Raw genomic sequence first — 221320 nt, 5'->3', positions numbered from 1 at the left:
CCGTCCGCGTGGTTCGACTTCGCTCACCATGCGGACTGATGTTTCAAACAGCCCTGAGCCGGATCCATCGCGAAGCGGGGATCAAACCAAAGACTCCCTGAGCCCGATCCATCGCGGCACGAAGTGGAGCGGGGATCAAAACCAGCACGCCGCACGTCCCAACGGACGCTGCGGGCGCTGGTGCTGGCTCAGCCGTAACTGCGCTGCTGGGGGAGCTGGTCGGCGGAGGCCTTGATGAATTTCGCAAGCTTTTCAGCGCTTTCGGCGCCCTGAACGGCGATCCGGCGCATCGCAATATAGGTTGGCACGCCGCCAATACCCATCTGCCGGAAGAGCTCTTCTTCCTTGCGGACCGCTTCCACGTCGGCATCCGAAAGCAGCAGCTTCTCGACGATATCCCGCTCCAGCCCGATCTCTTCGGCAATGTCGCAGAGCACGTCATGATCGCCAATATCGCGGGCGTGTTCGAAATAAGCGGAAAAGAGCGCTTCCTTGGCCTCCGCGCCCTTGCCTTGTCCCTGCGCCCAGCGAACGAGGCGATGGGCATCGAAACTGTTGGGGCGGTGGCGCAATTCGCTGAAATTATAAGGGATATCCTCTTCCTGTCCGTACTGGACGAGGGCTTCGCGCATTGCCACCCAGCGGCTGTCTTCGGTTTCCGGGCCGAACTTGCTGGCCATGTAGTCGCGATAGTTCACCCCGCCTTCGGGAATGGTCGGATCGAGTTCGAAGGGCCGGAAGAGAAGTTCGACCTCTATCTCCGGCACCAGCGCAATCGCGCTCTGTATCCGGCGAAGGCCAAGCCAGCACCAGGGGCAGACAAGGTCGGACACCATTTCGATGGTCAGTTTGGTCATGAGGCTGGCTCCTGGCTGGTTGGCCAGCATTCCCGGCTGGCAGGTTCAGACGGCCACGGCGGGCCTTGCTGGCTTGGAAGAGGCTTCCTTGAGGACGCCCCAATAGCCTTGCTTGACTTCCATCTGGGCGGTCACGCCCTTCTTCGCAAGCAGCTTGTGAGCGCGCGGAAGCCGGTAGCAGGGCAGGTGCATGAACATGTGATGCTCGCAGTGATAGTTCACCCAGTAAGGCGCGATCAGCAGCTTCTCCCACCAGCTGGCAAGCGTCGTGCGGGCATGGCGCATCGGGTCTTCATGATCCGGCACGACGGCATGCTCGGCAATATTCCGCAGCCGGGTCACAAGCTGGTTCCACGTCGCCATGGGGAGCAGCCAGAGCACGAAGTAAGCCCACCAGTATCCGGCAATTGTCAGGCCTGCGAGCAGGATCAGATTGGTCGCAAGGAAAGGAATCACGGCCTCGCGCGCCGATTGAGCCCTGTTGGTCTGGCCTTTCGACTTGCGGATGCCGAGACCCATCGCATTGGCGAACTGGTTGCGGCGCTGCTTGAAGAAAGTCTGGCCCGTGAGGTCCCGGATGATCTTGCGGTGAAGGGACTGGCGGGTCACGGGGAAGGGCGCCGAGAGGCCGAGATCGGGGTCTTCAGGCTGCTGGGCGTATTTGTGATGGGTGAGGTGGTAATTGCGGTAATTGCCGAGGTGCGCGCCCACCGGCGCGGCGCAGATCCACTGGCCGAGAAAGTCGTTGATCCTGCGGTTGGAATGAAGCCCCCCATGGGCCGCTTCATGCATCAGGATCGCAAGGCCGAGCTGGCGCGCGCCAATCACGGGAATGGCTATGATCGCAAGCCAAGGCTGCCAGATCGCTGCGGCCATGGCGAGCGCAATGACAGCCCAGGCATGAACAACTGTGCCCGTTCCCAGAAGGTTGGACCGCTGGCTCACATGCGCCCACTCCTCGCGGGTGAACAGGTCCAGAGGGCGGATGCGTTTTGCAGCAGGCATATGATCAATCTACCCGATTGGCGCAGCGTCAGCCAAGAGGTTGTTGCGGCTTACAGCGCGGCGGCAACTGTGAAGCCCGCCACCAGGATGAGCCCCGCCCAGGCATTCGACCTGAAAACCTTCAGGGCCGTGCCCTTGTCTCGGTCGAGCGTGTGCACCTGCCAGATCGCGTGGACGAGGAAGGCAATCACGGTCAGCGCACCGATCCGGGTTGCGCCTGTGCCGGCTGCCGCCACAGCGAAGCAGGCGGCTGCGATGAGGAAAAACGAGAAAGCGCCGAGGATGACCCGCTCGCCCATCAGCCGGGCTGTGGATTTCACGCCGATCAGCGCATCGTCTTCTTCATCCTGGATGGCGTAGATCGTGTCATAGGCGATGGTCCAGGCCGCAAAGCCGAAGAACAGGATAAGCGTCCCGAACGAGACATGCACGGCGGTGGCGGCGGCCACCAGCGCGCCCCAGTTAATGGTCGCCCCGAGCCAGGCCTGCGGCCACCAGGTGATCCGCTTCATGAAAGGATAGGCCCCGATCAGAGGGATAGCGAGTAGCGCGACAATCTTGGCGTCCAGCGGCAGGCAAAGCCAAGCGAGAAAACCGACTAATAGCTGAACGCCGAGGAAGATGTATGCGTCCCGAAGGCTGACCTGGCCCGATGGCAATGGCCGGCTGGCTGTGCGCTCGACCTTCGCATCAAAATCCCGGTCGGTGATGTCGTTCCAGGTGCAGGCAGCCCCACGCATGACAATAGCGCCGATGGCGAACAGCAACTGCCACCAGATGTCGGTCCAGTAGAAGCCGGTCGAGATGCGCGTATAAGCGAACGACGCGAGCGTCGGGAGTATCACGAGCCATGTGCCGATCGGGCGATCGAGCCGGGCCAGCGCCGCAAAAGGAACCAGCTTTTCCGGCAGGGAAACGAGCCATTCCGGGAGGGCGCTGTCAGCTGGCGCCTGCGGCTTTTTCTCGATGTCCGCATCGACCGGATCAGTATCCCGGGAATCGTCTTTCGTTTCAGTCATGCCGCCCCTATAGCGAATTTTGCCCCTCAAGCGATAGAGATTGTCTTGCGATTCACAAACGCCAGAATGCCGTCGCGCGAGAGTTCCCTGCCAAAGCCGGACTGCTTGATGCCGCCAAAGGGCAGGCGCGGATCGCTGGCGACCTTCGCGTTTACAAAGGTCGATCCGGCCTCCAGGTCGCGAATGGCGATGTCGATGTCCGCTTCGTCCTGCGTGAAGATCGCCGAGCCCAAGCCGAAATCGCTGCGATTGGCACGTTCGATGGCTTGGGTCAGCGAGGTAACCTTCCACAGCCCGGCCACTGGCCCGAACATTTCCTCATGGGCTGCAGGCGCCATGTCGGGAATGTCTTCCAGAATCTGCGGCGCCAACCACCAGCCCTTCTCGGGCAGCGACTGAGGTTCAAGAAGAGGCTTCGCGCCGGCCTCTATGGATGCTCTGGTTTGCTTCTGCAGATCATCGCGAATGGCTTTCATGGCAAGCGGCCCGAGCTTTACGCCGTCTTCCAGCGGGTTGCCAATTGTTATCGCTTGCATGCCGGCGATGAACTTGTCGCGGAACTCGTCGTATATGTCCGCGTGAACCAGGAAGCGCTTGGCGGCGATGCAGGACTGACCGGAGTTCTGAATCCGGCCGTCTATGGCCGTTTCAACGGCGGAATCGAGATCGGCTGAGGGCATGACGATGAAGGCATCGGTGCCGCCCAGCTCCAGGACAGACGGTTTGATCTCGCCCCCAGCGGTTGACGCAACAGCACCGCCGGCTGGTCCGGATCCAGTCAGGGTGGTGGCTTTCACGCGTTTGTCCCTGAGAATACCTTCGACCTTCTCGGAACCGACCAGCAGTGTCTGGAAACAGCCTTCCGGGAAGCCTGCCTTGAGGAATATCTCCTCGATATCGATCGCGCACCGCCAGACATTTGAAGCATGCTTCAGCAGTCCGACATTACCAGCCATCAGGGCAGGCGCTGCGAATCGGAAAACCTGCCAGAACGGAAAATTCCATGGCATCACGGCGAGAACCGGCCCGATCGGGAGATGCCTGACATAGGCTTTGCTCGCATCGGTCTTGATGCGCTCATCGGCGAGGTAAGCTTCGCCATGTTCGGCATAGTGCCGGCAGACCCAGGCGCACTTGTCGATCTCGCCGAGCGCCTGGGACAGCGGTTTGCCCATTTCGAGCGTCATGTGGCGAGCAAGGCGCTCGCGGTCTTCTTCCATGATGCTGGCGGCCGCTTCGAACAATTCGGCTCTTTTTTCGAGGCTGGTCAGGCGCCAGTGCGTGAAGGTCTCAGCGGCAGCGGCAAGCCTGTGCTCGATCTCGACATCGTTGTGGGCTTCGAAAGTCTCGATGATCTCTTCGCTGGCGGGATTGATCGACTGGACGCTCATGGAAATTGCCTCGTTTGATGGCTTAACTCTTATCCGACACAAGACTATATGGGCGCGATGAGTTCCCCGCCCCGGATATACATTGATGCGCCTCTCGATGAGAGACAGGCTGTTTCTCTGGACGAGAAGCAGTCGAAGTACCTTACTCGTGTCATGCGTCTTGAGGATGGCGCGGATCTGCGCGTCTTCAATGGCCGGAACGGTGAATGGCGTGCCCGTCTGGTCCAGGAGAGTGCCAAGAAGGTCCAGGTGGAGCCGGTGGCCTGCACGCGCGAGCAGTATGCGGCGCCTGACCTTACGCTTCTGTTTGCGCCGCTAAAGAAGGCCCGCACCGATTTCGTCGTCGAAAAGGCCTGCGAGCTTGGAGTTCGGCGCATTCAGCCCGTGATGACAGAGTTTACGCAGTCCAGCCGGGTAAGAAGCGACCGGCTGCAGGCGGTCGTTATTGAAGCGGCAGAGCAGACCGAGCGAATGGATATTCCGACCGTTGAGGATGATGTTTCGCTATGGAAAGCGCTCGATCACTGGAACCCGACCGTCCCCCTCTACTATTGCGATGAGGCCGGCGAGGCTTTGCCCATGGCCGAGGCCTTAAGCCATGCGAAGGAGACGGCGGCCGGCCTGTTGATCGGTCCGGAAGGCGGTTTCTCCGCGGCTGAGCGCGAACGGCTGAGGTCGCTATCCTTTGTCAGGCCGGTGACGCTTGGTCCGCGAATCCTTCGTGCCGAGACGGCGGTCGTGTCGGCGCTCACACTTTGGCAGTCGCTGGTTGGCGACTGGCGCAATGATCCCTATCTGCCAAAAACATCCAACGGCTAGAGGGCAGCCTGCGCAATGACAACGCCGACTTCCGACATCGACGAATCCGCCCCGCGTATCGAGTCCAAGGCCGAAATGGTCGAATGGATGGAGGCAGGCTGCACGCCCAAGGCGGACTGGAAGATCGGGACCGAACACGAGAAATTCGGGTTTATCCGCGACGGGCTTCGTCCGCTTCCCTATGAAGGCGACGTTTCTGTGCGCGCGATGCTGGAAGGGCTCCGGGACCAGTTTGGCTGGGAGCCGATCATCGAAGGCGGACATCTGATCGGATTGAAAAAGGACGGCGCCAGCGTCAGCCTCGAGCCGGGCGGCCAGTTCGAACTGTCCGGCGCGCCGCTGGAGCATATCCATCAGACCTGCAATGAGGTCGGTGATCACCTGCGGGAGGTTCGCGAGATCGCAGACCCGCTGGGAATTGGCTTCCTGGGTATGGGCTCTTCGCCGCTCTGGTCGATGGACGAAACACCGATGATGCCCAAGGGCCGCTACAAGATCATGCGGGACTACATGCTCAAGGTCGGCCGGCTGGGCCGCGAGATGATGTTCCGGACCTGTACCGTGCAGGCGAACATGGATTTCTCCTCCGAAGCCGACATGGTGAAGAAACTTCGGGTCTCGCTCGCGCTGCAGCCGCTCGGGACCGCCCTTTTTGCCAATTCGCCATTCACCGAGGGACGGACGAATGGCTACCTGTCCTATCGCTCACACATCTGGACAGACACAGACCCGGACCGGTCCGGCATGCTACCCTTCATGTTCGAGGATGGGGCCGGGTTCGAGCGCTATGTCGACTACGCCCTTGATGTACCGATGTATTTTGTTCGCCGCGGCGGCAAGTACCTTGATGCGTCTGGCAAAAGCTTCCGTGACTTCATGGACGGAAAACTCGACATCCTTCCGGGAGAGAAACCGGCGATTGATGATTTTGTCGATCACCTGTCGACCATTTTCCCGGAAGTGCGCCTGAAACGCTTCCTTGAAATGCGCGGGTCTGATTCAGGCCCGTGGAGCCGGCTCTGTGCCTTTTCCGCCTTCTGGACCGGCGTTCTCTATGATCAGGATTCGCTTGATGCGGCCTGGGACCTTGTCAAAGACTGGAGCGCGCCGGAGCGCGAAGCCGTGCGCCTGTCGGTTGGAACGCTCGGCCTGAAGACGCCGGTACCGGGTGGACGGTCGATGCGGGACCTGGCTCTCGACGTCCTCGCTATCAGCCGGAACGGGCTGAAGGCGCGCAAGAAATACAATACGGCAGGCGACGACGAATCCGGCTTCCTGTCTGAGCTGGATGAAATCGCATCCTCGGGCCTCACGCCAGCCGACCGCTTGCTGGAACTCTATTACGGTGAGTGGGGCAGGCGGGTCGAACCAGCCTTCGATACACTGGCCTACTAGGGCGCATCTTGCGCCCTTCCCGGAACAAATGGCACATCCTTGCTTGAGCCGCGCGGGAACGCGTGGTGTTAGTAGCGTCACTTAGGGCAGATTTTGAGTCTCTGTAGAGAGGCTTGGGGAGTGAAAATGAGTGACGCAACCGCCGATGGCGTCTCGGTAGAGTCGGACCGTCCAACCATTCTTGGCCATCCTCGCGGCCTAGTAATCCTGTTTTTTGCGGAGATGTGGGAGCGCTTTTCCTATTACGGGATGCGCGGCCTGCTCATTCTCTATCTCACTTGGCATTTCCTGTTCGAAAGCGACTTCTCGCTGACGCTTTACGGCGCCTATGTGGCGCTTGTGTATCTGGGGCCGCTCCTCGGTGGCTATCTGGCGGACAAATACATCGGCTTTCGGAAGGCAGTGACTTTCGGCGCGATCTTGCTCGTGATTGGCCACGGTCTGATGGGCTTTCATGGCCCGAAAGCGAGCGAGGCCATCGTCATTGACGGGACGAGCTATGAGCTCACCCGCATGGAGTACGACGAGTCCCAGAGCCGGAACATTGTTGTCGATGGCGCAGAGGTGCCAATCCTGACGTTCGAGCAGCCTGAGAAGGGCTCCGATATTCGTAATATTTCCTACGAAACAGACGGCGGGACTGTTACGGCGACCGGTACGATCGAACGCGTTCAAAGCCCGCTTTACAGCACGATCCTTTTTCTCGCACTCGCCTTTATCGTGGCGGGTGTCGGCTTCCTGAAGCCGAACATCTCGACATGCGTTGGCGCGCTTTACGAAGAAGGTGACCGGCGCCGCGATGCGGGTTTCACCATCTACTACATGGGTATCAATCTGGGCTCTTTCCTGGCCGGTATCTTCTGCGCGATTGCGGCTGCGACGCTCGGCTGGTGGGCGGGCTTCGGTCTCGCCGCGGTCGGCATGCTGGCCGGCCTCATCGTTTTTGTGATTGGCCAGGACTGGCTGGAAGGACGTGCAGAGCCGCCCGCAGACGTCGATCTGAAAACGCCGGTCGTTGCCGGCATCAACCGTGAATGGCTAGTCTATCTTTCTGGATTTGCCTTCGTCATCGTCGCCTTTTTCCTGCTTCAGATCGCCGGGATCATGTCGCTGGCCATGCATGGGGTGTTCGCTGTCGTCACGACAGGCATTGTCATCTACATGCTTGCCAAGCTGGAGCCGGTCGCGCGCGACAAGATGATCGGCCTGCTAATCCTGATCGTTTCGTCGGTTCTGTTCTGGGCGCTGTTCGACCAGGGGCCGAGTTCGCTGAATCTATTTGCGGCCGCACACGTCACCAATGAAATTGGCGGCTGGGAGTTCCCGGCGCCGGTGCTGCAATCGGCCAATCCGCTGTTCATTATTATCTTCGCACCGATCATCGCGGCGCTGTGGACGTTCCTCGGCAAGCGCGGGAAGGAACCGAACGCCTTCTTCAAGTTTGGCTTGGCCATGGTTCAGATCGGGGCCGGCTTCTATGTGCTGAATCTCGGTATTGCCGGGGCGTCTGAAGGGGCAGATGGCACGATCAAGATCAGTGTCATCTTCATCGTCCTCATGTATCTCCTGCACACGACTGGTGAAGTCTTCCTGTCCCCGGTCGGCCTGTCGGCTGTTACCAAACTGTCCGTGAAGACGATTGTCGGCTTCATGATGGGCTTCTGGTTCCTGGCGTCGTCTTACGCCAACGTTATCGCAGCCCAGGTGGCCCGCGCGACGCAGGTGCCGGAAGGGGCGCCGGCGCAGCAGAGCATTGATGCATACAGTGCTGTTTATGCCCAGCTCGGTACGGCTGCCGTGGCGCTTGGCATCGTCCTGCTTGTGGCGAGCCCGTGGCTACGCAAGCTGACCCACGGCGCTGACGGCAGCGGCCCGAAAGAACGTCGCGGTGAGGTGGATGCGGCTGGCGTGACCCTGGATCGGAGCCCGGACTAGCGGAACGGCCGCACCGGCAGGTCGGCGTCGATCCAGCCGTCGGGGCCCATGACCCCGCCGGCAACGCTGGTGACGTTCTGATAGCCGGCAGCCAACAATTTGTCGCGCGCCTCAGTAGAACGGTTTCCCGAACGGCAGATGAGCGCGATACGCTGGCTCTTGTTGCCGCCGGTCACCCGGTCAACCTGGCTGATGAAATTGTCATCCGCGACAGAAACGGTATGCGCCGTGACCGGGACACCGGTCTGGGCCCACTCATCCGGGCGCCGTACATCAATCAGGATGCCGCCAGCCTTGCGGACCATGAGGTCAGCCCGGTTGACCGGCATTTCTGGTGGCAGGCCCTGAGCGAGGGCGGATGAGGCTAGCGGTCCGGCGGCCAGGACCGCGACAAAAACGGAAGCGATCAGTCGTTTCATCATATGAGTTTAGCACATTTCGATGGGAAGCGTCGTCACTCATCGGCACCGGCTTGCGTGGCACAGTGCGTTTACGTAAAGGTTGAGAAGGAAAACCGTGAGGGGGATGAATGCGGTTACTTCTGTGCGGCGTTTTGAGCCTCTGCGTGCCGGTCCTGTCAGGCTACGCGCAGGAAGTCGATTCCGACAGGGACGCCCGGCCGGTCGTCCCGCCGGTCCCGCGTTATCCGACCATGGCAGCGATCCTGGGTCTGCAAGGCACCTGTTCGGTGCACTTCTCCGTCGATGAGCAGGGACACCCATTCGGCCTGGTCACTTTCTGCACCGAGCCGATATTCTGCTACGAATCTAAACGCGCGGTCTCCCGGGTTAGGTTCGAACCAAAATATGAGAGTGGCGTCCCGGTGATGCGCACCGATGTCGTTTATCCACTCGAATACACGTTGTCGGACTACGATCCGGCGACCGGCGAACACGTCGCCAAACCGTTCCGGACCGACAAATCGCAGCGGCCCTGCCGGGAAGTGCCCGTCTCCTAACCGGCGCCGCCGACGGTCAACGAATCGACCTTGAGCGTAGGTTGGCCGACGCCGACCGGCACGGATTGGCCTGCCTTGCCACAGGTGCCGATACCGTCATCCATGGCGAAGTCATTGCCGATCATCGACACCTTGTTGAGTGCGGTCGGGCCGTGGCCAATCAGCGTCGCATTCTTCACCGGCGCGACGATCTTGCCGTTCTCGACCAGGTAAGCCTCGGTGCATTGGAAGACGAAATTGCCGGATGTGATATCGACCTGGCCGCCACCGAAATCGACGGCCCAGATGCCGCGCTTGATCGACTTCACGATTTCGTCCGGATCGTCCTGGCCGCCGAGCATAACCGTATTTGTCATGCGCGGCATGATGCCGGCGTCATAGGATTCGCGGCGGCCATTGCCCGTCGGCGCCATACCCATGAGGCGGGCATTCTGGCGATCCTGCATATAGCCCTTCAGGATGCCGTCCTCGATCAGCACCGTCCGCTGTGTCGGTGTGCCCTCATCATCGAAGGACAGCGAGCCCCGGCGCGCATCAATCGTGCCGTCATCGATCACGGTAACGCCCTTGGCGGCGACCTGCTCACCAATCCGGCCTGAATAGACAGAGGTCTGCTTGCGGTTGAAGTCACCCTCGAGGCCGTGGCCAACCGCTTCGTGAAGCAGGACGGCGGGCCAGCCCGGGCCCAGCACCACTTCCATTTCACCGGCGGGGGCAGGGATGGACTCGAGGTTGATCTCCGCCTTGCGAATCGCGCGCTCGGCGAGCGCTTTCCAGCGCGAGGGGGCGATCCATTCATCATAGGCGGCCCGGCCACCCGCGCCTGCGCTCGCCGATTCGCGGCGCCCGTCCTTTTCGAGGGTCACGGACACATTCAGCCGGACCAGCGGGCGCACATCGTGGAAGGCGTCGCCGCCCGGGCGCAGAACATCGATTTCCTCGCGGCTGCCGGCGAGCGACACCGACACCTGGACGACTCTCGGATCCTTGGCGCGGACCCATGCGTCGATCTCGGCCATCAGGTCGGTCTTGACCCCGAAGCCCGGGGCTTCAGTGGGGTCAATCGGTGCGTAGAGCCGCCGATTGGTGGGTTGAGGACTGACATCGAGCGAGCCCTTGTAGCCGCGTTTCGCGGCGGATGCGGTCTCTGCGGCGCGGCGGATCGCTTCGATTGTCAATTCGCCGGCATGTGCGTTGCCGCTGGCCTCTCCTGCAATCACCCGAAGGCCGAAGCCCTGACTGGTGTCGTATGAGGCCGACTTCAGCCGGCCGTCATCGAACAGGAAATGCTCCGAGCGCGCACGCTGGACAAAGATATCGCCATCGTCGGCGCCATCGCAGGCGTCCGCCAGAATGCTGGTTGCGGCCTGGCGGTCAAAGGGAAGGTCATTTTCTAGCATGCGCCGAGAATGGGGCCTTGCGCGCCGGGGTGCAAGAAGGCTTTCGCTGTTGTGCCTATTGGCGGACGGTGAAGCGGTCGAGTTGCTTCTCAGCCAGCTCCCAGCCCGGTTTCAGTTCCAGCGCTTTCTGGAAATCATTATAGGCACCGGGAAGGTCACCGGTATTTTCCCGCGCGATCGCCCGATTGTAATAGGCTGCGAAGATATCGATGGTTTCCAGTTCGATTGCCTTGTTGAGCGGTTCCAGCGCGAGGTCGAAATCCTTCTGGTAAATATGCGCGGCTCCCATATTCAGATAGGCCGCGCCGAGCTCCGGTTGCAGCTCTATCGCCTTTGCATAATCGTCCAGAGCATCCTCATGATCGCCTTCGCGCATGCGGATGACGCCGCGATTGACATAGGTCGCTGCGCGATTGGGGCGTGTCATGGTTTCTTCCTGCAAGGCCCGCGTACAGGTCTGATCGGCTGAGCGGAAAAGATAGTTGCCGCTCTTGGCGAGGTCGAAGCACTCCCTGGCCAGTCCGCCACCAACAACAAACACCTGCGCAGACGCGGTGGATACCGCAACAGACAACACAGCGCCCAGCATCAAAGCACGGTTCATGTTCTTTCTCCCGAGTTCACAACCAATACAATATAGCGCCTTTTGTTGAGCCCGGCGAACTGGCTGCGACAAATTTGAAAACACTGAGCGCTTGGGTGGACGCCTCGAAAGAGTGTAGTTATGGCAATGCTCGAACAAATCCTAGGGAGTCGGGTCTGTGCGTTTCCTTGTCACTCTTCTGAGCTTTTTCGGCTTCAGCGCGGCTGCGTTTGCCGCCGAACCTGTAAATGGTGCTCTGAATTTCCAGCCTGCTGCGACGCGTATCATGGAGCGTCTGCACGGCTTTCATACCTATCTTCTCGTGATCATCACCCTGATTACGATTTTCGTCCTTGCGCTGCTCATCGTCGTGATGGTGCGCTATAACAAGCGGGCCAACCCGGTTCCGCGCAAGTTCAGCCACAATACGGCGATCGAGATCATCTGGACGGTCGTTCCGGTCCTGATTCTCGTCGCGATTGCCGGCCCGTCCTTCTCGAACCTGTTCTATCAGGAAAATGAGCCGGACCTGGAAGTGATCGCCCAATCAAGTGACGATAATCCGAACATCTATCCTGACGCCGCGGCCGAAGGCTGGGTGACCGTGAAGGCGCAAGGCAACCAGTGGAACTGGACCTATTCCTTCCCGGACGAGCTGGACGATGGCGGTTACCCCGTTGAATTCGTGTCCAACCCGCTCCAGCGCGGTCTCAGCAGCGACCAGGACCTGGAAGGCGCACGCGGCCCGCGTAATCTCACGGTCGACTATCCGCTCGTGCTGCCGGTAAATCGCTATATTCGCTACCAGACGGCGGCGTCTGACGTCATTCACTCCTTCGCCATGCCGGCCTTCGGTATCAAAACCGATGCCGTGCCGGGCCGCCTGAACGAAGGCTGGTTTCTGGTTGAGGAGGAGGGCACCTATTATGGCCAGTGCTCCGAGCTTTGCGGCAAGGACCACGCCTTCATGCCAATCGAGATTCGCGTTGTCAGCGCAGATGTTTATGACGCCTGGATCTCGTCGCTCAAGGCGGGCGAATTCGATGCGGCTTTCGAAGCCCTTCCGGCCCGCCAGCAAACCGTTTCAACCGATGTGCCGACGGACGCTTCCATGCGCCTCGCCCAGGCCCAGTAGTTTCAGAGGAATTTTCTGACATGGCTATGGATCAAGTCTCGACAGCCCACGACGATCACGCACACGATCACAAGCCGGGCTTTTTTACACGCTGGTTCCTTTCAACGAACCACAAGGACATCGGTACGCTGTACTTGGTGTTCGCGCTGGTCGCGGGGATCGTCGGCTACACGCTGTCAGGCCTCATCCGGCTTGAGCTTGCGCAGCCGGGCATCGGGCCGCTTACCGGCCTGATGGAGTTCTTCGGTTACTCGGGCGATCAGGCGATCGAACACGCCAAGCACTTCTACAACGTCGTGATCACCTATCACGGCCTGATCATGATCTTTTTCATGGTTATGCCCGCCCTGATCGGTGGTTTCGGCAACTGGTTCGTCCCGCTGATGATCGGTGCACCCGACATGGCGTTCCCGCGGATGAACAATATTTCGTTCTGGCTGACGGTTGCCGCCTTCATCATGGCGTGCATCTCGATGCTCATCCCGGGCACCGGTCAGTTCCTCGGTTTCGGCGGCGGCTGGGTGCTCTATCCGCCTCTGTCGAGTGCAACTGGTCACCCTGGACCGTCCATGGACCTGTTGATCCTGTCGCTGCACACGGCCGGTATCGCTTCTATCCTTGGCGCCATCAACTTCATCGTGACGATCCTCAACATGCGTGCGCCGGGCATGACGCTGCACAAGATGCCGCTGTTTGCCTGGTCGGTGCTCGTGACGGCTGTCCTGCTGCTGCTCGCGCTTCCGGTCCTCGCCGGTGCCCTGACCATGCTGCTGACAGACCGGAACTTCGGATCTCAGTTCTTTGATCCATCCGGCGGCGGTGACCCGATCATGTTCCAGCACCTGTTCTGGTTCTTTGGTCACCCGGAAGTCTACATCATGATCCTGCCGGCCTTCGGCATCATCTCGCACATTGTGTCGACCTTCTCGAAGAAGCCGGTCTTCGGCTATCTCGGCATGGCTTACGCCATGGTGTCCATTGGCGCGATCGGCTTCATCGTCTGGGCTCACCATATGTACACCGTCGGCATGCCGTCCGACATGAAGGCCTATTTCGTTGCGGCGACCATGGTCATCGCGGTGCCGACCGGCATCAAGATATTCTCGTGGATCGCGACCATGTGGGGCGGTTCGATCGACTTCGAAGTGCCTATGGTCTGGGCGATCGGGTTCATCTTCCTGTTCACCGTTGGCGGTGTGACGGGCGTCGTTCTGGCCAATGCCGGTATCGACCATGCCCTGCACGACACCTACTACGTCGTCGCGCACTTCCACTACGTGCTCTCTCTCGGCGCGGTGTTCGGCCTGTTTGCGGGCTGGTACTACTGGTTCGAGAAAATGTTCGGCGTGAAGTACAACAAGGCGATCGGCTATGCCCACTTCTGGACGATGTTCATCGGCTCCAACCTGCTGTTCTTCCCACAGCATTTCCTCGGGCTTAACGGCATGCCGCGCCGCTACATCGACTATGCGGACGGGTTCACCACCTGGCACTTCTGGTCATCGATCGGCTATGCCGTGACGATGGTTGCCACCGCCATCTTCTTCATTGGCCTGATCGAGGCGGCTATCCGTCGCCGCAAGGGTGCAGCCAATCCGTGGGGCGAAGGTGCTACGACGCTTGAGTGGACGCTGCCTTCGCCGCCGCCATTCCACCAGTTCAACGAGCTTCCGGAAGTGAAGCCCGACAGCCATCACTAATGGCGTGAACGCGGGTACAATTCGAGGGGCGGCCCTTTGCGACTGATGCGCGAAGGGCCGTTTCCACTCCAGACGACAGGACCTGAAACCATGTCTTCGACCGACGCATCCGACCTGCAACTGCCGCGCACCCGGCCGGCCACCGCGGTTGACTATGTGCAGCTGATGAAGCCGCGCATCATGATGCTTGTGGTCTTTACGGCGCTGGCCGGTCTTGTCGCTGCGCAGAGCGTGACCGGTGTTTCGATCAATCCTGTCATGGCTGGCATTGCGACCCTGGCAGTCGCGCTAGGCTCCGGGGCCGCCGGGGCCATAAACATGTGGTATGACGCCGACATCGACAGCGTCATGAAGCGCACGTCGACGCGGCCAATTCCATCTGGCGCCGTGCCGCGTGACGAAGCCCTTGCCATGGGGCTGATCATGTCGGGCGTCTCGGTCCTGTTGATGTGGCTGGCCTCGAATGCGCTGGCCGCGGGCCTGCTTGCCCTGTCGATTGCCTATTATGGCTGGTTCTACACCATGCTCCTAAAACGCCGCACGCCACAGAACATCGTTGTTGGAGGCGCTGCAGGGGCTTTCCCGCCAGTCATCGGGTGGGCGGCGGTGACAGGGTCGACGACACTCGACGCCTGGCTGCTGTTTGCCATCATTTTCTTCTGGACCCCGCCGCACTTCTGGGCGCTGTCGCTTCTCGCCCACAAGGAATACGAGAAGGCGGGCGTGCCCATGCTGCCGGTGACGCACGGCGCCGCGGCCACGCGAAACCAGATCCTCGCCTACACCATCTTTCTGGCACCGCTTGGCGCGCTGCCGGTGTTTACCGGATTGGGCGGTGTCGTTTACGCCGTCGTCTCAGTCATTCTGGGCGCAGCGTTCCTGTATCTCGCCGCGCGCGTTTGGCGTAGCGATGCCGGAGATGCCGGTGCAGCGCCTGCAAGCCTGAAAAAGGCGAAGGGACTGTTCGGCTTCTCGATCCTATATCTCTTCCTGCTGTTTGCCGCACTCATCGCAGAGCATGGGTTCGGCGCCTATATCGCCGTCCCGGGGCTGGCATGAGCGACGATCGCCCAACCCCTCCTGATCTGGATGACGAAGCGCGCAAGGCGCAGAAACGGCGCAATTTGTGGCTGGCCTTGGCCCTTGTCGCATTTGTCGTGCTCGTGATCGTTACCACGATGGTGCGGCTTGGCGGGGGCGTACCGGAGCGGATGTGATGACCAACTCGACCAAGACTCTTCTTATCACCGTGGTTGCCGCGCTTGGCATGCTTGGCCTCGCCTTCGCGTCCAAGCCGCTTTACGACACGTTTTGCCGCGTGACCGGTTTTGGTGGAACGACACAAATTGCCGAGGCCGCGCCGGAAGACATCCTGGATCGTCACCTCAATATCCGGTTCGACGCGAACGTCATCGATGCGCCGGTCCTGTTCCGGCCGCTCCAGACCAGCATGGACATCAAGGTCGGCGAACACGGCCTTGCGTTTTACGAAGTTTCCAACACGTCGAAGAATGATGTTAGCCTGATGGCTTCCTACAATGTGACGCCTCACAAGGCTGGGCTCTATTTCAATAAACTGGAGTGTTTCTGCTTCACAGAGCGGATTGTGAAGGCGGGGGAGACGAAAAAACTGCCCGTGGTTTTCTTCATCTCGCCGGACCTGGACAGGGAGCGTAACATGGATGATGTCCGCACCATCACGCTCTCCTATACCTTCTATCAGACGGACAGTTTCGAGGGTGCGGCGAATTCGGCTGCACTCAACTGAGGTGTTGCGACTCTTTGGCGGCGCACGCTAAAAGGCGCCAGAATTATTGGGACTATGCGAGGGATGCCGGCCGATGGCTCATGATGAAGTAAAACACGACTACCACCTGGTAAATCCGTCGCCCTGGCCGCTGTTCGGCTCGATGGGCATGATCGTTCTGGCGCTTGGCGCCGTGACCTACATGAAGGGCCTGTTCGGCATGCCGGAAGGCACCTGGTGGTTGTTGGCGGTCGGTTTTGCCAGCATTATCTGGGTCATGGTCGGCTGGTGGCGCGAAGTCATCAAGGAAGGCCGCCAAGGCGATCATACACCCGTCGTGCAGATCGGCCTGCGCTACGGCATGATCCTGTTTATCGCTTCGGAAGTCATGTTCTTCGTGGCCTGGTTCTGGAGCTTCTTCGAGTTTGCGATCTTCCATGGCGCCCGCGTCGGCGAGACGTTCGATGTCTCAAACCCGATCTACCAGGAAGGCCTGAGCCGCTTCGCAGAATGGCCGCCGGCCGGTGTCGAGGTGTTCGACCCGTTCCACCTGCCGCTGATGAACACGCTGGTCCTGCTGCTCTCGGGCACGACCGTGACCGCAGCCCACCACGCCCTGCAGCATGATAACCGCAAGACCGCGATCCTGATGCTCTTCATCACGATCGTGCTCGGTGTCAGCTTCACCGGCCTGCAGGTGCTCGAATACACCCATGCTGGCTTCACCTATGACGGCACGCTCTATGGCTCCGCCTTCTTCATGGCGACTGGCTTCCACGGCGCGCACGTGGTGATCGGCACGATCTTCCTGATCGTCTGCCTGATCCGCCTGATGAGCGGCGGCATGTCTGCCAAGAAGCATCTCGGTTTCGAATTCGCCGCCTGGTACTGGCACTTCGTGGACGTCGTCTGGCTGTTCCTGTTCGCCTTCGTCTACGTCATCCCGTACCTGGTGATGGGCCACTAGTTTACCGTGGCACGCGAGGTCTCTCCCATTTCGGCCGGGCTGCGCTGTCGCTGCCCGGCCTGCGGGGAAGGCCCGGTATTCAGATCATATCTGGAGTTTGCTCCGTCCTGCACGGCTTGCGGGGCAGACTTCTCGAAAGCCGACTCGGGTGACGGGCCGGCTTTTTTCGTCATGTTCCTGCTCGGCATCCTGATCATGCCGCCTGTGCTGCTGGTGCAGGCGTTGTTCTCGCCGCCCTTCTGGGTGCACCTCATCCTCTGGACGCCGGTCATCGTGGTCCTTGCCGTTATGCTTCTGCGGCCGTTCAAGTCGCTGATGTTCGCCCTGCAATGGAAGAACAAGGCAGAAGAAGCGCAATGGTCTGACGGGGGCCCTGGCGGAGACGCACAATGAGCTTCCGTCCCCTTCCGCTGATGAGCGTCCTGACCATTGTCAGCCTCGCCATCCTGATCTGGCTGGGAAACTGGCAATACGGCCGATACTCGGAAAAAGTAGGCAAGGCGCCAGAAGAGGCGGCCCAGTTCGGGCCTGTGCTGGTCGACGTCGACACGGCCAATCCCGGCAATACGCAACAGGTCTACGGCATTGTCGACGGCGAAGCGGTTTGGCGGCGTTACCTGCCGGGCCGGATCGACGGACAGGGCGAGCTGGTGCTCGTGCTCTGGGACGCAACGTCTGGCACAATGCCGGTGCCGATGGCCATCTCGGATGCCGGTCCGGTTGCCTATGAAGCGAACGTCTTCATCCGTGAACCCGGCAAGCAGGGCTTCGGCGGCAAGAACGATCCCGCCAACGATTCCTGGTATCATTTTGATGGCCGCGCGATGCTCTCCAATCTCGGATACGAGATGGACACGCAGCCCCGCGTGGTCGAACCGGATATCCTGACGGTTCGGCTGGCTGATGAGCCTTCGCGCTCGCGCCAGACCGAGAATCCCTATGCGACCCCTGTCGTCCGCGACCCGCTGCCGCCAGAGCGCCATTTCGGATACGCGCTGACATGGTGGGGGCTGGCCATCGCGCTCATTGGCGTGTACGCCGCCTTCCATCATTCCAGAGGGCGGCTGCGCTTCAAGAAGCAGGACTAGAGCTAGAGCCATGAAATTCATCTCGACCCGCGGCCAGGCCAGCCCGGCCAGTTTTGTCGATGCGTGCCTGTCAGGGCTGGCCCCGGACGGCGGCCTTTTCGTTCCCGAGACATGGCCCCGGATTGAACCGGCGGAACCGAACGAAAACTATGTCGACGTAGCCGTTCGCGTACTCGCGGCCTTCGCCGAGGATGAACTCGATGAGGCGACCCTGCGGGGCATCTGCGAGCGGGCCTATGCGAGTTTCGCGCACCAGTCCGTCGCGCCACTCGTTCAGTGGGGGCCGAATGCCTTCCTGATGGAGCTGCATCACGGGCCGACACTGGCGTTCAAGGATGTGGCGATGCAACTCATCGCGCAATTCTTCGATACGGTTCTTTCCCGCCGGGGTGAGCGGATGAGCGTAACCTGCGCGACCTCCGGCGATACGGGCGGCGCAGCCGCGGCGGCTTTCGCCGGGGCGAGCAATGTCGACCTCTTCATCCTGCATCCATTTGAGCGTATTTCGCCCGTCCAGCGCCGCTTCATGACGACGACGGGAGCGAGCAACGTCCACAATATTGCGATCGACGAGGACTTCGATGCCTGCCAGGCCATCGTGAAAGCCCTCTTTGCCGACCGCGACTTTGTCGTGCGGTCGGGCCTGTCGGGCGTGAACTCGATCAACTGGGCCCGGATCGCCGCGCAGGCCGTATACTATGCCACAGCGCAGGCAGCGCTTGGCACGGACCGTCCGCTGCGCTTCGTCGTGCCGAGCGGCAATATGGGCGATGCTTTGGCCGGCTATGTTGCGGCCCGCTGTGGCCTGCTGCATGGATTCGAAGCCGTCTGCGCCGTGAATGAGAACGATGCGCTGCGCGTCCTCCTCGGGGAAGGGCGCATGGCGCGGGCGAGTGCCGTCTCGACGCCGAGTCCAGCCATGGATATCTCCATCCCGAGCAATTTCGAGAGGATCGCATTCGAAGCATCTGGCCGCGATGCGGACCTGATCCGTCAGATCTACAACCAGTTCGCACAAGGTGGCGACGTGGGCCTGCCGGAAAAAATCAAGGGCCCGCTGGCTTGCACGGGCCTCAGCGCGAAGCGCGTCTCGAACACCAATACGCTGGAAGAAATGAAGCGCGTGCATGACGAGACAGGCTGGCTCATCTGCCCGCATACCGCTGTCGGCACCTCGGTCGCGCGCAGCCTGCCCGAGAGTGACGCCATGACCGTTGTCCTGGCCACGGCACATGCGGCGAAGTTTCCCGAAACCGTCGAAAAGGCGACGGGTCTGACACCGGACCTGCCGCACCGGGTACAGGACGTGATTGCGCGCGACGAAGAATTCGACCGCGTCGCAAACGATCTAGCTGTGGTCAGGACCTTTATTCGCGACCATCAGCGCCTCTAGACCTCTCGCCAGCGAAGCTGGAAAGAACTAGGCTGACATCATGCAAAACGAAACCGCCACCACTGTTGGCCATTGGTCCTGGGATCCGGACCTGAAACGTTTGCGCATCGATCCGGACCGGAGTGCGGCGCTCGACGATATCAGTGGTTCCTGGTCACTGAACGCGCTCGGCGTCCTGCTGGATGGGTTCAGCCGGAGCCGGCTTGAGCGCGCGCTCGACCCAGCCTCCGGAGCCCGCAGGGACATCGCATGTGCGGTCGGCCTGTCGAGCGGGGGCGCCATTCGTCTGGTCGGCCGGTTTGATGCGCGTGGCGGCGCCTCTGGCGACCTCGTCCGCGATGATACGTCTCTTGATGGCGGCATCATCCCTGCGCCCGGGCCGGGGCTGGATGCCGCGTTTCAGCCGATCGTGTCTTTGACGACAGGCCGCATTGCCGGTTTTGAAGCACTGGCGCGCTGGGACGGTGCACCGCCCTCGCACCAGGCTGGCGGACAGGCGCTGAGCGATGATGCCCTGGCGCCAAACATGCTGATCCGGGCCAGCGAGGCGCTGGCATCATGGCAGAAAGCTGGGCACCACGGCCTGTTCGTGAATGTCAATCTGACGGGGCGCGATCTTGCCAGTGAGGATCTGCCCAGCCTTGTTGAAGCGCTGGTATCAGGTCATGGTTTTTCGCGGGGCCAGCTTCGTATCGAGCTGACCGAGCAGGCGGCCCTGCGCGATGACGTTGAAGCCGTCCGTGTTGCAACGGCCCTTAAAGAGGTGGGCGCCGGCGTCATCCTTGATGATTTTGGATCGGGGCATTCGTCGTTTTCCTGGCTCGCCTCTCTGCCTGCCGATGGCCTGAAGATCGATCCCGATCTCATTCGCCAGACCGGTTCGGAAAAGGTTCGCGTAATCCTCGAAACGATCACGTTGCTCGCCTCGCGCCTGAAGATGAGCACGACGGCGGAGGGTATCGAGAATCTGGAACAGATCGGCCTGCTACGCACGCTTGGCTTCCAGTATGCGCAGGGCTTTGCCTTTTCCCATCCGGTTTCTGCGACCGAGGCAGCGAGGCTCCTGGTCTCGGCCGGGGAGCAGGGCGGCTAGGCAGTCCCGCCGCCGAAATGGAGCCGCGAGGCGTCTATGCCGATCAGCTCCAGTGCGCGGGCCCACTTGTCTTCATGGCGGGTGCCATAGACGAGGTCGGGGTCGACAGTGCCGATCAGCCAGGCATTTTCAGCAATCTCGCTTTCGAGCTGTCCAGGCCCCCAACCGGAATAGCCCAGCGCCATCATCGATTCGCGGGGCGCTTCGCCGGTTGCGATGGCCACAAGGATGTCGCGCGTGGCGGTCAGGCAGCAATTATCGCCGATATCCATGGTCGCGCCGTCAGAGTAAAAATCGTCTGTATGGACAACGAAGCCGCGGTCTGTGCCAACCGGTCCGCCGCTCAAAACGGCCGTGTCGGGAACGCGGATATCCTGCTCGATGCCCAATTGGGTCAACAGTTGTGGCAGGGTGAGGTCATCGATCGGCTTGTTGAGGGTGATGCCCATGGCGTAATCGGGCTCATGCGCGCAGACCATCACGAGGGATCGGGAAAAGCGGCTGTCACCAATCCCGGGCATGGCGATAAGGAGTTTGCCGGTCAGGTCCTCAATCATGGCCTGTGCCCTTTCTTCACCAGACAGGCTGACTCAGGGGCCATGGATTGGCAAGCGTTCATTGATCATCTCGCCGGTCGTGCCTAAGTAGCGATCAGCTGAAGAGGAGCTTTCAATGACGATCAAGACTGGCGACAAACTGCCCGAAGCCGTGTTCATGGAAATGACCGCCAACGGTCCCGAACCGCGCAAGACCGACGATATCTTCGCCGGCAAGACAGTGGCCCTGTTTGCCGTGCCCGGCGCGTTCACGCCGACCTGTTCGGCCAAGCACCTTCCTGGTTTCATCGAGAAAGCCGAGGCGCTGCACGGCAAGGGCGTGGACGATATCGTCTGCACCTCGGTGAATGATGTCTTCGTCATGAATGCATGGGGCGAGCAGGCGGAGACCGGCGGCAAGGTTCGCATGCTGGCCGATGGCAACGGCGCCTTCGCCAAGGCGTGTGGCCTGGAGATGGATGCCAGTGGCTTCGGCATGGGCGACCGCTCCAAGCGCTACTCGATGCTCGTCAAGGACGGCGTCGTCGAGCAGCTGAACGTCGAGGATGGCGGCGAGTTCAAGGTATCCAGCGCCGACTATCTTCTCGGCCAGATTTAAGCCTCCCGGAATCATCCGATACGGGCTAGAACGGCGCATACCGATATCGGTGTGCGCCGTTTTTGAGTCCGATTTTATTGAAAAACGGCAAATCGCACCCGATCTTAGGTACAGGTCATAAGGAGGGAACCTGTATGGAGCCATCATTTGTCGTCGCCATTATCCTGGCGGTTGCGGGTCTTGTGCTGCTGACATCTGCGGTCACTGTGGTGCCGCAGGGCTACAATTACACCGTCGAGAATTTCGGGCGATACACGAAGACGCTGAACCCCGGGCTTCATTTCATCGTGCCGTTCTACCAGCGCGTCGGGCGCAAGATGAACATGATGGAGAGTGTTCTGGACATCCCGACGCAGGAAGTGATCACCAAGGACAATGCCATGGTGTCCTGCGATGCGGTTGTTTTCATTCAGGTTATCGACCCAGTGTCGGCCGCCTATGAGGTCAACAACCTCCAGAATGCCATCCAGAACCTGTCGCTGACCAATATCCGGACGGTGGTCGGCTCGATGGATCTCGATGAAGTGCTCTCCAATCGTGACGAGATCAATGCGCGCCTTCTCAACGTCGTGGATGCGGCGACCAATCCCTGGGGCGTGAAGGTCACCCGGATCGAGATCGCCGACCTTACCCCGCCTGCGGATATTACAGAAGCCATGGCGCGCCAGATGAAGGCCGAGCGCCTGAAGCGGGCGGAGATCCTGACGGCGGAAGGCGACAAGCAGTCGGCCATTCTGAAAGCCGAAGGCGCCAAGCAGTCCCAGATCCTCGAGGCAGAGGGCCGCCGCGAAGCCGCGTTCCGTGACGCCGAAGCCCGCGAACGCGAGGCAGAAGCCGAAGCAAAGGCAACGGCCATGGTGTCGGAAGCCATCGCGAAGGGCGATGTCAACGCGATCAATTACTTCCTGGGCCAGCAATATGTGACGGCCTTCGAGAAGCTTGCGACCGCGCAGAACCAGAAGACGGTGATCATTCCGGCCGAGTTCAGTTCTATTCTTGGCACGATTGAAGGCATTCGCGGTCTCGCGGAGTCGGCGACCTCAAACCGCAATGGTGGCGGGGCCGTTCCCTCGTCGCGCCGTCGGGAGGACACGTGATGGAGTGGGCGAATGAGCTGATGTGGCCGCTGACCGCCTGGCACTGGCTGGCCCTTGGCCTGATCCTGCTGTCGATCGAGATGGCCGTTGGCACGTTCGACCTGCTATGGATTGCAATAGCGGCGGGCGTGACGGCGATCTTTGCCGCCATCGCGCCGGCTGGCCTTTCTGACTGGCAGGGCCAGCTCATCTTCTTCGCCGCCGCTGCGACGGGCCTTCTGATCCTCGGGCGGACGGTGTTTGCTGGCATGCGGCGCCTGGTGAGTGATCACCCGACGCTGAACCAGCGGATGAACCGTACTATCGGCCAGCGAGCCCTTGTTGTTTCAGGGTTTTCCGGCGGCATGGGCCGGGTGAAGCTGGGCGACACCGAATGGTCTGCCGAGACGATGGATGGCAGCAATCCGGGCGAGGGCACATCGGTCGTCGTGGAGGAGACCAACGGAAACATCCTCCGGATCCGCATCGCGGGCTGAGGAGAAACTTGCGGGAAAGACCGTCGGTCGGCCACGCCGGGAGCGAGTCTGATTTCCATACAATTCCAGTATGATTCCAGTACGAAAACAGTCTGAGTCCGGGCTGGCCGGATGGCAGGCGCGTCCCGGCCTAGAAGAGTGACCCTTGGGGCGGCGCATCCGGGTCTTTCGAGGTCTTCGGGCTGGCAACCGGCTTGTCCGGTTCTGAGCTCTCCGGTTTTGGCGTCTCCGGTTTTGACTTGGCCGGTTTCGGCGCCTTGCCGCCCGCTCCGGCGCCGGTCACGTCTGCCGCGATGCGTCCATCGGCCAGAGCTATATCGAGCGAGTCGCCTGCCTTCACCGCGCCGGCACTTTTCACGACCCGGCCGCTTGCATCTTTCACAATGGCGAAGCCGCGGTCGAGAGTCGCCTGATAGGAGAGTGTCTCGAGCAGTTTCGCCTGAGAGGCGAGCGCTGTACGATTTTCGCCTATGACGCGAGTCACGGCCGGACGGGCGCGGACCGCGACATCGATCAGCTGCTGGCGTTTGCGCCGGGCATCCATTTGCAGCGGCTCAGGGCGGAGCCGCGCCTCGGTGCGAGTCAGCTCGATCCGCTTCGACTTGATCGCGCCGGACAGGCCCGAACGCAGGCCCGCCTCAAGATAGTCGACCGTCTGGCGCTTCTGGGCGATCAGCGTTTCGAGCTTCGGCAGGCGCGCGGCCCGCAGCCGGTCGCGGTCATGCCGCACGAGCCGCGAAAGCGCATGGGTGAGGCTCTGGCCATATTCGCTGATCGTGATCATCAGGTCCTGACGAACCGGAACCGCAATCTCGGCGGCGCCGGTCGGCGTCGGGGCCCGCGCATCGGAAACATAGTCGATCAGCGTCGTATCGGTTTCGTGGCCAACCGCCGAGATGAGCGGGATCTGGCTTTCAAAAGCGGCGCGGACGACATTCTCCTCGTTGAACGGCCAGAGGTCTTCGATCGAGCCGCCGCCGCGCCCGACGATCAGCACGTCCGGTCGGTCCTCGCCGGTCATCGCGTTGAAGCCGCGAATACCGGCTTCGATCTGCGCGGCGGCCGCATCGCCCTGGACCAGGGCCGGCCACACGATCACGCGGACCGGAAAGCGTTCCCGGATGCGATGCAGGATATCGCGGATGACGGCGCCCGTCGGGCTGGTCACGACCCCGACTGTGCGCGGCAGGTAGGGCAGGGCTTTCTTGTGCCGCTCGTCGAACAGACCTTCGGCGGCAAACTTCTTCTTGCGCTCTTCCAGCAGCGCCATCAGCGCACCCGCACCGGCCGGACGCATGAAGTCGGCGATCATCTGGTAATTGGAGCGGCCGGCATAGATGGACAGCTTGCCCTCAGCGACGACTTCGAGCCCTTCTTCAGGCTTGAAAGGCAGGCGCTGGACCGAGCCTTTCCACATCACCGTGTTGAGAACGGCCTTCTCATCCTTGATGTCGGCATACATGTGGCCGGAGCGCGCAATCGTCACGCGGCCGAGCTCGCCGCGCACGCGCACATGATCGTAATTGGTCTCGATGGTCCGCTTCAGGCTCGCGGCGAGTTCGGAAACCGAGAGTTCGGCAATGTTGGAGGCGCTTTCCTCTGACACGGCCAGCCTTACCCTTCGTCCGATCCGTCTTTGTCAGACTGCGAAGCGCCAACCGTCACGCGGGCCTTCATGTCGCCGGAGATGCGGGTCATCATGAAGGTGCCCGTCCAGTCGGATGGGTCGTCGAAGAACCAGACCCCCGAGATCAGGCAGCAGTCGGCATCGGTGTCGCCATGATAGCGCAGCATGATGGGATCGCCGGTTTCGTCATCGATGACGATCTTGGTGAAACGGACATCCAGCCCGTGCCGGAAGCCGTGAATGGTCGACTCATATTCATCGTCCATCGCTTCGGGACTGAAGTTTTCTTCAAGGACCGTGCCGGTGATCTTGCCGCCGTCTTCCTTGATCCAGGCGGTGAACATGATGGCGTCGTCTGTCAGGTCGTAAGCGTAGTAGCCTGTCCACAACCCGCTGAGGTCTCGGGAGAAGCGGCGTCTCTGGGAATTGTCTGCCATTGGCTCACTCTGCCTTCTCTGCATCTGTATCTTCAAGTGAATTTGCCAGCCATGTCTACCGGTCGATTCTCAGACCAACCCGTTCACAAGGCATGAACAAGGCAGGAATGGTGCTTCATTCGGGGCTTGATTGCGGCGGCTAGCAGGGCCATCACCCGCTCCATGAAAATTCTCATCCTTGGTTCCGGTGGGCGCGAGCATGCGCTGGCCTGGAAAATCGCGCAGTCCCCGCTTGTCGACGAAGTCTTCTCGGCGCCCGGCAATCCCGGCATGGACAAGATCGGGCCGTGCTTCGATCTCGATATCACCGACCTGAAGGCGGTGCAGGAGCTGGCGCTGCAGCTCAATCCCGACCTGATCATCATCGGGCCGGAAGCGCCGCTGGCGGCTGGGGCTTCCGATGCGTTGCGCGCGCGCGGCTTCGATGTCTTCGGGCCGAGCCAGCAGGCCGCCAGGCTCGAGTCGTCCAAGGGCTTCGCCAAGGATCTGATGCAGAAATACGGCGTGCCGACGGCTCGCTATGGCCGCTTCGATGACCTGACCGAGGCGCTCGACTTCCTTGAGACGATGGAGGCGCCCTATGTCATCAAGGCCGATGGGCTGGCTGCTGGCAAGGGCGTGGTGATCGCTGAAACGCTGGAAGACGCCGAGAATACGGTCGAGGAATTCATGACTGGCAAGTTCGGCGAAGCCTCCTCCGAAATCGTCATCGAGGAGTTCATGAAGGGCGAGGAAGCCTCCGTCTTCGTGATGACTGATGGCGAGGGCGCGATCTACCTGCCGGTCGCCCAGGACCATAAGCGGGTCGGTGATGGCGATACCGGGCCGAATACCGGCGGCATGGGCGCCTATGCGCCGGCCCCGGTCGTCGATGCGCGGACGCTGGAACTGGTGCAGACGATGATTGTCGAGCCGATGCTCTCAGGCATGGCTGAAGACGGCATGCCGTATCAGGGCGTGCTTTATGTCGGCATCATGGTCACCGAGGCCGGGCCGAAAGTGGTCGAGTTCAATGCCCGCTTCGGGGACCCGGAATGCCAGGTGCTGATGGCGGGCCTGCCGGGCGATATCGTCCCGGCGCTGCTTGTCTGCGCAACAGGCGGCCTTGCCGGGGCGCATGCCCAGCTCTGCGAGATGATGGGCCTCTCGGACTTCCGGCCGAGCGCAGTCGTCGTCATGGCGGCGAACGGCTATCCTGGCACGGTCGAGAAGGGCTCGGTGATCGAGGGCGTGGAGGCTGCCGATGCGATTGACGGCGTGACCGTCTTCCATGCCGGCACCGATGTGAACGCCGACAAAAAGCTCATCGCCGCCGGCGGACGCGTCCTTGGCGTCACAGCGACGGCTGAAGACCTCAGGACGGCGATTGCGAAAGCCTATGAAGGCGTTGACGCGATCGACTGGCCGGGCGGTTTCTGCCGGCGGGATATCGGCCGCCGGGTGCTCTGAGCCAGCGATTTTGAGCGCCATTTAACCCTGCGATATGCTTGTCCGTCTGCGTGTCCGCGCTAGGGTGCGCGGCAACCAGATCAAACAGGGAGAAGACCCATGGCGGAAGCCGCTGCACAGGAAATGTTCTCCGGAACCAAGGACGTTACCGAGTCGCACAAGTTCAACGAGCAGAACCTCGCCGACTGGATGGAAAAGAACGTCGAGGGCTATGAAGGCCCGCTGACGGTCAAGCAGTTCAAGGGCGGCCAGTCCAATCCGACCTACAAGCTTTTCACGCCGAACAAGAAATACGTCATGCGCCGCAAGCCGCCGGGCAAGCTGCTGCCTTCGGCGCATGCCGTGGACCGCGAGTTCAAGGTGATCAACGCGCTCTACCCGACGGGCTTTCCGGTCGCGCGGCCCTATGGCCTGTGCATGGACGAGGATGTCATCGGCACGATCTTCTACGTCATGGACAATGTCGATGGCCGAATCCTGTGGGACCAGACGCTGCCGGACTATGAGCCCGCCGAGCGCCGCAAGATCTACGAGGCCAAGGTGAAGACCTTCGCCGACCTGCACAATACGGACTACAAGGCCGTCGGCCTGCAGGACTTCGGCAAGGAGGGCGACTATTGCGCCCGCCAGATTCACCGCTGGACCAAGCAGTACAAGGCATCGGAGACGATGCATATTCCGGAGATGGAACAGCTCATCGACTGGCTGCCGAAAAACCTTCCGGCCAAGGAAGATGTGACCATCGTGCACGGCGATTATCGCCTCGACAATATGGTCCTGCACCCGACTGAGCCGAAAGTCATTGCCGTGCTTGACTGGGAGCTGTCGACGCTGGGTGATCCGCTTGCGGACTTTTCCTACCACCTGATGAACTGGGTGATGCCGGGCAATGACGAGTCGCGCGGCTCGATCGCCAACATCAAGGACCTGAAGGCCTGGGGCATCCCGACGCTGGAGGAATATGTCGACCTCTACTGCCAGCATACCGGCCGCGATGGCATGCCGGACCTCAACTATTATTTCGCCTACAACGCGTTCCGCCTCGCCGGCATCCTGCAGGGTATTGTCGGGCGCGTGCGCGACGGGACGGCGTCCAATGCCAACGCGGCTGCGAATGCCGAGCGCGTCGTGCCGCTGGCGAAGTTCGCCGCCGATCGTGCCCGCATGGCCGGTATGGAAGGCTAGGGCGATGGCCGAGGTGATCGAAGGCCCGCTGCGCAAGCCGGCGCAGATGCTCGCCGACCAGTCCTATGACGGTCACAGCTCAATCCATGATGACAGCGAGGCCGAAAAGCTGGGCATCAAGGCCGGGCCGATCGAGGGGCCGACCCATTTCAGCCAGTTCTCGCCCTACCTTGTCGACCTGTTCGGCAAGGCATGGTTTGAGAGAGGGTGTTTCTCGGCGCACTTCCAGAACATGGTGGTGGAAGGCGAGGCGGTTCGCGTCTTCATCGAGCCGAAATCGGATACCTACGCCTTTTGCCGGGCCGAGAAGGAAGACGGCACGCCCGTGCTGGAAGCGAGTGCGACGCTCGGGCCCGACCATGGCGAGATCTTGCTTGAGGCCCGTATGGCGAAGCTGCGCCCGGCGGGCGAGCTGGTCATCCTGGCCGACATGAAGGTTGGCATGAAAGGCAAGCAGGAAGAAATCATCCGTATGGATCCCGATCAGCATATGGGCAATCTCTATCCCTTCTCGCTGAACGAAAAGCTCGCCAAGATCACCGAACCGATGGACTGGTACAGCGACGCAGCCGACTCGCCCTGGGGGCGGGCGATCGTGCCGACCGAAATGGTCTCGGTGCTCGGCAACTATACTGGCGGAATGATTGGCTGGCCGGTCAAGCGTCCTTCGATCGGCCTCTTTGCCGACCTCCAGATCAAGATGGTCGACGGTCCGCTATTCGTCGGTGAGACCTACCGGCTGGACCGTGAGATTGTGGCCCTGTCACAGTCCCGGCGTGTCGAGAATTACTGGGTGCTGACGAAGTTTCTCGACCCGGAGAGCGGTGACGTCAAAGCTGAGATGCTGCTGAACCACGGCGTGATGAAAGCGAGCTATCCGGACTATCCGAAAGAACTTCTGCCCGCCTGATTTATCAGTCTGAGGCGCAATCGGCGTCTTCGTAGTCCTCTGAGAAGATGTAGGTCTGTTCCGCAATCGGCACCGTGATGTCGCGGTAGAGCGTGCGGCCGGGCTCGTCCCAAGACTGATCGAAGTCCTCCATATGGACGATACGGCCGCCGAGAAAGCGTTGCAGGTGCTCCGCGTCGATCATGCCCCAATAGTTGTTCGGGTCGACCCGGCAGGAGTGCGCCTCCGCTTCGGTCTCCATCCGCTCACTGATGAGGTCGATATAGGCCTGGTCGACATGCTGGCCAGCGAGGTGGCCCTGCATGTGGTCCTGCCCGCTCTTGTGCGTGGTATAGCCGAGATTGTAGCCAAGGCTTGCCATCATGAAGTCTGTCTGGGTTGGCGCAGCCCCCTGCTTCAGCCAGCCAAACCAGCTCTTGAAGCCCATCATCGCTATTCCGTGTACGGCAATATGTGCGGAGCGGTGGATATACAGTTGGTCCGCCCCGGGAAGAATGACCATGGCGCAGGCGGACATGCATGGGCCGGCAATCACGACGGGCTCGCTTCGCTGGTCTATAATGCGGCTCATCATCCGTGCCGTCGCGACATTGCCGCCAGGGCTGGTGATGATGATGCGGCGCGTCTCCGGCAGGTTGGCCAGCTTCAGGAACTGCTCTGGATAGATGGCTGAATTGTAGCAGATTGAATCATGCTCGCTAAGAACGGTCACGCCTTCTGTTTCGAGGCACGCCTCGACAGCGGCGTCGAGCGCCGGGTCAGGTTCGTCGTAGCGGGAAGGGCTCTCCTGTGCCTGTGCGGCGGCCGTGGCAGGAAGGAGAAGCCCGGCGAGAAAAACAAGTGTGCGGTGAAACATGTTGCGCATCGGCAAGTTTAGTGGCGTTGCTGGTCACGGATATGGTTGGGAAAATTTACGATTGCCCAAAGACAGGCTAAGAACAAGTACAGAATGTCTGGAGTGGAGTACATGAAAGGGACAATGCGGATGGCCGGCTGGGGGCTGGTCCCGCTTCTGGTTGCCGGCCTGCAGGCCTGCGGCAATGGCGGCGCGACACCTCAGGATACGTCGGGTCCGGTCCAGTGTGTCGAAATTCCGGACGGATACTATCTGTTCGCCAACGGTAAGTTCACGCCGACGACGGAGGATATGGCCATTGAGCTCCCCGCGGAAGTCACGCAACGGGACGTCGTCTGGATCAACGAGTTCGAGGACCTCTTGCGCCAGACCGGGCCGGAATGGATCCGCCTGAAAGCCGTCGATGAGGTGCTGTTCGTAAGTGGCGAAGCCGACTCCGAGGAGGCCCGCGAGGATGCGCTGAGCGCGGTCCGCGCCGCGATTGTCGCCGACCGTCAGTTGCTTCAGCGCAACCTCTTTATGGTGGATGCCGTTTCAACGCCAGACGAGCCGCGGCCGCCTGGCGCGCTGTTCATGTCGATGCCGCACAATCCGCCGCTCGAGGCCTGCCGCACCCGCGGTGACCAGCTCGCGCGCAGCGAACAGATCACCTATGAGGAAGAAGATACGGTTGTCAGCGAGGACAATCACAGGCTGCTGGACGCGCTGGCCGGTCTCACCATGATCTGCCGCGACTACCGTCTCGAAATCGGTGTTCACACGGATGCCCGCGGGGCGGAGTCCTTTAACCGGGTCCGCTCGCAGGCCCGCGCCGATGCCATCGCGGCCTATCTCCAGCAACAGGGCATTCCGGCCAGCCAGCTCGTGCCGTTCGGCTATGGGGAGACCCGGCCGATTGACCCGGCACAGACCAGTGAAGCCTATGCGCTCAACCGCCGGGTCGAGTTCCATTTTCTCGACAAGGGCGAGTAGATCCAGCCCTAGAACTTGTACCGTACAGGGACCGATTTTGGTCCGCCCACGAAGTTGGCGCGGATGAAGGTCGGATCGCCCGCGAGTTCGATCGATTTGAGGCGCGAGAACAGCTCCTCGTAGATCGCCTGCATTTCCAGCCGCGCGAGGTGCATGCCGAGACACATATGCCCGCCATGACCGAATGAGATGAGCTTGTTCGGGCTGCGGTCGACGCGGAAGTCGAACGGGTCGTCGAACACCTCTTCATCGCGGTTGCCCGACGGGTAGCAGAGCAGCAGGCTCTCGCCCTTGAGGATCTTCTGTCCCCGCAGCTCATAATCGTCCTGGGCAGTGCGCATGAAGTGCTTCACCGGCGTCGTCCAGCGGATCGCCTCATCGACGGCAGTCCGGGACATGCCGGCCGGATCGTCCATCATCTTCTTCAGCTGCTCGGGATGGCGCAGCATGCCAAGCACGCCGCCGCCGGTTGATGCGCTGGTCGTGTCGTGGCCGGCCGCGGCGACGATGATGTAATAGCTCATCGCTTCCAGCTGGCCGATCGGCTCACCGTCCACCTCGCCATTCGCGATCACCGTCGAGACATCGTCCTTCGGGTGGGCCCGCCGGTCGGCCGTGATGTTCGTGAAGTACATGAAGAACTGGGCGAGCGTCTCCTGGATGGAGGCGAGACCCTTTTCGGAATCGCCGCCCTCTGCGAGTTCCTTGTTGCGCATCAGGTCCGGGTCCTGCGCACCGAAGATCTCCTGGGTGAGCTTCAGCATCATCGGCTCGTCTGCCTCGGGCACGCCAAGAATCTGCATGATGACGCGCAGCGGATAGTAGAGCGCGATATCCTGCTGGAAGTCGCACTCGCCGCCCATATCCTCCATCCGGTCGACGAATTCCTTCGCGATCTTGCGGATGGCCTCCTCGCGGGTCTTCACCTTGTGCGGCATGAACCAGTCCTGGGTCAGGTGGCGCAGCTTGTAGTGCATCGGGTCGTCGAGCTGGACCAGCGTCTTGAGGAGGTGCGGGCCGCCCGTCTGGGCGTAGACGCGTTCCTCGGCTTCGGCATAGCTCAGCATCTCGCGCTCGCCATTAGTGAACAGCTTGTTCTGGCGGCTGATTTCCATGATGTCGGCATGCTTGGTGACCGCCCAGAAGGGACGGAAGTTTTCCGGCTCGCACCAGGCGACGGGGTCTTCGGCGCGAAGGCGCGCAAAGGCGGCATCGAGCGCCTCGGGCTGGGCATAGATGTCGGGGCTGACGATCTTGTCAGCCGTGGCGGCAGCGGCCGCACTCATCTGGCGCGAGGGGTCTTTCTTGGTGCTGGGCGGGGTAGCAAGCGCGGCGTCGGACATTGGAACCTCCGGAAAATGACGTCAGTCTCATTTTTTCCGGATGGTACGATTCCGCTTCGGTTTGTGAAGTCCTGTCTCGACGTCAGGGCGCGGCGGCTTCGGCTTGCGTGCGCCTCTGGACGGCCTGGCGCTCGATGGTTTGATCATGCTGCCCAGCTTTGCCTTCAGTTCGGAGGCCAGCACTTCCTCGACGGCGCCGGGATGCAGGTCATCAAGCGTGAACGGACCATAAGCGACGCGGATCAGCCGATTCACGTCGAGGCCGACGGATTCCAGCGCGCGGCGCACTTCGCGTTTCTTGCCTTCCGACAGTTCGACCCGGATCCAGTTATTGGTGCCCGTCTCGCGTTCCAGTTCGGCCTTGATCGGCGCATAGCGCACGCCGTCGACTTCGATGCCATCGGCGAGCGCCTGAAGCTTTTCGGGCGTGACCTTGCCATGCGCGCGGGCGCGATAGATGCGGGGGAATTCGTTCGAGGGCAGCTCGAGCGCGCGGGCCAGTTCGCCATCATTGGTCAGCAGCAGCAGGCCCTCGGTAGTCAGGTCGAGCCGGCCAACCGTGACAACGCGCGGCAGATGCTTCGGCATCTCATCGAAGATGGTACGTCGGCCGGCCGGGTCGTTGGTGGTCGTGATCAGGCCGGAGGGCTTGTGATAGCGCCACAGGCGTGTGGCTTCGGGCGCACTGACGCGCTTGCCTTTCACCGTGATTGTCTCGCTGCCGGTGACCTTGAAGGCCGGTGAGGTGAGCTTGCGGCCGTTCACCGCGATCTCGCCATTCTCGATCATTGTCTCGCAGGCCCGGCGTGAGGCCACGCCGGCACGGGCGAGCCATTTGGCGATGCGCTCACCATCGCTCCAGTCCTTGGGAGGCTTCTCGCCCTGGGGTTTGGGTTTGCTGGTCCGTCTTGCGGGCCGGGGCGTCTCTCGACGATCCGTCATAGGGCTATCCTCTAGGGGTTCGCCCCTATCTGCAGAACGGGTGAGGCAATTGCAAGGCCGAGGACGAGTTCCAGCGGGATCCAGACCGGGATCATGCCGGGTGCCCGGTTCTCCTTGGTGTCGAGCAGGAAAGAGAGCGCGCGTCCGAATCCTGCGCCGAGCCAGCCAGCCGCGATCGGCAGGATGGCGAGCATCGCGATCGGTCCGCCGACCCGCAGGAGGATCACCAGCGCCGTCATGTGCAGGAGGAATAGAAGGCCGCCATAGGTCGCCCGGAACTCGGAGAAGCCGCCCGGCTTGGCAGGATCGGGATCGGGCACAAGCCGCACGACGCCCGCCGCCCATTTCGGCGCGATAAGCGCGCCAAGGCCGATCAGGGCGCAGAAGGTGAGGGCGATGGCGCAGATGATGGTGAAGACAGACATGGAGCCTCCTGAAGTCTCGACTGAACAAGATGGCGCGTTTGGCGCCGGCGGCCAGCGTCAGACGCCGGCATTCTTCCAGGCCGGTTTCGGCCAGCGCCTGTGCTGCCAGAACCACTGGCCGGGATGGGCGCGCACTTCGGTTTCTATAAAGGCGGTGATCTTCCGGACGCAGTCAAGCACGGCCTCGTCGCCGGTCAGCCCTTCAGCGGGATAGATTGCCTCGTGAATGGTAACGCGGAACCGGGCTGGCCCTGTGCGCACGGTCGAGACCGGCACGATGGGCACGCCATACTTTACCGCCAGCCGCGACGGGCCGGGCGCTGTCATCGCGTCGTGGCCGAAGAAGGGGACGGGAACGCCCTGGTTGAACTTCTGGTCGTTCATCAGCGCCACCGAGCGGCCTGCCGACAGGGCCCGCATCAGCTCACGCGTGCCAAGGCCCTTGGGGGCGAGCACGCCGATGCCATACTCATGTCGCACGTCATTGATGCGCCGGTCGATGTGCGGATTGTTGAGCGCGCGATAGGTCACGAGGCAGTCGACCGGGCGCCGGCAGATCACGGCCGCCATGACTTCCCAGTTTGCGAAATGCCCGGAGATGAAGACCGCGCCCTTGCCGGAGGCTTCGACCGCGTCCAGGCGTTCGGCATTCACGACCTCGACCCGGTCGCCGTCATAAGGGTCGATCTTCGGCAGGTGCGGCAGCTCGCCCGCCGTGCGTCCGACGCTTTCCCAGGCTTCCTGCGCGACGCGGTCGACGGTTTCTTCATCCCAGTCCGGAAACGCCATGCGCAGATTGCGTTTGACCGTCCGGTTCTGGCTGAGGAGCGGCGCGATGCGCTTGATGATCCAGCCCGCCGTGTCGGACGCCCGGTCCGGTCCGAGCGCCTTCATCGGCCCCCAATAGACAAGGTCCCAGGCAATGGCTTCCAGCCGCCAAACGACGCGCTGCCAGAAGGTCGAGCGGTCGTCGATGTCCTTCGGGCGGATGTATTGCGGCGCTTCTGTCTTGGTCTTGGTCATCGAGCCATGCGGTCTGCCACAGGTGCGAGCACCCGGTCCAGCGCGCTCCTATCCCCGAATTCCGCCCGGATGGGAAGGGTCACGATGCCACTGCGCTGATCCTCGCGCAGGCGGACAAAGTCCTTTTCCGTGGTGATCAGCTGCGCATCATACTGTTTCGCCAGCTCGTTCAGGTAGCGCACATCACTGTCGGAATAGGTGTGGTGGTCGGGGAAGGGCACAGCGTCGAGGGGCTTTGATCCGCAAGCCTCCAGCGTGTCGAAGAACTTCTCCGGCCGGCCAATCCCGGCAAAGGCGACATAAGCCTGCTTCTGCAAAGGTGCTGTCGGCTGGATCGTGGCCCGGATCACCGGCAAGGCCGTTCCAGAAAGCTCTTCCGGAATGTCGCCTGGCCCCGTCACGATAACAGCGTCGGCCCGCGCGAGGCCTGCGGCCACGGGCTCCCGCAGCGGCCCCTTCGGGATCACGTATCCGTTCCCGAAACCGGCCTCGCTGTCGATGACGATGAGCGAGACGTCCTTATTAAGCGACGGGTTCTGATGGCCGTCATCCATGATGATGAGGTCAACCCCATCGGCCTCCATCGCCTGTCCGGCGGCTGCGCGGTCGGCGCCGATCCAGGCTTCGCCGCTGCAGGCCAGCATCAGCGGTTCGTCGCCGACATCCGAAGCCGTGTGCGTGGAGACGTCCACCTTGAGCGGGCCCTTCAGCGCGCCGCCATAGCCGCGCGACAGCGTTGCGATGCGTGTTCCCGGATAGCGTGCCTTCAGCATGTCACGAAGACCTGCGGCGACGGGGCTCTTGCCGGTGCCGCCAGCGGTGAGGTTGCCGACACAGATCACCGGGATCGACAGGCGCAGCGGTTGCGTCTTCGCGATCCGGCGTTCCGTCACGCCAGCATAGAGCATGGCGAGCGGCGTCAGCAGCAGGCGGGTGAGCGGCGCGGCCTCGCGTGAGCGCGGATCGACATCCCGGTCCCAGAAACGTGGTGGCCTCATTAGCGGGGCTCCTCGGGCAGCAGGGGCAGCAGGGCCTCTATCGTGGCATCCATGGGGGCGCGCGCCGTGCTTTCCATTCTGGCGATGAGCTCGGTCTCAGGCGCGGGAAAGGGGAAGCCGCCGGCAAGGTCGGCCGGTGTCTCGACAATATTATAGCCGGGCTGGCCCAGCAGGTCGCGCTTGGCATCGTCAAAATTGAAGACGTCAGGCCCTGTCGCCAGCGCCCGGCCGAGCCTGATGATCTCGATAGGATTGTGACCGCCCACACCGGGCGCATGCCCGCCGCCCAGATAGACCGTGTCCGCAAGCCGCGCGAACAGGCCGACCTCGCCCAGCGTGTCAGCCAGCAGGACGTCTGTCATGGCAGTGGCGGTGTCCCCGGCCGAGCGGCGGGCGTGGCTCATCCCCCGCGACTCAATCAGCCTTATAATGTCCGGTGCGCGTTCAGGATGGCGGGGTACGATAATGCAGGCGGGCCTCGGGCTCATCAGCGCCAGCGCGTCGAGGACGAAGGCTTCTTCGCCGTCATGCGTGGACACCGCGACAAGGCATGGCCCGCCGCCGACAAAGTCCTTGCGGAGGGCCGCTTCCTCGTCCGCATCATGTCCGGGCGGGGGCAGGGCGGCTTTGAGATTGCCCGGCGATGTAACCGTCCGCCCGGCAAGCGCGCTGAGCCCGTCCGCCGTGCGCCGGTCGGCGGCCAGGATCACATCGAAACCGCCGAACAGGTCACGGCTGAGTCCGGACCAGCGGGACCAACCCTGCAGGCTCTTTTCCGTCATCCGTGCATTAACCAGCGCGGTCGGCGTATCTGTCCGCCGCAGCGTCTTGAGGAGGTTCGGCCAGATCTCGCCTTCCGCGAAAATGGCCGCGTCCGGTTTCCAGTAGTGTATGAAGCGACGGGCGATGGCGGGCGAATCCAGCGGGGCAAACTGGTGCAAGGCCCGGCCTTTCAGCGCCGGATCCTGCGCGATCGCCCGGTCGAGAAGCTCGGCAGCCGTCACGGTCTGGCTGGTCAGGAGGAAGTGCAGGCCCGGCCGGTGGGCGTGGAGGGTCCGGGCGAGTTCCAGCAACAGGCGGGTTTCGCCGATACTTGCGCCGTGCAGCCAGACCAAAGGGCCAGCCGGGCGCGAGACGTTCGGGCGCGCGAAGCGTTCGCCGACGCGCCCTTCAACTTCCTTGCCGCGGCGCAGCCGCCGGCGCATCACCAGCCCGAACAGGGGCTCTGCGGCGCTTGTTGCGACTTCGTAGGCGGTTCGGGCCAGACTCATGAGCGTTCCTTAGCCGGACTGGCCGGTTACGTCATGTCCTCGCGGCCAGTTGCGCCGGCCAGCGTCTGCGCGCGCTCATAGGTGGCATCCATGGCTGCCTGCGTGGCCGCGCGGCCGGCGTCCGCATCGCCGCCCTTTTCGATCAGCACTGGATCGCCGATGACCATCGCCCCCTTGGAGAAGGGGATCGGGATCATGAACCGGTCCCATGTGTCGAGACGCCAGACGGGTTTGACCGCCAGCGCATAGGGAATGATCGCCGCGCCTGTGCGCTGGGCCAGCAGCACCGGGCCGGGCTGGACCTGTTCGGCGGGGCCACGGGGGCCATCGGGCGTGATGCAGACAACGCTCGCGCTTCGCAGGCGCCGGCTGGTTTCGGCAATGGCGGCGACACCACCCTTGTCCTTGCGCTTGCGCTTGTGCGTGGATGAACCGCGCACCGAGTCGAGGCCGAGATGCTCAATGGCCTTGGCAACCGCTTCGCCGTCTCGCGATAGCGAGATCAGCATGGATGTCGGATAGGCTTTTTCCGGCAGCTTGCGGGCCACCCGGCTCCAGATGGTCGGCAGCAGCAGGACGCGTGAATGCCAGGCGGCGACGATCAGGCCGTGATCGGCTTTCCAGGCGTCGCGGAATCCGGCCTCGCCCTCCACGGTCCAGCGGATCGTGCGCGCGCAGAGCACCATGTAGCTCCAGATGACGTAGCCGAGCAGGGAAGATACGATGGGATGGCGAAGGAGCGATTTCATGAAGGGGCGGGTTTAGGCTGCGCGCGGCTAATTCGCAAAGGGCTATTGCCAGTGAGGGGCGCAAGCCAGCAGCAGCAGCTTTTGCAAAAACGTGCAAGTCTGGTAGGAAAGCGCATGGTGGGCGATACTGGGATCGAACCAGTGACCCCTGCCGTGTGAAGGCAGTGCTCTACCGCTGAGCTAATCGCCCATGCGCGAATCGAAGCGTCTTAGATCGCCGTCGAGGGCAGGTCAATTGCGTGGGATCAGGTGGCGGTTCAAGTCCGAAACTGCTTGCTAAAACGCATAGCTCAAAATCTTAAATGCATGCCAAAACTTTGTGGGACGCCGCCCTCCACGGTTTTGCGTCAATCTGTCGCCCGTTCGCGCGACACGTCCTGATTATCGCCACAATTGGATTATTTCATATGAAACCAATGGCGTAAACGGTCCCGAACAGTGTTAGGCGCGAAGCCGTCTGTAAATTGTCTCGAAGATGAATGGATATTCAGAATGAACAGCTGTTCATCTAAAAGCATTACTCGAATTTCATCGAGAATAATCCTTGAGGTTTGGACCGAGAAGCGTCATTTAACCTTCACGAACGGCGGCGGGCTCGCCTGCCTCGTACAAAAAACAGCAAATAGAAGGACAGGCTCAAACTGGAGGCCAAACCTCCCAGTGGACCCCAATTGCCTGGAGAGATTGAAATGAAAGACTGGTGTAATGCTGAAGGCGCCAAACGCCTTCGTGAAAAAATTCGTGAGTACTGGGCCGAGCGCGGCTACGAGGTCGATGTCGATCTCGTCGACGCCGGCTTCGTACCCGCCATGCGCAGCGCTCGCACTGACCTGCGTTCGAACATGGTAAACGGTATGCCGCGTCGGCGCATCGCAAAAACGCAGGAAGAACTGCGCACGAGCTATCGCCCGAACGACGCAACGGCTGAGGTAGCCTAGGCTGCCAGGCTGTTGATGGCTGACCTGACGTCGCAATAAGACGACGCAGCAGCGTTTCCCGGGTCCGTTTCAGGATCCGGCCCATAGCCAAACGTTACGAATACGAAGGGCAGTCCGGCATCCCGGGCTGCCCTTTCGTCTGTCTGGCTGTCACCAATCATGATCGACCGTCCTGCCGCTCCGCCCGCAGCCTGGATGGTGCGAAGGATATGGTCGCCATCGGGCTTCTTCGATGGAACGCTGTCGGCGCCGACGATGGCCGCGAACCGGCCGGAAAGATTCAGCCCGTCCAGCACAGCTTCCGCAAGGATCTGGGTCTTGTTGGTGCAGACCGCGCAGGTCGCGCCATCGCCGATCAGCCCGTCCAGAACTGACACCGCATCCGGGAACGGACGGCTGAGGCGGCAGATGTTCTGCCGGTAGTGGGTGAGGAATGTCTCCCACAGCACATCGATATCATGCGCTTCGTGCGGCGCATCGTTCCATGACAGGCCCTTGCGGATCATCGCCTTGGCGCCTTCACCGATCATGCCGCGCACCGCATCGAAAGGAACCGGCGTGAGCCCGGCCGTCTCAAGGCAGTGATTGAGCGAGGCATGCAGGTCGGGCGCCGTGTCCACCAGCGTGCCATCGAGGTCGAAAACGACGGTCCATCCGGTCAGATCCGTTGCAGGCATGGCATTTCCCTTTAAGCACTCGCATCGACTCGGCAGATAGTTTAGGCGAGTTTGCATCAGATAACGAGACTTGGATTCATGACCGAAAGAGCCGCAATCATCCTGGCTGCCGGCCAGGGCACCCGGATGAAGTCCTCCCTGCCGAAAGTGCTGCACAGGATCGGCGGACGGGCCATGCTGGACTGGTCGATCGACCTTGCCCGCAAAGTCGGCTGTTCCAGGATCATCACGGTCATCTCGCCATCGCAGCCAGACCTGCGTGCCCATGTCGAGGCCGAACTCGGCGCCGATGCCATCGCGATACAGGATCCGCCGCTGGGGACAGGTCATGCCGTTCGATCGGCGGAGGCCGCCCTGAAGGGTTTTGTCGGAGATGTCATTGTCCTCTACGGCGACACGCCGCTCATCCCGGCGAGCGCTGTGCAGTCGCTGTTCGAAGCGCTGGAAGAAGGCGGTGCAGTTGGCGTGCTCGGTTTCCGCGCGGCCAATCCAGGCGCCTATGGACGCCTCGTCACGAGCGCTGGCGGCGATCTGGAAGCGATTGTCGAAGCCAAGGATGCGAGCCCTGAACAGCTCGCCATCGACCTCTGCAATTCCGGCGTCATGGCAGTGCGGGCCGAGCGGCTGTTCCGCCTCCTGTCGAAAGTGAACAACAACAACCAGAAAGGTGAGTACTATCTCACCGACATTGTCGCACTGGCGCGCAAGGAAGGCTCGACCTGCAAGACGGTCACCTGCGAGGAGCGGGACGTTCAGGGCGTCAATTCCCGGCTCGAACTGGCCAAGGCGGAAGCCGACTTCCAGGACCGGCGGCGCGAGGAGCTGATGACGGACGGGGTGACCCTCGTCGCGCCGCAGACCGTCTTTCTGTCATACGACACCATTATAGAGCCGGATGTGACCGTCGAGCCGAACGTCGTCTTCGGACCGGGGGTCCATATTCGCACGGGTGCCATGATCCGGGCCTTTTCGCACCTGGAAGGCGCGAATGTGGAAGAGGGCGCCGAAATCGGCCCCTATGCCCGCCTGCGGCCCGGTGCCTTCATCGGCAAGAAAGCGAAGATCGGTAATTTCGTGGAAGTGAAGAAGACCCGCGTCGGGCCCGGCGCCAAGGCCAATCACCTGTCCTATCTTGGCGACGGCGATATCGGCGCAAATGCGAATATCGGCGCCGGCACGATTTTCTGCAATTATGATGGCTTCCTCAAATACCAGACGAAGATCGGCGAGAACGCCTTCATCGGATCGAACAGCGCTCTCGTCGCGCCGGTGCGGATCGGCAATGGGGCCATTGTCGGCTCGGGGTCTGTGATCGTGGAGAATGTCTCCGACGATGCGCTTGCGCTGGGACGGGGCCGCCAGGTCGAGAAGCCCGGGCAGGCGAAGGCATTCAGGGAGAAAAAGGCGGCCGAAAAGGCTGCCCGGAAATAGGAGCGGCCAGCCATGGCAAACGAGCGGGAAAAGGAAAACGCGGCCATTGCGGCGATCGAGTTCGTCGAGGATGGCATGACCATCGGCCTCGGGACCGGGTCCACGGCGAAGTACTTCGTCGAGAACCTGGCTGAAGAGATCGCTGACGGCCTGATGGTTCGCGGCGTTCCGACCAGCGAGGAAACGCGCCGGCTGGCGGAATCGCTTGGCGTGCCGCTTGTGCCGATCGAGCATGTCGACCGCATTCACCTCACCGTCGATGGCGCTGACGAAGTCGATGGTCACGCACAACTCATCAAGGGTGGCGGTGCGGCGCTGCTGCGGGAAAAGATCATCGCCAATGCGAGCGACTTGATGATCGTCATCGCGGACCCCTCAAAGCAGGTCGAGATGCTCGGCCAGTTCCCGCTGCCGGTCGAGGTGACGCCCTTTGGCTACACGATCACCGCCAAGAAGGTCTATGACGCTCTCAAGGCCGCTAGTGTCGCCAAGCCGCGTATCGATGTGCGCAATGGCCCGGGCAACAAGCCGATCATTACCGATGGCGGAAATTACATACTCGATTGTCACTGTTCCGTGATCCCGGATGCCCCGCGTGCTGCCTTCGAACTGGCGTCTGTCCCCGGTGTTGTTGAGCATGGCCTGTTCATCGGGCTGGCCCGTACCGTCATCATTGGACAGGATGATGGTGCATCGGTGTTTGAATACTAGGCAAGCCTTCTCCATATCCCGCCGGGAACGCGAAACCGGAAGGATTTTTTCATGGCTGACCTCGGATACGACTACGACCTCTTTGTCATCGGAGCTGGCTCCGGCGGCGTGCGGGCCGCCCGCATCGCGGCCCAGTCCGGGGCAAAGGTCGCCATTGCCGAGGAGTACCGGATCGGGGGCACCTGCGTGATCCGCGGCTGCGTCCCCAAGAAGTTCATGGTCTATGCGAGCGACTATGGCCGCAAGGTCGAGGAAGCGCGCAATTATGGCTGGGATGTCGAGATGAAAGGGTTCGATTTCCCGAAATTCATGTCGAACCTGCACGCCGAGGTAGACCGGCTCTCGGGAATTTACCTTCGCAACCTCGCCAATGCCGGCGTTGATGTCTTCGAAGAGCGTGCCGAGATGAAGGACGCCAATACGGTGGTCCTTAAGGAGAGCGGCAAGACCTTCACCGTCGACAAGATCCTGATCGCGACGGGCGGGGCACCCTGGCGCCCGTCACCGGAAGACCTGCCAGGTGTCGAACACACCATCACCTCGAACGAGATCTTCCACCTGGAAAAACTCCCCAGGCACATCGTCATCGCCGGGGGTGGATACATCGCCTGCGAGTTTGCGCATGTCTTCGCCGGCCTCGGTGTCGAGACGTGCTTGGTCTATCGCGGGGACACGGTGCTCAACGGTTTTGACTGGGATGTGCGCACCGCGGTGCATGAAGGGCTGAAAGAAGCTGGCGTCCGGGTCATCACCCAGACGGTCTTCGACAGGATCGAGAAGACCGACGGGGAATGCCCCTACGAGGTGCATCTTACCAATGATACCCGGCTCAAGGCTGATGTCGTGATGATGGCGGTCGGGCGCCGGGCGGCGACGGACGGTCTCGGCTGTGATGCGGCCGGTGTGAAGCTCGACGAGAAGGGATCTGTGATCGTCGATGATGCCTCGCGCACCAGCGTGCCGAACATCTTCGCAGTCGGCGACGTCACCGACCGCATTCAGCTGACGCCGGTTGCGATCCGCGAAGGTCATGCCTTTGCTGACACCGTCTTTGGCGACAAGGACTGGTCCTTCGAACATGACAATGTCGCGTCAGGCGTCTTTACCCAGCCCGAGGTCGGCACGGTCGGCATGACCGAAGCCGAAGCCCGCAAGGCGTTCAAGCACGTCGATATCTACAAGACGCAATTTCGCCCGATGAAGGTCGCCATGCTCGAGCGCAAGGAGCGGGTGCTGATGAAACTCGTTGTGAAAGCCGACGACCAGCGCGTGGTCGGTGTCCACATCGTCAGCCCGGAAGCGGCCGAGATGATCCAGATGATCGCCATCGCCGTGAAGATGGGCGTCACCAAGCAGCAATTCGATGCGACCTGCGCGGTGCATCCGACCATCGCCGAAGAGATCGTCACCATGCGCCAGAAATGGGTACCTGAGACCGAACCGGCCTGATGGGGCGGGCGCGGGTGGCTCAGGCCGCCTGCAGGCGCTCGCGGATTTCGGAGGCGGCAGAGGTCAGCGACTCGCGGATCTTCTTCAGCCCGCCGCCGCGGCCATTATGAATGACCAGCGATTTCCACGGTGCCTGGTCCGGCTCTGGTGAGCGCACATCGAGGTGGCCGCTGCGGGGAAGGGCCGTCTGCAGCAGGGCGCCCGCGAGATCAAACCCGGCACGCTGGTCGTGGGCACCGTTGCGGGCATCGGCCTCGAAGGTCGACTGCTCGTTGCGCGAGACCTTGTTGAACAGCACCGACAGCTCGGGCCGGTTATCGGGCCGGATATGCTCGTTCAGCACCTGGTTGAGCAGCTTCACGCCGCGCAGCGAGTACATGTCCGGATGCATCGGCGCGATGACCCGGTCGGAGGCTTCCAGCGCGCAGCGCGTCAGGAAAGTCGCATTCGGATTGGTGTCGAAGACGATCAGGTCATAGCTGCTGCGCAGGTGATCGATCGTGCGCTGGAAGTTCGTGTCGATGGCGGACAGGGCCGCCGAGTCCGTCGCAAAGGCGTATTTCGAGATTTCGAACTGCCCGGAAATCAGGTCGAGCACGCCGCCCGGGCCGTCGCCGCCGAGCAGTGGATGAACGATGTCCTCCGCCGCTGGCGTCGGGAAGGGATCGGCCGACAGGTGGTTCCAGCGTTCAGCCGGCGAGGGCGCATCGACGGCATGCAGCCGGCTCTTCTCGAACAGGGAGATGACGGACTTGTCCTTCGCCGCGCTCTGGTCGGCCGCTTCCATGTCGAAGAAAGTCTGCGTGAGGTTGTATTGCGGGTCGAGATCGATCAGCAGGACGCGTCCGCCGAGCGCGGCCTGCCAGGCGCCGAAGACCTGGGCGGCGATCGTCGTCTTGCCGACACCGCCCTTGAGGTTCATGACCGACAGGACCGGGCATTTGCGCCGGTAGCGGCCGCGCACTTCGGCCACCAGCTTTTCAAGACCGCCTTCATCCATCATCGCCAGGCGGAGGTTCTCCGCCAGCTGCTTCTTGAACGTGCCCGAAAGGCGGGCATTGTCGATCCGGAAGGGAATGATGGTCATGCCGCGGGCGATACCGCGCTCGATCTGCGCCTGGGCCTCGCGGGAGCGGATGCTGCTGGCGGATACCAGGACGATCATCGCGAAGGACTTGTCGATAGCCTCGGCTGTCGATGCCTGGCTCTCGCGCGTATCGGCGCCCGGCGGCTCGTACCATGTGGCGATACCGGCCTGTCGCAGCGCTTCATGCACCTTCAAGAGGCTGTCGACATCTTTTGGACCGTGGACAATGAACGCGTGTGACATGAGGGAGGCTCGCTTCGTCTTTTATACCGCTGCGTAAGGCAAGCGCAGTGATTCCGCCACCAACTGTGCCTCAAAATGTGGTAAAACTTGTGTCGGCAAGCCCGATGTGATTGATACGCGCGCTTGGAAGGAAAGTAGAGATGACCTGGACACCGAACAGCTGGAGAAGCAAGCCGGCAAAGCACATTCCGGAGGACTATCCGGACGCCGCCGCCCTCGCCGAAGTCGAAACCCGACTGAAGGGATTTCCACCGCTGGTGTTTGCAGGTGAAGTGCGCCATCTGAAGAAGGATCTCGGCAAGGTTGCCGCGGGCGAAGCCTTCCTGCTGCAGGGCGGCGATTGCGCCGAAAGCTTCAAGGAATTCAGCGCCGACAACATCCGCGACACGCTGCGCGTCATGCTGCAGATGGCAGTCGTGCTGACCTTCGCCGCGTCGAAGCCCGTGGTGAAAGTCGGCCGTCTGGCAGGCCAGTTTGGCAAGCCGCGCTCCTCTCCGACGGAAACGGTGGATGGCGAAACGCTGCCCTCCTATCGCGGCGACAATATCAACGGCATGGATTTCACGCCGGAAGCGCGTGTTCCCAATCCGGAGCGTCTCATCCAGGGCTATTCCCAGGCTGCATCGACGCTGAACCTTGTGCGCGCCTTCACCCAGGGCGGCTATGCGGACCTCGCCAATGTGCACCAGTGGATGCTGGGCTTCGTCGACCGCTCGCCGCAGGGCCAGCGTTATGAGGCCCTGGCCGATCGCATCAGCGACGCGCTGTCCTTCATGAATGCATGCGGGGTCAATTCGCAGAGCGTGCCGCAGATGGCGAAGGTCGATGTCTACACCTCGCATGAAGCGCTGCTGCTCGGCTTCGAGGAAGCAATGACACGCATCGATTCCACGTCGGGCGACTGGTACGACACCTCGGCTCACATGCTTTGGATCGGTCACCGGACCCGGCAGATCGACCATGCGCATGTCGAGTTCTGCAAGGGCGTCCGCAATCCGATCGGCATCAAATGCGGACCGGGCATGGAAACCGACGAGCTGGTTCGCCTGATCGACACGCTGAACCCGAATGATGAGCCGGGCCGGATCACGCTGATCTCCCGTTTCGGATCGGACGGTGTGAAGAAGGGCCTGCCGCCGCTTGTCCGCGCCGTGAAGAAGAGCGGGCGTAGCGTGGTCTGGTCCTGCGATCCGATGCATGGCAACACGCTGAAGACGGAAAGCGGCTTCAAGACCCGTCCGGTCGACCGCATCCTGTCCGAGGTCAGCCAGTTCATCGACATCGTGTCGTCTGAAGGCTGCTACCCGGGCGGGGTCCACTTCGAGATGACCGGCCAGGATGTCACCGAATGCATCGGCGGCGCCCAGGCGATTTCCGAAGCTGACCTGTCATCGCGATACCACACTCATTGCGATCCTCGTCTGAATGGCGAACAAGCCCTTGAACTGGCCTTCCTGATCGCAGAGAAGCTCCAGCTCATGAAAGAAGCCGTCAACGCAGAAACTCGCGCTGCGAGCTAAGACGTAGGGAGACAGCGCCATGCACCGCAGGCGGGTCTGGCCCGCCTGGGCGCGGCCGTCCGACATTGCAGATCTGTTGCGGCTGTCAGGGCCGATCGCCGTCTCGCGTGCTGCGATGATGCTGATGGGCCTGACCGACGTGATCGTGCTCGGCCAGAATGCGCCGGGTGAGCTGCCCTTTGTTCTGAACTCCTGGCTGCCCATCGGCGTCTCGCTCGGGCTGACCATTGGCCTGCTCATGGGTGTCTCGGTGCTTACCGCTGAGCTTGCCGGCGTCGGCAAGGCCGAAGAGAGCGGGCGCATCTTCCGGCGCGGCATACGGTTTTCGTTGTGGTTCGGCGGCGTCCTGACCCTCGCCATCTTCTTCCTCGTCGGGCCGATGTTCCGCGGGCTCGGCTTTGAGGAAAGCGTCGCGAGCGGCACAGCGTCGGTATCGAAAATCCTCGGCTTCGGCCTGATCGGGCACATGCTCACCCATGTTGCCGGCTCTTACCTTGAGGCGCTACGCCGTCCGCTGGTCGTGACCGCCATCATGTATGCTGGCGTGCTGATCAATCTCGTCATCGACCTTGCCGTCGTGGCGGGCTGGTGGGGCATGCCGAAGCTTGGTGCGGACGGCGTCGCGATTGCGACGACTGGAACGCGCTGGTTCCTGGTCCTCCTCTTCCTGCCCGCCGTCTGGTGGTTCACGCCCGGCTTCAAGCCTTCGCCGGAAGGCCCGCCGGAGGAAAACCGGCGGCAGTTCTCGGTCGGCTACGGCATGGCTGTGTCGAACATCGCCGAATGGGGCGGGTTCAATTTCACCTTTGTGATCGCGACCTGGATCAGCACGGCCGCAACGACGGTCTACGGCATGTCGATCCACGTCATCGGCTTCTGCTTCATGGCCTTTCTTGGCCTTGGCACCGCAACGAGCGTGCGGGTGGCTGAAGCCTATGGCCGCAAGAATGCCGACGAGGTGCGTGAAGCTTCGCGCCTCGGCATCGTGGCCGGGGTCATCATTGGCGTGGTGTTGGGTATCCTTGTCTACACCTTCCAGGCACCGCTCGCCGGCTTGCTGGTGAAGTCCGAAGCGGAGGTGGCGGGCGTCTCGATCCGGCCGGAGCTCATTCCGCTGGTCGGCTTCACCGCCTTCGTCATTGTTTTCGACGGGTTGCAGAACGTCGCCTCGATGGCGCTGCGGGCGCAGAACGTCATCTGGACGCCGACCTTTATCCATCTTGGCTCGTACTTCCTCATCATGATTCCGGCGACCTGGTATTTTGGGCTCTATCAGGGCGGCGGCGCGATGGGCATGATGCAGGGCGTGCTGATCGCCTCGATGATTGCCGGGCTGCTGCAAACCGGCCTGCTTGAAATGAAAGCGGCGCGCCGGTTGAGACCAGCGCGCCGCCAAACAGTCTAAAGTCCCCTCACGGGAGAGTTTAGTTTAGATGTCCTTCAGGGCCGATGCCGGCTTGAAGGCGCCTGAGGTCTTCTCAGGAATCTGAATGGTTTCACCCGTTGCCGGGTTACGGCCTTCACGAGCACCACGGGTCTTGGCGTGGAAGGTGCCGAAGCCAGCGATGGCCACCTGCTTGCGGCTTTTCACGGCGCCAGAGATGGTGTCGAAAACAGCGTCGACCGCCTTGCCGGCGTCTGCTTGAGACATGCCAGCCGATTCTGCGACGGCCTTGGTAAGTTCACCCTTGTTCATTGGGCTCTCCTTTTAGCTTACGGCGATATCTTGCCGCGCTCGTCTTCTACACGATTCGGAGGGGGTAAATAGCCCGAAAACCCAATAACCACGGGCTATTTCAGCAGAATCCAGCCTTCTTCCCCGACAATTTTGGGGATAAGTGTGCTGTCAAGCCCTTCCGGAGGCCCGAAAAGCGCACCGAGTTTTCCGGATTCGTCCAATCCGTAATAGTGGTGGGCGAGTGCGCGGACCTGCGCCTGATCGGCGACTTCGCCGGTTTCGGGCTTCGCGGAAACAAGCGACGGATAAACTTCCGCAAAGACGATGTCGGTGTCCGTGAGCGCCTCCGCATCGAAGGCCTCGAAGCCGGTCTCGAACGGCCAGATGGCCGATTTCGGCAGCGTCTTTCTGAGCGCCTGGACGGTCGGAATGCCGAGCAGCGCCTGGCTGCCGACGGAGCCCGCGCCGTAAAGCTGCCAGCTCGATTTCGGCTTCGATCGTTGAGTTTTTCTGACCCATTCCTCGCAGATCCGGTACTCGGCAACGGGTGATTTCGCAAAGTCGCCCTTGGTGCCGGAAAGCGTCTGGATCTGATCACGGGCAGGCGCGCCCCAGAAGGGAAGCGGCCCCTTGGTCATGGCATAGTTCAGGCCCGCGGCGATGGCGAACCGGGTGTTCGAATTGTCGGCCTTTTCCTTCACCTTGGACGACAGATGCTCGTGCATGGCCTGCCAGGCCGGCGTGCCGTCGGTTTTAAGGCCGATCGCCTCGGCGGTCCCGGCCGGATAGCCGAGGCTGAAGTCGAAACCGATCAGCACCTTGTCGCCGCGCGAGGTAAAGCGTTCGGCGAGGCCGGCGATCATGTCGCGGGCGGCAAGGCGCGTGGATGGATTGGCGGCCTGAAACTGGAATTTCAGGCGCGCATCCCGGGCGAGGGCGCCAATCCAGACGGAATTGGCTCCCTGCGCCGGTTTGCTCGCCGCGCTCCAGTCAACAATGATATAGGCGTCGAACAGGCGCGCCATGGCTAGGCTCCATCAGGGTACTGGACGGTCAGGTGAGCTTGACGAGCATCTTGCCCTTGTTGCGCCCCTGGAACAGGCCGAGGAACGCCTCGGGCGCCGCCTCGATCCCTTCCATGACCGTCTCTTCGAACTTCATCTTGCCGGACTGAATCCAGCCGGCCATGTCCTGAAGGAATTGCGGCTGCAGATCAACATGCGACGACACGATGAAGCCGCGCAGGGTGAGCTGCTTGCCGACGACCTGGATGATGTTGTTCGGGCCGGGCCGGGGTTCGGTGTCATTGTACTGGCTGATCATGCCGCAGATCGCGAACCGGCCCATCGGGCGGGCGCATTCGATCGCCGCCTGCAGGTGATCGCCGCCGACATTGTCGAAGTAGACATCGATGCCTTTCGGGGCGGCGGCCCTGAGCGCGCCCAGCAGGGAGTCGTAGGTGTCATGCTGCTTGTAGTCGATCACATGATCGGCGCCCAACTCCTTGACGAGTTTGCATTTTTCAGCACCGCCCGCGGACCCGATCACGGTGCAGCCCTTGATCTTGGCGATCTGGACCACCGTCGAGCCGACCGCGCCGGCGGCGCCCGATACGAAGACCGTGTCGCCTTCCTTCAGTTCAGCAACGCGGAGAATGCCGGCATAGGCTGTCAGGCCCGGCATGCCGGCCACGCCGAGCAGGGCGGAATCGGGCAGACCTGTCTTTGGAACCTTGTTCGCCATCACGCTCTCGGGCGCTGCCGTCCAGGCTTCGCGCCAGCCTGCCATCGAGACGACAAGGTCGCCCTCGGCATAGTCGGGATGTTTAGACGCGACGACGGTGCCGACCGCGCCGCCCTGGAGGGTTTCGCCGATCTGGAAGGGCGGGACGTAGCTTTCGCGGTCATACATCCGGCCGCGCATGTATGGGTCGACAGACATCCAGGAATTGCGCACCTGTATCTCGTCATTGCCGGGTTCGGGGGCGTCTGTTTCCCGCATCCCGAAATCGGAGAGCTTCGGCATTCCGACGGGGCGGTTTGCGAGCGACCATTCCTTCGATTTGATTGACGGCATCATTGTTCCTCCTGCTTATGTTTGACAACACAGATGGAGGAGAGGGCGGTCCCTGTGAAGGCGAACCGGTAAGATTTCGCAAGACTCTTTGATGAACGCGGCTGAAGACGCCAGTTGCGTGCACTGCCAAAGCGGTGTGATGGGGAGCCAAACTGGAGTGTAGAATGGCGTATCTGAAAGTCGGGCTGGTCGGGGCAGGTGTATTTGGCGGTTATCACGCCAACAAGATTGCCGCGTCGGCGAAAACCCGGTTCACCGGTATTTTCGATCCCGACCAGGCGCGGGCAGAAGCCCTGGCTGAAAAACACGGGACATCCACCTTCAAGAGCGAGGCCGACCTGCACGCAAGCTGCGATGCCGTACTGGTTGCCTGTCCGGCGACCTATCATGAAGCGGTTGTCGAAGGCGCACTCCAGGCCGGGCTTCACGTGCTCGTGGAAAAGCCGCTGGCCCTGCACGGCGCCAGTGCCAAGGCGCTTGCTGCACTGGCCGACAGCAACCGCCTCGTCCTCCAGGTGGGCCATCAGGAGCGCCTCGTGCTCGAGGCGATGGGGTTCTACGAGATCGATGAATCGCCGATTGCGATCGAGTCCGTTCGCGAAGGGCCGCCATCGCCGGAAGGCCGGGCTGGTGACGTCTCCGTCATCTGGGACCTGATGATCCACGACATCGATATTGCGGTCACGCTGGCGGGCACGGATGCGAAGGCACGCGGCGAAGGGCGGCGCCACCATACCCCGCATATCGATGAAGCGGTGGCCGATCTCGAATTTCCCTCCGGCGCCAGCGCCGTGATCAAGGCGAGCCGCGCGGCACCCGAGCGCCGGCGCGCGATGACAGTGACCTATCCCTCGGGCACGATTTCGGTCGATTTCCTGACCCGCAAGGTCGAGAACTCCACGCCCTATACGATCCGGGCCGATGTCTCCGAGGTGCTGCCCGATTCGCTTGGCGCTGCCGACGAAGCCTTCTTTGCCGCCTGCCTCGGCGAGCGGCCAACCCCCATTCCCGGCCGGGAAGCTGCCGAAGCGGTGCGGCTTGCCGAGCTCATTGAACAGACCGCTCTTCAGACGATTGGAGCCTGAGCCATGGCCGCTGCCGAAAAGATGATCGACCTTCCCGCCGATGCGCCGATCCAGTTCTTTGACCTGAAGGCCCAGCAGGCGACGATCCGGCCTGCGCTTGAGCAGCGCTGGACGACGATCCTCGACCACGGCCGCTATATTGGCGGACCGGAAGTCGATGAATGCGAGGCCAAGCTCTGCGAATTCACCGGCGCGGCCGATGCCGTTGCCGTTGGTTCCGGTACGCAGGCGCTTGTCATGCCGCTGATCGCGCTCGGCTATGGCCATGGCGATGCTGTGTTCATTCCGGGCTTTACCTACAATGCGACGGCAAACGCTGTGCTCCTCGCCGGGGCGACGCCAGTCCTGGTCGACATCGATCCGGGCACCTTCAACATGGATCCCGAAGACCTGGAGCGGAAGATCCAGCGCGTCAAAGGAACCCGCAATCTCAGGGCGCGAGCGGTCATCCCGGTCGACCTTTACGGTCTTCCCGCCAACTACACCGCAATCCAGGAGGTTGCCGACGCGCATGGCCTGAGGATCGTCGCTGACGCTGCGCAGTCGTTTGGCGGCAAGCAGGAGGGCAAGTGGATCGGCACGCTGGCAGAGATTTCGGCCACCAGCTTCTATCCGACAAAGACGCTCGGCGGCTATGGCGATGGCGGCGCGATCCTGGTGCGCGACAAAGAGATGGGCGAGCTGCTGCGCTCCATCCGCTGGCATGGGACGGGCGACAATCGCAAGGAATCGATCCGCGTCGGCATCAATGGCCGTTGCGATTCGATCCAGTGCGCCGTGGTGTCGGAAAAGCTCGACATTTTCGAAGCCGAGCGCCAGCGCCGGATCGTGGCTGCGAGTGTCTACGAGCAGCGCCTTGCCGGGAAAGTCGAAACGCAGAGCGTCAAGCAGGGCGACGAGCCGGCCTATGGCCTCTACACGGTGCGCGTACCGGACCGCGATGCGGTTCGTGCCAAGCTCTCCGAAGCAGGCATTCCGACGGCGATCTATTACGACACGCCGATCCACCAGATGCCGGCCTTCGAGCAGTTCGCGCCGGCCCGCGGCCTGCCCGAATGTGAGCGTGCGTCGCGCGAAGTTCTCAGCCTGCCAATGCACCCCTATCTCTCCGAAGATCAGGTGCATCGTGTCTGTGACACCCTTCTAGGGGCTTTGCAGCGCTGACAACGCTCTTTAAGTGAGCGGAATGACGAAGACGCTGAAGATTCTAACCGCCCAGCTAAACCCGATTGTCGGCGACATTGACGGCAATCTCGAACTGGCACGTGCGGCCCTGAAGGAAGGCGCTGAAAAAGGCGCTGACCTTGTCGTATTCGCGGAAATGCTGATCCTCGGCTATCCGCCGGAAGATCTTGTCCTGAAGCCAAGCGCCGTCGAAGACTGCATGGAAGCGGTCCGCAAGCTGGCCAGCGAAACCGCAGAGCGGCCCGCCTGTATCATCGGGTCGCCCTGGCAGGATGATGGCCTGTTCAACTCCATTATCTATTGCGAAGACGGTCGGATCTCTGCGCGCTATGACAAGCAGGAACTGCCCAATTATGGCGTATTCGACGAGCAGCGCCTGTTCGAGAAGGGCCGCTCGCCGGCCTGCGTCGTCGAGCTGAAAGGCGTGAAGATCGGTCTCGCCATCTGCGAGGATGTCTGGTTCGAACGCGTACCGAAAGCGGCGAAAGAGGCGGGCGCGGACCTTCTGATCGTTCCGAACGGCTCGCCATGGCGGCGCAGCATCCATGCGGAACGCGCTGAAGCCTTCGACCGCTGGAGCGGGCTCGACCTGCCATACCTCTTCGTCAACCAGGTCGGCGGACAGGATGAGCTGGTTTTCGACGGCGGTTCCTATGCCACCAACTCCACCCATGGCGAGCGCTGCGGCCTCATAGGCCAGTTCGAGGCCGGGACGGAGCTGACCGAGTTCGATATCGAGGCCAAACGCTTCATCCTGAAGGATCGCGGCTGCCGGCTCGATCATGATGGCTGGCACATGGAATACCGCGCAGCGACGCTGGCGCTTGGAGACTACGTCAACAAGAACCGGTTTCCGGGCGTTGTGATCGGCTTGTCAGGCGGCATCGACAGCGCGCTGACGGCGGCCATCGCCGTCGATGCGCTCGGCCCTGAGCGGGTCTGGTGCGTGATGATGCCGTCGAAATACACCTCGTCCGAAAGTTTGGAGGACGCCAAGCTCTGCGCGGGAATGCTGGGTGTGCGCTATGACATCATCAATATTGCCCCGGGCGTCAGCGCGATGGATGAGATGCTGGGCGATGCCTTTGCCGAAACCCAGCCGGACACGACGGAGGAAAACATCCAGTCGCGCCTGCGCGGCGTGACGCTTATGGCGCTGTCGAACAAGTTCGGCCACATGGTGGTCACCACCGGCAACAAGTCCGAAATGGCGGTCGGCTATGCGACGCTCTATGGCGACATGTGCGGCGGCTACAACCCGCTGAAGGACTTCTACAAGACGGAAGTCTTCGCCCTGTCGCGCTGGCGCAACGAGCATCATCCGAAAGGCGCGCTCGGTCCGGCCGGCGAGGTCATCCCTGAGCGCATCATCACCAAGCCGCCATCCGCCGAATTGCGAGCGGACCAGAAGGACGAGGATTCGCTGCCGCCTTACGACACGCTCGACGACATCCTGCGCGGTCTTGTCGATAATGAAGAGGACATTCGCGACATCATGGCCCGCGGTCATGACGAGGCGACTGTCAAACGGATCGAGCATCTCTTGTATCTTGCCGAATACAAGCGTAGGCAGGCGCCGCCCGGCGCGAAGGTCGGCGGCAAGAATTTCGGCCGCGACCGCCGCTATCCGATCACGAACCGTTTCAGGGACGATTGATGTCTTCACCCATAGTCCGTTTCGCGCCGTCTCCGACCGGCAAGCTCCATGTCGGCAATGTCCGCACCGCACTGATCAACTGGCTGTTCGCCAAGGGGCAGGGCGGGACGTTCATCCTGCGGATCGACGACACTGATACCGAACGCTCGACGCAAGCCTATGAAGACGGGCTGAAGGCGGACCTGACCTGGCTCGGCCTCGTCTGGGACGACACGTTCAACCAGTCTAAGCGCTTCGGCATGTATGACGCCGCAGCCGACAAGCTGCGCGACATTGGCCTGCTCTATGCCTGCTACGAGACCGCAGACGAGCTCGACCGCAAGCGCAAGATTGCGCTCTCGCGCGGGCGCCCGCCGGTCTATGACCGCGCGGCGCTGAATCTCACCGATGAGGACAAGGCGAAATACGAAGCCGAAGGCCGCAAGCCGCACTGGCGTTTCAAATTGTCTGGCGAGCGCGTCGAATGGAACGACCTGGTGCGCGGCCCGCAAAGCATTGATACAGCCAGCGTGTCGGACCCGGTTCTGATCCGCGAGGACGGCTCCTATCTCTATACGCTGCCGTCGGTGGTCGATGATATCGATGCGAAGATCACGCATGTCGTGCGCGGCGAGGACCACGTCACCAATTCCGGCGCCCAGATTGAAATCTTCAAGGCGCTTGGCGGAACGGCCCCGGATATGGCGCACACGCCGCTCCTGGTCGATGCCGAGGGCGGGGCGTTTTCCAAGCGGCTCGGTTCACTCAGCATGGACACGCTCGAAGCGCGCGGCATCTTCCCGATGGCGATCCTCTCGCATCTCGCCAAGCTCGGCACGAGCGACAATATCGAGGCGCGCGACTCGCTTGACGTGCTCGCATCGGAGTTTGCCTTCTCGAAGATCGGCCGGGCGCCGGCAAAGTTCGACGAGCGGGACCTGCTGGCGCTGAACGCGACGCTTGTTCACGCCATGCCATTCGAAGCGGTGAAGGCGCAGCTGGAGGCGATCTCGCCGGAAGCGGCCAATGAGCGCTTCTGGCTTGCCGTGCGTGAGAACTGCCAGACGGTGAACGATGCGAAGGATTTCGCGGATATCGCCTATGGCCAGATCGAGCCCATCGTCGATGCCGAGGACGAGGACTTCATCCGGCAGGCATCCGAACTGCTGCCGGAGGGCGAGATCAATTCCGAGACCTGGAAAAACTGGACGGGCGCGCTGAAAGAGGCCTCGGGCCGCAAGGGGCGCGGCCTGTTCATGCCGCTGCGCAAGGCGCTCACCGGCCAGGAGCATGGCCCGGACATGGGCGTCATCCTGCCCCTGATCGGGCGTGAGGCCGTGGTTCGGCGTCTGTCGAAAGCCTGAAGGCCTAGCTGTCCATCACGATAACGCGGTCCCGAAGGGCTGAGAGCGCGCCTTCGGGCGTTTTCTCGTGGACGAGACAGGCCCGGAACTCTTCCGGTGTGAACTTGCCGTCGATGATGTGATCCATCAGTTCGAAGAAGGGCGACCAGAAGCCGTCCTCGTCGAGAAAAGCCATTGGCTTGGCATGCAGGCCGAGGCGCGCCCAGCTCAGCATTTCAACAGCTTCCTCAAGCGTGCCGATGCCGCCGGGCAGGACAATGAAGGCATCGCTCTCATCGAACATCATCTGCTTGCGGGTGTGCATGTCGTCGACGATTCGGTGCTCGACATCCTCGAAGATGCGTTCCTTCTGGAGCAGGAATTTCGGCATGATTCCAAGGACTTCGCCGCCAGCCTCGTGAACGGCCCGGGCGCACGCCCCCATGAGGCCGACGCCGCCGCCGCCATAGACGAGCTTGAGATCCTGCTGCGCGAGGCTGCGTCCAAGCGCCCGCGCCAGTTCGATATAGGCCGGCTTCACCTCGTTCGAGGAACCGCAATAGACACAGATGGATTTCAGCTTCGGCATTCTGTCTTCCTCAAGATCGACGGCAGGGCATGTATCGTGATGCAGGGATTCGTGCCAGTAATCCTCTGTTCCTAAGCTGCATTTGGCCCCATATGGCGCCCATGAAGACGATGGCTGGTGAACCCGATAATGACAAGATCGACAGCGCGGATGGCGGCCTGGGGAAGTCCATAGCGCGCATTCTGAAGCTGCTCTGGCGGCCGGAACTGTCGAAATGGCGCCCCGTCATGGGGATTGCCATCGTGCTGACGCTGGCCGCCGCTGTGCTGGAAGTCATCTCGCCCATCATACTTGGCGATGCGATCAACAAGGTGGCCGGACGGGAAGGCGCCGAGGCGCAGCCGCTCATGGTGGCGCTGGCCTGGATCGCATTGGCTATCGGCCTTCGCTTTCTCGCCGCCGCCTTGCCGCAGGCGCGCGACGCTCTTTTCAGCCCGGTCAGCCAGGATGCGCAGCGGATCGCCTGCGTCGATGCGTTCGGCCATGCCCAGTCCCTGTCGCTGGCCTTTCACCAGACGCGGCGGTCCGGCGCGCTGAACCGTGTCATCGAGCGGGCGGCCTCGGCGGTGGACTATCTGATCCGCTTCCTCGCCTTCAATATCGGTCCGACCTTCGTGCGGCTGACGCTGGCCGCCATCGCCCTCGGTGTCGCCTATGATATCCGTCTCTCCCTGATCGCCGTCGGTACCGTGGCCATCTATATCGTTGCCACGGTGATCATCACCGAATGGCGCGTGCGCCAGCGCCGGCGCATGAACCGGGCCGACACGGAGTTGCGGGCGGTCTCCATCGACACGCTGACCAATTTCGAAACCGTCAAGGCTTTCGCCGCCGAAGAGCGCGAGACCAGCCGTTATGACGATGCGATGCGGCGCTACAATGAGCGCTATGTCGAGGCGATGCGCAGCATGTACCTGCTGAACGGGGTCCAGGCTTTCATCATGAATGCCGGCCTGCTGGCCGTGCTCGCGCTGTCAGCCTGGAACTACAAGCAGGGCACAATGGAGGTCGGGGACCTGACGGCAGTCATGCTGGTCCTGTTGAGCCTTTATGCGCCGCTGAACATTCTCGGGTTTGCCTGGCGCGAGATCAAGCAAGGCGCGGTTGACCTTGAAAAACTGCACGGGCTGCTCGGCATGGTGCCGGAAGTCGCCGACAAGCCGGACGCCCATGCGCTCACCGATCCGGAGGGCCGTGTCGAGTTCCGCAATGTGGCTTTCACCCATGATGCGAGAGCGGTCGGCGTCCGCGACATCTCCTTCGAGGTCGAGCCAGGCAAGAAGGTCGCCTTTGTCGGCACGTCCGGGGCTGGCAAGTCCACGCTGCTGAAGCTTTTGTTCCGGTTCTACGATGTGGATGACGGCGCGGTGCTGGTCGACGGACAGGATGTGCGGGACCTGACCCAGGCTTCCCTGCGCGGCGCGCTCGGCCTGGTGCCGCAGGATGTCGTCCTGTTCAATGACACGATCCGCGCGAACATTGCGTATGCGCGTCCCGATGCGAGCCTTGAGAATCTCGAGAATGCCGCCCGGCGCGCCCAGCTGCTTCCGTTTATTCAGTCCCTGCCGGATGGCTGGGAAACGCGTGTCGGCGAGCGTGGTCTGAAGCTGTCGGGTGGCGAGAAGCAGCGTGTCGGAATTGCGCGCGTCATCCTGGCCGATCCGGCGGTCCTCGTCCTTGATGAAGCGACATCAGCGCTCGACAGCGCAACTGAGGCGGCCGTGCAGGACGCGCTCGACGAGGCCGCGAAGGGGCGGACGACGCTGACGGTCGCGCACCGCCTCTCAACCGTGCAGAACTCGGACGAAATTATCGTTCTTGAAGAAGGCCGTATCGTGGAACGCGGGTCTCATGCTAGGCTTTTAGCTCAAGATGGCACCTATGCCCGCATGTGGGAGCGCCAGGCCGCGAGGGACAAACTCGCTGCTGTCGCCGAATAGGATTACGGAAGGACAAGATGGCCAAGAAGAGCAAGTCAGTCGCAGACAGGACATTTCCCTGGTTCCAGAGCGGGTTCGACCTGGAAGGCATTGTCGGCTTTCTCGCGGCGTGGTTGCTCGGCATTCTGCTCGGCATGCTGTGGGGCCCGCTTTTCTGGCTGGCCTTCATTCCTGGCCTTGTCCTGCTTTTCGCAACCCGCACAGCCGAACGCGTCAGCCCTGACGAGCCCGGCCTCGTGATCGCACCCTGCGATGGGGTCGTCGTCTCGATCGAGGAAGCCGATCCGCCAGAGGAGCTTCGCATGAGCGAGCCGGCCATGCGGGTGCGGATTTCATCCTCGCCCTTTTCCTCCAACAACATCCACGCCCCGGTCGAGGGCACCATCGATCACCTCGTTCGTGAGGAAGGCGCCGCCGAAGCCTTCGCAGCGATGCAGCCAGATTCCGCCGGCCTGGAAGTGCTGTACTTCGCGATAGAAGGCGATTCCGTTCCGGTCGGCCTGCGTGTCGCGACAGGCGGTCTCGGGCCGCGGCTTGAAACGCGCGCGGACGCGGGAGACCGGGTTACCGCCGGCAAGACCATCGGCACGCGCCGGCTGGGTGGCTGGTGTGATGTCTTTGTGCCGCTGGAAGGCAAGATCCTGGTTGAGCCGGGACGGACGTTGATTGGCGGCGAGACGGCGCTGATCGACCTGACTGGCGTAACTGCCGATGGGTTCAGGCCGCCTGCGCCGGAATATGAAGATGAGGAACCAGTCGCCGATACGCTTCCGCCTGAAGTGGCTGAAGCCTTCAAGGGGGACGAGGATAAGGACGACGCGGAACCAGGCGGCAGCGAGACTGAAGCTGAGGCGACAGGCGAGGCTGACGACGAAACCGGTACCGATGATCTCGACCCGGACGATCCGCGCCGCAATGACCCGGCCGAGATGTTTGCGCGTCTCAGGCGGAAGGCGAGCAGCCTGTCCGACGATCCCGACAAGCCCAAGGACAGCTGATCAGGACGGGCGCGAATTCATCCAGCGCATCAGCGGGCGCAGCGGGATGACCCAGGCGACCCCGGCAATGACATAGAAGACCAGCTGCAGCCAATCCGGCGCGCCTGTGATGCGCGTGCCGATGGTGGCCGCGAGGAATATCCACAGTGCGATGAAGGCAAGCAGGGTGATTCCGGCGACGATCTTGCGCAATGTCTTCTCCTTGAACTGCAACAAACTGCGGGATGCGACGCCTTGGCCGCTTGCAGATGCGGTGGTTCACGTCAGATAGGGGCGCATGAGGCAAGCTGCAAAAAGTGATATCGCCGCACTCTGGATTCGCCGCTGGCTGATCCTGATTGCCGTCATGGTCTACGCCATGATCCTGATTGGCGGGATGACACGCCTGACCGATTCCGGCCTGTCGATTACCGAGTGGGACCCGATCAGCGGCGCCCTGCCACCCATCGGCGCGGACGCCTGGGCGAGCGAATTTGCGAAGTACCAGCAGACCACCGAATTCCAGCAACAGAATTTCAACATGACGATGGCCGAGTTCCAGTACATCTACTGGTGGGAATGGGGCCATCGCCTGTTCGGCCGGCTGATCGGCCTCGTCGCCATTGGTGGCTTTGCCTGGTTCTGGCTGAAAGGCTGGCTGACGAAGCCGCTCGCGGGCCACCTTCTGGGCCTGATCGCACTGGGTGGCCTGCAAGGTGCGATTGGCTGGTGGATGGTGTCCAGCGGGATCGGGGAGACCGAGCGGCTGGATGTCGCGCCCTACAGGCTGGCGACCCATTTCGTCCTCGCGCTGGTGATCATCGGGTATACGGTCTGGCTGTGGCTTGACCTTGGCAGACGGGAAGGGCTCGCCGTCTCATCGCGGCTGAAGCTGGTGTCGGTGCTGATGCTCGGCCTGATCTTCCTGCAGATGGCGAGCGGCGCGCTGGTCGCCGGGCTCGATGCCGGGCGGACCTATACCGACTGGCCGCTCATGGCTGGCGAACTTGTACCGTCTCACTATTTCCATGCCGAGCTTGGTCTGCGCAGCCTGTTCGAAGGGCGCGAAGCGACGCAATTCAATCACCGCCTTCTGGCTTATGTCATATGGGGCCTGTCACTGGCCGTCCTGGTCATGCGGTATGGCAAGCCGGGCGCACGGGAGTTCGCGACGCTTGCAACGCTGGTCACGCTGCAAGCGGCATGGGGAATCATTACGCTGGTGAACGGCGCGCCGCTGAAACTCGCCATCCTGCACCAGGCGCTTGGCGTCGCCGTGTTCGTGGCGTCCGTAAGGCTGGTCTGGCTTACTGCCCGACAGCAGCCTCAGTCAGCGGCGTCAGCGTAACCTTGCTCGGGTCGACCATGACGACCCGGTGGTCGCCCGGCTCAATATCGCCGCCCAGCACGATCAGCCCGCCGGGATAGCCTCCGCTGCGGGCATCGCCGGTCGCGGCAATGGCTTTTGGCTGGTCGGGTACCACGACGGTGATCCCGTCGATGACGTCATAGCGGGTCACATCGCCGCCATCGACGCTGACATCGAGCCGGCCATCGGCGCCGAGTGTCACGAGCGTCTCACGGCCGAGGCGTTTGAGCCCCGAAGCCCCGGCCACCGGCGCGGCGAAGGTCTGCGGCTGGTCTGCAATAAAGGTGCAGGCTTCGATGGGTTCGCTGACTGAGACATCACTGCTCTTCTGCCACTCAAGCTCGCCACCGCTTTCGACGAGATCACCAATTTCGAGCACCGCCGGGGATGCCTCGGTCCAGTAGGCGATGCGCAGCAGGGCTGAGTCGCGGTCGGCTGGCTCGGCGGCGCAGATGCCGGCGAGCGAAGAGCCTTCGGCGCCGCGAAGGTCATACTCTATGGCCGGTTGGATGCCCCCGCCATGCAGCCAGACTTTCAGCTCGCCCTCGGCATCGATGCCGGGATAGAGCGTGACTGGAGTGCCGGACAGCAACATGTAGCGGCCCTGGGCGAGCGCGGCGACGTCATGGTCGGATACTTCGGAAATGCGCTCGCCGTCGAAGTTGAAGACCTGGAGGCCGGCGCCATCATAAGCGACGGCGAATGTCGAGCCGGCGCCGCCGGCAAGGCCAATGCTTCTGACCGGGAAGTCGAGCTCCCGCGTCATCCAGACGGCGGGCAGCGTATCGGGTTCTGTGGCGGCCTGATCTGTCGTTTCAGCTGTGCCGGGCGCTTCTGTAACGCCAGACTCCGGCGCCGGTTGTTCGGGCTCTTGCGGACCTGAGCAAGACGCGGCATAGAAAAGCAGGAAACCGGCGATCCCTGCGTTGACAGGGAAGGTCTGCGCGCTTAAACGCGGGCGCTTGAACATATTCCAACACTCCGAATGAGAGGCTCCCGAGGAGCAATGAAGACTTATAACGCACCAGCTGACGTGGAGAACAAGTGGATCGTCATCGATGCGACAGATGTCGTTGTCGGTCGTCTTGCTTCATATGTCGCCAAGCGGCTGCGGGGCAAGCATCGCGCTGACTTTACGCCGCACATCGATACCGGCGATCACATCGTCATCATCAATGCGGAGAAGGCCCGTTTCACCGGCAACAAGCTTCGCGACAAAACCTATTACCGCCACACCGGATATCCGGGTGGAATCAAGGAAACGACGGCCGGCAAGATCCTGTCTGGCCGTTTCCCGGAGCGGGCCATCGAGCTCGCCGTCAAGCGGATGATGCCGGGTGAAAGCCCGCTGGCCCGCCAGCAGCTGTCGAAGCTGCGCGTCTATGCCGGCGCCGAGCATCCGCACGAAGCCCAGAAACCAGAATCCGTCGACTTCGCGTCGATGAATGAAAAGAATCAGAGAGTCGACTGATCACCATGTCCGATACAGCCAATTCGCTTGAAGACCTGAAATCCGTCACCGGTGGTGAAGCTGCGGCCGAAGAGGCTGTGGTTGTTGAGCCGAAGATCGACGAGCTTGGCCGCGCCTATGGCACCGGCCGCCGCAAGTCGGCCACCGCCCGCGTCTGGATCAAGCCGGGCACCGGCAAGATCACCGTCAACGGCAAGGACCAGGAGCAGTATTTCGCTCGCCCGGTGCTGCGCATGGTGATCGAACAGCCGCTGGTCGAAGCGGACCGCCGCACCCAGTTCGACGTCATCTGCACGGTGAAGGGCTCGGGCCTTTCGGGGCAGGCTGGCGCCGTTCGTCACGGGATTGCCCGCGCTCTGGTCAATTATGAGCCGGGCCTGCGTGCCGTCCTGAAGCCGTTCGGCTTCATGACCCGCGACCCGCGGACGGTCGAGCGCAAGAAGTATGGCCGTGCGAAAGCACGCCGCAGCTTCCAGTTCTCGAAGCGCTAGGCCGTACGGGCAACCAGATTGTTCGAAAGGGCGCTTCTTTCCGGGAGCGCCCTTTTTCTTTGCCTGAAAGCATGAGAGGGGAGGGCCATGACTCAATCCGTTCTGAAAGCCGCCATACTCGGCGCATCCGGATACACTGGCGCAGAGACTGTGCGCCTGCTCCGGAACCATCCGAAGGTCGAAGCCGTCGCGGCCACTGGCAACGCGCTGGCGGGCAAGCGCCTGTCGGAAATTTTTCCACATCTTTCAGGGGCCTATGACCTCGATGTTGTAACGTCGGATGATGTTCGCTGGGACGAGGTGGACGTGGCGTTCGGCTGTCTGCCGCATGGCACCAGCCAGGAGCTGATTGAAACGCTTCCATCGCATGTGAAAGTGGTCGACCTGTCTGCTGACTACCGTTTCCGTGATGCGAAGGCCTATTCGGCTGCCTATGGCCGCGAGCACCTTGCGCCAGAGCGGACTGCCAATGCCGTCTATGGGCTCAGTGAGCTTTATGCCGACAAGATCGCCGGGGCCGACCTCGTGGCGTGTCCGGGCTGCTACCCGACCGCGGTCCTGCTCGTCCTTCTGCCGCTGATGAACCCGCTCGTCATCGATACGGACACGATCGTCATCGACGCCAAGTCCGGGGCATCCGGGGCTGGCCGTGGCCTGAAGGAAGGAAACCTGTTCTGCGAGGTGACCGAAGGCGTCCATGCCTATGGGGTGGGCACCCACCGGCATACGCCGGAGATCGAGCAGGAACTGCGGCTGATGTCCGGTGACAATTCGGTCGAGGTGACGTTCACCCCGCACCTAATCCCGATGGCGCGCGGCGAAATGGTGACCTGCCATGTGCGCGGCGATGCAGACGCCATCCATGCGGCCCTTGTACAGACCTACAAGAGCCAGCCCTTCGTGACCGTCCTTCCGCTCGGCTCACCGCCGCCGGATACGCGCCATGTGCGTGGCACGAATGAGTGCCGGATCGGCGTCTTTCCGGACCGGGCATCCGGCCGGGTAATCGTGTTCGGTGTGATCGACAATCTCGTCAAAGGCTCAAGCGGCCAGGCAATCCAGAACCTCAACCTGATGATGGGCTGGGATCAGGCGCTCGGGTTGGACGTGCTTCTGCCGCTCTTCCCCTGACCGGACTTGCCCGCCTTGCTCTTCGAGGCGGGTGCCTTCTTCTTCGCAGGCGCGGCCTTTGCGCCGGTTGAGGCTTTCTTGGCCGCCGATGCCTTCTTGGCAGCGGGTTTTGTGGACTTCGGCTTGCTGTTCGAAGCTGCAGTCTTCTTCCTTGCGGGCGCGGCTGTCTTGCTCGTGGTTTTCTTCGAAGCGGCTGCGGTCTTCGGACGGCTGGCAGCCGCTGGCTTTGACGCGGCTGTCGATTTCCGGCTGGCCGCAGGTTTCTTGGCCGGAGCGGGTTTTGGGGCCTCGAACGGATCGCAATAAGTCGTATCCGGCTTCGCTCCTGCCGAGATGGCGCTGAGGCGCATCTTCACATAGGTGCCGGGCGCCGCGCCCAGCTTGCGGTCGGGCACGGGGTTTGCCGGGACCATCTCACCCGATTTGGGCTCCAGCCATTCAAGCCAGCTCGGCCACCAGGAGCCTTTGGTCTCTTCGGCGCCCGTGAGCCAGGCTTCCGGCGTTGCGGGCAGGTCCGGATTGGTCCAGTGCTGATATTTCTCCGCGCGCGGATGGTTTACCACGCCGGCAATGTGGCCTGATCCGGCCAGCACGAAATTGACGTCGCCGCCGAACTTGCGGGCCGCGCGATAGATGGAGTGCCACGGGCAGATATGGTCTTCGCGGCTCGCCTGGATCGTCACGGGGATCTTGATATCCCCCATGTTCACCGTCTCGCCGAACACCTTGAACTTGCCCTCTGCCAGTTCATTGCGGCCGTAGAGAGCGTTCAGATAGGTCTGGTGGATATGGCCCGGAATATTCGTCTGGTCGGAGTTCCAGTAGAGCAGGTCGAAGGGGCGGGGCTTCTTGCCCAGCATGTAATTGTCGACCACGTAGCGCCAGACGAGATCGACCGGCCGCAGCCAGTTGAACGTCTCGGCCATGACCGAGCCCGGCATGATGCCGTCATTGTCCTCGATTATCGCGTCGATCTGGGCGCGCGCATTCTCGTCAGTGAAGACCATGAGGTCGCCGGCATCGGTGAAGTCCGATTGAGAGGCGAAATAAGTGGCTGAATTGATCCGCTTGTCGCCGGTCTTTCCCATATAGGCCAGCGCGCTGGTCAGCAGCGTGCCGCCGATACAGTAACCGACGGCATTGACGGAGTCCGAACCGGTCTGGGTCGTTGCTTCATGAAGTGCGGCGAGCACGCCATTCTTCACATAGTCGTCCCAGGTATAGTCCTTGGTCTCCTCATCTGCCGAGCGCCAGGACACGACGAAGACGGTGATGCCCTGCTCGGTGAGCCACCGGATCATCGAGTTTTCCTCGCGCAGGTCGAGGATGTAGTACTTGTTGATCCAGGGCGGGAAGATCAGCAGCGGCCGGGCGTGAACAGACTTCGTCGACGGCTCGAACTGCAGCAGCTCGATCAGCGGATTGCGGTAAACAACCTTGCCCGGCGAGGTCGCGAGGTTCTTGCCGACTTCGAACGGGGTTTCGTCCGACTGGCTGATCGACAGCTTGCCGCCGCCCCTCTGCAGGTCCTTGCGCGCATTGCGAAGTCCCTCGACGAGGCTCTGGCCGCCCGTTTCAAGCATCGCCTTCAGGGCCGCCGGGTTGGTCGCGAAGAAATTGGTCGGCGAAAGCGCATCAACCGTCTGGCGGGTATAGAACTGCGCCTTGCGCTTGTCGGCTACCGACAGGTCGTCGGCCGAGTTCATGATCGACATCATCCAGTCGGCATTCAGCTCATAGGCCCGGCGCATGAATTCGAAGGCCGGATTGGCTGACCATTCGGGATCGGAAAAGCGCTTGTCCTGGGGCGCGCTGATTTCCCCGGTGGCGAACTCCTTCCAGAGGTTCACCCAGCCCATCCAGAGATCGAGATTGGCATTGAGCATGGCGCTCGGATTGGTCGCCAGGGACCGGCCGAGCTTGCCATAGGTGTCCATCAGGCCATGCGGGTCGGCCTGGCCATTCATCGCGCCGCTCATGGGGCGCCCTTGCGTCATCACTTCCGTCAGGATCGCCTGCGACTCAACAGCTGCTTCGGCGAGGGCCATGCCGATCGCCTGCAGCTGTTCAGGAGACTGCTCTGACAGGATGGCGTTTAATGTGCTGTTTTCCCTGTCCTGCATATCTTCTGAACTTCCATCACCTTATTATCGCCAATCTACATCATCACATATAGAGATGAAACGTTTTAGGAATCACCAACGAGACGGGAAAAACCGCCAGATGCGCCTAACTGCCGTGCTGATATGTGCCCTGCTTGCCGGATGTGCAGGCTCCATGGACAGGATTTCGGAGCTGCGCGAAGCGGCGCCGGACTGGTATGAGGCACGCAAGCAGGAGTTTCAGGGCAGGGGCTATCCCAAGCTGAATACTGTGCCATCTGACGGATCCTACCAGGTGCGCCAGACCGGGCTGGTCAAGAGCGCGGCAGAACAGAAGGCCATTCGCGAGGCCTTCTACGCCAACCCGCGATCCGAGCCGTCATACCTCACACCAGCGATGATGATGCAGTGGGCTGCGGAAATCCGCCAGCGCGTCGATGCGCGCGATACTCCAGCTGATTTCTTGACGGATCAGCAGATTGCTCTGCTAAAAGCGCGTTTTGATCGCCCTCGCGCGCGCCGCTAGACTATAAGAACTGAATTACTGCCCCAAACCGACCACTCAGGAGACCGCCCATGCCGGGTGAATTTTACAAGATCAGGCGCCTGCCGCCTTACGTCTTCGAACAGGTGAACCGCCGCAAGGCGGCGCTGCGGGCAGAGGGCGCGGACATTATCGACCTCGGCATGGGCAATCCGGACCTGCCGACCCCCAAGCATATCGTGGACAAGCTTTGCGAGACGGCCCGCAAGCCGGACGTGAATGGCTATTCGGCCTCGCGCGGCATTGCCGGCCTGCGCCGCTCGCTCGTGAAATACTATGAGCGCCGGTTCGGCGTAACGCTGGACAAGGACCGCGAAGTGGTCGTGACGCTTGGCTCAAAGGAAGGGTTTGCCAACCTCGCCCAGGCGATTTCGGCCCCGGGGGACGTGATCCTTGCGCCGGACCCGTCCTACCCGCTGCACTCTTTCGGCTTCATCATTGCCGGCGCGTCGATCCGCGGCGTGCCCGCGCAGACGCCTGAGCAGTATCTCGCCAATATCGAACATGCGATCCGCTACAGCGTGCCGCCGCCGACCGCGATGGTGCTGTGCTATCCATCCAATCCGACCGCCGCTGTCGCAGACCTGGACTTCTACAAGGAAGCGGTCCGGATCGCGAAGAAGCACGACATCTGGATCCTGTCGGACCTGGCCTATAACGAGATTTATTTCGACGACCCGCCACCTTCGATCCTGCAGGTCGACGGCGCCAGGGATATCGCCGTCGAGACCACGACCATGTCGAAGACCTATTCGATGGCCGGCTGGCGGATCGGGTTCGCCGCCGGAAACGAGCGGCTGATCGCCGCACTCGCCCGGGTCAAATCCTATCTCGACTATGGCGCCTACACGCCGATCCAGGTCGCCGCCTGCGCGGCCCTCGACGGTCCGCAGGACTGTGTCGAGGAGACCCGCCAGATTTACCGCGCACGGCGCGATACGCTGGTCGAGAGTTTCGGCCGGGCCGGCTGGGACGTTCCCGTGCCATCGGCGTCGATGTTCTGCTGGGCGCCGCTGCCTGAAGCATGCAAGCATATGAGCAGCGTCGACTTCGCACTCAAGCTGATCAATGAGGCGAGCGTCGCTGTCGCCCCCGGCGCCGGTTTTGGCGAACGTGGGGACGGCTATGTGCGGATCGCGCTTGTTGAGAATGAACAGCGCATCCGGCAGGCCGCGCGCAACATCAAGCGGTTCCTTCAGGCGCAGGAAACTGATAGCAGGGGCGCCGTTCATGAGTTGCGGGCCGGAGGGCAAGGAGTTTGAAGACACTGAAACTGGGGATCGCCGGACTTGGCCATGTCGGGTGCGGGCTGATCGATCTCGTCCAGAAACAGGAGACGCTGCGGCTGCCGGGCAAGGTTGAGATTGCTGGCGTCACGGCGCGCAATCGCAATCGCAACCGTCCGGTTTCGACCGATGGGTACGCCTGGTTCGACGATGCCTCGAAGCTCGCCGCCGATGACAGCATCAATGTCTTCGTCGAGCTGATCGGCGGATCGGATGGACCGGCCAAGGTGGCCGTCGAGACGGCGCTGAAATCCGGCAAGGCGGTGATCACGGCCAACAAGGCGCTGATCGCCATGCATGGCCAGGAGCTGGCCGAGCTTGCGCGCGAGAACGATGTCGATCTGCTGTTCGAAGCGGCTGTGGCGGGCGGTGTGCCGGTGGTGCGCGTCCTGCGCGACTCGCTGGCTGGCGTCGATGTAAAGCGCGTGACAGGCATCCTGAACGGAACCTGCAACTTCCTGCTCAGCGAAATGCTGACCACACGGCGTCCTTACGAGGTCGTACTGGCCGAGGCGCAGCGGCTCGGCTTTGCCGAAGCCGATCCGACGCTGGACGTGTCGGGCATGGACGCCGCCCACAAGGCAGCGATCCTGGCCGCGATCGCCTTTTCTGCCGATCTCGATTTCTCGAAAGTCTCCGTGCGCGGCGTCGATGAGCTGGAGCTGCTCGATCTCGACCTTGCCGACAGGCTGGGCCTGCGCATCAAGCTGATCGCCGAAGGCAAGATTACTGATGCCGGCGTTGTCTGCCGGGTCGAGCCGCTGGCCATGCCGACCAGCCATCCGCTGGCGCGGGTCAATGGCAGCCTGAACACGGTCCGCATCGAGGGTGAGCCGCTTGGCGCAGTGACGCTGACTGGTCCGGGTGCCGGGCCGGGGCCGACGGCGAGCGCGGTGATGGGCGATGTGGCAAAGCTGTTCAATCCGATTGCCCGTCCGGCCTTTGGCCGGGCCGAACATCACGACGTCAGGAAATTCGTCTTTGCCAAGCCTGATGAGAAATCCGCCTATTTCCTGCGCGTTCGTTTGGCAGACCGTGCAGGCGCCCTTGCCGAATTGACCGAAGCGCTTGCCGAGAGCGGCGTATCAGTCGACAAGCTGCTCCAGGATTCGGCCGACGAGAATGGCGCTGCGCCGATCGCGATCGTGACGCATGTCTGTTCGCGCGGTGAAATGGAGGATGCCAGAGAGCGCGTTCGCGGGCTCGAATCGAATGTAGGTTCGCCGCAAGTCATGGCGATCGAAGCGTCAACGGATTAAGAAGGAGCCGGGTTGGAAAATCCGGCGGGTCAGGGAAAGAAATGACAGAAAGTGTTCTGGTGCCGCATCTCTCCGATGCGATGGTTCGGGTTACCGAAGTGGCTGCTATTGCGGCGGCCAAGCTGGCGGGCAAGGGCGATGAAAAGGCAGCCGACCAGGCTGCCGTCGATGCCATGCGGACCGCCTTCAACTCGGTCAACTTCCAAGGCCGTATCGTGATTGGTGAAGGCGAGCGCGACGAAGCCCCGATGCTGTATATCGGCGAGGAAGTCGGCACCGGTAACGGTCCGGCGATCGACATTGCGCTGGATCCGCTTGAAGGCACGACGCTGACTGCAAAAGCGATGGCAAATGCGCTGGCCGTGCTGGCGATCGCGCCACGCGGCGGCCTGCTGCATGCGCCCGATACCTACATGGACAAGATTGCGATTGGCCCCGGCTTTCCGGAGGGCATCGTCGATCTCGACGAGTCGCCGGCCGACAATATCAAGGCGCTGGCGAAACTCCTCGACCGTCCGGTCGAGGCGATGACCGCCTGTGTGCTCGACCGTCCGCGTCATGCCGAGATCATCGAAAGCCTGCGCAGCGTTGGAGCGCGCATCTGCCTGATCTCTGATGGCGACGTCGCTGGCGTGATCAACACAACCAATTCCGACACCGGGATCGACCTCTATGTCGGGCAGGGCGGTGCGCCTGAGGGCGTGCTGGCCGCAGCGGCGCTGAAATGTGTCGGCGGTCAGATGCAGGGCCGGCTGGTCTTCCGCAATGAGGACGAGAAGAACCGGGCACGCCGGGTCGGTGTCGAGGAATTCGACCGCAAATACGACCTCAACGAGCTTGCGAGCGGCGAAACGGTATTCTGCGCCACGGGCGTCACCAAGGGCGGCCTGGTGGATGGCGTCGTCTCGCGCCCGGGTGTCACGATCACGGACACGCTCGTCATGAGCTCGGCCGACGGCATGGTCCGCAAGATTACCACGCGCCACCGCACAGCCTAGGCGATGCCGGACGTCGGTCGGCTTTTCGGAGTAGAGCGTTCGCTGACGGGACGTTTCTGGTCCCTGTCGGCAACCGATGAAGACGCGCTGCGGAAATTTGCCCTGCAGACCGGTCTGCCTGACCTTGTCTGCCGGCTGCTGATGTTGCGCGGCGTGACAGCAGACAGCGCTGCGTCCTATCTCGCGCCCCGTCTGAAGGACACGTTTCCCGACCCCTCGACCTTCCAGGACATGGAGAAGGCCGCCGGCCTTCTGCTGGACGCCATCGCTGAAAACCGGCGCGTTGTTGTCTTTGCTGACTATGACGTCGATGGTGGCACCTCCTCCGCCTTGTTGGCGCGCTATTTCCGGCACTGGGGGCGGGAGATGGGCCTCTACGTTCCCGACCGCCTCCTTGAAGGCTACGGCCCATCACCTGAAGCCTTTCGCCATCTGAAAGAGCAGGGCGCCGACCTCGTCGTCACTGTCGATTGCGGGGCGGCAGCGACGGCTGCGCTTGAAGAGGCCCGCCGTATCGCGCTCCCGGTCATCGTCGTCGACCACCACCTGATGGGCACGGCCCTGCCGGAGACGACTGCACTGGTCAATCCGAACCGGGCGGACGATACATCCGGATATGGGCATCTGGCCGCCGCGGGTGTCGTATTCGTCTTACTGGCCGCCATGAACAAGGTGGCGCGCGAGCGGGGAATCGCGCCCGAAGGCGGGTTGCCCGACATTCTGCAATGGCTGGACCTCTGCGCGCTGGGCACGCTTTGCGACATGTCGCCCCTGCAGGATGCCAACCGGGCCTTTGTCCGCCAGGGGCTCAAGATCATGGCGCGCGGCCAGAATCCGGGCCTGCGGGCCCTTGCTGACATAGCAGGGATCGGGACGGTGGAAAGCGTCTATCATGCGACTTTCATGCTGGGGCCGCGGCTCAATGCCGGCGGGCGCGTCGGCGACCCGTGGCTCGCGGCAAAATTACTGGCCACGGACGACCGGGCCGAAGCGATTGCACTCGCCGAGCAGCTCGATGGCCTCAATCAGGAGCGAAAGGCCGTCGAGGCCATGATTCTCGAACAGGCGACGGCACAGGCCGAACGGCAGATCGAGCAGCAGCCCGGCCGCAATGTGATTGTCGCCTCGGGCGAGGGCTGGCATCCCGGCATCATCGGGATTGTTGCTGGACGCCTGAAGGACCGCTTCCACCTGCCGACCATCGTGATCGGGCATGGCGAGGGGCTTGGCCCAGTCGCGAAAGGCTCGGCCCGTTCGGTGAAGGGCGTCAATATCGGCGACGCGATCAGCCAGGCGGCCCGGGAAGGCGTGATCCTGACAGGCGGTGGGCATGCCATGGCCGGCGGCCTGAGCGTAGAGCCTGAAAGAATCGAAGCCTTCAGCGACTGGATGGCCACCCACATGGGCGCATTCGCCGAGGCGCGGGCGGAAGCGCTTCGCCTAGAGGTCGATGGCGTGCTGGCTCCGGCTGCGGCCACGCTCGAGCTTTGTGAGCAGATCGACTCCCTCGGACCCTTCGGTCAGGGCGCGCCGCAGCCTGTTTTCGCCATCAGGGATGTCCGCCCGCTATCGCCGCGCATCGTGGGCCAGAACCATGTCCGGTTCATCGCCGATGACGGCTCGGCCCGCCTGGAATGCATTTACTGGCGCGCGGCCGATACTGAAGCCGGTCAGGCCATCAATGCCGGGCGCAATGTGCACCTTGTGGGCCGTCTGAAGGAAAATGAGTGGAACGGGCGCAGACGCGTCCAGTTTGAAGTGGTTGATGCAGCCGACGCGGCATCGAACTGATAAAAACTGGAGCGGATGCTGAAACTCGACTTGAACCGCGGAAAAAGCCTCGCTATACGCACGCCTTCCAACCGAGCGCTCCCTTCGTCTATCGGTTAGGACGCCAGGTTTTCAACCTGGAAAGAGGGGTTCGATTCCCCTAGGGAGTGCCACTTTCATCACAGTTTTCGTGCAATTGGTGAATCTACGGTCATCCCAGGGATGACTTTCGCCATTTCCGTTCATATCATCGATCAATTGGGACTGATGGTAGATGACTGCATTGACTTCGAAAAGCGAACGGCCTGAACCTGAGCCCGTGGTACGGGTTATCGGGCATATCAAATGGTTTGACGTCGCCAAGGGTTATGGCTTCGTCATTCCTGACTCCACGGTCGATGACGAAGTCCGTTCGGACGTCATGCTGCACATCTCCTGTCTTCGGAAATTTGGCGAAGCCTATGCCGATGAGGGCGCCCGCATCGTCTGCGACGCTATTCGCAGCGGCAAGGGCTGGCAGGTCGATAACATCCTCGAGATGGACCGACCCAAGGCGGTCCTCGCCCGCGAAATGGGCGAGGTGGCTGAGCCTGAAACGGTCATAGTCAAATGGTTCAACGCCACAAAGGGCTTCGGCTTCGTGAACCGGCCCAATAGCGATGTTGATATTTTCGTCCATATTTCCGTCCTGCGCCGGGGCGGGATCAGCGGCGTCGAATCAGGGACGCTGCTTGTGGCGACGATCGAGACAGGCCCGAAGGGCGAGCATATCGCATCCGCAACGCTGAAAGAGGACGACAACGGATAGTTGCCGCCCCGATGCGATGGCGCTACACGAAGCTCCATGAAGCTGATCACATCTACGATGACCGCGCTGGTCCTTTTCGCACTGTCCTCTTTCGCTGCGGCGATGGCCCAGGGGCTGGAGACCGGCACGCTGACCATTGAAACCGAGGCAGGCGAGCAGGTCTTCGAAATCGAGATCGCCGACGAGCCTGAGGAAATTTCCTATGGCCTCATGAACCGCGAGTCGCTTGCCGAGAATGCCGGCATGCTCTTCGACTTCGGCAATCCTCGAGAGCCGGCCATGTGGATGAAGAACACGCTGATTCCGCTCGACATGCTGTTCATCTCCTCCGATGGCACGATCCAGATGATTGCCCGCAATACGGTTCCCGGGTCGCTGCGCACGATTTCGCCGGGAATGCCGGTGAAAGGTGTCCTCGAGATCAACGGTGGCCGCGCCGCTGCGCTTGGCATCGAGCCGGGCGATACAGTTAATCACGCGATTTTCGCCACTGATGTCGGATAAGGAGGGCGAGGCCAAGCCGCCGCCGCCCGGATTCGAGATCTCGAAATCTCGCGGGCCTTTCACAACGCGCAACGGCCCCGTTTACCGGGCGATCGAGACCGGCGACATCAGGAGCGGCCTCTGGGTGCTCGACCGGCACTGCAACAGCATGGGCTTCATGCATGGCGGCATGGTCAGCGCCTTTGCCGACGGCGCGCTTGCCTGGGCGGTCTGGCATGCGACGCATCGCATGTCGGTGACACTCAAGCTGACAACGAGCTATTACGATACGATTCGCCCCGGCGACTGGCTGGAGGCGCATCCGAGAGTGGTTTCGGTCGACGATGGTGTCGTTCATGTCGAGGCCGAGATGCTCGTCGGCGGCGAGAAACTGGCAGCGCGCGCGGACGCAACCTTTCGCGCACTGCGCAGGACCAGCAAATAGGACTTGCCCGCCCGACAGTGTCTTCATAGAAGGGGCGTCCGATGTCGGAGCGTGGCGCAGCCTGGTAGCGCACCTGATTTGGGATCAGGGGGTCGGAGGTTCGAATCCTCTCGCTCCGACCATCGATTGACGGCTCGTTCGGAGGTTCGGCATGGACGCACGTATCTACAAGCCCCGTAAGTCAGCCATGCAGTCAGGCCGCGGCAAGACGCATGAATGGGTTCTGGAGTTCCGTTCGGGGGCTGAACGCTCGGCCGATCCGGTCATGGGCTGGACGAGCATCAACGATACGACCGGCCAGGTCCGTCTTCACTTTGAAACGCGCGAGCAGGCAATCGACTATGCCAAGCGCGAGAAGCTGACCTTCACGGTCGACGAGCCGAGGGAGCCGAAACGGCTGGTGAAGTCCTATTCAGAGAACTTCTCTGCCTATCGCAAGCAACCCTGGACGCACTGAGCGCCCGATCCGGCCCCTTAGCTCAACTGGATAGAGCACCGGACTTCTAATCCGACGGTTGCAGGTTCAAGTCCTGCAGGGGTCGCCATTGCGCGCAACCCGGCTATGCTGTGGGCGGGAGGTGCGAGCTATGAAACTACCAGAAAAGGGCCAGGACTGGCCGGCGATCAAGGCGAAGCTGGAATCGCGAGGCGCGGGCGATGCCAAATGGCGGGATGGCAAGACGGCTGTCTATGTCTTCAATGCCGGCGAGGATGTCGAGCGCGTTCAGAAGGAAGCCTATACGGCCTTCATGTCGGAGAACGGTCTCGGACCGCTGGCCTTTCCGTCGCTCGCGCAGATGGAGAAGGACGTGATCTCCATGGCGCTCGGCCTGCTCCACGGCCCGGAGGGGGCGACCGGGGCGATGACCTCCGGCGGGACCGATTCGATTACCATGGCGGTGAAGACAGCGCGCGACTACGCCCGCAGCCAGGGCAGGGCGAGAGAGCAAGCGAACATCATCCTTCCGCAGTCGGCCCATCTGGCCTTCGACAAGGCTGCCCACCTCATGGACATTGAGGTTCGCCGTATCCCTTTGAAGACGTATGGCAGTTTCGAGGCAGACCCGGCCGCGATGGGTGAGGCCGTGGACCAGGATACGATCATGATGGTCGGCTCCGCGCCGAACTTTCCGCACGGGATCATCGATCCCATAGAAGAGCTGGGCCGCCTCGCGCAGGAGAAAGGCGTCTGGTTGCACGTCGATGCGTGCGTTGGCGGTTATTTCGCGCCATTCGCGCGAATGAATGGCGAGCCGGTTCCGCCGTTTGATTTCGAGGTGCCGGGCGTGATGTCGATGAGCGCCGACCTTCACAAGTACGGCTATGCCGCCAAGGGTGCCTCTACTGTGCTGTTCCGGTCGGAGGATCTTTACAGCTTCATGCCGTTTGACTTTGCCGGCTGGTCCGGTGCGCCGATGAAAACGCCGACACTGGCCGGCACACGTCCAGGCGGAGCGATTTCGGCGGCATGGGCGGTGATGAACTATCTGGGCGTCGAAGGTTATCGCCGTTTGCAGGGCAAGGTCTGTGAGACGCGCAAGCGCCTGGAGACCGGGCTGGACCGGCTCGGTTTCCAGGTCGTCGGCAAGCCCGTCCTTGGCCTGATCGCCTTTCATCATCCCGACCTGCATTCCTTCGCGCTCTATGGCGAGATTTACCGGCGCGGCTGGTTCACATCCGTGACGAAGCAGCCGCCCAGCCTGCATCTCATGCTGTCGCCCAAGCATGCCGATGTAGTGGACGCTTATCTGGCCGATCTCGAAGCCGCCTGCGAGGCTGTGCGGTCGGGCGAAGCGGGCAGCAAGCCGAAGGTCGAAGCCCGCTACAGCTGAGCCCTCTGCAGGGGTGCTGCAAAAACTTGATAAAGGGGATTGGACAAGGCGGGTCAGCAGAGCTATGACGCGCGTTCCCCAAGCGGCCAGCCCGGGTAGCTCAGGGGTAGAGCAGCGGATTGAAAATCCGCGTGTCGGTGGTTCAAATCCGCCCCCGGGCACCATTCATTCTTCATCTGCCGCGAAAAGAAATCGATCCAGTGAATTGATTTTCGTGTGAAAACGCGCCGGCAGGTGTCCAATGAAGAAGCCTTGGCCTTTCGATGTACGCCACGCATGAGTCGCGCTCTTGGTCGCTATTTCGGGGCAGCGCGGCCTGTTTGCAGCGCGTGCCAGATGCCCGATCCAGCACCGTGTCACCAGGCCGCATGCCCAAGGGGCGGATTCTGCAGCTCAATGCCCTATGATTGATGAGGTGACGTGTTGCCAATCTGCCGAAAGCGTCCTAACCCGGCGCTTTCGACGGCAAGCGATCAGGAGTCGCCCTCATGACAGAGATCGAACAGTTTGCGCTCGACTATCTCCCGGTCATCCTTTTCCTCGGGTTGGGCGTCATCATTTCCCTGCTGTTCATTCTAGGATCGGCCATTCTCGCGCCGTCCGCACCCGACCCGGCCAAGAATTCGGCCTATGAATGTGGCTTCAATGCCTTTGACGATGCGCGGATGAAATTCGATGTCCGCTTCTATCTCGTCTCGATCCTGTTCATCATCTTTGACCTCGAAGTGGCCTTTCTGTTTCCCTGGGCTGTGAGCCTCGGAACGATCGGTGTCTTCGGGTTCTGGTCCATGGTCCTCTTCCTCACCGTGCTGACCGTGGGCTTTATCTACGAATGGCGCCGCGGAGCGCTGGAGTGGGAATAATATGGCCGACGATTTCAAACCATATGCACTCGGAGCCGGCCGCGCCGGTGTCGAAGGCGGACACGATGTCCGGGCCGACGACCCGTTCTTTGCTGGCCTGTCCGACCACCTTGCCGACAAGGGCTTCTTCACAGCCCGCGCCGACGATCTGATCGCCTGGGCCCGGACGGGCTCGCTGATGTGGATGACGTTTGGTCTGGCGTGCTGCGCAGTCGAAATGATGCAGGCCGGCAATCCCCGCTATGACCTTGAGCGGTTCGGCATGGCGCCGCGCGGTTCCCCACGCCAGTCGGACGTGATGATCGTCGCGGGCACGCTGACCAACAAGATGGCCCCGGCGCTGCGCCGCGTCTATGACCAGATGCCTGAGCCGCGTTATGTGGTCTCCATGGGCTCGTGCGCGAATGGCGGCGGCTATTACCACTATTCCTATTCCGTTGTACGCGGCTGCGACCGGATCGTGCCGGTCGACATCTACATTCCGGGCTGCCCGCCGACCGCGGAGGCGCTGGTTTACGGCATGCTGCAGCTGCAGAAGAAAATCCGCCGCGAAGGCTCGATCGAACGCTAATGGCCGGACCGACAGACATGACAGACGCTCTAAACGATCTTGGCGACCATATCCGTTCCAGTGAAGCCGTGGCGGATCTGGTCAAGCGCTATGAGGTCAAGCATGGCGAATTGACGGTCTATGCCGAACGCGACGGGATCGTGAAGCTCGCCAAGTTCCTCAAGGACGACAATCAGTGCGTCTTCGAGACGCTGATCGATATTTGCGGGGTCGACTGGCCGGAACGCAGCCAGCGCTTTGACGTAGTCTATCACTTCCTCTCCATGCGGCTGAACCAGCGCATTCGAATCAAGATCAAGACCGACGAAGCGACGCCGGTGCCGAGCCTTGTTGACCTGCACCCGAGTGCCAACTGGTTCGAGCGCGAAGCGTTCGACATGTACGGCATCCGCTTTGCCGGCCACCCGGACATGCGCCGTATTCTTACGGATTACGGTTTCGAGGGCTATCCGCTGCGCAAGGACTTCCCGCTCACCGGCTTTACCCAGGTGCGCTATGACGACCTTGAAAAGCGCGTGGTCAACGAGCCGGTCGAACTTGTCCAGGAATACCGGAATTTCGATTTCCTTTCGCCATGGGAAGGCATGACCAAGGAGCTGCCCGGCGACGAGAAAGCAGGGGAGGAGCCAAGCAATGGCTGATGACGCAACCCCGATCGACGAGCGTAAATTCACGCTGAACTTTGGTCCGCAGCACCCGGCCGCGCACGGCGTGCTTCGCATGATCATGGATCTCGATGGCGAGGTGATTGAAAGGATCGACAGCCATGTCGGCCTATTGCACCGCGGCACCGAGAAACTTCTCGAATACAAGACCTATCTCCAGGGCCTGCCTTATTTCGACCGGCTCGACTATGTCGCGCCGATGAACCAGGAGCATGCCTGGTGCCTCGCAATCGAGCGCCTGCTCGGCATTGAGGTGCCGCGCCGCGCGAAGTTCATCCGGGTACTTTACTCGGAGATGGGCCGCATCCTGTCGCATATGCTCAATATCACGACGCAGGCGATGGATGTCGGAGCACTTGCGCCGATTACCTGGGGCTTTGAAGAGCGCGAGAAGCTGATGGGCTTTTATGAGCGGGCCTCCGGCTCGCGCATGCACTCGGCCTATTTCCGGCCGGGCGGTGTCCACCAGGACCTGCCGCAGGCGCTGATCGATGACATCATGGTCTTCTGCGAGGAATTCCCCGAGAAGCTCGCTCATATCGAAGGGCTGATCTCGGAAAACCGCATCTTCAAGCAGCGCAATGTCGATATCGGCGTCGTTGACGAGAAGACCATCATGGAATGGGGCTTTTCTGGCGTCATGGTCCGCGGCTCCGGCCTGCCATGGGACCTTCGCCGTTCGCAGCCCTATGAAATCTATGACGAAATTCCGGGCGAGGTCTTCGAAGTGGTCGTCGGCAACAATGGCGACAATTACGATCGCTACGTGGTCCGCATGGAAGAGATGCTGATCGCCAACGACATCATGAAGTGGTGCATCGAGAACATGCCGGCGGGTGAAGTTCTGCTGGCTGGAACCAAAGTCTCGCCGCCGCGCCGGGGAGACATGAAGCGGTCGATGGAAGCGCTGATCCACCACTTCAAGCTTTACACCGAAGGTTTCCACGTGCCTGAGGGCGAAGTCTACGCCGCTGTTGAGGCGCCAAAGGGCGAGTTTGGTGTCTATCTGGTGTCGGATGGCTCGAACCGTCCCTATCGCGCGAAAATCCGCGCGCCGGGTTATCCGCACCTCGCGGCGATGGATCATCTCTGCAAGGGGCACATGCTGGCCGACGTGTCGGCCATTCTCGGCTCGCTCGATATCGTGTTCGGGGAGATCGACCGGTGAGCGTTCTGATTGTTGCTAATTTTTCCGGAGGGGCCGAATAATGGCACTTCGTCGTTTTGACATGGAAGCTGGCGGCGACAGCTTCGCCTTCAAGCCGGAGACCGAGCCGACCATCGCGTTCTGGCTCGGCAAGTATCCGGAAGGCAAGCAGCGTTCGGCTGTGATTCCGCTGCTCTGGCTTGCCCAGAAAGACAATAATGGCTGGCTGTCCGAGCCGGCCATGCGTGCCGTCGCGGACAGGCTGGAGATGCCATATATTCGCGTCTACGAAGTCGCGACCTTCTATACGATGTTCCGCCTTCAGCCGGTCGGCAAGCATCACGTCCAGCTTTGTGGCACGACGCCGTGCATGCTGCGCGGTGCCAATGATCTCAAAAAGGTCTGCGAGAAGAAGATCGGCAAGAAAATGGCCGTCACCGACGACCAGCGTCTCTCCTGGGAAGAGGTCGAGTGCCTCGGCGCATGCGTGAATGCGCCAATGGTCCAGATCAATGACTACTATTACGAGGACCTCACGCCGGAATCGCTCGGCGAGATCCTGGACAAGCTCAAGAATGGCGTGGATGTGGCGCCAGGTACCTTCGTGGACCGTCAGAAAAGCGCGCCGGAAGGTGGGGCCACCACGCTGAAGGACGCAGGGCTCTATGACGGCAGCCGCAACGGTGTCAGCACGCTTCCGAACCTGCCGGAAGCGGCCCCTGCCAGCGACCCGAAGCCGGAGGCCAAGGCTGAGCCCGACAAGGCACCGCCAACGAACACTGATCGCGAAGAGCCGAAAGTCGATGAGGCCGAGATTGAAGGCGACAAGCCCGAAGCGCTGCAGGGTGACAAGCCGGCAGACGATCTCAAGCGGATCAGCGGAATCGGTCCCAAGAATGAGGACCAGCTGAACGCGCTTGGTATCTATACGTTCGAGCAGATCGCAGCCTGGACGCCGGACAATGTGAAATGGGTCGAGGGCTATCTGTCCTTCCGCGGCCGGATTGGCCGTGAGGACTGGGTCGGGCAAGCTAAAAAGCTGGCCAGCGGCGCCGAGACGGAATTCTCCAAACGGGTCGATGCCGGCGAAGTCGAATCGAGCCGGGAAGAAGGTGACGAGTAATGCTGCAGGATAAGGACCGCATCTTTACCAATCTCTATGGTACGCATTCGCCCGATCTCGAAGAGGCGAAGAAGCGCGGCGCGTGGCACCTGGTTCCGGAAATGCTGAAGCAGACCCCGGAATGGATCTGCGACCAGATCAAGGCGTCAGGCCTTCGCGGGCGCGGCGGGGCGGGTTTCCCGACCGGCCTGAAATGGACCTTCATGCCGAAGGAAGTCCGGGACCGCCCGCACTATCTCGTCGTGAACGCTGACGAATCCGAGCCTGGCACCTGCAAGGACCGGGAAATCATGCGTCATGATCCGCATCTGCTGATCGAAGGCTGCATGGTCGCGTCCTACGCCATGCGCGCGCATGCCTGTTACGTCTATCTGCGCGGCGAGTACATTGCCGAACGCGAGGCGCTCGAGAAGGCGGTCAAGGAAGCCTATGAGGCCAAGCTGATTGGCAAGGATAATATCAATGGCTGGGATTTCGATCTCTACGTCCACCACGGCGCCGGCGCCTATATCTGCGGCGAGGAAACCGCGCTGCTGGAAAGCCTTGAGGGCAAGAAGGGCCAGCCGCGCCTGAAGCCGCCATTCCCGGCGAATGCGGGCCTCTATGGCTGCCCAACAACCGTCAACAACGTTGAATCCATTGCCGTTGCGCCGACCATCCTGCGCCGCGGCGCAGACTGGTTCGCTGGCTTCGGCCGCCCGAACAATACCGGCACCAAACTCTTCTGCATTTCCGGCCATGTGAACAAGCCGTGCAATGTCGAGGAAGAGATGTCGATCCGGTTCAAGGACCTGATCGAGACCCATTGCGGCGGCATCAAGGGCGGCTGGGACAATCTCAAGGCCGTCATTCCGGGTGGCTCGTCGGTGCCGATGGTGCCGGCCGAGCAGATCATGGACGCCCATATGGATTTCGACACGCTGCGTGACCTTCGCTCAGGCCTCGGTACAGCGGCGGTCATCGTGATGGACAAGTCGACCGACCTGATCAAGGCGATCGCGCGCATCTCCTATTTCTACAAGCATGAAAGCTGTGGCCAGTGTACGCCATGCCGCGAAGGCACCGGCTGGATGTGGCGCGTGCTTGAGCGGATGGCGAAGGGTGAAGCCGATCACAAGGAAATCGACATGCTGCTGGACGTCTCGCAGCAGATCGAGGGCCACACGATCTGTGCGCTTGGCGACGCGGCGGCCTGGCCGGTCCAGGGGCTGATCCGTCATTTCCGGCACGAGATCGAAGACCGCATCACCCAGTACCGGGCGCCGCGCGCGCTCGTGCAGGGCAGCACCGTCGCTGCGGAATAGGGGAAGACGAGGGGCATGGACCTGCTGCGCAACATCATCACCGCCATCTGGTGCGCTATTGTCATCGGGACGAACGTATTCGGCCTGATGCTGCTCGCGCGCCTGCTGGGGCCGGATATGTTGCAGGCACCAGGCGTGTTCCTTCCCGTCATCAAGATGGGGCTGCTGGCCGGCCTCGGCCTGCTGGCGCTAGTCTCGACCAAATTCCTCTGGGCGATCCTTGCTGTGGCGACGCTGGCGCTTCTCCTGGGCGTCACCTACGACCTGTTCGTGGAGCGGATCTGGCGGCCATCCAGCATGATGAGCGGCCTGTTCGTGATCATCCCGACCTATCTTCTTGCGCGCTGGAATACGGCGGCGCGGAAATCCGACTTCAATCCCGTGAAAGAGTTCTGATTCATGGCTGACGATCTTTTCAAGCTGAATATTGACGGCAAGGACATCGAAGTGCCGAAGTCCTACACGCTGATGCAGGCGTGTGAGGAAGCGGGCGCCGAGATTCCGCGCTTCTGTTATCATGAGCGCCTGTCGGTGGCCGGCAATTGCCGCATGTGCCTGGTTCAGTGGAAAGGCGCGCCGAAGCCGATTGCCAGCTGCGCGCAGACCGTCGGCGAAATGCGCATGAATCCGGATGGCACGCCGCCGAACATTCTCACCAAGGGTGATTATGTCGAAAAGGCGCGCAATGGCGTCATGGAATTCCTGCTGATCAACCACCCGCTCGACTGTCCGATCTGCGACCAGGGCGGTGAATGCGACCTGCAGGACCAGGCGATGGCCTATGGTCGGGCCGGCTCGCGCTATGCGCTGAACAAGCGCGCGGTTGAGAACAAGAATATGGGCCCGCTGGTCAAAACGATCATGACCCGCTGTATCCAGTGCACGCGCTGTGTCCGCTTTGCCGCTGAAGTGGCTGGCGTCGAGGAGATCGGCATGATCTCGCGCGGCGAGGATGCGGAGATCACGACCTATCTCGAAAAATCGCTGACCTCTGAGCTATCCGGTAATGTCATTGATCTTTGCCCGGTGGGTGCGTTGACCTCCAAGCCATATGCTTACAATGCGCGGCCCTGGGAGCTGCGCAAGACCGAGTCGATCGACGTCATGGATGCCATGGGATCCGCCATCCGTGTCGATGCCAAGGGCTCGGCGGTGATGCGGATCATGCCGGTTCTCAATGAAGAGGTGAATGAGGAGTGGCTGTCGGACAAGTCGCGCTTCATCTGGGACGGGCTTGCCCGCCAGCGCCTCGACAAGCCGTATGTGCGTGAGAATGGCAAGCTGCGTCCGGCCAGCTGGAAGGAAGCGCTGGCGCGTACGGCAGAGCTCCTGGGTGGACCGGCGGACAAGATCGGCTTCCTCTCGGGCGACCTGACAGAGGTCGAACAGCTGAAGGCGGCGAAGGACCTGGCAGAAAAGATCGGGACCAAGTCGCTAGACTGCCGGCCCGCCGGCGCGGGCTACGGCGCGGACGGTGTTCGCGAGAAATACGTTCTGAATCCGACCCTTATGGGAATCGAAGACGCCGATGCGCTGCTGCTGATCGGCACCAATCCACGCGTCGAGGCGGCTGTCTGGAATGCCCGGATCCGCAAGGCCTGGTTGTGGAACGATCTCAAGGTGGGCGTCGTCGGTGAGCCGGTCGACCTGACCTATGATTATGAGCATCTCGGAACGGGGCCGGGCGATCTTCCGGGCCTTCTGTCGGGTAGCAGCGAATTCGTGAAAACGTTCAAGGATGCCAAGCGGCCGATGGTCGTCATCGGCGAGCATGCGCTGGTTGGCGAGAACGGCATCGACGTTCTGAACGCAGCGCACAAGATCGCGTTGGATGCAGGCGCTATCAGCGAAGACTGGGCCGGGTTCGGCGTGCTGCACAATGCCGCCGGCCGCGTCGGTGCACTTGATGTCGGTTTCGTGCCGGGTGAGGGCGGCAGCGACACGGCGGCGATGCTGTCGGGCGGTCTCGATACGCTCGTACTGCTTGGCGGTGACGAGCATGACCTCAGCAATCTCGGCGACACGAAGGTCGTCTATGTCGGCCACCATGGTGAGGCCGGTGCGTCGAAGGCGGATGTCATCCTGCCTTGCGCGGCCTATACCGAGATGGACGCGACCTATGTGAACACCGAAGGCCGGGTCCAGATGACCTCAAAGGCTGTCCAGCCAAAGGGCGAGGCGCGCGAGGGCTGGGCGATTTTCCGGGCGCTGTCCGATGTCGTGGACAAGACACTGCCTTATGATTCGGCGGACGAATTGCGGGAAGTGCTGCGTGAAGAAAACAAGGTCTTCGCGGGGCTCGGTTTCGCACCGGGGACGGCCGGGTACGAAGCCTTGCGGGAGGCGCCAGCCGCCGCCCAAGGGCTTGAAAAGGCGCGTCCTTTTGGCGCGGCGTTCGAGGATTTCTATCTCACCAACCCGATTGCCCGGGCTTCTAAGACGATGGCGGAGTGCTCGCTCATGAAGCGCGGCCTTGAAACGCCTGTAGCAGCGGAGTAGGCGAGCGCCATGAGTGCATTCATCCAGGAACATGGACTGCTGTTCGGCTGGCTGACCGTGATTGGTCAGATCATGCTGTTCACCATTGTCCTGCTGCTGTCGCTGGCCTTCCTCCTGCTGATGGACCGGAAGGTCTGGGCAGCGGTCATGATGCGCAAGGGCCCGAACGTAGTCGGCCCGTTCGGGCTGCTGCAGAGCTTTGCCGATTTCGGGAAATTCCTGCTCAAGGAAATCATCATCCCGGCGGGCGCCAACAAGACGGTGTTCCTGCTGGCACCGATCCTTTCGCTGACGCTCGCCTTCGCGGCCTGGGCCGTGATCCCGGTCGCGCCGGGCTGGGTCGTTTCCGATCTCAATGTCGGCATACTCTACCTGTTTGCGGTGTCCTCGCTCGGTGTCTACGGCATCATCATGGGCGGCTGGGCATCAAACTCGAAATACCCTTTCCTCGGCTCGCTGCGGTCGGCGGCGCAGATGGTTTCCTACGAAGTCTCGATTGGCTTCATCATCATCACGGTGATCCTGCTCGTCGGATCGATGAACCTGTCGGACATCGTTTCGAACCAGTCGAGCGGGTTCTGGTCCTGGCATGTGTTCAGCTTCAACCACGTCTTGCTGTTCCCGGTCATGCTGGTCATGTTCGTCATGTTCTTTGTGTCCGCGCTGGCCGAAACGAACCGCCCGCCTTTCGACCTTCCTGAAGCCGAATCCGAGCTCGTTGCCGGTTACCAGGTCGAGTATTCCTCGACCCCGTACCTGCTTTTCATGATCGGGGAGTATCTCAACATCGTGCTGATGTGCGCGATGATGACGATCCTTTTCCTCGGCGGATGGCACGGTCCGATCCCGCTGGGCGAGGATTTCGTGGCGAACTTCCCGCTATGGGTGGTCAACCTCGGCCATCTTGCCTGGTTCATGGCGAAGGTCGTGTTCTTCTTCTTCCTGTTCGCCCTGGTGAAGGCTGTTGTGCCCCGTTATCGCTATGACCAGCTGATGCGGCTTGGCTGGAAGATATTTCTGCCGACATCTCTGGCCGCCGTCCTCATCGTTTCCGGTTACGTCGTTTATATGGGAGTTCAGGCATGAGCCTCGTCCAGACCATTCGCGGTGCGCTGCTGACCGACTTCCTGAGTGCCTTCGGCCTCGGGCTTCGGGAAATGTTCACGCGCAAGGCGACCAACAACTACCCCTTCGAAAAGAACCCGCTCAGTCCGCGCTTTCGCGGTGAGCACGCGCTGCGCCGTTACCCGAATGGCGAAGAGCGCTGCATTGCCTGCAAACTCTGCGAGGCGATCTGCCCGGCGCAGGCCATCACGATCGAGGCTGAGCCTCGCGAGGACGGCTCTCGCCGCACGACACGCTACGACATCGACATGGTGAAGTGCATCTATTGCGGCTTTTGCCAGGAGGCCTGCCCGGTCGATGCGATTGTCGAGGGGCCGAACTTCGAATTCGCGACGGAAACGCGCGAGGAACTGTACTACGACAAGGAACGACTGCTTGCGAATGGCGACCGCTGGGAACGGCTGATCGCCCGCAATCTTGAACTCGACGCGCCGTACCGCTAGGCGGCGCACTTTACTTTTCACGGGGCGGGCGACCGCCTCTCAATTTTTGGGGCTGAACCGGTGGAACTGATCGCCTTCTACATTCTGGCCGCGATTGTCACGGTGTCGGCAGTCTGTGTGATCGCCGCGAAGAACCCGGTGCACTCTGTGCTCTGGCTGATCCTGACCTTCTTTACCTCGGCAGGCCTGATGGTGCTGATCGGCGCTGAATTTCTCGCCATGCTGCTGGTCGTCGTCTATGTCGGTGCCGTCGCCGTGCTCTTCCTCTTCGTGGTCATGATGCTCGACGTCGATTTCGTCGAGTTGAAACAGGGCTTTCTGAGCTATCTGCCCTTTGGAGCGCTGGTTGGCCTTGCCTTCATTGCAGAGATCGCGCTCGCCACCTTCGCGCGCGGCGCCGATGCCGACAGCTTCAATCCCTATCCGGGCGCCGAGAACAATGCCGAGGCGATCGGCCAGGTGATGTACACCGACTACCTGCTGCTGTTCCAGCTGTCCGGCCTGATCCTGCTGGTCGCCATGATTGGTGCGATCGTGCTGACGCTGCGCCACAAGCCGCATGTGAAGCGCCAGAATATCGCACATCAGACCGCGCGGCGGCGCAAGGATGCCATCCGCCGGATTGACGTCAAATCGGGCGAGGGGCTGTAAGCCATGGATATTACGATCAACCATTTCCTCGCCGTTTCGGCGGTGCTTTTCACGGTCGGCGTTGTCGGCATCTTCGTGAACCGCAAGAACATTATCGTCATCCTGATGGCGCTGGAGCTGATCCTGCTGTCGGTGAACATCAACCTGGTCGCCTTCTCCGTTTTCTCGGGGACGATCACCGGGCAGATCTTCGCCATGCTGGTGCTGACGGTGGCGGCCGCTGAAGCGGCGGTCGGGCTCGCCATTCTCGTAGTTTACTTCCGCAATCGCGGCGACATCGCCGTCGAGAGCGTCGATCTGATGAAGGGGTAGGGGCCAGATGCTACCGGATTTCGCACTCCTCTTTATTGTTCTGGCGCCGGGCCTTGCCGCGCTGATCGCTGGCGTTTTCCAGAAATTCGTCACCGATCGCGGCGCGATGATCATCACGACGGCGACGGTCGGCCTTGCTGGCATCCTGTCGGTCATCCAGCTGTTCATGTTCGCATTCGGCGGCGGGGTGACGGAAGCCGTTCACACCGCCGGGGCTGAAGGCGGCCATGGCGGTGGGCACGCGGTCGCAGCCGTCCAGCATGTCATCACGCTGATGACCTGGATGGATGTCGGCCAGTTCCAGGCCAACTGGGCGATCCGGGTCGATGCCCTGTCCATTGTGATGATGGCTGTAATCACGGGCGTGTCCGGTCTCGTGCACCTCTATTCCTGGGGCTACATGTCGGAAGATCCGCACCGGGCGCGCTTCTTCTCTTACTTGTCGCTCTTCACCTTCGCGATGCTGATGCTCGTGACTGCCGACAATTTCATCCAGCTCTTCTTCGGCTGGGAAGGCGTGGGACTCGCCTCCTACCTGCTGATTGGCTTCTGGTATCACAACAAGGCGCCGAATGACGCAGCCATCAAGGCGTTCGTGACCAATCGGGTCGGCGACTTCGGCCTCGCACTCGGCATCATGGCTGTCTTCCTGGTCTTCGGTTCGGTCGAGTTCGAACCGGTACTCTCAGCCATCAAGGAAAATGCGACGGTGACGCCGCTGGCGCTCGCCAGCGCCGCGCCAGTACAGGAACTCGTGATGCCGTTCCTTGCATGGGACGTGCCCGCGCTCGAAGTGATCGGCATCCTTCTTTTCATCGGCGCGATGGGCAAGTCGGCCCAATTCTTCCTGCATGTCTGGCTGCCGGACGCCATGGAAGGCCCGACGCCAGTCTCCGCGCTCATCCACGCCGCGACCATGGTGACCGCGGGCGTTTACCTCGTCTGCCTCGTATCGCCGATCTACGAATACGCGCCGGTTGCCGCCGGTATGGTGACGCTCATAGGTGCGGTAACCGCGCTCTACGCAGCTACGGTCGGCATGGCGCAGAACGACATCAAGCGCGTCATCGCCTATTCGACCTGTTCGCAGCTTGGTTACATGTTCTTCGCGGCCGGTATTGGCGCCTATCAGGCCGCCATGTTCCACCTGTTCACGCACGCCTTCTTCAAGGCGCTGCTCTTCCTCGGTGCAGGTTCGGTCATCCACGGCATGCACCATGAGCAGGACATGCGCCGGATGGGCGGCGTCGCGAAGTACATGCCGCTGACCTACGCCGCGATGATGATCGGCACGATCGCCATTATCGGCCTCGGCGTGCCGCACACGCAGCTCGGCTTTGCCGGCTTCTTCTCCAAGGATGCGATCATCGAGACGGCGTTTGCGGCCGGCGAGAACGGAATCACCTTCGCTCAGCTCGCCTTCTGGTTCGGCATCATCGCCGCGCTGCTGACGAGCTTCTACTCCTGGCGCCTCATCTACATGACCTTCCACGGTCCGCGCGAAGACAGCATGCCGGCTGACACGCATGAGGCTGACAGCCACGCCGACGACCATCTCGCGCATGATGACCATGCGCACGACGATCACGGACACGGCCATCATGGCGATCCGCATGAATCGCCCTGGGTCATGCTGGTGCCGCTCGGCCTTCTGTCGCTCGGCGCGATCTTCGCCGGCTTCATCTTCTATGGCTCATTTGTCGGCCACCATCAGGCAGAGTTCTGGGCAGGGTCCATCTACACCACGCCGGACAATCACCTGCTGGAAGAGAAATACGAGGTTCCGGGCTGGGTCTTCTGGGCGCCGCTCGTGGTCACCGTGACCGGCTTCCTGATCGCGACCTTCACCTACCTCTTCAATCGCGGTTTCGGCGCAAAGATCGCCAAGTCCGGCGGTCCGCTGCACAGCCTGTTCGCGAACAAGTGGTATTTCGACGAAATCTACAATGCCACGATCATCGCCGGTGCGCGCTGGCTTGGCGGCTTCTTCTGGAAGACTGGCGACAAGCGCATCATCGACGGGTTCGGCCCTGATGGCGTGACAGCCCTGGCGCAATGGACTTCGCGCCGCCTGTCGGCAATGCACACCGGCTATCTCTATCACTATGCATTCGTAATCATCGGCGCGGCCCTCGTGTTCGGCGCGGTGATCTTCTGGCGCGTCGGAGGCGCGGGCTGATGGGCGATTTCCCGATTCTCACAGCGGTCACCTTCCTGCCGCTTGCTGGCGCCGTGCTGATCATGCTCGTGCGCGCCATGACAGGCAGCCAGGAGACCGACGTTGCAACCGGCAACAAGGCCCTGACGGCCGGCCTGATCTTCTCGGTCGCAACCTTCCTGGCCTCGCTCGTCATGCTCGCCAGCTTCGACATGGAGGCCGAGGGCTACCAGCTGGTCGAGGAAATCGGCTGGTTCGCCAATATCCAGTACAAGCTCGGCATCGACGGCATGTCGCTGCTTCTGATCCTGCTGACGACACTGCTGACCCCGCTCAGCCTGATCGCGTCCTACGGCTCGGTGAAGACGCGCCTGACGGAGTATACGATCGCCTTCCTGGTGCTCGAGACCTTCATGATCGGCGTGTTCTGCGCGATGGACCTGGTGCTGTTCTACGTCTTCTTCGAGGCGGGCCTTATCCCGATGTTCATCATCATCGGTGTCTGGGGCGGGGCGGACCGGATCTACGCGTCGTTCAAATTCTTCCTCTACACGCTGCTTGGCTCGCTCTTCATGCTGGCCGCCGTGGTCTTCATGTACCTGCAGGCCGGCACGTCCGACATCATGCAGCTTGAGACCTTCGCCTTTGCGCCCGAGGTGCAGACCTGGCTATGGCTGGCCTTCTTCGCCTCCTTTGCGGTGAAGTTGCCCATGTGGCCGGTCCACACCTGGCTGCCTGACGCGCACGTCCAGGCGCCGACGGCCGGCTCGGTCATCCTGGCAGGGGTGCTGCTTAAGATGGGCGGCTACGGCTTCCTTCGTTTCTCGCTGCCGATGTTCCCGGATGCGAGCCAGTTCTTCCAGCCAATGATGTTCGCGCTGTCCGTGATTGCCATCGTCTACGCCTCGCTGGTGGCCTGGCGTCAGACCGACATGAAGAAGCTGATCGCCTATTCGTCCGTGGCACATATGGGCTTTGTGACGCTTGGCATCTTCTCCTTTACCGAGGTCGGCGTGCAGGGCGCGATCTTCCAGATGATCTCGCACGGCCTGATCTCCGGCGCACTCTTCCTGATCGTCGGCGTCGTCTATGATCGCATGCACACGCGTGAGATCGCAGCCTACGGCGGCCTTGTGCACAAGATGCCGATCTATGCGGCCATCTTCATGCTGTTCTCCATGGCCAATGTCGGCCTGCCGGGCACTAGTGGCTTTGTCGGCGAAATCCTGACGATGACCGGCGCCTTCCTGGCCTCCAGCTGGGCTGCCGCCGGCGCCGCACTCGGTGTGATCTTCTCGGCCGTCTACATGCTGACGCTCTACCGCCGCACGGTGTTCGGCCAGATCACAAACCCTGCGCTGGAAGGCATTCAGGACATTTCGGTCAAGGAACTTATCACTTTGATCCCGCTCGTAATCGGCACGCTGCTGCTCGGCGTTGCACCGAATTTGGTTTTTGACGTGACGCGCGAGTCGAGCCTGCGCGCGCTGCAGATGATCACCGGAGGATAATCGCCCATGCTTGACTTCGAGGCGATGATCGCGGCCATCGGCCCGGAAATGCTACTCGCATTGGCCGGTCTGGTTGGCGTATTGCTCGGCGCCGTCTTCGGCGACCGTTTCAACAGCATATCCTTCAAGTTCGGCGCGCTGTCGCTCATCGCGGCGCTGGTGATCGTCCTGATGAACTGGTCGGGCGGGGAAGCGTTCGACGGCCTCGTGAAGTCGTCGCCCTTCGTGAACTTCGCCAAGGTCGTCAGCTTCGGCGCAGGCGCGGTGACGCTGCTCATGGGCGAGAACTTCCTCAAGCGCCATGAGACGATCCGCTATGAATACCCGCTTCTGGTGATCTTTGCCTCGATGGGCATTGGCATCATCCTGTCAGCCTCGAATTTCATGACGCTGTACATGGGCATCGAGACGCTCAGCCTGTCATCCTACGTGCTGGCGTCCTTCCACCGCGACTCGATGCGTTCGGCCGAAGCCGGCCTGAAATACTTCGTGCTCGGTGCGCTGGCGTCGGGCATCCTGCTCTACGGCATTTCGCTTGTTTACGGCTTCACCGGCTCGACGAGCTACGAAATGGTCGCCGAGGCCGAAGGCGGAATTGGCCTTCTCTTCGGCATGGTCCTCATGATTTCGGGCATGGCGTTCAAAGTATCCGCCGCGCCCATGCACGTCTGGACGCCGGACGTTTATGAAGGTGCCCCCAGCCCGGTTGTCGCCTTCTTCGCGACCGCGCCCAAGATGGCCAGCATGGTGGTCTTTGCGAACCTGATGTTCACCGCCTTCCCGACAGCCTTCGAAGACTGGCAGATGATCATTGCCATCATCGCGACCCTGTCGATGCTGATCGGCGCGTTTGGTGCGCTCATCCAGACTAACCTCAAGCGTCTGCTTGGCTATTCCTCCATCGCCAATATGGGCTATGCGCTCATTGCCGTGGCGGCGGGCGCTGAATACGGCGCGGCGGCGCTGCTGGTCTTCATGACCTCCTATGTCATCGCATCAATCGGCCTGTTCGGCGGTGTCCTGGCCATGCGCCGTGAAGGCGGCATGGTCGAGAGCATTGACGAGCTTGCGGGTCTCGTCCGCCGGCGCACCGGTCTGGCCATTGCGCTGACCGTCCTGGTCATTTCAGTAGCGGGCTTCCCGCTGGCCGTTGGCTTCCTCGGCAAACTGCTCGTGTTTGAAGCCGGCTGGAATGCCGGGCTGCTGCCGCTTCTTATCGTGCTCGTGATCAGCTCGGTGCTGGCCTTCGGCTACTATCTCCGCATCATCCTCATCATGTGGGTGCGCGAACCTGCCGAACGCTTCCAGCCGGTGGATGCGATGGTGACGACGGCCATCTATGCATCCGCGATAGCCTGTATCGCCTTGTTCATCTTCGTCGGCCCATTCGCTGACTGGGCATCAAGCGCGGCTGCCGGGCTCTATCGGTGACGCCAGACGCGCCCGCCCAGTGGCATGACGTCATCGACAGCACGAACGAGGAGGCTCGCCGGCTGGCCACCAGCGGGACCTACGGGCCACTCTGGATCGCGGCACGCCAGCAGACCGCGGGCAGGGGGCGTCTTGGGCGCAGCTGGGTCTCTCCCGCCGGGAACCTGTTCTGCACAGCGCTTTTCCGCGAGCCTGCGGGCGTCGGTGTGGCGACGCGTTTTCCGTTCGCCGCCGGACTCACTGTTACGGATATATGTTCGATGCTCGTGCCGGGCGCCGATGTCCGGTTGAAATGGCCGAACGATGTCCGGGTGTCCGGTGCGAAACTGTGCGGCATTCTCGTCGAAGCCGGGCAGGTCAGGACTGGTGGAAGCTGGGTTGCCACCGGTATGGGGATCAATGTTCGCAACGCGCCAGAAAGAGCCGGACAGGCAGCAACCAGCCTGGCAGATCTCGGCGCCGCCGATCTCGTTACCGCTGATGTCGTTCTTGACGCCCTCCGGCCTGCCTTCGCAAACCGGATCCGTCAGGCGCGCGAGGATTTCCCCTCGCTTCTGCAGGACTGGGAAGCCAAAGCCGAGGCGCTCGGTCAGCAGGTGACCACTGGCAAGGGCGCAGAGGCGGTCAGCGGCACATTTGTCGGCCTGGCGGCGGATGGTGGACTCAAACTGCAATTGTCCGACGGCTCGCAGCGCATCATAAGAGCCGGGGATGTGGAACTGGTGAAGGAGGTCGGCGGCCATGCTGCTCGCGATTGATATCGGGAACACGAATACGGTTTTTGCGCTGCACGACGGCGAGGACTGGGTGGCCATGTGGCGCAGCGCGACCGATCCGCGCCGCACGGCCGACGACTATGTCGTCTGGCTCGGACCGCTGATGGATATGCGCAAGCTGTCGATCTACGACATCGACGCGTGCGTGATCTCGTGTGTTGTGCCACAGGCTCTGTTCAATTTCCGGAACCTGTCGCGCCGCTATTTCGGTGTTGAACCGCTTGTCGTTGGCGAGCCGGGCGTGCAGCTCGGTGTTCCGATCCGGATCGCACGGCCTGAGCAGGTCGGTGCCGACCGCCTTGTCGCGGCCATCGGGGCGCATATCGCCTATCCGGGCGCGCTGATCGTGATCGACAGCGGCACGGCCACAACCCTCGACATTGTCGGCCCAGACGGTGGATTTGAGGGCGGCATCATCAGCCCCGGTATCAACCTTTCCATGCGCGCGCTGCACGATGCGGCGGCCCAGCTGCCTCGGATTGCGATCCAGCGGCCCGAGAAGATCATCGGGGATTCGACGGTTGCCGCCATGCAGACGGGTGTCTTCTGGGGCTATATCGATCTCATCGACGGTCTTGTCCGGCGCGTGAAGGCAGAGTACGGCCAGCCGATGACCGTTATCGCGACCGGTGGCGTTGCCTCACTCTTTGAGGGGGCGAGCGCCACGATCGACCATTATGACCAGACCCTGATGGAGTCCGGCCTCCTGGAAATCTACAGACGCAACAGTAAAGGCTGACATGCCAAATCTGGATACACCCGAACTCGTCTTCCTGCCGCTTGGCGGTTGTGGCGAGATCGGCATGAATTTGAACGCCTATGGCTATGGTCCGGCGCACGATCGCAAATGGATCCTGGTCGACCTCGGCGTCACATTCGGTGACGACTCGACGCCGGGCATCGACCTCATCTGCGCAGATCCCGAGTTTCTCGAAGACCAGGCCGACAATATCGAAGCGATCTTCCTGACCCACGCGCATGAAGACCACATCGGCGCGGTTGGCCTGCTCTGGCCGCGCCTGCGCGCGCCGCTCTATGCGACGCCGTTCACCGCGCATCTTGTCGCCGGCAAGCTGGCCGAGCGCGGGTTGAGCCATGTCGACGTGAATGTCGTTCCACTGGAAGGCGAGGTCGAGGCCGGGCCGTTCACCGTGACCTATATCACGCTGACCCACTCCATCCCGGAACCCAACGCGCTGGCTATCAAGACACCGTCCGGCACCATCCTCCATACGGGAGACTGGAAGATCGATCCTGACCCGCTGATCGGGGAGGGCGTCGATGTCGAAGGACTGAAAAAGCTTGGCGATGAGGGTGTTCTGGCCATGGTCTGCGACAGCACGAACGTCTTCGTGAATGGCGAGAGCGGGTCGGAAGCGACTGTGCGCGGCAACCTGATCGAGCTGATCGGCTCGCTCAAGGGGCGCGTTGCTGTGGCGACGTTTGCGTCGAATGTCGCCCGCGTGGCGACGGTGATCGAGGCGGCCCGGAAAGCCGGGCGCAGTGTCTGCCTGGCCGGACGCAGCATGCACAAGATCGTCGACGCGGCCGTTCAGACCGGTGTGCTGAAAGACCTTCCCGACCTCGTCGACGAGGCGGATGCAGGCTCGTTCCCGGCGAGCAATATTCTTTACCTGTGTACCGGCAGCCAGGGCGAGGAACGCGCGGCGCTTGGCCGGATCGCCAATGGCACGCATCGCCACTTGACGCTCGGCGAGGGCGATACGGCGATCTTCTCCTCGCGGGTCATTCCCGGCAATGAGAAGGGCATTTTCGACATGCAGAATGCGCTCGCCGAGCGGGGGGTGCGTATCATTACCGACCGGATGACGCCCGATCCGATCCATGTCTCCGGCCATCCGGCACGCGACGAGCTTGAGCGGATGTACCAATGGGTGCGTCCGCGTATCGCCGTCCCTGTACACGGAGAGCGCCGGCATATTGTCGAACATGCCGCCTTCGCGCGCAGCATGCAGGTTGCCGAAGCTGTCACGCCGCGTAACGGTGACATGATCCGCCTCTGGCCGGGCAAGGCGGAGGCGATTGATGTGGTGCCGAATGGTCGCTTGTATCTGGATGGTTCCAGGCTGGTGCCGGCCGGTGCCGAAGGCCTTGGCGAACGCATCGCGATTTCGAAGTACGGCTATGTTACAGCCAGTGTGGCCCTGGATGAGGATGGCTCGATTGCGGACGGCCCCTATCTGACATCCCGAGGGCTGAGCGAAGAAGATGGCAGTCTCGCCGATGAGTCCCTGGATGAGGTGGAGGCGGCCTGCGACGAGGCGCTGGACGGTTTGTCACGCCGCAAGCGGCTTGACGATGATACGGTTGAGGCCGTTCTGGTAAGAGCCATAAGGCGGTCGTGCGAACGCGTGTTCGGTCGAAAGCCGCTCGTCGATGTGACGATCATGAGAGTGTGAGGAAAAAATGATGTCGAAGGAATTCAAACTCGGGCCGCTCAATCATGTCGGCGTTGCCGTGCCGTCCCTGCCGGAGGCGATCGAGACCTATCGCATGCTTTATGGCGCGACGGACATTACCGAGCCGTTCGACATGCCGGCACAGGGGGTGAAGGTCTGCTTCGTCAACCTGCCGAACAGCCAGATCGAGCTGATCGAGCCGTTGAATGAAGAGAGCCCGATCCATAATTTCATCCAGAAGAATCCCAAGGGTGGCCAGCACCATGTCTGCTTCGAGGTGGACGATATTCACGAGGCCGTGACAGTCATGAAGGAGCGCGGTGCCACGGTGCTGGGCGAACCTCGGATAGGCGCGCATGGCACATTGATCATCTTCGTGCATCCGAAGAACACAAACGGCGTCCTGGTCGAACTCATGGAGAGCCCGAAAGGCGATCACTGATGAATCTGGTCGGCGGAGTTGTCATCTTTCTCATTTCCTGGTGGATGTGCCTGTTCGTGGTCCTGCCAATCGGCGTGCGTGGGCAGTTCGAGGATGGCGAGATCGAGGACGGTACCGAAGAGGGCGCGCCCGTCCGGCACATGATGCCGAAAAAGATCATCTGGGCGACGATCGGCGCGATCATCTGTACTGTTATCGCCGGCCTCGTCGTCGTGCCGCTGCTCCAGTATTATGGCGGCTAATGGTGGCTGACCGGTCGCAGGCCGGCTTGCTTGCATGCGCCCTCTAGCCAATCGGCCAAACTGCCAATAACACCAGCCTGACCTTTCCACCGCTATCGAGTCCAAGAAGACCATGCGACTGACGCGCTATTTCCTGCCTGTTTCCAAGGATGTGCCTGCTGATGCGGCCATCATTTCCCACCAATTGATGCTGCGAACCGGCATGGTTCGCCAGAACGGTGCGGGGATTTACACGTGGCTGCCGCTCGGCTTTCGGGTGCTCCAGAAGATCGAGCAGATCGTCCGCGAGGAGATGGACCGTGCTGGCGCCATAGAGCTTCTCATGCCTACCATCCAGCAGGCGGAGCTGTGGCAGGAGAGCGGGCGCTACGATGACTATGGCAAGGAAATGCTTCGCATTACCGACCGCCATGAACGTGAGATGCTGTTCGGCCCCACCAATGAAGAGCTGATCACCGACGTTTTCCGCTCCTATGTGAAGAGCTACAAGGCGCTGCCGCTCAACCTCTATCATACGCAGTGGAAATTCCGTGACGAGATCCGTCCGCGTTTTGGCGTGATGCGTGGACGGGAGTTCCTGATGAAGGACGCATACTCCTTCGACCTCACCGAGGAGGCTGCCCGCGCGAGCTACAACAAGATGTTCTGCGCCTATCTAAACGCCTTTGACCGGATGGGGCTGACGGCGATCCCGATGCAGGCCGATACGGGCCCGATTGGCGGTGATCTCAGCCATGAATTCATCATCCTAGCCGATACGGGCGAGAGCGCGGTTTTCTGCGACAAGGCGATGCTCGACCTTCCCGCGCCGGGCCTCGACCTCGATTTCGATGCGGACCTGTCGGATGAGGTTGCCAAGCGGACCGATTTCTATGCGGCCACTGAGGAAAAACATGACGAGGCCGAATTCGGGAAAATCCCGGCCGAGCGGCAGGTTTCTGCGCGGGGGATCGAAGTCGGCCATATTTTCTTCTTCGGCACCAAGTATTCCAAGCCCATGAACGCGACAGTACAGACAGCGGATGGCGCAAACGTCCCGGTCCAGATGGGCAGCTATGGCATTGGCGTATCGCGCCTCGTCGGCGGGATCATCGAAGCTTGCCATGACGAGAACGGCATTGTCTGGCCACAATCGGTCGCGCCATTCGAGGTCGGCCTGATCTCCATGCGTCCCAAGGATGAGGCGGTCGCGACGGTCGCCGACGAGGCCTATGACGCCTTGCAGGCAGCCGGACTGGATGTGCTTTACGACGACACCGACGAGCGTCCCGGTTCGAAGTTCAACCGGATGGATTTGATCGGCCTGCCCTGGCAGATCGTGATCGGTCCGCGCGGCATTGAGAATGGTGTTGTGGAACTCAAGAACCGCAAGAGCGGTGAAAAATCCGAGCTGCCTCTCACTGAGGCCATCGAGAAGGTGAAAGCGGGCTAATGGCGAAGTCGGCGCCCTTCAGCGGTGTCGAGCGCGCGCTCGCCTGGCGATACCTTCGCGCCCGGCGCCAGCATGGCGGTGTTTCGCTGATTTCCATCATTTCCTTCTTCGGCATCATGCTCGCCGTGATGGCGCTGATCGTCATCATGTCGGTCATGGCCGGGTTCCGGTCGACCCTGCTGAATGCGCTTCTAGGCGGTTCGGGGCAGGTTTTCGTCCAGGTGCAGGACTATCCGGCCGATGAGGTAGAGGACCTCGTCAATCGCATCGTCGAGCTGCCCGGCGTCGAGAGCGCTTCACCGATCATCGAACAACAGGTCCTGGCGACCACCGACTATGGACGCACAGGCGCTTTGGTGAGGGGCATTCGTCCTCAGGACATAGATAATTTGCCCTATCTTGAAGGCGGCCGATCGCAGGCAGATGCTGCTGGCTGGGGTGAGGGCAAGAATGGCGGCGACGTCGTTCTGATCGGCGCTTTCCTCGCGTCGGATCTCCGCGTACGGCCCGGCGAGGAAATCAGGCTGATCGCTCCGGAGGGCGTGGCTGGGCCGTTTGGCGTTACACCGCGCAGCAAGACCTACACAGTTGGCGACACCTTCACCACCGGCAGTGTCGAACTCGACAAGCTCTACGTTCTCATGCCGATGGATCAGGCGCAGCTCTTCTTCAATCGGAAGGGGGAGTACCAGCTCATCGACATCCGCCTGGTCGATCCGATGAAGACAGAGCAGGCCATGCGCCAGATCAATGAGATGACCGGGTTCCAGTATGTCGTCTTCGACTGGAAGCAGCAGCGCGCATCCTATTTCAATGCGCTGAATGTCGAACGGGGCATGATGCGGATCATCATGCTGATCCTGATCACGATCACGGCGCTCAATATCATCACCGGTGTCGTCATGCTGGTGAAGAACAAGACACGTGACATCGCCATTCTGCGGACGATCGGCACGACACGCGGGGCGATCATGCGGATTTTCATCATGATCGGCGCCATTCTCGGGCTGACCGGCGCGCTAATCGGCCTCGGCCTCGGTGTGCTTATCGTGCTGAATATCGACGCGGTGGAAACCGCGCTCAGCTTCGTCATGGGGCGCGAGATCTTCGCAGCCGATGTTTACGGACTGGACGGCCTTCCAGCCGAACTCGACTGGGGCGAGGCCCTCTTCACGACGCTCTGGGCGATGAGCATGTCCATCCTGGTCACGATCTGGCCCGCCTGGAATGCGGCGCGGCTGGATCCCGTCGATGCCCTGAGGTTCGAGTGATGAGCGAGCCTGTCCTCGAACTGCGTGGTATCGTCCGCGAATACCGCTCAGGCCCGAACGTGCTGAAGGTGCTGGAGGGCGCCGACCTGGTGCTCAACAAGGGCGAACTGGTCGGGCTGGTTGGTCCGTCCGGCTCAGGTAAGTCGACGCTGCTTCACACAGCCGGCCTGCTCGAGCGCGCCGAGGGCGGCGAAGTGCTGCTTGATGGTGAATCGGTGCTCAAACTGCCGGACGGCGTACGCACGCGTCTTCGCCGGGAAAAGCTCGGCTTCGTCTATCAGTTCCACCACCTGCTCCCCGAGTTCAATGCACGAGACAATGTCGCCATGCCTCTCATGGTGAACGGCGTAAAGCGGCGGATCGCCCGGCAGAAGGCGGATGTCCTGCTCGCCGAGATGGGCCTTGAGAGCCGGGCCGATCACCAGCCGGGCCAGCTGTCGGGCGGGGAACAGCAGCGCGTTGCAATTGCCCGGGCGCTGGTCAATGACCCGAAACTGGTCATTGCGGACGAGCCGACCGGCAACCTCGATCCAACCACAACCGACCGGGTGTTTGCGAGCCTGATCCGGATTGCCCGGAGCGAAGGGGCCGCCGTCCTCGTCGCGACTCACAACATGGCGTTGACCCGGCATATGGACCGGGTGCTGACGCTGCAGGACGGAAAACTCACAACCTTTACCGGCTGACCCCTTCGACTCAGTGCATCAAAGGGGCATACTCTGTTTGTTCCGTTTGGAGGAGTGCCCCTTCCTGTGACCCAACCGACCTTTATCCACTTGGCCGTGCGGACGAGCTATTCTCTGCTCGAAAGCATGATCACACCGAAACAGCTGGTCGGCTGGGCGGAAAAGAACGCGGCCCCGGCTGTCGCCGTGACCGACCGCAACAATCTGTTTGGCGCGCTGGAGATTTCCGAGCTCCTGTCCGGAGCCGGCATCCAGCCGATCATGGCGTGCCGGTTCGATGTCACCGATGGCGGCCACCAGGAATGGCTGACCCAGGTTTCGATCTATGCTCAGGACGAGCCGGGCTACAAGCGCCTGATGGAGCTGTCCTCGGCGGCCTACCTGGAAGCGGAGGATGGTGTTCCCCGGCTGAAGCGCGAACATCTCTTTGAGAAAACAGACGGTCTCATTCTTCTGACCGGCGGCTCGCAAGGCGAGGCGGCCCAGTACATCCTCAAGGGCAAGCAGGCCGAGGCGGAAGCATCGTTGTCCGAGTTTGCAGCGGCCTATCCGGGGCGTTGCTATGTCGAACTCACCCGGCATGGCATCGCGGATGAAGCCAATAGCGAACCCGGCCTGATCGATGCGGCCTACAAGCTTGGCCTGCCCGTCGTCGCGACGCATGATTGCCGCTTCATGAAGCCGGAAGATGCCAAGGCTCACGATGCGATGATGTGCATCGCGAACGGTGAGTATCTCGGCCAGGATGACCGCCAGCGCGTATCGCCCGAGCAATATCTCAAGACAGCCGAGGAAATGGCGGCCCTGTTCGAGGACATTCCGGAAGCGCTCGCCAATACGGTCGAGATTGCGAAACGCTGCGGTGTCCGGGCGCGCAAGCATGCGCCGATCCTTCCGCGTTTCGGCGATGGCTCGCGCTCGGAGATCGACGAGCTGAGGGCACAGGCGGAAGAGGGGCTCGCTGCCCGGCTCGCCGAAGTGCCGAAGCTCTATGCCGAGCGGTCGGCTTACGAGGACAGGCTTGCATACGAACTCGGCATCATCGAGAAGATGGGGTTCCCGGGCTACTTCCTGATCGTTTCGGACTTCATCAAATGGGCGAAGGAACAGGATATTCCCGTCGGACCGGGCCGTGGTTCGGGTGCTGGTTCGGTTGTGGCCTGGGCCCTGACGATCACCGACCTCGACCCGCTTCGGTTCGACCTCCTCTTCGAGCGCTTCCTGAACCCGGAACGGGTCTCGATGCCGGACTTTGACGTCGATTTCTGTCAGGAGCGGCGCGGCGAGGTCATCCGCTATGTGCGCGACAAGTATGGCGCCGCCAGCGTGGCGGCCATCATCACGTTCGGTACGCTGCAGGCAAAGGCTGTCGTGCGCGATGTGGGCCGGGTGATGCAGATGCCCTATGGCCAGGTTGACCGGCTGGCCAAGCTTATCCCGTTCAATCCTGCCAATCCGCCGAAGCTGCAGGAGGCCATCGACGAGGAGCCCAAATTCGACGACGAGATCGCGCAGGATCCGCGCGTCGGCGAATTGCTCGAAACGGCGCTGGCGCTGGAGGGGCTTTACCGGAATGCCGGTACGCACGCAGCTGGCGTCGTCATCGGCGACCGGCCGCTGACCGAGCTCGTCCCGCTTTACAACGACCCCCGTTCGGACCTGCCAGCCACGCAGTTCAACATGAAGTGGGCGGAGTCCGCCGGCCTTGTGAAGTTCGACTTCCTCGGCCTGAAAACGCTGACAGTCATTGATCGTGCGCTGAAATTCATCCGCCGGGATGGCCGCGATGTCGGTCCCGAATGGGCGGCGATGAATGATGAGGCGACTTACGACCTGATGGCGAGCGGCCAGACCCTTGGCGTCTTCCAGCTCGAAGGTCAGGGTATGCGCGACACGCTGCGCAAGGTCCGTCCGCACAATATTGAAGATGTGATTGCCATCATTTCGCTCTATCGTCCGGGTCCGATGGACAACATCCCGGTCTATGTGCAGGGCAAGGACGACCCTTCCAGCATCCGCTACCAGCATCCCGATCTCGAGCCCATTCTCGAAGCGACCTACGGCGTGCCTGTCTACCAGGAGCAGGTCATGCGGATGGCGCAGGAGATTGCGGGCTACTCCCTCGGCGAAGCTGACCTGCTGCGCCGGGCGATGGGTAAGAAGAAGGTCGAGGAAATGGTCGCCCAGCGCGAACGCTTCCTGAAAGGCGCCAAGGAGTTGAAGGGCATCGAGGCGCCGCTTGCGAACGATATCTTCGATACGATGGAGAAGTTTGCCGGTTACGGCTTCAACAAGTCGCACGCCGCAGCCTACGCCCTCATCGGCTACCAGACGGCTTATCTGAAGCGCCATTTCCCGGTCGAATTCCTGGCCGCGTCCATGAGCCTCGACATTCACAATACCGACAAGCTGGCCGCCTTCGTGCAGGAGGCCAAGCGCCTGAAGATCGATCTCATCCAGCCGGATATCAATCTTTCCACGGCGGACTTCGATGTCCAGGACGGGGCGCTGGTCTATGCGCTCGGCGCACTCAAGGGCGTCGGCCTTGAGGCAATGAAGCATGTTGAAGCCGAGCGCCGCGCCAATGGCCCCTTCGAGTCGCTGCACGACTTTGCCGAGCGCGTCGACCCGAAGTCAGTGAACAAGAAATGTATCGAGCAGCTGGCCCGTGCCGGCGCCTTCGATGGCATGGAGCTTAATCGCGCGAGCGCGCTGGCGGCTGCGCCATTGCTGGCGGCGGCCGCCGTGTCTGCCGCAGAAGACAGGGCAGGCGGGCAGGGCGGCCTTTTCGGAGACGCCGAGCCGGCTGTCAGGACAGCGCTGCCCCAGGCATCGGCCTGGAATGGCCAGCAGAAGCTGGATGAGGAATTCGCAGCGGTCGGCTTCTTCCTGAGCGGTCACCCACTGGATGATGTGCTCGACAGCCTTGAGGATGGCCGCATCACCCTTTCTGCCCAGATAGGCGATGTGGCAGTCGATGGTAGGCCGCTCGAGCTGATCGGTGTTGTGCGCCGGCGAGTGGAGAAGCTGTCGCGCTCTGGTGGCAAGTTCGCCTTCCTAACCCTGTCGGATCCGACAGGCGAGGTCGAGCTCATGGTCATGCCTGAAGCACTGGATATGTACCGGCCCATGCTGGAGACCGGAAACAGTGTCTGCGTGACGGTGAATGTCCGGCGCCAGGATGAGGAAATCCGGCTCAGCGCCAAGCAGGTCACGCCGATCGACAAGGCGCGGATCGGCAAGAAGGCGAAGGCGCTTATCGTGAAATTGTCGCGTGGGGCGAACTATGAAGAGATCGCGGCCGTCGCGGACCGGCTGGTCAGCGCACCCGGCGCCGACCGCGGTGCAATCTATCTGGATCTTCCGCTCGAAGACGGCCGGACGGTGACAATGAAGCTGCCGCATGTCTACGCGACCGGGCTGGAGGCGCTCCGGGCGCTCAAGATGGCTTCGGGCGTTGCGCGTGTGGATACCCGCGCAGCCTGAACATGGGCGGTTGCGCCAACGCGCAAAGTTTGTATAAGCCAGCCCCATCAACCCCGATGCGCGGGCTATCCGGTGTCTGTCTCAGCCGTTTGAGACCGATAGCGCCCGTGCCGGTCAACCGGAAGAGGAAAACTAGTCATGGCTCTGCCTGAATTCTCCATGCGTCAGCTGCTCGAGGCTGGCGTCCACTTTGGTCACCAAACCCACCGCTGGAACCCGAAGATGAAGCCGTATATCTACGGCGACCGTTCGGGCATCCACATCATGGACCTGTCGAAGACCGTTCCGCTGCTGCACCAGGCACTCGTCCAGGTGCGCGACACGGTTGCCCAGGGTGGCCGCGTGCTGTTCGTCGGCACGAAGCGCCAGGCCGCCCAGCCGATTGCTGAGGCCGCGGAGCGCTGCGCCCAGTATTACATGAACCATCGCTGGCTCGGCGGCACGCTGACCAACTGGTCTACCGTTTCCAAGTCGATCAAGCGCCTGCGCGAACTCGACGAGACGCTGTCAGATCGCGATGCGTCCGGCCTGACCAAGAAAGAGCTGCTCAATGTCGAGCGCGAACGCGACAAGCTTGATCGCGCTCTGGGCGGTATTGCCAATATGGGCGGCCTGCCGAGCCTGATGTTCGTGATCGACACGAACAAGGAGCAGATCGCCATCAAGGAAGCCAAGAAGCTTGGCATTCCGGTCGTGGCCGTGATCGATACCAATTGCGATCCCGATGATGTCGACTTCCCGTTCCCGGGCAATGACGACGCCGCGCGTTCGATATCGATGTACTGCAACCTTGTCGCTGATGCCGTTCTCGACGGCCTTGCGGAATCTTCTGCTGGCCTCGGCATCGACCTCGGCGAGTCGGAAGACATTGAAGGCCTGACCGATGCCGATGTTGCGGCCGCCGACGAAGCTGCTGCAGACACCGATGGCAAAGAGACGGAAGTCAAAGCCGAAGGCTGAAACCAAACCTCACTCTAAAAGGATCTTTGAGATGGCAAATATCACAGCCGCTCTGGTCAAGGACCTGCGCGACCGTACTGGCGCGGGAATGATGGATGCGAAGAAGGCGCTCGTCGAGAATGACGGCGATATGGAAGCCGCAATCGACTGGCTGCGCGCCAAGGGCTTGTCAAAGGCTGCCAAGAAGTCCGGCCGCACGGCCGCAGACGGCCTTGTCGCCGCTGTCCTGTCTGACGATGGCAAGACGGGCGCACTGGTCGAGCTGAACGCCGAAACCGACTTCGTTGCGCGCAACGAAAAGTTCCAGTCGGCCCTCAGCCAGATCGCCAACAAGGCGCTCGAAACCGACGGTACGCTTGAAGCGCTTCAGGGCGCTGCGTCGCCGGCTGGCAGTGGCACGATCACGGACATGATCACCGGCCTCGTTGCGACGATCGGTGAAAACATGACGCTGCGTCGCACCGCAAAGCTCGAATCGCCGAATGGCCAGGTTGCCGCTTATGTGCACAGTGCCGAAGCTCCAAACATGGGCAAGATCGGCGTGCTGGTTGCGCTTGAAGGCGCCGATGCCGACAAGGTCTCCGAAGCAGGCCGTAAGGTAGCGATGCACGTTGCTGCCACCAGCCCGGCATCTGCGACGACGGATGATCTCGACCCGGCGCTGATCGAACGCGAGCGTCAGGTCCTCACGGATCAGGCCAAGGAAAGCGGAAAGCCTGACAATGTCATCGAGAAGATGATCGAAGGCCGCCTGAAGAAGTTCTACAAGGAAGTTGTCCTTGTCGAGCAGCCTTTCGTCATGAACCCCGACCAGACGGTCGGCCAGTTCATCGAAGATCAGGGCGCCAAGCTGGTCGGCTTCGTCCGCTTCACGCTCGGCGAAGGCATTGAGAAGGAAGAAGACGACTTCGCCGCAGAAGTTGCTTCGATGACTTCCGGCTCCTAGGCCACAGTTAATGCACTGAAAGATCCCGGTTGCCCATGACAGGCAGCCGGGAATCCTTTAGGAGCAACTCGGTCTCTGGAGTTAAAGTATGCCTGATGGTTCAGAGAGTTCTGACGAACTCGTTTATAAACGTGTCCTTCTGAAATTGTCGGGTGAGGCCCTCATGGGGCCCTCCGAGTTTGGCATTCACATGCCAACCTGTCTGAGTTTCGCCGAAGAGATTGCTTCGGCTCTCAAGAATACCGGCGTCGAATTGTGCCTCGTCATTGGCGGCGGAAATATTTTCCGCGGGCTTCAGGGCGCAGCGAACGGCATGGAGCGGGCACAGGCTGACTCCATGGGCATGCTTGCGACGGTCATGAATGCGCTCGCCATGCAGAGTGCTCTTGAACAGATTGGCGTGCCAACCCGTGTACAGTCGGCCATTCCGATGAACACTGTCTGCGAGCCTTATATTCGCCGCAGGGCGATCCGACACATGGAAAAGGGTCGTGTGGTCATATTCGCGGCGGGGACCGGCAATCCCTATTTCACGACCGATACGGGCGCGGCTCTGCGGGCCGCTGAAATGAACTGCCACGCCATGTTCAAGGGGACGCAGGTAGATGGTGTCTATTCGGCCGACCCGAAGCTGGACGCATCGGCCGAGCGCTATGACCAGCTTGGCTACCAGGAAGTCCTTGCCCGCGACCTGCGCGTGATGGATGCCAGCGCTGTCAGCTTGATGCGCGACACGAATATTCCGATTGTGGTATTTTCCCTTCACAACAAGGGGGCTTTGCAGGAAGTCCTTCTGGGCAAGGGAACATCGACGGTCATTTCCTAGAATGTGAGATTGCACGCATGAGTATAGACAAGAAAGATCTCGAACGCCGGATGGATGGTGCGATCACGTCGCTGCAGTCCGATCTGGGCGGTCTTCGGACGGGCCGGGCTTCGGTCAACCTTCTGGATTCCGTCATGGTCCCGGCATACGGCTCAACGATGCCGCTCAACCAAGTTGGTTCGGTATCCGTGCTGGACGCCAGGACCCTTGCTGTGAACATCTGGGACAAGTCGGTCGTCGGTGCGGCCGACAAGGCTGTGCGCGAATCCGGTCTCGGCCTGAATCCTGTTGTCGATGGTAACAACCTGCGTATTCCGATCCCTGTCCTCAATGAGGAGCGGCGGACCGAGCTGACAAAGGTTGCCGGCAAGTATGCCGAACAGGCGCGGGTCGCCGTCCGCAATGTTCGCCGCGACGGCATGGACCAGCTGAAAAAAGCCGAGAAAGATGGCGAAATCAGTGAGGACAAGGCACGTGGTCTGTCCGAAGACGTCCAGAAGATGACCGATGCTCACATTGCGCGCATCGACGAAATTCTGAAGAACAAAGAAGCGGAGATCATGCAGGTTTGACGGCACGACCGGCCCCCTCTGAACAGCCCCGGCCCGAAGCGGACGGCGGCAGAGGTGTGCCTGCACATGTCGGCATCATCATGGATGGAAACGGGCGTTGGGCATCCCGCCACGGCCTGCCGCGCGCCATTGGACATGAAAGAGGTGTCGAGGCGCTGCGCCGGACCGTGAAAGCCGCGCCCAAGCTCGGCCTGCAATACCTCACCGTCTATTCCTTCTCGACGGAGAATTGGCGCCGACCGGTTGCCGAGGTCAGTGCGCTCTTTGCGCTGTTGAAGACCTTTATAAACCGGGATCTGGACCAGCTGATCAAGGAAGGCGTGAAGGTCAGCGTCTTTGGGACCCGCAAGGGCCTGCCCGAGGAGATCAACACGCTTCTTGAGCGGGCAGAGCGAGAAACAAGGCACAACACCGCATTCAATCTCGGTATCGCCTTCAACTATGGTGGCCGCGAGGAGATTACCCGCGCGACACGGGCTATCGCACAGGACGTAAAAGCCGGCCGTCTCGACCCCGAAGACATAGATGAAGCTGCGATTGCCGCACGGCTTGATACTGCGGCATTTCCTGATCCGGACCTGATCATCCGCACCGGTGAAGAGTCGCGCCTGAGTAACTTCCTGATCTGGCAGAGCGCCTATGCTGAGCTGGTCTTCATGGATGTCCTCTGGCCGGAGTTTGGCGAGGCTGGCCTGGAACAGGCCCTGTCAGTCTTTGCGTCGAGAGAGCGACGGTTTGGCGGGCTGAAGTCCGGGGCTGGCTGACATGGCCAGTGCAAAATCAAAAAGCGACCGAAACCGCGAGCTGGTCCTTCGGGTCCTGTCTGCGGCTGTTCTGATCCCGTTCGCGCTCATCGTCGTGTCTGCGGGCGGTGCGGCACTCGCCATCTCCTGCGGCCTCTTCGGCGCTGTTATGGGCTATGAGTGGGCAAGGATGACCGCATCTCCGGTCATGCCGCTGATGGCCTTTTTCTGTGCCCTGCCATCCTTGTCGATCGTCGTGACAGATTGGCAGGTCGCCCTTGGCCTGCTGGCCGCTTGCGCATTCCTCCTCGTCCTGATCCATCCGGCTCGTATGGGGGATCGACTGATTGGCGCCTTGGGAATTGTCTATGGCTCAGCGTTGCCGCTGGGGCTCCTGCTTTTGCGTGAAGGCGACTGGAATGGCCAGGCAGCGGCGCTCATCCTCATGGGCACCGTGTGGGCTTCGGATTCGGGTGCTTACTTCGCCGGGCAAGGATTCGGCGGCCCCCCGCTTTCGCCCAAGGACTCGCCATCAAAGACTTGGAGCGGCGCCTTCGGAGCGCTGCTGTGCAGCGGCTTGTGCGGCCTGATCGCTGCGGGCTTGATGGACGCGCCCAGGCTGCCCTGGCTCATTGCCGGGCTGCTGATTTCAATCGTCGCGCAATGGGGCGACCTGTTTGAATCCTCCCTCAAGCGCCGGTTTGGCGTCAAGGATACCAGCGGACTCGTCCCGGGGCATGGCGGCGTCATGGACCGTGTCGACGGTCTTGGTATGGCCTGCGTCTGCTCGGTTGTCATATTGTCGATCTTTGGCACCGTGCCGGAGCTGCTCGGACTGGAGGCCGGCTGATGACGATGCGCGTATCAATCATGGGGTCGACTGGCTCGGTTGGCCGCTCGGCGCTTTCAGTCATGGCGCATGCGGGCAGTGTGAGCGAGGACCCCGTCTTTTCGATCGATACGCTGACCGCGAATTCGGACGTCGACACGCTGGCCAGGCAGTCGATCACCTACAATGCCAGGTTGGCTGTTGTTGCGGACGATCGCGCCTACAAGGAATTGAAGTCTCAGCTGGCAGGTACAGGCATCGAAGTCGCAGCGGGAGCAGATGCAATTGCCGAAGCTGCAGCGAGGCCGGTGGACAGGCTGCTCGCGGCGATTGTCGGCATTGCCGGATTGCGCTCCACCTACAGCGCGCTCAAGGCTGGAAACAGTGTCGCGCTGGCCAACAAGGAAAGCATGGTTTGCGCGGGCCCCTTGCTCAAACGGGTCGCGCAGAAGACGGGCGCTCACATTATCCCGACCGATTCCGAGCACAATGCGATGTTCCAGGTGCTGGAGCGCCAGGAAGATGTTGAAAAACTGGTGCTGACGGCGTCCGGCGGTCCATTCCTGAAAACACCCCTCGCGAACCTTCGCAATGTCACCCCGGAGCAGGCTTGTGCGCACCCGCGTTGGTCGATGGGACGGAAGATTTCCGTCGATAGCGCAACCTTCATGAACAAGGCGCTTGAGCTCATCGAGGCGGCCTACCTGTTCGAGATGCCGCAGCAGCGGATTGACGTGCTTGTTCATCCCCAGTCCATCATCCATTCGCTAGTGGCCTATCGGGATGGTTCTGTCCTTGCGCAGCTCGGTTCGCCCGACATGAAGACCCCGATTGCACACGCCCTTTCCTGGCCGGAGCGCCGGTTGCCGACTGATGTCGAGCGCCTGAATCTTGTCGATCTTGCACAACTGGATTTCCTCGCCGTCGACGACGCCCGGTTTCCGGCCATTCGTCTGGCACGTCAGGCTCTCGATGAGGGGGGCGGAGCGCCAACGGTCATGAATGCCGCCAATGAGTGTGCAGTTGAGGCATTCCTGAATGGCCGGTGCCGGTTTACCGATATCAGCGATGTCGTGGAAGCGGCCCTTGGCGATCGTTCGCTATCTGGCGTGTCCGCCGGTGACGCAGCCTCGCTTGACGACATCATTGCCCTGGATGCCGAAGTTCGTCAGCGTTCCGGCAGGCTTATTGCAGAGGCGTCTCTACGGACCGGGAGTGAAGTAGAATGATTGAATTTGTAAGTCAGGCGCCGATTTTCATCCTCAGCCTTGTTTTCCTATTGGGTATCGTGGTCGTGATCCACGAGCTCGGGCATTACTTTGCCGGGCGCTTTTTCGGCGCGGCGGTCGAGTCGTTTTCTGTAGGGTTCGGCAAGCCGATCTTCGAGCGGACCGACAAGAAGGGGACCCGCTGGCGCGTAAACTGGATTCCGCTTGGCGGGTTCGTGAAATTCGTGGGCGAGCACCAGCTTCCGAGTGATATCGGCAAGGTCGAATCTGGGCCGCAAGGCAAGCCTTACAATGAGATCGGCGTAGGCGGCCGCACCATCATCGCGGCGGCAGGGCCCGCTGCGAACTTCATTCTTGCAGCGCTACTCTTTTCGACGATTTTCCTTGTAAAAGGCAGCTATGAAAGCCGCCTGGCCGTCGAAGGGGTGGTCGAAGGCGGCGCAGCCTACGAGGCCGGGCTGGAGCCTGGGGACATCCTCGTTTCCATGAATGGCAAGGAAATCAAGAGCGCCGGCCAGGTCCAGCTCATCGTCTCGACTTCAAGCAACAGTGCGGTTGATACGGTGGTTGAGCGGGACGGGACCATGGTTGACCTAACGCTGGTGCCCGAGGCCCAACTGCGCGAGAATGCGGTGGGTCAGATGCAGAAGCTCGGCACGATTGGCGTCGTCATGGCGACCATCCCCGACACCGCCCGCCACATTCGCTACAATCCTGTCGAAGCGCTGGCGAAGGGGACGGGCCAAACCTGGTCGACGCTGGTCATGACGACCGACATGATCAAGCGCATGGTTACCGGCAAGGAGGAGCTCAGCTCGCTCAGTGGGCCGGTCGCCATCGGCGATGTCAGCCGTCGCATCGTCAATCGAACCATGTCGGTTGAGGAGGCGTCGATCTGGCAGAAGGTCGATTCGCTTTTCTGGAACATGATCGGCATCTGCGCAGCGGTGTCTGTAGGAATCGGTTTCTTTAATTTACTTCCATTTCCTGTACTCGACGGTGGTCACATCGTTTTCAATTGCTATGAAGCCATAGTCGGCAAACCGATGCCGGCACGAATTCAAGAAGGTGCGCTCATGGCGGGAATGGTTTTGTTGCTGGGAATGTTTGTCTTCATCACATGGGGCGACGTACTGGAAACAGGACTGTTCAACTCCGCCCGGGGCTGATAGCCCGGCTTCACGGTAAATTGAGAGTAAACATATGCGATCTGCTTTCGCTGCGTCCCTTATGAGCGTTGCTGCAAGTGTTGCCCTGGCGACGGCGCCAGGGTTAACGACACAGGCTCAAGCACAGCCAGCGAATTACGGTGAAACGATCCGGACGATCGTGGTTGAGGGAAATCAGCGGATCGAGGATCGCACGATTCAGTCCTATCTGCTGGTCGAGCCGGGTGACCCGTTTGATCCGGACCGGATTGACCTGTCGCTCAAGACCCTCTTTGCAACAGGTCTGTTCGCAGACGCTTCGTTCGAAAAATCCGGCTCTGACCTGATCGTCCGCGTGGTCGAGAACCCGATCATCAACCGCGTCATTTTCGAGGGCAACAATGCCATCGACGACGACAAGATGCGCGAAGAGATAGAGGTCGCGCCGCGGGGTATCTTTACTGCTGCCCGTGTGCAGGCGGACGTCCAGCGTATCCTTGAGCTGTATCGCCAGTCCGGCCGCTTCGCTGCGAGCGTGGAACCGCAGTACAAACCGCTCGAACAGAACCGTGTCGACCTGGTCTTTGTCATCAATGAAGGCCCCGTGACGGGCGTGCGTTCCATCAATTTCATCGGCAACGACGCCTATTCCGACGGGCGCCTCCGGAGTGAGATTGTCACGCGCCAGTCGCGCTGGTGGCGGTTCTTCAGTTCGAATGACAACTATGACCCGGGCCGTCTTGAATACGACCGCGAGCTGCTGCGCCAGTTCTATCAGAACAATGGCTATTACGACTTCCGTGTCGTCTCTGCCGTCGCTGACCTCACACCGGACCAGGAAGACTTCTACATCACCTACACGGTGGAAGAGGGCGACCAGTATTATTACGGCGACATCCAGGTCGAGACAGAGCTGGACAAGCTGAACTCCACCGCTTTGCGTAATGCGCTGTCCATTCAGGAAGGCAGTCTGTTTCGCGGCAACCAGATCGAAAACGCGATCGACACGCTGACCTACGCGGCCGGCATCGCAGGCTATGCGTTTGTCGACATCACGCCACAGCTCGAGCCCGATCCGGAAACCAATCGCGTCAATGTCACCTTCGCAATCGATGAAGGCCCGCGCGTCTATGTCGAGCGGATCGATATCGTCGGGAACACAGCGACCCTCGACCGTGTCATCCGGCGGGAGCTGAGAGTTTCGGAAGGCGACGCATTCAACCGGGTCCTGCTGGACCGGTCCAGAAACCGTGTCCGCGCCCTTGGTTACTTCAAGAATGTGGAGATCACCGAGGGACCCGGCTCACGTCCTGACCGGACGGTTGTCGAAGTCGCCGTGGAAGAGCAGCCGACAGGCGAGCTGTCCTTCGCGGCCGGTTATTCTTCGGTCGATGCGTTCCTTTTTGACGTCAGCGTTTCGCAGCGCAACCTTCGCGGCCGCGGCCAGACCGTTGTCGCGCGCGTTTCCGCTTCGCAGCGTCAGCAATATGTCGACCTGCGCTTCCGCGAGCCGCGTTTCCTCGACCGCAACCTTGCAGCGGGTATCGATATCTTTTCGACGCGGTCGGACTTCTCTGAGTTTCTCGATGGCGGCTTCAAGACCGACACGGTCGGTGCTGGCGTGAACTTCGGTTTCCCATTGAGCGAGAACACAAATCTCGGCCTGCGCTATCGGTTGCAGTCGGATGAACTCGACTTCAATGATCGGCCCATTGTCATCAATACCGATGGTACGGCGGCGACTGAAACGGTCGTATTTGATAATGGAACGCCGGACGATCCTTCCGATGACTTCGAGCGCGAAGTGCTGGTGTCGCCGGACGCCGATCCGTTGCCGGATGGAACGCAGATTGTCGATGTCTGCTCGCCTGATTTCATCAATCGAAATCGCAGCTGCCGTAGTGAGCGCGCCGAAATTTCGTCGATCCTCGGCTATTCGTTCAATTGGGATCGCCGCAACGACCCCATCGAGCCGACCGGCGGTTTTGACTTTTCGCTCAGCCAGGACTTCGCGGGTGTCGGCGGGGATGTGAACTATCTGCGGACAGAAATCTCCGGTGCGACCTACAAGGGGATCTTCAAGGGTGTCCGTGCCAGTGTCCGGTTGTCAGGCGGCATTATCGAGCCGATTGGTGACGACGAAGGCATCCGCATCAACAACCGCTTCTTCCGTGGCGGTTCAAGCTTTCGGGGTTTCGATGTGGCCGGTCTCGGTCCGCGCGTGATCCGCAGGGAAGTCGACAACGAAACAGGCGAAACGGTCAATGTTCGCCGTCTGAATGCGCTCGGTGGCAAGGCTTACTATCAAGGTACGCTCGAATTGACCGTGCCGAACTTCCTGCCGGACGAGTACGGCATCGATACCGCCCTGTTTGTTGAAGCTGGCTCGGTCGGTTTGCTGGACGACTTCGATATCGATCCGGCGCGGATCGTAGGGACGAGCTCCGGTAACAATACGACCACCGTGGAACTGACAAAGGACGCCATGGGCCTTCGCGCATCGGCGGGGCTGTCTGTGGGCTGGGACTCACCTTTCGGACCGATCCGGTTCGATTTCTCACAAATCCTGCGCAAGGAAGAGTACGACCGGACAGAGACGTTCCGGTTCAGTACCTCCACGCGCTTCTGAGACCTTCTGAGGAGGAAAGAATGCAATTCCTTAAAGCCGCTCTGGCATCCTTTGCGATGCTTTTCACGAGCGCGGCGATTGTCGCTCCTGTTGCCCAGGCACAAGGCGCGAATGTTGTCGTGATCGATCAATCCCGCATCATGCGCGAAAGCGCTGGGGGCAAGGACATCATCGCCAAGGTCAACCAGATCGAGCAGAACATGACCGCGGAGCTTAAGCCAACTGGCGATGCTCTGGCATCCGAGGGCGAAACGCTCGAAGCCAAGACCGCCAACATGTCGATGGAAGCCATCGCCGCGGACGAGGCGCTGAGCCAGGAAGTGCGCGACTATGCGCGCAAGGCACAGGCATTCAACCGCCAGCGCCAGATCGCGGCAGCCGAGCTGCAGGCGACCGAGCGCAAGGCGTGGAGTGACTTCTTTACGGCCATGCAGGGCGTGCTTCAGGAAGTCGTCAATGAAAAAAATGCGGATGTGATGATAGACCGCTCCGACGCCATTTATGTCTCCGAATCTGTCGACGCCACCAACCTCGTCATCAGCAAGATGGATGCGAAAATGCCGACGGTGACAGTGGTTCGCCAGAAGATCCAGGCGCAGGCACCGCAGCAGTAGCGACATGCCAATCGACGACCGGTTCTACGAATCGCTCGGCCCCGTTCCGGTAGCAGAGCTTGCGCGTCTAGCGGAAGCCGAGCTGCACGGCGACGGGGCCGTTCTCGTCACGGGTGTGGCGCCATCGGCATCCGCGGGACCGGGCGACCTCTGCTACTTTGATGGCAAGCGTCCGCCAGGGCCGGCCGACGTGAATCCGCAGGCCGCCGCGTGCTTTGTGACACCTGAGCATACAGACGCCCTGCCGGATTCGGTCAGTGCGCTGTGTACGCCTTTTCCGCGATACAGTCACACACTTGCAGCCCGCGCCGTGCTTCGTCCGCGCGGCTGGCACGTTGCAGAGAGTGGCTCGAAACCCAGCAATGTTCATCAGACCGCACAGGTCGCTCCGTCGGCCTTTATCGGCGCAGGCGCGGCGATCGGGGACCGGACTGTCATCGGACCCAACGCGGTGATCGGCCCCGGCGTGCAGATCGGCCGCGATTGCGAGATTGGTGCGAACGCCTCGATACAGTGCGCACTGATCGGTAACGGCGTGAAAATCTATTCGGGCGCCAGGATCGGTGAAAGCGGTTTTGGCGTCATGGGCGGGCCATATGGCGCAGAAGATGCGCCCCAATATGGGCGCGTCATCATCCAGGACTATGTGACGATCGGCGCCAATACCTGTATCGACAGGGGCGCTTTTGACGACACGATTATCGGCGAACGGACAAAGATCGATAATCTTTGCCAGATCGCGCATAATGTCGTGATCGGACGGAATGTGGCGCTCGCTTCCTTTGCCGGTATATCGGGGTCGGTCACGATTGAGGATGGAGCAATGCTGGGCGGTCGGGCCGGTATTGCCGATCATGTCCACATCGGTGCCGGCGCGCAGATTGCGGCTGCGGCCGGCGTGTTCCGCGAAATTCCTGCGGGCGAGACATGGGGCGGCGTGCCTGCGCGTCCCATTCGCCAGTGGATGCGGGAGGTCGCCTGGCTGCAGAAACAGATATCAGGGGAAAAGAAAACAAAGTGACGGCACAGATACACCAGACAGCCATCGTTGAAGACGGCGCCCAGCTGGGCGCTGATGTTACCGTCGGCGCTTTTGCCTATGTCGGTCCGGGTGTTGTGCTGGGAGATGGCTGCATAATTCACCAGCATGCGACCGTCACAGGCCGCACGGAGCTCGGCAAGGGCGTGGAGGTGTTTCCTGGTGCCGTTATTGGAGGCGCGCCTCAGATTCTCGGCTTTGATGACGATGGTACCTCGCGCCTGACCATCGGCAGCGGCACGATCCTGCGTGAACACGTAACGGTTCACACGGGCTCACCGAAGCATGGCGGCATTACAACCGTCGGCGAAAACTGCCTGCTCATGGTTGGAGTTCATATCGCGCATGACTGCATCGTTGGAGACAAGTGCGTGTTTGCGAACAATGTCGCTGTTGGCGGCCATGTTGTGATCGGTGAACAGGTCTGGATGGGAGGCATGGTTGCAATCCATCAGTTCTGCCGGATTGGGCGCCACGCCTTTGTCGGTGGCGGGGCTATCACTGTCGCCGATGTCATTCCGTATGGGTCAGTGATCGGAAATCATGCGCATCTCGCCGGCCTGAATATCGTCGGCATGAAGCGGCGGGGCTTCAGCCGGAAAACCATCCATGACCTCCGCGCGGCCTATCGCATGTTGTTCGCCAAGGAAGGCACATTCAGCGAACGCGTTGCGGATGCCGAGGAGACCTATGGCGATTGCCCGGAACTGCTGGAAATCATCCAGTTCATACGGGCCAGCAAGAGCCGGGCGCTCTGTCTGCCAGAATAGGGGCATACCGATGTCCAAGCTCGGTATCATTGCGGGTCTGGGGAGTCTTCCGGTGAGCATTGCCCAGGCTGCTCGAGAGAGCGGCCGGCCGGTCTATGTCATGCGGCTAGCGGGCTTCGAGGAGCCAGCGCTTCTGGAATTTCCTGGCGAGACAATCGGCATTGGCCAGCTCGGCCGCATTGCCAAGCGATTGAAGGAAGAAAAGTGCGAGGAGCTGGTTCTGGCCGGAATCGTGAAGCGCCCGAACTTTTCCAGCATCAAGCTGGACCTGCGCGGTGCCAGCCTGTTGCCAAAGGTCGTGTCGGCCGCTCGCAAGGGCGATGATGCGCTGCTGAGGGTAATCCTCGATTATTTCGAGAAACAGGGGTTCCGCGTCGTCGGCGCTGAGGAAGCCGCCAGCGATCTCAAGATGACGATGGGGCTCGTTGCGGGCCCGGCGCCGGACGAGACACAGCTATTGGATATGCGCAAAGCCGCTCATATCGCCTCGGAAATTGGCCGGCTGGACATCGGTCAGGGTTGTGTGGTCGTCGACGGGCTGGTGCTCGCCGTTGAGGCGCAGGAAGGCACGGACGGCATGCTTGCGCGCCTGAACGACCTTGATCCCGCGATAAAAGGTACAGCTGCAAACCGAAAGGGCGTTCTGGTGAAACGCCCGAAGCCCATTCAGGAACGCAGGATTGATCTTCCGACCATTGGCCCGGCTACGATCCGGTCTGTTGCTGCTGCGGGCCTTGCTGGTATTGGCCTTGAGGAATCGGGCGCGCTGCTTGTGGGCAGGGACAAGATCGAGGCGCTTTGCGCCGAACATGGTGTTTTCGTCTACGGCTTCCCAGCCGGTTGGGACTGAGCCATGCCCGGACTCTATCTCGTCGCCGCCGAACCTTCAGGTGATCTCCTCGCATCTGAGATCGTGGAAGTCATCCGGAAGATGGCGCCTGACACGTATATTCATGGCATTGGCGGTGAGCATCTCGCCAGCGTGGGTATCATTTCACCCATCGACACGTCGGAGCTATCGGTCGTAGGGCTTCTGGAAGGCGTGAAGATCTACAAGCGAGTGATAGAACTCGCTGACCAGGCCGCCGAAGACATTATCAAGGCCGCGCCGGATGTCGTCGGACTCGTGGACTCATGGGGCTACACGTTGCGAGTGGCCCAGCGGGTGAGGGAACGGGCCCCGCACATCCGTCTGGTAAAAGTTGTCGGGCCGCAGGTCTGGGCGACGCGGCCGGGGCGCGCCAAGACCCTTGCCCAGACAGTTGATCATCTCGTCTGCATTCACGCTTTCGAAGAACCATTCTATGAGCCGTTCGGCCTGCCGACGACGGTTATGGGCAACCCGGCCCTGTCGAGGGGCCACAAGGGCGACAGGAAAGCGGGCAGGGCGCTTCTTGGCGTATCGGAGACCGATCCCTTGCTCCTGGTCCTGCCTGGCAGCCGCCGAGGCGAGATCGCCCAGGTCGCACCTGTTCTGATGGATGCTGCGCGCCGGCTGAAGGACAGCTTGCCTGAAGCGCAAATTGTGGTGCACCCATCCGCAAATGTACGCGCCCAGTTTCTGGAGGCCTTTCCGGACGTCGAGCAATGGGCGTTGCTCTCCCCCACAAGCGCAGACCGGTTCGATATCATGTCGGCAGCGGACTTTGCGCTGGCGTGTTCCGGAACCGTCACGAGCGAGCTTGCACTCCAGGAAACGCCCTTCCTGGTCGGTTATCATATGGGTTGGGTGACCTGGGCGCTCGCCCGTTTCTTCCTGTTCAAGCCAAAGCATATAACGCTCCTGAATATTGCGGCCGATGACACTGAAATCGTTCCGGAATTTGTCCAGACTCGCTTCAAGGCGGGGCCCATAGCCGACACCGCTCTCGCCATGCTCACGGACAGCAAGGCGCGGTCTGCCCAGATCGATGCGCAAAAAAAAGCTCTCTCCCGGATGGGAGAGAGCCAACTTGATTCTGCGCAGATCGCCGCGCAAACGCTTCTGGACTATGCTCAGCCGCGCTGATTGACGGGAACGAAGCTGCGCTTGGCTTCGCCGGTATAGATCTGGCGCGGACGGCCGATGCGTTGCGTCGGGTCCTCGATCATTTCGTTGAGCTGGGACACCCAGCCGACTGTGCGGGCCAGTGCAAACAGCACTGTGAACATTTCCGTCGGGAAGCCCATGGCATCGAGGATAATGCCTGAATAGAAGTCGACATTGGGGTAGAGTTTCTTCTCAATGAAGTAGTCGTCTTCAAGCGCGATCTTCTCGAGCTCCATCGCAACTTTCAGGATCGGTGTGTCGCGAACGCCAAGTTCGTCGAGGACTTCATGCGCGGTCTGCTGCATGACTTTGGCGCGTGGGTCGTAGTTCTTGTAGACGCGGTGGCCGAAGCCCATCAGGCGGAAGGGGTCGTCCTTGTCCTTCGCGCGCGCGATGAATTCCGGGATGCGGTCCACTGAACCGATTTCCTGCAACATGTTGAGGCAGGCTTCGTTCGCGCCACCGTGTGATGGTCCCCAGAGGCTTGCGACGCCGGCAGCAATGGCCGCGTAGGGGTGGGCGCCCGATGAACCAGCAAGACGCACGGTCGACGTCGAGGCGTTCTGTTCGTGGTCTGCGTGCAGGATGAAGAAGCGATCCATCGCCTTGGCGAGCGTCGGGCTGATCTTGTATTCCTCGGCTGGAACAGAGAAGCACATGCGCAGGAAGTTCTCGGCATATGAGAGGTCGTTGCGCGGATTAACGAAAGGCTGGCCAACGGCATACTTGTAAATGCGCGCGGCGAGCGTCGGCATCTTGGCGATGAGGCGGATGGAGGCCAGACGTCGCTCTTCGGGATCAGAGCTGTCCATCGAGCTTGGATAGAAGGCCGACAGCGCGCCAACGGTTCCGGTGAGCATGGCCATAGGATGGCTGTCACGGCGGAAGCCATCGAAAAAGCGGTCCATCTGCGTGTGAAGCAGCGTATGCTGGGTGACTTCCTTGGCGAAGGACTTGAATTCCGTTTGCGTCGGCAGCTTGCCGTTCAGAAGCAGGTAGCAGACTTCAAGATAACCGGATTGGTCTGCCAGTTCGTCGATCGGGTAACCACGATGTAGGAGAATCCCTTCATCGCCGTCGATGAAGGTGATCTGGGACTCGCAGCTTGCGGTGGACGTGAAACCGGGATCCAGGGTGAAGACGCCAGCCTGGCCGTAGAGTTTCTTGACGTCGATAACATCCGGCCCAAGCGAGCCGCTCAGAATAGGTAGATCGTATGTCGTGCCATTGATTTCGAGTTTCGCCGTGCCGGCAGGTTTGGTCTTGTTGATCATGTCAGCCCTCATAAACGTGTCGTATCCGCTATTCGCTCCCGGCTTCTGCCCGGGCGAGATGAAAATCAATGCGCGCAAGAGTCTCTTCCCGACCGAGCCAGGCCATGACAGGAGCCAGGTCCGGGGCCGGGAGTCCGCCCGTAAGTGCTGCGCGTATAGGTGGTCCGACCTGTCCGAATGACAACTCGTGCGCTGAGCAGAAGGACTCCAATGCTTGCTGCAATGCCGTATCGCCCCAATTCGGAATATTGGCAATGGCTTCGCGTATATTGCCCAGGCGCAGAAGATTGTCTCCGGAGAGCGCCTTTCTGGCTTTCTTGTTCAGGTCGTCCGCATTGGCGGTCCAGAAAAACCTGAAGCTCTCGGCGAGCTCCGGCAGTGTCGATCCGCGATCTTTCATGTGCGGCAAGGCCGCGTGGATGCGATCGAGTACGTCTGCGCCAAGCGAATGTCCGGCTGCCTGGTCGAGCCAGGGGTGCAGCAGGTCGAAAAGTCTGTCCGTATCGGCGTGGCGAATGAAGAAGGCGTTCACATCATTCAGCTTGTTGAGATCGAGCCGGGCAGGGGCCTTGTTAATGGCCTCTAGCGAAAACACGCTGATTGCTTCCTCGCGCGTGAAGATTTCCTGATCGCCATGGCTCCATCCCAGGCGCAGCAGGTAGGCGGCGACCGCTTCTGGCAAGTATCCCATATCGCGATACGCGGTGGTGCTCAGCGCGCCATGGCGTTTGGAAAGCTTGGCGCCATCGTCGCCATGAATCATCGGCACATGGGCGAATTCGGGAACGGTCCACCCCATCGCCTCGTAAATCGGGATTTGGCGGAAGGTGTTGCGCAGGTGATCGTCACCACGCACAACGTGCGTTACGCCCATGTCGTGATCATCGACAACAACTGCGAGCATGTAAGTCGGGCTGCCATCCGCCCGAAGCAGGATGAGATCGTCAATCTCGCTGGCCCGCACGCGAACATCTCCCTGGACCTTGTCGGACACGGCTATATCGCCAGTGTCGGGCGCGCGCAGCCGAATGGTGTAGGGTGCGTTCGCTGCCGGTGGATATCCACCATCGCGATAGGGCGAGCGAAAAGGCGCAAGGAGCGCTTCGGCCTTCTTTTTCAGCGCTGCGCGTTCTTCGTCGGACAGGTCTTCGGCCTTGGCGGCGGCGCGAACCTGCTCGCCTTCATCCCTGCGGGCCTGCAGGTCTTCCGGTGTGACATAGCAGCGGAAAGCGGCGCCTTTTTCCACCAGCGCTTCGGCGACTTCCGCGTGGCGTGGAGCCCGCTCGCTCTGATAGTAGATGTCGCCATCATGCTCGAGACCGAGCCAGGCCATGCCGTCGAGAATCGCGTCGACCGCGGCCTGCGTTGAGCGGGCCTTGTCAGTGTCTTCAATACGAAGCAGGAATTTTCCCTGGTTGTGCCGGGCAAACAGGTAGTTGAAAAGGGCCGTACGGGCGCCGCCAATATGCAGCATGCCAGTTGGGGAGGGGGCAAATCGCGTAATCACAGTCATCGGTCTGACCAGTCCTCGAAACGTCGGGGCCTATTCACTTCTGGACGCCATCAACACGCTCATGCGCCGTCAGGCAAGAGCGCGACTGATGTGGCGCAGGACGTGGACGCAGACAATGTTCGAAATGTAGGGCAAATGCGCCGGCCCTTGTACTTCGCATTAGGCATGTGCGCCGGGGCGAGTGTCTATTTCACTCTTCCGGCCGAGCCTTCGACGTTAAGTTCGATTCTTGTTGCTACCCTGACAGCGTCCTTGATTCTGTTCGTCATGAGCAGGTGGGATACTCCGGCAGGGGTTAGGATCCTGCTTGTCGTCACCCTGGGCGCTGTGACCGGTTTCAGTATTGCGAAGGCTCACACCCGTTTGAGAGCGCCCCCGGTTCTCACCCAGACGCTGGGGCCTGTCATGCTTGAGGGTTGGTTGACTGATGTCGAGCCCGGCAAGAATGGCAACAGGTTGAGATTGACCGTGCACGCCATGGCTGGACTGTCGCCGCAACAGGCGCCGCAGCATGTCCGCCTGACGCATTCCAATCGGTTGGAAGTCGAGCCTGGGCGGTTTGTCAGGTGCTGGGCGGTGTTGCGTCCGCCACCTCAACCAGAATTTCCCGGAGACTACCCATTCAATCGTCAGGCATTTTTTGAAGGGCTGGATGCTGTGGGCTACGTCATGGGCCGGTGCCGCGGGGGCCCCCTTGGCGCGCAGGTGAATGCGACTTCGCGTCTCGAAACCGAAATCGGCGCAATCCGGCGCTCGCTTGCCCGGCGCGTCAATGAGGAAGCGGGGCCACGTGCCGGCGGGTTCGCAGCAGCCCTTACCTCCGGTGATCGTAGCTTCATGTCTCAGGCGGACATGGAAGCCCTTCGAAATTCCGGTCTTGCCCACCTGCTGGCGATTTCCGGACTTCATCTCGGCATAGTGGGGGCTCTCGTCTATTTCGCGGTGAGACGGACCCTTTCGACATGGGAGTGGCTGGCGCTTCGCGTTCCCGCACAGAAACCGGCAGCCGCGGCCGCGCTCATGGCCACAGCGCTTTACCTGGTACTTTCTGGCGCGAGCATATCTACCCAGCGGGCCTTCATCATGGCCGCCATCGTGTTCCTGGCAATTCTGCTGGACCGTTCGCCACTCAGTCTCAGGACGTTCGCGCTTGCGATGATTGCTGTCCTGCTACTTCAGCCGGCAAGCGTCATGACCCCTGGATTCCAGATGTCGTTCGCCGCGACAGGCGCGCTGATCGCCACCTATGAGGCATGGTCGCGCCGGGCGGCGGCCATTGGCGAAACCCGCCGGAGAGGCATGCTTTTTGCCCTGAAGTCGCTGGTTGTGACGTCCGCTGTCGGAGCCGCTGCAACAGCACCCTTTGCCCTATACCATTTCGATCGCGTTGCCCCTCTCGGTCTGCTGGCAAACCTTTTGGCGATGCCAATTTTCAGTTTCATCAGTGCGCCTGCAGCGGGATTGGCGCTCGTCACCTGGCCTGTGGGCCTGTCTGATTTATGCCTTGCGGTGTTCGGCTGGTCGCTTGAGCGCGTGCTTGCGATTGCGCACTGGGCGTCTCTTGCCGGAGATGGAGGACTGGAGCTGGGTGGTCCGATGCCTCCAAGCGTGCTCATCCTGTTGATTCTCGGCCTGATTGGCGCCTGTCTTGGGATTACCGTTCAACAACGCTTCGGCTTGAGTGCGGCGGCGCTGGCCGCAAGTGCGCTTGTGTGGATGCTGTCTCCGCAGGCGGTCGTGCACTGGTCATCGTCTGGCGATGCCTATGTGGTCACGAAAGAGCGTGGCGTGCATCGAGTGCCATTAGCGGATGGAGAGGGCCTGGCGCCCCTTCATTACGCTGATGTTACGGCATCCAGGGACTGTCTGAATGACGGGTGTGACTTCCGGACCGCGGCTGGTCGCATTCTCATAGGAGCGCCAGAGTGGATCGATGAGCGATGCGAGGAAAGTGCGGCAATCATCCTGAGCAAGAAGGCGCTGCCGTCTGACTGCGGCAATGGCGCCATGGTCGTCTTATGGGATGAGATTATCAAAGATGGCGCCGCGACCATCCTGAGCGACGTAGCCGGTACCCTGGATATGTACCGCCCTAAATGCGGCAGGCGCCCCTGGACGCCGTGCCTCAAAAATCCTTGAAGACAACACCAGTCTATCAGTCGTAGCGACGCACGAGCGCTACAAGCCGGCCTTGGACGCGCACACGGTCCGGGCCGAAGATCCGCGTCTCGAAGGCCGGGTTGGCCGCCTCGAGGGCGATGGACGCCCCTTTCTTGCGCAGCCGCTTCAGGGTCGCTTCTTCTTCATCGATCAGGGCAACAACGATATCGCCGGTGTTTGCGTCGTCGGTCCGCTTCAGGATGACAAGGTCACCATCGAGAATGCCCGCTTCGATCATGGAATCGCCCTTGACCTCGAGCGCGAAGTGATCGTCGCCCTCGGGCAGGTCGCCCGGCGGACGGATCCGGTGGGTTTCATTCTGGATGGCTTCGATCGGCACGCCGGCGGCAATTCGGCCAAGAACCGGGATTGTGTGATTGGCAAAAGCCGGAGGGGGTGTCGCCTGATTGCCTACAACGCTCGGGCGGAAGACCTGCCGGCCACGCGGCGGAGCCGCAGGTGTTGCGGAATCGGGGAGCTTAAGCACTTCCAGCGCACGCGCACGGTTAGCGAGGCGCTTTATGAATCCCCGTTCTTCCAGCGCAGTGATCAATCGGTGAATACCGGACTTGGACGCCAGGTTCAGCGCCTCTTTCATCTCATCGAAGGAGGGCGAGACGCCATCCTGTTTGATACGCTCATGGATGAAGAGAAGAAGCTCTCTCTGTTTACTGGTCAGCACGATGTGCCCTCCAAATCAACCGAATCTGTTCACACATGTTCTACATGCGTTCTCGTTTCGGGTCAATCTCAAGATGCTTTGCGTAAATTTTCACACTTAAGTTGACGATCGGATGATTTCATGAGGCTTTCGCCGATCAGGAAGCGCTGGGCGCCTGTCTTGCGAAGTCGAGCAATGTGGCCCGGTTCGGATATACCGCTCTCTGAAATCAGGGATTTTCCTCGCGCGAGCCGGCCGGCCAGTCGTTCCGTCGTCTCCAGCTCGGTTACCATCCGCTTGAGATCTCGATTGTTGATCCCGATCAACGCAGATGGAAGGGCGTTGGCGCGCTCCAGCTCGTCTTCGTCGTGGACCTCGACAATGGCGTCCATGCCGAGATCGGTGGCCGCGCCGATAAGGTCGCGCGCGAGGGCGTCGTCGACAGCCGAGAGGATTACGAGGATAGCGTCCGCACCAAATGCTCGGGCCTCTGCAACCTGTATATCGTCGATCATGAATTCCTTGCGGAGTAGAGGAAGATCGACGGCAGCCCGGACAGCGGCCAGGTCACCCAATGACCCTCCGAAACTCTGGAAATCTGTCAGAATGGACAAGCAGGCCGCCCCGCCATTCTCATAGTCCTTCGCAATCGCGACCGGATCTGCACCCGGCATGATTTCGCCGGCCGAGGGCGATTTACGCTTGAGTTCGCAAATCAGAGCGTTCTCGCCTGAAGATACGATATCGCTCATGCGGCGCGCAAAGCCCCTGGTCGGGGAAGCTGCGGCAGCATCGGCCAGCAGGGATTCCATGGACCGGTTCGCCTTCAACGCAGCGACCTCGTCACGCTTGTACTCGATTATGCGGTCAAGAGCCGTTGCCATTGCTCTAACTCCGTCCGTGGCTAAGGTCTGCCAGCAGCGACAGGGTCTTGATGGCCTTGCCGGAATCGATCGCCTGGCGTGCGCGCTCGACCCCCTCCGGAAGGGTATCTGTCAGGCCGAGAATGTGCAGACCGGCTCCAGCATTCAGAAGGACAACATCGCGGAAGGGGCCGGCCCGGCCTTCCAGTAATTCGCGAATGGCTGCCGAGTTCTGATCCGGCGTGCCGCCCTCAAGCGCCGACAGAGGGCTCGAATCGAGCCCGGCATCAGCGGGCGTCAGCTCAAACTCTGCCAGGGTACCATCCTTGACTTCGATGACGCGGGAAGGACCGGAAATCGACAGCTCATCTATGCCGTCAAGGCCATGCACGACCCAGGCCCGCTTGATGCCAAGTTTCAGCAGCGTCTCTGCCATCGGCTTCAACCAGCGGGCCTCGTAGACACCAAGGATCTGATGACTGGCATTGGCAGGATTGGACAGCGGACCGAGCAGGTTGAAAATGGTTCGTATGCCGAGGCTCGCCCGGATCGGGGCGACATGGCGCATCGCCGAATGGTGGCTGCGGGCAAAAAGGAAGCCGACGCCGGCCTGTTCGACGCAATGCGCGAAAACCCGTGGCGTGATATCGAGTTCGACCCCGAGGGCTTCCAGGACATCGGCGGACCCTGTCTTTGGGGGCACCGAGCGGTTGCCATGCTTGGCAACGCGACCTCCGGCAGCCGCGATGACGATAGCGCTGGCAGTTGAGGTGTTCAGCGACGTCCATGGTAGCCCGCCCGTGCCGCATGTATCTAGGAGTGGGCCTTCAATGCTGATTGTCCTGGCATGCTCACGCATGACTTTTGCGCCAGCCAGAAGTTCGTTCGACGTTTCCCCGCGGACGGCCAGACCCATAAGGAACGCACCGACCTGCTCAGGCTGGGCCTCGCCTGAGAGGAGCGTGTCAAAGGCTGACACAAGCTGTTCCTGGGGAAGTTCCTCGCTGCGGGCGAGGGCCTTGATGGAGGTGGAGAGGGCGGTGTCGGTCATGCGGGGCTGCGTCAATGGCCAAGGAAGTGAGTGATGCTGGAAAGGATTCCGGGATCGAGGGCAAGCTCGCGGTGTCCGAGTTCGTAATCCTCGACGAGATCTGCATTCGGGAGTGACTCTGCAAGGGCGCGGATGTCCTGCAGCGGACAGCCTTCGTCAGCCTCGGAGCCGACAAGCAGGATGCGTCCGGGAAACCGGGCCAGAGCGCCGCGAAAATCCTGGCCTTCCATCTCGACACCGGCTTGCGCCGCGTAGAGCGCCTGCGCCTTTTCGATGATGGCATCGTCGACGCCTTGCTTGCGCTGCCGGCTCGCCCAGCCACGCTCCCGGTTATCTAAAGGCGGAGCGATAAGGATGAGGGTATCGACCTCTGCACCGGTCTCTACGGCGCGCGCAGCGGCTTTGCAGCCGAAGGAATGAGCGATGATCGTCGCGACCGGGCCTTCCGCTTCAATCACTTCGCGCACGGCTGCGCCAGCATAAGGCCATGAGCAGTGTTCGGCTTTCGAGGCAGCGCCGTGACCCGGCAGGTCCATCAGAAGGATCGGACGCCCGGTTTGCAGGAAGTGCATCGCGAATTGCCGCCAGACCCGGTGGCTGTCATCCCAGCCATGGATGAACAGGGTGGTGTCCGGCCCGTCTCCGGCACGCCAGACCGGTATATCGGCGAATTCACCGGGGATGGTGCGGCGGGTTTCGGGCGGAAGGAAATTCTGACCGGGGGCCGCACTTGGCGCGAAGGGGCGCATCTCGGCCAGCAGGGCCTCGGCCTTTTCGGTGATCTCGGCATCGGTCATGTCAGACGAATAAAGTTCTCGATCAGTTCGTGTCCATATTCCGTCTTGATGGATTCCGGATGAAATTGCACGCCGAATACGGGTCGGCTCTTGTGGTGGACGGCCATGATCTCTCCGTCCTCGGTCCAGGCGTCCGCAATCAGAGTGTCAGGCAGCCGCGATGGCGGAATGGCGAGAGAATGATAACGGACGACGTCGAACCGTTCCGGCAGCCCCTCGAAGAGCCCGGCCTGCGTATTCCGGATCCGTGAAATCTTTCCGTGAAGGATCGCTTTTGCATGTACCACCGGCTCGCCCATTGCGTCGCCGATCGACTGGTGCCCGAGGCAGACGCCGAGTATGGGAAGATCGTCAGGCGCCGCCTTGATCAGATCGACGCAGATACCAGCTTCCCGAGGCGTGCACGGGCCCGGGGAAAGGACGACACCATCTGGTTTCAGCGCGAGCGCTTCCTCGACGGTGGCCGCGTCGTTGCGAATGACGTGCGTTCGGCCTCCGGCCTGTTCGATATAGTGTACCAGGTTCCAGGTGAAGCTGTCATAATTGTCGACGACGAGGATCATTGGTCGAACTCATAAAGGCCGGCCATTTCCGCCGCACGCCTTAGGGCGCCGGCCTTATGGACAGTTTCATCGTATTCATATTGCGGCACGCTATCGAGTACGACGCCTCCGCCAGCCTGTATGTGGACCTGACCGTCCTTCAGCACGGCCGTGCGCAAGGCAATGCAGGTATCCATGTCGCCGTTCCAGCCAAAATAACCAACGGCGCCGCCGTAAATACCCCGTCGAGACGTCTCCAGCTCGTCTATGATCTGCATCGCTCGGATCTTGGGGGCGCCGGACACGGTTCCTGCTGGCAGGCCCGCAAGAAGCGCATCAACCGCGTCGAGCCCTTCGCGCAGATTGCCCTCTACGTGACTGACAATGTGCATGACGTGGCTATAGCGCTCGACGACAAACTGTTCGCTGACCTCGACGCTGCCAAATGCGGCAACCCGGCCCACATCATTGCGCCCTAAGTCGAGTAGCATGAGGTGTTCGGCGCATTCCTTCGCGTCGGCGAGAAGGTCTTCTGCTCGCCGGGCATCCTCGACCGGGTCCCCCGAACGGGGCCTGGTGCCCGCAATCGGGCGAATGGCAACCCGGCCGTCCCGCAACCTGACCAGGATTTCAGGGCTGGAACCGACAAGGCGGACCGATCCGAGATTCATATGGAACATGAAGGCCGAGGGGTTCAGTCGCCGTAGCGCGCGGTAGAAGCTGATCGACTGGCGTTTGTAGGGAGCCGAAAAGCGCTGGCTAGGAACGATCTGGAATGTGTCGCCGGCGCGGGCGTATTCGACGGCGCTTTCAACCATCTCGAAATAGCGTTCCTTGCTCGTATTGGATAAGAAATCGAGCTGGTCGGCCTGGCGGTCGCGCGGAGTTGCAGGTGCAAGCTTTTCCAGTTCCTGCTCGACCCGGTCGAGACGAACCTCTGCGTCAGCTGTGTTGTCGCCGTCCGAGCGCCCGACAAGGACAAGTTCCTGATACAAATGATCAAAAATGATGACGACGCCAGGAATCAGTAGCAGGGCCTCAGGCACTTGCAGGTCATCAGGCGCATTGATTTCAACAGGCTCAACATACTGGATCATGTCGTAGCCAATATAGCCGAAAGCGCCGGATGCCATGGGAGGCAGGCCTTCGACGTCGGTCGTGGCGCGTGCCTCGGAAACAAACTGCCTGAGGGCCGAAATTGGGTCGCCTTCCACTGGTTCGGCGTCCGCAAAATCGGCAGAGAGCGCCTGTTCCGCCTTGCCGCCTTTCACGCGAAACCATTTGAGCGGTTCGACGCCCACAAAAGAGTAGCGTCCAAGCCGCTCGCCGCCATGAATTGATTCGAACAGGAAGGAGCCAGGCGTTTCGGGGCCAAGCTTCAGCATTGCCGAAACCGGAGTCTCGATGTCACCGATCCGCCGGCGAACGATGAGGCGGTCCTGGGTCATGTGTCGGGGTTTACGCGGGCCTTGTAGGCTTGGAACGCTTGCGGATTGACCTCGAGATTTACATCCGATTCAATAGCAGCAACGTAGGCCTCAAGCAGATCATTGGCGAGTTGCTGACGGACTTGCGGGGCGGCCGTTGGTGCAAGAGCCTGCAACTCCTCGGCTGAAGGCCGGTCGATCGAGTCGAGCCTGAGAATGGCGACCTCGTCCTGTCTTTCGGTCGGCAAGGCCTGAACATCGCCTTCCTGGCGCAGCGAGAAGACGCCGGGCACGAATGACTGGGGGATCGATGCGCCGCTGGAAGCTCGGCGTGTAACCGCCTGCGTCGTCGAGTTTACGGTGGCGCCATATTCGGCCGCAGCCTGTTCAAGCGTCAGTTCGCCAGTTTCTATTCGCGCCTGAATGTCTTGCGCGGCGTTGCCAAGCGCTTCAGCCTGCCTCTGGCGCTCAAGTACCTTCACCAGGTCGTCCCGAAGGTCTTCCAGCGGCGGCGTGTAGGCCTCAACGATGCGGTCAACGCGCAACATGTAGGCGGACTGGTCTTGGCCGAAACGCGGCGTGCGTCCACCTTCGGTCAGCTCGAACGTGCGCGACAGGATGTCGGGATTCTGGCGCAGGACGGATGGCGCAAACCCTGTTTCTGTTACGCCGCTGCGGTCTACAGGTGCAAAGCTCAACACCGGTGTGCCCATCTGCGCGGCGATCTGTTCGAGATCAGCCCCGGTCCCGATCAGTCCATCAAGCTGGCTGATCGAGTCGTAGTAGAGGCCGATCGCCTGTTCTTCCGAAATCGCGCTGATGATCTCGTCGCGGACCATTTCGAACGGCACGGCCTCACCGGGCTCGATGGCCTCAAGCCGTGCAACGGTGAAAAAGTTCCCGGTCGCGACGGGACCATAAATACCGCCAGGCTGGGCCGTCGGTCCGAACACGCGCTCGGCGAGTGCCTCGCTCGACATGCTGTTCTGCCGGCCGGTGCGTTCGGCAGAGTTGGCGAGACCGGTGAGGGACTCTGGATCGGCTCCGCCCGCGATACGACCCAGCGCATCACGCGCTTCAGCTTCTGTTGCGAACACGAACTCGGTCCAGGTCCTTGTGTCTGGACCAGTATAGTCCTGCGCCTTCACCGCTTCGTAATAGGCGCGCAGATCGTCTTCGGTGTACTCAGCCTGATTGAGGAAATCATCGACGGTAAGATGGATCAGGCTGACAGCCCGCCGTGGCGGATTGGTAAGTGCCTGCTGCTGCTCCTGATAGAAGGTCGCGACATCCTCGTCGCTGATAGGTTCGGGCGCGGGGAGGGCGTCACGTGACAGGATGAACCAGGATGCCTGGCGCAGTTCGCCGGTAAAAGCTGCCTGGAGCGCGTTCAAAGAAGCAGGCGCCTGCAGGCCGGACTGCGCTGATTGCGTAAGCAGATTGATGGTCAATTCCCGGCGAAGGAACCGTTCAAACATCGGAACAGTAAAACCGTTGGCTCGCAAAAGCGACCGGTAGAGGTCCGGATCGAACATGCCGGTATCGTTCTGAAAAGTCGTGTCGTTACGGATGACGTCGAGAATCGTTTCGTCGGTAGCTGTTGCGCCCAGCTTGTCGGCGTAGGCCAGCAGCGACGTGCGGAACAGTTCACGCTGGTAGATCTGATCGACCATGCCTTGCTCAACGGCCTGGGCCTTGCTCAGGGCGCGCCCGCGGTCATCGGTCGCCGTGCGCAGTTCACGTTCGACTTCCTGGTCGAGTTCGGCTTCGGAGAACTTGGTATTGCCAGCCGACGCCAGATTGTTCCCGATGCCACCGGAGAACACGTCCGTCACGCCCCAGGCGCCCATGGCAATGATGATCAGCAGGAACAGGAGGCCTGCGAGCCTCGTGCGGAGCATTTTGCGGATCAGTGTAAGCATTTACTTTGCCTTGCGGATTGTCTTGTAACCGGCCGAACTGCTTGCTAGGCGAGCGCGCTTGGAGTTGCAAGATGGGGAACGCGGCATGATCAGGCCACTGATTGCGGGTAATTGGAAAATGAACGGCACTTCGGCGATGTTGCCGGTGGTGCAGGAGGTTGTCACCGGCTTGTCCGCAAGAGCGGATGGCGCCGACTGTCTGATCTGCCCGCCTGCGACCCTGCTTGAGCGCGCGGCCAAGGTCGCGCAAGCGTCAGCGCTGGCGATCGGGGCACAAGACTGTCACGCAAAAGAAGCCGGTGCTCATACAGGTGATTTGTCGGCTGAGATGATCGCAGATGCAGGAGGACGCTATGTGATTGTCGGTCACTCCGAGCGCCGCGCCGATCATTTCGAATCGAGCGAAATTGTCGCAAACAAGGCCGCGGCGGCCAAGCGAGCCGATATCACACCGATCATCTGCGTCGGCGAAACGCTTGAAGAGCGGGAAGCAGGCCGGACCCTCGAAATTATTTCGGACCAGCTTGCGGAATCGATTCCCGACGCTGTTTCTGACGGTTCATTCGTTGTTGCCTATGAGCCGGTCTGGGCAATTGGTACGGGCAAGGTCGCGACGACCGAGCAAGTCGATGAAGTTCATAATGCCATTCGTGACCAGCTGAACCAGCGCTTCGCCGACGCTGGCGCCAGCGTGCGCATCCTTTATGGAGGCTCAATGAAGCCCGACAATGCGGCCGGCCTCCTGTCACTTCAAAACGTCAATGGTGGTCTGATTGGAGGGGCTAGCTTGAAAGCAGCCGATTTCCTGGCCATCTACGACGCTGGTATCAGCAATTTGTGAGTAACGGGTCTTGGCGCAGCCGTCGTAACGTCCTATCCGGCGCGGTGCGGGCCATTAAGAGACTTCCATGACTGTCATTCTCGTCGTCCATATTCTTGTTAGCATCGTTCTTGTCGGTGTCGTCCTGTTGCAGCGTTCCGAAGGGGGCGCGCTTGGCGTTGGCGGCGGCGGAGGCGGCGGCGGAGGCTTGATGTCCGGACGCGGAGCTGCGGGTGCGCTGGTTCGCACGACAATTATCTTCGGCGGCATATTTTTCGTGACCAGCCTGGTGCTGACAACCATGTCCAGCCGCGAAGCGTCCGATGGACGCACGGCGATCGAGCGCGAGCTTGAAGGCGATACAGGCGGGGCTGCAGGCAATCCGCTGGACGTGCTGAACGATATCGATGCGCCGCTGCTGGCTGATGATCCTGCCGTCGGCGGAAACAGTGAGCCCGAAGCCGATTCCCAGCCCGAAACGGCGCCGGTAGGAGATCCTCTGGCAGCTGATATCGTGCCTGAGGGCCAGAACGACGAAGAAACTGTGGAAGATCCGCAGCCTTAAGCCAATTTCTCTGCGTTCCGGACTTGGGGCGTGGTCACAGAATCGGGCAAACTGATATCCCATGATCCGCTATATTTTCATTACGGGCGGCGTGGTTTCCTCGCTTGGCAAGGGCATAGCATCGGCGGCCATGGGCGCGCTGCTGCAGGCACGCGGTTACAAGGTTCGGCTGCGCAAGCTCGACCCTTATCTGAACGTCGATCCCGGTACGATGTCCCCGCGCCAGCACGGCGAGGTCTTCGTGACCGACGATGGCGCCGAGACCGACCTCGATCTAGGCCACTATGAACGCTTTACCGGCGTTTCGGCGCGCCAGTCCGACAACATCACGACCGGGCGGATCTATCAGTCCATCATTGAGAAAGAGCGGCGCGGCGACTTTCTGGGTGCGACGATCCAGGTCATTCCGCACGTCACCGATGCCATCAAGGAATTCATCCTCACCGACCCGGGGGAAGGCGTCGACTTCGTGTTGTGCGAAATCGGCGGCACTGTAGGCGACATAGAAGGGCTGCCATTCTTCGAGGCGATCCGCCAGCTAGGGCAGGAGCTCGGCCCGGAGCGCGCCTGTTTTATCCATCTGACCCTGTTGCCGTATATTCCGGCGGCAGGCGAAATGAAGACGAAGCCGACCCAGCACTCCGTGAAGGAGCTGCGTTCGATCGGCATTCAGCCGCAAATCCTGCTCTGTCGTTGCGACCGGCCGATTCCGGAGACCGAAAAGGGCAAGATAGCCAGTTTCTGTAATGTGCGTCCATCGAGCGTCATTGAGGCGCGTGACGTCGGTCATATCTATGACGTGCCGGCGGCTTACCATGCAGAAGGTCTCGATACTGAGGTTCTCTGGCACTTCCGATTGGACGATGCACCGAAGCCCGACCTCCGCCGCTGGAATGAAATCGCGCAGACGATTCACAATCCTGATGGCGAAGTGTGCATTGGGCTGGTGGGCAAGTACACAGACGTGCCGGATGCCTACAAATCCGTGTCAGAGGCGCTCGTGCATGGCGGGCTGGCTAACAAGGTGCGGGTGAAGGTCCGCATGATCGACTCCGAGCAGTTTGATGACGAGCATCACCCGCTGGATATCCTTGAGGGTGTGCACGGTGTTTTGTTGCCCGGCGGGTTTGGCGAACGTGGCGCTCACGGCAAGATGCGTGCGGCCCGATTCGCACGCGAACGTGGGATTCCGTGTTTTGGTATCTGCTATGGCATGCAGCTGTCGGTCGTCGAGGCTGCCCGTCACTTGGCCGGAATGAAAGGCGCGTCGACGACCGAGTTTGGCCCGACGGACGTGCCGGTGGTCGGCCTGATCGAGGAATGGACCAAGGGCAATCAGAAGATCACGCGCGACGAAAACACGGACAAGGGTGGTACCATGCGCCTTGGCGCATATCCGGCTATCCTGCGAAAAGGTAGCAAGGTTGCGGAGATTTATGGCTCGACCGAAATCTCCGAACGCCACCGCCACCGGTATGAGGTCAACCGCAACTACATCCAGCAGATTGAAGCAGCGGGCGTTGTCTTTTCCGGAATGTCTCCGGATGGGCTGCTTCCGGAAATCATCGAACTCAAGGATCACCCCTGGTTCATCGGTGTCCAGTTCCATCCTGAGCTGAAGTCACGGCCTTTCGAGCCGCACCCGCTCTTTGCGAGTTTCATAGAGGCCGCGAAAGTGCAGTCTCGCCTCGTCTGACGGGTTGCATTCGCGAAGACGCGCCAGTATACGCGCGGTTTGAATTCACGCGGGGCCTTCGCTCCGCCAGACACTGGAACACGACCATGGCAGTCCCGAAGCGAAAAACGACGCCGTCCAAGCGTGGCATGCGCCGCGCTCATGACAAGCTGAAAGGCAATACCTTCATCGAAGATTCCGAATCCGGTGAGCTTCGCCGTCCGCACCACATCGACCTGAAGACCGGTGTGTATCGCGGCCGCCAGATCCTGGAGCCGAAGGAAGACTTCTAAGGTCTGCGGGGCCTTGCGCCCGGCGACGATACAGATTAGCGACGTGGACGCCCTCGGAGACATCCCGGGGGCGTTCTCACATGAGCCGCCAGAAAAACAGGAATTCGTCATGAGCGAGATCGTCGATATTTACGCCCGCCAGATTCTCGACAGCCGGGGCAACCCCACTGTTGAGGTTGATGTCACGCTGGAAGATGGCGCGACGGGCCGGGCCGCCGTGCCTTCCGGCGCCTCAACCGGCGCTTACGAGGCTCACGAGCTTCGCGACGGCGATGATGCCTATGGCGGCAAAGGGGTCGCGAAGGCCGTCGACGCCGTGAATGGCGAGATCAATGACGAACTGGTCGGGATCGATGCAACCGAGCAGCGCCTGATCGATGGCCTGATGATCGAACTCGACGGAACCGACAACAAGAAGCGTCTTGGCGCCAACTCAATCCTTGGTGTCTCCATGGCCGTTGCGAAAGCCGCCGCCGAAAGCTGCGGGCTGCCGCTCTATCGGTATATCGGTGGCACCAATGCGCGCATTCTTCCGACGCCGATGATGAACATCATCAACGGCGGGGCTCATGCCGACAATCCGATCGACATCCAGGAATTCATGATCATGCCGGTCGCGGCGGACAGCATCGCGGAAGCCGTCCAGGTCGGCGCCGAAGTTTTCCATGCACTCAAGAAGTTGCTTCATGCCGAAGGACACAACACGGCGGTTGGCGATGAGGGCGGGTTCGCCCCGAACCTGTCTTCAACCGACGAAGCCATCGGCTACATCATGAAGGCCATCGAGAAAGCCGGTTATAAGCCGGAAGAGGAAGTTGTCCTCGCGCTTGATGCCGCCTCCACCGAATTCTTCAAGGACGGAAAGTATGTTCTCGCCGGCGAGAACAAGACGCTCGATGCTGATGGCATGGCAAAATATCTCGAAGACCTCGTCAATCGTTATCCAATCGTTTCGATTGAGGATGGCATGGCCGAAGACGACTGGGACGGCTGGAAAACGCTGACCGAGGCGATCGGCGACAAATGCCAGCTGGTTGGCGACGATCTCTTCGTGACCAATCCGGAGCGTCTGGCGCTCGGCCTTGAGCGCGGCGCGGCGAATTCGATCCTCGTCAAGGTCAATCAGATTGGCACGCTGTCTGAAACCCTCGACGCAGTAGAGCTGGCTCAGCGCCATGCCTATACAGCGGTGATGTCACACCGTTCGGGTGAAACCGAGGATTCTACGATCGCAGACCTCGCTGTTGCGGTGAACTGCGGGCAGATCAAGACCGGGTCGCTCTCCAGATCGGATCGTCTCGCCAAGTACAATCAGCTTATTCGTATCGAGGAAGAGCTGGGTGCTGCGGCGCTGTATGCCGGACGGGCCCTGATCAACGCCTAGGTGTTAAGGTCTTTTTAACCAAGTTGGATTCTCTTGCTGATTCGTTTCAGCAGGTGATCCGACATGGCCCCGAAATACGCCGCGGCAGCAATGTGCGCGCTGACAGCTTATTTTGCCTACCATGCCTTTGCGGGTGAGCAGGGGCTGGGCCATTGGAGCGACATGCAGTCGATGTTGTCCGACAAGCGCCAGGAACTTGCCGAGATTCAGGCCGCGAACGACCAGCTTCGCGGCGACATTGCAAGGCTCACACCAGGCACTGTCGATCCCGATCTCGTGGAAGAGCTGGCGCGCGACGACCTCGGCTATGTCTATCCCGACGAAATCGTCGTCATGACAGAGCCCTCGGGGACTGCATTTTGACATAGGTGCTAAAACTGGACGAACCCCCGGTCGAGGATACATAAGGGGAGCTTCAATCAGGGAGGCATCATGGCGAAAGCGCCCGCTAACAAGAGCAAAAGCTCCAAACCGAAGTTCAAAATGAAGCGCGACGAAGCGCTGAAGTTCTACCGGGACATGCTCCTCATACGACGTTTCGAGGAGCGTGCGGGTCAACTTTACGGCATGGGCAAGATTGCCGGCTTCTGTCACCTCTATATCGGTCAGGAGGCCGTGGTGACTGGTATGCAGGCTTGCCTCAAGGATGGCGACCAGATCATCACCGGTTATCGCGACCACGGTCACATGCTCGCTTGCGACATGGATCCAAAAGGTGTGATGGCGGAACTTACGGGGCGTGCCGATGGATATTCCAAAGGCAAGGGCGGTTCGATGCACATGTTCTCCCGCGAGAAGAACTTTTATGGCGGGCACGGAATTGTCGGCGCGCAAGTGCCGCTCGGTACGGGGCTGGCCTTCTCGAACAAGTATAAGGGGACAGACAATGTCTGCCTCACTTACTTCGGAGACGGTGCAGCCAACCAAGGGCAGGTTTACGAGAGCTTCAACATGGCGTCTCTCTGGGATCTGCCAGTCGTATACGTCATAGAAAACAATCAGTATGCGATGGGTACGAGCGTTGCGCGGGCATCCGCGGAGGTTGAGTTGTTCAAGCGCGGCATCTCCTTCGAGATCGAGGGTGAGGAAGTCGACGGCATGGATGTCTATGCCGTCAAGGAGGCAGGCGAGAAGGCTGTCAAATACGCGCGTTCCGGAAAGGGACCCTACATCCTCGAAATGAAGACCTATCGCTATCGCGGTCACTCCATGTCCGACCCAGCAAAGTACCGCAAGCGTGAAGAGGTCGACGACATACGCACGCACCATGATCCGATTGACGGCCTGAAGGAACGGATTCTCGAGGAAGAGTTTGCATCCGAGAATGAGCTCAAGGATCTCGACAAGGAGATCAAGGAGATCGTGAAGGAAGCGGCCGATTTCTCGCTCGACAGTCCTGAGCCAGATCCTGAAGAACTGTGGACCGACGTATTGCGAGAAGTGGAGTCTGCCTGATGTCTATTGATGTTTTGATGCCGGCTCTTTCTCCTACAATGGAAGAGGGAACCCTTTCGAAGTGGCTCAAGAAGGAGGGGGACAAGGTCTCTTCCGGTGACGTGATTGCGGAAATCGAGACCGACAAGGCGACGATGGAGGTGGAAGCCGTCGATGAGGGCACACTCGCAAAAATCATTGTCCCTGAAGGCACCGAAGGTGTGAAGGTCAATTCGGTGATCGCGCGCCTGGCCGAAGAGGGCGAGGACGCGTCCGACGTAGATGATGCACCGGATAAGGCATCCGACGCATCGGGAGTAGGCGAGCCTGGATCGGAAGAAAGTCAGGCCACGGAAGAAAAGGACGAGAGTGGGGCGGATGCGCCGCCAGCGCCATCAACCTCCACGCTGAAGGATCCTGAGGTGCCGGACGGTACGAGTTTTACCGACACCACGGTCCGCGATGCCTTGCGCGACGCGATGGCCGAGGAAATGCGCCGTGATGAAACGGTTTTCGTCATGGGTGAGGAGGTAGCCGAATATCAGGGTGCGTACAAAGTGACGCGGGAGCTCCTTCAGGAGTTTGGCGCCAAGCGCGTCGTTGATACGCCGATCACGGAGCATGGCTTTGCCGGTCTTGGTGTCGGCGCGGCTTTCGGTGGTCTGAAGCCGATTGTCGAATTCATGACATTCAATTTCGCAATGCAGGCGATCGATCAGATCATCAACTCTGCCGCCAAGACGCTTTACATGTCCGGTGGGCAGATGGGATGCTCGATTGTGTTTCGTGGCCCCAACGGTGCCGCCTCGCGGGTAGGCGCCCAGCACAGTCATGACTACTCGGCTTGGTATGCGAATGTGCCCGGCCTCAAGGTTGTCGCACCATATGATGCATCCGATGCCAAGGGTCTTCTGAAAGCCGCCATACGCGATCCCAACCCCGTCATCTTCCTTGAGCATGAGCTTCTGTACGGTGAAAGCTTCCCTGTCCCGGACCTGGAAGACTACACGCTTCCGATTGGAAAGGCGCGAGTGCGCCGGCCGGGTACGGACGTCACGCTAGTCGCGCATTCCCGAATGGTCGGCTTTGCGCTGCAGGCCGCCGAAAAGCTTGCTGAGGATGGCATCGACGCTGAAGTGATCGACCTGCGATCGCTACGTCCGCTTGACACAGACACAGTGATTGAAAGCGTCAAGAAGACCAATCGTATCGTGACGTGCGAAGAAGGTTGGCGGTTCATGGGTGTAGGGGCCGAGATCTGCGCGACAGTCGTCAATGAAGCGTTTGACTACCTCGACGCGCCGCCAACGCGAGTGCACCAGAAAGACGTCCCGCTTCCGTATGCGGCCAATCTTGAGGCGCTTAGCCTTCCGGGTACGGCTGATATCATCAAGGCCGCCAAGGCTGTCTGTGAGGGCATGTAATGGCTATCAACATCACTATGCCAGCCCTGTCCCCGACCATGGAAGAGGGTACGCTCGCCAAATGGCTCGTCAAACCGGGTGACACGATTTCATCCGGTGACGTCATTGCCGAGATTGAAACCGACAAGGCAACGATGGAAGTCGAGGCGGTCGACGAGGGGACGATTGCAAAGATCCTCGTTGATGCGGGCACTGAAGGTGTGAAGGTCAATTCAGTCATCGCGGTGCTTGCTGAGGAAGGTGAAGATCCGGACGAGGTTGAGGCTCCGAAGGATGCCGGAGGCAGCCTGAAAAAAGAAGAATCTTCCAAGAAGGAAGAGGCGGCCCAAACCAAAGCGCCTGAGCAGGAAGACAAGCCCGCCCCGAAATCCGAGAAGCCAGAATCGGATTCAGCGAAAAAGTCAGTGTCCAGCGAACTTGGTTCCACACCGATGAAGCTGGCCGATGTCGGCGATGGCGGCGACAGGATCAAGGCGAGCCCATTGGCGCGCCGTCTGGCCAAACTGCGCGGGATTGATCTTTCGAACCTCAAAGGGTCTGGGCCCAAAGGCCGCATCGTCAAGAAGGACGTCGAAAGTGCCAAGGCCGGGCAGGCCGCTGCGTCAACAGCTGCGGGTGCGCCGGCATCTCCAGACGGGCTCATCCTGCCGCAGGTTCTGGATGATCGCGTATACGCGCCGGACACGTACGAGCTGAAACCGCTGGACGGAATGCGCAAGACGGTCGCCAAGCGCCTCACGCAAAGCTTCATGCAGGTGCCGCACTTCCCGCTGAATGTCGACATCAAGCTCGACAAACTCCTGGCGGCGCGTGCTGGCATCAATGAGGCTGCACCGGAAGGCGTGAAGATTTCCGTCAACGACATGCTGATCAAGGCGTCGGCTCTGGCGTTGATTGCGGAGCCGGACTGCAATGCGAGCTTCACCGACAAGGGGATCGCCTACCACAAGTCGGCGCACATCTCCGTTGCGGTGGCCATCGACGGCGGTCTGATCACGCCGGTGATCTTCAATGCCGAAAAGAAAGGCCTCGCGACAATCGCGGCCGAGATGAAGGACCTTGCCAGCCGGGCCCGTGAGCGCAAGCTGAAGCCGCAGGAGTATTCAGGTGGTACGTTCTCGATCTCGAACCTTGGCATGTTTGGCATCAAGTCGTTCGGTTCGATCATCAATCAGCCAGAAGGCATCATCCTGTCGGTCGGGGCAGGGGAGAAGCGCCCGGTTGTGAACGAAAAGAACGAGATCGTCCCGGCAACAGTCATGACGGTGACGCTGTCATGCGACCACCGCGTCATTGGTGGCGCGGAAGGCGCACGCTGGCTGCAGGCCTTCAAGCGCTACGTCGAGAGCCCAGAAAGCATGCTGCTTTGATTTATGGAGGCCGAATTGGCTGATTTTGACCTGATCGTTATTGGCTCGGGACCGGGCGGCTATGTGGCAGCAATCCGTGCCACACAGCTCGGTATGAAAGTCGCTATCGTGGAGCGAGAAAGTCTCGGCGGCATTTGCCTCAACTGGGGCTGCATTCCGACCAAGGCACTGCTTCGATCCGCTGAAGTGTTGCATCTGGCCAAGAACGCCAAATCCTTTGGTCTGAAAATCGACAAGACAGATTTTGACCTTCAAGCGGTTGTGAAGCGGTCGCGCGATGTCGCCAAACAGCTTTCGGGCGGCGTCGGCCACCTGATGAAGAAGAACAAGATCGAAGTGATCATGGGTGAGGCGAGCCTGAAGAAGGGAAAGCCCGCCCCCGTCGTCACGGTGAAGGACAAGGACGGCAAGACTAAAGACTACCAGGCCAAGCATGTCATGCTGGCCACCGGTGCGCGTGCCCGCGCCATCCCGCAGGCCGGGCTAGAGCCGGATGGCAAGCTGATCTGGACCTATCGCGATGCGATGGTGCCCGAGACCCTGCCTAAAAAACTCCTCGTTATCGGCTCAGGCGCGATCGGGATCGAGTTTGCGAGCTTCTACAATGAGCTTGGCAGCGATGTGACCGTCGTCGAAGCCGTGGATCGCATCCTGCCGGTTGAGGACGAAGAAATCTCGGCTATGGCGCGCAAGCAGTTCGAAAAACAGGGCCTGAAGTTCATGACTGGCGCTCAGGTCAAATCCCTGAAGAAGAACAAGAACAGCGTCACGGCGGAAATCTCGGCCGGCGGCAAGTCGGAGACGATCGAGGCAGATCGGGTCATTCTGGCCATTGGTATTGTCGGCAATGTCGAGAATCTGGGCCTCGAAGAACTTGGCGCGAAAATCGAAAAGACCCACGTCGTCGTCGACGGTTTTGGACGGACGGGCGTGCAAGGGCTTTACGCTATCGGAGACCTGACCGGCCCTCCATGGCTTGCTCACAAGGCCTCCCATGAAGGCGTGATTTGCGTGGAAGGCATTGCAGGCGCCAATGATGCCCATCCGTTTGACGCATCCAACGTGCCTGGTTGTACCTATTCTCATCCTCAGATTGCCAGTGTCGGCCTGACTGAAGCGAAGGCCAAGGAAGCTGGGCACAAGGTCAAGGTCGGCAAGTTTCCTTTCATCGGCAATGGCAAGGCGATTGCGCTTGGGGCCTCGGAGGGGCTGGTGAAAACCGTCTTTGATGCGGAAACCGGCGAACTGCTTGGCGCCCACATGATCGGGGCGGAGGTCACCGAGCTGATCCAGGGCTATGTCATCGCGCGCGAAGGCGAACTGACCGAAGCCGAACTGATGGAGACGGTCTTCCCGCACCCGACCCTGTCGGAAATGATGCACGAGTCCGTCCTGTCCGCTTATGGACGTGTCCTGCACATCTGACACCCAGTGTCGCTTGACGCCGGAGACGGCGCCCAGCAAGTTTCATCCCATGTCTCTAAAGGCTCCGGCCCGATCATCCGATACGTTTCTGTGCGTCGCAGGGGAGATGTTCCTGCCCGTCGCTCAGGGAGCGCTCTGGTGGACCGGTCAGCGCATGCTTGTCGTGTCGGACTTGCATCTGGAAAAAGGATCCAATTTCGCGAGCCGCGGGCAGCTGCTGCCTCCCTATGATACGCAGGCGACACTGACTGCTGTTGAATCGCTCGTGGACGTTTTCAACCCCGAAACAGTAGTATCGTTAGGAGACAGCTTTCATGACCCGCAGGCAGAGTTCAGGCTGGGCGCTGAAGCCGTATCGCGAATTCGGCGGCTAACGTCGCGGGTGGAGTGGTTTTGGGTGGAGGGGAATCATGACCCCGAACCACCAGCGCACCTGGGTGGCATCGGCGCGAACAAGCTGGAGCGCGGAAATATCGTATTCCGCCATGAGCCGACAGGGGCACCTGGAGAAATTGCCGGGCACTTGCACCCCGTTGCCAGAATAGGCGGGCGGGGGCGCGCTTTGAGGCGCAAGTGCTTCGTAACCGATGGTGCTTCGCTGGTGCTTCCGTCGCTGGGTGCGTTCACAGGCGGCCTCAACGTGCTCGATGCAGCGATTGCGACGCTGTTTCGAGACGGCGCCATGGTCTTCGCGACCAATGGCACTAGAGTTCATCACATTGAACGCAAGCGGCTGCGTCCGGACAGGTTCGGCCTTTAAGGCTCAGAACCGCTTCGGGACAAGAAGCCGTTTGCCGACGCAAGAAGGAGTTGGACGACCATGGAAAGCCTGCAGAATATCGACCTGAACCAGATCTGGGCGGAATACTGGCCCATAATAATGTCGGGCGCGATGAAAGTGCTTGGCGCCATCCTCGTGCTTGTTATCGGTTTGCGGATCGCCGGCTGGCTGGCAAACCTTGTTCGCAAACGCACCATGGACCGGCCGGGAGTTGACCAGACACTCGCAGGCTTCTTTGCGTCGCTCGTGCGGTGGTTCGTCACCGCTGCGGTCATCATCGCCACCCTTCAGGTGTTCGGTGTCCAGGCAACGAGTTTTGTCGCTGTTCTCGGTGCGCTGACGCTGGCAATCGGCCTGTCGCTTCAAGGGGCTCTCGGGAACATTGCATCGGGCGTCATGATCATGCTGTTCCGTCCCTATAAAATCGGCGATTTCGTTGAAATCGATGGTGCGACGGGCACTGTGAAAGACATCAACCTGTTCCAGACCAATCTCGCGACGATTGACAATGTCAAAGTCATAATTCCCAACACTCAGGCAATCGACGGGGCGATCAAGAACTACTCCGGCTTCGCAACACGGCGCTGCGATATCACATTCGGCATCGACTATGACGACGACATGGACAAGGCGATCGCCATCATTCGATCGCTTGCCGAAGCGGATGAGCGTGTGCTGAGCGATCCGGAGCCGTTCGTGAAGGTCGTGAATCTCGGTGACAGTTCGGTCGATATCCAGGCCCGGCTCTGGTGCAAGGCCTCCGATCTCTGGGACCTCAAGTTCTTCCTGACCAAGGCCGTCAAGGAGGAGTTCGACAAGCAGGGTATTTCCATTCCGTTTCCGCATCGTACTCTGGTGCAGAAAGCGGCAAACGAATAGCCGCTGGAACCCGGACGGAAAGGTTAGGACATGTCAGGAGCAGCGGCGCCGGAAGAGCCTGTCGTCACGACGGTCGATAGAGGCGCGGCTGCATCCTCCAGACCTGGTAAGCCGCCCAAGCGACCCGTACTGCAGCGCCTTTTCGGGATCAGCTTGTGGGGTGCCTTCAAGCTCGTCGTCACGTGCGTTCTGGTCGGGTTTTTCCTGCTTGCGCTGGAATTCGACCCTGTCGCGGATGATGTAAATGTCGTCGGTGCCCTGGGCGAGCTGCTGCGAAACCTTTTTGGGGCAGCGGTCTGGGCTGCCAAGAATTTCTGGAAGCCGCTTCTGGCGGGGGCAAGTATCGTGCTGCCGCTTTGGGTTTTGTGGCGGCTTGTCAGTCTGCCGTTCCGGAAATAGGCGACAGCCGTTCTCAAGAAGTAATCAAAAAAAAGCAGGAGGAAAGCGTCATGGATACCAGCAAGTTGATGTTTCGGGCTGGCCTTATGGATGGCCAGAGAATTCTCGTTACGGGCGGCGGAACCGGGCTTGGCAAGGAGATGGCAGAGGGGTTTCTGAAACTGGGTGCGGAAGTCCATATTTGCGGTCGGCGCGGCGGCGTCTGCGAAGAGACTGCCGGTGAACTCATGGAGCGCCATGGCGGCAAGGTCGTGCCTCATGCCTGCGATATCCGCGTGGCTGAAGCAATATCAGACATGAATGACAGGATCTGGTCGTCCCACGGCCCGCTCACCGGGCTGGTGAACAATGCCGCCGGCAACTTCATTTCGAGGACAGAGGATCTGTCAATCAGGGGCTTCGATGCCATTTCCAACATCGTCTTTCGCGGATCTTTCTATATGACCCATGATATCGGCAAGCGCTGGATCGCGAAGGGTGACAAGGGGTCTGTCTGCTCCATCCTGACAACATGGGTCTGGAATGGCGGGCCCTTCGTCGTCCCGTCTGCCATGTCGAAAGCAGCCGTAAATACGATGACGCAATCACTCGCCGTTGAATGGGGGCGCTATGGTCTGCGCTTCAATGCCATTGCACCGGGACCGTTTCCGACAGAAGGGATGTCGAAACGCCTCGCGCCAGACGCAGAAGGGGCCAATCGTATGGATTCCGGCGCCGCGAACCCGATGGGCCGCGTGGGCGAGATGCATGAGCTTGTCAATCTTGCCGTTTTCCTGATGGCGCCGGGTGCGGAGTATGTGAATGGCCAGACCATCGCGATCGATGGAGCCATGTATAATGCGTCAGGTGGCAATTTCGCCGCGCTCACCGCCTGGGGGGATGCGGAATGGCAAGCGGCCAGAGAAGCGATTGAAGCCACCAATGCGCAGGACAAGTCCAAGCGGACCGTCTAATCAGACGGTTTCGCCAGGCGCGAAGAAGCGGTCGAGCGGTTCGCCTTTCCAGTTCGCCTTGGCGATTTCGATCCTCGTCTCGACGTCGTCAGGAATGTCCTTCAGTGCGTGAATCGGTAGAAGCAAGGGGCGCAGGCCGCGAAGGTTGGCGGTCTGGATCGCAATACCCGGACGGGCATTCAGCTCGAGCAAAGTCGGCCCCTTGTTTTCGCAGATTACGATGTCGACACCGACATAACCCAATCCGACATGGTGGCCGAGGCGCGACGCAAGCTCCATGATTTCGGGCCAGGCGGGTACCTGGAAGTCCCGGACAGGTGTCTCGAAATCCGGGTGCATGTCGATAGCATCGTTGTGCTGAACCCCGCGCGTCGTTACGCCCGTAATAAGGTCGATCCCGGCGCCGACACCACCCTGGTGGAGGTTCGCCTTGCCATCGGATTCAGCGGTTGGAAGACGCAGCATGGCCATTACGGGGATGCCGCGGAAGACGATTACCCGAACGTCCGGGACACCGCCGAAAGCCAGCTTGGAGAACGCTGAATGCGGCACCAGCCGCTCTTCAATCATGACCCGGTCCGAGCCGTCGCCCATTGAAAACATGCCTGACAGCATGTTGTTCAGGTGATACTTGATATCGGGCCATGGCGTGATCTGGCCATTCATCCGGCGAAGCCCAGTCTTTGCGACACCGTTAAATACCATGATGCCGCCACCGCCCGAGCCTCTGGAAGGTTTCACAACAAAGGACTTGTGAACCTTTGCGATCTCCTCGATCAGATGAACCTCGCCGCCATAGCGGATCACACCGTAAAGTTCGGGAACTGTGACGCCTGCTTCTATGGCGAGCTGCTTGGTAATGATCTTGTCATCGACGAGAGGATAAAGACGCCGCGGATTATAGGCAGCAATAAAGTCGAGGTTCCGGCTGTTCATGCCGAGGACGCCCGCCTTGGCGAGCTTGGTGAATGGTCCGAACTTCATCCGCCTGACGCCTTGCCTTCATTGGCGAGCACCTTGAAGCGGACAAACTCTGTGAGCTTGTAGCCAGTGTAGCGGCCGAGCAGCAGCACAATGGCCAGTACGATCAGCAGCAATTCGGGGAATACGATTGCCACGTGCTCGATGTATTCATTGGTCAGGATCCAGTATCCGGGCACCGCGCCAGCAAGTGAGCCGGCTGCCTTTTTGAGCGCTTCGGCCGGTCCATCCTCCTCCCAGGTCAGAGACATTCGCTCAATCGTCATTGTGATGATGACCAGTGGGAATAGGGAAATCGATAGACCGGTCTGGATGCCAGTGGCTTCGCCGGCGAGCGCGATGAACATCATGAGGAATGTCACGATAATCAGGACTGCCGCCAGCCGAGGAACGAGCAGCAGCTGAAGCTGATTGAAGTAGGCCCGCAAGAGCAGTCCGACGGACACGATGCCCACAAACAGGATCATGCCCGTGAAGAGCGATGTCTCACGAAAGGCGAGGGCGATTAGCACCGGCATGAATGTGCCGAAGGCCGGCATGCCGATGATCTGCTTCAGGAGGACAATGATCAGCGCGCCAAGAGGGATCAGTAGTAGCACCCGGAAGACCAGCTGTAGATCGATAGGAAGGCTCAGCAGGGAGGTCGCATTGACCCAGGGCGCGTACTCCTCGCCCCGTTCCATGGCCCTCAGCAGCTGGCTCTCGAAGTTTCGTGCGACCGACCATGAAACGCCAAGCCTGCGGAATCCGTCCCCATCGACGATGGGGGCGCCGTCATAGACAATCGGCAGAGCGCGGCCAGGATCCAGACGAGCGGCTGTCTGCGCGTCTGCACTGACCCACTCGCCGCCGATCCAGAATTCGACCCAACTTTCCAAGGGCGCTTGACGGGTATCGGTATCGAGGATCACGCCCTGTACCAGTCGCGCCGGCGTGCCTGCTGCGTTAAGCAAGAAAACCAGCCGGTCGGCTGAATTACTGATTCCAGGCGGCCCGCCTTCGATAATCGTTGTAATCCGGTCATCACTGCGATCGGCACTCAAACGCGCCAGTTGAGAGATGAAGCTCCGTTCACCGGCGGATTTCTCAAGCGCTTCGGAAAGCACCGAGTCCATGGCGACGAGGAGTGGCGTGGCATTTTCCTGGATGGCGCGGCGCCGTTCGGAGCGCCGGTAGTCGGAAATGGCCTCGGGTTCCGGGCCGGCATCGGACTGACCCATGCGTCTGTCGATGGCGATCAGTTTGGCCCGGTAGAAGATGACAGCGCTGCCATCTTGAGCTCGCCGTTCGAAAACTGCGCGCCGGCCGGATTCATCGGTGACCGTCTCGATCCCGAAACCGGAGGCGATGAAGGATTCATCAACGACCGAAAACTGACCATTTGATTCCGGTAGGGCGAGACGCAGGGTGACCGGATCTCCATTTCCGCGAAACGAGACTTTCGATTCGATCGTCCAGGTGTCCGAATCAAGGTCGGGAACGACCGGGAATCCAAGTTGCGTCACCTTGTAGAAAAAGACTCCGAGCGCGGAGGCGATCAGGACGCAAACGATAATAAGCAACTGCGTGCGTTTCACTGCGCGTCTCCGCTAACCCGCCCGAACCCAAATGCGCGTGGCAATCACTCGTTGCACCGCGCCTTTTTCGTATAGATGTCGCTGGAGTCCACTATAATGCCTGCACTTTTCAACATATTTCTGCCTATGAGGGTTTCATAGTTGAAGTGTGCGCGGTCTGCGAGAGTAACCTCGTCCTTGATGATCCGGCCGCCGAGACAAAATTCAAGCTCTACGACCGGGCGGTGAACAAGACCGCCCTTCTTTGTCTTGATCGAGGCCCAGCGGACGATCTTGGTGTCGATCGTGCGCTCATCGCCATCTTCGTTGATGACCTTGAAAATGATGTCCCGGCCGTTTCCTTCATCATCAAATTCGTCGCGCTTGGGTTTCTCGAGGATGACGGCGTGGATCGAAGACGTGGTCGCACCCGTGTCGAGTTTCGCGTCCAGCTCTATATCCAGTCCAACAATGCGGACATGCTCGAGCCATCCAAGAGTGAAGCGTTCCTTTTCCGCGGTTTTAGCGGAATCGCCGAAAGCCGGTGATGCCATGAGAATGGCAGCGGATGCGCCGGCAACCAGTTTGTTTAGCATTGGCAGAATCCTTTGAGTCCTTGCTAGCGCGGCCCTTCAATACCCGAATTGTGATCAAGCGATGGCAGTCACTGAAAAGAGCTTACGCCTCGGCCAGATCCTGGACCAGCTTGTTCACCGCGCCATAGTCGATCTTGCCAGTCCCGAGGACAGGTATTTCTTCTACGTGAAAGACTTTTCTAGGCACGGAAAGTTCCGAAACGCCGTGAGATTGTGACCATGCAATGATCGCACTTCTGTCAGCAGTATTGGCAGTTGTGAGCAGGATGATCTGTTCGCCCTTGCGCGGATCGGGGATGGCCGCGGCGGCATGCATATCGTCAGGCCAGATGGCGCTCGCGCAGTTTTCCACAACGGCTAGCGAGACCATTTCACCGCCAATCTTTGCAAAGCGTTTCACGCGGCCACGAATCCAGATGCAGCCATCTTCATCGATGGCAACGATATCGCCGGTATCATGCCATCCGTTTTCCGTCGGCTCGAGGATGCCCGGATTGTCTGGTCGCATATAGCCAAGCATTACGTTTGGCCCCCGAATTCGAAGGCGGCCGCCTTCTTCAATGCCTTCGACTGGTATGAGTTCGCACTCCATGCCTGCCATGAGGGTTCCCACTGTGCCTGGCTTGTTCATTCGAGGGCTGTTTGCAGCCACGACCGGGGAGGCTTCGGTGGCGCCGTAACCTTCGAGGATTTCGATATCGAACTTCCGGCGGACCAGCTGGCGGGTTTCGTCGCGCACCCGCTCGGCGCCGCACACGGCCAGCCGCACGCTGTCCATGTCGCCTTCGCTGCCTGCGCGGGCGTACTGGGAGATGAAGGTATCAGTTGCAAGCAGGATCGTTGCACCCGTGCTGCGGATGCGTTTTGCGATTTCCCTTGGCTGAAGCGGGGTCGGGTGGAAGATTGCCTTAACGCCGGCAATGATTGGCAAAAGCGCACCAACCGTCAGGCCGAAGCAGTGGAAGGTCGGCAACGGATTGAAAACCGAATCCACTTTGGGATCCAGGCCGATATGAGCCCGGACCTGCTCGACATTAGCCATGATGTTTTCATGACTGAGGACGACACCCTTGGGTTCGCCTTCGGTTCCCGACGTGAATAGAAACACGCCGGTTTTTCGGTAGTCAGCGCGCGCGTGGAACAGGCTGGGAAAGACTGGGCCAAGCGCCCCTGCAATCTTGTCGCCGAGCTTGAGTCCCTCGCGGACGTCTTCGAGGTAGATAATGTCTGCGACACTTTCGAGCGATTCAACGAGCGGCTCGAGGCTGCCCAGTTCGACAAAGCGATGGGCAGTCAGCACTTTTGACACCTGTGCCGCCTTCATGGCCGATTTGAGGTTTGCGGCACCGGCGGTGAAATTCAGCATGGCCGGAACGCGGCCAGCGGCCAAAACGCTCAGAAAAGCGATCACAGCGCCTGCGCCGGTCGGCAGCATGATTCCGATCGACTCGCCCTTGCGGGTTCGCTTCTTGATCGCGCTGCCGAGAGCGAAAGCCGCCCGGACAATTTCGTTGTAGCTGAGCTCACGTTCGTCACCATCGACGATCGCAATCTTCGAACCGCCGAACTCCCGGCGTGCCCGCAGAACGGCCGAAAAGATGTCGATTCGCGTTCTCTTGGGCTGGTACGGTATTGGCGGAGGTACTGAGGACATTGGGCTTTTCGTTTTTTTCTGTTGCCGATCACGTCTGATGCAACTTGTCACAGTCTGTGAACATTTCAAATAATCTGTCACATTCTACGAATTGCAGCCATGACGAGATGAGCCTTGCGGCGAGGACCGCATACGTACATTTATAGGCCATGGTTACGATCATAGATGGCAAACCGAAATACAGGCATCCGGAGAAGCGCAACCGGCCTGATACGCCCGTTCTGCGCAAGCCCGACTGGATCCGGGTCAAAGCCCCCACCAGCCGGGGCTTCGCTGAGACGCAGGAAATCGTGAACTCAAAAGGGCTGGTCACGGTATGCCAGGAGGCGGGCTGCCCGAATATCGGCGAGTGCTGGACCAAGAAACACGCGACGATGATGATCCTTGGTGAGGTCTGCACGCGAGCCTGCTCGTTCTGCAACGTGTCCACCGGCAAGCCGTCTCCCGTTGATCCAAGTGAGCCCGAAAGGGTCGCTGAAGCGGTTCGAGAAATGGGGCTGGAGCATGTTGTTATCACCTCGGTCGATCGAGACGACCTAGAGGATGGCGGCGCGATGCATTTCGTCTCCGTTATCGAGGAAATCCGCAAGGCCTCGCCCGGGACCACAATCGAAATTCTGACACCGGATTTCCTGCGCAAGGATGGTTGGGGAAACCGCGTGATCGACGCGCGTCCAGACGTGTTCAACCACAACCTCGAGACGGTTCCACGTCTTTATCTCTCGATCCGCCCGGGCGCGCGCTACTATCATTCCATTCGCCTGCTCGAGCGGGTGAAGCTGCGCGATCCCAATCAGTTCACGAAATCCGGCCTGATGGTCGGTCTTGGTGAGACGAAGGAAGAAGTAATGCAGGTGATGGATGACATGCGCTCTGCCGGCATCGATTTCCTCACAATCGGACAGTACCTCCAGCCAACCCGCAAGCATGCGGCTGTGGAGCGGTTTGTGCATCCGGAAGAGTTCGCGGCCTACGAGGAAATTGCTCGCTCGAAAGGCTTTCTGATGGTGTCAGCATCGCCGCTCACGCGGTCGAGCTATCATGCTGGCGAGGACTTCCAGAAACTGCGAGCCGCACGACTGGCGGCCAACGGCTAGCGATTTGCCCAAACTTTCCAAACAGGTCCGAATTCCGCACAGGGTGGATGACGTCTTTGAGCTTGTCTCGGACATTTCCCGATATCCTGAATTCATCAAGTGGATTCGGTCCATGAAAGTGACCGAGAAGCCGGCTGTCGGTGTCATTAGACGTTTCCGGGGCGAAGCCGATGTCGGCTTCAAGGGATTCTCGGAAGTGTTTTCCACTGATGTCGAAGCCAATCCAGACACTCGAACGATCAATGTTGAACTGGTCCACGGACCGTTTCGTCGCCTCAAGAACCGTTGGAAGCTGGAAGAGGTTTCCGGCGCAGGTACGCGGATTGAGTTCTTTATCGACTACGAATTTCGCAATCCAGTCCTTGCCCTGCTAGCGAGGGCGAACACTGACCTGGCTGTGAACCGCATCATGAAGGCGTTCCAGGATGAAGCCGACAGGCGCTACGGCACGTCCCTCGATTAAGGTATTTGCTCGCGGATCATGATGAGCGCGGTTTCGAGGCTGGCCATTCGGACCTCGTGCCGGCCGATATCACCAAAGTAGCACGCTTCGTGAAGCACTGCCTTGTTCTCGCGGGCGCAAGCGATGTGAACCGTGCCGACGGGTTTCATTGGTGTGCCGCCGCCCGGGCCTGCGATCCCGGTGATCGCGACAGCGAGGTTGGCACGGCTGGCCTCCAGGGCGCCCTCGGCCATGAGGCGGGCGACAACCTCAGACACCGCGCCATGGTCAGCAATCAGGTCACCGGCAATGCCGAGGACCTCTTCCTTGGCGCGATTGGAGTACGTCACGAACCCTCGCTCGAATACGTCTGACGATCCGCTGAATTCGGTGAACAGACCCGCGAGCAGCCCACCCGTGCAGGATTCGGCGGCGGCGATCTTGACGCGGCGTTCGCGTGCTTCGTCGATCGTTAGAAGACACAGATTGCGTAGCTTTTCCGGAAACATCTTGTTGCCCCTATGCGTCGTTCTTCGGGCTTACCATGACAACGGCCTGTGCGGCGATGCCTTCGCGGCGACCCGTAAAGCCCAACCCCTCAGTGGTCGTTGCCTTTATGGACACACCATCAGGGTGAAGCCCGGTGATGGCGGCTGTTTTCTCTCGCATGGCCTGACGGTGTGGCTTTATCTTCGGCGCTTCGCACACGATGGTGAGGTCGCAATTTGTCAGAACCCATCCCCTTTCAGATGCGAGCTTGATGGCGTGTTCCAGAAATACGGCAGAGTCTGCATTCTTCCAGCGCTCATCGCTGGGCGGGAAATGGTCGCCAAGGTCGCCCAGGGCAAGGGCGCCAAAAATCGCATCTGTCAGGGCGTGCCAGCCTACATCGGCATCGGAGTGCCCTTTGAGCGAGCGATCATGGGGAATGCGCACGCCGCAAAGGGTGACGCCGTCTCCCTCCTCAAAGGCGTGAACGTCAAAACCTGATCCGACCCGCATTTTGCCTCCTGTCAGAAGTGTTTCGAGAAGGGCAAAGTCGCCTTCAAACGTGATCTTGTGGAGCTGCGCGCGTCCAGGCGTCAGCGTAACGATTCCACCAGCGGCCTCAATGGCAGACAAGTCATCGACATAGTCTTCAGGCCGTTCCGACAGAGCGGTCCGGATTGCGCCAGCACGGAAAGCCTGAGGGGTCTGGACCCGAAAAAGCTGCTCGCGGTCCACATTGGTTAGCGTCTCGCCGTACTTTCGTTTTAGCGCGTCGTTGACAGGTAGGGCAGGGGCGGCAGCATCGGCGCTCACCATGGCATCAATTAACTCGTCAATTACCGACTGTGTAAGGCCAGGCCGGGCAGCGTCATGGATCAGGACCAGGTCGTCATCTTCCGGGGAAAGTTTCTCGAGACCGTTCAGTACGGAAGCAGACCTCGTTTTGCCGCCTGTCGTGCACATCAAGCCCGAGTTGGCGATGTTTTCTATGCGTTCAGGGGGGCAATCCTGTGGCAGCACAATGATTGTGCGCGAAACGTCGGGGTGGGAGAGAAAGACGTCTGCCGACCAGCGATAGACTGGTCGTCCGGCCAAGGGTTCGAACTGCTTGGGAGTTTGCCTCCCGGTGCGTGATCCGGAGCCAGCCGCGACGATAATGGCGTGAACTTTCATGGCACAAGCCAATAGTCCGGCTGATGCAGGATGGCCACAGCTAACGTTTATCATGAGCAGAAAGCTGGCGCTTGACTATTGTGCAATGCAAAAATCTGATTGAAGAAAAGGTATGGTTAGAGTGCTCAATAATGAGGCAGAACGCGTTTGGCTGGCCCCGATGTCCGGGTCGACTGATGCCGCGTTCCGCCGGCAAGCGGTCAGATTTGGGTGTCCGGCTGTGGTGTCGGAAATGGTTGCCGGTGAAGCGCTCGCCGCAAATCGCAAGGACATGGTTCGCCGAACATGCCGCCATGAGGGGCGAGGGCGCTGGATTGTTCAGCTCGCTGCGCGGCGCCCGGAGGATATGCGCAAGGGCGCTGAACTGCTCGCTGAAGCGGGTGTCGATCAGATTGACATCAATATGGGCTGCCCGTCGCGCCAGGTGACGGGCGGAGCTTCCGGATCGGCGCTAATGCGCGAACCCGATCTGGCGCGCGCCATAATCGATGCGGCCGTTGAAGGCGGGCAGGGCGTTCCCGTGTCACTGAAAATGCGACTCGGTTGGGACGATGGACAGCTCAATGCGCCGGATCTGGCGCGGCACGCCGAGCAGGCCGGCGTCGTGATGCTGACGGTGCATGGTCGGACACGCTGCCAGTTCTATAAGGGGCAGGCCAACTGGGTAGCCATCGCCGATACCGTCAACGCCGTGGGGGTCCCCGTCATTGCAAATGGTGATGTCAGCGACACGCCTTCAGCGCTAAATGCCTTGGATCAGTCCGGCGCATACGGCGTGATGATCGGGCGGGCGGCGATGGGCCAGCCCTGGTTGCCAGCAAAAATTGCCGCCGAACTCGAGGGCGGTTTTTACAGAATGCCATCGAGAGCTGAACAGCTGGACAGCCTTATCAGCCAGATTGAGGACAGCCAGTCCCTCTATGGCAAGTCTCTCGGGCTTCGTATTGTTCGCAAACACGTCGCTGCAGCGATCGACAAGCTAGACGGTCACTGGGATGAGCGCGACCGCCGTGAGACTCGCTCAGCCGCGTGCCAGATCGATTGCGCGAAGGCTCTTTCGTCGATGCTTGCCGATATATTTCTGGAAGAAAGAGGAGTGGCCGCGTGACCCTGGCTGTGAACCTATCGGATGTCGCGCCACTCGCGCTGTTCCAGATCGACGACCGCCGTCGCATCGATGCTGCCAACACAGAGGCGCAGATGCTGCTTGGGCATTCTGAATCTGCCCTTCGAGGTAAGGCGCTCAGTGAATTCATTTATCATGACTCGCCGCTGTTCGATCTTCTCGACCGCGTTTTTTCGCAGGACGGCGATGTAAGCGCACATGGAGTCGCGATTTCCGGCCCCGGAGTTTCGGGCAGCCGGACGTTTGATATCAAGCTGCGCCCCGTTCCGCCGCAGGGCGTCGTCATCGCTGTTACTGAATCTGTTGTCAGTGACCGCTCATCTGGCGCAGTCGGGATTTCCGGATTTGGCCGTATCCTTGGGCATGAAGTGAAGAATCCGCTGGCCGGGATCTCTGGAGCCGCGCAGCTATTGTTGCGAACGGCCGATGAGGAGCAGGCTTCCTTGCTGAATGTCATCAGAAGCGAGGCCAGCCGGATCGAACGTCTTGTCACGCGACTGTCCGCGTTTGAACTTTTCTCCGCTCCGCGACGCGACAAGTTCAACATCCATGAGCTGCTCGACAAGGTCTTGCTCGCCGAAGAGGCCGCGCACGGCGGTAAGATTGCCTTGAAGCGCGCCTACGATCCTTCACTGCCCGAAATCTACGGAGACGAGGATCATCTCCACGAGGCGTTCCAGAACATCGTCCGAAATGCGGCAGAAGCGGCGGCGGAGGTTCCCGGTCAGGGACAGATTACGCTCCAGACCGCGTTCGAAACCGGGTTTGCTTTTTCCAAGACGCGAAACGCCAAGCGGCTGCAACGCGCCATCCGCATTACAGTAGAAGACAATGGCAAGGGCATTCCGCCGCGCGCCAGAGAGCAGATGTTCGACATGTTTTCCTCGACCAAGGCCGGCGGACGAGGGCTTGGCCTGAGCGTTGTATCTGAAGTGATTTCGGCGCATGAAGGTCGGATCAAAGTCGAGAGCAGGCCGGGCCAGACCCGGTTTTCCGTATACCTTCCCATGAAGCGGGACAATTTGGCATGAGTCAGAAGACAATCCTTCTCGCAGAAGACGACGCCAGTATCCGTCTGGTCGTGAACCAGACGCTGGTCACCGCGGGCTATCAGGTGCGCGCAACCAGTTCGGCTGATGCGTTGGAGCGCTGGATCCGCAATGGAGAAGGCGACGTGGTCGTTACGGATGTCTATCTCGGCGACACCGCGATCTTCGAATTATTGCCGTCAATCAAGCTTGCCCGGCCAGAGCTGCCGGTGATCGTCATGAGCGGGCAGAATACCATTTTGACGGCTGCGTCAGCGGCCCGGCATGGTGTCTATGACTATCTCCCAAAGCCTTTCGATATCGATCAGCTGACCAATCTCGTCGGGCGGGCGCTCAAGGGGCCGCCGAAAAAGGATGCGGCCACTCGGGCTGGGAAGGGGGATGCTGAGACAAACCTCCCGCTGATCGGCCGGTCCGATCCGATGCAGGAAGTCTATCGCATCATTTCCCGCGTCATGAATACGGATCTGACGGTCCTTATCGAGGGCGAGTCGGGAACCGGAAAGGAACTTGCCGCGCGGGCGATCCACCAGTTGGGCTCCGGCGAGCGTGGAGTCTTCAAGGCACTCGACCTCGCGGCGATGCCGACGGAACAGATCAGCAAGGACCTGTTCGGCACGCCGGAAGAGCCAGGCCTCGCCTTCCAGGAAGATGCAACGCTTTACCTGGACGAGATCGGCGATCTTCCGGCTGAAGCGCAGACCCAACTCGTCAAGCTGATGCGCGAAGCGGGCGGCGCCCGGATCATAGCGTCGACGCGCCAGCCACTCGCCAAGCTCGTAGACAATGGCGATTTTCGCGAAGACCTGTTTTACCGCATCAACGTCGTGCGGATCTTCATGCCGCCGCTCCGCCAGCGCAAAGAGGATATACCGGAACTCGTGCGTGCATTCCTGCTTCGGGCTCAGCGAAAGGGACTCGCGGCCAAGCAAATCGAGCCCGCGGCGATGGACTTGATGATGGCCTATGACTGGCCCGGCAATGTGCGGGAGCTTGAAAACCTGATCATGCGCCTTGCGGCCCTCAGTCCCGACCCGGTCATTTCGCAGCGCGATATCGAGCGCGAGCTACGCGCAGAGGCGCTGAAAGACATCTCGTCGAATACGTCCTTCGAAAAGGAAGTCGAGACCCTCCTGCACCGCTACATCATGGCCGATCTTCTCCAAGCGTCTCCTGACGATAGCAAAATCCATCAGGAAGTCCTTGAGCAGGTTGAACGGCCTTTGATAAAGCTCGCACTTTCAGTGACTTCGGGCAACAAGCTCAGGACGGCAGCCTTGCTGGGCGTAAACCGAAACACGCTTCGCGCACGAATAAACTCACTTGGTTTGGCAGACGACTGATTGACCTGACGCCTGAGTGTTGCTCTAAATCCTCAGTGTTGCAGCCTGGGCACAGGCTTAGCTGCGAGGGTTTAGTTTGGTCGGGTTCCTGAAATCCAACAACGCCCAGTCGGGATGGACGCTGTTCCAGTGGTTGTTCCTGATTGCCGCGTTTCTCGCTGCGACCGTAACGTTTGTAGCTGTTTCCGATATGGATCCGATCGACCCGGTCAGCCGAGACGTCCAGGTCCTGCTGATCGTCAATACGGTCATTATTGGCATACTCGCCCTGATCATCGCCCAGCGCTACATGGCGACCCGGAACGACAAGCGGGGCGAGGGCGGAGAGCGGCTTGCGCGGCGCTTCCTGCTGCTGTTCGGTTTTTCCGCGGCCATTCCGGCTCTGGTCGTATCGCTGTTCCTCTGGGCTGCCATCACGCGCGGTTTCGATACCTGGTTCGGTGAGCGGATCGTCACGCTGGTTGAGCAGACGGCAGCCGTCGCTCAGGAAAATGTCCAGGAGTTCAGCGACATCCTTGAGCAGGACACCCGCCTGATGGCGACGGACGTGAACAATGCGCTGCAAGGTCTGACAGAAGACCCCGAACGTTTTTCATCCTATCTCGGCATCCAGGCTTATGTGCGGAACATGCCCGCTGCATATGTGATTGATGACAAGGGTATCCCCCTGGCGATTGGGGAGAATGCCGGTGGGAGCGGTTATTTCCGCCGACCTACCAACGAGATGTTCGACGAGGCCGACCAGGGAGAAGTTATCCTTTCACTTCAGGAAGGCGAGGGCTTCGCCAGTTCGCTGGTCAAACTTGACGGCATGGAGGATGCCTATCTCTATCTCGCAAAGCCTCTCGACAGAGACGCCTTTGCTCGCCTTCGCCGGGCCGAGCAAGCATTGGAAGAATATCGGATCGCCGGGCAACTGAGTTCGCGGTCGCAGGCGCTGTTCGTCGTTGCCTACGGGCAGATTGTAGCGCTGGTCCTGCTCCTGGCCGTGCGCCTGGCGCTTGAAGCCGCGAGCCGGATCACCGGCCCGATTGGCCGGCTTGCCAGTGCGGCCCAATCGGTTCGTGACGGCAACCTGGATGTCCGCGTGCCCCTGCCAGGCAGCAAGGATGAGGTTCGCGCGCTCAGCCGCTCTTTCAACGTCATGACGGAACAACTTGGTGCCCAGCGCTCGGCGCTTGAAACAGCCCGGGAAGACGCTGAGCACCGTCGGCTGTTTCTCGAGACGCTCCTGGAGGAGGTCAGCGCCGGCGTCGTGCGGGTCGACGAGTCGTTCAGGATCACACTGGCGAATCCGTCGGCTCACAAGCTCCTGGGCTGGGAAGAGCCACTTGAGGGGCAGCTGCTAGGCGACGTAGCGCCCGCATTCGACCGGTATTCAACCGATGCGGCGTCGACCGGGCATCCTGTAGATGCGTCTATCGATGTCAGTGAGCCGAACGGCCACAGGCACTTCCGCCTGAAGATCGCCCGCGATACGACGGGAGGGCTCGTCCTTACCTTCGATGATGCGACGCGTCTGGTGAATGCGCAGCGTCAGCTGGCCTGGCGTGATGTGGCGCGCCGCATTGCGCACGAGATACGGAACCCGCTCACGCCGATCCAGCTTTCGGCCGAGCGTCTTCGGCGTCGTTACACGAAGTACATCCCGGAAGACGATGTCGTTTTTGAAAGGTGCACGGACACCATACTACGGCAAGTGAACGACATCGGCCGGATGGTCGAGGAGTTTTCGGGCTTCGCGCGGATGCCTAAGCCGACACTGAAGAGCTTTGATCTTGCATCCTTGCTCGACGAGACCGGCTTTGCCCAACATGTGGTCAGCCCGGAGATATCGGTCGAGGCACACCATTCGAGCAATCCGCTCATCGTCTCCGGTGATGAACGGCTTCTCGCGCAGGCGATCGGCAATATCGTCAAGAATGCTGCGGAAGCGATTGATGGCCTGCCACCGGGGGAAGAGACGCAGGGCCTGATCGAAATTTCGACGGATGATCTGGGCGACTCTGTCGAGATTATCATAGAAGATAATGGTCCCGGCTTCCCCGAAGCGGCCCGGGACCGTTTGTTGGAACCCTATGTTACAACGCGTGAAAAAGGCACCGGGCTTGGCCTGGCGATCGTCAACCGGATCATCATGGATCACGGCGGATCGATTGCGCTGGAGGGCCGGTCGGATGGGCTTCAGGGCGCACGCGTGCGGATCGTTCTACCAAAGCAGAGCGATCTTGTTTCCATGGGGGATGTAGAGATTGCGGAGGCCCCACAATGACCAGTGACATTCTAATCATCGACGACGAACCGGATATCCGGGAGCTCATTTCGGGCGTTCTGGAGGATGAGAACTACTCCGTCCGTAGTGCTGCGACCGCCGAAAAGGCGCTCGAAGAGGTCAGGATGCGGGCACCGGGCCTGGTAATCCTCGATGTCTGGCTGCAAGGCAGCGACATGGATGGCCTGTCGCTTCTGAAGTATCTCAAATCGATCGATCCATTGATTCCGGTCATCGTCATCAGTGGTCACGGAAACATTGAAACAGCCGTCGCCGCAATTCGTCGGGGCGCTTATGATTTCATCGAGAAGCCTTTCAAGGCAGACCGACTCCTCCATCTGGTCGAAAGAGCGCTGGAGTCGACGGCTCTCAAGCGTGAAAACGCCTCGCTGAAGACGCTCGTCGTAAGCAGTGACGACTGGATCGGCTCCAGTGCGGCGGCGACGGCGCTACGGTCCTCGATTGGCAAAGTCGGACCGACGAATTCGCGGGTCATGATCCTCGGCCCTGCAGGTGCGGGCAAGGAGCTCACGGCTCGCCTTATTCATGCGCATTCAAACCGGAATGATGGACCGTTCGTTGTCGTCAGCGCCGCCAATATCGCGCCAGACCGCATGGAGCAGGAACTCTTCGGTGAAGAGGACAATGATGGGCGTCCCCGTCGCATTGGACTGTTCGAAAAAGCCCATGACGGGACACTACTGCTCGATGAAGTCGCGGATATGCCGCTTGGCACGCAGAACAAGATCCTGAGGGTGCTGACGGAGCAGCGCTTCCAGCGCGTGGGTGGGAAGTCTGATGTGCGGGTCGACGTCAGGGTGATGTCGGCATCGACCAAGGATCTCAAGGAAGAGATCGAGGCAGGTCGTTTCCGGGAGGACCTGTATTACCGGCTAAGCGTTGTTCCTATCAAAGTGCCATCGCTCGCCGAACGGCGGGACGATATTCCACTGTTGATCGACCATTTCACAGCGCGCATTGCGGATAGTTCGGGGCTAAATCCCCGGCAGTTCTCTCCCGAAGCTATAGCCGTCCTGCAATCGATGGACTGGCCCGGTAACGTTCGTCAGCTGAAGAACCTTGTCGAGCGCATCCTGATCCTTTCGCCAAACGATACACGGCGACCGGTATCCGTTGATGAACTGCCCCAGGATCGCCAGGCCCTAAGTGGCAAAGGGCCGTCAGCCTCCAGTGAGCTCGTTGGCCTGTCCCTACGCGACGCGCGCGAGCAGTTTGAGCGAGAATATCTCACCCTGCAGATCACGCGTTTTGACGGGAACATCTCCCGGACGGCCGAGTTCATCGGCATGGAACGTTCCGCGCTTCATAGAAAATTGAAGGCTCTTGGTGTAAACGCCTCGGCGAACCGTTCGGAAGCCTGATTATATGCATGTCATCATCTGCGGCGCAGGCCGCGTCGGTCAGGGGATTGCCCGCCGGCTGGCGCGCGAAAACCATCATATTATCATGGTCGATCAGGATGAGCGCCTGATTGATCTGGTTCAGACCGAACTCGACGTCCGAGCGCTGCGGGGACATGCTGGACACCCGGAAGTCTTGAAAGCGGCCGGCGCAGATACCTGCGACATGATTATCGCGGTGACATACTCGGATGAAATCAACATGGTGATCTGCCAGGTCGCAGACACGCTGTTTTCGGTTCCGAACAAGATCGCGCGCGTTCGGGCCCAGCAATACCTTCAACCGGGTTGGCGGTCGCTTTTTTCGCGTGAAGGCCTCGGAATAGACCTTGTCATTTCGCCGGAAATCGAAGTTGGCGACGCTATATTGCAGCGCTTCAAGACGCCCGGCGCGGTGATGAGCGTGAATTTCGGTCGCAGCGATGTCCAGCTTGTCGGGCTTGAAGTGCAGGAAGACAGTCCGGTCCTCGATACGGCACTGGACCAGATTCAGGGCCTGTTTCCTAGCCTGAATGCGCGGGTTGTTGGTATCAGCCGCGCCGGCACCGTCTTTGCGCCGCGCGGTAATGATAATCTCCTCGTCGGCGATACGGCCTATGTCGCTGTCCTGAAGTCTCACGCTCACAGGCTGAATAGCATTTTCAACCGGCCGGAAGCTGATATGCGCCGGGTCGTTGTTGTCGGTGGTGGCAATGTGGGCCTGTACGTCGCGGCGGGCTTGGAAAAGCAGTCGGATGTCCGCGTCCGAGTTATAGAATCCAATATTGATCAGGCAGAGGCAGCCGTTTCGAGGCTCAACAGGACAATTGTCATCAACGGCGATGGACTGAGCCGGAACATCCTCGAAGAAGCCGATGCACCGACCGCGGACCTTGTTATCGCGACGACCCATGATGACAAGGCCAACATACTGATCTCGAAACTGGCCAAGCAACTTGGCGCGAAACGGTCCTTGGCCCTGGTTAATGCGCCAGAACTGGCCCGCCTCGCTCGCGAGATGGGGGTGGATGCGGTTCTCGACCCAAAAGCGCTGACGGTGTCACGGATCCTGATGAAAATGCGCAGGGGACGGATATTGGCGCTGCAGTCTCTCGAGGATGGCGCTGCGGAGATTGCAGAGGGCGTGACACTGGAGACCTCGCCGCTGATTGGTAAATCGCTTGGATATGATGCGCTACCCAAGGGTATTACAGCTGCTGCTATTCTGAGAGAGAACGAGGTCATTTTCGCGGGCCCCGATGTGCGGCCTCGGGCGAATGACCATGTCCTGCTATTCTACGAGCAGAGCCTGACCAGTAAGGTTGAGCAGTTTTTCCGGGTCAGCGCTGACTTTTTCTAGTCCGATTAACGTGTCCATTCGGAGATCCCGTGTATGAATTTCTCCGCTCTCATCCGGATGCTTTCATTCAGCACTCTGCTGTTCTCCGGGGGAATGATTGTCTGCGCGCTCGCAGCGTTGATTGCTGGTGAGACGACCCAGTTACTCGTGTTCCTCGTGACGGCAATCCTGATGTCGACACTCGCCGCTGCAGCACTTGTGCTGACAGGCACGCCGCGTCGCCGTGCCCAGCCATCTGACGGCCTGGCATTCATGGTCATCTTCTGGTTCGTCATGGCGCTGGTCAGTGCGCCGCCGTTTCTCATGGGGGTTGCAAATTCCAGCGTGATTACGGCGATACATGAGGCTGTTTCCTGCCTGAGCACGACAGGTCACACCGCATTTGACCCATCAAACGGACCTTGGCCCGCGTCGTTGGTATTGTGGAGAGCGATCCTTAATCTGGCGGGAGCAGTCGCGACAATCACGTTCGCGGCCACTGTACTAGCTGCATTGAACCTGGATGGTCCAGGCATTCACCGCACACATCTCTTCAGCCTTTCAGATGAGAGTTTCTTCGATTCAATGCCGCGCGTTCTGAGAATGACGGTCATGGTTATGGCGACCTGCGTGCTGATCGTTTTCGCGATTGAGGTAATCGGCGGTATCCCGCCACACACCGCTTTTCTGGACGCCGCCAGTGCCTTCAGCACTGGGCTCGCAGATCCGGCAGGGCACCAGGTCGATGTTACCCGGCACGTGCGGGCGTTCGCCCTGTTCCTTGGTCTGCTGATGGGATCGCTGGGGCTATTCTTCCTGCTGCAAGTCGGCTCCGGCAACCTGAGTGCTTGGATCCGCGATCCGGAGCTTGGCACGCTCCTGGTCGCCATAGCGGTCTTTGCCATCCTCGCGGCCTTCTGTGGTCTGTCCTTCTTCAATGCGATCGGTTGGGCCGTATCGGCGATCTCGACGAGTGGTATTGCGCTGGTTTCCCCTTCGTCTACCCATGCATTGCCGCTGGCCTTGCAGCTTGCGCCCCCGCTCATTGGTGGCGCGGCATTGTCGACGACGGGCGGTATCAAGCTTGCCAGGATTTACGTTCTCAGCCGCAGGGTCGGGCAGGAGTTTGTGCGAATGGGATACCGGCAGTCGTTGCTGACATTTGAGTTTCGGCGCCGCATTCAGTCTGACCGCACGATCATGGGAGTCTGGGTGTATCTTGTCGCTTACATTATGGCGTGTGTTGGAGGTCTGCTTCTGTTTTCGTTTTCCGGGTCGGGATTTGAAAACGCTATCTCCAACACGGTAGGAAGTTTGACGAATTCGGCTCATCTGGTCGACGTCCAGGACCTGCCAGGTGATCGGGTGACGCAGGTCTGGCTGATTTTGGGCATGATATTGGGCAGACTCGAAGTACTTGCCTTCATTCCGCTATTTACTGCATCATTTTGGCATCGCTGACGTGTCAGCTATTGCCAAGAATTGGCAATCCAGATAGCGCCAGCGAAAACGTATAGCGAACAGGCAAATAAAATGTCGGCAGATAAAAAACAGAACTTGCAGGACACGTTTCTGAACGCAGTCCGAAAATCCCGGACTCCACTCACCATATTCCTGGTCAACGGTGTCAAACTTCAAGGCGTTGTCACCTGGTTCGACAATTTTTGCGTCTTGCTGCGCGGCGATGGCCGTCCTCCGCAACTTGTTTACAAGCACGCGATATCGACGATCGCGCCGGGCGCGCCCGTGCAGCTGTTCGATGAGACTGCAGATTCGGATTCTGATTGACGTCCGACCTGGTAGACCACACGCCACCGGAAGAACGGGCCGGCGTGGTCATTCCTTGGACGCAACCCTCCGAGCGTCCTGACAGGGACCGCCTGTCTGAAACGGCCGGCCTTGTTGAGGCCCTTGGATGCAACCTGGCATTTCTGCGAAGCGAAAACGTTCGCAATCCGAGTGCGTCCCACCTGCTTTCAGGCGGTATCCTTGCGCGTCTGGCCGAGGATATTGCGTCCGCCGGCTGCACAATGTGTGTTGTCGATGCGGCGCTCACCCCGGTTCAACAGAGAAACCTGGAACGTGCGCTCAATTGTAAGGTCATCGACCGAACAGGCCTGATTCTTGAAATTTTCGGCCTCCGGGCGCGAACCAAGGAAGGCAAGCTCCAGGTCGAGCTTGCCCGCCTTTCCTATGAGCGCTCGCGCCTTGTGCGAACCTGGACGCACCTCGAACGCCAGCGTGGTGGCGGCGGATTTCTGGGTGGCCCAGGCGAAACGCAGCTGGAATCTGACCGGCGCATGTTGGACAGGCAACTGGAGTCCCTGAAGGCTGAACTTGAAGAGGTTCGCCGGACTCGCGGTCTGCAGCGTTCAGGACGGCGCGATGCTGGTTTCCCGGTGATCGCGCTTGTCGGGTACACGAATGCTGGAAAGTCGACCCTGTTCAACAGGCTGACGGGAGCGAACGTTTTCGCGCGTGACATGCCGTTCGCCACATTGGACCCGACCATCCGCCGGTTCGACTTGCCGGGTATGGGCGATGCCGCGCTCGTTGATACGGTCGGGTTTATTTCTGATCTCCCGACCCACCTGATCGACAGTTTCCGGGCCACACTCGAGGAGACGCTTGAAGCAGATCTGCTGGTCCACGTACGGGACCGCTCCAGTGAGGCTGACGAGGAAAGAAAACGCGATGTCCTTCAGGTGCTGACGCATTTGCAGAAGGAGACCGGCGCGCCACTGCCGCCGATCATCGAAGCCTGGAACAAGGTGGATTTGCTGCCCACCGACATTCAGGACACTCTTCGCATGTCGGCGCGGGCGGACCTTGGCGAAACGCCAGCCGTCGTTACGTCCGCCCTGACGGGTGAGGGGCTCGATGAACTGCTGGAGCTGATTGTCCAGTCAATCCGAGAGGAATTGCAGGCCTATGTGGTCCGCCTCGCGCCAAGCGACGGTGCTGCTCGAGCCTGGCTGCATGAACATGGATCCGTTCTCGAGGAAACCTTCCTTGCAGATGGCGACGTGCAGCTGCGTGTCGGTTTGAGCGACAAGTATCGCGGTCGCTTTCAACACAGTTTTGAAGCGATCGAGTTGAGGCCCCAAACTTAGACTGGCTTGATCAGCGCGTGGCGTTTCTTTCCGGCTGAGAGCTTTATGGACCCGTTATCGCTGATATCAGCCGAGGTCAGGACCGCATTCTGGTCGCTAACAACGATATCGTTGACCCTGGCTGCACCTTGCTTGATCAAGCGCCGAGCCTCTCCGTTCGATTGGCTCAAACCAGCCTCGGTGAAAGCCGCCGCTACGAGTATTCCATCGTCGAGTGACGCTCGCGATACTTCGGCGGTGGGCAGCGCCTCATCTGAATTGCCGGCACCAAAAACGGCTTGGGCCGCCCGTTCAGCTTCGGCGGCTGCGTCGGCGCCGTGAAGCAGCGTAGTTGCTGCATTGGCGAGCGCAATCTTTGCCGAGTTGATCTCGGCGCCTTCCAAGCCTTCCAGGCGTTCAATTTCCTCAATCGTCAGGTCAGTGAAAAGGCGCAGGAACCGCCCCACATCAGCGTCTTCCGTGTTCCTCCAGAATTGCCAGTATTCGTACGGTGAACGACGGTCGGCATTCAGCCAGACCGCGCCGTCCGCAGTCTTGCCCATCTTTCCGCCGGATGCTGTCGTAATGAGGTGTGCGGTCAGGCCATACGCCTCACCGCCATCGGCTTTGTGAACGAGGTCAACACCGCCAAGGATGTTTCCCCATTGGTCGGAGCCGCCAAGCTGCAGACGGCAATCATGCCGCCGGAACAGCTCAAGGAAATCGTATGACTGGAGCAGGAGATAATTGAACTCCAGGAAGGTGTAAGGCTGCTCATTGGCAAGGCGGCGCGCTACTGTGTCCTGCTTGACCATCGTATTGATCGTGAAATGCACACCAATTTCGCGAAGCACCTCAATGTAACCGAGCCTGTCCAGCCAGTCGGCATTGTTGACGATAATTGCGTCTGTCGGACCATCGCCAAAGGTGAGAAAAGGCTCGAACGCCTTCCGAATTCCGGCGATGTTTGCATTGATCTGTTCATTGGTGAGAAGCGGCCTGGACTTCTCCTTGTCCGTCGGATCGCCGATCTTGGTCGTGCCGCCCCCCATGAGAACAATCGGCTTGCCGCCGCTTTTCTGCAGGTGCCGAAGCATCATGATCTGGAGCAGCGATCCCACATGAAGGCTGTCGGCAGTCGCATCGAATCCGATGTAAGCTATGGGGGTGCCAGATGCGCAATACTCATCCAGCGCATCCGGATGTGTAATCTGCTTGGTGAATCCGCGTTCCTCGAGTGTTGTAAGAAACTCAGATTTGAACTGGCTCATCGGCGCGACTCCTTGATCGGAGAGGGCTGCTAGCACGGGAGAGACCGAGATTGAACCTGCCGAATGATGAATTCGAACCGGTTTGGGCCGCCGGCTTCATGTCGGGAACCTCGATCGACGCGGTCGATGCAGCGCTCATCCTGACAGATGGCGTGAATGTTCTCGATTTCGGGCCGGTCGCTGAACGCAAATACGCTCCTGACGAACGGGAAGTGCTGAAGATTGCAGTTCAGGCAGCGAGAGACTGGAACTGGGAAGGCCCGCCTCCTGTCGAAGCCTTTGAAGCGGCCAAAAGTGTCCTGACACTGACCCACCATGAGACCTGGGAGCGTCTTCTGACGGATTGGAAAGGGCCCGTGCCAGCCATTGCGGGCGTTCACGGCCAGACGGTTCTGCATCGAGCGCCGCTGCCGGACAGGACTGGCGCGACACTTCAATTGATAGAACCCGCAGCCATGCGCGGCGCGTTAGGCGTACCGCTTGCCTTTGATTTCAGGAGCCATGACGTTCAGCAAGGTGGTCATGGCGCACCGCTCGCGCCGGCCTATCACGCAGCGCTGTTAAAAAGACTGTCAGCGGGAAGTAGCGCCGCCGTCCTGAACCTTGGTGGCGTCGCCAATATTACTTACCGCAAGCGTGATGGGAGCCTTTTTGCGTTCGACACAGGCCCGGCAAACGGTCCGATCGACGAATGGGTAGAGGGCCATGGCGCAGGAACCCATGACGTGGGAGGCGCCCTTGCAGGTGCAGGGCGTGTACATGAGGGAGCGCTGATCCAATGGCTCAGTCACCCTTGGTTCGATGCGCCGCCACCAAAGAGCCTCGACCGGTTCGACTTCAATGCCAGCCTCGCCAGGGGGCTGTCCCTGGAGGATGGGGCCGCCACTTTGACCGCCTTTTCCGCGGCGTCGGTAGCCTACGCGCTTCAAGCGTTTGACGATCCGCCCTCGCACCTGATTGTCTGCGGTGGCGGCAGGCACAATCCCCGGCTCGTTTCAGAACTGAAGAACCGGTGCGCATGCGCGGTTATGACGGCTGAAGATGTTGGCTGGCTTGGCGATTCCATAGAAGCGCAAGCCTTTGCATTTCTGGCCGTCAGAACGCGAAGAAGACTGCCAATCAGTTGGCCGGGAACGACGAATGTCAAAAAGCCACTGGCTGGCGGCCAGTTGCTGGACTGATCTTAATCCTCGTCGTCGCCGTCGTCGTCATCTTCGCCGGCGTCGTCATCAGACTGATCTGTAATTGCGGCTTGTCCGCGGACTTTCTTTGTCTCCGCTTCGGCCCGCAATTTCTGCTCATCCTCGATGAGGCGGCGATCAACGTAAGCGGCACACTTCGCGATGAGCTCGTCCTGTTTGCCCTGGAAGAAGTGGTTTGCACCAGCGATGGAGTCGCGCTCGATCACCTCACCTTTCTGGACGCGGACTTTTGTTAGGGCGCGTTCGACATCTTTCGGCCCCGAAATCTTGTCGTTCTCACCGGAGATGATCAGGCCAGATGCAGGGCAGGGTGCCAGGAATGCCAGGTCGTAGTGATTGCAGGGCGGGGCAATGGCGAGGAAGCCGTCGATCTCTGGTCGGCGCATCAGCAGCTGAAGTGTGATCCACGCGCCGAAGGAATAACCGGCGCACCAGACAAAGCGCGGACTTTCCGTCATGTTTTCCATGTAATCCAGCACATAGGCCGCATCTTCGAGTTCACCTACGCCCTGGTCATAGACGCCTTGGGACCGGCCAACGCCGCGCGTGTTGAAGCGCAGGACGCCAAAACCGCGTTGCTCGAACATCTGATAGAGGCGAATGGCAATCGGGTCCTGCATCGTTCCGCCGGCGCGCGGATGAGGATGGAGTACCAACGCGATTGGCGCGCCCTCCTGTGGCGGTTCGGTGTAGCGAGCTTCGATGCGGCCAGCGGGTCCCGGGATAATGAGTTCTGCCATGGGGAAGTCGCCTCTTTGATTTGCTGCGAGCCTGAAAGTGCGAATTGGGCGCTTTAGAGGAAAGCATCAAGGAAATGCAAGTTTTTGTGTAAGGACGCGGCATGATACCCTAAGTGCCGGATCATGATTTACGCAGATTACAACGCAACGGCGCCTTTACGGCCAGAAGCGCGGGACGCGATGCTCGCAGCGCTTGAAGTCGGAGCGAACCCCTCGAGCGTGCATGGGCCGGGGCGACAGGCGCGCAAACTTATGGAAAAGGCGCGTGGACAGGTTGCATCGGCCATTCGCGCCTTGCCTCAGGACCTGATTTTCACGTCGGGTGGCACCGAAGCTGTTGCCTTGGCGATCCAGGGAACAGTCAGGAAGCTGGACGGTGATTGCACGCTCCTGGTTTCGGCTGTCGAGCACGAGGCGGTGTCGAAAAATGCCGGGCATTCTGGCGTAGCTGTCGAGACTTTGTATGTCGATGAGACCGGCAAGGCTGATCTGGACTGGCTGGCGGATCGGTTGGGTCGCTGGGATCGCTCCAAGTCTGGAACGCCCGTTCTCGTCCTGATGCTAGCGAACAATGAAACGGGCGTGATCCAGCCGGTTCAGGAAGCTGCCGCGATGGTTCGTGATGCAGGCGGGCTGACAATATGCGATGGCGTCCAGGGTCTGGGCAAACTGCCGGTGAATGTGTCCTTGCTGGGCGTGGACTATCTCGCGCTGTCCGCCCACAAGGCAGGCGGCCCTCAAGGTGTTGGGGCGCTTTGGCTTAGCAGCGGTGCGCCTCTGCTGCCGATCCTCTTCGGCGGTGGTCAAGAACGTTCAATTCGTTCCGGCACGGAAAACCTTTCGGGCATCGCTGGTTTCGGCGCCGCAGTGGATGCCGCTGTCGCGGCGCTGTCGAAAATGGAAGCGCTTTCGAGCTATCGTGACGCGATGGAGGAGCGGCTCATTTCCGAAGCAGGTGTAACGGTGTTTGGCAAGCGAGTGCCTCGCCTTCCGAACACATCGAACTTCGCTTATGCAGGATTTCGTGCGGAAACGCAGGTCATGGCGATGGATCTTGCCGGGGTCGCGGTTTCATCGGGCTCTGCATGTTCGAGTGGCAAGGTCAAACGCTCGCTAGTCCTGTCGGCCATGGGCGCATCCGACACCCTTGCGGAATCTGCAATACGCACCAGCTATGGTTGGAGAAGTGAGGTGAGCGATTTTGATCGCACGGCGGATGCCTGGCTCGAAATACTTCATCGCCGAAATCTGAAGGAGACGGCCTGATATGGCTGACGATGTAAAAGTCAAAGAAGGCATAGACAAAGGTACGGTGGCCGCCGCAAAGGCGCTTCAGTCGGAGAACTATTCGGCCGGTTTCAAGACAGACATCGAAACCGAATACGCACCGAAAGGCCTGAACGAAGATGTCATCGCCTTTATCTCCGACAAGAAGGGCGAGCCGCAATGGATGCTGGACTGGAGACTGAAGGCATTTGAGCGCTGGAAAACCATGACGGAACCAGGCTGGGCGAAAGTTCAGTACGAGAAGATCGGTTATCAGGACCTCTACTACTACGCGGCACCCAAGCAGGGCGCGAAGTATGAGTCGATCGACGACGTCCCTCAAGAAATTCTCGACACGTATGAAAAGCTCGGCATCCCGCTACGAGAAGCCGAAGTGCTGCTTGGCGTGGAAGGCGCGTCCGAAACAGCTGCGGAGGCCAGGGGCGGGGCAACGAGTTCGAAGGTTGCCGTGGATGCGGTGTTCGATTCTGTTTCCGTCGCTACGACATTCCGCAAGGAACTCGAAAAGGCTGGCGTGATCTTCATGTCCATCTCGGAAGCTATTCGTGAGCATCCAGAGCTGGTGAAGAAGTATCTCGGCTCAGTTGTGCCGCAGTCCGACAATTTCTTCGCCACGCTTAATAGTGCGGTCTTTTCTGACGGGACATTCGTTTATGTGCCTGAAGGCGTCCGGTGTCCGATGGAGTTGTCGACCTATTTCCGTATGAATGCGGAGAATACGGGCCAGTTCGAGCGGACATTGATCGTCGCGGACAAGGGATCTTACGTCTCGTACCTTGAAGGTTGCACGGCGCCCATGCGCGATGAGAACCAGCTGCACGCTGCAGTCGTAGAACTGGTTGCGCTCGAGGATGCCGAAATCAAGTACTCGACAGTTCAGAACTGGTGGCCAGGCGACGAAAACGGCAAGGGCGGCATCTACAACTTCGTAACCAAGCGCGGCGACTGCCGCGGCGCGCGTTCGAAGATCAGCTGGACCCAGGTCGAAACGGGTTCTGCTGTGACCTGGAAGTATCCGTCCTGCATTCTGCGTGGCGACGACAGTTCCGGTGAATTCTATTCGATCGCGGTAACGAACGGCCGCCAGATGGCCGATACCGGAACGAAAATGATCCACCTGGGAAAGCGAACGCGCTCCCGGATTATTTCAAAAGGGATTTCTGCCGGCCGTTCGGACAACACCTACAGAGGGCTGGTATCGGTCCACAAGAAAGCCGAGAAGGCCCGTAACTTCACGCAGTGCGACTCGCTTTTGATAGGCGGAGATTGCGGTGCCCACACGGTGCCGTACGTAGAAAACAGGCGGGCTGACGCACAGCTTGAGCACGAGGCGACGACGACCAAGCTTTCAGATGATCAGCTCTTCTATGCCCGCCAACGCGGCCTGGACGAAGAGGCGGCCGTGGCGCTGCTTGTGAACGGTTTTGTCCGCGACGTCATGCAGCACCTGCCGATGGAATTTGCGGTCGAAGCTCAGAAGCTTCTTGAGGTCAGTCTGGAAGGCAGTGTTGGCTAAGGAAGAGCAGGCCTTCAGGAACTGGCTCGCCGCTTTCGGAAAGCGCATGGAAAGCGGAGAGTCAAACGCGCTGGCAGCTCTGTTCGCGGCTGATGTGGTTTTTCACCTGTCACCTTTTGACGCGCCTCTCCGGGGGCGCGAAGCCGTTGAGGACCATTTCAGAAAGACGCTCGCCGCGCGCGAAAGCATAAGGTTTACTGCTGAAGTCATAACACCAGCGCACGATGAGGGTTGGGCGCATTGGGCATGCGGCTTTACTCGCACTGGAACAGACGATCCAGTTCGGCAGGAGGGCATCATGAGGGTCGCCCTTGATGGCTCAGGTATTTGCACGCACCTGCAGCAGTGGTGGAATTCCATTGAGCCGGGACAGTCGGATTTGATGAGAGATACTGATGCGTGATCCAAGCCTGTCGTTTCGACTGGCTGGTCAATGGAGGGGCGGTAGGTCATGCTGCGCATCTGTTCGCTGATTCTGACGTGCTTCATGCCCCGCATACTTTTCCTGAGTGGACTTCTGCTGGCCTCGTGTGCCGCAAAGCCGGCAACCGAGCCGCGGTACATACCTTACGATGGCTACGGAGCCGAAATTCCTACGGTATCAGCGTCTTATGAACTGAAGCGTTTGGGTGAATCCGAAACCATAAGTGTATCGCAGATTCCAAATGCGCTGGACGAGTTTTTGGCCCCTTCCGGCAGCAAGCTGATCCTTTTGCCGAACCGTCTCGACCGGTCGAGGCTGGACTTCTCGATTGAGAGCCTTGCTCTGGTTGATGCCTGGCTCAGGGATATCCATACGATCAACAAGCTTCAGGCAGAGCCCGGCCGGGCTGGCGAATCCCTGATAAGCGATGGTCGGGGTGATAATTCTGTAATGTTAGCAGGGCTTTACCTCGGTGAAGTCATTCGGGCGAACTCATCCCTCGACTGGCGATGGGAGCGATTTGACCGTTTCGTTTCCGCCAATCCCTACTTCACCGAACATTATGGTGACGATGCAGGCCTGGATACATTTGTGCTTGTTGGTCCCCAAGGTGTCGCCACACCCATCAATACAGCCCTGAAGCGCATTCTATTGGGAAATGAGGAAAGCTTGCAGTTCGTTGCGGAGCTTCTGGTGACGCCGATCGACCTCGAAGCGGCCATGTCGGGACCGAACTTTTATGGACTGGATCGAATCCGCTGACATTCAAGCTCTGAATAAGCAAGTTCAGGCTTTGAAATTATCGCGCGACTCTCTACATCCGCGACATGTTGAAAATCGAAAATCTGACAGCCCGGATCGGTGAGGGCGACGAAGCCAAGTCCATTATCAATGGCCTGACGCTGGAAGTGCCTGCAGGCGAAGTCCATGCTGTGATGGGGCCGAATGGCGCGGGCAAGTCGACGCTGGCTTACGTTTTGACCGGCCGCGATGGCTACGAAGTGGATGGTGGGTCGGCAACACTGTCGGGCGAAGACCTGCTGAACATGGATCCGGAAGAACGCGCGGCCAAGGGCGTGTTCCTTTCCTTCCAGTACCCGGTCGAAATCCCCGGTGTGCCCGTCATGACCTTTGTGCGCGCCGCGATGAACGCCCAGCGCAAGGCCCGAGGTGAGGAAGAGATTTCAGCGCCAGATTTCATCAAGAAGGCCCGCGAAGTAGGCGAAAAATTGAAGATTGATGCTGAAATGCTCAAGCGTCCGGTCAATGTCGGGTTTTCCGGTGGTGAGAAGAAGCGTCTGGAGATTTTCCAGATGATGATGCTGGAGCCGCGCTTCGCCATCCTCGACGAAACGGATTCAGGGCTCGATATCGATGCACTTAAAACGGTTTCAGACGGCGTGAATGCCTTGCGGAGCCCGGGTCGCGGCATGCTTGTGATCACCCACTATCAGCGACTTCTGGATCATATCAGGCCTGACAAGGTTCATGTGTTCGCCAAGGGCCGGGTTGTGAAGTCCGGTGGACCGGAACTGGCTGAGCAGCTTGAACGGGAAGGATACGATGGCATCCTGGGAGAGCCGGTTTGACAATTGCTGAGCTGCGCACCCGCTTTCAGGATCCGACGCCCGCAGAGCTTCAGCTGATCGCGAGATATGGTGAGCTGCCTGAAGACGGACGGCGCGCGCGGGCATTCGACGCGTTCGCGCAGTCGGGTTTGCCGCACCGGCGGCTTGAGCAATGGAAGTGGAGCGACTTTCGGCAATCTATTCAGTCGATTGAGGCGTCTTCGGCGCAGTCGGGACCGCGCATGGCTCCGCCGGCGAATGCAATAGTGCTAAGGTTTGATGGGCGGTCCTGGGATGTCCCAGACGGTTTGCCCGACGGTTTCCGTGTGTTCGAGAAAGACACTGCGCAGGCGCTTGGAAATGCAGAACAGTTGCCCATGGCGGCCCTGACCGCGAGCCAGACCGGGCAGCCGAAGACCTGTGATATCCTGCAGATTGAAGTGAGTTCTTCGCAGGAGCGGCCCGTCTTTCTTGACTTCGCCGGCGCCGGCCGGGAAATGGCGTTCGCTCGGATCGCATTCGTTGTCCGTCCCGGCGCGCGGGTGGACGTCATCGAGCAGCATTCAGGGGGCGCAGGCCTCAGTGCCATGCTGGTCGAGTTCGGCCTGCAAAAAGGGGCGAGCGCGTCACGTACGCTTTTGCAATCTGGCGGTCATCAGGAAGCCACAGCAATTACAGGGCTGGTCAGTCTCGATGAGGATTCCGAGTTTCAACAGACGGCCCTGGCGTTCGGTGCAAAGGTCGCGCGTATCGAGACGCGAGTTCGGTATTCTGGCCCAAATGCGGCGGCATTCCTTAATGCGGCGTACTTGCCAGCGGATGGCAAGCATGTCGATTTTACGAGTCATGTTTGGCACGGCGCGGAATCCTGCACGACTCGACAGCTGACCAAGGGCGCAGTGCCGGATGGTGGGCGCGGCGTTTTCCAAGGCAAGTTTCACGTTCCACGAAGCGTAGGGCAGCACACTGACGCAGACATGCAGCATCAGGCCCTTCTTCTTGAGAATGGGGCGGAAGTCTTCGCCAAGCCGGAGCTGGAAATCTATGCGGACGACGTTGAATGTGCCCACGGCAACACGTCAGGTCAGCTGGATGAAAGCGCTCTCTTCTACATGCGCCAGCGTGGCATCCCGGTCGCTGAGGCCCGTGCGATGCTAACGGAAGCATTCATTGCCGAGGCGCTCGAAACGGCACATCCGGATGTACTGCAGACATTGCTGGATGCGTCGCGAGACTTTCTGCGCGGATCTGGCGAGTAGGTCCTCATGGCTCTAAACATTGATCAAATACGCCAGCAGTTTCCGATCCTTCGCCGAGAGGTGAATGGACACCCGCTCGTTTACCTCGACAATGCAGCCAGCGCCCAGAAGCCGGAAGCGGTCCTGAAAGCCATGACGGGCCAGGCTAGTCATGCATACGCCAACGTTCACCGTGGCCTCCACACGCTGGCGAATGAAACAACGGAAGCTTTTGAAAACGCACGCGCTGTCGTTCAGCGCTTCATAAATGCTCCGGCACCGGAGAATATCATATTCACAAAGGGTGGCACCGAGGCGATGAACCTCGTCGCTTCCGGCATCGGCCAGCAGATTCAGTCAGGCGATGAGATCGTGCTGTCCGTTATGGAGCACCACTCCAATATCGTCCCCTGGCATTTTCTCAGGGAGCGCTACGGGGCAGTTTTGAAATGGGTGCCGGTACTCGAAGACGGTTCGCTGGACATGCAGGCATACCAGGACGTGCTGAGTGAACGGACAAAATTCGTTTCAGTCACACATATGTCGAACGTCCTTGGTACGGTCACCGATGCGGCACGCATAGTCCGCCTTGCTCACGACGCCGGCGCACAGGTGTTGTTGGATGGCTGTCAGGCGGGTGTCCATCTCGATATCGATGTCGAGGCGCTCGGCTGTGACTTTTACGTGCTGACGGGGCACAAGATTTACGGCCCGACGGGCATAGGCGCCCTATACGGAACCGCCGAAGCCCTGGACAGGCTGGCCCCTTATCAGGGCGGCGGCGAAATGATTGAAATCGTCGAACAGGATCGCGTGACCTATAATGAAGCGCCACACAAATTCGAAGCCGGAACGCCGCCTATCCTGGAAGCCATTGGCCTCGGTGCAGCGATAGATTGGCTTTGCGCGTTCGACTTCGAGGAAATCACCGAACACGAAGACCGCCTGTACCGGAGGGCATTCGACGCGCTGTCGGGCATCAATGGTCTTCGCATGCACGGACAGGCAAGCGGGAAGGGGCCCGTTCTCTCTTTCAGCGCAGACGGAATACACCCGCACGACATCGCGCAGCTGCTGGACCGGTATGGTATAGCGGTACGTGCAGGCCACCATTGCGCTCAGCCTTTGATGACCCATCTAGGAGTCAGTGCCACGGCGCGGGCGAGCTTTGGTATCTACAATACAGTGGAAGAAGTCGACGCCTTCATTGATGCTCTCCACAAAGCGCGCTCCATGCTGTTATAAGGATTGGAATGGCAGACGATATGCGACTCCCTGAATCTGTTGAAGGCTCTGCACAGCCAGAGGCGGAGGCAGATTCGTCCAAAATTCCGCAAGACGAGCTGAATCGGATCACCGACGATCTCATTGCGGCATTTAAGTCGGTCTTCGATCCGGAAATACCCGTCGACATTTATGAACTTGGCCTGATTTACAAGGTCGATATCGATGATGACCGCAAGGTTGACGTCGAAATGACGCTGACAGCGCCGGGTTGTCCTGTCGCTGGTGACATGCCTGGCTGGGTGGAAACGGCCGCGCGGGGCGTTGATGGGGTCAAGGACGTCGAAGTTCGGCTTACCTTTGATCCGCCATGGGATCCTTCGCGAATGTCAGACGAAGCCCGCCTCGCTCTGAACATGCTCTAGTTGACAGGGAAGGTGAGCCTTCTCATCTAACCGGTATGGCCAGACGACCAAGACCCAAACTTGTAACGCTTTCCGACGCCGCTGCTGAGCGCGTGTGTGAAATCATGGAAGAAAAAGGCGCGGGCTACCTTCGTGTAGGCGTCAAGAATGGTGGCTGTGCAGGCATGGAATACGTTATGGACTATGTCGATGCACCTGAAGAGCTGGACGAGATTGTCGAGGACAATGGCGTGAAGATCGTCGTTGACGCCAAGGCGGTTCTCTTTCTGCTTGGCTCAATAGTGGATTTCGAGACAACAATGCTGCACGAGAAATTCGTGTTTCGTAATCCCAATCAGACGGATGCTTGCGGATGTGGCGAGAGCGTTACGATCGCTCCCGCCACACTTTAGGCAAAACTGTCTAGCGCTGAATTACTGAGCGTCGGGGTTCGTCACCGAGCAATCGTTCGCGAAGCTCTTGAACGCGTCATTCAGCTCCGGAAATGACAGTTCGATCTCGGACTTCCGGTCGAGCTTCCAGCTCACGGTGTCCTTGCGGACCGCTGCATTGTAAAACTTCTTGGCCGTTACTTCGTTACGTGCAATCGCGACCTTCATGGAAGGCAGGTAGGTCCAGTCGGATTCGAACGTTTCGCCGTCACCGATCGTGGTCTCGGCCTGGCGGCGGCTCTGGCGATGGGTATCGGTTGCCAGCGTTTCGGCAAGGTCTCCACCTTCCAGGCCGACACCAAATTTCAGCGTGCCGTTGGTGCAGCTGAAAAAGGTTCCCGCCTTCGTGTCGGTTCCCGACACGACCATCAGCACAGTGCCTTCATCCGATGTGGATGCAACGCGCCATGTGTCCATGTCACTTGCACTGGCGAAAGCGAGCGAGCCCATAGAGCCCGCGACGGCTGTAGCAACAACAAACTTTTTCATGTTCACTCTCCTCAATAAGATTATTGATAAACAATAACCGCTTATTGAAAAAAGGCAATAGTTTATTGAAAAGCAGATGTAGCGCCTAAAAAGTTTCGTGTTTTCAACGGCTCACAGACCCTTTGACGGGATCAGGGAGATATCTTGTTGTCGACGGCTCTTGATCTTGAGCCAATGCGATCAGTTCAGCCGATCGCCATTCGATAGCCGCGGTCAGTTCCGAAAGAAATGCATCCTTGGACAGTCCGGGTTTGATGGGTTCCAGGAATTCGATTGTGGCCTTTCCCGGCGTTTTTCGAATCTCTTCCTGCTTCCAGAAACAACCCAGATTTGTCGCGACCGGAACGACAGGGACGTCCATCGACTTTTGCATGTGCCAGACGCCCGGCTTGTACCGGAAGTGGTAACCGGGGGGCGCAAGATGGCCCTCCGGATAGATGAGGATCCGCTTTCCGTCCTGACGCGCACGGGCCATGCCATTGGCCAGCGACTGGGCCTTACGGTCACCTCCGCCGCATGTATCAATCACGATCGCCCCAAGTTTCCGGAGGATGCCTTTCACGAAAGGGAATTTTTCGAGGTGATCGCCGGTGACGAAGGCGAGATTTTTGATCTCCGGATAGATCATGAAACCATCACCCCAGCTCTGATGCTTCGCTGCGACGATAAAGGGGCCGTCCGGCAGGTTTTCCCGACCTTTCACGTTCAGGCCTATTCCACCGACAAACCGCAGGGCGAGTCGAATCGCTCTCGTATAAGAACGGATCACGAAGGTGGTCGCGCCGCGCCCCGGCCATGCGAGTGTCGGCAATGCGGCCAGGACGTAAAAAAAGGACAGCACATAGTAAATGCCTGTGAAGGCCACGCCTCGTATCATGGGACAGTCCGCCTTACTTCTGAAACAGGATTGCGAGTATGGCTCTCGTGAACGCATCCACGTGAGCACTGAACGGGCCGGGTAAACGGTTGTAGATCTTGTTTTGGCCTGCCTGCGTGATCACGCCGAGACACATGGCCGTCACGAGCGCCGGGTCCGACTTTGGAATATCGCCGCTGGACATCATCGCTGCCAGAATCGTCTCTATTCTCGTCAGTGGATCGTCTTCGCGACGCGTGTCATGAGGGAGAAAGCGGTTGAGCGACACAAGATGAAAGGAAAAAAGGAGCCAGTCCTCGTCGGCAAGGCCGCAATAGGAAGACACGGCCCGATGGATTCTCTCTTCGACGCTGCCCGGATGGGAAAGGGCCTCACTAAGCATTTCGCCTAATCGATTGTGGGTTTCCATGAAAAGGGCGAGCGCCAGTTCGTCCTTTCCCTTGTAGTGCCGGTAAAGAGCCCCCTCCGACACGCCGGCTTGATTGGCTATTTGTCGGGTCGTCGCGGCATCGACGCCTTCGTCCACGAAAAGCTTCAATGCGGCGCGTTCAATCTTTGGCTTTGCGCCTCGTCTTGGCGGATTGTTGGCTGGTGGTGGCATCAACGAAATCTCCTTTGCGCCACAATACCAGTTTCTTTGCCGGAAGCAAGTGAGCGTTTACTAACATATTCGTTTTTCGAGTTTGCTGTAATCGCGCATTGAATGGGCTTGTTTGCAATGTATGCCCTCCACAGATATACGCACGGTCCTGAAAATCTGGGGAGAACGAGAATGAAACTCAAAATGGCGGTTTCTGCCGCGGCGATCATCGGCAGTGCGCCAGCCGCACTTGCGCAGGAGCAGGGTGGTGCCACCGGCGGCCTAATTGGTCAGCTGATCTTTTTCGTTCCGCTCATCCTTATTTTCTATTTTTTGCTGATCCGCCCCGCCAATCAGCGCCAGAAAAAACACAAGGCAATGATCGAGGCGGTGGCGCGCGGTGATACGGTCATCACCTCCGGTGGACTTATCGGCAAGGTCGTCAAGGTGAGCGACCAGGAACTCAGCGTAGATCTGGCGGACGGCGTGCGCGTGCGCGTGGTCAAAGGCATGATCGCTGATGTTCGCGGCAAGAACGAACCTGCTCCGGCCAACGACACCAAGTCGAGCTGAGCTAATCAGGGACGAAGTCGATGCTGAATTTTCCGGGCTGGAAAGTCGCACTCATAGCCATCGTATTGCTTTGGGGGGGGCTTCTGGCTCTGCCGAATGCCTTTAGCGACGGCTTTCTTGGTGTACGGCCGGTGGATACCGGTGCGACGGACGCGCAGTCTGTTGCGGAATACCAGGAACAAATGGAAGCGGCTGAAGCGTCATGGTGGCCCGGATTCATGCCATCGGGGAAAGTCAATCTTGGGCTCGACCTTCAAGGCGGTGTCTACCTCCTCACCGAGATCGAACCGGAAGAAGTTGCAGCCAATCGTCTTGAAACGCTGCAGGCCGATATCGTGCAGGCCTTGAACCGCGCGCCCCTGATTGAACGCCCGCAGCCCGAGCAACAGGGCACCCGGCTGCCGATCATGCTCAACAATCCCGAAGACATGGATGAAGCGCTGCGTCGGTTGCGCCGCCTGAATCCGACTGTCGGTGCGGTCGGAAGCCAGAAAATTCTGACCATCGAGCGGCAGAGCGACCGTCTCATCGACATTCGCGTGTCTGACGATGCGATGGCTGCACTGGCGGCTGACGCGCAAGACAAGATGATCGAGATCATTCGCAGGCGTCTCGACCCGGATGGCGTCAGCGAGATCGCGATCACTCCGCAGGGCGATACGCGAATAGTTATCGAAGCCCCGGGTGAGGCCGACCCTCGGCGTATCAAGAACATCCTCAGCCAGGCTGGCCGGATGACCTTCAACATGGCCAATACCGACCCCTCCGCAATCCGTGCCGCGGAAGCCACGCGGCCGCGGCCGGGCTGGGAGCTGCTGGTGGATATGGATGGCCGGCCAATTCTGGTTAATCGGACACCAGTGGTGACGGGCAGCGACATTGCAACAGCCAATCAAGGCTACGATCCAGACGACAACTCTCCGGCCGTGGATTTCCGTCTGTCCGGGGCGGGCGCTGAACGCTTTGGTCGGACGACGGCGAATAACCGCGGCGAGATCTTCGCGATCGTCCTCGACGGAACGGTTATGTCAGCCCCTCGGATCAACGAGCCGATCTGGGGCGGGAATGTCCAGATTACCGGCCAGTTCACCATGCAGGAAGCCCAGGACCTTGCAGCTATCATCGAGGCGGGCGAACTGCCTGCGAAACTGAATTTCATTGAAGAAAGAACGGTTGGCCCGGGTCTGGGCGCGGACTCCATCAAGGCCGGCACACGCGCGAGTATCATTGGCCTGGTGCTGGTCGGCGTTTTCATGATCATCGCTTATGGCTTGATTGGCGGCTTTGCCGTGGGATCGCTGTTTGCGAACATCGTCCTCATTCTGGGCGCACTTTCTGGTCTAGGCGCGACGCTGACCCTTCCCGGTATCGCCGGTATCGTCCTGACGATCGGTATGGCCGTTGATGCCAATGTGATTGTGTTCGAGCGCATCCGGGAGGAACAGCGATCGGGGCGGTCTCCCGCGACCGCGGTTGTTGCCGGGTATGAACGTGCTCTTGCGACGATTCTTGACGCAAACATCACCACGTTCATTGCGGCGGCCATTCTGTACATGCTGGGATCTGGCCCGGTAAAAGGTTTCGCTGTCACGCTCGCCATCGGCATTGTGACCTCTGTCTTTACCGCTTTCGTTGTAACGCGCTGGTTCACGGCAATGTGGCTGAAAACCTTCAAGCCGCGCCGGCTGTCGATCTGAGGAGATAGAGCGATGCTACTTCAATACTGGCCTCAGAGCACGAATGTCAGATTCATGGCGTTGCGCTTTCCGGCCTTCGTCTTTTCTCTTCTATTGATCGCTGCCTCGTTCGGATTGATTTTCACCAAGGGGCTAAACTTCGGGATCGACTTCGCCGGTGGATCGGTCATCGAGATTGAGAGGCCCGCCGACGTAAACGAAGAGGATGTGCGCAGCGTCCTCCAGACGCTGGACCTTGGTGAAGTTGGCGTGAACGCTGCCCGGGGAACTGGCGTCGATGCAGTCGAGGTCATCGTCATTCGGTTCGCGACGCAGCAAGCCGGAGAGGGCGTCGATCAGGAAGAAGCGCAACAGGTGGCCAATAACAGCGTGCGCGCTGCGCTGGAAGAAGCCTTCCCCGGTGTGCAGATCCGGAGCAGTGCCGCTGTGGGACCCAAAGTTTCCAGTGAACTCCTGCGAAGCGGTCTGATCGCGCTCGGCGTCGCCCTGGCGCTGATGATGCTGTACATTTCGGTGCGCTTCCAGTGGAAGTATGCCCTTGGCGCCGTGGCTGCGCTGTTCCACGACGTCCTCATCACGATGGGCATGTTTTCATTGACCCAGTTCGAGTTTAACCTGTCGACCATCGCAGCCTTGCTGACAATTGTCGGTTACTCAATGAACGATACGGTGATCGTCTTTGACCGGGTTCGTGAGGAAGCCCGCAAGTATAAGAAGATGGAGCCGGCCAAGGTTATTGATCTGGCTATCAATCAGACGCTTTCACGGACGCTTCTGACGTCTGGTACGACGCTGCTGGCGCTTTTCAGCATCTACCTGTTCGGCGGGACGGTGCTAAGCGGCATGAGCTTCGCGCTCATCTTTGGCGTTGTCATCGGGACCTATTCGTCGGTCTTTGTTGCGTCTGCCGTCGTGCTTATGCTGGGCCTCGACCAAGGAGAGAAACAGCGCCGCGAAGTGCAGGGCTTTCAGGGCGTCTGATCAGAAGGCAAATTGCTCGCGGAGAATTCGCTCATCGAGCGCGTGGCCTGGATCGAAAAGCATGGTGAGCGGTTTCGATCGATCCTCGAGTACGCTGACATGGGCAATGTCACGCACTTCCTGATTGTCAGCCGAGGCGGCGACAGGACGGCGATTTGGTTCGACAATATCAAACTCGACCTTCGCGTCGTGCCGGAGCAGGGCACCGCGCCAGCGACGTGGCCGAAACGCGCTGACGGGCGTGAGGGCCAGCAGGTTGGCACCGATGGGTAGGATCGGGCCGTGCGCGGATAGGTTGTAGGCCGTAGATCCAGCAGGTGTGGCGACCATGATGCCGTCGCAAGTGAGCTCACTCATTCGCTCACGCCCATCAACACGGATGCTGAGCTTCGCGCTCTGTGCCGTTTCGCGAAACAGGGACACCTCATTGATTGCGAGCCGCTCATAGCGTTCGCCGTGGACATCGGTAGCAATCATCCTCAGCGGCACGAGCGTGGCCTTTGAGGCCTTGTTGATCCGCTCGTAGAGATTGTCTTCCTCGAAGTCGTTCATCAGGAAGCCGACCGTGCCGCGGTTCATGCCGTATACGGGTTTTCGGTCGCTGAAGCGGCGGCGCATGGCTTCAAGCATGGACCCATCGCCGCCCAGCGCAACAATGATTTCAGCCTCATCTTCTGAGCACTGACCGTAGCGCTTTGTCAGTCTTTGCAGCGCTTCCTGGGCTTCGGGCCGGCGTGAGGCCCTGAATGCAATCTGAATCTTCATGGCGGTCATGTCAGCGGCTCAAAAGGTCTCGTCAAGTAAACACTTCTTCTCGCTGGCCATGTTCGCCTATTTTCCTGTAGAGTGTGGGCAGAAAAAGAAGAATCTGGAGGATCAATTGCCCGACGACATGAAACCAATCAGCGTCAAGGATGCAGTCTCGGCCGAAGAATGGAAGGCCCGCGTCGATTGCGCCATGCTGTACCGGCTCGTTGCGATGCACGGGTGGGATGACATGATCTTCACTCATATTTCCCATCGTGTCCCGGGGCCGGAACACCATTTCCTGATCAATCCCTATGGCATGTTCTTTGAGGAAATCACGGCCTCGTCGCTGGTCAAGGTCGATCTCGAAGGCCAGATTGTCATGGACTCACCTTACTTCATCAATCCTGCAGGATTCACGATTCACTCGGCAATCCATGCCAGCCGTGAAGATGCGAATGTCGTGATCCACCTGCACACCGATCAGGGGGTGGCGGTATCGGCCCAAAAGGAAGGGCTGCTTCCGATTTCGCAAACGGCCATGATTGTGCGCGAAGACCTCGCCTACCATGACTACGAAGGTATAGCCCTCGATCTCGATGAGCGTGAGCGTCTCGTCGCGGATCTCGGCCCGGAAAAGTCAACCATGCTTCTCAAGAACCATGGCACGCTGACATGTGGAACGACTGCCGCTATGGCCTTTACGCGGATGTTCTTCCTTGAGCGGGCCTGCAACATGCAGGTCATGGCGCTTTCGGCAGGGCGAGACGGTGTTCTGGAATGCGACCGTGATATTCAGGAGAAAGTGGCGGGGCAAGGCTCTCGCGGCATGGAAACGCTTACAGAACGCCTTGTCTGGCCTGGCCTGAAACGCAAGCTCGATCGCGAGTTGCCAGGCTACGACGCCTAACGGCGATCAACTGCGACAATTGCGGCTTACGCACAATCACCTATGGAGATAAGGCCTGTCGTTTGCCATATAGCCGCAAAAGAAGAGCCGGTGCACAGGAACAGCGATTATGAAACACCTGAAGGCATTTGAAGATGCGTTGACGTCCATCCGCGACGAAGGACGATACCGCGTATTTGTCGATTTGCATCGCCACCGCGGTCGTTTTCCCAAGGCGACCGCGCGATTTGAAGATGGCGAGCGGGAAATCACCGTCTGGTGTTCGAACGACTATCTCGGCATGGGGCAGGACGATGATGTCCTGACCGGTATGCATGAGGCGATCGACAGCTTTGGCGCTGGCTCAGGTGGCACACGGAATATTTCAGGTACCACCAGATTTCACGTCGAGCTGGAAAACGAACTGGCAGACCTGCATGGCAAATCCGGCGCATTGCTGTTTACCTCAGGCTATGTCGCAAACGACGCCACGCTTTCCACGCTCGGCAAGATTCTTCCGGGTCTGATTATCTATTCGGACGAACTTAATCACGCCTCCATGATTGAAGGGATCCGCCGGTCTGGAGCGGATCGGCGGATCTTCCGCCATAATGATGTCGAGCATCTGCGTGCGCTCATTGAGAATGACGATGCGGACCGTCCGAAGCTGATTGCCTTCGAGAGCGTCTATTCGATGGATGGAGACATCGGTCCAATCGAAGCCCTCTGCGATTTGGCGGATGAATTCAACGCGCTAACCTATCTCGATGAAGTGCACGCTGTTGGCATGTATGGCGAGGAAGGCGCAGGCGTCGCGCAGCGCGAAGGCCTGATGGACCGCATCGACATCATTGAAGGAACGCTTGGCAAGGCGTTTGGCGTGATGGGCGGTTACATTGCGGCGCACGAATCCGTGATTGATGCAATCCGCTCAATGGCCTCCGGATTCATCTTCACGACGTCTACATGCCCCGTCATGGCAGCTGGAGCGCTGAACAGCATCCGCAAACTGCGCGGAGAGGAAGGGCGCCGACTGCGTGCCGACCATCAGGCAAAAGCGGCGCTGCTGAAGGAAAAGTTCAGAAAAGCTGGGCTGCCCGTCATGGATAGCGTGACGCACATTGTTCCACTGCTGGTGGGTGACCCGGAAAAGTGCAAGGCGCTTTCTGACACGTTGCTGTTCGACTTCGGAATCTACGTCCAGCCGATCAATTATCCGACGGTCCCGCGTGGAACCGAGCGTCTGCGTTTTACGCCGGGCCCCGTCCACGACGAAGCAATGATGGATGAGCTTGTTTCTGCCATTCTCGCTGTGTGGAAGCAGCTGGGTCTGGAACAGGCCGCCTAGATAGCCGGCTTTTGCTTGCGTCCCAGACCAATCTGCTTTGCGAATTTCGACCGCTCAGCCGCATAGTTCGGCGCGACCATGGGGTAATCCTCCGGAAGCGACCATTTTTCGCGGTACTCTTCAGGTGTTAGCCCGTACCGATTGCGCAGATACCTCTTCAGCATCTTGAGTTTACGGCCATCTTCCAGGCAGATCAGAAATTCCGGTGTGATCGATTTTGCGGGTGATATCGCGGGTGCAGCTTTCGTCGCTCGCCTTGGACGTCCTTCAGCTAGCGAATTCAGGGTCGAATGTACTTCCTGAATAAGAGCGGGCAACTGGTTCTGTTGTATAGGATTCTTCGACACGAATGCAGCAATCACATCCGTTGTGAGTTCCAGCAGTAAATCTTGATCGCCCCCCGGCATGTTTTCTCCCCCATCAGCCAGCGAAGTCGGACACAAACTCCATTTGTTCAACTATATCAAGAGCATGCGCGAGGTTTGGTCGATAAAATTGAAAACTGACTGTACACCGGCGTAATGACCCATGCGGAAATGCGTGATGAGCAATCTTGCTGCGAAGGGCCAACGCACGTAAACCCACTTCGAAGCTGCTAGGAGAAGTCTGCACATGCCTGACACGTCCCCCGCGACACAATTCGATGCCACACGTTTTTTTTCGGCCGGCGTTGAGGATAGCGATCCAGCTGTTGCCGAAGCCATTCAGCATGAACTGGAACGCCAGCAGCATGAGATTGAGCTCATCGCGTCTGAGAACATTGTATCGCGTGCTGTGCTTGAAGTTCAGGGATCGGTTCTCACGAACAAGTACGCCGAAGGTTATCCCGGCAAACGTTATTATGGTGGCTGCCAGTTCGTAGATATCGCTGAAAACCTAGCGATCGATCGTGCCAAGGCGCTGTTTGATTGCGACTTCGCCAATGTGCAGCCGAATTCCGGGAGCCAGGCCAATCAGGCTGTATTTCAGGCTCTAATCAAACCGGGCGACACGATCCTTGGAATGAGCCTGGATGCCGGCGGTCACCTGACGCATGGCGCCAAGCCGAACCAATCGGGCAAATGGTTCAATGCGATCCAGTACGGCGTACGGGAGTCGGATCATCTCATCGATTTTGACCAGGTTCGTTCTCTGGCCAAGGAACATCAGCCAAAGTTGATTATCGCGGGCGGATCGGCCTATCCCCGTCAGATCGACTTCAAGACGTTCCGCGAAATCGCGGACGAAGTCGGGGCATACTTCATGGTAGACATGGCTCACTTTGCGGGCCTCGTCGCCGGAGATGTCCATCCCAATCCGCTCGACTATTGCGACGTTGCTACGACGACGACGCATAAGACCCTGCGAGGGCCACGTGGCGGCATGGTGCTCACCAATGATGAAGCGATCGCCAAGAAGGTGAACTCAGCCGTCTTCCCGGGCATCCAGGGTGGCCCTCTTATGCATGTCATCGCCGCAAAGGCCGTTGCCTTCGGCGAAGCATTGACACCGGCATTCAAAACCTATGCTGCAAGCGTGGTACAGAACGCGCGCGCAATGGCATCAGCAGCAAAAGACTGTGGTCTGGATCTCGTTTCTGGCGGCACAGATACTCACGTTGCGCTGATCGATCTGCGGCCCAAAAATGTTACGGGCCGCGATGCCGAAGCGGCGCTTGGCCGTGCCTTTATTACCTGCAACAAGAACGGCGTGCCCTTTGATCCCGAAAAGCCGATGGTCACAAGTGGCATTCGGGTCGGCTCGCCAGCAGGGACGACGCGAGGATTTGGAGAAGATGAATTCCGTCGAATTGGCCGCTGGATCGGTGAGATCGTCGATGCGGTCGCTCAGGGCGAGTCGGAAGGTGTTGAAGCCCGGGTTCGCGAGGAAGTGAAAGCACTAACTGCCAGATTTCCGATCTACGGCGGTGCGGGGGCTTAAACTTGAAGTGTCCGTTCTGCACCGCTGAGAACACGGCCGTTAAGGATTCCCGGCCTGCAGAAGACAATACGGCCGTTCGCCGGCGTCGCGCATGCGAGGTCTGCGGCGGCCGGTTTACAACATTTGAGCGGGTACAGCTTCGCGAAATCATCGTCGTTAAACGCGATGGCAAGCGCGCCCTGTTTGATCGGGACAAGGTGGCAAAATCCGTCACGATAGCGCTTCGGAAAAGAGCTGTCGGCGACGAGAGTGTCGAACGGCTTGTATCCGGTATTGTGCGCAAGCTGGAAAGCAGTGGTGAGACTGAAGTAACGTCAGCCGAGATTGGGGACCTCGTCATGGAGTCGCTGAAAACGGTCGATCCGGTTGGTTACGTCCGATACGCAAGCGTCTACAAGGATTTCAAGGATCCAAGCGATTTCGCTCGCTTTATCGAGACCTCGGCGCTTGATGACGGAAACGACGAAGAGTGACGGTGAGAGCATCCGTTACGCTGAAGATTGCGACGTCCCTGGATAGCCGGATAGCGCTTTCCAATGGTGTCAGTCAGTGGATAACGGGACCGGAGGCGCGCGCACGTGCACATCAGATGCGCGCGGCGCACGACGCGGTGCTGGTGGGCATAGGGACAGTTCTCGCTGATGATCCACTTCTGACGGCTCGAACGGTTCCACTTCCGCAAAGGCAACCGGTCCGCATCGTCGCGGACAGCCGCTTTCGGGCGCCGTCCTCGGCGCGCTTGCTACAGTCGGCGTCAGCAGGAAAAGTCGTCATAGCCCATGGCAGCGAGTTGGCTTCGAAGCGTGAAGCGGTGCCCGCTGGCGTTGAAACCTGGGCAGTGGGCGGGATGGACGGGCGGGTCGATCCATCGGAATTGCTCAGACGCGCTCGCGGCGAAGGGCTCAACCGGATTTTCCTGGAAGGTGGCGGTCAACTGGCCGCGAGTTTTGTCCTTCTGGGTCTCGTGGACCGTATCGAATGGTTTCGAGCGCCGATCATTCTGGGGGGAGACGGGTTGCCCGCAATTGCTGGGCTTGGCCTGGACGCGATCAGCAAAGCCAGTCACTGGCGGCTGAAGCAGTCTGAGAAGATCGGAAACGATATTTTGGAAAGTTGGGTGAAAGCTGATTAGGCGAGCCTGCGCTTCTTGACTTTACGTGACTGATTGGCGTCGCCGGCTCCGGCTCCTATATCGACGTCCTGGAGGGATGGAATGTTCACTGGACTGGTGACAGATATTGGTAAGGTGATGACGGCTGAAGACCGGAACGGTCTGCGGCGCTTCCGCGTGCTGTCAAACTATCCGGTTAGCGATCTCTCCATGGGCGCTTCCATCATGCATTCAGGCGTTTGCTTGACGGTAGTCGATTTCGGTGCCGAAAAGGATGGAAGTTGGTTCGAGGTAGAGGCCGTTCCGGAAACTCTGAGCAAGACCAATCTTGGCGAGCTATCCCCAGGTGACAGGCTCAATCTCGAATTATCACTGAAACTTGGTTCCGAACTTGGCGGCCACTTCGTTTTTGGTCACGTTGATGGGCTCGGTGAAATCGTGTCGATTCAGGACGAAGGCCAGAGCCACCGGGTGCGAATCCGCCCCCCATCAACGCTGGCACGTTTTTTTGCCACGAAGGGCTCTGTGGCCGTCGATGGTGTCTCCCTTACTGTCGCCGATGCGCTCGACAACGGAGACTTCGAAGTTGCGGTCATCCCGCACACATGGCAGGTGACGACGCTCGGACAAATGCAGGTGGGCCGCAAAGTCAATCTTGAGGTCGACATGCTTGCACGTTACGTGGCCCGGATGGTCGGCGTAGATGCGCCGCGACAGGGGCCTGCTGGATGAGCGACACTATACACGACGCGATCTCCTCAATTGATGAGATTATCGAAGATGCCCGCAATGGACGCATGTTCATTCTTGTCGATGCTGAAGATCGCGAGAATGAAGGCGACCTTGTGATTCCTGCCAGTTTCGCAACGCCTGAAGCGGTTAACTTCATGGCCAAGTTCGGTCGAGGTCTGATCTGCCTGGCAATGACACGAGAGCGTGCAAAGACGCTTAATCTCGACATGATGGCCCGTGATAATCGCGAGAGTATGCAGACGGCCTTTACCGTTTCCATCGAAGCAAAGGATGGCGTGACGACGGGTATATCCGCAGCTGACCGCTCCCGAACCGTCGCTGTGGCGATCGATCCCACCAAGGACTACGACGACATCGTCTCGCCGGGGCATGTGTTCCCGCTCGTGGCGCGCGATGGCGGCACGCTCGTGAGGGCCGGTCATACCGAGGCGGCCGTCGACATCTCCCGTCTGGCGGGCCTCTATCCAGCCGGCGTGATATGCGAGATCATGAATGACGACGGCACCATGGCGAGGTTGCCCGAGCTCGTTTCGTTTGCTCAGCTGCATGGCTTGAAGATCGGTACGATTGCAGATCTGATAGCTTGGCGCCGGAAGAACGACCGATATCTCGAACGCCGCGTAGAGGCGCCGCTCGACAGTGAGTATGGCGATGGGTTCAAGTCCGTCGTCTTCCGCAACGCGCTCGATAATTCAGAACATATCGCCATTGTGCACGGTACGATTTCCTCCGATGAAACGGTGCTGGTCCGGGTACATCGCACGGACGTGCTTGCTGACATTCTTGGAGAGAAAGGACCACGCGCCAATCTCGTGGAGAAGGCGATGAACGCAATCGCCCAATCAGAGAAAGCAGGGGTTGTGGTATTCGTGAACACGATGCGTCCGAACTCCTTAGCGGCGCGTCTTGGTCTAAAGACCAGCGACGGTGATGACTCCCACCAGCCGCTTCGAGAATACGGCGTGGGCGCTCAAATCCTTCGCGAACTGGGTGTACGGCGAATGATATTTTTATCTGACACCCAGCCAACGCGCGTGGCAGGACTCGACGGCTACGGCATCAGCATTGAAGGCTGGCAGCGATTGACACAGGAAGAAGACTAGAATGGCGCACCGTATTCTGATTGCGACCTCACGCTACTATGATCACATTTCTCGGGAGCTCGAAGCAGGCGCGCTGGAAGCACTTTCCGACGAGGATGTGGTCACTGAGGTGATCGAAGTGCCCGGCGCTTTCGAAGTACCCGGTATAATCGCAATGGCTGCCGACAGCGGTCAGTATGATGGTTACATCGCGCTTGGGTGCGTGATCAGAGGCGAAACGTCCCACTATGACTATGTGTGCGGCGAAAGTGCGCGAGGCCTGATGGACCTGGCGGTCAAGCGCCGTCTCGCGATCGGTTATGGTATTCTCACAGTTGAGAACGAAGCCCAGGCGCTGGCGCGAGCGGATCGAAAGCAAAAAAACAAGGGCAAGGACGCGGCTGACGCCTGTCTCGCCATGCTCAAGATGCGGAAGAAATTCGTTAGATGATCGAGAGCCAGAAACTGCCATTTGAGGTGATCCGCGCGCGCAGGGCAGGAGCCCGGCTGGCGGCCGTCCAGGCTCTGTATCAGATGGAACAGACGGGCGAGAGCGCGAAAGCCGTTATCCGCGAGTTCATGGAAGACAGGCTCGGCTTCGGGCCGGACGAAGAACCCGTTGAAGAAGCCGATCCCGATCTCTTCAAGGCAGTCGTCAACGCTGTTGTGAAGAACCAGGCGACCATCGATGCGGCAATATTGGCCCGCTTGTCCTCGGGCTGGAAACTATCGCGTCTGGACTCCACAACACGCGCGATACTTCGTGCTGCTTGTGCCGAGCTGATCGAACATCAGGAATTGTCGAACGCGGTTATCCTGGACGAGTATGTGTCGCTCGCCCACGATTTTTTCGACAAGACGGAAGCCAATTTCGTCAATGCCGTCCTTGAGAATATGGCCAAGGACGTACGAACGCCGCAATAGCGCGGGATGGGCCCGGTGTCCGAATTCGACTGGATTTCAAAGTACCTGAAGCCTATCGCAACGAGCGAAGGCGCAATGTCGCTTGAAAACGATGTGGGCATCCTAGCCTCATTGCCCCCTGATCGGCCGCTGATTGCTACAATGGATACGCTGGTTGAAGGCGTTCACTTCTTCCGTGGCGATCCTCCCGAGACGCTTGGGAAGAAGATCCTGCGTGTGAATGTGTCAGACATCCTCTGCAACGGGGCTGTTCCAAAAGAAGCCTTACTATCCGTCGCGTTGCCAGACTGGTTCGATGAACCTCGATTCGAGCGCTTCTGCGGAGGGCTTGGGCATGACCTGGCGCAGTGGAATGTGAAACTTGTCGGAGGCGATCTCGTTTCAACGCCCGGTCCTCTGGTTCTCACGATGACGGTAACCGGAAGCTGCCTTTCTCCGAATCCTGTCGCCAGATCCGGTGCAATGGTGGGCGACGCTGTGTGTGTGTCCGGAACCATAGGCGCGGGCTACCAGGGCCTGGATGATGCAAAGGCGGGCAGGGACAGTCCGTTCGCCCGGCATTTCAGGGTGCCGGATATACCCGCCCCAGAGATTGCCGAGATTTTATCGGCGCATGCGAACGCCGCCATCGATATCTCTGACGGACTGATCGCCGAAGCCATTCATGTGGGACGAGCAAGCCGCAAGGCTATCTGCTTGGACATGGAAACCGTCCCATGGGCCCGGAACTGCGCTTCCGTGGCTGACATGATAGAGCTTGGGACAGGTGGAGACGACTATCAGGTTTTGATGACGCTACCAGAATCGAAGCTTGATATTGCCATCAAGGACGCCGCATCCGCAGGGATCAGACTGACGCGAATCGGGCATGTGGCGGCAGGTGACGAACTCCAGCTGAAACATCGAGGGAAAATCGTCCCGGTACCTGCGAAACTAGGCTTCGTCCACGGTAATTAGGGCTTCCGGGTCGCTTCGGACGCGATCCAGCTTGCTTAAACGCGCGGCATTTGGCAGTGACGAGTCATAAACAAACTGGCTCGATCCGTAATTATACAAGCGGAATCGGCCGAATGGGAGGAAGGGCACAAATGACCCTATGGTATTGGATTGCATTGGTCGCCGGGTTCGCGGCCGTAATATTTGGCTGGCTTCAGTCGAATTCGATTATGAAAGCAGACTCCGGGTCTGACCGGATGCGCGAAATCGCGGCAGCCATTCAGGAGGGCGCCAATGCCTACCTGAACCGGCAGTATACAACGATTGCCATGGTTGGTGCGGGCGTCATTGTATTGCTTTTCATTGCTTTCAGAAGCTGGGAGGTGCCGCTCGGCTTTTTGATCGGTGCCGTATTGTCAGGTGCGGCTGGTTTCATCGGCATGAAAGTGTCGGTCCAAGCGAACGTCCGCACGACGCAGGCTGCAAGCAAAAGTCTGCAGGGCGGTTTGGATATGGCTTTCAAGTCGGGCGCCGTTACGGGCCTGCTCGTGGTCGGCCTCGCGCTAATCGGCGTCGTTGCCTATTACGGCATCCTGACCGGGCTGGTCGGCTTTGCGCCGAATGACCGTTCGGTCGTGGATGGCCTCGTCGCACTCGGCTTCGGCGCGTCCTTGATATCGATCTTCGCGCGTCTCGGTGGCGGCATCTTTACAAAAGGTGCTGACGTTGGCGGCGACATGGTCGGCAAGGTTGAAGCTGGTATTCCTGAAGATGACCCGCGCAACGCTGCGACGATTGCGGACAATGTTGGCGATAATGTCGGAGACTGTGCCGGCATGGCAGCGGACCTGTTCGAGACCTATGCGGTCACCATCGTTGCTACCATGGTGCTGGGCGCGATCTACTTTGGTGGTCTGGGCTACCTTGGCTCCATTATGTTGCTGCCGCTGGCTATTTGCGCAGTCTGTATCCTGGCGTCGATCGCCGGGACCTGGTTCGTACGCCTTGGTCAGGGGTCAACCAACATCATGGGAGCCCTGTACAAGGGGCTCATAGCGACCGGCGTGTTCTCGCTCGCAGGGCTTGCCGTCGCCATAAACTGGGCACTGCCGAACGGCTTCGGCGTACTGGATGGTGCTGCCAGTGAACTTGGTTTGGTCGGTGATGTTACTGGTCTTGACCTGTTTCTGTGCGGTGTGGCGGGCCTGGGCGTAACAGCTCTGATCGTGGTTATTACGGAGTATTACACCGGAACGGGCTATCGACCGGTCCGCTCTGTGGCCAAATCGTCTGAGTCCGGGCATGGCACCAACGTAATCCAGGGGCTGGCCGTTTCGCTTGAGTCGACCGCGCTGCCCGCCATCACGATCATCGCGGGTATCATTCTGACCTTCAATCTCGCCGGGCTGTACGGCATCGCCATCGCGACGACGACGATGCTCGCGCTTGCTGGAATGATTGTCGCGCTGGATGCCTTTGGCCCCGTGACGGACAATGCAGGCGGCATCGCTGAGATGTCCGATCTACCGAGCGAGGTACGCGACACCACCGATGCGCTCGATGCCGTTGGCAACACGACCAAAGCGGTTACCAAAGGCTATGCAATCGGCTCCGCCGGTCTCGGTGCTCTGGTGCTGTTTGCGGCTTATAATGAAGACCTCAAATACTTTGCGGAAACAGCAGAGCCGGGTAGCTTTTTTGCATCTGTAGGAGAGGTCAGTTTCTCCATTGCCAACCCTTACGTTGTTGTTGGCCTCCTGTTCGGCGGCCTCTTGCCATTCTTGTTTGGCGGGATGTCGATGATGGCTGTTGGGCGCGCGGCCCAATCGGTGGTCGAGGAGGTTCGCAGACAATTCCGTGAAATGCCCGGCATCATGAAGGGCGAGGTCAAGCCGGATTACAGCAAGGCGGTCGACCTGCTGACCAAGGCAGCAATCCGTGAGATGATCGTTCCGTCGATGCTCCCTGTGCTTTCGCCAATTGTCCTGCTCGCCGTCATCTGGCTCATCGCGGGTCCGGCGTCTGCGCTGGCTTCTGTCGGAGCGATGCTGCTTGGCGTGATTGTGACAGGTCTGTTCGTAGCAATTTCCATGACCTCAGGCGGTGGTGCCTGGGATAATGCGAAAAAGTACATTGAAGATGGCAATCACGGCGGCAAGGGCTCGGAGGCCCACAAGGCTGCTGTGACAGGCGATACCGTCGGCGATCCTTACAAGGATACCGCGGGACCGGCGGTCAATCCGATGATCAAGATCACGAACATTGTGGCCTTGCTAATGGTGGCTGTACTCGCCCACTTCTAAGGTCTGGCGGCCGAACAGTAATCGGTCGCTTTCAAAAGCTAAGCCCTCCCGCAGACGAAGCGGGAGGGCTTTCATTTTCGAACAAAAAGAATTCTAAAGCCGTCGTCTCTAGCGGCGTCCCGTCGGATTGCCAGGCGTGGCCTCGTCGGTTGCAGGCAAGGCAACCTGGCCCACTGTGCCAAAGATCTGCTCCCATAGGCCAAGCTCGCGGCCACGTGTTGGGGTTTCTCTGGAGGCGTAGCTAATCACGCGGCCATCGTCCTGATTATATTTGAGAACTTCTTCGACGACGTCTTCTTCGCTGAATCGAATCGCTGTGATGGTTCGCGTGGAAATCTCCGGACGGAAAAAAGCGAAGCGCTCCTGTATCGTCGTGATATACATCCAGGTGTTGTCGTCGAATACGCTTTCCGTGCTCGGAGAGCCAAGCTGTGCCAGAACGCTGGAGCGCGTATCGAGACCTGGCTCCACATCGGCCGGGTTAATCTCGTCTGGTGCGTAGCCATGATAGGCTTTCACAGTTGATATACAGCCTGTGGCTGAGAAGCAGGCGAGGGCCAGACTTGCGGCTATAATCGTTTTGCTCATGCGGCTTTCCTTCCTGTTCCCACTGGATTACAGGCGACATCATCGGATTGGCAAGTTACGGAGCGCATAAGTGAGTTTGTTGCGGCACTTCAAGCGTTCAAATCGTCGAAAGTCGGAAGAGGTCGCCAAACGGCTTCACCATGCAATTGTGGGCAAGGCGCGTGATCCGGTCTTGTTCGGTGAAGATAAAATACCCGACACGTTCGACGGGCGCTTCAATGCAATTTGTCTGTACTCGGCTCTGCTGTTCCCCAGACTTGAGAAAGCAGGGGAGCAGGGACAGGCGATCTCCAGGATCTTGAACGATAGGGTCTTCAGCGACATTGACGGCGCGCTCCGGGAAACTGGTGTGGGTGATGCGTCAATTGCCAGAAAGGTTCGAAAGCTTGGGGAACGCTTCTTTGGTCTGGCCAGGGCGGCCAAGGAGGCTCTCGAGTCTGAGCAGGCCGTCGAGTCTCTGGCCAACGTCTTCGAACGAAATGAAGTTACATCTCCAGGAGGGGCTTTGGAGGTCGCCGAGATAATCGTTCAGGATGCGCAGATGCTCCCGTCCGTCGCGGATGAAGCTCTTCTCGCAGGCAAGGCGCCTTGGTAGGTGCATGGTCATGCGCAGCCTGCTTGCGTTCCACATGTTGCGGATCGGAGGGCAGGGGCGTACTTTCCCCGACTCTGGCAGCGGGTAAGAACTTGAAATGTCCTCAGTAACTCTATCGATTGACGCGATGGGGGGCGATCACGCCCCTGAAGTGGTTCTGGAAGGGCTGCAGCTCTTTTGCCAGAGGCGATCGGATGTCAATTTTCTTCTTCACGGCCAATCAGACGCACTCGCTCCGCTAGTCGCAAAGCACAAGCTGGCAAGCCGCTGCGCACTGATTGATCACCCCGATGTTGTCAGCATGAGCGCGAAGCCATCCTCCGCTCTGCGAAAAGGCAAGACGACCAGCATGTGGGGCATGATCGAATCGGTGAAGCAGGGTGAAGCCTCTGCCGGCGTTTCCGCGGGGAATACGGGTGCCCTCATGGCCATGTCGATGATGATCCTGCGCAAGATGCCCGGCGTTCATCGCCCAGCCATGACGGCGATCTGGCCAACTCTGAATGGTCGTTCGGTTGTTCTGGATGTCGGTGCCAATCTCGATGCGGATGCGGACCAACTGGTTGAGTTCGCCGTCATGGGCGAAGCCTACGCCCGCGCAGTATTTGGCACGAAGCGTCCAACGGTCGGGCTCCTGAACATTGGGGCGGAAGATGAAAAAGGGCGGGACGCGGTAAAGTTCGCCAGTGAAATCATGCGGACACGGGACATTGGAATCGAGTTCAAGGGATACGTTGAAGGCAACGATATTTCGATGGGTGTCGCCGATGTTATCGTAACAGATGGCTTCACGGGCAATGTTGCTTTGAAGACAGCCGAAGGCACAGCACGCCTTGTGTCGCGATATGTCAGGGAAGCACTAACGTCGAGTTTGCTGTCCAAGGCGGGTGCAGCGCTCGCAGCCTCTGGATTGCGGGACCTGCGCACAAAGCTCAACCCTTCGAGTGTAAACGGCGGGGTCCTGTTGGGTCTCAACGGTGTGATTGTTAAAAGTCACGGCGGGACAGACGCCGAAGGGTTCGCGACCGCTATTAAACTGGCGGCGGACCTTGCCAACAGCCACTATATGGAAGAAGTCTCCTCAGGCTTGAAACGCGTATCCCAACTCGGAATTGCGCCGGAAACGGTTGAGTAATGAAGACCACGAAAAGTTTTATTCGAGGCACGGGGGCCTATCTGCCAAGCCGTGTTCTGACCAATGACGATCTGGCTAAAATGGTCGACACGTCTGATGACTGGATCCGCGAACGGACGGGTATCCATCAACGCCATATTGCGGCGGAGGGAGAGCTGACATCGGACTTGGCCACGGAAGCCGCGAAGGTTGCCTTGAAGAATGCAGGCCTGGTCGCGAGCGACGTTGATTTGATTGTTCTTGCCACCACAACACCTGACAGGACCTTTCCCGCAACGGCGACCGCCGTTCAGGCCAAACTCGGCATCTCCGGGGGTGCCGCGTTTGACGTCCAGGCGGTATGCTCGGGTTTTCTATTCGCCATGGCTACTGCAGATTCCATGTTGCGTCAGGGACTTTTCAAGACTGCGCTTGTTATCGGGGCAGAGACGTTTACGCGAATTCTGGACTGGTCTGACCGCTCAACATGCGTTCTCTTCGGCGACGGAAGCGGCGCAGCAGTGTTGCAGGCGGACGAAGGTGCCGCGGATGAAGGTGTGATCGCGCATCATATCCGGACGGATGGTACCAAAAGCGATTTGCTCTACGTCGATGGCGGGGTCTCTTCGACAGGCACCATCGGTCATGTCCGCATGCAAGGGAATCAGGTTTTCCGGCATGCTGTGACGAATATTTCCAGCGCGATCGAGCGTGTGCTTGATGATACAGGTCACACGATTGATGATGTTGACTGGTTTGTTCCCCACCAGGCCAACCAGCGGATATTGAATGGTGTCGCTAAACGGCTCGGACTGGATGAAGACAAGGTCGTATCGACTGTTTCCCGTCACGGGAACACATCAGCAGCCTCAATACCGCTCGCCCTACACACGGCAATAGAAGACCAGAGGATAAAAACCGGCGATCTTGTGCTAAGTGAAGCCATGGGGGGTGGCTTTTCGTGGGGTGCCACTCTCTTCCGGCTGTAATTCTTTCGTTAAGATATCGGCCGTATCTGTTAACCAGAGGAGCTGATTACGTGACCAGCAAAACCATAACTCGCGTCGAACTAGCCGATGCCATTGTACGGGAAGTCGGAATTACCAGGCAGGAGTCCGGCGACATTCTCGACCGGATGCTCGAATTGATTGGGAAAAGCCTCGAACACGAGAACGAGGTCAAACTTTCGAGATTCGGCAATTTCGTTGTTCGCAAGAAATCTGCCCGTGCGGGCCGCAATCCAAAAACCGGTGTTGAGGCTAAGATTTCAGCTAGACGCGTGGTCACGTTCAAGCCCTCTCCCATGCTGAAGAGCAAGGTCGAAGACGGCAATTAATTAGAAAGAGGGAATCCCAAATGTCAGCAGCTGCCAAGAAAGTCGAAAAGTCCGCCGATGCCTACCGGTCCATCGGTGAAGCGGCGGATGAACTCGGCTTGCAACCGCACGTGCTGCGCTATTGGGAGGGGAAGTTTACCCGGCATCTGAAACCTCTGAAGCGGCCTGATGGTCGTCGCATGTTCCGGCCGGAGGACATGGAGGCCCTGCGGGCCATCCAGTTGCTCGTACATGAGCGTGGCATGACGCTTAAAGGCGCTCAGCAACTTATCAACGAGCAGGGGATCGCACGCGTTCTCGCCGGACAGGCCACGCTTTCGGCAGGAAGTCAGGACGTTCCTCAGCGAAGCCCTGCACGGGAGCTTCAGGAAAGTATCCGCACCGCATTTGCATCTGGCGAGAAAGCGGTATCGGAGGACAGCGATTCCCGAGAACGGCTGGAGTCGATGCTGGCGGATCTGGTCGACATCAAGGCACGTCTGGACAAGGCCCGGCTCGCCAAGGCTGCGTGAAGCAGTCTCGGTCATTGCAATCATCTGCAGGCGAGACTAAAGCACTCGACGTCGGAGCGTAGCGCAGCCCGGTAGCGCACTTGTCTGGGGGACAAGGGGTCGTGGGTTCGAATCCCGCCGCTCCGACCATTTACCGGTTCTGAAAGTTGCTAAGTCAATTCAGGCTGGCGTGAAAGAGCGTAGCCTTTACGGCTGCTTGCCAGCCCGAAACAAGGGCTTGCCGTTCTGAGGCCAGCATGGACGGTGTAAATTGACGATCGTGCGCCCACAATTCCTCAAGCTGTTCCGTATTGGAAAAAATGCCTGCCTTGAGGCCTGCCAAGAAAGCGGCCCCCCGCGCGGTGCTTTCGATAATCACCGGGCGGTCGATACGCACTTCCAGAATATCCGACAGGAATTGCAGAAACCAGCTATTTGCGACCATGCCACCATCAACGCGGATGGCGTCGACTGAGAGACCGTCGGAAATGAGGGACGCCACGAGATCGTTTGTCTGATAAGCGACCGCTTCGATTGCGGCGCGAGTCAGGACCGCCCGGCCGGTGTTTCGTGTCAGTCCAAATATCGCACCGCGGGCTGTGCTGTCCCAGTGAGGGGCGCCCAGGCCCGTAAAGGCCGGCACGACGTAGACGCCTTCATTGCTTGATACCGACGCTGCTAGACTTTCTGTTTCAGCGGCGTCCTCGATTATGTGGAGTTCGTCTCTCAGCCATTGTGAAACGGCACCGGCTATGAATATCGAGCCCTCGACCGCAAACTGGCGTTCAGCGCCTGTGCGACAGGCGACAGTCGACAACAGTCCGCTTTGGGAGCGCACGATCTTGTTCCCGGAGCTCGCAAGCATGAAGCATCCAGTGCCGTACGTGCTCTTGATCATTCCTGGATGCCAGCACGCTTGTCCGAATGCAGCGGCCTGCTGATCGCCAGCAACGCCAAGTATAGGAATGCTCCGGCCAAAGATTTTAGGATCAGTTTCGCCGAATGAAGAGCTGCTTGGTCGTATATCAGGCAGGACAGACCTTGGTATTTCAAACAGGTTCAGAAGCCAGTCGTCCCAGTCGCCTTCGTTGATGTTGTACAAGAGCGTACGGCTGGCATTCGTTTCATCCGTCAGATGATGCTTGCCGCCTGTCAGTCTGTAGATCAGAAACGTATCAATCGTCCCAAAGGCCAGATTGCCTTGCTCGGCCAGATCAATTGCGCCATCGACGTTCTCGAGAATCCAGCGCAGTTTGGTTGCCGAAAAATACGGATCGATCGTTAGACCGGTTCGCCGCACAATTTCGTCTAGCTTGCCGGATAAGCGAAGTTCCTCGCAATGGCCGGAAGTTCGCCGATCCTGCCATACAATTGCGTTTCCCAAGGCCTGCCCAGTCCGCTTGTCCCACACGATGGTGGTTTCCCGCTGATTGGTGATGCCGATGCACTCGATCTTACCGCCTGTCTGCTGTTCCGCCACAGTCATCGCTTCATCAGCCGTCTGCACTGTCGTGCGCCATATGTCGTCTGGAACGTGTTCGACCCAGCCCGGTTTCGGAAAGTGCTGTTTGTACTCACACTGAGCCGAAGAGACGATTCGGCCGTTGGCGTCGAAGACGAGGGATCGGCTAGAAGTGGTCCCCTGGTCGATGGAAAGGATGAGAGGTGTGGAAGCCATAGCGGAAACCTAGCGGCATTGGAGGCACGCGACCAGATAGATCAAATTTCAAGCTTCGGTCTTCTGCGATGTTTATACATTTGTCGTAAACCACACTCGGATTTTCCGATCAGGAGTTCGGGGTGAGAAAGTTTTTTCGGGCGATTGACAGCGATAGCCATTCACTGGCCGCCCTGGTTCAGTCGATCGACGTCCCTGATGATCAGGCGGCCAGTATAAGGGCAAGACAGCTGGAAACAGCCGGGCGCCTGACGCCAGTGATGGTGCTGGCAAACCTCGTCAACGCATCCGTGGTTATTGTTTCCTTCTGGCATTCACCTGCCATAAGGCTACTTGGCCTGTGGGCGGCCCTGCTTTTCGTCGCCTCGGCCATCCTGCTGATTGCAAATATGCGTGCCCGTCGGAAGGCCAAACTTCGAAAGCAGAATGGAATAGCCGGTTCGACCGATAAGACCCAGCAGGGGATTGAACGGTTTTCTCGCCTCGCATCTTTTGTTGGGCTGATCTGGGGCATTCTTCCGCTCCTGATCATGCCTTTTGATGATGCAACGAGCCAGTTGGCTGTCAGCATTATCATGGCCGGCATGATGTTTGGCGGTGTTGTTCTGATTAGCCGGATCCCGGAAGCGGCCCAGGCTTTCCTCATCCCAACAACGATCGGATTTGTTGTTGGACTTCAGCTCGGCAACGACCCAAGAAATGATTTTCTGTCCATCCTGGCCCTGGTTTACGCATCCGTGCTCTGGATATCGATTCGCTGGTCTTATCGACAGTTCGTTGAACAACATCTCAGCGGGGCTGCTGTTCAGCATCAGGCGCAGCTAATTGGACTTTTGCTTCGTGATTTCGAAGAGAGCACCTCGGACTGGTTGTGGCAAACCGATGAAGCCGGATTGCTGGAAGATATCCCACTTCCGGTCTCGGGAAAGAAGTCAGCCGTAAGTGCGATGGTGCAGGGAACGGCAATCTCATCCCTGTTCACGGACAATGATGCGAAAACCCAGCTGATAAGCAATCTGGAGAACCGTCAGCCGTTCCGTGACATTGCTCTTCAAGTCGCCGGCGAGGATGGCGTCTGGTGGTCACTAACAGGCAAGCCGGTGTTTGACAGCGCGGGCAGTTTTTCCGGCTTTCGGGGCGTTGCATCAGACATTTCGCAGTCAAAAGAGATCGAAGATCGTATTGCGTTCATGGCGCACTTTGATCCGCTGACGTCTTTGCCAAACCGCGCCTGCCTTAACGAACGTCTGGATCAGTTATCCCAAACACCCGCGCCTGACGGGATGCTTCGCGCACTTCTCTGGCTGGACCTCGATAACTTCAAGTGGGTGAATGATACGCTTGGACATCCGGCAGGCGATGAGTTGCTCTGCCAGGTCGCATCGCGGCTCAAACAAGGGACAAAGGACGCTCTCATCATTGCGCGTCTGGGTGGTGATGAATTTGCTATCCTGGTTGAAAGCCGCGGGAAGGAAGAACTGGTCGCGCAAGTTCGAGCCTTGAGCGAAACGCTCAATACGCCATACGAAATCTGGGGATCTTCAGCCCATTGTGGCGCGAGTATTGGCGTCAAGATCATCGATAACTACAGCACAGACATCTCCACGCTCCTCAAACACGCCGACCTTGCCCTCTACCAGGCGAAAGAATCGGGCAAACGAACCTGGTGCATCTTTTCAGATGAGCTTGCCGAAAGAGCTCGCATTCGCCGTGAGACCGAAGTCGACCTCCATCGGGCACTTGAGAACAACGAACTGCTGACCTACTTCCAGCCACAAATGTGCGCCAGCACAGGTGAAATTGTTGGCTGCGAGACTCTGCTTCGGTGGAAGCATCCGACGCGAGGCCTGATAGGTCCTGGAAGTTTCATCAAACACGCCGAAGACACCGGTTTTATCACCCGGCTTGGCGACTGGACCTTGCGAGAAGCTCTGCGTGTCGCCAGGCGATTTCCTGACAATATGCGTGTCGCGGTGAACATTTCGCCACTCCAGATACATAGCGCCAATCTGTTGAACACAATTGTCAATGCTCTGGCGGTCAACGAGATCGCCCCGTCGCGGTTAGAGTTGGAAATTACCGAATCCGTATTGCTCAGCGACACCGAGTTCACACTTGAACGCCTTCGCAAGTTCAAGGAGTTGGGCGTGCGGATTTCGCTCGATGACTTTGGTACAGGATATTCTTCGCTGAGTTATTTGAGACGGTTTCCATTCGACAAGCTCAAAATCGACAAAGGTTTCGTTCAAGATATTGATCACAGCGAAGAGTGTAGAGCGATCGCGAGGGCGACACTGCAACTCGCCAAGGCGCTCAATATGGTCTGCACAGCGGAAGGCGTGGAAACCGAAGGCCAGAAACAGTTTCTGACCGAAAACGGGTGCGATGAACTTCAAGGCTTCCTGATCAGTCGTCCCCAGCCGCTCGACAAACTGACCCACCTCATCGACATTCGAGACGTGCCGTCCGGACCGGATGAACACGTTGAGGAAGGGGATAGAACCGGCAACGATTCCGCAGACAGATTTCCGAAAAAATATGCGGCGGGGTGAGGCCTAATTTGGCCCCAGAATTAGCCCCAATACATCCTTGATTGCCTTCTCGCTTTCGCTTTCTTCGCCGTCCTCGCCCTCACTCTCGTTCGGCGCGTCTGCCTCAGGCGATGTCGCAGACTCTTGCGAATCGTCTGCTGGGCTTTGTGGCTGACTTCCCGTCTTGTCCGCCGATGCGCCAGGTTGGCGACCGCCGATGACATCCGAAGCAATAGCTCCCGGTTCGCCACCTATCCGGTCCTGAAGCTCCGATGCCGCCCTGTCTCGGACATTCGACGCCAGCGCCGACTGGACTCCGGAGAAGTCAGGAGTAAATCGGGGAGCATTCCAGCTGCCTTGGACCCGAAGCGGCACCGGGATTCCGTTCAGTTGAACCGTTGCTGTATTGCCTTGCCCAGCCCGGTCGATGGCCGGGGTAAGCTTGACGTCGAGTGTGCGTCCGCCAATACCAATCTGTCCTGCGCCGCTGACATTCATCACTGAGTTGACAAGAGAAAGCGACTGGATTTGTGCCAATCCATCCTGAATATCCAGAGTCGCCGAGAAATTGGTGAAGTCTGTTTCAGCCTGCGGCGAGACGACCTCTCCGAGTGACTGCAGCGTCAGATTTCCCGATGACAATGCTTCGCGCAGCGAGCCCGCGGAACGGACGAGTTGACCGAGGTTGACACCCTGCAACGCACCATTGCCAATTTCGAGCGACAGGCTGCCATCAACAGCGTTGACAATCTGATTGATGCTGGCGCCGGACGCCGCAACATCAATTGAGAACTGTCCGCCCCCACTGAGCTTGTCGAAACCGGCAAGGCTGGACAAAAGGGATTGCGCTTCGACGCTCGAGGCTGCCATTTCGAAGTCGAAAGCCGGAGTCGATCCAGCGGCATCAACGATCGCCTTGCCGTTCCAGCTTCCACCAAATGCCGAAAACCGGTTCAGGTTGGCATTAAGCTTTCCAGATTTCAGCGAAACCGAGAGATCCGAGTTTTTGAGCTGGATCTTTCCGATATCAATTTCGTCGGCCACCAAAGCAATGTCGGCATCCAGCAAATTTAGCGCTGCGAGGTCTAGAGGAGCCTCACTCCACGCAGAAGGCTGGCTTGCCGCTGGCTGGTCGGCATCTGAGCCAAGGAACGGGGATAGATCCAGGCGACTGGTCTTCAGGTCGGCTTTGACGGCTGGAACAGCCGCGCTCAGATCGGCGGAAATCGAACCGGTAGCCTGCGTGTCGTCGAGCGCAAATGTTCCGCTTTCGAGTCCGAGTCGCTGGAAGTTGCCGCGCGCCCGACCGGAGACTGAGGCTGACTTCAGCGATGTGCCTTCTGGTAGTTCGACGCCAAGCTGGGATAGCAGTTGGCGCAGCTGGTCGCTTTTTGCGGACAGATCACCATCGACCCGGCCGTCGTCGGCCAGTGAAATTGATCCGGAGTAGGACGCACTGAGCGACGGGCTGTTGCTGCGAGCCGTTATTCCGGCGAAGTTAAGTGCTGTCGCAGGCCCTTCCAGTCTAGAATTAATCGAAAGCTGCTTGAAGGCGCTTAGCGGTTGCAGAGGCAGTCCAAGTTCCCGGCTCAACGCAAACGCGTCCCTTACATCCAGACTGGCCTGTCCGTCGAACTCTGGTGTGTCGCGGATATGAAGCAGCCCATTGTAGTTTAGATTCAGCCCGTCACCGGAAACGGTTAGGTCAGAAAAATTAAGAGACAGATCTGGCAGCGCGCCCTCAATGGATCCGCTGGCGCGCAGCCCACCCAGCGGTGCCAGATCTACAGGCAGAGCGATATCCAAGAAGGATGTGACGTCGCTTAACTGAGGAATGTTTGCAGAATAACGCCCTGAAACGTTCATGGCGTCTTCGTTGGTTATGGTTCCGTCAAAACTGACGTTGCCGAGATCCGAACCGAGCCGGGCGTCGACTGAGGCCTGAACACCGGACAGGAGAGCTTCAGGTGACGTCAAGGTCAGATCGAACTCGAACCGTTCATTCTGGAAGACGCCATTCGCCCGAAGGGTCATCGGCCGATCAGCCGATTTCAATGAAGCTTCTGCATTGAAGTCGGAGAGATCGTACCGAATGCCGCTTTGAAGGTCTTCGTAGACCACTGACGCGTTGCGCAGCCGCGCCCTGTCGATAGTGGCAGAGAAAGGGTCGCCTGAAGGCTGCGGATTCGCGCCGTCGTCGGGCGCTGTATTGCGCTCAAACTCCCAATTGACCTCTCCGGCGGCGGTACGGGTCAGGCGCACAGATGCGTCCTCGAATGAGATCTCTTTTACCTCTACCCGCCGAGAAAACAGCGGCAGCAACTTTACCGAGCCGCGCAAGGCGCCCGCTTCGATCATATTGGGCGCTTCAAAACCGTCGGGATTGGCAACGCGCACGTCTTCTAGCGACGCTGAGATCACCGGGAAGATTGATATCCTGGCCTCGCCATCGACACTTACCGGGCGACCAAGCGCATTGCTTGCAGCCGTCTCAATCTGCGCCTTGTAAACAGACGCAGGTATGAAAAAGGGGAGGGCCGCGAGAACAATAAGAAGCAGACCGAGTCCGGCACCGGCGAAAATGAAGACACGTTTCATAGGTCTAGAACACCCGATTCCTGAAGTCTGCTAAGCCCTAGCTGCAAGTCATGGCATTCTCATGGCACTTCCCGCTTGACCAGCCAAGCCGCCTTGTCTAATCAGGCGCCTCACCGCGGGATGCGGTGGCCGATCTGTGCGGGTGTAGCTCAGTTGGTTAGAGTGCCGGCCTGTCACGCCGGAGGTCGCGGGTTCGAGCCCCGTCACTCGCGCCAGATCAGGCCAACGATAAAGCCGGAGCCTTCAGGTTCCGGCTTTCGTTGATTCTGGAGCTTGATTTCAGTCACCCGTCATCGAAAACCGGGGCACGCTTTTGCAGCTCGGCCATGACGGCTTCAATCTGATTCTTTGAACCAATGATCTTGTCCTGAAGGACAGATTCCTGAAGCAGTGATTCCGCAGCATTTAGGTCGGGCAGGTTGTTGAATATCTGCTTGTTTGCCCGGATTGCATCGGGGTTCTTGGAAGCGATTGTCTTGGCCAGCTCCATAGCCCGTTCGTAGGGCTTTTCGCTGACCTCAGTTGCGAATCCATAGTTCAGAGCATCCGCGCCTGAGAAGATCCGGCCCGTATAGGTAAGCTCCCGCAGGATATCATCTCGACAGAGATTCCGCATGATGGCTGTCCCCGCCATGTCGGGGACAAGACCCCATTTGATTTCCATGATCGACATTTTAGTTGCCGGATGAACGATGCGGATATCAGCGCCAAGCGACAGCTGGAAGCCCCCGCCGAGGGCCACGCCGTGTACGGCCGCTATGACTGGAACCGGGAGCGCGTGCCAGCCCCATACAGCCTGCTGGGGCCGGTTGGCGACTCCATGAGTGCGTTCGGCGAGCGGGGCCCGGGCGGTTGGTGACCCGCCACCGCTGCCTTCGGCCATTTTGCCAAAATTGCCCATGTCGAGACCGGCACAGAACGCGCGGCCCTCGCCGGAGAGAACGACGCACCGGACCGAATTGTCATTTGCCAGTTCCTCGGTCGTGGAGACGAGAGCTGAGAACATCTTTTCATCGAGAGCGTTCATCTTGTCTGTGCGGACAAGTCTCACGTCTGCAACACCATCAATATTCTTCACTTCAATCCGATCCGACATGGCTTTCTCCCGCTGAGGTTCTGACGGCGAAGTTGGACTGTGCAGAATCAAAAACGCCGGGACAATGGATGCCCCGGCGTCATGGAATTTGTGCTTAAGGCCGGTGCCTTAAAGGAAGAGTTTCGCGAACTCTCTTGGTTTGCGTTTCTTCCATTCGCCCTTGTGCCAGGATGCTGAAGCGAGGAGCGGTATCACGGTGCTTGCTTCCGCAAAGACCATTTGCTCGTACACGGTCTGCACCTTGCCCCAGCTTGCCGCTTCCTTGAGCGTCGAGGACGAACACGCGCCGTCGCGAGTGTCCGCTACCGTGATTTGAACGGCGTATTTGTGCATCTCGACTTCCTTGCCGAGAATTTCGGCGCAAACCACAGTGTCCTGGACAAAGTTCTTGGGGACGCCGCCGCCGACCATAAGAAGGCCTGTAGATCCTGCCGCAATCTTCACATCGGTCAGTTCACGGAAGTCTGCGACGCTGTCGATAGACATATAGTTGCCGAGGTTTTCGACCTGGTGTTTGACCAGTCCAAAACCTGCTGAGCAATCCGAGAATGCCGGCACAAAGATTGGAACATGGTGATCGTAGCAGGTCTCGATCAGGGAATCCTTCTTCTTGGCGTTTTCCTTGAGCCATTTACCCATTTCCCAGATGAATTCCCGGGAAGAATAGGGGCGGCGCTCAAGGCTGTCGGCGATGTCCTTGATCGTGTGATCACAGGCCTGCAGTTCTTCCTCGTCGATGAACGTGTCGTAGATCCGGTCGATGTAGAGATCGCGAAGCGTGTTATCGTCGACTTGTTCAGGTGCCTGATAGTGCTGATAGCCAAGTGCCTCGAAGAAATCCATGTCAACGATTGAAGCACCGGTGGCGACGATGCAGTCGACTAGTCCGTATTTCACGAGATCGCGATAGACATGCATACAGCCGCCGGCGGACGTGGAACCTGCAAGCGTGAGGATGATCGAGCAGTCCGGGTCTTCGACTGCCATGTTGAAAATCTCGGTGGCGCGAGCGGCATCTCTTGAGGAGAAGGACATCTTGCCCATCGCCTCGATTATCGGACGAGCGTCGAATTTGGTGATATCGACGTGTTCGACTGGCTTGCTGAGTAGCTCTGCTTTGCGATTTGTGGGTGCGTTCATTTGGGGACTCCGGAATCGGGTTCGCTCGCCTTCTAGCGGGCGGCGAGGGTAGGGTCCAGACAGGCGCCTCTTTCGAGAATTGACAGAGGCGCCTGACTGACGTGAGTTAGGACATTACGGCGACAGTTGTCTCCGAAAAGAAACCGTTGAACCGGGAAGCCAGGGCTTGGCCGTAGGCACCAAGATGGCAAATCTCGATCCAGTCGCCCTCTTCAACATCTCCGGGCAGTTCGAACGGCCCTTCCATGACATCGAGACTGTCACAGGTAGGCCCAAAGAAACGGAATGCAGTGTTGTTATCCGCTTCGCGGGGCGCTGAACGGTGAAGTTTCACCGGAAACTTCCAGGCGCACTGGGCTGCATCGAACAGTGAACCGTAGCTTCCATCATTCAGATAAAGATCGGCGCCCTTGCGAAGCTCAACACGGGCAAGGGTCGAGCCGCCTTGGGCGCACAACGCGCGCCCAGGCTCTCCGAGGACTTGTATGTCCTCAAAGCCGTGAACCGCGAGAGCCTCCTTTATGGCCGAGAAATAATTACTCATCGGCCTTGGAGACATACCAGGATAAGCAACTGGGAAGCCGCCGCCGCAATCTATTGAGTCGATTTCAACTCCGGCTTCGTCAGCGATTGAGCTCGCCCAGGCGAGAGCACGGCCATAATCATCGGTATTCAGGCATTGCGAACCAACATGGAACGTCATGCCAAGCATCGCCACGTGTGGCCGGGCGGACGTCAACAGGTCTACGGCTTCGCTGCGATCAGCACCGAACTTGCCGGAAAGCGGCATGACTGCATCGCCTTTTGGCAATGCAAGACGAACATGGAGGTTAAGGTCGCCTGGATAGCCAGTTTCTTCGAGAATCTTATGAAGTTCGTCGATGCAGTCGAATGAGAAATCGCGAACACCCTCGGCATAAGCATGCCGAATGGCCGCACGCGACTTTACAGGATGCATGAAGAACAGCTTCGCAGACGGGGCTATTGCCTTCACCAGATCGACTTCGCGGGTCGAGGCGACGTCAAAGTGCCGAACGCCCGCCGTCCACAACGTCTTCAGAACAGTCGGGTGCGGGTTCGCCTTAACGGCGTACATAACTTTCCCCGGGAATCCGTTCAGGAATGTTCGCGCTGCCGCCGCGATCTTTTTGGGATACAGGACAAAGATGGCATCGTCGCCTTCATAAGCGCGAAGAACGTCTCCCACGCTCGCGAAAGCCGGAAGGCCGGAGCGGTTTGTGGAATCGGGAAGAATGGCGGGACGCGCCAATGTGGCGTAATCAGACTTGAACATGATCGGAAAGATTCGGATTTGTAACTGGCAGTTCGCCAGTGAACTCATTGACTGCTCAATCCACTAACGGATCAAACGCGGCATGGTTCGGCGGGCGCGAGCCCGCTAGGGCCTTATGAGTTCCGCAATAGCGGCCCGATAGTCCCCGAATTTCCGATCATAATAATTATAGAGGCCGGTGTCGAACGCGACATCCTTACGGCTCTGCATCGTCGCAAAAGCGAACTTGTTGGGCGTCATCCAAGTATCCTCGGCATGCATGACTGGCTTTCGGCCAGTGATGAAGTGAAGACAGTTGGGCTCACCCGTACTGACGCCCTTTCGGGACCGTCGTAGCTCGCTTGCTTGTCGGCGGTGGAAATATGTAAAAATGTGCCTCAAATCAAGTATTTTTTTTCCGGCTTAGTGCATCGAAACCGCGCTGAAAATCGGCAATGAGATCGTCAGGGTCCTCAAGGCCTGCATGAACGCGTAACAGCTGTCCGTTTTTCTCGGACGTCCAATCGGATTTCAACCGCGTAAGCTGCGCATCGCAAGGGATAATGAGGCTTTCGAAGCCGCCCCAGGAAAAGCCGAGCTTGAATAGTTCCAACGCACCAAGAAAGGCATCGAGCTCTGATTGGTTTGAAGCATCGAGCAGAAAGCCAAAAAGGCCGGAGCTGCCGCTGAAATCGCGCAGCCAAAGTGCGTGATCGGGATGCGACGGCAGGGCAGGGTGGATAACCTGGTTGACGCCTGGCACGCCGCTCAACCAATTCGCAAGCTGGAGCGCCGAGGCTTGATGTTGCGAGAGGCGGGTTTCGAGCGTCCTGGTGCCCCTGAGGGCTGAATAAGCGTCATCGGGCCCGATTGAGATGCCCCAGTCCTCCGTCAGGTCTCGAATTTCCCGCACGATGCCGGGATCGTTTGTCATGACTGCGCCGCCAAAAGCATCAGCATGACCAACAACATACTTGGTCAAGGCTTGTACCGAGACGTCGACACCGAGGTCGAGCGGCTGGCAAAAGACACCGGCAGACCACGTATTATCCATTATCGTTTTTACGTTGTGTGCCCTCGCAAGGGTAACGATCGCGGGCGTATCCGAGATTTCGAATGTCAACGAGCCCGGCGACTCCAGAAAAATTGCGGCGGCGCCCTCAGACATGAGCATTTCGATCTGACCCAGATTTCGAGGGTCAAAGCGCTCAGATTCAACTCCCATGCGCTTTAGACGGCGCTCACAGAAGCGACGGGAAGGACCGTAGATGGAATCTGATACCAGGATGCGGTCACCTGCCTTGACCAGAGCTGCGGCGGCAACGGCGCATGCGCTTAGGCCCGACGGAGTCAGCCTGGTGAAATCGGCTTTTTCCAGCGTGCAAAGCGCTGCTTCGAGCTCCTGATGAACTGACAGTCCCATCCGGCCATAGGCGGGGTTCTGCGAGTACAAGGAGGCAGCATCTGGTAAAATGACCGTAGAGGCGCGCTCAAGCGGTGGATTCACCGTTCGTCTCGGACCGGTACCCGCTCTGTTATGAATGAGGCGGGTGGATCGTTTCATGCTGTGGACGTTTCTACCGGATTATCCTTGTCGCTCGCCCACTCAGTCCAGGAACCGTCATACAGCGCCGCTTCCCAGTTGCCCAATTGAGCCAGTCCAAGCGCTAGCACGGCTGCAGAAACGCCAGAGCCACAAGTGGCAACAACCGGCCCAGCTCTGTAGTCGTCGAAGAGTTTTTTTAGCTGGATTTCATCAGCCATACGACCATCAGGGGCGACCAGTTTCGCGGATGGAATGTTGACGCTGCCGGGGATATGTCCGGAAGGCAGGCCAGCGCGAGGCTCGTCCTCGGTGCCGTTAAAACGTCCGGCAGGCCTGGCGTCCAGAATTGGAAGCGTCGCACCTGACGATGCTTCGCGGACCTGTTCCCGGGATTTTATGAGGTGTGCCTGCACGCGGGGTGTAAAATGCCGTCCCCCAGTGACAATTGGAGGGAGATCCTCAAGATCGCCTCCCTCCGCTTCCCACGCTCGTAATCCGCCGTCCAGGACTACGACGTCTTCATGTCCCATGACCCTGAACATCCACCATACCCTTGCGGAGGCAATGAAGTCATTGGAGTCGTAGACGACGATGCGGTTGCCGTCCCCAACGCCCAGTTTGCGGACCCGGGAAGAGAACTTCACCGAGTCGGGCATCATGTGGGGCAGGTCGCTTTCCTCGGCACAAATGTCGTCAATATCAAAATAGACGGCGCCCGGTATGTGGCCTCGCTCATATGCGGCGCGACCGGCATTAGCCGACGCGATCCATGAAGGAAACCAGCTTGCGTCGATAATGCGCAAGTCGGGTGCCGAAATATTGGATTTGAGCCAGGCGGCTGAGACGAGCGGGGAGGTCATGAGTTTAGTCCTCCATCCATGGGGGCGTAGGCAGATCCTTTGAGCGAAGGAATTCCGGATTGAAAAGCTTGGACTGGTATCGATTGCCGTAGTCGCAGAGAATGGTCACGATTGTATGCCCAGGTCCAAGATCCTTCGCCAAGCGTACAGCGCCGGCGATATTGATACCAGCTGATCCCCCCAGGCACAGCCCTTCGTGCAAAATGAGATCGTACAGGATTTCCAGAGCTTCGGTATCCGTGCAGCGGTAGGCGTAGTCGACCTCGAGTTCCTCGATGTTCTTGGTAATGCGACCTTGCCCAATTCCTTCAGTGATCGATGTGCCTTCGGCCTTGAGTTCACCGGTATTGTAATACTGGTAGAGCGCAGCGCCTCCTGGATCGGCGATACCGATTTTCACGTCGGCGTTCTTTTCCTTGAGCGCCTTTGCAACCCCGGCAAGCGTTCCGCCCGATCCGACGGCGCAGATAAAACCATCAACGGCACCCTCAGTCTGCGTCCAGATTTCCTGACCGGTTGTATTGTAATGGGCGTCGCGGTTCGCGATGTTATCGAACTGGTTGGCCCAAATCGCTCCGTTCGGCTCCGACTTGGCGAGCTCTTCTGCCAACCGGCCTGAATAACGGGCATAGTGGTTCGGATTGGAATAGGGAACAGCATCGACTTCAATGAGCTTGGCCCCCAGCAACCGGACTGCGTTCTTTTTTTCCGTGCTTTGTGTTCGTGGCATCACGATAACAACACGGTAGCCAAGTGCGCTGCCGACAAGTGCGAGGCCGATGCCGGTATTGCCCGCAGTGCCTTCCACGATCGTGCCGCCCGGCTTCAACAGGCCGGATTCCTCAGCATCGCGTACAATGCCCAAAGCAGCCCTGTCTTTGACAGACTGGCCCGGGTTCAAAAACTCCGCCTTCCCAAGGATTGTGCAACCGGTTTGTTCGGAAACGCGTTTGAGTTTGATCAGCGGGGTATTCCCGATAGCATCGAGAACCGAATTCAGCACCATGTCTACACTCCAGTCTTCGAACCCGTTTAGCTGCCACGCCATGCAGTGACAACACTCTGCGGGGTGATCCGAAATGCATTCGGCGACGTAAAGCAAGTTATCACGAAAAGGGAAGTTTCCGCGGGATGACGACGCAAGACACCTATCACGCATTTATGCTGGATTATGCAGCCGGCAACCTGGCGCCAAGTCTGAAGGTCGCGGCAAGCATCCATCGACTTATGTCGAGCTGTGGAGACGAGGCGGCTACGCTCTGGGAAAGCGTGAGAGAAGTGCTTCTTGAAGACGACGCAAACCCTGGTCAGCAGGCGCAAGACGATGCAGCCGTATCGGCTGCTCTGGATATCATCCACATGGACTACGAAGAGGTACGGTGGAGGCGTGGACTGTCCGGCGTCCGGTATTCCAATGTCTCGAGCGCTTCCGGGCAGCTGATGCGGCTGGAACCGGGGCAAAACGTATTTGCCCATGGCCACTCAGCTTTGGAAGCGACGGTCATTCTGGAAGGCGCTTTGGAAGATGGGCACGGATCATACCAGCAAGGTGACATCCTACTTGCTATACCCGGGGTTAAACATAGGCCCGCCGCACTCGGTCAGTGCGCCTGCACTTGCTATGTCGCCCGGTCGCCGAGACCATTCTGGAGGCTGACATGAAGCATGTCGCTGCTGTTGTCGCAATTATTGGCATAGGATCCGGGGTTGCGTTCGCCGACAGCGGAACCCCGGATCAGCAATCAGCGCTGGTAAGTGCAAAGGCTCCACAGCCTTGGAGCCCTCAAGCGGGTGACGAAATCCGTTTTGACGTTTTCCGCCAAGGTGACAAGAAGTTTGGCTCTCACATTGTCAAATTCGATTCCGGACAAGACGGTCAGCTAATCGTCACCTCTGACGTGGATCTCAAGGCTGGGCTCGGCCCGATCACGCTGTTCCGCTATTCGTTGGACTCCGTTGAAACATGGGATGAAGATCGTCTTGTCGCCCTCGACGGTCAAACGAATGATGACGGCGACACGAAGCGCGTGACCGCTTCCGTCAAGGGAAACGCGCTTGAAGTGACCGGATCGGGCTATTCCGGCGAGGTGCCTTTAGGGATAATTCCCTCCAGCCATTGGAACATCCAGCAGGTTTTCAGTAAGGCGATCTTGTCCACAGAGAATGGGGAAATTCTGGATACTAGCGTGACCAGGCTGGGCACGGACACGATCCAGATCAACGGCAAGCCCGTAGAGGCCACGCACTACAGGCTTGTTTCAGACCTGACGGTTGATCTGTGGTATGATGATCAGAACCGTTGGGTTCAGCTAAGTTTTGAAGCACGCGGCCAAAAGATTGATTATCGTCTATCCCGCCTTTATTGATCAGGCCGACGACACCTGAAACTGGCCGACATTGATGCGGCCATTGCGGAAACCGGCTTCGCAATAACTCAGGTAAAATCGCCAAAGGCGATGAAAACGCTCATCAAATCCCAGCGACTGGATGTGATCCCACGCGTCTTCAAACCGCTGAGCCCATAGCTTGAGCGTCCTCGCATAGTCCTGACCGAAATACTGGACACCTTCATATCTCAAGCCGGCCTGCGAGAATGACGCTTTGAGCGCAGATTCGCTTGGAAGCATGCCACCGGGAAAAATATAGTGCTGAATGAAATCGGCCCGCTTGCGATAACGTTTGAAAAGATCGTCATCGATCGTGATGATCTGCAGCGCCGCCCGTGCGCCGTCCTTCAGGCACTCCCGGACTTTTGCAAAATAACTGGGCCAGTAGGATTCACCGACCGCTTCAAACATTTCAATTGAGGCGACGCCATCATAGGATCCCCTGTGATCGCGATAGTCTTCCAGACGGATCTCGACGCGGTCCGACAATCCGTTCTTCTGAATGCGGTTTATTGCATACGCCCGCTGCGCCTCCGAAATGGTAAGGCAGGTCACCTTGGATCCCCGGACCTTCGCTGCATATTCAGCAAATCCGCCCCAGCCGCACCCGATCTCAAGCAAATGACTATCGGGGCCAGCGCCAATACGGTCGGCGATGGCTTGATACTTCGCTGCTTGCGCCTGTTCGAGAGAAAGATTGGGCTTTTCGAAAAGCGCTGAGGAGTAGGTCATTGTGTCGTCAAGCCACGACTCGTAGAACGCATTGCCAAGGTCATAGTGCGCCATGATATTTCGGCGCGCACCAGCTTTACTGTTTCTGTTGAAGAAGTGCCGGATATTGTTGAAGAATTTTACAACGGAACCGCCGACGGCAAGTTTGCCGGCCGCCTCAAAGTTCTCCGAAAAGAACTCAAGAACCGCCGTCAGATCGGGAGTCGACCAAGCGCCGTCCATGTAGCTTTCCGCAAAGCCGATGTCGCCACCGGCCAATGCACGTTTGGCGAAGGAAAAATCATGCACGTCGACAACGGCACGTGGACCCGATTTTCCTTGATCAAACAAGACAATCCTGCCGTCGGGCAAATTGAACTGAAGTGATCCGTTTTCTGCCCGCAAGAGCATTATGCCCGCAAGCTTGAAGGACGCTGGCAAATCGTTCATCGCGCGGATGGTTGAAACGCTGGTAGGAACAATCTTTTCCGTTTTCATCTCTTGCGTCCTCAATTTTCCTGACCGGAAGTTCGGGCCAGTGTCGGATCGTTTTGTACTTTCAGCGGTTTCTTGTGGTACCTGGCACCCATAGCCCACAGTTTCGCTGCCTCCCAATGGATGCCTAGTGTAACACCTATCGTGGAGAATGGCATACGCATCGCCAAGGCGGCGAGAGAGCGGTCGCTGGCTGGTGCAACCGACGTGGCAAGGCCGGCCGAATGGACGGGGCGGCCATTCTGGATCGTCGTTACACCAAGCCGCAATGCGTCGGCATCATACCTCAGTGAGAAGCTGTATCGGCCGGTCACATCAAAAAACGGAGAGACGTGAAACCGCTTGGGGGCTTCGTGCCGGCTCCAATTGCCTTGGAGGGACGCAGCATATGTATGACGTTCGCCAAACGTATTGCGTACCTCATACAAAATCGCCTCGGGGTGCCCCTCTGGAGTGTGCGCGATCCAGAGCGAAATGGGGGCGAACTTATAGAAGGCGTGCCTTGGAAATGTAACCAGGCGAATAGCGCCTTTGGGGGGCTCTATACCGGCATCGCGAAAGGTCGTCTCAGCCCAAGGACGCAAAGCAGTTCGCTGTAGTGAGCCATGGTCATTCCGGCGAAAGCCAAAGAGCCCAAGCTTTTCGACTGAAAAAAGGCGTGTCTGTCGGCTAGCCTCTTCAAGTCGGTCGATATCGACATCGATCATTGCGACCCGATAACGAAAGGACGACTTGAAGGGGGTGAAACGCCTGTGGCGCGTCTCCCCCAAATGAAGTCGCAAAGCAGGCGGCGTGGTTGTCATTTCACCACCGATAGTCGGCGATCTGCTTGGGTTGGCGCGTGCCGGTCCGGCAGGTAAACCGTTTCGACGCCGACGGGGTCCCACTCAACCTGCCCGCCAAGCGATAGGGCCGCCCGCAAGCCGCTCTTCAGACCGTCCTCGTGGAATCCGCTACCGAGCCAAGCGCCAGCAAACCATATGCCGTGCCGCCCCTGGATGCGCTCAAGAGATCGAACAGCGGCATATGCGGCGCCGTCGTACTGCGGGTGGTCGAACACGACCTCTTTAAACACCAGATTCTCATTGGGCGGCGTTTCAGGGTTCAGCGTGACGAATAATGGGCATTGGCGGGGCAGACCCTGAAGCCGGTTCATCCAATAGCTGAGGCAGATGTCGTTATCCGTTGAATGCTTGCCAAGCACATTCCAGCTCGCCCAGGCGGACTTCCTGCGGGGCATGTATGATGGATCCCTGTGCAGAAAAATTCGGTTGGGTCGATAGTGAACGGATTTGAGTAGGAATTGCGCTTCCGGATAGGTGCCAGACAAGAGACGACGAGTCGTATCGGCATGGGTGGCCATGATCACTTCATCAAAAATTTCGCTTCGCCTATCGTCGAAATCCAGCCGGACGCCCGTTCCAAACGGGGTGACGCGTTCAACACCTGAGCCAAGAAGCAGTTTATCGCCGATCAGCTCTGAAGCCTTGGCCACATAGTGCCTTGAACCGCCTGACACTGTGCGCCATTTCGGGCGCTCACGATGCATCAGCCTGTGATTTTCGAAGAACTGAAAGAAGCTTCGCGCTGGATAGTCGAGTATCTTGCCCGGTGGGGTGGACCAGATCGCGCCCCCCATGGGTAGAATATAATTCTGGCAGAAGTCGTCGCTGAAATCATGCCGACGCAGCCAAATTCCAAGACTCTCCTCGGTGACTTCGCCATTCATCAATGCGGCCCGCGCCACATCATTGAACCGGAGAATTGTTCGCCAGAAGGCATGAAAACGGGGCCGAAAGAGATTCCGCTTTTGGGCGAACATGCCATAGGCGGTCGACGCCCACTCAAAACCTCCCGGATTGGATACCGCGAAGCTCATATCGCTGGCTTGGGTCTCGACACCGAGAGCCTCGAAAAAGCCAGTCAGATTCGGATAATTGAGCCCATTATAGACAATAAAGCCAACATCCACATCGATCGGCGTTCCGTCATAATCGATTGATACCGTGTGCGCATGGCCGCCGGCGCGGTCGCGTGACTCGAAAACCGTAATATCGGCTGAATTCCTTAGTGCATAAGCTGCGCCCAGACCGCTGATGCCAGACCCGATAATCGCTATTTTCTTCATGCGGCGTCCTGCTTTTCTTTTAGAGCTTCCCAGGCCGACCGTGCGCGCTCACGGCCCTCAGCATGATCAATAATCGGCTTCGGATAGGTGGTACCCAGATCAACTTTGGCACGCTTCAGGGTTTCGGGGTCTGCCGTCCATGGCGCATGCAGGTACTTGGTCGGCAGATCCTTCAATTCCGGGCACCACTCTCGAACATATCGTCCACTGACATCGAACTTTTGTCCTTGGGTGATGGGATTAAAGACCCTGAAGTATGGCGCAGCATCGGCACCGGAGCCGGCGGTCCATTGCCATCCTGATGAATTGGATGCCGGGTCTGCGTCCACGAGCGTGTCCCAGAACCAGTCCTCGCCATCTCGCCAGTGTATCAAAAGGTGTTTGGTAAGGAAGGACGCGACAATCATACGCACTCGATTGTGCATCCAGCCACGTGCCCAGAGCTGCCGCATGCCCGCATCCACGATGGGATACCCAGTTTGTCCTTTTTTCCACGCCGTCAGTGATGCGCTGTCTTTCTTCCAGGGCATGGCATTGAATTTCGGATTGTAGTTCTCCCAGCCCATATCCGGGTTGAAGTACAGAAGAACATAAGAGAACTCGCGCCAGACAATTTCGGACAGGAAAGACCAGGCGCTGCTCTCCGGTTGGAGACCGCTATCGATCCTGGACTTCACAGCGCGCCAGACCTGCACCGGGCTTAATTCGCCGAAGTGCAGATGGGGTGACAGTCCAGACGTTCCGTCACAGTCTGGACGATTTCGCATATCCTCGTACTCGCGCACGCCATGATCAAGGAAATCCGACAAACGATCAGCGGCTCCGGCCTCTCCGGGAGTCCACATCGTCGCGAAACCTTCGGACCAATCAGGTTGGGTTGGGTGCAGCCCCCAATCCTCAATCCTTTCACCATTAACCCCCATACCTCCCAGCTTCTCTGGTCGAGGTAGCGTGGATGGCGCCTCATAGCTTTCTCGCACTGCTTTCCAGTACGGCGTAAAGACCTTGTAATAGCCCCCGGACCCCGTTTCGATCTGCCACGGCTCTGTCAGGAGGGTTGTATTGAAACTCCTGGCGTCAATGCCGTTATCCTGAAGCGCCTGCTTCATACGACCATCGATCTCGCGTTCAGCCTTGCCATAGCGCCTGCCCCAGAAAACTGATGTCGCTTTCGTTTCTTCAATCAATGCTGGAACGATTTTCTCCGGATCGCCTTTGCGGCAAACAAGCTTCCCGCCCAACGAAGATATGTCAGAGCGAAGGGCTCTCAGAGATTTGTCGAGCCACCAGAGTGAGGCGCCACCTTTCGTACGCAATGCGTCCGTTTCTTCGAGAATGTAGACACAGATCACCTCGCCGCCTCTCTCGGCCGCGGCAGCGATTGCGGGGTGATCGGTGAGCCTGAGATCATTTCGAAGCCAGACCAGGGTTGGCTGCTGGGTTTCTTTGGGCAGAGCGGCCTCCTGTAATGAACGTGTCAGGAACAATTACGTGAATGCGCGGCTATTGGATCAAACTCAGCTGGTCCACATTCCGATTCTGGTTCAATTGAACGGAATTAGATAGGAAAAGTCTGACGGGCCTATGAAGTCAGCGCATCCGGAGACCCTTCATGCGACAGCATCTTGCAGACATTATTACGAAGGCGCAGGGCCAGACGGTCCTTTGCGTCGGTGACGTGATGCTCGATCGCTTTGTATATGGCACGGTGGATCGAATATCGCCGGAGTCACCCGTACCTGTCTTGCGAAAAGTATCGACGGTGGAGATGCCAGGTGGGGCCGGTAACGTTGCCCGCAATATGGCTGCGATGGGACTGCAAGTTATCGTTGCTGGCTGCATAGGCAACGATGCTGAGGGCGAGGCTCTTGAAGCGTCGCTCAATGCTCATGAACGGATTGAGACCCGTCTCGCGAAGGTCAGTTCTCTGGAGACGGTCGTCAAAACGAGATTTGTTGCCAGTAATCAACAGTTGCTAAGGGTCGACAGTGAAGAATCGTCTCCAGCATTGGGCATCAGTGAAGCGGTCCTGATCAGCGCGATCGAGAAGGCCGCAAAGGCTTGTTCGGCCGTCGTCGTTTCGGACTACGCAAAAGGCGCAATCACGGCCGCGACCTTCAACGCATGTCTTGAGGCGTCGAGAAAGAACAGGATTCCTCTGCTCGTTGATCCGAAATCACCGAACCTTTCCGTCTACGAGGGCGCTCATCTCGTCAAGCCGAACGCGTCGGAACTGGCGCAAGCCACAGGATTGCCCACGTCGACAGACGACCAGGTTGAAGTGGCCCTCAGAACGGTTGCCGCCTCGGTGCCCGGAACAAACATCGTTGTGACGCGAGCCGGGAAGGGCATGTCCTGGATAGAGAACTCGGATATTTCTCACAAACGCGGTGAAGCGAAGCAGGTTTTCGACGTATCAGGCGCGGGCGATACCAGCATGGCCGCACTGACCCTTGGTGTCGTCGCCGGCGCCAGTCTCGCCGACTCTGTCGCACTGGCGGTTACGGCTTCGGGGCTAGCCGTTGCCAAGACGGGGACTGCAACCGTGGACGCCGAAGAAATCCGGACGGCGCTTGATCCCGCTTATCACCATCTGCGTGCACCCATACTATCTGAGAGCGATGCTCAGGCGCAGGTCCGAACCTGGAAAGCGGCTGGGCTGAGGGTGGGCTTCACGAATGGTTGCTTCGATATTTTGCATCCGGGCCACCTCGCACTTCTGGAGGAAGCACGGTCCAGGTGCGATCGGCTGATCGTTGCAATCAACACAGACGCTTCAGTGAAACGACTGAAGGGTGAAACGCGGCCAATCAACTCTGAACAGAACAGGGCGCGCATGCTTGCGGGCATTGGCGCCGTTGATGCCGTGACATTTTTTCCCGAAGACACTCCAAAGGCTCTGATTGAGTCCCTCTTGCCTGACCTTCTGGTGAAGGGAGGGGATTACACGATTGAAACCATTGTCGGAGCATCCGCGGTTCAGGCCAATGGCGGGGATGTTCACATCGTCAAACTGGTAGATGGACAATCGACGACCGCGATTCTCGAGCGATCAAAAACCTAGTCGCCTCGTTCGCCTGAGATGTCTTCATCGCCGTTCGGGCGATGTATTGGCGCGACATCGACAACTTCGTCAGCGGCCCAAGTGTCGAACGGTTCTGCTGGTTTTTCGGCATTTAGATCAAGCCAGTTGCTGAGCTCCTGCATACGCGTAGCGATTTCGTCGCCCAGGCCAGGATCGCCAGCATAGGAGAGCTTTTTCCGGGGAAGGTTCGGCGTGAGCCAGCTGAGACTTTCCGTTGTCTCGACAAGGGTCGTCGCCCGCGCGCACGCCTCGAATGCGGGGCTGCATGTGCCAATAAAGTCGTTCCAACGGGATTCGTCTTTCCGGGATGGCATGAGAACACCGCCAAACCGTTCGCGGAACTCCTGGGATTTCGGAAGTTGCTGCAAAGCAGCGTAAAGCATCGGCTCTGTGTCCGGCGTTGCAAGAATGACAAGCCCACGGAGCCTGTTGTCCGTAGAAAGATAGCGCTTCATCGCGGCTGCGATATCGTCCTGAGCGAATTTGATTTCATTATCGCGCTCGGAGTTTGAAGACGCCGGGGAAGGTGACCGGTAAGACGGTGCGTATATAACAAGGTCCTGGTCGGCTAATCCCAAATCCTCAATGAGCGCTTCGTACTCATCTTTCAGCACATTATTGTCGGCGGCTATGGCGCCCTTGGGCATCGGAGTCGATACAGGGGGTGCAATCAGGAACAGATCGATACCCCACGGCACTTGCCACCCACCGGACGTTGGGGTGGTTGGCCTTGATAGCCAGACTTCCTCAAAATAGTAATCTGGTGCCTCGGGTGTTGCGTCCGACTTCCCTTGCAATGCGGTATAGGCCCAGTCCTTTAGGGCAAACCAACCGACGACGAGTATGGCGGCGGCAATAAGGACTTTGCGCATCACGGTTCCTCAATGGCTTTCTTCAGTGCGGAATAGTTGGGTTGATCAACCTTTAGCTGGTCAATTGCGGTCATTTTTAGGTGACGCATCAAATCATCCGACCTTATCGTGAGTTCTCCCGCGCGTATTCGCTGGCGCAAGTCTTCGTTAAGCTTGCTAAGCGATGTGTCGGCAGGAGCCTCGAGTAAGTCCAAAAGGCGGGTTTTTTCGCTGGCATCGGCCTCAAAGCGCGTGTCGATGTCCCTGAGGATCGTGCCTAGCACATTGGAGGCGACGCGGGCGTGGAAACCTGCTCTGCCTGTCAATTCCGGCATAGCCGTTTCGTCCACGAAATTCTTGACGGCCTGCACCAGCTCACGAACGCTTGGCTGATCATGCATGACGTTGTGCCTCCAACAGTCTGATGAGATCCATTTCTGTCTCCGACACACGCCGTCCAATGGCTGCACGTTCCACAGTCGGCTCTGCGCCCGTGCGGAAAGATTCGTACATCATCATGCACATAACGCCCCATTTCACACTGCCCATCATTTCCCACCAGTCGATATCTTTCGGTGAAATCACGGGCCCGCCATCTGCCGCGTATGCGTCCAGCAAATGCTCCAAGTCTCCGAAGCCGCCTAGCCGTTTGTCGATGTTCCCAAATCTCCAGGAATTGGTGCACATCCAAGCAATATCCTCGCGCGGATCCCCCAGGTGGCACAGCTCCCAGTCGAGAACAGCGGCTAGACCGGTCTCGTCGACCATGATGTTGCCGAGTCGGAAGTCGCCATGAAGCAGCACAGGCGTCAGAGGGTCCGGGGCGTTCTCCCGCAGCCAGACCATCGCCAGATCGAAGATCGGCCGACACGCGCCGAGGGAGAGGTAAAAGTCTTCGTATTGGGATAACTGATCCAGCCCCTGGCTAAGATTCAATGCAGGATCATCCCCGATACCTATCGAATGTATACCGGCCAGGGCCTGTCCGCATTGAGCTGGCAGAGCCGAGCGGGCCTCGGCATAACGGTCCTCCCGCAGGATTCGTCGGGCGATCGTTTCACCCGGAACACGGCTCATAAAGTAGCCTTCACCGAGGCCATCGTGTTCCTGAAGCACGTAAACAACGTTCGGAACGGGCACGCCTGCCTTTTCTGCGTAGCCAATAATTTTCGCTTCGTTGGGAAGCCCGATCGCAGCGGAGCTAGGTGCATCCTGCGAGCGCTGCGGCGCCCGGCGAAGGATCAGCGTTTCTGGCGCCGAACCGCCCGAAAGATTCATTAGCCACGTCTCCTGGCTGGCTCCACCGGACAGCCTGTTGACGTCATCGACACGCAGCTTATCGCCGTATACCCGTTTAAGGACGGTTTGAAGCAGCTGACGGAATTCTTGCAAGTCACTCATCTTCGCCACAATTAACGGAAAGAAGAGCAACTCCAAGCCATACTCCAACGTCAACCGACCGCAGTTTCAGGAGCGCCTTGATGGCCAAAAAGCCGACCTCGGACGAGAACGGGATCATGAATCCAAAACCCCGGCGGATCAGTCTATGGGCCTGGCTGCGAGGTCGATTTCTGGCAGGCATGGTGATTGCTGCCCCCATCGCTATTACGTTTTACGTTCTGCAGTTCCTGATTAACTTCATCGACAACAGGGTGAAGCCGCTTCTGCCTCCGGTCATACAGCCGGAGACTTATACAAATTACGCCATCCCGGGATTCGGCGTGCTCGTGATGATTGTAGCCCTGACAATTCTTGGAGGGGTCGCGACCAACTTGATCGGCAGGTCAGTCATCAGCGCGGCTGATCGGATCCTGTCCCGATTGCCGATCGTTCGGAACGTTTATGCGGCGTTCAAGCAACTCACCGAAGTCATCGCCAATAACCAGCAATCGTCCTATGATCGCGTCGTCCTGATCGAATACCCGAAGAGGGGATCATGGTGCATCGGTTTCGTTTCAACCGGGGCCAAAGGCGAGATTCGAACGCGGCTCGGGGAAGGCTATATTGGCGTTTTTGTGCCAACCACGCCGAACCCGACCTCGGGTTTTCTGATGTATGTAAAGACCGAAGAGTGCATCGAAATGGATATGACGATCGAGGAAGGGGCTAAAATGATCCTCTCTGCAGGTCTCGTCGTGCCGGACCACTTTTCCGACGACACCGACGACCAGAGATCACTGCCGCTCCCGGATGAGGGGGCTGAGAAGCTCGCGAAGAAGGCTTAGGGCCTTCCCGCGTTCTCCGGTCAGTCCGGGATCGCCTTCGATGGCATAACGGGCATCAGTTCGCGCGACTGGAATCAGGTCTGCATGCGCTGCGAGATCAACGATTCGGTAATCGACTGCGCCAGACTGGCGTACACCGAGAAGGTCTCCCGGCCCCCTGAGGCGGAAATCGGCTTCGGCAATCTCAAAGCCGTCTTCAGTCCGCCGCAGGGTTTCAAGGCGCTCCTTGGCCAAATCCCCCAGCGGGGGGCGGTACAGCAGGATACAGTACGACTTTTTGATGCCGCGCCCCACACGCCCTCGCAGCTGGTGAAGTTGCGCCAGGCCAAATCCTTCCGCGCGCTCAATGACGATTATTGTTGCGTCCGGGACATCCACGCCAACTTCGATGACTGTCGTGGCGACCAGAATACGTGTCTGACCCGTCCTGAATTGTTCCAGAGCCAAGTCCTTGTCTTCGCCGCGCATGCGGCCGTGCACGAGACCGACAGGAACGTTGAGCTGTTCCTGCAGCATCCTGGACCGGTGAATGGCGGAGGAATCGTCGTCGTCTGCATCGACACGTGGGCAAACCCAGAAAACGCGTTCGTTGCGAGCACTTGCACGGCCCACAGCGTCGATAACTTCATCGATACGAGTGTCTGAAATTATCCTGGTTTCGATGGGCTGACGGCCTTCGGGCTTTTCGTCGAGGATGGAGATATCGAGATCGCCATGGACGGCCTGAGCCAGTGTGCGGGGAATAGGGGTTGCGCTCATCACCAGCATGTGTGGAGCGGTCGCTTTGCTCGCCAGGCGCATGCGATCCATGACGCCGAAACGATGCTGCTCATCGACAATGATCAGTCCCAGTTTCCTAAAGTGGACGCCTTGCTGGAACAGGGCCTGAGTCCCCGCAACGATCTGTATTGAGCCATCGGCAAGGCCAATGAGTGTTCCTTCGCGGCTTGCGCCTTTGTCCCGCCCCGTCAGAGCGGCGACCTGATATCCGAGCGGTTCCAGCAAACTTGCCACGCTATCAAACTGCTGTCGGGCGAGGACTTCCGTCGGCGCCATGAAGGCCGCCTGATAGCCGGCATTGACCGCTTTGACAGCCGCAAGGATTCCGACCAGTGTCTTGCCCGCGCCGACATCGCCCTGAAGCATCCGGCGCATGGGGTGCGGTTGTTCCAGGTCCTCGGAAATCTCTTTTACCGCCCGGATCTGTGCCGACGTCATTTTATAAGGCAAACACTTCGCTACCTCATTCAGTGGCTGACTGTCCGAGCGTAACGGCGGCGCATCTTTCTGGCTTCGGGACAGGCGTGCAAAGGCAAACACGGTCTCCCTGGCAAGAGCCTCATCATAAGCAAGCCGTTCCCGGCACTTTGCGAAACGGGCTTCGTCGTAGATGTCCGGTGCATGTAGCCCTATCAGCGCAGTCTTGAATGAAGGCCAGCTTCTTTCTGCCAGCAAATCGCTGCGCAACCACTCCGGGAGGTCATCGGGGACATGGTCGAGCGCTTCAACTGCGGCATTGTGAAATCGCTTGTTCGACAGTCCGGCTGTCAATCCATAGATGGGCTCAACAGCAGGAGGACGCTCGGGTTTGGCTGGATCTATTATGTAATCCGGATGCGACATTTGCCGTTCGCCCTGGAACTCTCCTACGACACCGGAAACAATGCGCTCTTTTCCAATCGGAAATTGCCCTTGTAACCATCGGGGGTCAGCTCGAAAGAAGGTCAGCGTTAGAAACCCTGTTCCGTCAAACAGCTGTATTCGATGCGGTGCGCGGTCTGAGTAGGGAGCTTTGTAGGAGTGGACTTCGCCCTGAACCGTTGCCACTTCGCCAGGAACCAACTCTTCAAATGATGCCTTTACCCGGCGATCGAGCCACTTTTCCGGCAGGTGCAGCAAAACGTCCCAAACGGTCTCACCGTCCACCAACCGCTCGAAGACCGGGCGCAGCTTCGGGCCGATACCTGGCAAGCTGTCTATAGGTTCGAACAGGGCAAAGAGTCGCTCGTCGCGCATGGCGCCGGACAATAGCGAAAGCGCCGTCAGGAGCAATTGATGTTCGCCTCTGGGAAGTGCGGCTGGATTGCACTAAGTCACCGGACGGGCAAACGGAATGAAAGTCATGGACGAGAGACGACGCAAACTGAATTTCCGCGCTTGGCGCCGTGGATTTCGCGAAATGGATCTTATCATGGGCCAGTTCGCGGACCAGCATATCGGGGCCATGTCTGAAAATGAGCTTCAGGAGTTCGAACGCCTGCTGGCGACACCTGACTGGGAGGTCTACGCTTGGATTGTGGGTAACAAGCCGGTTCCGCCCAATTATGCAGGCCCCGTTCTGGACCGGCTTCTGAGCTTCGAGTACGACCCTCGGGCCTGATCCGGCCGTGTGTCGGCTTTCAGTCGCTCCGTCCATCTGCCAATACTGAAATCGTCCTCCAAATGCCGAACAGCAAGTTTCTCAGTGCCTTGTCTGCGCCGACAATCGTGTCCGGTGCGCCATTCGGATTTGATCTGTTAGCGCTTCAGCAAGCGATAGACTCCGCCGGCAAGTGGGCATTGTACGTTGCAAGAGACGAAAAGACGGCGTCGACGGCACTGAAGATCGCCCAGTTCAATCGACCGACCATGGATGTTATCTACATTCCGGGTTGGGACATCTTGCCCTTTGACCGAATGAGCCCGAGTCCGGCCATCGCATCTCAAAGGTGTGCGGCCCTCGCACGGCTGGCGAACGCAAGCGATCACTCCAAGCCGGTGCTCGTCGTCACAACCGGGTCCTCGCTTGTCCAGCGCGTGCCGCCTCGCGAAACGATGCGCAAGGCCAGCTTTTCCCTGGCTGTAGGCGAGCGTGTCGATGAAAAGGCCCTGGTCGATTATCTCAATGTGAATGGATATGTTCGAGCAAGCACCGTACGTGAGCGCGGCGATTACTCAATTCGCGGCGGGATCATCGACATTTTTCCGCCCACGAGTGCTGAACCAATACGGCTGGATCTCTTCGGGGATACTCTGGAACACCTGAAGTCGTTTGATGCCGAGACACAAGTCTCGACCGGCACTTTGCGTTCTGTTGCACTGGCCCCAGTTTCTGAAATTCTCTTCTCGGACGAAACGCTCAGCCTTTTTCGGGAAAAGTATCTATCAGCCATAGGAGCGCCGTCGGGTGACACGATGTATGAAGCGGCCCGGGCCCAAATACGTCGCCAAGGCCTGGAAAACTGGCTCCCCTTGTTTCACGAGCATCTGGAAACCCTGTTCGATTATATGGGCGAAGATGCGCTGATTGCCTTCGGTTACCTCGCCGGCGAAGCCGCTGCAGAAAGACGCACTCAAGCTGAAGACTATCACGCAACGCGCATGGAAGCCGCGAGCGACGGCCGGCCGGCTCGCGTCCTGCCCCCCGACGACCTTTACATCAGTCCCGCCGAGCTGGATGCGACGCTCTCTCACCGCGGCGTCGCAAGGTTCCAGCCGTCCTCGGGAGCGGGTGGTTTCGATCTTGGCGGACGGCCCGGGCGCGATTTCGCGCCGGAGCGGGCTAAGCCAGATTGCAATGTCTTCGAGGAGGCTGCAAAACACGCAAAACATGTTCGCGAACAAGGCCGCACTGTCGTTTTTGGCGCCTGGACCGCTGGTTCTGCGGACCGCCTCGTGAATGTTCTCGAAGATCACGGCCTGGCTGATCTGCCAATCGTCCATTCCCTCGAGGCCGCGCAGTCGGCTGGACTGTCCGTCGTCGAGATTCCGCTCGAGCAAGGGATTGAAAGCGACGGTCTGGTCTTCATCGCCGAGCCCGACGTCCTGGGTGACCGGCTTGCCGCCCCTCGGCGGAAGCGAAAGGCAGCGAATTTTATAGCTGAAGCTGCTTCGCTAAACACAGGAGACCTCGTCGTTCATGTCGATCACGGTGTCGGGCGCTATGAGGGGCTGAAGACGCTTGAGCTCACCGGAGCGCCTCATGACTGCCTGGAACTCAGCTATGCCGG

General features: G+C 59.6%; 215 protein-coding genes and 7 tRNA genes (1 of these 222 only partly in view). 153 read left to right on the top strand and 69 right to left on the bottom strand.

Going from position 1 to position 221320, the window contains the following annotated elements:
• Nucleotides 1-188 precede the first annotated feature (188 nt).
• Genes D1227_RS18840 through D1227_RS18825 form a run of 4 tightly spaced genes read right to left on the bottom strand, consistent with a single transcriptional unit; the run spans nt 189 to nt 4272 of the window.
• Nucleotides 189-857 (bottom strand): DsbA family oxidoreductase, encoded by a 669-nt coding sequence (locus D1227_RS18840; protein ID WP_119405912.1) that lies wholly within the window; start codon nt 855-857, stop codon nt 189-191.
• A gap of 45 nt (nt 858-902) precedes the next feature.
• Nucleotides 903-1862, bottom strand: a complete 960-nt coding sequence (locus D1227_RS18835; protein WP_119405777.1) for a fatty acid desaturase family protein — start codon at nt 1860-1862, stop codon at nt 903-905.
• Between the two features lie 50 nt (nt 1863-1912).
• Nucleotides 1913-2881, bottom strand: a complete 969-nt coding sequence (locus D1227_RS18830; protein ID WP_119405776.1) for a 4-hydroxybenzoate octaprenyltransferase — start codon at nt 2879-2881, stop codon at nt 1913-1915.
• A 26-nt stretch (nt 2882-2907) separates the two neighbouring features.
• Nucleotides 2908-4272, bottom strand: coding sequence for an NAD-dependent succinate-semialdehyde dehydrogenase (locus tag D1227_RS18825; RefSeq protein WP_119405775.1), 1365 nt, complete (start codon nt 4270-4272; stop codon nt 2908-2910).
• A gap of 57 nt (nt 4273-4329) precedes the next feature.
• Between D1227_RS18825 and D1227_RS18820 the strand changes: the two genes are divergently transcribed.
• From D1227_RS18820 to D1227_RS18810, 3 genes are all read left to right on the top strand, one after another.
• Nucleotides 4330-5091 (top strand): 16S rRNA (uracil(1498)-N(3))-methyltransferase, encoded by a 762-nt coding sequence (locus D1227_RS18820; protein ID WP_199288341.1) that lies wholly within the window; start codon nt 4330-4332, stop codon nt 5089-5091.
• A gap of 15 nt (nt 5092-5106) precedes the next feature.
• Nucleotides 5107-6486: a glutamate--cysteine ligase gene (locus D1227_RS18815; protein WP_119376534.1), complete on the top strand. Its 1380-nt coding sequence runs from the start codon at nt 5107-5109 to the stop codon at nt 6484-6486.
• A 126-nt stretch (nt 6487-6612) separates the two neighbouring features.
• Nucleotides 6613-8421 carry a peptide MFS transporter gene (locus tag D1227_RS18810; RefSeq protein ID WP_119376535.1) on the top strand — a complete coding sequence of 603 codons (1809 nt, stop codon included), beginning with the start codon at nt 6613-6615 and terminating at the stop codon, nt 8419-8421.
• Here D1227_RS18810 and D1227_RS18805 read toward each other — a convergent pair.
• On the bottom strand, nt 8418-8843 hold the full coding sequence (locus tag D1227_RS18805) for a rhodanese-like domain-containing protein (protein WP_119405773.1): 426 nt from the start codon (nt 8841-8843) through the stop codon (nt 8418-8420). The two genes, D1227_RS18810 and D1227_RS18805, sit on opposite strands and share 4 nt — an antisense overlap.
• Nucleotides 8844-8950: 107 nt before the next feature.
• Here D1227_RS18805 and D1227_RS18800 point away from each other — a divergent pair, with 107 nt between their 5' ends.
• A complete protein-coding gene (locus D1227_RS18800; RefSeq protein WP_119405772.1) occupies nt 8951-9379 on the top strand; it encodes an energy transducer TonB in 429 nt (142 codons plus the stop codon).
• Here D1227_RS18800 and tldD read toward each other — a convergent pair.
• Together tldD and D1227_RS18790 are read right to left on the bottom strand one after the other, a co-directional pair.
• The gene (tldD, locus tag D1227_RS18795; protein WP_119405771.1) at nt 9376-10779 is read right to left on the bottom strand and encodes a metalloprotease TldD; all 1404 of its coding nucleotides are present in this window, start codon (nt 10777-10779) and stop codon (nt 9376-9378) included. The genes D1227_RS18800 and tldD overlap by 4 nt on opposite strands.
• Nucleotides 10780-10834: 55 nt before the next feature.
• Nucleotides 10835-11383: a tetratricopeptide repeat protein gene (locus D1227_RS18790; protein ID WP_233349914.1), complete on the bottom strand. Its 549-nt coding sequence runs from the start codon at nt 11381-11383 to the stop codon at nt 10835-10837.
• A 157-nt stretch (nt 11384-11540) separates the two neighbouring features.
• Between D1227_RS18790 and coxB the strand changes: the two genes are divergently transcribed.
• The 10 genes from coxB (at nt 11541) to D1227_RS18745 (ending at nt 20485) form a co-directional block, all read left to right on the top strand.
• Entirely contained in the window at nt 11541-12497 is a 957-nt protein-coding gene (gene coxB, locus D1227_RS18785) for a cytochrome c oxidase subunit II (RefSeq protein WP_119376539.1), read from the top strand.
• Between the two features lie 26 nt (nt 12498-12523).
• Nucleotides 12524-14197, top strand: a complete 1674-nt coding sequence (gene ctaD / locus D1227_RS18780; RefSeq protein ID WP_119405769.1) for a cytochrome c oxidase subunit I — start codon at nt 12524-12526, stop codon at nt 14195-14197.
• Nucleotides 14198-14287: 90 nt separating this feature from the next.
• Nucleotides 14288-15256 carry a heme o synthase gene (gene cyoE / locus D1227_RS18775; RefSeq protein ID WP_119405768.1) on the top strand — a complete coding sequence of 323 codons (969 nt, stop codon included), beginning with the start codon at nt 14288-14290 and terminating at the stop codon, nt 15254-15256.
• Complete coding sequence (locus tag D1227_RS20075; RefSeq protein WP_199288212.1) at nt 15253-15414, top strand: hypothetical protein; 162 nt, start codon at nt 15253-15255, stop codon at nt 15412-15414. Before cyoE ends, D1227_RS20075 begins: the two co-directional genes overlap by 4 nt.
• Complete coding sequence (locus tag D1227_RS18770; RefSeq protein ID WP_119376541.1) at nt 15414-15965, top strand: cytochrome c oxidase assembly protein; 552 nt, start codon at nt 15414-15416, stop codon at nt 15963-15965. The genes D1227_RS20075 and D1227_RS18770 overlap by 1 nt, the downstream gene beginning before the upstream one ends.
• A 73-nt stretch (nt 15966-16038) precedes the next feature.
• Complete coding sequence (locus tag D1227_RS18765) at nt 16039-16911, top strand: cytochrome c oxidase subunit 3 (RefSeq protein WP_119376542.1); 873 nt, start codon at nt 16039-16041, stop codon at nt 16909-16911.
• A 6-nt stretch (nt 16912-16917) separates the two neighbouring features.
• Entirely contained in the window at nt 16918-17304 is a 387-nt protein-coding gene (locus D1227_RS18760; protein WP_119376543.1) for a DUF983 domain-containing protein, read from the top strand.
• Entirely contained in the window at nt 17301-17999 is a 699-nt protein-coding gene (locus tag D1227_RS18755) for an SURF1 family cytochrome oxidase biogenesis protein (protein ID WP_119405767.1), read from the top strand. Before D1227_RS18760 ends, D1227_RS18755 begins: the two co-directional genes overlap by 4 nt.
• 10 nt (nt 18000-18009) lie before the next feature.
• Complete coding sequence (gene thrC, locus D1227_RS18750) at nt 18010-19392, top strand: threonine synthase (RefSeq protein WP_119405766.1); 1383 nt, start codon at nt 18010-18012, stop codon at nt 19390-19392.
• Between the two features lie 40 nt (nt 19393-19432).
• Nucleotides 19433-20485, top strand: coding sequence for an EAL domain-containing protein (locus tag D1227_RS18745; RefSeq protein WP_119376546.1), 1053 nt, complete (start codon nt 19433-19435; stop codon nt 20483-20485).
• Here D1227_RS18745 and D1227_RS18740 read toward each other — a convergent pair.
• Nucleotides 20482-21042 (bottom strand): YqgE/AlgH family protein, encoded by a 561-nt coding sequence (locus tag D1227_RS18740; RefSeq protein ID WP_119376547.1) that lies wholly within the window; start codon nt 21040-21042, stop codon nt 20482-20484. The genes D1227_RS18745 and D1227_RS18740 overlap by 4 nt on opposite strands.
• Nucleotides 21043-21157: 115 nt before the next feature.
• Here D1227_RS18740 and D1227_RS18735 point away from each other — a divergent pair, with 115 nt between their 5' ends.
• The 3 genes from D1227_RS18735 (at nt 21158) to D1227_RS18725 (ending at nt 23213) form a co-directional block, all read left to right on the top strand.
• Nucleotides 21158-21640, top strand: a complete 483-nt coding sequence (locus D1227_RS18735; RefSeq protein ID WP_119376548.1) for a peroxiredoxin — start codon at nt 21158-21160, stop codon at nt 21638-21640.
• Nucleotides 21641-21774: 134 nt separating this feature from the next.
• On the top strand, nt 21775-22737 hold the full coding sequence (locus D1227_RS18730; protein ID WP_119376549.1) for an SPFH domain-containing protein: 963 nt from the start codon (nt 21775-21777) through the stop codon (nt 22735-22737).
• The gene (locus D1227_RS18725; RefSeq protein ID WP_119376550.1) at nt 22737-23213 is read left to right on the top strand and encodes an NfeD family protein; all 477 of its coding nucleotides are present in this window, start codon (nt 22737-22739) and stop codon (nt 23211-23213) included. Before D1227_RS18730 ends, D1227_RS18725 begins: the two co-directional genes overlap by 1 nt.
• A 130-nt stretch (nt 23214-23343) precedes the next feature.
• On the opposite strand, the gene xseA is transcribed toward D1227_RS18725, so the two are convergent.
• Together xseA and D1227_RS18715 are read right to left on the bottom strand one after the other, a co-directional pair.
• Nucleotides 23344-24819 carry an exodeoxyribonuclease VII large subunit gene (xseA, locus tag D1227_RS18720; protein WP_119405765.1) on the bottom strand — a complete coding sequence of 492 codons (1476 nt, stop codon included), beginning with the start codon at nt 24817-24819 and terminating at the stop codon, nt 23344-23346.
• An 8-nt stretch (nt 24820-24827) separates the two neighbouring features.
• Nucleotides 24828-25277, bottom strand: coding sequence for a hypothetical protein (locus D1227_RS18715; RefSeq protein WP_119376552.1), 450 nt, complete (start codon nt 25275-25277; stop codon nt 24828-24830).
• A gap of 162 nt (nt 25278-25439) precedes the next feature.
• On the opposite strand from D1227_RS18715, the gene purD reads away from it, so the two are divergent.
• The 3 genes from purD (at nt 25440) to D1227_RS18700 (ending at nt 28821) form a co-directional block, all read left to right on the top strand.
• Entirely contained in the window at nt 25440-26726 is a 1287-nt protein-coding gene (gene purD / locus D1227_RS18710; protein WP_119405764.1) for a phosphoribosylamine--glycine ligase, read from the top strand.
• Between the two features lie 99 nt (nt 26727-26825).
• Nucleotides 26826-27911 carry a phosphotransferase family protein gene (locus tag D1227_RS18705; protein ID WP_119405763.1) on the top strand — a complete coding sequence of 362 codons (1086 nt, stop codon included), beginning with the start codon at nt 26826-26828 and terminating at the stop codon, nt 27909-27911.
• Between the two features lie 4 nt (nt 27912-27915).
• Complete coding sequence (locus D1227_RS18700; protein WP_119405762.1) at nt 27916-28821, top strand: hypothetical protein; 906 nt, start codon at nt 27916-27918, stop codon at nt 28819-28821.
• Between the two features lie 4 nt (nt 28822-28825).
• On the opposite strand, the gene D1227_RS18695 is transcribed toward D1227_RS18700, so the two are convergent.
• On the bottom strand, nt 28826-29686 hold the full coding sequence (locus tag D1227_RS18695) for a hypothetical protein (RefSeq protein ID WP_119405761.1): 861 nt from the start codon (nt 29684-29686) through the stop codon (nt 28826-28828).
• A gap of 102 nt (nt 29687-29788) precedes the next feature.
• Here D1227_RS18695 and D1227_RS18690 point away from each other — a divergent pair, with 102 nt between their 5' ends.
• Nucleotides 29789-30649 (top strand): OmpA family protein, encoded by an 861-nt coding sequence (locus D1227_RS18690; protein ID WP_158586725.1) that lies wholly within the window; start codon nt 29789-29791, stop codon nt 30647-30649.
• Nucleotides 30650-30657: 8 nt separating this feature from the next.
• Here D1227_RS18690 and D1227_RS18685 read toward each other — a convergent pair whose 3' ends face one another.
• From D1227_RS18685 to D1227_RS18650, 8 genes are all read right to left on the bottom strand, one after another.
• Nucleotides 30658-31992 (bottom strand): cytochrome P450, encoded by a 1335-nt coding sequence (locus tag D1227_RS18685; protein ID WP_119405759.1) that lies wholly within the window; start codon nt 31990-31992, stop codon nt 30658-30660.
• A gap of 27 nt (nt 31993-32019) precedes the next feature.
• Nucleotides 32020-32934, bottom strand: coding sequence for a pseudouridine synthase (locus D1227_RS18680; RefSeq protein ID WP_119405758.1), 915 nt, complete (start codon nt 32932-32934; stop codon nt 32020-32022).
• Between the two features lie 11 nt (nt 32935-32945).
• Nucleotides 32946-33359, bottom strand: a complete 414-nt coding sequence (locus D1227_RS18675; RefSeq protein WP_119405757.1) for a DUF4345 family protein — start codon at nt 33357-33359, stop codon at nt 32946-32948.
• A gap of 57 nt (nt 33360-33416) precedes the next feature.
• Nucleotides 33417-34382 carry a lysophospholipid acyltransferase family protein gene (locus D1227_RS18670; RefSeq protein ID WP_119405756.1) on the bottom strand — a complete coding sequence of 322 codons (966 nt, stop codon included), beginning with the start codon at nt 34380-34382 and terminating at the stop codon, nt 33417-33419.
• Nucleotides 34379-35380: a tetraacyldisaccharide 4'-kinase gene (gene lpxK, locus D1227_RS18665; protein WP_119405755.1), complete on the bottom strand. Its 1002-nt coding sequence runs from the start codon at nt 35378-35380 to the stop codon at nt 34379-34381. Before lpxK ends, D1227_RS18670 begins: the two co-directional genes overlap by 4 nt.
• Nucleotides 35380-36651, bottom strand: a complete 1272-nt coding sequence (locus tag D1227_RS18660) for a 3-deoxy-D-manno-octulosonic acid transferase (protein WP_119405754.1) — start codon at nt 36649-36651, stop codon at nt 35380-35382. Before D1227_RS18660 ends, lpxK begins: the two co-directional genes overlap by 1 nt.
• Nucleotides 36652-36677: 26 nt before the next feature.
• Nucleotides 36678-37400: a lysophospholipid acyltransferase family protein gene (locus D1227_RS18655; protein ID WP_119405753.1), complete on the bottom strand. Its 723-nt coding sequence runs from the start codon at nt 37398-37400 to the stop codon at nt 36678-36680.
• Nucleotides 37401-37515: 115 nt separating this feature from the next.
• Nucleotides 37516-37590: transfer RNA gene (locus D1227_RS18650), tRNA-Val, on the bottom strand.
• A gap of 499 nt (nt 37591-38089) precedes the next feature.
• Here D1227_RS18650 and D1227_RS18645 point away from each other — a divergent pair.
• A complete protein-coding gene (locus D1227_RS18645) occupies nt 38090-38338 on the top strand; it encodes a hypothetical protein (protein WP_119376565.1) in 249 nt (82 codons plus the stop codon).
• Here D1227_RS18645 and D1227_RS18640 read toward each other — a convergent pair.
• Nucleotides 38335-39015 (bottom strand): HAD hydrolase-like protein, encoded by a 681-nt coding sequence (locus D1227_RS18640; RefSeq protein ID WP_119405752.1) that lies wholly within the window; start codon nt 39013-39015, stop codon nt 38335-38337. The two genes, D1227_RS18645 and D1227_RS18640, sit on opposite strands and share 4 nt — an antisense overlap.
• Nucleotides 39016-39093: 78 nt before the next feature.
• On the opposite strand from D1227_RS18640, the gene glmU reads away from it, so the two are divergent.
• Genes glmU through gor form a run of 3 tightly spaced genes read left to right on the top strand, consistent with a single transcriptional unit; the run spans nt 39094 to nt 42606 of the window.
• Nucleotides 39094-40446, top strand: coding sequence for a bifunctional UDP-N-acetylglucosamine diphosphorylase/glucosamine-1-phosphate N-acetyltransferase GlmU (gene glmU, locus D1227_RS18635; RefSeq protein WP_119405751.1), 1353 nt, complete (start codon nt 39094-39096; stop codon nt 40444-40446).
• A gap of 12 nt (nt 40447-40458) precedes the next feature.
• The gene (rpiA, locus tag D1227_RS18630) at nt 40459-41157 is read left to right on the top strand and encodes a ribose-5-phosphate isomerase RpiA (protein ID WP_119405750.1); all 699 of its coding nucleotides are present in this window, start codon (nt 40459-40461) and stop codon (nt 41155-41157) included.
• Between the two features lie 51 nt (nt 41158-41208).
• Complete coding sequence (gor, locus tag D1227_RS18625; RefSeq protein WP_119405749.1) at nt 41209-42606, top strand: glutathione-disulfide reductase; 1398 nt, start codon at nt 41209-41211, stop codon at nt 42604-42606.
• 19 nt (nt 42607-42625) lie between these two features.
• Here the strand turns inward: gor and D1227_RS18620 are convergent, their stop codons facing one another.
• Nucleotides 42626-43936, bottom strand: a complete 1311-nt coding sequence (locus D1227_RS18620; protein ID WP_119405748.1) for an AAA family ATPase — start codon at nt 43934-43936, stop codon at nt 42626-42628.
• A gap of 140 nt (nt 43937-44076) precedes the next feature.
• On the opposite strand from D1227_RS18620, the gene D1227_RS18615 reads away from it, so the two are divergent.
• Entirely contained in the window at nt 44077-45456 is a 1380-nt protein-coding gene (locus D1227_RS18615) for a class II 3-deoxy-7-phosphoheptulonate synthase (RefSeq protein ID WP_119376571.1), read from the top strand.
• 19 nt (nt 45457-45475) lie between these two features.
• Nucleotides 45476-46861: an MATE family efflux transporter gene (locus D1227_RS18610; protein ID WP_119405747.1), complete on the top strand. Its 1386-nt coding sequence runs from the start codon at nt 45476-45478 to the stop codon at nt 46859-46861.
• 24 nt (nt 46862-46885) lie between these two features.
• On the opposite strand, the gene D1227_RS18605 is transcribed toward D1227_RS18610, so the two are convergent.
• From D1227_RS18605 to D1227_RS18595, 3 genes are all read right to left on the bottom strand, one after another.
• Nucleotides 46886-47152: an HU family DNA-binding protein gene (locus tag D1227_RS18605; protein ID WP_084393670.1), complete on the bottom strand. Its 267-nt coding sequence runs from the start codon at nt 47150-47152 to the stop codon at nt 46886-46888.
• A gap of 95 nt (nt 47153-47247) precedes the next feature.
• Nucleotides 47248-48159, bottom strand: a complete 912-nt coding sequence (locus tag D1227_RS18600) for a hypothetical protein (RefSeq protein ID WP_119405746.1) — start codon at nt 48157-48159, stop codon at nt 47248-47250.
• 28 nt (nt 48160-48187) lie between these two features.
• Nucleotides 48188-49210: an NADP-dependent oxidoreductase gene (locus D1227_RS18595; RefSeq protein WP_119405911.1), complete on the bottom strand. Its 1023-nt coding sequence runs from the start codon at nt 49208-49210 to the stop codon at nt 48188-48190.
• A 164-nt stretch (nt 49211-49374) separates the two neighbouring features.
• Between D1227_RS18595 and D1227_RS18590 the strand changes: the two genes are divergently transcribed.
• Genes D1227_RS18590 through gltX (D1227_RS18575) form a run of 4 tightly spaced genes read left to right on the top strand, consistent with a single transcriptional unit; the run spans nt 49375 to nt 54480 of the window.
• On the top strand, nt 49375-50295 hold the full coding sequence (locus D1227_RS18590) for a Gfo/Idh/MocA family protein (protein ID WP_119405745.1): 921 nt from the start codon (nt 49375-49377) through the stop codon (nt 50293-50295).
• 3 nt (nt 50296-50298) lie between these two features.
• Nucleotides 50299-51459 (top strand): DegT/DnrJ/EryC1/StrS family aminotransferase, encoded by a 1161-nt coding sequence (locus D1227_RS18585; protein ID WP_119405744.1) that lies wholly within the window; start codon nt 50299-50301, stop codon nt 51457-51459.
• A 22-nt stretch (nt 51460-51481) separates the two neighbouring features.
• On the top strand, nt 51482-53137 hold the full coding sequence (locus tag D1227_RS18580) for an NAD+ synthase (protein WP_119405743.1): 1656 nt from the start codon (nt 51482-51484) through the stop codon (nt 53135-53137).
• A complete protein-coding gene (gltX, locus tag D1227_RS18575; RefSeq protein WP_119405742.1) occupies nt 53137-54480 on the top strand; it encodes a glutamate--tRNA ligase in 1344 nt (447 codons plus the stop codon). The genes D1227_RS18580 and gltX (D1227_RS18575) overlap by 1 nt, the downstream gene beginning before the upstream one ends.
• A gap of 4 nt (nt 54481-54484) precedes the next feature.
• Here the strand turns inward: gltX (D1227_RS18575) and D1227_RS18570 are convergent, their stop codons facing one another.
• On the bottom strand, nt 54485-55048 hold the full coding sequence (locus tag D1227_RS18570) for an LOG family protein (protein ID WP_119376578.1): 564 nt from the start codon (nt 55046-55048) through the stop codon (nt 54485-54487).
• Nucleotides 55049-55149: 101 nt separating this feature from the next.
• Between D1227_RS18570 and D1227_RS18565 the strand changes: the two genes are divergently transcribed.
• Nucleotides 55150-56988, top strand: coding sequence for an ABCB family ABC transporter ATP-binding protein/permease (locus tag D1227_RS18565; protein WP_233349910.1), 1839 nt, complete (start codon nt 55150-55152; stop codon nt 56986-56988).
• Between the two features lie 17 nt (nt 56989-57005).
• On the top strand, nt 57006-57986 hold the full coding sequence (locus D1227_RS18560) for a phosphatidylserine decarboxylase (RefSeq protein ID WP_119405740.1): 981 nt from the start codon (nt 57006-57008) through the stop codon (nt 57984-57986).
• Here D1227_RS18560 and D1227_RS18555 read toward each other — a convergent pair whose 3' ends face one another.
• Nucleotides 57987-58178 carry a DUF2842 domain-containing protein gene (locus tag D1227_RS18555; RefSeq protein ID WP_158586724.1) on the bottom strand — a complete coding sequence of 64 codons (192 nt, stop codon included), beginning with the start codon at nt 58176-58178 and terminating at the stop codon, nt 57987-57989.
• 85 nt (nt 58179-58263) lie between these two features.
• On the opposite strand from D1227_RS18555, the gene D1227_RS18550 reads away from it, so the two are divergent.
• Nucleotides 58264-59313 (top strand): COX15/CtaA family protein, encoded by a 1050-nt coding sequence (locus D1227_RS18550; protein ID WP_119405738.1) that lies wholly within the window; start codon nt 58264-58266, stop codon nt 59311-59313.
• Here D1227_RS18550 and D1227_RS18545 read toward each other — a convergent pair.
• Nucleotides 59273-60304, bottom strand: a complete 1032-nt coding sequence (locus D1227_RS18545) for a hypothetical protein (protein WP_119405737.1) — start codon at nt 60302-60304, stop codon at nt 59273-59275. The genes D1227_RS18550 and D1227_RS18545 overlap by 41 nt on opposite strands.
• 36 nt (nt 60305-60340) lie before the next feature.
• Between D1227_RS18545 and rplM the strand changes: the two genes are divergently transcribed.
• The 3 genes from rplM (at nt 60341) to argC (ending at nt 62427) form a co-directional block, all read left to right on the top strand.
• On the top strand, nt 60341-60805 hold the full coding sequence (gene rplM, locus D1227_RS18540; protein ID WP_119376584.1) for a 50S ribosomal protein L13: 465 nt from the start codon (nt 60341-60343) through the stop codon (nt 60803-60805).
• 5 nt (nt 60806-60810) lie between these two features.
• Nucleotides 60811-61296, top strand: a complete 486-nt coding sequence (gene rpsI, locus D1227_RS18535; RefSeq protein WP_119376585.1) for a 30S ribosomal protein S9 — start codon at nt 60811-60813, stop codon at nt 61294-61296.
• Nucleotides 61297-61383: 87 nt separating this feature from the next.
• Nucleotides 61384-62427 carry an N-acetyl-gamma-glutamyl-phosphate reductase gene (argC, locus tag D1227_RS18530; protein ID WP_119405736.1) on the top strand — a complete coding sequence of 348 codons (1044 nt, stop codon included), beginning with the start codon at nt 61384-61386 and terminating at the stop codon, nt 62425-62427.
• On the opposite strand, the gene D1227_RS18525 is transcribed toward argC, so the two are convergent.
• Nucleotides 62385-64550, bottom strand: a complete 2166-nt coding sequence (locus D1227_RS18525) for a PHA/PHB synthase family protein (protein WP_119405735.1) — start codon at nt 64548-64550, stop codon at nt 62385-62387. The two genes, argC and D1227_RS18525, sit on opposite strands and share 43 nt — an antisense overlap.
• On the opposite strand from D1227_RS18525, the gene D1227_RS18520 reads away from it, so the two are divergent.
• The 52 genes from D1227_RS18520 (at nt 64516) to D1227_RS18265 (ending at nt 114825) form a co-directional block, all read left to right on the top strand.
• A complete protein-coding gene (locus tag D1227_RS18520; RefSeq protein ID WP_147373353.1) occupies nt 64516-65055 on the top strand; it encodes a hypothetical protein in 540 nt (179 codons plus the stop codon). The genes D1227_RS18525 and D1227_RS18520 overlap by 35 nt on opposite strands.
• A 50-nt stretch (nt 65056-65105) precedes the next feature.
• Nucleotides 65106-66335: an LL-diaminopimelate aminotransferase gene (locus D1227_RS18515; RefSeq protein WP_119376589.1), complete on the top strand. Its 1230-nt coding sequence runs from the start codon at nt 65106-65108 to the stop codon at nt 66333-66335.
• Nucleotides 66332-67618, top strand: a complete 1287-nt coding sequence (locus D1227_RS18510) for a homoserine dehydrogenase (RefSeq protein ID WP_119405733.1) — start codon at nt 66332-66334, stop codon at nt 67616-67618. Before D1227_RS18515 ends, D1227_RS18510 begins: the two co-directional genes overlap by 4 nt.
• 41 nt (nt 67619-67659) lie before the next feature.
• Entirely contained in the window at nt 67660-68616 is a 957-nt protein-coding gene (gene glpX, locus D1227_RS18505) for a class II fructose-bisphosphatase (protein ID WP_119405732.1), read from the top strand.
• A 3-nt stretch (nt 68617-68619) separates the two neighbouring features.
• A complete protein-coding gene (recJ, locus tag D1227_RS18500; RefSeq protein ID WP_119405731.1) occupies nt 68620-70407 on the top strand; it encodes a single-stranded-DNA-specific exonuclease RecJ in 1788 nt (595 codons plus the stop codon).
• A gap of 77 nt (nt 70408-70484) precedes the next feature.
• Nucleotides 70485-70559 (top strand) — tRNA-Glu (locus tag D1227_RS18495).
• 101 nt (nt 70560-70660) lie between these two features.
• Nucleotides 70661-71194: a cold-shock protein gene (locus D1227_RS18490; RefSeq protein WP_119405730.1), complete on the top strand. Its 534-nt coding sequence runs from the start codon at nt 70661-70663 to the stop codon at nt 71192-71194.
• Between the two features lie 36 nt (nt 71195-71230).
• Nucleotides 71231-71698, top strand: coding sequence for a DUF192 domain-containing protein (locus tag D1227_RS18485; protein WP_119405729.1), 468 nt, complete (start codon nt 71231-71233; stop codon nt 71696-71698).
• Nucleotides 71688-72122, top strand: a complete 435-nt coding sequence (locus D1227_RS18480) for a PaaI family thioesterase (protein WP_119405728.1) — start codon at nt 71688-71690, stop codon at nt 72120-72122. The genes D1227_RS18485 and D1227_RS18480 overlap by 11 nt, the downstream gene beginning before the upstream one ends.
• Before the next feature lie 45 nt (nt 72123-72167).
• Nucleotides 72168-72244 (top strand) — tRNA-Pro (locus D1227_RS18475).
• A gap of 29 nt (nt 72245-72273) precedes the next feature.
• The gene (locus D1227_RS18470) at nt 72274-72579 is read left to right on the top strand and encodes an ETC complex I subunit (protein ID WP_119376596.1); all 306 of its coding nucleotides are present in this window, start codon (nt 72274-72276) and stop codon (nt 72577-72579) included.
• 11 nt (nt 72580-72590) lie between these two features.
• Nucleotides 72591-72667 (top strand) — tRNA-Arg (locus D1227_RS18465).
• Between the two features lie 42 nt (nt 72668-72709).
• A complete protein-coding gene (locus D1227_RS18460; RefSeq protein ID WP_119405727.1) occupies nt 72710-73954 on the top strand; it encodes a pyridoxal phosphate-dependent decarboxylase family protein in 1245 nt (414 codons plus the stop codon).
• A gap of 89 nt (nt 73955-74043) precedes the next feature.
• Nucleotides 74044-74118: transfer RNA gene (locus D1227_RS18455), tRNA-Phe, on the top strand.
• A gap of 333 nt (nt 74119-74451) precedes the next feature.
• Nucleotides 74452-74817 (top strand): NADH-quinone oxidoreductase subunit A, encoded by a 366-nt coding sequence (locus D1227_RS18450; protein ID WP_407646984.1) that lies wholly within the window; start codon nt 74452-74454, stop codon nt 74815-74817.
• A 1-nt stretch (nt 74818) separates the two neighbouring features.
• Nucleotides 74819-75388, top strand: coding sequence for a NuoB/complex I 20 kDa subunit family protein (locus D1227_RS18445; protein ID WP_119376599.1), 570 nt, complete (start codon nt 74819-74821; stop codon nt 75386-75388).
• A gap of 17 nt (nt 75389-75405) precedes the next feature.
• Nucleotides 75406-76029 carry an NADH-quinone oxidoreductase subunit C gene (locus tag D1227_RS18440; RefSeq protein ID WP_119377125.1) on the top strand — a complete coding sequence of 208 codons (624 nt, stop codon included), beginning with the start codon at nt 75406-75408 and terminating at the stop codon, nt 76027-76029.
• On the top strand, nt 76022-77221 hold the full coding sequence (locus D1227_RS18435; protein WP_119376600.1) for an NADH-quinone oxidoreductase subunit D: 1200 nt from the start codon (nt 76022-76024) through the stop codon (nt 77219-77221). The genes D1227_RS18440 and D1227_RS18435 overlap by 8 nt, the downstream gene beginning before the upstream one ends.
• A 40-nt stretch (nt 77222-77261) precedes the next feature.
• Nucleotides 77262-78323, top strand: a complete 1062-nt coding sequence (gene nuoE / locus D1227_RS18430) for an NADH-quinone oxidoreductase subunit NuoE (protein WP_119376601.1) — start codon at nt 77262-77264, stop codon at nt 78321-78323.
• A complete protein-coding gene (nuoF, locus tag D1227_RS18425) occupies nt 78323-79627 on the top strand; it encodes an NADH-quinone oxidoreductase subunit NuoF (RefSeq protein WP_119405726.1) in 1305 nt (434 codons plus the stop codon). The genes nuoE and nuoF overlap by 1 nt, the downstream gene beginning before the upstream one ends.
• A 15-nt stretch (nt 79628-79642) precedes the next feature.
• On the top strand, nt 79643-80023 hold the full coding sequence (locus D1227_RS18420) for a hypothetical protein (protein WP_119405725.1): 381 nt from the start codon (nt 79643-79645) through the stop codon (nt 80021-80023).
• A gap of 3 nt (nt 80024-80026) precedes the next feature.
• Nucleotides 80027-82126, top strand: coding sequence for an NADH-quinone oxidoreductase subunit NuoG (gene nuoG, locus D1227_RS18415; protein ID WP_119405724.1), 2100 nt, complete (start codon nt 80027-80029; stop codon nt 82124-82126).
• Between the two features lie 9 nt (nt 82127-82135).
• Nucleotides 82136-83212, top strand: coding sequence for an NADH-quinone oxidoreductase subunit NuoH (nuoH, locus tag D1227_RS18410; RefSeq protein WP_119405723.1), 1077 nt, complete (start codon nt 82136-82138; stop codon nt 83210-83212).
• Complete coding sequence (gene nuoI, locus D1227_RS18405) at nt 83209-83694, top strand: NADH-quinone oxidoreductase subunit NuoI (RefSeq protein ID WP_119376606.1); 486 nt, start codon at nt 83209-83211, stop codon at nt 83692-83694. The genes nuoH and nuoI overlap by 4 nt, the downstream gene beginning before the upstream one ends.
• 60 nt (nt 83695-83754) lie before the next feature.
• The gene (locus D1227_RS18400; protein ID WP_119376607.1) at nt 83755-84345 is read left to right on the top strand and encodes an NADH-quinone oxidoreductase subunit J; all 591 of its coding nucleotides are present in this window, start codon (nt 83755-83757) and stop codon (nt 84343-84345) included.
• Nucleotides 84346-84348: 3 nt separating this feature from the next.
• Nucleotides 84349-84657: an NADH-quinone oxidoreductase subunit NuoK gene (gene nuoK / locus D1227_RS18395; protein WP_119376608.1), complete on the top strand. Its 309-nt coding sequence runs from the start codon at nt 84349-84351 to the stop codon at nt 84655-84657.
• 7 nt (nt 84658-84664) lie between these two features.
• The gene (gene nuoL, locus D1227_RS18390) at nt 84665-86836 is read left to right on the top strand and encodes an NADH-quinone oxidoreductase subunit L (RefSeq protein ID WP_119405722.1); all 2172 of its coding nucleotides are present in this window, start codon (nt 84665-84667) and stop codon (nt 86834-86836) included.
• Nucleotides 86836-88326 (top strand): NADH-quinone oxidoreductase subunit M, encoded by a 1491-nt coding sequence (locus D1227_RS18385; protein ID WP_119405721.1) that lies wholly within the window; start codon nt 86836-86838, stop codon nt 88324-88326. The genes nuoL and D1227_RS18385 overlap by 1 nt, the downstream gene beginning before the upstream one ends.
• Before the next feature lie 6 nt (nt 88327-88332).
• Entirely contained in the window at nt 88333-89757 is a 1425-nt protein-coding gene (locus D1227_RS18380; protein WP_119405720.1) for an NADH-quinone oxidoreductase subunit N, read from the top strand.
• A complete protein-coding gene (locus tag D1227_RS18375) occupies nt 89754-90515 on the top strand; it encodes a biotin--[acetyl-CoA-carboxylase] ligase (protein WP_158586723.1) in 762 nt (253 codons plus the stop codon). Before D1227_RS18380 ends, D1227_RS18375 begins: the two co-directional genes overlap by 4 nt.
• Nucleotides 90499-91272, top strand: a complete 774-nt coding sequence (locus D1227_RS18370) for a type III pantothenate kinase (RefSeq protein ID WP_119376613.1) — start codon at nt 90499-90501, stop codon at nt 91270-91272. The genes D1227_RS18375 and D1227_RS18370 overlap by 17 nt, the downstream gene beginning before the upstream one ends.
• Before the next feature lies 1 nt (nt 91273).
• Complete coding sequence (locus tag D1227_RS18365; RefSeq protein ID WP_119405718.1) at nt 91274-92953, top strand: ribonuclease J; 1680 nt, start codon at nt 91274-91276, stop codon at nt 92951-92953.
• Between the two features lie 10 nt (nt 92954-92963).
• Complete coding sequence (gene mce / locus D1227_RS18360) at nt 92964-93395, top strand: methylmalonyl-CoA epimerase (protein WP_119405910.1); 432 nt, start codon at nt 92964-92966, stop codon at nt 93393-93395.
• Complete coding sequence (locus D1227_RS18355) at nt 93395-93637, top strand: DUF1467 family protein (RefSeq protein ID WP_119376616.1); 243 nt, start codon at nt 93395-93397, stop codon at nt 93635-93637. Before mce ends, D1227_RS18355 begins: the two co-directional genes overlap by 1 nt.
• A 112-nt stretch (nt 93638-93749) precedes the next feature.
• Nucleotides 93750-95069 (top strand): proline--tRNA ligase, encoded by a 1320-nt coding sequence (gene proS, locus D1227_RS18350; protein ID WP_119376617.1) that lies wholly within the window; start codon nt 93750-93752, stop codon nt 95067-95069.
• Nucleotides 95069-96340 carry a lipoprotein-releasing ABC transporter permease subunit gene (locus D1227_RS18345; protein WP_119376618.1) on the top strand — a complete coding sequence of 424 codons (1272 nt, stop codon included), beginning with the start codon at nt 95069-95071 and terminating at the stop codon, nt 96338-96340. Before proS ends, D1227_RS18345 begins: the two co-directional genes overlap by 1 nt.
• Complete coding sequence (locus D1227_RS18340) at nt 96340-97026, top strand: ABC transporter ATP-binding protein (RefSeq protein WP_119376619.1); 687 nt, start codon at nt 96340-96342, stop codon at nt 97024-97026. The genes D1227_RS18345 and D1227_RS18340 overlap by 1 nt, the downstream gene beginning before the upstream one ends.
• Before the next feature lie 66 nt (nt 97027-97092).
• Complete coding sequence (gene dnaE / locus D1227_RS18335; RefSeq protein WP_119405717.1) at nt 97093-100512, top strand: DNA polymerase III subunit alpha; 3420 nt, start codon at nt 97093-97095, stop codon at nt 100510-100512.
• Nucleotides 100513-100650: 138 nt separating this feature from the next.
• Nucleotides 100651-101472, top strand: coding sequence for a 30S ribosomal protein S2 (gene rpsB / locus D1227_RS18330; RefSeq protein WP_119376621.1), 822 nt, complete (start codon nt 100651-100653; stop codon nt 101470-101472).
• Nucleotides 101473-101503: 31 nt separating this feature from the next.
• Complete coding sequence (tsf, locus tag D1227_RS18325) at nt 101504-102418, top strand: translation elongation factor Ts (protein WP_119405716.1); 915 nt, start codon at nt 101504-101506, stop codon at nt 102416-102418.
• A gap of 88 nt (nt 102419-102506) precedes the next feature.
• Nucleotides 102507-103244, top strand: a complete 738-nt coding sequence (gene pyrH / locus D1227_RS18320; RefSeq protein ID WP_119376623.1) for a UMP kinase — start codon at nt 102507-102509, stop codon at nt 103242-103244.
• Nucleotides 103245-103261: 17 nt separating this feature from the next.
• Nucleotides 103262-103816, top strand: coding sequence for a ribosome recycling factor (frr, locus tag D1227_RS18315; protein ID WP_119376624.1), 555 nt, complete (start codon nt 103262-103264; stop codon nt 103814-103816).
• Nucleotides 103817-103872: 56 nt separating this feature from the next.
• The gene (locus D1227_RS18310; protein ID WP_233349906.1) at nt 103873-104580 is read left to right on the top strand and encodes an isoprenyl transferase; all 708 of its coding nucleotides are present in this window, start codon (nt 103873-103875) and stop codon (nt 104578-104580) included.
• 1 nt (nt 104581) lies between these two features.
• Nucleotides 104582-105409 carry a phosphatidate cytidylyltransferase gene (locus D1227_RS18305; protein ID WP_119405714.1) on the top strand — a complete coding sequence of 276 codons (828 nt, stop codon included), beginning with the start codon at nt 104582-104584 and terminating at the stop codon, nt 105407-105409.
• Nucleotides 105409-106617 (top strand): 1-deoxy-D-xylulose-5-phosphate reductoisomerase, encoded by a 1209-nt coding sequence (gene dxr / locus D1227_RS18300; RefSeq protein ID WP_119405713.1) that lies wholly within the window; start codon nt 105409-105411, stop codon nt 106615-106617. The genes D1227_RS18305 and dxr overlap by 1 nt, the downstream gene beginning before the upstream one ends.
• Nucleotides 106614-107786 (top strand): M50 family metallopeptidase, encoded by a 1173-nt coding sequence (locus D1227_RS18295; protein WP_119405712.1) that lies wholly within the window; start codon nt 106614-106616, stop codon nt 107784-107786. Before dxr ends, D1227_RS18295 begins: the two co-directional genes overlap by 4 nt.
• Nucleotides 107787-107847: 61 nt before the next feature.
• Complete coding sequence (bamA, locus tag D1227_RS18290) at nt 107848-110394, top strand: outer membrane protein assembly factor BamA (protein ID WP_233349898.1); 2547 nt, start codon at nt 107848-107850, stop codon at nt 110392-110394.
• Between the two features lie 20 nt (nt 110395-110414).
• Nucleotides 110415-111008: an OmpH/Skp family outer membrane protein gene (locus D1227_RS18285; RefSeq protein WP_119376630.1), complete on the top strand. Its 594-nt coding sequence runs from the start codon at nt 110415-110417 to the stop codon at nt 111006-111008.
• A gap of 4 nt (nt 111009-111012) precedes the next feature.
• The gene (gene lpxD, locus D1227_RS18280) at nt 111013-112029 is read left to right on the top strand and encodes a UDP-3-O-(3-hydroxymyristoyl)glucosamine N-acyltransferase (protein WP_119405711.1); all 1017 of its coding nucleotides are present in this window, start codon (nt 111013-111015) and stop codon (nt 112027-112029) included.
• The gene (lpxA, locus tag D1227_RS18275) at nt 112026-112817 is read left to right on the top strand and encodes an acyl-ACP--UDP-N-acetylglucosamine O-acyltransferase (RefSeq protein ID WP_119405710.1); all 792 of its coding nucleotides are present in this window, start codon (nt 112026-112028) and stop codon (nt 112815-112817) included. The genes lpxD and lpxA overlap by 4 nt, the downstream gene beginning before the upstream one ends.
• A gap of 10 nt (nt 112818-112827) precedes the next feature.
• The gene (locus D1227_RS18270; RefSeq protein ID WP_119405709.1) at nt 112828-113667 is read left to right on the top strand and encodes an LpxI family protein; all 840 of its coding nucleotides are present in this window, start codon (nt 112828-112830) and stop codon (nt 113665-113667) included.
• A gap of 3 nt (nt 113668-113670) precedes the next feature.
• A complete protein-coding gene (locus tag D1227_RS18265) occupies nt 113671-114825 on the top strand; it encodes a lipid-A-disaccharide synthase (RefSeq protein ID WP_119405708.1) in 1155 nt (384 codons plus the stop codon).
• On the opposite strand, the gene gltA is transcribed toward D1227_RS18265, so the two are convergent.
• On the bottom strand, nt 114813-116120 hold the full coding sequence (gene gltA, locus D1227_RS18260) for a citrate synthase (RefSeq protein ID WP_119376635.1): 1308 nt from the start codon (nt 116118-116120) through the stop codon (nt 114813-114815). The genes D1227_RS18265 and gltA overlap by 13 nt on opposite strands.
• 28 nt (nt 116121-116148) lie before the next feature.
• Nucleotides 116149-117633, bottom strand: a complete 1485-nt coding sequence (gltX, locus tag D1227_RS18255) for a glutamate--tRNA ligase (RefSeq protein WP_119405707.1) — start codon at nt 117631-117633, stop codon at nt 116149-116151.
• Nucleotides 117634-117723: 90 nt separating this feature from the next.
• Here gltX (D1227_RS18255) and D1227_RS18250 point away from each other — a divergent pair, with 90 nt between their 5' ends.
• Nucleotides 117724-119772 carry a ComEC/Rec2 family competence protein gene (locus tag D1227_RS18250; protein WP_158586722.1) on the top strand — a complete coding sequence of 683 codons (2049 nt, stop codon included), beginning with the start codon at nt 117724-117726 and terminating at the stop codon, nt 119770-119772.
• A gap of 16 nt (nt 119773-119788) precedes the next feature.
• On the opposite strand, the gene lexA is transcribed toward D1227_RS18250, so the two are convergent.
• The 7 genes from lexA to D1227_RS18215 form a co-directional block, all read right to left on the bottom strand.
• Complete coding sequence (gene lexA, locus D1227_RS18245) at nt 119789-120475, bottom strand: transcriptional repressor LexA (RefSeq protein WP_119405706.1); 687 nt, start codon at nt 120473-120475, stop codon at nt 119789-119791.
• 68 nt (nt 120476-120543) lie between these two features.
• Nucleotides 120544-121338, bottom strand: coding sequence for an indole-3-glycerol phosphate synthase TrpC (gene trpC / locus D1227_RS18240; protein WP_119405705.1), 795 nt, complete (start codon nt 121336-121338; stop codon nt 120544-120546).
• A gap of 4 nt (nt 121339-121342) precedes the next feature.
• Nucleotides 121343-122368 carry an anthranilate phosphoribosyltransferase gene (trpD, locus tag D1227_RS18235; RefSeq protein WP_119405704.1) on the bottom strand — a complete coding sequence of 342 codons (1026 nt, stop codon included), beginning with the start codon at nt 122366-122368 and terminating at the stop codon, nt 121343-121345.
• 11 nt (nt 122369-122379) lie between these two features.
• Entirely contained in the window at nt 122380-123165 is a 786-nt protein-coding gene (locus tag D1227_RS18230) for an alpha/beta fold hydrolase (protein WP_119405703.1), read from the bottom strand.
• Nucleotides 123162-123728, bottom strand: a complete 567-nt coding sequence (locus tag D1227_RS18225) for an anthranilate synthase component II (protein ID WP_119376641.1) — start codon at nt 123726-123728, stop codon at nt 123162-123164. Before D1227_RS18225 ends, D1227_RS18230 begins: the two co-directional genes overlap by 4 nt.
• Nucleotides 123725-125155 (bottom strand): anthranilate synthase component I, encoded by a 1431-nt coding sequence (gene trpE / locus D1227_RS18220; RefSeq protein WP_119376642.1) that lies wholly within the window; start codon nt 125153-125155, stop codon nt 123725-123727. The genes D1227_RS18225 and trpE overlap by 4 nt, the downstream gene beginning before the upstream one ends.
• Nucleotides 125152-127056, bottom strand: a complete 1905-nt coding sequence (locus tag D1227_RS18215; protein WP_119405702.1) for a SurA N-terminal domain-containing protein — start codon at nt 127054-127056, stop codon at nt 125152-125154. The genes trpE and D1227_RS18215 overlap by 4 nt, the downstream gene beginning before the upstream one ends.
• Before the next feature lie 85 nt (nt 127057-127141).
• Here D1227_RS18215 and tpiA point away from each other — a divergent pair, with 85 nt between their 5' ends.
• The 14 genes from tpiA to D1227_RS18145 all read left to right on the top strand — a co-directional run bounded on the left by tpiA (nt 127142) and on the right by D1227_RS18145 (nt 140458).
• A complete protein-coding gene (gene tpiA / locus D1227_RS18210; RefSeq protein WP_119405701.1) occupies nt 127142-127897 on the top strand; it encodes a triose-phosphate isomerase in 756 nt (251 codons plus the stop codon).
• A 67-nt stretch (nt 127898-127964) separates the two neighbouring features.
• Nucleotides 127965-128441, top strand: coding sequence for a preprotein translocase subunit SecG (secG, locus tag D1227_RS18205; protein WP_119405700.1), 477 nt, complete (start codon nt 127965-127967; stop codon nt 128439-128441).
• Nucleotides 128442-128502: 61 nt separating this feature from the next.
• Nucleotides 128503-130137, top strand: a complete 1635-nt coding sequence (locus D1227_RS18200) for a CTP synthase (protein ID WP_119405699.1) — start codon at nt 128503-128505, stop codon at nt 130135-130137.
• Between the two features lie 86 nt (nt 130138-130223).
• Nucleotides 130224-130409: a 50S ribosomal protein L32 gene (rpmF, locus tag D1227_RS18195; protein WP_119376647.1), complete on the top strand. Its 186-nt coding sequence runs from the start codon at nt 130224-130226 to the stop codon at nt 130407-130409.
• A gap of 109 nt (nt 130410-130518) precedes the next feature.
• Nucleotides 130519-131793, top strand: coding sequence for a phosphopyruvate hydratase (gene eno, locus D1227_RS18190; RefSeq protein WP_119405908.1), 1275 nt, complete (start codon nt 130519-130521; stop codon nt 131791-131793).
• 63 nt (nt 131794-131856) lie between these two features.
• A complete protein-coding gene (locus tag D1227_RS18185; protein ID WP_119405698.1) occupies nt 131857-132156 on the top strand; it encodes an FtsB family cell division protein in 300 nt (99 codons plus the stop codon).
• A gap of 120 nt (nt 132157-132276) precedes the next feature.
• Nucleotides 132277-133248 carry a pyruvate dehydrogenase (acetyl-transferring) E1 component subunit alpha gene (gene pdhA, locus D1227_RS18180; RefSeq protein ID WP_233349892.1) on the top strand — a complete coding sequence of 324 codons (972 nt, stop codon included), beginning with the start codon at nt 132277-132279 and terminating at the stop codon, nt 133246-133248.
• Nucleotides 133248-134651, top strand: coding sequence for a pyruvate dehydrogenase complex E1 component subunit beta (locus D1227_RS18175; protein ID WP_119405696.1), 1404 nt, complete (start codon nt 133248-133250; stop codon nt 134649-134651). Before pdhA ends, D1227_RS18175 begins: the two co-directional genes overlap by 1 nt.
• A complete protein-coding gene (locus D1227_RS18170) occupies nt 134651-136021 on the top strand; it encodes a pyruvate dehydrogenase complex dihydrolipoamide acetyltransferase (protein ID WP_119405695.1) in 1371 nt (456 codons plus the stop codon). The genes D1227_RS18175 and D1227_RS18170 overlap by 1 nt, the downstream gene beginning before the upstream one ends.
• Nucleotides 136022-136036: 15 nt before the next feature.
• Nucleotides 136037-137446 (top strand): dihydrolipoyl dehydrogenase, encoded by a 1410-nt coding sequence (lpdA, locus tag D1227_RS18165; protein ID WP_233349891.1) that lies wholly within the window; start codon nt 136037-136039, stop codon nt 137444-137446.
• Nucleotides 137447-137552: 106 nt separating this feature from the next.
• Nucleotides 137553-138206: a ligase-associated DNA damage response endonuclease PdeM gene (pdeM, locus tag D1227_RS18160; RefSeq protein WP_233349889.1), complete on the top strand. Its 654-nt coding sequence runs from the start codon at nt 137553-137555 to the stop codon at nt 138204-138206.
• Nucleotides 138207-138266: 60 nt separating this feature from the next.
• The gene (locus D1227_RS18155; protein WP_199288214.1) at nt 138267-139106 is read left to right on the top strand and encodes a mechanosensitive ion channel family protein; all 840 of its coding nucleotides are present in this window, start codon (nt 138267-138269) and stop codon (nt 139104-139106) included.
• A gap of 30 nt (nt 139107-139136) precedes the next feature.
• The gene (locus D1227_RS18150) at nt 139137-139505 is read left to right on the top strand and encodes a hypothetical protein (RefSeq protein WP_119376655.1); all 369 of its coding nucleotides are present in this window, start codon (nt 139137-139139) and stop codon (nt 139503-139505) included.
• 50 nt (nt 139506-139555) lie between these two features.
• Nucleotides 139556-140458 (top strand): SDR family oxidoreductase, encoded by a 903-nt coding sequence (locus tag D1227_RS18145; RefSeq protein ID WP_119405692.1) that lies wholly within the window; start codon nt 139556-139558, stop codon nt 140456-140458.
• Here the strand turns inward: D1227_RS18145 and D1227_RS18140 are convergent, their stop codons facing one another.
• From D1227_RS18140 to D1227_RS18125, 4 genes are all read right to left on the bottom strand, one after another.
• Nucleotides 140459-141442 carry an alpha-L-glutamate ligase-like protein gene (locus D1227_RS18140; protein WP_119376657.1) on the bottom strand — a complete coding sequence of 328 codons (984 nt, stop codon included), beginning with the start codon at nt 141440-141442 and terminating at the stop codon, nt 140459-140461.
• Entirely contained in the window at nt 141439-143016 is a 1578-nt protein-coding gene (locus D1227_RS18135; protein ID WP_119376658.1) for a UUP1 family membrane protein, read from the bottom strand. The genes D1227_RS18140 and D1227_RS18135 overlap by 4 nt, the downstream gene beginning before the upstream one ends.
• 44 nt (nt 143017-143060) lie before the next feature.
• Nucleotides 143061-143591 carry an ATP-dependent zinc protease family protein gene (locus D1227_RS18130; RefSeq protein WP_119405691.1) on the bottom strand — a complete coding sequence of 177 codons (531 nt, stop codon included), beginning with the start codon at nt 143589-143591 and terminating at the stop codon, nt 143061-143063.
• A gap of 82 nt (nt 143592-143673) precedes the next feature.
• The gene (locus D1227_RS18125) at nt 143674-145245 is read right to left on the bottom strand and encodes an AMP-binding protein (RefSeq protein ID WP_119376660.1); all 1572 of its coding nucleotides are present in this window, start codon (nt 145243-145245) and stop codon (nt 143674-143676) included.
• 149 nt (nt 145246-145394) lie between these two features.
• On the opposite strand from D1227_RS18125, the gene lipA reads away from it, so the two are divergent.
• Nucleotides 145395-146342 (top strand): lipoyl synthase, encoded by a 948-nt coding sequence (gene lipA, locus D1227_RS18120; RefSeq protein WP_119405690.1) that lies wholly within the window; start codon nt 145395-145397, stop codon nt 146340-146342.
• Nucleotides 146287-146805: a type II toxin-antitoxin system RatA family toxin gene (locus D1227_RS18115; RefSeq protein WP_119405689.1), complete on the top strand. Its 519-nt coding sequence runs from the start codon at nt 146287-146289 to the stop codon at nt 146803-146805. The genes lipA and D1227_RS18115 overlap by 56 nt, the downstream gene beginning before the upstream one ends.
• Here D1227_RS18115 and D1227_RS18110 read toward each other — a convergent pair.
• Nucleotides 146802-147293, bottom strand: a complete 492-nt coding sequence (locus D1227_RS18110; protein ID WP_119405688.1) for a CinA family protein — start codon at nt 147291-147293, stop codon at nt 146802-146804. The two genes, D1227_RS18115 and D1227_RS18110, sit on opposite strands and share 4 nt — an antisense overlap.
• 10 nt (nt 147294-147303) lie before the next feature.
• Complete coding sequence (locus D1227_RS18105) at nt 147304-148446, bottom strand: bifunctional 2-C-methyl-D-erythritol 4-phosphate cytidylyltransferase/2-C-methyl-D-erythritol 2,4-cyclodiphosphate synthase (protein ID WP_119405687.1); 1143 nt, start codon at nt 148444-148446, stop codon at nt 147304-147306.
• 112 nt (nt 148447-148558) lie between these two features.
• Here D1227_RS18105 and D1227_RS18100 point away from each other — a divergent pair, with 112 nt between their 5' ends.
• From D1227_RS18100 to hflX, 9 genes are all read left to right on the top strand, one after another.
• Complete coding sequence (locus D1227_RS18100) at nt 148559-149554, top strand: tRNA dihydrouridine synthase (protein ID WP_119405686.1); 996 nt, start codon at nt 148559-148561, stop codon at nt 149552-149554.
• Nucleotides 149551-150603 carry a two-component system sensor histidine kinase NtrB gene (locus tag D1227_RS18095; RefSeq protein ID WP_119376666.1) on the top strand — a complete coding sequence of 351 codons (1053 nt, stop codon included), beginning with the start codon at nt 149551-149553 and terminating at the stop codon, nt 150601-150603. Before D1227_RS18100 ends, D1227_RS18095 begins: the two co-directional genes overlap by 4 nt.
• Nucleotides 150600-151964: a sigma 54-interacting transcriptional regulator gene (locus tag D1227_RS18090; protein WP_119376667.1), complete on the top strand. Its 1365-nt coding sequence runs from the start codon at nt 150600-150602 to the stop codon at nt 151962-151964. Before D1227_RS18095 ends, D1227_RS18090 begins: the two co-directional genes overlap by 4 nt.
• Nucleotides 151965-152040: 76 nt before the next feature.
• Nucleotides 152041-154236 carry a sensor histidine kinase NtrY-like gene (locus D1227_RS18085; RefSeq protein ID WP_119376668.1) on the top strand — a complete coding sequence of 732 codons (2196 nt, stop codon included), beginning with the start codon at nt 152041-152043 and terminating at the stop codon, nt 154234-154236.
• Nucleotides 154233-155618 (top strand): nitrogen assimilation response regulator NtrX, encoded by a 1386-nt coding sequence (gene ntrX, locus D1227_RS18080; protein WP_119376669.1) that lies wholly within the window; start codon nt 154233-154235, stop codon nt 155616-155618. Before D1227_RS18085 ends, ntrX begins: the two co-directional genes overlap by 4 nt.
• Before the next feature lie 4 nt (nt 155619-155622).
• Nucleotides 155623-156996 (top strand): Trk system potassium transporter TrkA, encoded by a 1374-nt coding sequence (trkA, locus tag D1227_RS18075; RefSeq protein WP_119376670.1) that lies wholly within the window; start codon nt 155623-155625, stop codon nt 156994-156996.
• A gap of 33 nt (nt 156997-157029) precedes the next feature.
• Entirely contained in the window at nt 157030-158436 is a 1407-nt protein-coding gene (locus D1227_RS18070; RefSeq protein WP_119405685.1) for a TrkH family potassium uptake protein, read from the top strand.
• Between the two features lie 72 nt (nt 158437-158508).
• Complete coding sequence (gene hfq, locus D1227_RS18065) at nt 158509-158763, top strand: RNA chaperone Hfq (RefSeq protein WP_119376672.1); 255 nt, start codon at nt 158509-158511, stop codon at nt 158761-158763.
• Nucleotides 158760-160088 carry a GTPase HflX gene (gene hflX / locus D1227_RS18060; protein WP_119405684.1) on the top strand — a complete coding sequence of 443 codons (1329 nt, stop codon included), beginning with the start codon at nt 158760-158762 and terminating at the stop codon, nt 160086-160088. The genes hfq and hflX overlap by 4 nt, the downstream gene beginning before the upstream one ends.
• On the opposite strand, the gene tyrS is transcribed toward hflX, so the two are convergent.
• On the bottom strand, nt 160085-161338 hold the full coding sequence (tyrS, locus tag D1227_RS18055; RefSeq protein ID WP_119405683.1) for a tyrosine--tRNA ligase: 1254 nt from the start codon (nt 161336-161338) through the stop codon (nt 160085-160087). The two genes, hflX and tyrS, sit on opposite strands and share 4 nt — an antisense overlap.
• A 50-nt stretch (nt 161339-161388) precedes the next feature.
• Between tyrS and D1227_RS18050 the strand changes: the two genes are divergently transcribed.
• Nucleotides 161389-162519 (top strand): anhydro-N-acetylmuramic acid kinase, encoded by a 1131-nt coding sequence (locus D1227_RS18050; protein ID WP_233349882.1) that lies wholly within the window; start codon nt 161389-161391, stop codon nt 162517-162519.
• Between the two features lie 2 nt (nt 162520-162521).
• On the opposite strand, the gene D1227_RS18045 is transcribed toward D1227_RS18050, so the two are convergent.
• Complete coding sequence (locus tag D1227_RS18045; protein WP_119376675.1) at nt 162522-163280, bottom strand: alpha/beta hydrolase; 759 nt, start codon at nt 163278-163280, stop codon at nt 162522-162524.
• 123 nt (nt 163281-163403) lie between these two features.
• Between D1227_RS18045 and D1227_RS18040 the strand changes: the two genes are divergently transcribed.
• From D1227_RS18040 to sufC, 5 genes are all read left to right on the top strand, one after another.
• The gene (locus tag D1227_RS18040) at nt 163404-164546 is read left to right on the top strand and encodes a cysteine desulfurase family protein (RefSeq protein WP_119405682.1); all 1143 of its coding nucleotides are present in this window, start codon (nt 163404-163406) and stop codon (nt 164544-164546) included.
• A 1-nt stretch (nt 164547) separates the two neighbouring features.
• A complete protein-coding gene (sufB, locus tag D1227_RS18035) occupies nt 164548-166083 on the top strand; it encodes a Fe-S cluster assembly protein SufB (protein ID WP_119405681.1) in 1536 nt (511 codons plus the stop codon).
• A complete protein-coding gene (locus D1227_RS18030) occupies nt 166076-166486 on the top strand; it encodes a nuclear transport factor 2 family protein (RefSeq protein WP_119405680.1) in 411 nt (136 codons plus the stop codon). The genes sufB and D1227_RS18030 overlap by 8 nt, the downstream gene beginning before the upstream one ends.
• 48 nt (nt 166487-166534) lie before the next feature.
• The gene (locus tag D1227_RS18025; protein ID WP_119405679.1) at nt 166535-167269 is read left to right on the top strand and encodes a hypothetical protein; all 735 of its coding nucleotides are present in this window, start codon (nt 166535-166537) and stop codon (nt 167267-167269) included.
• A 65-nt stretch (nt 167270-167334) separates the two neighbouring features.
• Nucleotides 167335-168096, top strand: a complete 762-nt coding sequence (gene sufC / locus D1227_RS18020; protein WP_119405678.1) for a Fe-S cluster assembly ATPase SufC — start codon at nt 167335-167337, stop codon at nt 168094-168096.
• Nucleotides 168097-168344: 248 nt separating this feature from the next.
• Here the strand turns inward: sufC and D1227_RS20290 are convergent, their stop codons facing one another.
• Nucleotides 168345-168638 carry a hypothetical protein gene (locus D1227_RS20290; RefSeq protein WP_233349960.1) on the bottom strand — a complete coding sequence of 98 codons (294 nt, stop codon included), beginning with the start codon at nt 168636-168638 and terminating at the stop codon, nt 168345-168347.
• Between D1227_RS20290 and D1227_RS20285 the strand changes: the two genes are divergently transcribed.
• From D1227_RS20285 to D1227_RS18000, 4 genes are read left to right on the top strand one after another with little or no spacing between them, the layout of a single operon-like run.
• Nucleotides 168573-169334 carry a SufD family Fe-S cluster assembly protein gene (locus tag D1227_RS20285; RefSeq protein ID WP_233349950.1) on the top strand — a complete coding sequence of 254 codons (762 nt, stop codon included), beginning with the start codon at nt 168573-168575 and terminating at the stop codon, nt 169332-169334. The genes D1227_RS20290 and D1227_RS20285 overlap by 66 nt on opposite strands.
• 6 nt (nt 169335-169340) lie before the next feature.
• Complete coding sequence (locus D1227_RS18010; RefSeq protein ID WP_119405676.1) at nt 169341-170558, top strand: aminotransferase class V-fold PLP-dependent enzyme; 1218 nt, start codon at nt 169341-169343, stop codon at nt 170556-170558.
• Nucleotides 170559-170578: 20 nt separating this feature from the next.
• Nucleotides 170579-170962, top strand: a complete 384-nt coding sequence (locus D1227_RS18005; protein ID WP_407646985.1) for an SUF system Fe-S cluster assembly protein — start codon at nt 170579-170581, stop codon at nt 170960-170962.
• Between the two features lie 35 nt (nt 170963-170997).
• Nucleotides 170998-171354 carry a HesB/IscA family protein gene (locus tag D1227_RS18000; RefSeq protein ID WP_119405675.1) on the top strand — a complete coding sequence of 119 codons (357 nt, stop codon included), beginning with the start codon at nt 170998-171000 and terminating at the stop codon, nt 171352-171354.
• A 21-nt stretch (nt 171355-171375) separates the two neighbouring features.
• Here the strand turns inward: D1227_RS18000 and D1227_RS17995 are convergent, their stop codons facing one another.
• From D1227_RS17995 to D1227_RS17985, 3 genes are all read right to left on the bottom strand, one after another.
• Nucleotides 171376-171882 carry a hypothetical protein gene (locus D1227_RS17995; RefSeq protein WP_119405674.1) on the bottom strand — a complete coding sequence of 169 codons (507 nt, stop codon included), beginning with the start codon at nt 171880-171882 and terminating at the stop codon, nt 171376-171378.
• A 103-nt stretch (nt 171883-171985) separates the two neighbouring features.
• Nucleotides 171986-172759, bottom strand: a complete 774-nt coding sequence (locus tag D1227_RS17990; RefSeq protein ID WP_119405673.1) for a lysophospholipid acyltransferase family protein — start codon at nt 172757-172759, stop codon at nt 171986-171988.
• Between the two features lie 13 nt (nt 172760-172772).
• Nucleotides 172773-173360, bottom strand: a complete 588-nt coding sequence (locus D1227_RS17985) for a TetR/AcrR family transcriptional regulator (protein WP_119405672.1) — start codon at nt 173358-173360, stop codon at nt 172773-172775.
• A 171-nt stretch (nt 173361-173531) separates the two neighbouring features.
• Between D1227_RS17985 and yajC the strand changes: the two genes are divergently transcribed.
• From yajC to secF, 3 genes are read left to right on the top strand one after another with little or no spacing between them, the layout of a single operon-like run.
• Nucleotides 173532-173912, top strand: coding sequence for a preprotein translocase subunit YajC (yajC, locus tag D1227_RS17980; RefSeq protein ID WP_119376688.1), 381 nt, complete (start codon nt 173532-173534; stop codon nt 173910-173912).
• A 20-nt stretch (nt 173913-173932) separates the two neighbouring features.
• A complete protein-coding gene (gene secD / locus D1227_RS17975) occupies nt 173933-175609 on the top strand; it encodes a protein translocase subunit SecD (RefSeq protein WP_119376689.1) in 1677 nt (558 codons plus the stop codon).
• A 12-nt stretch (nt 175610-175621) separates the two neighbouring features.
• Nucleotides 175622-176590, top strand: a complete 969-nt coding sequence (secF, locus tag D1227_RS17970) for a protein translocase subunit SecF (RefSeq protein ID WP_119376690.1) — start codon at nt 175622-175624, stop codon at nt 176588-176590.
• On the opposite strand, the gene D1227_RS17965 is transcribed toward secF, so the two are convergent.
• Nucleotides 176591-177355 carry an NAD kinase gene (locus D1227_RS17965; protein ID WP_119377129.1) on the bottom strand — a complete coding sequence of 255 codons (765 nt, stop codon included), beginning with the start codon at nt 177353-177355 and terminating at the stop codon, nt 176591-176593.
• Between the two features lie 127 nt (nt 177356-177482).
• Between D1227_RS17965 and D1227_RS17960 the strand changes: the two genes are divergently transcribed.
• Nucleotides 177483-178247: a class II aldolase/adducin family protein gene (locus D1227_RS17960; protein ID WP_119405906.1), complete on the top strand. Its 765-nt coding sequence runs from the start codon at nt 177483-177485 to the stop codon at nt 178245-178247.
• A gap of 109 nt (nt 178248-178356) precedes the next feature.
• Nucleotides 178357-179574: a 5-aminolevulinate synthase gene (hemA, locus tag D1227_RS17955; protein WP_119405671.1), complete on the top strand. Its 1218-nt coding sequence runs from the start codon at nt 178357-178359 to the stop codon at nt 179572-179574.
• Here hemA and D1227_RS17950 read toward each other — a convergent pair.
• Nucleotides 179571-179981, bottom strand: coding sequence for a Ros/MucR family transcriptional regulator (locus D1227_RS17950; protein WP_119405670.1), 411 nt, complete (start codon nt 179979-179981; stop codon nt 179571-179573). The genes hemA and D1227_RS17950 overlap by 4 nt on opposite strands.
• Before the next feature lie 205 nt (nt 179982-180186).
• Here D1227_RS17950 and glyA point away from each other — a divergent pair, with 205 nt between their 5' ends.
• From glyA to D1227_RS17905, 9 genes are all read left to right on the top strand, one after another.
• A complete protein-coding gene (glyA, locus tag D1227_RS17945; RefSeq protein ID WP_119376693.1) occupies nt 180187-181494 on the top strand; it encodes a serine hydroxymethyltransferase in 1308 nt (435 codons plus the stop codon).
• 2 nt (nt 181495-181496) lie between these two features.
• On the top strand, nt 181497-181967 hold the full coding sequence (nrdR, locus tag D1227_RS17940) for a transcriptional regulator NrdR (RefSeq protein ID WP_119376694.1): 471 nt from the start codon (nt 181497-181499) through the stop codon (nt 181965-181967).
• Nucleotides 181964-182626 (top strand): RibD family protein, encoded by a 663-nt coding sequence (locus D1227_RS17935; RefSeq protein ID WP_119405669.1) that lies wholly within the window; start codon nt 181964-181966, stop codon nt 182624-182626. Before nrdR ends, D1227_RS17935 begins: the two co-directional genes overlap by 4 nt.
• Nucleotides 182627-182707: 81 nt before the next feature.
• Complete coding sequence (locus tag D1227_RS17930) at nt 182708-183337, top strand: riboflavin synthase (RefSeq protein WP_119405668.1); 630 nt, start codon at nt 182708-182710, stop codon at nt 183335-183337.
• A complete protein-coding gene (gene ribB / locus D1227_RS17925) occupies nt 183334-184461 on the top strand; it encodes a 3,4-dihydroxy-2-butanone-4-phosphate synthase (RefSeq protein WP_119405667.1) in 1128 nt (375 codons plus the stop codon). Before D1227_RS17930 ends, ribB begins: the two co-directional genes overlap by 4 nt.
• 1 nt (nt 184462) lies before the next feature.
• A complete protein-coding gene (gene ribH / locus D1227_RS17920) occupies nt 184463-184891 on the top strand; it encodes a 6,7-dimethyl-8-ribityllumazine synthase (protein WP_119376698.1) in 429 nt (142 codons plus the stop codon).
• Nucleotides 184888-185364, top strand: coding sequence for a transcription antitermination factor NusB (gene nusB / locus D1227_RS17915; RefSeq protein WP_119376699.1), 477 nt, complete (start codon nt 184888-184890; stop codon nt 185362-185364). Before ribH ends, nusB begins: the two co-directional genes overlap by 4 nt.
• A gap of 15 nt (nt 185365-185379) precedes the next feature.
• A complete protein-coding gene (gene thiL / locus D1227_RS17910) occupies nt 185380-186321 on the top strand; it encodes a thiamine-phosphate kinase (protein WP_158586720.1) in 942 nt (313 codons plus the stop codon).
• 131 nt (nt 186322-186452) lie between these two features.
• Nucleotides 186453-188603 (top strand): sodium-translocating pyrophosphatase, encoded by a 2151-nt coding sequence (locus tag D1227_RS17905; RefSeq protein WP_119376701.1) that lies wholly within the window; start codon nt 186453-186455, stop codon nt 188601-188603.
• Between the two features lie 108 nt (nt 188604-188711).
• On the opposite strand, the gene D1227_RS17900 is transcribed toward D1227_RS17905, so the two are convergent.
• Complete coding sequence (locus D1227_RS17900; protein ID WP_119376702.1) at nt 188712-189191, bottom strand: outer membrane protein assembly factor BamE; 480 nt, start codon at nt 189189-189191, stop codon at nt 188712-188714.
• Between the two features lie 70 nt (nt 189192-189261).
• Here D1227_RS17900 and D1227_RS17895 point away from each other — a divergent pair, with 70 nt between their 5' ends.
• From D1227_RS17895 to D1227_RS17870, 6 genes are all read left to right on the top strand, one after another.
• Entirely contained in the window at nt 189262-189786 is a 525-nt protein-coding gene (locus D1227_RS17895) for a ubiquinol-cytochrome C chaperone family protein (protein ID WP_119405665.1), read from the top strand.
• A 97-nt stretch (nt 189787-189883) separates the two neighbouring features.
• Nucleotides 189884-190921, top strand: coding sequence for a phosphate acyltransferase PlsX (gene plsX / locus D1227_RS17890; RefSeq protein ID WP_119405664.1), 1038 nt, complete (start codon nt 189884-189886; stop codon nt 190919-190921).
• Nucleotides 190921-191889: a beta-ketoacyl-ACP synthase III gene (locus tag D1227_RS17885; RefSeq protein WP_119405663.1), complete on the top strand. Its 969-nt coding sequence runs from the start codon at nt 190921-190923 to the stop codon at nt 191887-191889. The genes plsX and D1227_RS17885 overlap by 1 nt, the downstream gene beginning before the upstream one ends.
• Nucleotides 191890-191939: 50 nt before the next feature.
• Entirely contained in the window at nt 191940-192236 is a 297-nt protein-coding gene (locus tag D1227_RS17880) for an integration host factor subunit alpha (RefSeq protein ID WP_119376706.1), read from the top strand.
• Nucleotides 192237-192256: 20 nt separating this feature from the next.
• Nucleotides 192257-192748 (top strand): MerR family transcriptional regulator, encoded by a 492-nt coding sequence (locus D1227_RS17875; RefSeq protein ID WP_119405662.1) that lies wholly within the window; start codon nt 192257-192259, stop codon nt 192746-192748.
• A 52-nt stretch (nt 192749-192800) separates the two neighbouring features.
• Nucleotides 192801-192877: transfer RNA gene (locus tag D1227_RS17870), tRNA-Pro, on the top strand.
• A 25-nt stretch (nt 192878-192902) separates the two neighbouring features.
• Here D1227_RS17870 and glpK read toward each other — a convergent pair.
• Complete coding sequence (gene glpK / locus D1227_RS17865) at nt 192903-194405, bottom strand: glycerol kinase GlpK (RefSeq protein WP_119405661.1); 1503 nt, start codon at nt 194403-194405, stop codon at nt 192903-192905.
• Nucleotides 194406-194527: 122 nt separating this feature from the next.
• Between glpK and D1227_RS17860 the strand changes: the two genes are divergently transcribed.
• Entirely contained in the window at nt 194528-196957 is a 2430-nt protein-coding gene (locus D1227_RS17860; protein ID WP_119405660.1) for a putative bifunctional diguanylate cyclase/phosphodiesterase, read from the top strand.
• Between the two features lie 3 nt (nt 196958-196960).
• Here the strand turns inward: D1227_RS17860 and D1227_RS17855 are convergent, their stop codons facing one another.
• Nucleotides 196961-199534, bottom strand: a complete 2574-nt coding sequence (locus tag D1227_RS17855) for an AsmA family protein (protein ID WP_119405659.1) — start codon at nt 199532-199534, stop codon at nt 196961-196963.
• 138 nt (nt 199535-199672) lie between these two features.
• On the opposite strand from D1227_RS17855, the gene D1227_RS17850 reads away from it, so the two are divergent.
• A tRNA-Asp gene (locus tag D1227_RS17850) sits at nt 199673-199749 on the top strand.
• 68 nt (nt 199750-199817) lie between these two features.
• Here the strand turns inward: D1227_RS17850 and D1227_RS17845 are convergent.
• From D1227_RS17845 to D1227_RS17820, 7 genes are all read right to left on the bottom strand, one after another.
• Nucleotides 199818-200630: a crotonase/enoyl-CoA hydratase family protein gene (locus D1227_RS17845; RefSeq protein ID WP_119405658.1), complete on the bottom strand. Its 813-nt coding sequence runs from the start codon at nt 200628-200630 to the stop codon at nt 199818-199820.
• A 108-nt stretch (nt 200631-200738) separates the two neighbouring features.
• Entirely contained in the window at nt 200739-201770 is a 1032-nt protein-coding gene (locus D1227_RS17840; protein WP_119405657.1) for a 1,9-bis(guanidino)-5-aza-nonane synthase, read from the bottom strand.
• A gap of 106 nt (nt 201771-201876) precedes the next feature.
• Nucleotides 201877-203112 carry a type III PLP-dependent enzyme gene (locus D1227_RS17835; protein WP_233349874.1) on the bottom strand — a complete coding sequence of 412 codons (1236 nt, stop codon included), beginning with the start codon at nt 203110-203112 and terminating at the stop codon, nt 201877-201879.
• A 57-nt stretch (nt 203113-203169) separates the two neighbouring features.
• Entirely contained in the window at nt 203170-203304 is a 135-nt protein-coding gene (locus tag D1227_RS20380; RefSeq protein WP_267896314.1) for a hypothetical protein, read from the bottom strand.
• 142 nt (nt 203305-203446) lie between these two features.
• Nucleotides 203447-204607, bottom strand: coding sequence for a cystathionine beta-lyase (metC, locus tag D1227_RS17830; RefSeq protein WP_119405655.1), 1161 nt, complete (start codon nt 204605-204607; stop codon nt 203447-203449).
• Complete coding sequence (locus D1227_RS17825; protein WP_119405654.1) at nt 204604-205449, bottom strand: sulfurtransferase; 846 nt, start codon at nt 205447-205449, stop codon at nt 204604-204606. The genes metC and D1227_RS17825 overlap by 4 nt, the downstream gene beginning before the upstream one ends.
• A 4-nt stretch (nt 205450-205453) precedes the next feature.
• Nucleotides 205454-206455, bottom strand: a complete 1002-nt coding sequence (locus tag D1227_RS17820) for a cysteine synthase A (protein WP_119405653.1) — start codon at nt 206453-206455, stop codon at nt 205454-205456.
• 125 nt (nt 206456-206580) lie between these two features.
• Here D1227_RS17820 and D1227_RS17815 point away from each other — a divergent pair, with 125 nt between their 5' ends.
• Together D1227_RS17815 and D1227_RS17810 are read left to right on the top strand one after the other, a co-directional pair.
• Entirely contained in the window at nt 206581-207111 is a 531-nt protein-coding gene (locus tag D1227_RS17815) for a cupin domain-containing protein (protein ID WP_119405652.1), read from the top strand.
• Nucleotides 207108-207815 (top strand): DUF6134 family protein, encoded by a 708-nt coding sequence (locus tag D1227_RS17810; RefSeq protein WP_119376718.1) that lies wholly within the window; start codon nt 207108-207110, stop codon nt 207813-207815. The genes D1227_RS17815 and D1227_RS17810 overlap by 4 nt, the downstream gene beginning before the upstream one ends.
• Here D1227_RS17810 and D1227_RS17805 read toward each other — a convergent pair whose 3' ends face one another.
• The 4 genes from D1227_RS17805 to D1227_RS17790 are packed head-to-tail and all read right to left on the bottom strand — an operon-like array spanning nt 207816 to nt 212657.
• A complete protein-coding gene (locus D1227_RS17805) occupies nt 207816-209045 on the bottom strand; it encodes an SAM-dependent methyltransferase (RefSeq protein ID WP_119405651.1) in 1230 nt (409 codons plus the stop codon).
• A gap of 11 nt (nt 209046-209056) precedes the next feature.
• Nucleotides 209057-209845 carry a DUF1365 domain-containing protein gene (locus D1227_RS17800; RefSeq protein ID WP_119405650.1) on the bottom strand — a complete coding sequence of 263 codons (789 nt, stop codon included), beginning with the start codon at nt 209843-209845 and terminating at the stop codon, nt 209057-209059.
• The gene (locus D1227_RS17795) at nt 209842-211170 is read right to left on the bottom strand and encodes an NAD(P)/FAD-dependent oxidoreductase (protein ID WP_119405649.1); all 1329 of its coding nucleotides are present in this window, start codon (nt 211168-211170) and stop codon (nt 209842-209844) included. Before D1227_RS17795 ends, D1227_RS17800 begins: the two co-directional genes overlap by 4 nt.
• Nucleotides 211167-212657, bottom strand: a complete 1491-nt coding sequence (locus D1227_RS17790; RefSeq protein ID WP_233349873.1) for a cryptochrome/photolyase family protein — start codon at nt 212655-212657, stop codon at nt 211167-211169. Before D1227_RS17790 ends, D1227_RS17795 begins: the two co-directional genes overlap by 4 nt.
• Nucleotides 212658-212782: 125 nt before the next feature.
• Between D1227_RS17790 and rfaE2 the strand changes: the two genes are divergently transcribed.
• Entirely contained in the window at nt 212783-214234 is a 1452-nt protein-coding gene (rfaE2, locus tag D1227_RS17785) for a D-glycero-beta-D-manno-heptose 1-phosphate adenylyltransferase (protein ID WP_119405648.1), read from the top strand.
• On the opposite strand, the gene D1227_RS17780 is transcribed toward rfaE2, so the two are convergent.
• From D1227_RS17780 to D1227_RS17770, 3 genes are read right to left on the bottom strand one after another with little or no spacing between them, the layout of a single operon-like run.
• Nucleotides 214231-215127 carry a DUF3089 domain-containing protein gene (locus tag D1227_RS17780; protein WP_119405647.1) on the bottom strand — a complete coding sequence of 299 codons (897 nt, stop codon included), beginning with the start codon at nt 215125-215127 and terminating at the stop codon, nt 214231-214233. The two genes, rfaE2 and D1227_RS17780, sit on opposite strands and share 4 nt — an antisense overlap.
• The gene (locus D1227_RS17775) at nt 215127-215507 is read right to left on the bottom strand and encodes a DUF6285 domain-containing protein (protein ID WP_119405646.1); all 381 of its coding nucleotides are present in this window, start codon (nt 215505-215507) and stop codon (nt 215127-215129) included. The genes D1227_RS17780 and D1227_RS17775 overlap by 1 nt, the downstream gene beginning before the upstream one ends.
• A complete protein-coding gene (locus tag D1227_RS17770; protein WP_233349871.1) occupies nt 215500-216543 on the bottom strand; it encodes a phosphotransferase family protein in 1044 nt (347 codons plus the stop codon). The genes D1227_RS17775 and D1227_RS17770 overlap by 8 nt, the downstream gene beginning before the upstream one ends.
• Nucleotides 216544-216587: 44 nt before the next feature.
• Here D1227_RS17770 and D1227_RS17765 point away from each other — a divergent pair, with 44 nt between their 5' ends.
• Nucleotides 216588-217331, top strand: coding sequence for a DUF502 domain-containing protein (locus tag D1227_RS17765; RefSeq protein WP_119405645.1), 744 nt, complete (start codon nt 216588-216590; stop codon nt 217329-217331).
• Here D1227_RS17765 and recG read toward each other — a convergent pair.
• Complete coding sequence (recG, locus tag D1227_RS17760; protein ID WP_233349869.1) at nt 217281-219383, bottom strand: ATP-dependent DNA helicase RecG; 2103 nt, start codon at nt 219381-219383, stop codon at nt 217281-217283. The two genes, D1227_RS17765 and recG, sit on opposite strands and share 51 nt — an antisense overlap.
• A gap of 70 nt (nt 219384-219453) precedes the next feature.
• On the opposite strand from recG, the gene D1227_RS17755 reads away from it, so the two are divergent.
• Nucleotides 219454-219711: a succinate dehydrogenase assembly factor 2 gene (locus D1227_RS17755; RefSeq protein WP_233349867.1), complete on the top strand. Its 258-nt coding sequence runs from the start codon at nt 219454-219456 to the stop codon at nt 219709-219711.
• A 62-nt stretch (nt 219712-219773) separates the two neighbouring features.
• Nucleotides 219774-221320, top strand: the 5' portion of a protein-coding gene (gene mfd, locus D1227_RS17750) for a transcription-repair coupling factor (protein WP_119405644.1). Its footprint extends 1906 nt past the window's final position; 1547 of the gene's 3453 nt are visible here — the first part of the coding sequence; the start codon lies at nt 219774-219776; its stop codon lies beyond the right edge, outside the window.

This window comes from Henriciella mobilis (assembly GCF_003576315.1).
Classification (GTDB): domain Bacteria; phylum Pseudomonadota; class Alphaproteobacteria; order Caulobacterales; family Hyphomonadaceae; genus Henriciella; species Henriciella mobilis.
The sequence above is the reverse complement of the archived record's forward strand: the minus strand, read 5'-3'. Positions and strand labels throughout refer to the sequence as shown.

Bases quoted from the DNA above. Each gene is read 5' to 3' on its own strand.
- D1227_RS18840 (WP_119405912.1), bottom strand. From the start codon at position 857: ATGACCAAACTGACCATCGAAATGGTGTCCGACCTTGTCTGCCCCTGG.
- D1227_RS18835 (WP_119405777.1), bottom strand. From the start codon at position 1,862: ATGCCTGCTGCAAAACGCATCCGCCCTCTGGACCTGTTCACCCGCGAG.
- D1227_RS18830 (WP_119405776.1), bottom strand. From the start codon at position 2,881: ATGACTGAAACGAAAGACGATTCCCGGGATACTGATCCGGTCGATGCG.
- D1227_RS18825 (WP_119405775.1), bottom strand. From the start codon at position 4,272: ATGAGCGTCCAGTCGATCAATCCCGCCAGCGAAGAGATCATCGAGACT.
- D1227_RS18820 (WP_199288341.1), top strand. From the start codon at position 4,330: ATGAGTTCCCCGCCCCGGATATACATTGATGCGCCTCTCGATGAGAGA.
- D1227_RS18815 (WP_119376534.1), top strand. From the start codon at position 5,107: ATGACAACGCCGACTTCCGACATCGACGAATCCGCCCCGCGTATCGAG.
- D1227_RS18810 (WP_119376535.1), top strand. From the start codon at position 6,613: ATGAGTGACGCAACCGCCGATGGCGTCTCGGTAGAGTCGGACCGTCCA.
- D1227_RS18805 (WP_119405773.1), bottom strand. From the start codon at position 8,843: ATGATGAAACGACTGATCGCTTCCGTTTTTGTCGCGGTCCTGGCCGCC.
- D1227_RS18800 (WP_119405772.1), top strand. From the start codon at position 8,951: ATGCGGTTACTTCTGTGCGGCGTTTTGAGCCTCTGCGTGCCGGTCCTG.
- tldD (WP_119405771.1), bottom strand. From the start codon at position 10,779: ATGCTAGAAAATGACCTTCCCTTTGACCGCCAGGCCGCAACCAGCATT.
- D1227_RS18790 (WP_233349914.1), bottom strand. From the start codon at position 11,383: ATGAACCGTGCTTTGATGCTGGGCGCTGTGTTGTCTGTTGCGGTATCC.
- ctaD (WP_119405769.1), top strand. From the start codon at position 12,524: ATGGATCAAGTCTCGACAGCCCACGACGATCACGCACACGATCACAAG.
- cyoE (WP_119405768.1), top strand. From the start codon at position 14,288: ATGTCTTCGACCGACGCATCCGACCTGCAACTGCCGCGCACCCGGCCG.
- D1227_RS20075 (WP_199288212.1), top strand. From the start codon at position 15,253: ATGAGCGACGATCGCCCAACCCCTCCTGATCTGGATGACGAAGCGCGC.
- D1227_RS18770 (WP_119376541.1), top strand. From the start codon at position 15,414: ATGACCAACTCGACCAAGACTCTTCTTATCACCGTGGTTGCCGCGCTT.
- D1227_RS18765 (WP_119376542.1), top strand. From the start codon at position 16,039: ATGGCTCATGATGAAGTAAAACACGACTACCACCTGGTAAATCCGTCG.
- D1227_RS18755 (WP_119405767.1), top strand. From the start codon at position 17,301: ATGAGCTTCCGTCCCCTTCCGCTGATGAGCGTCCTGACCATTGTCAGC.
- thrC (WP_119405766.1), top strand. From the start codon at position 18,010: ATGAAATTCATCTCGACCCGCGGCCAGGCCAGCCCGGCCAGTTTTGTC.
- D1227_RS18745 (WP_119376546.1), top strand. From the start codon at position 19,433: ATGCAAAACGAAACCGCCACCACTGTTGGCCATTGGTCCTGGGATCCG.
- D1227_RS18740 (WP_119376547.1), bottom strand. From the start codon at position 21,042: ATGATTGAGGACCTGACCGGCAAACTCCTTATCGCCATGCCCGGGATT.
- D1227_RS18735 (WP_119376548.1), top strand. From the start codon at position 21,158: ATGACGATCAAGACTGGCGACAAACTGCCCGAAGCCGTGTTCATGGAA.
- D1227_RS18730 (WP_119376549.1), top strand. From the start codon at position 21,775: ATGGAGCCATCATTTGTCGTCGCCATTATCCTGGCGGTTGCGGGTCTT.
- D1227_RS18725 (WP_119376550.1), top strand. From the start codon at position 22,737: ATGGAGTGGGCGAATGAGCTGATGTGGCCGCTGACCGCCTGGCACTGG.
- D1227_RS18715 (WP_119376552.1), bottom strand. From the start codon at position 25,277: ATGGCAGACAATTCCCAGAGACGCCGCTTCTCCCGAGACCTCAGCGGG.
- purD (WP_119405764.1), top strand. From the start codon at position 25,440: ATGAAAATTCTCATCCTTGGTTCCGGTGGGCGCGAGCATGCGCTGGCC.
- D1227_RS18705 (WP_119405763.1), top strand. From the start codon at position 26,826: ATGGCGGAAGCCGCTGCACAGGAAATGTTCTCCGGAACCAAGGACGTT.
- D1227_RS18700 (WP_119405762.1), top strand. From the start codon at position 27,916: ATGGCCGAGGTGATCGAAGGCCCGCTGCGCAAGCCGGCGCAGATGCTC.
- D1227_RS18695 (WP_119405761.1), bottom strand. From the start codon at position 29,686: ATGCGCAACATGTTTCACCGCACACTTGTTTTTCTCGCCGGGCTTCTC.
- D1227_RS18690 (WP_158586725.1), top strand. From the start codon at position 29,789: ATGAAAGGGACAATGCGGATGGCCGGCTGGGGGCTGGTCCCGCTTCTG.
- D1227_RS18685 (WP_119405759.1), bottom strand. From the start codon at position 31,992: ATGTCCGACGCCGCGCTTGCTACCCCGCCCAGCACCAAGAAAGACCCC.
- D1227_RS18680 (WP_119405758.1), bottom strand. From the start codon at position 32,934: ATGACGGATCGTCGAGAGACGCCCCGGCCCGCAAGACGGACCAGCAAA.
- D1227_RS18675 (WP_119405757.1), bottom strand. From the start codon at position 33,359: ATGTCTGTCTTCACCATCATCTGCGCCATCGCCCTCACCTTCTGCGCC.
- D1227_RS18670 (WP_119405756.1), bottom strand. From the start codon at position 34,382: ATGACCAAGACCAAGACAGAAGCGCCGCAATACATCCGCCCGAAGGAC.
- lpxK (WP_119405755.1), bottom strand. From the start codon at position 35,380: ATGAGGCCACCACGTTTCTGGGACCGGGATGTCGATCCGCGCTCACGC.
- D1227_RS18660 (WP_119405754.1), bottom strand. From the start codon at position 36,651: ATGAGTCTGGCCCGAACCGCCTACGAAGTCGCAACAAGCGCCGCAGAG.
- D1227_RS18655 (WP_119405753.1), bottom strand. From the start codon at position 37,400: ATGAAATCGCTCCTTCGCCATCCCATCGTATCTTCCCTGCTCGGCTAC.
- D1227_RS18645 (WP_119376565.1), top strand. From the start codon at position 38,090: ATGAAAGACTGGTGTAATGCTGAAGGCGCCAAACGCCTTCGTGAAAAA.
- D1227_RS18640 (WP_119405752.1), bottom strand. From the start codon at position 39,015: ATGCCTGCAACGGATCTGACCGGATGGACCGTCGTTTTCGACCTCGAT.
- glmU (WP_119405751.1), top strand. From the start codon at position 39,094: ATGACCGAAAGAGCCGCAATCATCCTGGCTGCCGGCCAGGGCACCCGG.
- rpiA (WP_119405750.1), top strand. From the start codon at position 40,459: ATGGCAAACGAGCGGGAAAAGGAAAACGCGGCCATTGCGGCGATCGAG.
- gor (WP_119405749.1), top strand. From the start codon at position 41,209: ATGGCTGACCTCGGATACGACTACGACCTCTTTGTCATCGGAGCTGGC.
- D1227_RS18620 (WP_119405748.1), bottom strand. From the start codon at position 43,936: ATGTCACACGCGTTCATTGTCCACGGTCCAAAAGATGTCGACAGCCTC.
- D1227_RS18615 (WP_119376571.1), top strand. From the start codon at position 44,077: ATGACCTGGACACCGAACAGCTGGAGAAGCAAGCCGGCAAAGCACATT.
- D1227_RS18610 (WP_119405747.1), top strand. From the start codon at position 45,476: ATGCACCGCAGGCGGGTCTGGCCCGCCTGGGCGCGGCCGTCCGACATT.
- D1227_RS18605 (WP_084393670.1), bottom strand. From the start codon at position 47,152: ATGAACAAGGGTGAACTTACCAAGGCCGTCGCAGAATCGGCTGGCATG.
- D1227_RS18600 (WP_119405746.1), bottom strand. From the start codon at position 48,159: ATGGCGCGCCTGTTCGACGCCTATATCATTGTTGACTGGAGCGCGGCG.
- D1227_RS18595 (WP_119405911.1), bottom strand. From the start codon at position 49,210: ATGCCGTCAATCAAATCGAAGGAATGGTCGCTCGCAAACCGCCCCGTC.
- D1227_RS18590 (WP_119405745.1), top strand. From the start codon at position 49,375: ATGGCGTATCTGAAAGTCGGGCTGGTCGGGGCAGGTGTATTTGGCGGT.
- D1227_RS18585 (WP_119405744.1), top strand. From the start codon at position 50,299: ATGGCCGCTGCCGAAAAGATGATCGACCTTCCCGCCGATGCGCCGATC.
- D1227_RS18580 (WP_119405743.1), top strand. From the start codon at position 51,482: ATGACGAAGACGCTGAAGATTCTAACCGCCCAGCTAAACCCGATTGTC.
- gltX (WP_119405742.1), top strand. From the start codon at position 53,137: ATGTCTTCACCCATAGTCCGTTTCGCGCCGTCTCCGACCGGCAAGCTC.
- D1227_RS18570 (WP_119376578.1), bottom strand. From the start codon at position 55,048: ATGCCGAAGCTGAAATCCATCTGTGTCTATTGCGGTTCCTCGAACGAG.
- D1227_RS18565 (WP_233349910.1), top strand. From the start codon at position 55,150: ATGAAGACGATGGCTGGTGAACCCGATAATGACAAGATCGACAGCGCG.
- D1227_RS18560 (WP_119405740.1), top strand. From the start codon at position 57,006: ATGGCCAAGAAGAGCAAGTCAGTCGCAGACAGGACATTTCCCTGGTTC.
- D1227_RS18550 (WP_119405738.1), top strand. From the start codon at position 58,264: ATGAGGCAAGCTGCAAAAAGTGATATCGCCGCACTCTGGATTCGCCGC.
- D1227_RS18545 (WP_119405737.1), bottom strand. From the start codon at position 60,304: ATGTTCAAGCGCCCGCGTTTAAGCGCGCAGACCTTCCCTGTCAACGCA.
- rplM (WP_119376584.1), top strand. From the start codon at position 60,341: ATGAAGACTTATAACGCACCAGCTGACGTGGAGAACAAGTGGATCGTC.
- rpsI (WP_119376585.1), top strand. From the start codon at position 60,811: ATGTCCGATACAGCCAATTCGCTTGAAGACCTGAAATCCGTCACCGGT.
- argC (WP_119405736.1), top strand. From the start codon at position 61,384: ATGACTCAATCCGTTCTGAAAGCCGCCATACTCGGCGCATCCGGATAC.
- D1227_RS18520 (WP_147373353.1), top strand. From the start codon at position 64,516: ATGGCGTTTAATGTGCTGTTTTCCCTGTCCTGCATATCTTCTGAACTT.
- D1227_RS18525 (WP_119405735.1), bottom strand. From the start codon at position 64,550: ATGCAGGACAGGGAAAACAGCACATTAAACGCCATCCTGTCAGAGCAG.
- D1227_RS18515 (WP_119376589.1), top strand. From the start codon at position 65,106: ATGCCGGGTGAATTTTACAAGATCAGGCGCCTGCCGCCTTACGTCTTC.
- glpX (WP_119405732.1), top strand. From the start codon at position 67,660: ATGACAGAAAGTGTTCTGGTGCCGCATCTCTCCGATGCGATGGTTCGG.
- recJ (WP_119405731.1), top strand. From the start codon at position 68,620: ATGCCGGACGTCGGTCGGCTTTTCGGAGTAGAGCGTTCGCTGACGGGA.
- D1227_RS18490 (WP_119405730.1), top strand. From the start codon at position 70,661: ATGACTGCATTGACTTCGAAAAGCGAACGGCCTGAACCTGAGCCCGTG.
- D1227_RS18485 (WP_119405729.1), top strand. From the start codon at position 71,231: ATGAAGCTGATCACATCTACGATGACCGCGCTGGTCCTTTTCGCACTG.
- D1227_RS18480 (WP_119405728.1), top strand. From the start codon at position 71,688: ATGTCGGATAAGGAGGGCGAGGCCAAGCCGCCGCCGCCCGGATTCGAG.
- D1227_RS18470 (WP_119376596.1), top strand. From the start codon at position 72,274: ATGGACGCACGTATCTACAAGCCCCGTAAGTCAGCCATGCAGTCAGGC.
- D1227_RS18460 (WP_119405727.1), top strand. From the start codon at position 72,710: ATGAAACTACCAGAAAAGGGCCAGGACTGGCCGGCGATCAAGGCGAAG.
- D1227_RS18445 (WP_119376599.1), top strand. From the start codon at position 74,819: ATGGCCGACGATTTCAAACCATATGCACTCGGAGCCGGCCGCGCCGGT.
- D1227_RS18440 (WP_119377125.1), top strand. From the start codon at position 75,406: ATGACAGACGCTCTAAACGATCTTGGCGACCATATCCGTTCCAGTGAA.
- D1227_RS18435 (WP_119376600.1), top strand. From the start codon at position 76,022: ATGGCTGATGACGCAACCCCGATCGACGAGCGTAAATTCACGCTGAAC.
- nuoE (WP_119376601.1), top strand. From the start codon at position 77,262: ATGGCACTTCGTCGTTTTGACATGGAAGCTGGCGGCGACAGCTTCGCC.
- nuoF (WP_119405726.1), top strand. From the start codon at position 78,323: ATGCTGCAGGATAAGGACCGCATCTTTACCAATCTCTATGGTACGCAT.
- D1227_RS18420 (WP_119405725.1), top strand. From the start codon at position 79,643: ATGGACCTGCTGCGCAACATCATCACCGCCATCTGGTGCGCTATTGTC.
- nuoG (WP_119405724.1), top strand. From the start codon at position 80,027: ATGGCTGACGATCTTTTCAAGCTGAATATTGACGGCAAGGACATCGAA.
- nuoH (WP_119405723.1), top strand. From the start codon at position 82,136: ATGAGTGCATTCATCCAGGAACATGGACTGCTGTTCGGCTGGCTGACC.
- nuoI (WP_119376606.1), top strand. From the start codon at position 83,209: ATGAGCCTCGTCCAGACCATTCGCGGTGCGCTGCTGACCGACTTCCTG.
- nuoK (WP_119376608.1), top strand. From the start codon at position 84,349: ATGGATATTACGATCAACCATTTCCTCGCCGTTTCGGCGGTGCTTTTC.
- nuoL (WP_119405722.1), top strand. From the start codon at position 84,665: ATGCTACCGGATTTCGCACTCCTCTTTATTGTTCTGGCGCCGGGCCTT.
- D1227_RS18385 (WP_119405721.1), top strand. From the start codon at position 86,836: ATGGGCGATTTCCCGATTCTCACAGCGGTCACCTTCCTGCCGCTTGCT.
- D1227_RS18380 (WP_119405720.1), top strand. From the start codon at position 88,333: ATGCTTGACTTCGAGGCGATGATCGCGGCCATCGGCCCGGAAATGCTA.
- D1227_RS18370 (WP_119376613.1), top strand. From the start codon at position 90,499: ATGCTGCTCGCGATTGATATCGGGAACACGAATACGGTTTTTGCGCTG.
- D1227_RS18365 (WP_119405718.1), top strand. From the start codon at position 91,274: ATGCCAAATCTGGATACACCCGAACTCGTCTTCCTGCCGCTTGGCGGT.
- mce (WP_119405910.1), top strand. From the start codon at position 92,964: ATGTCGAAGGAATTCAAACTCGGGCCGCTCAATCATGTCGGCGTTGCC.
- D1227_RS18355 (WP_119376616.1), top strand. From the start codon at position 93,395: ATGAATCTGGTCGGCGGAGTTGTCATCTTTCTCATTTCCTGGTGGATG.
- proS (WP_119376617.1), top strand. From the start codon at position 93,750: ATGCGACTGACGCGCTATTTCCTGCCTGTTTCCAAGGATGTGCCTGCT.
- D1227_RS18345 (WP_119376618.1), top strand. From the start codon at position 95,069: ATGGCGAAGTCGGCGCCCTTCAGCGGTGTCGAGCGCGCGCTCGCCTGG.
- D1227_RS18340 (WP_119376619.1), top strand. From the start codon at position 96,340: ATGAGCGAGCCTGTCCTCGAACTGCGTGGTATCGTCCGCGAATACCGC.
- rpsB (WP_119376621.1), top strand. From the start codon at position 100,651: ATGGCTCTGCCTGAATTCTCCATGCGTCAGCTGCTCGAGGCTGGCGTC.
- tsf (WP_119405716.1), top strand. From the start codon at position 101,504: ATGGCAAATATCACAGCCGCTCTGGTCAAGGACCTGCGCGACCGTACT.
- pyrH (WP_119376623.1), top strand. From the start codon at position 102,507: ATGCCTGATGGTTCAGAGAGTTCTGACGAACTCGTTTATAAACGTGTC.
- frr (WP_119376624.1), top strand. From the start codon at position 103,262: ATGAGTATAGACAAGAAAGATCTCGAACGCCGGATGGATGGTGCGATC.
- D1227_RS18305 (WP_119405714.1), top strand. From the start codon at position 104,582: ATGGCCAGTGCAAAATCAAAAAGCGACCGAAACCGCGAGCTGGTCCTT.
- dxr (WP_119405713.1), top strand. From the start codon at position 105,409: ATGACGATGCGCGTATCAATCATGGGGTCGACTGGCTCGGTTGGCCGC.
- D1227_RS18295 (WP_119405712.1), top strand. From the start codon at position 106,614: ATGATTGAATTTGTAAGTCAGGCGCCGATTTTCATCCTCAGCCTTGTT.
- bamA (WP_233349898.1), top strand. From the start codon at position 107,848: ATGAGCGTTGCTGCAAGTGTTGCCCTGGCGACGGCGCCAGGGTTAACG.
- D1227_RS18285 (WP_119376630.1), top strand. From the start codon at position 110,415: ATGCAATTCCTTAAAGCCGCTCTGGCATCCTTTGCGATGCTTTTCACG.
- lpxD (WP_119405711.1), top strand. From the start codon at position 111,013: ATGCCAATCGACGACCGGTTCTACGAATCGCTCGGCCCCGTTCCGGTA.
- D1227_RS18270 (WP_119405709.1), top strand. From the start codon at position 112,828: ATGTCCAAGCTCGGTATCATTGCGGGTCTGGGGAGTCTTCCGGTGAGC.
- D1227_RS18265 (WP_119405708.1), top strand. From the start codon at position 113,671: ATGCCCGGACTCTATCTCGTCGCCGCCGAACCTTCAGGTGATCTCCTC.
- gltA (WP_119376635.1), bottom strand. From the start codon at position 116,120: ATGATCAACAAGACCAAACCTGCCGGCACGGCGAAACTCGAAATCAAT.
- gltX (WP_119405707.1), bottom strand. From the start codon at position 117,633: ATGACTGTGATTACGCGATTTGCCCCCTCCCCAACTGGCATGCTGCAT.
- trpC (WP_119405705.1), bottom strand. From the start codon at position 121,338: ATGGCAACGGCTCTTGACCGCATAATCGAGTACAAGCGTGACGAGGTC.
- trpD (WP_119405704.1), bottom strand. From the start codon at position 122,368: ATGACCGACACCGCCCTCTCCACCTCCATCAAGGCCCTCGCCCGCAGC.
- D1227_RS18230 (WP_119405703.1), bottom strand. From the start codon at position 123,165: ATGACCGATGCCGAGATCACCGAAAAGGCCGAGGCCCTGCTGGCCGAG.
- D1227_RS18225 (WP_119376641.1), bottom strand. From the start codon at position 123,728: ATGATCCTCGTCGTCGACAATTATGACAGCTTCACCTGGAACCTGGTA.
- trpE (WP_119376642.1), bottom strand. From the start codon at position 125,155: ATGACCCAGGACCGCCTCATCGTTCGCCGGCGGATCGGTGACATCGAG.
- D1227_RS18215 (WP_119405702.1), bottom strand. From the start codon at position 127,056: ATGCTTACACTGATCCGCAAAATGCTCCGCACGAGGCTCGCAGGCCTC.
- tpiA (WP_119405701.1), top strand. From the start codon at position 127,142: ATGATCAGGCCACTGATTGCGGGTAATTGGAAAATGAACGGCACTTCG.
- secG (WP_119405700.1), top strand. From the start codon at position 127,965: ATGACTGTCATTCTCGTCGTCCATATTCTTGTTAGCATCGTTCTTGTC.
- D1227_RS18200 (WP_119405699.1), top strand. From the start codon at position 128,503: ATGATCCGCTATATTTTCATTACGGGCGGCGTGGTTTCCTCGCTTGGC.
- rpmF (WP_119376647.1), top strand. From the start codon at position 130,224: ATGGCAGTCCCGAAGCGAAAAACGACGCCGTCCAAGCGTGGCATGCGC.
- eno (WP_119405908.1), top strand. From the start codon at position 130,519: ATGAGCGAGATCGTCGATATTTACGCCCGCCAGATTCTCGACAGCCGG.
- D1227_RS18185 (WP_119405698.1), top strand. From the start codon at position 131,857: ATGGCCCCGAAATACGCCGCGGCAGCAATGTGCGCGCTGACAGCTTAT.
- pdhA (WP_233349892.1), top strand. From the start codon at position 132,277: ATGAAGCGCGACGAAGCGCTGAAGTTCTACCGGGACATGCTCCTCATA.
- D1227_RS18175 (WP_119405696.1), top strand. From the start codon at position 133,248: ATGTCTATTGATGTTTTGATGCCGGCTCTTTCTCCTACAATGGAAGAG.
- D1227_RS18170 (WP_119405695.1), top strand. From the start codon at position 134,651: ATGGCTATCAACATCACTATGCCAGCCCTGTCCCCGACCATGGAAGAG.
- pdeM (WP_233349889.1), top strand. From the start codon at position 137,553: ATGTTCCTGCCCGTCGCTCAGGGAGCGCTCTGGTGGACCGGTCAGCGC.
- D1227_RS18155 (WP_199288214.1), top strand. From the start codon at position 138,267: ATGGAAAGCCTGCAGAATATCGACCTGAACCAGATCTGGGCGGAATAC.
- D1227_RS18150 (WP_119376655.1), top strand. From the start codon at position 139,137: ATGTCAGGAGCAGCGGCGCCGGAAGAGCCTGTCGTCACGACGGTCGAT.
- D1227_RS18145 (WP_119405692.1), top strand. From the start codon at position 139,556: ATGGATACCAGCAAGTTGATGTTTCGGGCTGGCCTTATGGATGGCCAG.
- D1227_RS18140 (WP_119376657.1), bottom strand. From the start codon at position 141,442: ATGAAGTTCGGACCATTCACCAAGCTCGCCAAGGCGGGCGTCCTCGGC.
- D1227_RS18130 (WP_119405691.1), bottom strand. From the start codon at position 143,591: ATGCTAAACAAACTGGTTGCCGGCGCATCCGCTGCCATTCTCATGGCA.
- D1227_RS18125 (WP_119376660.1), bottom strand. From the start codon at position 145,245: ATGTCCTCAGTACCTCCGCCAATACCGTACCAGCCCAAGAGAACGCGA.
- lipA (WP_119405690.1), top strand. From the start codon at position 145,395: ATGGTTACGATCATAGATGGCAAACCGAAATACAGGCATCCGGAGAAG.
- D1227_RS18115 (WP_119405689.1), top strand. From the start codon at position 146,287: ATGCTGGCGAGGACTTCCAGAAACTGCGAGCCGCACGACTGGCGGCCA.
- D1227_RS18110 (WP_119405688.1), bottom strand. From the start codon at position 147,293: ATGTTTCCGGAAAAGCTACGCAATCTGTGTCTTCTAACGATCGACGAA.
- D1227_RS18105 (WP_119405687.1), bottom strand. From the start codon at position 148,446: ATGAAAGTTCACGCCATTATCGTCGCGGCTGGCTCCGGATCACGCACC.
- D1227_RS18100 (WP_119405686.1), top strand. From the start codon at position 148,559: ATGGTTAGAGTGCTCAATAATGAGGCAGAACGCGTTTGGCTGGCCCCG.
- D1227_RS18090 (WP_119376667.1), top strand. From the start codon at position 150,600: ATGAGTCAGAAGACAATCCTTCTCGCAGAAGACGACGCCAGTATCCGT.
- ntrX (WP_119376669.1), top strand. From the start codon at position 154,233: ATGACCAGTGACATTCTAATCATCGACGACGAACCGGATATCCGGGAG.
- trkA (WP_119376670.1), top strand. From the start codon at position 155,623: ATGCATGTCATCATCTGCGGCGCAGGCCGCGTCGGTCAGGGGATTGCC.
- D1227_RS18070 (WP_119405685.1), top strand. From the start codon at position 157,030: ATGAATTTCTCCGCTCTCATCCGGATGCTTTCATTCAGCACTCTGCTG.
- hfq (WP_119376672.1), top strand. From the start codon at position 158,509: ATGTCGGCAGATAAAAAACAGAACTTGCAGGACACGTTTCTGAACGCA.
- tyrS (WP_119405683.1), bottom strand. From the start codon at position 161,338: ATGAGCCAGTTCAAATCTGAGTTTCTTACAACACTCGAGGAACGCGGA.
- D1227_RS18045 (WP_119376675.1), bottom strand. From the start codon at position 163,280: ATGGCAGAACTCATTATCCCGGGACCCGCTGGCCGCATCGAAGCTCGC.
- D1227_RS18040 (WP_119405682.1), top strand. From the start codon at position 163,404: ATGATTTACGCAGATTACAACGCAACGGCGCCTTTACGGCCAGAAGCG.
- sufB (WP_119405681.1), top strand. From the start codon at position 164,548: ATGGCTGACGATGTAAAAGTCAAAGAAGGCATAGACAAAGGTACGGTG.
- D1227_RS18025 (WP_119405679.1), top strand. From the start codon at position 166,535: ATGCTGCGCATCTGTTCGCTGATTCTGACGTGCTTCATGCCCCGCATA.
- sufC (WP_119405678.1), top strand. From the start codon at position 167,335: ATGTTGAAAATCGAAAATCTGACAGCCCGGATCGGTGAGGGCGACGAA.
- D1227_RS20285 (WP_233349950.1), top strand. From the start codon at position 168,573: ATGGCGTTCGCTCGGATCGCATTCGTTGTCCGTCCCGGCGCGCGGGTG.
- D1227_RS20290 (WP_233349960.1), bottom strand. From the start codon at position 168,638: ATGCTGCTCGATGACGTCCACCCGCGCGCCGGGACGGACAACGAATGC.
- D1227_RS18010 (WP_119405676.1), top strand. From the start codon at position 169,341: ATGGCTCTAAACATTGATCAAATACGCCAGCAGTTTCCGATCCTTCGC.
- D1227_RS18005 (WP_407646985.1), top strand. From the start codon at position 170,579: ATGCGACTCCCTGAATCTGTTGAAGGCTCTGCACAGCCAGAGGCGGAG.
- D1227_RS18000 (WP_119405675.1), top strand. From the start codon at position 170,998: ATGGCCAGACGACCAAGACCCAAACTTGTAACGCTTTCCGACGCCGCT.
- D1227_RS17995 (WP_119405674.1), bottom strand. From the start codon at position 171,882: ATGAAAAAGTTTGTTGTTGCTACAGCCGTCGCGGGCTCTATGGGCTCG.
- D1227_RS17990 (WP_119405673.1), bottom strand. From the start codon at position 172,759: ATGATACGAGGCGTGGCCTTCACAGGCATTTACTATGTGCTGTCCTTT.
- D1227_RS17985 (WP_119405672.1), bottom strand. From the start codon at position 173,360: ATGCCACCACCAGCCAACAATCCGCCAAGACGAGGCGCAAAGCCAAAG.
- yajC (WP_119376688.1), top strand. From the start codon at position 173,532: ATGAAACTCAAAATGGCGGTTTCTGCCGCGGCGATCATCGGCAGTGCG.
- secD (WP_119376689.1), top strand. From the start codon at position 173,933: ATGCTGAATTTTCCGGGCTGGAAAGTCGCACTCATAGCCATCGTATTG.
- secF (WP_119376690.1), top strand. From the start codon at position 175,622: ATGCTACTTCAATACTGGCCTCAGAGCACGAATGTCAGATTCATGGCG.
- D1227_RS17965 (WP_119377129.1), bottom strand. From the start codon at position 177,355: ATGAAGATTCAGATTGCATTCAGGGCCTCACGCCGGCCCGAAGCCCAG.
- D1227_RS17960 (WP_119405906.1), top strand. From the start codon at position 177,483: ATGAAACCAATCAGCGTCAAGGATGCAGTCTCGGCCGAAGAATGGAAG.
- hemA (WP_119405671.1), top strand. From the start codon at position 178,357: ATGAAACACCTGAAGGCATTTGAAGATGCGTTGACGTCCATCCGCGAC.
- D1227_RS17950 (WP_119405670.1), bottom strand. From the start codon at position 179,981: ATGCCGGGGGGCGATCAAGATTTACTGCTGGAACTCACAACGGATGTG.
- glyA (WP_119376693.1), top strand. From the start codon at position 180,187: ATGCCTGACACGTCCCCCGCGACACAATTCGATGCCACACGTTTTTTT.
- D1227_RS17930 (WP_119405668.1), top strand. From the start codon at position 182,708: ATGTTCACTGGACTGGTGACAGATATTGGTAAGGTGATGACGGCTGAA.
- ribB (WP_119405667.1), top strand. From the start codon at position 183,334: ATGAGCGACACTATACACGACGCGATCTCCTCAATTGATGAGATTATC.
- ribH (WP_119376698.1), top strand. From the start codon at position 184,463: ATGGCGCACCGTATTCTGATTGCGACCTCACGCTACTATGATCACATT.
- nusB (WP_119376699.1), top strand. From the start codon at position 184,888: ATGATCGAGAGCCAGAAACTGCCATTTGAGGTGATCCGCGCGCGCAGG.
- D1227_RS17905 (WP_119376701.1), top strand. From the start codon at position 186,453: ATGACCCTATGGTATTGGATTGCATTGGTCGCCGGGTTCGCGGCCGTA.
- D1227_RS17900 (WP_119376702.1), bottom strand. From the start codon at position 189,191: ATGAGCAAAACGATTATAGCCGCAAGTCTGGCCCTCGCCTGCTTCTCA.
- plsX (WP_119405664.1), top strand. From the start codon at position 189,884: ATGTCCTCAGTAACTCTATCGATTGACGCGATGGGGGGCGATCACGCC.
- D1227_RS17885 (WP_119405663.1), top strand. From the start codon at position 190,921: ATGAAGACCACGAAAAGTTTTATTCGAGGCACGGGGGCCTATCTGCCA.
- D1227_RS17875 (WP_119405662.1), top strand. From the start codon at position 192,257: ATGTCAGCAGCTGCCAAGAAAGTCGAAAAGTCCGCCGATGCCTACCGG.
- glpK (WP_119405661.1), bottom strand. From the start codon at position 194,405: ATGGCTTCCACACCTCTCATCCTTTCCATCGACCAGGGGACCACTTCT.
- D1227_RS17855 (WP_119405659.1), bottom strand. From the start codon at position 199,534: ATGAAACGTGTCTTCATTTTCGCCGGTGCCGGACTCGGTCTGCTTCTT.
- D1227_RS17845 (WP_119405658.1), bottom strand. From the start codon at position 200,630: ATGTCGGATCGGATTGAAGTGAAGAATATTGATGGTGTTGCAGACGTG.
- D1227_RS17840 (WP_119405657.1), bottom strand. From the start codon at position 201,770: ATGAACGCACCCACAAATCGCAAAGCAGAGCTACTCAGCAAGCCAGTC.
- D1227_RS17835 (WP_233349874.1), bottom strand. From the start codon at position 203,112: ATGAGTTCACTGGCGAACTGCCAGTTACAAATCCGAATCTTTCCGATC.
- D1227_RS20380 (WP_267896314.1), bottom strand. From the start codon at position 203,304: ATGACGCCCAACAAGTTCGCTTTTGCGACGATGCAGAGCCGTAAGGAT.
- metC (WP_119405655.1), bottom strand. From the start codon at position 204,607: ATGAAACGATCCACCCGCCTCATTCATAACAGAGCGGGTACCGGTCCG.
- D1227_RS17825 (WP_119405654.1), bottom strand. From the start codon at position 205,449: ATGACCTCCCCGCTCGTCTCAGCCGCCTGGCTCAAATCCAATATTTCG.
- D1227_RS17820 (WP_119405653.1), bottom strand. From the start codon at position 206,455: ATGGTGCTGAATTCGGTTCTCGATGCTATCGGGAATACCCCGCTGATC.
- D1227_RS17815 (WP_119405652.1), top strand. From the start codon at position 206,581: ATGACGACGCAAGACACCTATCACGCATTTATGCTGGATTATGCAGCC.
- D1227_RS17810 (WP_119376718.1), top strand. From the start codon at position 207,108: ATGAAGCATGTCGCTGCTGTTGTCGCAATTATTGGCATAGGATCCGGG.
- D1227_RS17805 (WP_119405651.1), bottom strand. From the start codon at position 209,045: ATGAAAACGGAAAAGATTGTTCCTACCAGCGTTTCAACCATCCGCGCG.
- D1227_RS17800 (WP_119405650.1), bottom strand. From the start codon at position 209,845: ATGACAACCACGCCGCCTGCTTTGCGACTTCATTTGGGGGAGACGCGC.
- D1227_RS17795 (WP_119405649.1), bottom strand. From the start codon at position 211,170: ATGAAGAAAATAGCGATTATCGGGTCTGGCATCAGCGGTCTGGGCGCA.
- rfaE2 (WP_119405648.1), top strand. From the start codon at position 212,783: ATGCGACAGCATCTTGCAGACATTATTACGAAGGCGCAGGGCCAGACG.
- D1227_RS17780 (WP_119405647.1), bottom strand. From the start codon at position 215,127: ATGCGCAAAGTCCTTATTGCCGCCGCCATACTCGTCGTCGGTTGGTTT.
- D1227_RS17775 (WP_119405646.1), bottom strand. From the start codon at position 215,507: ATGCATGATCAGCCAAGCGTTCGTGAGCTGGTGCAGGCCGTCAAGAAT.
- D1227_RS17765 (WP_119405645.1), top strand. From the start codon at position 216,588: ATGGCCAAAAAGCCGACCTCGGACGAGAACGGGATCATGAATCCAAAA.
- D1227_RS17755 (WP_233349867.1), top strand. From the start codon at position 219,454: ATGGACGAGAGACGACGCAAACTGAATTTCCGCGCTTGGCGCCGTGGA.